This is a genomic window from Providencia sp. Me31A (assembly GCF_050487165.1).
Taxonomy (GTDB): Bacteria; Pseudomonadota; Gammaproteobacteria; order Enterobacterales; family Enterobacteriaceae; genus Providencia.
This window is the reverse complement of sequence record NZ_JBKQGZ010000012.1, coordinates 1-172105: the sequence shown is the minus strand read 5'-3', so window position 1 is coordinate 172105 and position 172105 is coordinate 1. Positions and strand designations below refer to the sequence as shown.

The window sequence follows — 172105 nt, the reverse complement described above, 5'->3', positions numbered from 1 at the left end:
AATACTGGATATGGCTGGAAGTTTTGTGCTACCGAGTAGGCGACAAAGGCATTACCCTCGAGCAGTAAAGAAAAAGCCGCAACGATATCCGTTACGGCGATCTTAATGGCTTAACTGACAAGCATTACGCCAGTAGCGCCATTTTCTTCATGTTTTGTGCAACCGCCGCTAATAAGCACTGCATTTGCTCTTGATTTAACCCACGGAACCGCGTATAGCGATGACCATGATGTTGTTTGGCATCGGCAAAGCTTCTTTCTACCGTCTCTTTTCGCCTTGCATACACTTTTTTCCCCATTTACTCAGCCTTAACGCATTTGACCATTCCTTTGACTCTTCCCAAACATGTCGGATAACGGCTTTTTTGCGTGATTTTCCGGTCTCTTTCGACAGCCATATTAACTATGCTACCTCATTGAGGTCTGACTGACACGCTCGGTATATATAATTGAGTTGGAAGGTGCAGTAGTAAGTTTGACAGCGGTAACGAGGGTGACCAGCATTGCCGGTACCATGTTTTTTAACAGGAGCGGTTAATTCGCAGAAGCGGCATTTCACTGAAACAAGAGCCATACAGAACCTCAACAAAAAAGCACAGTTTACCCTATGAGCGACTTATTGAGTATACGACCTATTTGATTGATATATAATGATATGTTTAGAAATTTACGGAGATACTTTGTCATGTAATCAAGTTCTATAAATATATTTTTTTACGGAAAAATATACGGGTTCTGCCATGATTAGTTCGTTTTTATAATCAGGTTAATTACAACGGTTTGCGGTATTTTACTATGCTTACTGTATTGATTTTTTTGATGTGCAGGCGAGTGAGGGGATATAAATAATAGTTATTAAATTAAATTTAAAAAAAAACAATAGGTTAGCATGAAAATTCAAAGGTGAGTAAATTTATCATTAATGCAATTATAAATACCTACTTGACAGCATATACCTGACGACAATTCTATATAAGTTAATTAGTTATTAAGTTGGTTATCAGATTGCCCTTTATCTTTTTTTAATAAAGTTGGTGCGATTATAAAAATCATTGCTACTGGTATCTAATATGTTTGATAAATTATCGGGTATACCTGAATTACTTATTGAAAACTGTGTCAACGGTAGATACGAGCTCGTTATTGATGGCATGTTAGGATATTTTAGACATCAAACAGATAACAGTGGAGTTTTATATTTATCATTACCAAATAATGGTAATGACATTGCACAAGTTGAGCTTTGGCAATACTGTTTTTCTTCTGGAAAACTTAATTTTGATTTTTCGATGATATTTAACTTCCAGCATTGGTGGCTAGTTCAAAAAATAGTTCTAGAGAATAGTGAAAATATACAAACGCATGTTTATACACAGGTAACCTTAGCTAATTATTTTTCTAGTGTACTGGAAAATAATATTAAATTAGAAAAAAACACTGGTCCATAAAATGAAAAATATTCGTTTATTTTGGGGAGTAATACTATTGCTATCTCATTTTTTAGCAGTAGCTAGCCCCAATACAAATAATCAACCTAATTGGAAAGGTGATGCATGGTATTTACGCACACACGGTATTCCATTAAAACAATTGTTAAGAGATTTTGGTTCAAATTTTAATGTACCTGTCATTGTGAGTGATGCGGTAAATGATGTTTTCATTGGCGAAATAACTGGAGAACCACCACAAAAAATTTTACAGCGCTTATCTGGCTTGTTTAATTTAGTCTTCTATTATGACGGTGATGTTCTCTATATATATAAAGCGAAGGAAATATTTTTAGAGGTACTAACAACGCAGTATTTACAGCCAGAAGCGGTGTATAACTATTTGCTTAGTCGTGGCGCTTTAGCTAATAAAAGTTGTGTATTTCGCCAAGTTGGCGACTTTCAGGCGTTTGAAGTGCAGGGGGTTCCCGCATGTGTTAATCGAATAGCCAATTTGGTTAGTGAGGTGGATGGCAAGGCGAGAATTCGCGCGACAAACACAGAAGTCATCCAGATTTTCCCGTTACAATACGCATCTGCGATAGATTCGACCTACGAATACAGGCAGCAAAAAGTGGTTGTTCCAGGTATTGTCTCTGTGCTTAATCAAATGAAAAGTGGTGGAGCCTTACCGATTGGTGATGGTAAAAGTGAACTGGTTGGGGATATCTCGAATACTCAATTTTCAGCAGATCCAAACCAAAATTCTATCATTGTCAGGGCTAGGGAGATTGATATTCCTATTTACCAACAGTTAATTAAAAAATTGGATAAAAGACAACCACAGATAGAAATAACAGTAACGATCATTGATGTGGATGTTGGCAAATTACAGCAGTTGGGTGTGGATTGGTCTGGAAAATTAAGCGCTGGTGGTTCTGATATAAGCTTTAATACAGGTATTCCAGGGAATTACATTAGTACGATTATTAGTAACTCAGCCGATTTTATGGCAAGAGTTAGTGCGTTACAGCAAAATTCAGAAGCGCGGGTGTTATCACAGCCATCGATTGTAACCTTAAATAACGTGCAAGCCATTTTAGATAAAAACGTTACATTTTATACCAAATTAGAAGGTAAAGAGGTGGCCAAACTAGAATCAATTTCGTCGGGAACATTGATGAGGGTGACTCCTAGGATCATTGAGGATAATCAGAGCGAAGGTAAGGGTAAGATACAAGAAATTATGCTGAAGTTGAACATTCAGGATGGGCAGCAGCTATCGACTGCAAACCAAACTAATCCGCTTCCACAGGTACAAAATTCAGAAATAACTACTCAGGCAACACTGAAACCTGAACAGAGTTTATTACTTGGTGGGTTTGTTCAAGATAAAGAAGTGGCTGCACAAAGAGGAATCCCTTTACTGCAGGATATTCCTTTACTTGGTGGGTTATTTAAAACTTCTTATAGTGAAATGCATAGTGTTGTTCGCTTATTTTTAATTAAAGCCCAGCCGATAACGCTAGAATAAAAGTGAGTAGTTCAGTGACTTTACACTTGAAATTTTTAAATGGTCCAATGAAAGGATATGGTTTAGATCTGCCAGAAGGAAAAGTGACATTAGGAAAAGGTGATGTTGATATTCAGGCCGTTTTTGACAATGGCACACAGACAATTGAACTTGATGTTAATGAAAGCCATGTAGTGATATTAAGTGATGCTAATTGTTGGGTAGATGGTTGGCCATATAATGAAAAACAGCTCCCGTTAGATAAAGTAATTAATTTAGCAGGTTTTGCTTTTATTCTGCTTACTGATGAAAGTCACTTTGATATAAATAACATCAGTGAAAAACAGATTAGAGCACGTCGTCGATTATCTAAGCTGAAGAAAAATATAATTACAATTTTTTCGGTGATATCAGTAGCACTAGTGATTGTTGGCATTATTAGAATCGACATTTTTAGTGGGGCAGAAAATAAAAATCTATCTCCATTCGAAATCATTAATAGGTTGAAAAAAGGGCAAAGTAATATTTCTTTATCATCGTTGGAGTTTGGCTGGAGTAAAGAAAAAATATTACGGATCTCTGGAAAATGCAGAAAACAAGAAGATTTAGAAAGATTGTTAATGTATTTAAAAGGTGAAGGGATTTATTGGTCTCTAGAAACTCAATGCCAAGATAAATTACGAGAAAACATCGAAGACTTACTGATACAAGAAGGGTATCAACAAATTAAGGTCAGCGATGGCGAGAAAATTGGTGAGGTTATTATTCGAGGAAATATTAAAGCTGACAAACACTGGGAAAGAGTTGTTAGGCAATTAATGGAATATTCAGAGTTAACCCGCTGGTCAGTAGAAAATAAAAAAATGGATAGGTTAGAAGTGATCAATGCGCTTCGTAAACTTGGATTGCTAGGGAAAATTACTATTTATAAACAAGAGGATAAATGGGTGGTTAGTGGTCTGTTAACGCCAAAACAGCAAAATAGTATAAAAGAAGAATTAGAGGCTATATTTGAATCGAATGAAAAAGATATCATATTTCAAAATATATCGATCTCGAATTTTTCTAGGGATGGAATATTCCCTCAACCGATAACCAGTATTGGCGGCAACAAACGCAACTCATACGTGATCCTATTAGATGGACGGCGACTACAAGTTGGCTCAAGATTAAATAATGATTTTGAAATAGTAAATATTGATCCGCTTAACGGCATTGATGTTTATAAAGAAGGGCAATTATTGCATATCGCACTATAGGGAGAAATATGCCTTCAGTAACCTTATTAGAGCGTGTCTTGAGGCGGCCAGATGCGAAACGACATGCATTAAAACTCGTTAAACTATTGAGGCGTCGGCAAGAAAAACTAGAAAAATTATGCTTACAACCTTCGACACCAGAACAATGGACATACCATAATCAAATTTTATCAGCTTGTCTTGCGGCGGAGGAGACAATATTAGTTTTGTATCGACGTTATCACAACCAAGCGCTTGATGAGGAAGAGTTAAATGAAAAATAATTATATTTACGAAGAATTTAAAAATAGTTTAGAACGCGACACTGCTGAGTTTTCAAAGCACTATAAAGCGTTTCTGGAGCTGAAAGCTATGCTGGAGATGTTATCTTCTCAAGCAGATAATACTCCAGAGGCTGCTAAAAAATTAGCGAATATTCAAGCATTAAATAATGATGCGAATTTTATTGCATTATGCGCTAAAGCGGAGCGTGAGTTAAAGCAATTGAATGCGAATATTAGCCTTTTGAGTGAGCAATAAACAAAAAATAAGTGATTCAATAGGTTTCAAGCCCTGAAAATAAAATAGAAAATATTAGTTCGTTATCTTATAAAAAACGATTTTATTTAAGATGAGTAATAATAATGTCTGAACATGAAATAAAAATACCAACGAGTATGGTAAATCATGGTATGAATAACCAATTTCTGATGCCGCTGGAACTCATTGGAAAGCTGAAACAATTAGTGCTAGGTAGCGGGTCACTCGCAAATAATGTGCAGCTGAATAAGTTAATTAATTTGTTGGATTCTGGCGAAAAATTGCCACTCTCTATACAAAAACAATTAACTGAGCTAATAAATAAGGGTAATGATGGTAGTGACCTAGAGATAGGTCTATCTAAGCTATTTATATTACTAGGGATAAAAAAAGAAGCTGAGCCAGTTACTATCAAACAGATTGGTAATTTATTGTTGGGTAAATTAAATAATATATCGCAGAATCCAGAAAATAAATTTCTGATTAATCAAAGTATTTTATTTTTAAAGCAGGTTATTAAAAATGTAGAACCAGTTGCACTCAAGGATAAATTAAATCAGTTAATAACACTACTAAGAAATGAAACAACGTCATTAACGCCTCAACCGATTGATAAAGATCTTAAAATGTATTTGCAGCAAATGATGAAAGAGAGCAATAACACACAATCTTCGGGTATCGATAGCCAACTAGCTAGAGATATGACCGAGTTTGTATTACGGATCAATCAAAAAATGACCGAGTCAGAGACAATAAAATCGACTGACCCCTATTTCATCCAAGGGCAGCAACAACAGCAACAGCAACAGCAACAGCAACAGCAGCAGCAACAACAACAGCAGCAACAACAGCAACAACAACAGCAAAAACAACAAAAACAACAGAAACAGCAAAAACCGGAGAATGATGAAAGAATAGAGCCGTCAGCATTGAAGTCAGCAAGAAGCACACAGGCGAAAACACCGACGACCACCTATGAAAATACTATCAAAAGTCGCAATTCATTAGGTCTAGAGTTGTACAGTGGTAATAGCATATTTTCCAGTGGATTATCAGTTCTTTTTCTGTTTATGGAAGTGCTGTCAGAGCAAGCCAATGGAAAATTTGCTGATATGGAAATTAATTCAGCTATCGCTCGGGATGCACAAAAACATGCTTCAACAATAGATGGTGTTTTAGCGGATGTAGCAGCAAAAGGAAATTCAAAAGCAACGGGGGTTTTGCCTGCAGAGGTCGAAAAATATATCGAGGAAAATAAACTCGAGATTAGTGGTGTCTGTGGTTATGACGAAGACGGTAAATGGAGTTTTACAGATAAAAGTAACCCTAAAAGATATAAACAAGGCGAATTAACCGCTATTAAAGGCGCACTTGATAATGTTGCAAATAAGTCTTCTGATTTTATTTCAACTTCTCAGCTTCAATTACAAAAAATGATGCAAACTTATAATGTTTGTGTCTCCTTAATTAATAGTATGCAGACAATGCTAGCTGACATAAATAAAATGATTGCCCAAGGAATAAGGTAATGAAAAGTGGAGATGAAAAGGCGAATGTAGAGTCTCTATTTGATTTTTTCTCTTCAGGTGGTGCGATGCATATGCTTGAAGGGATATCCCAAAAAGATATGGATGATTTATGGCATTATTCTTGTCAACTTCTCGAAAATAATAAAATAAAAGAAGCAAGAAATATCTTGCAACTGTTAGTAAGAAGTAACCACTGGAATAGTGATTATTTAATCACATTAGGGATTGTTTGCCAAAAAATGAATGCACACTACGATGCGTGTATTTATTTATCTCAAGCGGCTCGAATTTTAATAACTAACCCTATCCCCTCTTGGTTGATGGCTTACAGTTCAATTGCATTAACGTTTTGGCAAGGTGCAATTGAATTATATGAAAGTGCTTTATTACTCGCCAATGGTAAACCTGAGTGGGAAAAATTAACCATAGATGCAACAGAGCAATTAGCCTATTGCCAAGATAAGTTAACCAAAGAGAATGAAGATGAGTGTTAATAATTCAGTCACAAGTCAAGCTCAATTAAATAATAATCAACTTAATGGGCAGAGGATGGTAACCAGTGCGCAAGTGATGCAATTTCTTGCTGGTACCATTCAAAAAGGTGGAAATAGTGCGACATTAGCCAATACCGTACTGCAATTTATGCAGCAATTAACCCCAAGTACAGCGCAAGCAGCGGGGCAACAATTTAGCGAGCGAATTGCACCACAAGTTGCTCAACAAATGAGCCAGCAGATTACGCAGAAATTAGCCCCTTTAGTGCAAGAATTTAACCCCCGAGAGAGCCAAGTTTTTCGTATTTTGGAGGATGTCGCCAACCACTTTCAAATGAAAAATATCTCTCAATCTCGTATTTTAACAAGTAATACGCGTGATGCATTATCCGATTTCTATCGTTCGTTATCTGGAAATCAACAGACTCGAGAGTTGCGACAAGCTGTCCAGCAATTATTACAGAATAAAGCACCATCAAATAATAATGGGCTACAGCAGCTAATGAAGATTTTTTCTTTACAGCAAAATGCGAATAATAGTGAAATAAAAAACTTAACTAAACAGTTATTGGACCAGCACCCTGAACTAAGAGAGGCTCTAAAAAAAGCTTCTCTTGGGGAACCCGTAGAAAAAGGAAAAACATTAACGACTGATAAGGAGGTTAAACATAAAGAGCAACGTGCTAACACTAAGTCTGAATCTAAATTAGAATCATCAGACAAAAATATAGAAGAAGAGATAGTTTTCTCTTGGAATAAAGGTGAGCGCCAGCAACAACAAGGTCAAAACGGCCAACAACATTTTCATCAGCAAGAGGATACTGACGATGAAGATACGATAATGATTAAAAACCGAACATCATTATCTATCGCAACAATGAAAAATGACTATCAATCTTTAGGTGCGAGTACTGGTAAAGTTAATAATAATTTACAGATTGAGAAGAAAAATAATAAAACTTCTCATCATGATCTTGGCTTATCGTATATTAGACCTCAAAATACAGTTCGGGTAAGTGATAATCGTGCTGAACAGGCATCTAGAAATATTTTACAAGATAATAAAGTTACGATGACTCAGATAATTAATGAGCCACTAGATGATTTATTATTACGAGCAAACATTTTAGGCCTAAAAACATTTAGTAATACAGCTGACTCGACAATAACAAGTATTAAGTCTAATGCAGAAGCTCAAATTAAAATTAATGATAAAAAAATCATTGATGTAAAAAAACAAATGGAGAAAGCAGCTAAGCAAGAGAAAGCTGCGAAAAAAATGGGCATATTTTCTAAAATCTTTATGCCGATTGTTAAATTATTCCAATATATTCTGAAACCGGTTGTTGAACTGTTAAAAGTAATACCTGCTTTCAAAGGAATTGGTGAATGGATAGAAAAACATACCGAAATGATCGCTTCAGTGTATATGGAATTACAGATGGCGGTATTAACGGCATTATTTATGCCAGCGATAGCACCATTTATTGCAGCTCTAATTATTACAACATTAGTTAATATTATTTTTTCGGTGACAACAGAGCTTTTAGGGGATAAAGCCCCAACAGCGTTAAAATATGTAGGAATGGCAACGAGTATTTTATCTAGCATCGCTATGTTATTTGCTGGAGGAGCATCGCTTGTTACAAAAATACCAACAATAATGAGTAAATTAAGTGCTAATGTGGCAAGTAAAACGGAACAACTAATTAAATTAGGTACCAAAGTCTCGAGCGGAATAAGCGCTGCGATTGGTATTACGGAGTCCGCTAATCAATTAGTATTAGGCTCAATTCAAACAATATTAACCAAAGAAATTGCCGACTTGGGTATTAGCCTAGATTATTCTGATATGCAAGTCGACTGGCTGAAAACGGCTCAAAAAGACATATTAGCGAACCTAGAAGGCATTATTTCTAGAACAGGCTTGTTAACCGATATTTTCTCTTCCATGGTCAGTGAATCGACAAAATTACAAAGTCAATTAGCCAACTCGATGGCTCAATAATAAGGATACTTACGATGAGTGTTAGTAATGTTACGAGTGCAACCAGTAAGCCATATATCTCCCCTGAGACTAGCCCTACTGTGAATGTAAAACAAAAATCCTCAATGAATACAGAAAAAGATTTTGACCTTAATGGGTTAATATTATTAATGCAAGAACTGTTTCAAAAACTAAGGAATACATTGCAAGATCAAACTGTGAAACAGTCTATTAATAGTTTTAATATCATAAAATCGTCAGTAGAAAAAAAACAGGAAGCAGCAAATAAAAACCAAAATGCAGGGATTTTTTCTGCAGTGGTGGGTGGCGCAGGAGGGCTGTTGTCGATAGGGGCAACTTTTGGTGCAGAAAAACTACCAGGTATCGCAAAACGTAAGCCTGATGGCATGATGAGTGATAAGCAATTAGCCAAAATGCAACCAAAAATAGATAATTTTGTGAAACCGAGTTTAAAACCCAAAAATGAACAGTTAGCTGAATTAGATAAAGCATGGGAAAAAAGCTATAGCTGTATGCCGCAGGAGCAACAAATGAACTTTAAACCAGGTATCCTCGGTATTAAAGATGGAAAACTGAAAGATAGTGAAAAGGTGTCTGCTGCACATGATAAATTAAAAGAATTTTCCGAGAGAATTGCTGAGAGTAAGATAACTGATCAGAAAACATTACATTCTTGGACAAAGCAAAAAAAGAACAGTTTAGATAAAATTGACCGTAGCTTAAATAAACTTAATCCACACAATTTTCAATCATCTTCTGAAGCTTTTAGAATGGCAGGCATACAAGTCGGCCCAAGTATTGCCAATAGCGCAGGGCAATTAGGAAGTAGCATTCTAACTAAAGAGGCGACAGGGGAAACTATTTCAGCGGAATACTTAAAAGATAACCATGAGATCTATTCAAAACAGCAAGAAGTCGACAGCAATAATATGCGAGCTTATTCACAGAAGCTGACCGATGTGACTCGCAGTTTAGTTGATATTTATGGCGCAATGATAAATGCGACAAACTGGAAGTAATCATGACGCAAAGTGAAAAATTGCTTTTCAATTTTTTAGAAAAAAGGGGCTATCAGGTAAAAAAATCTTATTTTCAAAACACAGGTTATGAATTAGGCTGGGAAGTATCAAGCTCTCTATTTAAAATGGTCTTAAAAATAGATGGTGAAACCCTTTTTATTTGTAATATTGAAAGTAATAAACATCAAGTGGGATTAGAAAGTTTTGTTTCTGCTTTAATTAACCTGTGGAAAACAATTATTGCCGATATAAACGGCATTACTGAGGTTTGTGGTATTATCGGGAATTATGGTAATAGTCATGAGCGAAAATCAAGAGAGAAAATGAAAGCGCTATTGATAGCCAATGGAGGAAAAGAGAAAATAATATTCAATGAAACTTGGGTGAAATATTCTTAATATGAGATTGGACTGGTTTTTAACTGGTCCAATCATTCTGCATAGCTATGAGTTTTTAATTAATAGGAAATATAATGAGTATCGATACTGTATTAACACAGCTGTCTCAGCAGACATCAAATTACTCTAAAAGTTTAGAGAATAAAATCACAGAAACAGAAATTAATGATCCAGAAGCGATGTTGCAAGCCCAGTTTGCAATACAAAAATATGCGTCACTAGTGAATTATCAAAGTGCATTAATTAAAACTGTCCGCGATATGATCAGTGGAATTATTAGCAAAATAAACTAATGATGAATAGCCAATATAGTTTAACTAAATCAATGAGGAGACTAATTACCCTGTGTGTATTTGCTGCTGCTAATCATAATTTAAAACTACAAGTTTCTGCAGTTTCAAATGTATTGCCGATAATTATTGTAGATAAAGAGTTGCTGTTAGAATGCAATACCGTTTTAAATTTATTGCTTGACAAGTGATAGCTGACGTCAGGGTACTAGTCTAAAAATAACCCCAATTTATATTCAATGTAGAAAGAATGTAATTTTTAATTACTAAGGATTCAGAATGCCAGTTTCAGCGATTGAAGCAAGTCATGCGATTCATAACGTATTTTTATCAGAAAAAAGTAATGCAATTGCTGAACCTTCAGATATTCAGGATTTCGCTAAGCATTTAATGTCAGAGAGCTTTTCTAACCCCGAACACCAAGCGATAGATAAACTTCAGAAATCCCATATGTCATTAGTTCATGGCATACAGAAAAATGCATTTATCAAAGAGGTTTCACCAGAGAAAGCCGTAGAGTTCCAAGCTGATATTACTAATAGCATGCTAAAGGTAGATACCGTTGCTAAAGTTGCAGGGTTATTTTCTGTGGCAATTAATAAACTTGTTTCTATGCAGTAGTAAATTATGAATTATCGATTATTGGTTCTTTTTTGGGTTATATTATTAACGGGATGTAAGGTAGACCTTTACAGTAATTTATCCGAAGTTGATGCTAACCAAATGCAAGCTGTATTAGCTTACAATAAAATTCACTCGTCTAAAAATGAAAATAAATCTAATAGTTTCACACTGGAGGTTGACGAAAATGATTTTGTTAAAGCGGTAGAAATATTACGGCAAAATGGCTATCCGAAAAAACAATATCGTTCAATTGATGAGTTATTTCCTACGGGGCAGTTGATCACTTCTCCAGTACAAGAACAGGCTAAATTACGTTTTTTGCGTGAGCAAAATCTAGAGCGAATGCTCAGTAATGTTGAAGGTGTTATTAGCGTTAATGTTATGATCGTTGATGTGGAAAATGATAGTCGACAGCGAAAATTAACCGAACCATCTGTTTCTGTGTTAATTAAGCACTCACCTGAGATTAATTTAAGGGCATTTAATATTAAAATAAAAAATTTGATAAAGAATGCTCTTCCGGGAATTAAATTAGAAAATATTTCATTGGTCAGCCAAATGGTAAATTACCAGTTTGATTATTCAAATTCAGAGACATTTGAGCTTGATTCAGCATTTAGTGGCCAAAAATTGGAGCTTATTGATGAGGAAAGTAAAAATATCAATAAGGCAGCGCCTGAAGCAGCTGCCACTCAATTGCAACATGATGAGACAAAAAAAGACAACAAAAACAGCGATGCTAAAGATGAATTGACAGTTAATAAGAGTGAAAAACCAGTAGCTACATCAGAATTGGTAACCGATCATGAACTTATTAAACCACAATCTATTAATAGCTCAAGCACAATGAGTAATTTTAATTTTGATAATATTGATTTTACCAATATTAACATTGATGATGTAACAAAAAAGGTTATCAATATTTTATCAAAAATTCCAACTTGGGCAATATGGCTGTCTTGGTTTATCTGTATTTTAGGAATTATTTTTCATGCAGTTAAAACGAAAGCATGAAAAATAAATGAAATATTATGAGTTTAAATTTATTGTATACCCAGCTTATTTGGCAGCCCGGTAGTTTAATGCATATTGATTGGTGGAAGAAATTAAAATTGGCTGAATGGTACGATTATTACGTTGATATGTCAGTGCCATCTCAACATCAATTAAATAAATTGATTTGTTTACGTAGAGAACAAGGAGACTGGGGGACATCCCTTTTAGTTGAGGTGCTCAACCCCGTGCAAATGGCGCTGTTGGCTGCATTTCCTCGGTTAAATCAATTACTGTTGGCTATGGGGATTTTATTGAGTCACTGCCCAGAGTACCTTTTATGTCGGCCGTATCGCGACGTTTTAAGTGATTATTTTACCAATAAACAGTTAAGGCAATTACAGAGTCTGTGGCGAGGCGGTAACCAACCTTTAGAAATTGAACCTGAGAATTTAATTCACCGAATTTCTCAGCTTGCGATGAATGCACTGAATAATGAATTATCAGGTGACCCAGTATGGTGGGGGCTATGCTACACACAACCTTATTATAAATTTGAACAAACTAAAACAGAAGAACGGATTATTCCTCTATTTATGCGACTAGAACGTTTCTTATGAAAATAACCCAATTATTAAATGTTGTTTCACTCAAACAAGATGGTGCTCATTTATCTATTATAACAGATGAGCAGTTAACTGAACTTCATCAGGCCAGCCAGATAATTTATGAAGCTAGGAAAAAAGCGGCACAATACTTGTGTCGAGTTCGACGTTTGAATTACCAGCAAAAGCAACATCATCTAAATCAATTAATTAAAAAAAATGATGAGATTGAGCAAAAATCGAAAGAATATTTTAGTCATGCTAAACAAGAAGGGGCGAAAGCAGGTCTAACATGGTTTGTTTCTCAGCAAGGGTGGGAAAAACAAGTATACGAGCAATTAACTAAGGTTATTGCAAAACAACTTTCTCAGCGTCTAGGGGTAATTAGTCAAAATATCGCTTGGGAATCACTTCTTATTGAAGATATTCATGCGTTATATAAAGAGTTTAAGCAAAGTGAGCCTTTAGTTCTCAACGTATCGCCTGAGCTATTTACTAAGATAACCGCAGAGTTAAGCGCTCTCAACCTAGAAATAAAAATTGACGAGTCACTAAATATAGGTGAGGCACGACTAGAAAGTACCTTGGTTGGTATTTCAATAAAAATCCCGAATCAACTAGACGAAATAAAAATTGCACTAAGTCAACTACATTGGGAGCAATTGTATGAGCCAGATTGATGATTTAAATAATAATTATTCTTTAAGAGTCACTGACAGCCAGCCGGATATACCGATTAAGCCGGAAATGCTAAAACAACCAATGCAGGTCAACATCCAACAAGTGCGTTCTGAAGGTCAGCAAGAGGCGATGGAGGCAATTAGCCTCGTAATGGGAAATCGAGCTCGTCAATTTGTTCGAGCTAAAGGCTCAGCTGATAAAGAGACTAGTGGTCGTAGTTTGCTCAAAAGATTGACGGGTTCTACGCCTAAAGTTAAGAGTGTTGCATTAGTTAAATTGTTAACGCAGTTCTCAATGCTCGGTAGTGAAAAGGGTGACCCATTAGCAGAGCTAGTAGCAGAAGGGCTTTCCAATGGGGCATGTCTTGCATTATTGGCTTCATTGCTCAATCAGCCTCATTTGGAAAGGAATCGTCGTAAACGGCTAGAAAAATCGTTACTCGAGTTGCTTGAAGATGAGTGGGCCAGTATTGATATGTTTACTTGGTTAGATCTAGGCGATGTTGATTCTAACCAGCTTATTCCATTAAAAAATATTTACCATCGTATTAGGCAAAATGATAGTCAAAAAGAACAAAGCTTGAATGATTGGTTTGTACAAGTACAGCAATGGCCAGAAAGAACTCAGAGGTTAAAGGTATTAATCCGAGCACTTGCGCTGGATTTGCGCAAAGAAAATGCTAATCAAATCGCCAGAATTGCCACAGCGATTAATGAGTTAAAAAGGTTATTGCTTTTTTTTAGTCTTGAAGATTTGTGTGCTGCTGTCGCGTCAACTGTTGGCCTTACCGCAGATGATGTTTTAGCTGAAATATTTCATTTAATTGAGCAGCCGTGGATTTACCCAGACTGGATCGAGTCTCGAATGGAGTTTATGCAGCTAGATGATAATCAGCAGAGAGTATGGATAAAGCAAATACAAGTATTACTAAAAAATATTCCTGACCCCTGTTTTCAAGATGACGATCAATATCATCAGATAATGGAAGCATTTGTGCAGTATAAAGCGCTTAAAAGTGAAGAATAAATAAGGGCGAAAAATGGAACGGATAGGCTTACAGACACAACGAAATTTAGAGAGTTTTCTTTCAAGATTAGGCATTAGTAAAGTCAATATGCTTAATGAAATGAGCTTCATATTCCCTGAACATTATTTATTTTTAGAGTTAGTCAGTTCTAGAATAATAATGAAAATTAATCGTGAGATTTATCTTGATGATGAAGATATTTTATTGCTTCACCAGCGTTTAGACCCCGAAATGACGAGAGGATATTTATTTAGGGCGTATCGAACAGAGAAAACGCTTTCTCTTAATGTGACATTATCTGAGGATATAAGCAGTGAAACGCTACATCTAGTGTATAGCATCATGTTGCGCTTGCTTTCCCCATTGGAAAAAAATAGAAATAATGGATAGATTAAATCGTTGGTTGCAAATCTTATCTGGAAGGCAAGATATTATTCTGGCGATAGTTTTAATACTGACCGTATTTATGATTATCTTGCCTCTTCCGACGTTGCTTATTGATATCTTAATTGCAATCAATTTTACAGTATCATTACTTTTATTAATGATCGCGATATATGTCAATGAGCCGTTGGAATTTTCAGCCTTTCCAGCGGTTTTATTAATTACCACTTTATTTAGGTTGTCCCTCAGTATTAGTACTACGCGTTTAATTTTATTACAGCATGATGCGGGGGAAATTATTTATGCTTTTGGTGATTATGTTGTGGGTGGAAACATTATTATTGGTTTGATCATCTTTTTAATTATCACTATTGTTCAATTTATTGTTATTACCAAAGGCTCAGAGCGAGTGGCTGAAGTTGGTGCACGTTTCTCCTTAGATGGTATGCCAGGTAAGCAAATAAGCATCGATGGTGATATGCGAGCTGGCACCATCGATGCTGTTGAGGCCAAGTGGTTACGCTTACTGGTTCAAAAAGAGAGCCAACTGTATGGTGCCATGGATGGTGCGATGAAGTTTGTCAAAGGTGATGCGATTGCTAGCATGATTATCGTTGCAGTTAATATCTTTGGCGGAGTGGCCGTCGGTATGCTGGTACATGGAATGTCCGCTTCTGAAGCAATTCAAACATATTCTATATTATCCATAGGTGATGGCCTTATTTCTCAAATCCCTGCGCTATTAATTTCCATTACGGCGGGGATTATCGTGACCCGAGTACCAGGACAAAAACAGCAAAATTTAGCAAATGAAATGATAGAGCAAATGGCACATCAGCCCCAGCCATTATTTTTGGCTAGCGGTATGTTGTTATTGTTTTCTATTTTACCCGGATTTCCATCGGTAGTATTTTTAACATTATCATTATTTATTGGTGGCGCTGGGTGGTTTTTAGCGGGTAAGCCCTTTATTAAAAAGAAAAAAGGGACAAAACAAGAAAGCCCTTTCAATGCTGAAAATAGCCTATTAACAGAATTTAAGCCTGGTTCTATTCCATTGACCTTATCAATTTCTAAAAATTTACGCAGTTATGAACTTGAAAAAGCACTCTTAGTTTTGCGTTGGAATATATTTAACCAGCTTGGTGTGATTATTCCAGCGATTGAATTTACTGAAAATAATCTAGAATCAGTCGTTGAAATTTATTTATATCAAGAAAAAATTGTGCATTTTAACTTAGAGCCTGATGACCTCTTGTTTAATGTGGAGCAAACAGGATTAACAGGAAACAAAATCACGTTATATCCAGGGCGAGTGCTGTATCAATATGCTAAACATGACGTCAAAGAAGAAAGTAGTGCCATCAGTGGTGATGCTCGGATTATCTATTGTTTAGAAAAAGTTATTCGTTATTACGCTAAAGAATTTTTAGGCGTCCAAGAAACTAAACTATTAATGGATGCTATGGAACAAGATTATGATGAACTGATTAAAGAAGTGCAAAGAAAATTACCACTGAGTGATGTCGCAAGTATTTTACAGCGTTTAGTTCAAGAAGACATATCAATTAGAGATCTACGTACCATTTTTGAAACGCTTATTTTCTGGGCAACAAAAGAAAAAGACAGCATCATACTAACTGAATACGTTAGAACTGGGTTAAGGCGGCATATAATCGGCCGTTATTTAAAGGGGGCAGAGGCCTTAGATATTTGGATTATCGGTGACGTGATGGAGGAGATGATCCGTAACTCTATTCGCCAAACAGCCACTGGTACTTATTCAATACTGGATATTGAAGATACGCAAAAAATAATTTCAGTGATTAATGATGCACTAAATGGGATACAGGAGGGGCTATTGATCACATCAATTGATATTCGGCTCCATTTACGCAAAATCATTGAGATGGATTTAATCGATATTAATGTTGTTTCTTTTCAAGAAATCGGCTCTTCAGTGAAATTTAATGTACTGGGGAATATTGATTTAGCGGAAGGGAGCCTGTAAATGATGTTACCGATAATTCCCCCCCCAATATTAGATGACCAACTGGTTTTGCCTATTTGGAAACTTACTCCGAAACAGCAACGCTTTGGTCGCATTACTGAAATTAATGAAACATTATTAAAAGCCGTCATGCCTTGGGTAAGTTTGGGGGAAATTTGTTACATTCAGCCCGATAATATCCCCGCTGAGGTTATCTCGATCCACGATGAACTCGTTTCATTATCTCCTTTTACCTCAGCTCATGGTTTAAAAGCGGGGCAGTGGATCTGTTCGAGTAATAGCGAATATAAAATTCCCCTGAGCAATGGATTGCTAGGGATGGTTGTGGATGGTTTAGGGAGACCCTTTCCAAACCAAAAAGAAATTCCCTTTGTCGATGAATACCGTTCCTTATATGCTCCCGCGCCAGATCCGATGTCTCGGGCATTAATTGATGCTCCTATGCCTCTAGGGGTTAAAGCTATCGACAGTGTACTGACTTGTGGTATTGGCCAACGCATTGGTATTTTTGCTTCTGCGGGGGGAGGAAAGAGTACATTACTTGGTATGTTATGTGATGGTAGCCAAGCGGATGTGATTGTTTTAGCACTGGTTGGTGAACGAGGAAGGGAAGTCAGGGAGTTTACTGAATTGGTGTTATCCCCAGAAGCGAAAGCCAAAAGTGTCATTGTTGTTTCCACTTCAGAACGCCCAGTTCTTGAGCGCCTTAAAGCGAGTTGGACAGCGACAACCATTGCCGAATACTTTCGTGACAAAGGACTAAATGTTTTATTGATGGTGGACTCATTGACGCGATATGCAAGGGCAGTTCGTGAGGTAGGATTAGCTGCGGGTGAACCGGCAGTATCTGGTGGCTTTCCCCCTAGTTTATTTGCTCAATTACCCCGTTTATTGGAGCGAGCAGGGCCAGCAAAAGTGGGAAGTATTACAGCAATTTACACCGTACTGGTTGAAGGCGATAACATGAATGAACCTGTTGCGGATGAAGTACGTTCCTTGCTCGATGGCCACATTATTTTATCTCGTAAACTTGCCGATCGTCACCATTATCCCGCTATTGATGTGATGTCTAGTGTTAGCCGAGTCATGAATATGGTGACGACTAAGCGGCACCAATTATTAGCTGGGAAACTACGATATTTGATCAGCCTCTATCGCGAGATCGAGTTACTGGTTCGTGTAGGCGAGTATCAAAAAGGGCAAGATTTAGAGTCTGATGAAGCGTTGGCTCGCTGGCCTTTAATCCGAGATTTTTTATGTCAGTCAACGGATGAGCGTGGTGATTATGAGCAAACATTGCAACAATTAGAGCAAGTTATAGAAGGTTAGTGAGAATGTTACATCAAATCATTAAATTGAAAGCCCACAAAGAAAGACGTTTGCGCCAACAAGTAGTACAAGGCCAGCAACAATATGAAAAGCAACGATTTCAGCAAGCCAACTTATTTCAAAAACGTGAAGTCCAAAAAAATGAATGGGATGCTTTGAAACAAGAGACATTTACAAATTTGTCTAAAAATGATTTATCTCGGCTGCAAAAAAACTTAAAAGCTTATTATCTAAAAGATAACCGATTAAAAAATGAAATTTTAGCGATTGAGAACCAGTGCGATTCTTGGTTAGAAGAAAAAAAGGAGCTTCTGCAGGAACTGCGCAATCTGCGTATTAAACAAGAAAAATTAAATTGGATAATTAGTGAAGAATAATATGCGAATTAATGACATGCGTTATCTATTTAATCATCGAGATAATGAGGATAAGGCGGACGTTACAAAAATTGCTGATATTAACCAATTTCAACACTTTCTCGGTGGAAAAAATAAAAAATCCAATAAAGATAAAAAACAGCAAAGCCCACTAGGGACGACAGACTACTTGAAGAATTGTTTTGATACGCTGATTAACCAAGGGAAAAAAGAATTTAAAGATAGCCAAAGAGAAATTAAACTTCTGGGAGAAGGAAAGCTTCAATGGCGTTTACTGAACGGCACTATGAAAGGCTGTACACTATATGTGAATTGGAAAAAAAACAAAATTAATATCGAAATTTACACTCAGCATCCTACTTTTTCAACATTATTAAATATTAAAGAGCATATATATAAGAGCGTTAGTCAGCGCTACCCTCAATATATCATTGAAATTAAGGTATTAGAAAATGCTAAATTTTCTTAACTCAGACTGGCAACTATTAAGCCAGCATATTGGTGGTGGTAGAAAAACAAGTGACAATAAAATAACTCTCTGTATTGAGCATCATGCAGTTTGTGACCTAAAATGGGCTAATAAACATAATCCTAAACAATCCATATGGACGAATTATAAACTCTGGAGTGAGTGGCTATCCGATGGTTATCCTGCAATAGATCTTAACCATTACGATGCAGAGTTTTACCCATTACTTACCCGTTTAAGCCTTGAAAATGCACACGCGTTTTTTCTTGCTGCTGACTTTGTTCCTGAGAATTTAACTCATGACCAATTAGATGCTGGTTGGCAGCTGATAATTAAATTACAGCATGAAGAAAAAGAATTGCCATTAATACTTAAAGGCTGGGAAGCTGCGCAAATTTTACAAATAACCAAGCATTGGCTCCCTTGTGAGAAAACTATTGCAGTACCTGAATTGTGTTTTCCTTTAAGTATTGCTGTGAAAAATTTAACATTAAAAAATTGCTTGTCTTTAAAAGCTGGCGACGGAATAGTGTTTAATACGTTTTCAGATATACGAAAAAATGAAGTTTGGATGTTATTCGGTAAAAAACGAATATCGATGACATTGAGTGCGACAGAGGTTAGCGTAAATATGGTCGATGAAATTAGTGGGTTAACCGTAGAGCATGGGGATATAACTCAGCTGGATGATTTACCGTTAACACTGGTTGTTGAAGCTGGGATGATTAATTTATCGTTAGCGGATATTGCTCAATTAGCTCCAGGTTCGATAGTACCAGCCTCGAGCTCATTAAATGGAGGGGTTCGATTAATGATTAATGGTGCTTGTATTGGTTACGGGAGTTTAATTGAAATGAATGATTGTTGGGTTGTTCGTGTAGATTCATTAGTAAATAATTTAATATTATACAACAAAAAGAAGCGCTGGTAAGTTAAAATGGAAAAATTTGAATTTGGTGATAAACCCTTATTATTGATCATCATTCTATTTTCGCTCTCTCTTCTACCTTTAATTGTCGTTGTTGGTAGTAGCTTCTTGAAAATATCCATAATTTTATCTTTATTACGCAATGCGCTTGGTATTCAACAAGTCCCCCCAAATATGGCTATTTATGGAATGGCATTAATTCTTAGTTTATTCATTATGGCTCCAGTCGCATACGAAATAACAGATAATATAAGCAATGATCCTTTTAGCTTAGAAGATGAAAATTTATATGAAAAAGTAGATATGAAAATTATTTATCCTTGGCGAGCTTTCTTACAGCAAAATACCCAAGAAAAACAAATTGAATTTTTCAGTGAAAAAGCGACTCAATTTTGGCCAAAGCAAATGAGAGAGAAAATTACAGATGAGTCATTATTTGTTATCTTACCTGCATTTATGGTTAGCCAATTAATTGAAGCATTCAAAATTGGTTTTTTATTGTATCTTCCGTTCATTGCGATTGATTTAATTGTTTCCAACATTTTACTTGCAATGGGAATGATGATGGTATCACCAATGACGATTTCTCTCCCATTTAAAATATTAATCTTCGTGATGGTGGACGGATGGGAACGTTTATTCTCTCAACTGGTATTTTCATTTTATAAATAATGTTAAATGATCGCGTAATTGTCCAGCTAACGATAGAGCTACTGTGGATTGTATTACTTTTATCTTTACCTACAGTTATTATCGCTTCTGTAACTGGGATATTGATAAGCTTAGTGCAAACATTACTACAGCTACAAGACCAAACACTACCATTTCTAATTAAATTAGTTGCAGTTTGTATTACCCTCGTAGCGACCTACCAATGGCTAGGAGATAGCTTATATCATTATACGATATTAGTTTTTGATCAAATGGATAAAATGGAGGGGGGGTAATGTTTGAGAAATTACTCACTGACCCATCACTACTTTTCTATTCTATTTTAAGGCCATTAGGATTATTTTTGTTATTACCGATTTTAAACAGTAAAAACTTAGGTAGTGCTCTTATTCGTAACGTAATTATTTTGATATTTTCGATCCCAATTATTCCCTTATTTTTAGATGATAGCATTTTAAGTCAGATAAATAACATTGGAAGTTGGAGTTTTGTTATCCAAGAAATTATGATTGGCGCAATTATTGGTTTTACTGTTGCGTTGCCTTTTTGGGGACTAGATAGCGCAGGTTTTATTATTGATACACTACGGGGGGCATCAATCGGCACATTGATTAATCCTAGTTTAGGAGACTCTGGGACGATTATGGGGATCTTATTTGTCCAGCTTTTTACGGTTTTATTCTTTATAATCGGTGGGCTTAATTATGTTCTCGATAGCCTCTATATTTCATACCAAATCATTCCTCCAGGAACAGAAATTAACTTCGGTACCCATTGGTTAACATTAATTATAAAACAGTGGGATATTATGATTGCCTTATCTTTAGGCTTTGTGCTACCAGCAGTTGTGATCATGATTTTAACCGATCTAGGGATTGGATTGATGAATCGTTCTGCACCGCAATTGAACGTCTTTTTTATTGCGATGCCAATTAAAAGTGTACTGGCGTTATTAATCTTAATCATCAGCATTCCATTTCTTTTTTACAGCTACTACGACTGGGCGAATAATCTGGTGGATACACTGATTGCTCTTTATCAAAAAATGATTTACCAAGATATCATTTATTAATATAAGGTGAAATTGTGAGTGAAAAAACAGAAAAACCAACCAGTAAACGGCTAAGAGAGGCGCGCTTAAAAGGTCAGGTGGTTAAAAGTGTTGAAGTTATTTCTGGGTTTCAATTAGCAACAGTGGTTATCGTATTTGTATTTTTCTTTGCAGATTGGTTAGATTCACTGCAAGCATTAATCATCGAAACATTAAATCAAATTAATATGTTAAATGAGGATACAATAGGAAATATTACTGTTTTATGGGGAAAGGAACTGGCTAATATTTTGGGTGTCCTCGCTGTCTTTCTTTTTGTCGTGACAGTATTTGTACTGTTTTCTCAAGTTGGAATTGTATTTTCAACCAAGGTTTTTGAAGAGTTTGGCAAGAAGCTTAATGTGGTTACTAATATCAAACAAATGTTTTCAACATCGAATTTATTTGAATTACTGAAGTCCTTATTGAAAACCACCATCATAGGGACAATATTTTACTTTATTATTAGAGAACATTTTTCAGCTTTTCAACAAATATCATTGTGCGGTTATACCTGTGGATTACCCTTTTTTTCAATGCTCTGTTTCCAACTCTTTATTGGGTTATTGGTCTGTTATATTATTTTTGCGATCGCGGATTATAGTTTTCAGCGCCACCGAACTATGAAGCAGCTGATGATGACAAAAGAAGAAGTAAAACAAGAATATAAAGATTCAGAAGGTAACCAAGAGATCAAACAACGACGTAAGGAGATACATAGGGAAATACAACATGATAATGTACAGCAAAAAATACGTAAAAGTAGTGTGGTAATCAAAAACCCAACTCATCTTTCTATCTGTCTATGGTTTGATACAAAGCAGTGCCCGCTACCTAAAGTTCTTGCTAAAGGAGAAGGAGAAAGAGCTAAGTGGATGAATAAAATGGCGGAAAAGGAAGGTATCCCTGTAGTAGAAAATATTGTATTAGCGCAGGGGTTGAATCGCCATATTGAGGAAGGAGAGTTCATCACTTCTGATTTTTTTGAACCTGTTGCGGAAATATTGCGCATCGTGATGAACATCCCCTATGATCCAGAGGATGATTAAGTAGATAAGGTATATTAATAATCGATTGTAGTAATATAAATTCCTTTTTCTTGCAGATTACTGAAGATCATCTGGGTGTCGGCAAGCAGTGATTTTATTCGGTTATCCAACACATAAATATCAATATCTTCAGTATTTATAGGTAGGGTTAATAGTAATATTTTTTTCTCTTGATCCCAGTTTAAATAGGGTTGGTTGGTATATTTAAATAACATATTCAAACTTAGAATATATAATGAGTGTTCTATTGTTATGTTGCCTGGCATTTTTCCAATGATAGAATTAAGTAAAATGTTTTCTGAGTTAACTTCATTTATTAAAATGCTTTTCTCTTCAGGGAAAATAAGTTGGCAGCTGCGTTGAAAGCCTAGTTTTAAGTTTTTGATACCAATATACTTTCCAAAGTTAAGAATTAAATCGTCATTAAGCATATTATTCACCTGGCTCATTTAATATAATCATATTTTTTATCTTCATGTTGTTGTAAATTTCTTCACCAATTTGTATGAAAGGTAATATTTTTTCTCTTATGTCTGAACTGGTTATCTCAACATAATTGATGCTATCAATTAATGTCACCAAATTACTGGTTGGTGAATAGGTTAGTTTGGGGCCATAATTTATCGCCATCGGCAAGTTAACTTCCAACATATCGAATATCTCTGTTGATGAAATCTGTTTATTCAAATAGCCGAGGGATAATATCAATGTTAGGTTTTCATCATTATCCTCATTATCTTCCCAGATGAGTGTTAATAATAAATTATGATGATGTGGTAAAATTATATAAGCAAATTTATCACTAATATTTAGCTCAGAGTTAAATTCAATAGAGAGATTTCTTAATGAGTTTTCTATCAATGTATTCATTTTTTTCCATCTTTATCTATACGAAGGTATTATTGTGTTATCGTCAGTACAATAATACAACAGTAAAATTGAAACATTATAAGGTATAATAAAATGTAATTTAGTATTTTATTTAAAGCCTTGAGATATCATTTTATTCATATCGGATAACATGGTTTACATACTGTTAATTAATGAAACATATGCATTATATGTCTGCATTAATTTTTGTAACTGTAATTGAGAAGTAGAAATAAAATCAGAAGCACTATTGGTTTTATTGTCTAATGCGCCTTTTATTGCCGTTAAATCCCCTTGATTATAATTAGGGAGTCCTTTATCAGTAAACAAGCGGTTAATATCTTCATCTGGTAAGTTGAGGTAGAGTTTTTTTAATTCATGTCGAGAATTAGTTTCCCAATGATAATCATTGTTATTCCACTCATTTTTGTTGGCCAAGATAATGTCGCTGTTCAATTGAAACTCATTTATGTTGTTTTTTTGTGCAATATCTTTGACTACTCCGCTTGGATCATTAGGGAAAGCTGAATTAGGTGAAGAAATTAGTCGTGTTCTCAATGAATGCCATGTCCAACGACCTCCATCTAAATCATTTGCAAAAACACCATCAACAGCGGAGGCTAATTTCTGGGCTTTCCGTGCTATTTCTGAATTTTTTTCCATATCAAAAAAACGACCATTTGATTGCGTGGAGAGCATATTCATAAAGGCAAAGAGAATTGCTAAACCACGCGAAAATAGGTTATCCCCCTTGTACAGTTCTAACCCAGAGAGCGCTTTGCTTTTAATTTGTGTGTGGGGCATTTGTGGTTCGCCTATGTAGCCGCTAATGCGATTTGACATAAGTCTAACTTCTGTCTCTTCGACGGCATCTAGCATCTCTTCTTTGTTAGTATGTTCTTCTTTTGCATTCTGCTGCTGTTTTTTCTGTTGCTCTTGCTGAATGAGGTGCAATTGTTCAGAGGTTAATTGTTCAGAGGTTAATTGCTCACTTTCGCTTATTTGTTGGTTTAGGCGCAACATCAGCTCAGCCATGTCTTTTGCTAACTGCATATCTGGCCGACTGCTATTCGGGGAGTGAGACTCTTTAAGTAATTTTTGTAAAAGAAGTTTTAAATCTTTACTGACTTGTTGATTTGGTAATGAAGATGAATTTTCTTTAAATGATATGAGTATTTGTTTTACTTTATCTTTGATTAAATCAGAGGTAACTCCTTGACTAATTTGTTTTAGCAGCACTATGCTTTGCTGGAATAGTGAATTAACTTGCTGGTGAATGATTACTGGAAACATCTCCCCCTTCTCAAAAATAGTGACTAATTGATTGAGGTTAGCGTGATTTTTTACACCTAGATTAGCGAGGTCTTTTAATCTATTAATGGTACTTTGTGGGATTTGAGCGCTATTGCTGCTGTTAGGATTATTATTAAAATATAGGTTATTAGTCGATATCTTTATATTTGTCTTAGTAGCTAGCTGGGTTGCTCGGGCATAAAGGCTAGTAAATTGGCTAGACATAAAACTTCCTCTATTTCAAATAATTGATACTGATTATTTCGCGGACTTAGTTTTTATTAGGCGGACAGTATCATTAGTTCTACATCAAGTACGATAAGTGTGTGATGTTCATTGAATTTTCAATAGTGTTGTAGTCAGGTTAAGAATGTCAATAAAGTATTTTAAAAAAGTTTCTCTATTGATCATAATGCGGTTTTTTATACCTGAAGTTAACATAATACCTACTGCTCATTAGAGTTACATGTGCGGTTATCTACAATATATAACTTAAAGAATTAATTATTTGCCTTAAGTTTCTGTTAAGATTTAATGTATAGACTATACAAAATTAACAGACAAAAGGAATTATTATGAATAAGGCAATTATTGCACTCCTATTATCAGCTGCATCATTTGGTGTTATGGCGAATAATCATACTGGTGGTTTTGTTTCGAATGATGGCATTGTGGGGCAAAAAGGGGGTTTTGTTGCCACAAACCAAGCGGTGACAACCGCTGTACAAGCGAAAGACCTTCCTGATGATGCATGGGTTTCACTTGAAGGTTATATTGTTAAGCAAATAGGCAAAGAACTTTACGAGTTTAAAGATAGTACAGGCTCAATTGCTGTAGACATTGACGATAAGCGTTGGCGTGGGCAAGTTGTTACACCTGAGACAAAAGTCCGCTTAGAGGGAGAGATTGATAAAGAGTGGGCTTCATTAGAAGTTGATGTGAAACGCGTAACCATTATCAATGAATAATCGTAAATTTTTAATAAGCTCCTAGATAGGGGCTTTTCTACAATGATAACGCTAATAATGCATTATCATCGAGCTTATAGAATGAAACCTCGCCATTTTTGTGGCGGGGATTTTGCTATTTTAGGCATATTGGCGTCAAATACTGAATGGACAAGGATAGGTGAATATGAGAATTAAGTTAGATAAGACATGGATTGGATGGTGTCTCATTGCTTTATTTTTAATGATAAGCTCTTTTTTATTTGGTGTTTCAGTTACCCAAAAAATTAATTTTGACCCTATTGAACAAACAAAAATAAATGTTTCTAATTTATTAGATTATCCCAAAGCAGCCGAATTTAAAAATATGGAATATTTTTATAACAAAAAGACCCCAAATGGTGGTGAATTGGGTTATATTTGTGGAGAGGTGTTCACATTTAATCGGGATATATTACCCGATGGATTCAAGCGGTTCATAGTAAAAGTATATACCCCTCCTAAAGGTTTGATACTGCTCTCTTTTCCTATTATAGAGGATGCTGAAGATGCATTGTTATCTGAAAAAATTGATAGTATTTGGATGATGCTTTGCCATAATTAATCATATTAAATGATCATCAGTGAAACTCTATTTGTTAGCTTCTATTTTTTCACATAGCAGCATTAAAGCGAGTAGAGTTTTCATTAAGGATAATAGGAAAATAGATTCCATATAACAATCAATTTTCCATCAAAAATTATTAACAATAAATCGTAATATTAAAATGAAAACTAAAGATAATTTAATTGAAAAGCAAGTTAGCATAGCTAAAACAGGTGTTTTTTTTTGCTTTTGTGGGCACCGTATTGCCTATGGCTGGCTTAATAAAACAAATTTACGAACCAACAGGTGACGGTATTGTTATATTAGTTCTTGGTTTAGTGGTTTGTTTGTTTTTTATGCTAACTTTCTTACTAGGGTATTCTGTTATGATGGTTAAGCAAAAAGATAAACGACTACTTTGGTCAAAAGTTCAAAGAAATATAGGGATTCTTTTTTTGCTTTACCCATTTGTAGGTTTTTTGGCAAGTATATTTCTGATTAAAGCAGGAAACCTTGGGATACGAGGTTCAATAAATTAATCTAAATTCTATAGTCATGTACGAAAGGTAATGATAAGGAATGTAAGCAGATCCACTTCTCGACCACTAAAAGGTCAGTAGAAGTTAATTTTTAGGGCCCCACAAAGAAGTCGTTGCTTTATATATTTCTCCATATCTATAGTGCCATGAGCTTTAAAACTGCTATTACGGGTTATTTTCTGTTAGCAAGACTATAGAAATAGTAGTGAAAGAAAGTACTAAAAAAGATGAGATAAATTTGGTTTGTCTGAAATGTTTTCATCGATACAGAATTTTATGTTAACTATATTTTTTAGGTTGGAATTTTATTGGATTATAAGATAAATCCTGATGTTATTTATGTGAATCAAGGTGTAGTTTTAGAACTCATATTAACAATTTGAGTTCTTATCACATGAGTTATAATAAAGCTATATTATGTGTTTTGGTCACATTTGCGTTTTCATCACAAGCTAATTCATTATGGACATACGAGGGTAGCGGAGCACCTGAAAATTGGGGAAAACTGAGTGATGAATACAAAGTTTGTGAAAGTGGATTTAACCAATCCCCGATTAATATTGATAATGTTATTGATGGAAAATTAACGCCATTAACGATAAATATACATACGCACGCGCAAAAAATTATCAATAACGGGCACTCAATACAAATTAATGTTAATGATGATGATGATTTTTCTATTGATGGGGCAACCTACCAATTAAAACAATTTCACTTTCATAGCCCAAGTGAAAATGAAATAAAAGGTAAACAATATCCACTAGAGCTGCATTTTGTTCACTCCAAAAATGATGGGGGAGTCGCAGTACTCGCAATTATGTTAGAAGAAGGTGATGCTAATCCTGCCATAGAGCAGGTGTTGAGTAATATACCAGAAGAAAAAAATCAGGAAAAAGAATTAGGTGAAAACATTGACTTAATATCGCTTTATCCAGAAGATAAAAGTTATTATCGTTTTAGTGGTTCTTTAACGACTCCACCTTGTACTGAAGGTGTAGTTTGGTTGGTCATGAAGCAGCCGATAAAAGCATCCAAAGAACAAATAACGAAATTTCAAAAAGCATTGGGTCATTCAAATAATCGGCCAGTTCAACCATTACATGGTAGATTAATCGTAAACTAATAAAACCGTATTAATATAATCAGTCATTGTCAGGTCTGAGTTAGTAAAAGTAAACATTAGCGCGCCAGCCAGAGTAGCTGGCGCACTTTGATATTTAGCCTTTAGGGTTCGGGCCAAATCGGTTATCACCTTGATTACTATCAAGGCACATGAATACGAAAACAACAAGTCCACCAAAAGGGATAAAATTGAGAAGAAAAAACCAACCAGATTTATTTGTGTCATGCAGTCTTCTGACACATACAGCAATGCTAGGAACAATTAGAGCCAAAGCATATATAAGGATGAGTACTGATACAACGCTCCCTATACCACTCATTTCTCCTGTACTGTAATCTATAGATGAAAACATGATAATATATAAAACGGCTAGTATGATGGTGTTTATTAATGTAAACATCCAATACTCTTTACGTCTAGCCCGACCACTAAAGTTTGCGTAATTGTTTTTAATAACGTCCAAATACCAATTCATTTGTTAATCCTTAACTAAAATTATAAAGTCAAGGAGTATAGTAGCTTGGTAATTTTTTGTAAATGCAAAAATTAAAAATTAGGTTTATCATTTAGTAAAATACTATCTACTAGCTCTTTGGGTTCAGCAAGTCAATCATCCTTATTAAATATTTTCCAACATTTATTTAATATAAATTTTCGTTTCTTCCCTTCTAAGGGAATGACAGCGTGCTATAGAATTAATTAGTAGTGTAAATAAAAGAGGTGATGTTGATTTTAAATAATCAATAAAAGATGCTGTGGAGGTTTTGTTGTGCAGCGTGCTTATTCGGTCACTAAGAATTACGGAATAAATTCTAATGAAAGCTAGAATAGCGCAAAGTAGCTAATATTATACTATAATTAAATCGATAATTATCCCTAAAGTAAAAATGAGTAAGGAGCGGATATGAATAAGTTGATATTGACAGCAATAATCGGAACATCATTACTTTCAGCTTCTGCATGGGCTAGTTCAAATCAGTCATCTGATTTTATCAATGTGAGCTATAACTGTGCTAAAAATCAAACGTTTAATGCAGTATTTATTAATGATGTTCAAAATAGCTATGCTGTGATTGGGTTTGACAAAAGAATTATACCAATGAGAGAAATAGTGGTGGCTTCTGGTGCTAGTTATAAATCTGATAACGGTAAGGAGTCTTTAGTGTTGAATACAGAGGGAGACAAAGCTGAATTGGTAAAAGAGAATGGAGAAGTTGTTCTTTCAAATTGTATATCTACACCACTCGATTAATTGCTTATATTGTAACGTGGAGTTCAATAATGGGAGCGTAAAAAACTCCCATTATTATACCTAATACTCTCAAATAGCTATATTTTGTATTGTAATGTGTATTCGTAACCTATGACATTCAAGATTTAATTGTATATTTATATTGAGTGCCCTATTAACCATCAGGTTTATTTTTGTATGTTATAACAGGGCTGATAAACCAATGTATAACAGAGTTTGAAGCGAGTTTGAGTGCTATAGTCACTGTCAATAACGTAAGAAAAATAACCAATGGGAAGTTTATCTGGGTGTCAAATTGCTTTAATCCATATAATAAAGCAAAACAGATAATAGGATGGATTAGGTAAATGCCTAGTGCATTATTTGAAACTTTTGCATATCGATTGGTTGATAGTGAAAAATAAACAATAGTTGTGCTCAGCAAGATGCCAATTAGAAAATCAAACAGATAAGTAGTAATTTCATAAAGGTATAGACCGTATTCATTTTTCCTGTAAATAAATCCAATGATATTAATGCGATAATAGAGCGCAATGATAGCAAGAGTAGTGATGCATAAAATGATAAAAATATTTTTATTTCTAAAAGAGGATATATGATTTTCACTAATAAGGTATGCAAGAACAAAATAGGGAAAATAATAAATAATAGAAAAAAATCCAGAAGATTTTTCTCGGTAGTCATTGACTAGATAAGAAAAAATTAACGAGATAGCTAAAATAAAAAGCAAAGCGGCTTTATTGTTTTTTATAGTTTTAGGTAACAACAAAAAAATAGCTTGCCAGATTGGTGTTGCAAGGAAGAACCAAACGCCATTTTGAGGGAATAAAATGTATTTTTTTAGGCTAAGATCACCTGAAAAATAAAGAGGGATAGAATCTATGGTTTGAAAAGTACAATAAATGATTATCGCAGGGGCTACATTATTTCGCCAGTTTACCCACGTAGTACTTTTAGTGATAAACGCAACAATGAAAACAAACATGGGAATTAGTGTGAGATTAAATATTTTGCCAAGTAAAAAAACCTCATGTATCTCCATGAAACTTAGGTAAAAATTAAGAACGATCAGTGAGCTTAGTATTAGTTTTAATGTAGGCCAGTATGGCTGCTCGTTATGCTTCTTACTTAATATTTGTATCATATTTTATCCTACATAATGCATGATAAGACATTATACTCCATAAAGAACCCTTACATTAAGAAATATATTACGCATACAAATGAACTTAAATTGATTGACTTGTTTTTAGTTTAAAATAAATTCTCCGAGTGAGCTGTATCATTTTACAGGGGAGTTACAGTAAGAGTCTCTAGCCTAGCTTTACGTATTTAAGTAAAAATTGATAAGTTTATTTATATTTACCCCTAAAATTTTAGAAATAACCATCAAATGGTCTGCGTAGATTGATGTTTCTCCACATTCATATGCGATGTAACATTTCTCATGGATATTTAATTTATCCGCCATTACTTTAACGGGTATGTTACGCACTATTCTTAATTCTTTTATATGATTACCAAGATTTTCATTTCTTTTTTTTACTGCATTCATTAATTTTTTCTCTTTTCATTCAATTAAATTAAATATATTATTTGCAATGATATATAATATAAAGATAAGTAATCTACAATTAAAAAATTATTGCAACCAAAAATGTAGGAATAATAAATCAGTATGATAATTTTTTATAGAGTGATTTTATCGCAGGCTAAAATATAACTATATTAAATTTGGCCGTAATTATTTAGAATGTCGTCATTAAAGTTAGGGAATTTTACTTTGTAAGAAATTTAAGTCTGATTTTTTATTTTTAAGTAAAAGAGGCAATGAAGAATAAAAATAATATAAATTGTAATATGGCTTATATTTTGTTATGTGCAATAACACCTTTGTTAATTAATTGTTATTGTGGCTGGAGGTGATATAAATGTGGTTTTTTATTGTTCTTGATGGGGACCTAAAAAAGTAATAATAAACTACGACAACAAAAAACTGAGCATGTGGTTATGATATAGAATATTAGTTAATTCTTCATACTGTTTTGTTTATATAATGAACAGAAAGTGTAACGCTAAAATTATTTTAATAATAGATAAAGATAAAAATTCAGTTAATTATATCAATACTTCATATAAAAATAGCGGTAATATTAATTTATATCAAAAAAACACTTAATTAGTTTGGTTTTCATCAAAATATAATCATCCCTTATGGATATAGATGTATTTTCAGCTATAGTAGTTAAGGTGTCATGACGTTAATATTTCAGACTACTTAAAGAGGTTTTATAAGTGAATTCTAATTGCATGATAGCTACTATGGCGGGACGTAAACTAAAAGAGCTCAGAACATCAGCAGGTTATACTGTCCCAAAATTCACTCAACTCATTGGGTGTAAAAGTGAACAACAGTTGTATCGTTATGAACGAGGTATTAATAAGATAGATTTAGATACACTAATCGTTGCTCTTAAATTACTTAATGTTAGTGTCGGGAATTTTATGGATGAGGTGGTTTCTGAGGTAGAAGAAAAAGAAGTTGTGGAATAGTTAAAAAATAATATAGCTTGTTTGGCTGGTTCTACCTAAGTTTTTTATGTGCGGATCTAGCTTCACTATATTAAAAATGGCTATAAATACCTCTAAGTAGCGGTATTTATAGCCAAGAGATATTATCGAATTTTCATTGAGTTAACCACTGATTGTACACCAGCTACTTGTCTTGTTGCTTCAAGTGCTTTATTTATATCAGCTTGAGAATTAACAAAACCGCTTAATTGAACTCGCCCTTTGAATGTTTCTACACTTATTTGTGTGGACTTTAGGTTTTTTTCAGCAAGTAAGGCGGATTTAACTTTTGTGGTGATGACTGTGTCATCTATATAGCCGCCAGTGCCTTCACTTTTAGCGGATGGGGCGCAGGCTGATAAGGTAAATGCCATAAAAATCATGATTAATATGGATGACACTACTTTTAAGACTTTCATATCAACATCCTCTTATTAGAAAATAACACAAGATGAACTACATACTGTATAGAGCTAAATATACAACATTTTATATGATGAAATGAAAATAAAAGCTACCAATAATAGTTAGATTAACACGTTATGTTAAGGGAAAGTATGATTATTATTTAATCATTGAATGGCTTATGAAAATTATATATTGAGTTAATTGAGTAATCTAAAGCCACTTCACTATTGCTGGGCATAGTACTCATCGTAATTATTTCAATTCACTACAGGAACTGTGTAGGTCGTATATGATCAGAACAAGTAAAAATTTATTTTTGTTCCATCATGCTACACTACACTTTTGATGAGCTGACAGCATAAAATTGATAAAATACGGTTCTGTAGGGAAAATAATCAAGTATACGATAAAATGAAAGTCACCACGGGCATATGGAAAGTTATAGCAGTAAGGTAAGTTTGTGGAAGCGAATAAAACGTATGTTTGGGTATCTAATGGAAATGTTATATTTGTGGCTGTTGTTATGACTTCCCCATCTTTTAGATAGGCTATCTTTAGATAACACCTATGATTTTATTTTAAGTCAAATAACAGGATGTATTCAGAGTAAAAATAGGAATAATAATAAACCCCTAATTTAGCCTAACTACCAATAGTAAATTTATTTTTATTGGTTAAATATAACAGTGCCGTCGTAGCGACTAATCAAAAAAATTGAAAGTAGAAGGGGAGCAGTATGGGGATTAAAAAGTGAAGTCCTTATCACATTTTTAATTTATATATGACAAACAGAGAGGAAAGTTATCAAAATGTCATTTTAGATTAGAATTAAAGCGAGATCCCAGAAAATGACATGAATCCTAAAGACATTAACCCAACTGTTATAAAAGTTATTCCTAAGCCTCGTAACCCTTTAGGAATGTCAGAGTATTTCATTTTTTCACGCAGGCCTGCTAAGGCTATAATCGCTAACATCCAGCCTATACCACAGCCTGCGCCATACACAATAGACTCACTAAATGTATAATTTCGTTCTACCATAAATATAGTGGCGCCAAAGATTGCGCAATGGATAGTCAGTAAAGGGAGGAATACACCGAGCGAATGGTAGAGGGAAGGAATAAACCTATCTAGGAACATCTCTAATATTTGTACTAAAGCAGCTAAAACTGCAATAAAAGTAACAAATGATAGAAAAGTAAGGTCAACACCTTCAGCTATAGCTCCCTCTCTGAGGGCATAGTTATAGATCAAGTTATTGATGGGTGTTGCAATTGTGAGTAAGGTGACAACCGTCAGCCCCAGCTTGAATGATGTTTTAACTTCTTTAGATACGGCCAAAAAAGTGCACATACCTAGAAAAAAACTGAGAGCCATATTCTCAATAAAAGCAGCCCGAATAAATATATTTAAATGATATTCCAGCACGAACACTCCTTTATATAAAAAAACAATTACTTTAACAGTAAAAACAAGGTGTTGTGTTTTTCTGTTAACTATATAGGGGGGCGTTCTCAATTAAAAAAACACTCTAAACAAGCATAACTTCATAATTTTTAAAAATTAATTAAAAATCATAGAGTAAAATCTAAATGAGATTGATAAGTATAGTACCTGATTTTATTATATATATCTATGAAAAATATGAATATAATTTCAGGTCGCGTGCATTTGGTTACCTGAAACTTTAGATTTATCAGTGAAAAATAGCGTTTTCACTGATAAGAATGATATAAATTCATGAAAATGAATGTTTTCTTACTTTTTGATGTGATTTCAGCAATATGGTTGACTATCCAATATTCTAAATATTATTAAAAATATCTAGATTTTCCTTGAAATAGAAAATATTACACCCATAACAGTTAGAGATATTTGCTTGTAAATAAGGAAAAAAATGAATAATACACAACTAGTAAAAAATGCATTAAATGCAGTTTTAGGTGAAAAAATTGGATCACTGTCAACCATTCAGCAGTATTTTTCAGAACAGTATGTCCAAATTGTTGATGGTAAAAAAATTGAATTTAATGAGTTTGTCGAACACTTACAAGCTTTGAAAAATGTAACACGCTCAATTACTATCACAATTAAGTCCATTGCAGAAGGGGAAGGTTGTGTTCATACACAACATTTAGCTAAAGCGATCAAGACAGATGGTAGTATCAGTGAATTTGAAGTATTTGCGTGTTTTCATTTAGTAAATGAAAAAATTGTTCGTTGTGAAGAATTAACAAGAATGGTTAAAGGAAATGGAGACGATGCGGATTTAGGCTCAAGAACCTAGTTATCATTTATTTCTATCATGAAAAGGCTGACATTACGCTGTAAAGCAATGGTAGTGGAATGTCAGCACAGCTTAGAAGTTTGCGTTATAAATGAGATGTTAGCTTGGGTAGATTAATTGTAATCCGGCACCAACTTCTTGAACGGGAGCATGCTTTGCTAAATATATTTTTGCATTGAGGTCGGTACAGTGACATGGGTGGATATGTGTCAACTCTTGTTGATTGAAGTAATTGCCAGTATGTTCTAAAACTTCTTTTGAGGCTTGTTGTAGATGAAAGCCACCAATTACGGTGACAATTTTATTTAGGCCTGTTACTTGTTTTGCGTATTCTGTAATATTGCAAATACCTGAGTGAGAGCAACCAGTTATAATAATCAACCCTTCCGATGTCTTGATTGCTAGGGCAGAATCATCAAGTACATAATCGTCAACTTCATTACTATTATTATCTATGGTCGTTCCAATGGGCTCTTTACCTTCAAAGCTATTATTACGAGGGATTTGTCCTAAAAAGACGATATTTTCAGAAATATAATAAGGTTCACTTGTTTCTACACAACTAAAATAGGCGGTTAAAACATCTTTAGGAATATTGGCACCAATTACCTTAGAGTGGAATTTTTTGGGTAATAATGCGTCAGGGTGGTAAATAAGATGTTTAACTTTTGAGCGCTCTGTGTTACGACGATCAAAGTGTTGAATTAAATGGCTTAGGCCCCACGTATGGTCGTTGTGACCATGAGAAAGTACAAGGTCAGTGATGTTAGCAAGATCTATATTTAAGATATGTGCATTATTAATAAAGATATCTGAATAGCCTGTATCAAATAAGACTTTTTTATTATCAGCCTCAATATGGTAGCAAACCCCAGGCTCTCCACAAAAGTAGCTATCAATTAGGGTATTGTTATCAACTAACACAGTAATTTTTATGGTCATCATTAGCTCATGTTTATTAGAAGTAATCGCAATATGTTATATCAGATATGCTGTAAAGATTATTCAATGTGAGTAAAACGTAAGAGTAAAATGATTTTTTAAAAAAACAATGAAATTGGGGCGTAAGGACGAAAGAATAAGGGAGGTTGGCTAGGATAGCCAACACACATGAGATAAAGGCTATCAAGCAAGCTCATTTGCTTTTTTTATTGCGTTAATATCACTATTTTCTAAGTTAATTTCATCTTTAGGCTCTGTATGAAAAATAGAAATTATCTCTTCAAGTAAATCTGATTGAGATTCTAATGCTTTTAAAGATGATTGTAGCTCTCGAGTCATAAACGCATTCGCTTGTGTTGTTTTGTCTAATTCATTGATAGCTAAATGAATTTGGCTTACACCATGAGTTTGCTCATTGGAAGCAAGTGCAACACTCTGGATCATTTCGTTGATGTTAGAGGTATCTTGTGCAATAGACACGATATTGTCATTTGCATCAGCGGCTAACTGGAAACAATGGTTGATTTTATCGTTTGAGTTATTAATCAAAAGTTTGATTTCCTTTGATGCCTGAGTACAACTGATTGATAACTCGCGAACTTCATTGGCAACAACAGCAAACCCTTTACCATGTTCTCCTACTCGAGCGGCTTCAACTGCGGCATTCAGAGCTAATAGATTAGTTTGGAATGCAATATTATCTATGGTTGAAGTTATCTTGCTAATTTCTTTTGAAAAATCAATGATATCATCCATGTTTTCTACAACATCAGAAATTAATTCATTACTTTTCTCAATTGTTATACTTGTTGCTGACATCAGTTGATGCGATTGATTAGTATGGGTAGTGTTTAATTTAAATGATGAATCTAGCTCTTCAACACTTGCCGCCGTTTCTACAATAGCAGCAGCTTGTTGATCTGCTCGAATCGTTAAGTCATGGTTCATTTGAGTGATATCACTTAACTCGACTTTTATGAGATGAGTGTTGTCATGAATATTTTTAACAATATCAATAAGTTTACTTTGCATGCTAGAAACATGTTGTTTAAGTAGTTTGATTTCTAAGAGCCCTTTATTATCAAAACGATGATAAAGAATCCCGTGACTTACTTTTTCAATGCCATCAATAACTTGATTTAGTGGGCGGATAAAGAAAAACTGTAAAATAAAGCGAATTAGCAGGGTAACAAAGGTGATGATTGAAATAATAATAATTAAACCAATGATACTTTGCTTGTATAGTTGTTTACTGGCGACGGCAATATCGTGGTAGCTGGCGTTTAAGTGCTGATGGTAGTTTGTGTAATTTTTTTCGAAAGCGTCTTGAAAACCTTGGGTTGGTTGATTTAAAAAATCATAGGTTTTTCCTTGAACTAAAAAAACGGAAAGCTCAGTTAATGCCATATATAATTCTTTGTAGGTTTTTTCTAATGGGGGAAAGGCGCTACTGCCTTTATATATAGAAGAGGCCATAAATGCCTTCCAGTGTTCATCCGTTTCTGTCATCTTTTTATGATAAAACTCAATGAGGCTATCAATGTCAGTATTTGATGTTTTCATATTGTTAATGACCAATAAGTGTCGCGAATTTGCTCGATTTAAAGTATTTCGTACTTGCAATAAAGACTGCCAAGTATTATTTAGCTCAGTCTGTTCATTATAGATATTATCGAGGTTGGTGAGCGCAGTTTGATATTGCTTTAATGAGCTAAAGAAAAACCAGCAAGTTGAAAGTAAAAGAATAATAAGAAGCCCAGAGATAAGCCAGACCAGAGTCGTTGTTTTGAGTCCGGCGAAAGCAAAATTAGTTGAGCAAAATTTGATTTTTTTTGAAGTATCAGACGTCATTGATTATTTCCTTTCATACTATCGAGTAGTATGTTTTTACACATACAAATTACGACTTTTAAACATAATGTTGTTACACAAGCATGTTCAAACTGGCTTATAGGTAAAAAGTTATATGTGGTCACGCGAAAGCGTCAGGCATAGGGACTAAATAAATGTATCGGCATCAAGTCTGGATACTTTATATCCAACAATTTGACTTAGCTCATAAAATTGAATGAATTTAGGTTTTATTGACTAAATAAGAGGAAAGAAAAAGAAATTATGTCTAATGGTATCTAGAATACGATTTAGTTTTGTGTAATAACAGATACAACATTTTGATATTGGTAAAACTTTGAGTTGCTCATGTTATCGCTTTTCCTAAAATGCCTTATAGGGGCTTTAGCGGTGTTGATTATCGCACTATTTTCACGTAGTAAGGTTTATTACATTGCGGGCTTAGTGCCTTTATTTCCAACATTTGCTTTAATTGCACATGTTATTATAGTTCAAGAGCAAGGGAGTGAAGCATTAAAAAAAACAGCATTGTTTGGTCTTTGGTCGTTAATTCCTTATGCGATGTATATGTCAACAGTGTATTTATTAGCAACCAAAATGGCAGCTTGGCTTAGTCTCAGTATAGCGACTATTGTTTGGATAATCACAGCAGCTGTTTTAGTCTATATTTGGCAGGTAACACAGTAAATAAATTTGAAAATTAATATTGAATTGATGATGGTGATATGGGGTAAATTTCGTATTTCTGCCATGCGAAAAAACACTATATACGAGTATTTTGTGTCGCAAAAATTTATGCATAATCTATAATAGTATTAATGTTTTCCATCGAGCCCTACCAAAAAATGTTGTTAAGATCGTTAGTTTTGCTATTAATTGCTGGTTGTATCTATATTGCGGGGGTCATGACCGAAATAACATTTGATTCTGAGTTAGATACAGAAAGCCGAGTAAAAAGTGCCGTTGAAGATTTTCTTGCATATCCATCAGCGGCACGCTATAAAAATTTTCATTACTATGTATTAACTAAAAGTGATGAAGGAGAAGAAACAGGTTACTATTGCGGTGAAGTATTTGGCTTTGAAAATGAATTACCGCATGATTATAAGCGGTTTATCGTGAGGCTCCATAAAAATAAAGTTGGGAAGGTAATGATATCCATTCCTTTTGTAGAAAAAGTTGACGATATTATTCCTCCTGAACAATTCGAATCAGTATGGGAACGATATTGTATATAGTCTGATGTTGTTAGGCTCATTAGTTACTAGCGAGCCTTAAATTTAAGGCTCTTATTTAGGCTTTATGGCCATTGTTGCTAAGAACGTTGGCAAATAATTATCAATAATAAAGCGTGGATTAGGTTGCCAATCTTCTTCAAATCCCGCTATCTGGAAACCTACTTTAATTTGCCCACCAATCAAATCACTCAGTGAGTGACCAAATACAAAAGCTTCTTGTCTGATATTTTTTTGTTCAATCTGCTCGGGCGACAATGTATTAAGCTCCGAAAATGGCATAGTATAGCGTGGTTTTATAACGCCTTGCTCATCGTATTGTTTTTCCCTTTCTCCAACAAAAACAATTGGGTTAAAAAAGCTAGATAATAAGCGACCATTAGGCTTTAAAACACGATAGCATTCTTGCCAAACTGGGTTAACGTCTGGAATATATAAATTAGAAATAGGGTGAAATATAATATCGAATATTTCATTCGCGAACATATGTAATGAGCGCATATCCCCTTGTACGATTTCTAATGTTAACTTATCTCTTTCTGCTACTTTTCTATCTTGATCAAGTTGCTTTTGTGAAAAATCAAATACAGTAACATTAGCCCCAGCCGCTGCTAATACTGGGGCTTGTTGCCCACCTCCAGAAGCTAAGCACAAGATTTTTTTGCCTTTTATATCTCCTAACCAAGTATCAGGTACTGGAGTTGGTGTTAAATGAACTTGCCACTGTCCTTGTTTTGCATTGCTAATGGTTTGCGCATCCACAGGAGTTGACCAAGACAATTGTGACTCGGCTTGTTTATCCCAAGCTTTTTGATTGGCTACGATGAAATTTGTCATAATGTGTACTCTAAAATACAATAATTTGCATAGTGTAGCAAAAAGGGAAAAAATTAAAACATAAATGTACTATTTGGTACAAATTAATTTCCTTTAACGAGAATATAAGATGTATTTTGAAATTCAAATTCTGCGACATTATTCATGCCTATCTTAAGGTGAGCGGCAAGTGACCTCGTATTATCTGCATTGATAAAGGCTATAGGCTTACCTGTATGACAAGCGCAAATACTGTTATAAAGTCCTTTTAGAATATTTTTCCCCCTATAATTCTTATCAATACAAACTGGGCCATAAAACCAGTTGTTTTCTATGATTGCTCGGTATTGTTCAATAATGAAGTGTACAATAGGAGGCAAGGAGGCGGATTGACTATCAAAACTAAAAACGACACCTAAAAAGATATTCTCATTGTGAGCAATCATGGTTGAGGCGCTATTAGTGAACATGGCACTCACTTTAGATAAAGGATATTCCCCAAGAAGTCCACCTTGCTGTGATTGGGCGTTAGCTTGTAATAATCGTGTAACGTGGAGGCAGTCTGCTTGTACCATTAATCTATATTTAATGTTCATTGCATTCTCCGAATGGATATTAAAGTATTTTGCGTAGTAAAAAGAAAATTGGAACTTGAGGGATAGATTGTAATATTTATATTTCCATCTCATAATATCGCAATCATTATTTTGTCTATTGAATGAAAATGCTAACTAAACTTTATCCTATTTTTTTACTCGTCATTTCTAACGTATTCATGATGTTTGCTTGGTATGGGCATTTGAAATTTACATCTAAGCCGTTGTATATAGTTATTTTTTTTAGTTGGCTAATAGCGTTGGTAGAGTATTGTTTTGCTATTCCAGCGAATCGATTGGGTCACCAGTACTATAGCGCTGCAGAATTAAAAACGATGCAAGAAGTAATAACACTTTGCGTTTTTGTTATTTTCTCAGTGTTTTACTTAGGTGAAAGTGTCACTATGAACCATATAATCGGCTTCATTCTGATTTTTGCTGGCGCATTTTTTATCTTTAAGGGGCCTTTTTAAATAATAAAGAGCAGAAGTTCTGCCCTTTATTCATTTTTTGTGAGTCTTATGCCCACCCTTTCTCATGGAATTGTTTTAAGACAATGACAAATTGTTCCATTTCTTCGGGGGTACCAAGTGTTAATCGATTCCAACCAACAACGGGAGGAAATTCTCGCCCAACCATTACATTTGCATCAGCCATTCGTTGTTTGTAGGTTTTTACATCACCGTTAACTTTATGAAAAATAAAGTTTGCTTGTGAAGGTGCATATTCTAATCCAATCTCCGTTAGGGCTTTTTCTACAATTTTTCGAGAGATGTTATTAGATTTCAGGCTATGTGCAATAAATGTTTTATCCTTCAACGATGCAATTGCGGCAACTGCACCAGCCGTATTGGTATTATCTATGGATAAAAATTCATCAATTGCAGAGATTGTATTTGGGGCAGCAACACCATAGCCAACTCGTAAACCAGCTAAGGCGAATATTTTAGAAAATGTACGTGTGACAACGAGATTCTCTTGGCCTTTTTTGACGAATTCAATTGCACTAATGAAGCTTGGGTCTTCAACAAACTCAGCATAAGCTTCATCAACAATAAAAAACACGTTATCAGACTGTGTTCCCAGCCATTTTTCAAGTTGGCTATAAGGCGTGACCATTGCAGTTGGATTATTGGGATTGCAAATATAGACAACAGATAACCCATCAAAATTACTTGCAGCTTGTTCCATTTTTTCTAAGTCGAAAGAAAGATCCGCTTTCAATGGGATTTTAGTGATCTTGACGCCTAATGGTAGGGAGTACAATTCGGCATAATTAAAGGTTGGATCTGGTGTCACTAACTGAATATTTATTCCTCTTTGTTTGGCTTTATTCGCCAACATTGCCACCGTAGCTTGGATAGTTTCAGATGAGCCGTTACCAATACTTATGTGTTTATCCGATAAGTTGTAAAGTTCAGCAATGTTGTTTAAGAGCTCTGCACGTGCATCGTCTGGGTAACGAAAGGCGGTTGGTAATGCTTGGATGATGGCATCTTTGGCTTTGGGTGACATGCCTAAAGAATTCTCATTAAAATTCAATAATAAAGGATGCTTTTTACTGGGTAAGATAGCGTTATTTGTTTGTGCAACTGATTGATTAAATAATGAGTTTAGCGCAAATCCACTAGCAACGAGTGAAGATGATTTAAGAAATGAACGACGATCCATAGTGATTCCCTGAAATGATTGTTTCTAACATTATTAGATTACTCAAAATTAATTTAACGTAAATAATTATATAGTTAAAGTGATTTTTTATTCATTTTATTATAGGGGAGTTTCGCGCTATTTTTCTGGGTAGGTTTAAGTTTTTATTAACTAGTTGAAATTTAAATAAAAATAATATTTCAATTGGTTTTACACTAAAAAAGAATAATGAAATGGTAGAACTTAATTGTTATGTAATTATTTGCATAACGATGTAATGCATAATGGGAGCAATAATGAAGTTATACATGTTTTATGTGGGCGGTAATGCGGGTCAATCTAATATTGAAGTACATGATGTTCAGTTTGTTGCAGCAAAGCAACCAACAGATGCATGGCCTGCGCTAAGAGAAGCTTGGTTTGGGGATAAAGACAAAATACATATTGATGGGTATGCAGAGATAAAATGGGCTGACGGGTTTGATATTCGCCTAGAAAGCGAGCCATCAAAGAGCGATTATAAGCTGTATTTTATGAATGTTGGGGGGATATCCCATCTAATTCAGCGGAGTTACATGGATTTGATTTGTTTGTGGCTAAAAATGCTAATGAGGCCAAGCAAAAAGCGATTGAAACTTTGCTAGTTCACAGTCAGCAACAACATAAAGATAATTTCAAGGAGGTGGATGACTGTGTATTGTTACAACAGGTGAGCGATTTTTATATCCACCTTTATGAAAATAAAGATGGAAAGCACTTTGCTCCGCAATGGCAAAGTTACCAACCCATAGGAATTTAAAATATCGAAATAAAGTGAGAAAATAAACCAAGGATAGCAAATACTATCCTTGGTAGACGAACTACTGTGCTTGCACAGGAACATTTGGCGTAATTTCAATAACCTTAACGCTTACCCTATATTGTTTGCCGTTTTCTCCTTTAGGTGCGTCAGCGGCAATTTTTTTGAGAATTTCATCAGGCTGAGTGGTCTGTATAGAGGTGGAATATTGCATTACTCCCCAGTGGCGACCTACATTATTATATTGGCGATAATTATCGGATGACCTATTATTATATTGCTGCTTGTTTTGATATTCACCGCGGTGCCAAGAGCCATGACCATCACCTGGATAAGAAAATGTTGAAAAACTAGCAGTCATTAAACTTATAGTAATAATTAATAGTTTAAACATATTCATATTTCATCTCCTTTTGAATTTCTATTCATCCTTATTCTGTCAGCTAATTCTATTAGTTCAAGAGTATTTACTTATCTATATGAATAAAACATAGTTTAGACAATATTAATTCATTATTTACTCATAATGCATAAAATTTGTTAAATAAATTAACTTTAATCTATGTTGCTATTAATTTCTTGATTTTCATAAAAAAATCTTGCCAACTTGCTAATGGCAGCAATAGAGGCAACCGCCACATCCTTATTATAATCATCACATAGTACTAATAATCGCTCTATCGCATCACTTTGCTCAATAGAACATTTATAATCTCCTAAAGCATTAATTGCGGCTATCTTAACATCATTATTATTACCGTAGGTTAAATCAACGAGAACTTTAATAATTTTTTCTTTCATAGATGAATGTTAAAAATATTTAAATTTAAATTTAATGTTAGTATAAAACTAAATTAATAAATTAAAAATATTTTTTTTCTTTATTTTAGATAACTAAATATATGAAAATGTTATATTGAAGATAGATAGTATATATGTTTTAACTACTTATTATGAGTGTCGCTTTCATCGTTTTTAGTGTTAGTTACTGCCATTGAGTTTGTTGAAATGCGTAAGGCTCAAATTGTTTACCTGAATTGACATGATTTATTTATAATATTGTCAAAGATTATCAAAGGAGAAGGGATGTAAGTTGAAGCGTATAAAAACAAAGTTGTTGATTGTACTATTGTTAGCTATAGGCGTTTTTGCATATCATTCATACTCAAGTATCGGAGATTCTGACGTTAAAAAAGAATCTCAACGCTTAGTAGAAAAAAAATTGGGGAGCCCTGTAGATATTGAGTTTAGTAATGTTGAGATAGTTCAAAAGAGCGAATTTAAAGAAGGTGAGAGTTATCGTGTCTGCGGGCGATATCGAATGCTTAGTTCTGATACCACATTGCCTTTTGTGGCGAGTGTTTCTATTAAAGAAGGGCGCTTTTCTGAACATGGGCAACTGATTATCAGTGAAACACCTGAGCTACAGTTAGCAATAGAAAACTTGTGTGTTAATAAGCAAAAGAATTAAAGAGAAAGAGCTCAAAGTCTCCGATTTGAGCTCTTTTCATTTTTGCTAAGAAAACATTATGACTTGTTGAGTAACAACTCAGTTTGAATTTTACAGGCTGAAACAGAGTCATTTAAAGACTTTTTAAAATCAGCATCATTAGCAAACTTAGATTTATGACTGCGTATTGCATCAATAGCAGATGTTAGATTCTGACGAAGGTCTGATTCAACCGTTTCTAATTTCTTCAGATCTACATTTTCACTTTTTAGTTTAGCAATTGTTTCTTGGGTTAATTCACTGCTGGTTTTGTTAGTGCTGTATGCTTCACTAAGCGCCTGGCCAGTAATTTCACAATAATCGTTGGCTATTTCACTAATATTTAATGGGGCATTGGCAGCCATTGCAATGGCGGGTGTTAGGCAAAAAGCCAGTAATAAACGCTTCATAGTCATACCTCTATTTTGCACACAATGAATGGTAATTTTATACAGCCTTAGAAAAATACTATAGCAGATTAGGCTTAAAACGGGGATGCTTGATGACTTTTTAGCATGATTTCATAAAAAATAGCCAGTATAAATACTGGCCGCTATAATTAGCAAAAGCAATGTAAATGAAAAATACGTTATATACATTACCATACAACGATTAAAAATAAAGTGATTTGTGACGATTTCATTGAATCTAAGATTCAATATGATCTTGATCAGAATACTGGGTGTAAAGAGAAGTAACGGGGCAGTTGTTAAACAAAGGCAACCAGCTGAAGAAGGTTAACATAGCCACAGCTGGTTATTTAAAGTGCGGACTATTGTTTTAACCAATGACCATGTTTAAGCACATCTTCAACGAGTTCATGTAAAACGATGTGAGCTTCATTGTCATCATGAAAGCCTTTTGTTTGAAATGTTGTTGGACCGCTATCATGGGTGATCAATAAATAACTTCCAGGATAGACCTCTAGAACTCTAGCTTTTAGCTCGGATATCAGGGATTGATAGGAACGATCAGAAAGTTGGGAAATAGGGGCGTCAGATAACTTGATATTAATTTCCATGTGGTAACCTCTTGTCTAAAAAGCAAATTTGCACTCAGTTTATTGTTAACGTTAAACATAATCAATAGTCTTATTATGATGACATGATAATGATACTAATATGTTTAAATCAAGAGTATAAATTTATTTTTATATTTAATTTTTATTTAAAATGGAGCAACAATCAGTTGATAATTAATTTTATAGATATTTACGTTACTTGTTAGATTAATTTAATATAGGCATTTTATTAGTGGTGATGATTGATTTTTAATTTTATTAATTAATCGATTAAAAAAATAGCTAAAAATCAAACGATTGATTTACCATAAGTTAAATAAATTTATTCTTCTTATATCCCCTTGTTTTTTATTTTGTTTTTTACATTAAATTGTCGCCATAATAGAAAGTAATTATGAGTTTTCAAAATGAATTATTAATAAAGCGAAAAATAATTTACATTAAAGATAAAAAAATATAATTTCAAAACCCAAAAGGGAATATTCAAATATATCATAAACCAAACTGATTGTTGTTCTTTAGGTTTACTATTTGCTAGATATGGAGACGACTTAATTATCAACTAATCTTCTATTAGTTGATTTAATAAAAAAGGAGAGTAATTTGATAGAATTTATAAACTCACTAACGAATATGATTTGGGGATCTGTACTCATTTATTTACTACTGGGGGCTGGTTTATATTTTACAATACGTTCGAAATTCATCCAAATTAGACACTTTACCCATATGTTCGCCATTATAAAAAATAGCAAACAATCTGATAGTGCAGGTATATCATCATTTCAAGCATTGTGTACCAGTTTGGCTGCAAGAGTAGGAACCGGGAATTTGACAGGGGTTGCGATTGCGTTAACAGCGGGTGGGCCTGGCGCCATTTTCTGGATGTGGGTTGTGGCATTATTGGGAATGGCGACATCTTTTGTTGAATGCACCTTAGCACAGCTCTATAAAACTAAAGATGACCAAGGCAACTATCGTGGAGGGCCTTCTTATTACATGCAAAAAGGTTTAAACCAGCGTTGGATGGGGGTTTTGTTCTCTATATTTTTGATCATTGCATTCGGGCTGGTTTTCAATGCGGTACAAGCAAACTCTATTGCTCAAGCAACCGCAGTCGCCTTTGATTTCAATCCAATTTATGTGGGCATTGGCTTAGTATTACTAAGTGGAGTGATCATTTTTGGTGGATTGAAATCCATTGCGAAGGTTGCTGAATTAGTCGTTCCTATTATGGCAGGTGCGTATTTGTTATTAGCATTTTGGGTGGTAGGGCAACATATCGAACGTTTACCAGAAGTATTTATGATGATTATTCGTAATGCATTTGGATTACAAGAAGCGGCAGGAGGAGCTATTGGCTATGGTGTTGCTCAGGCAATGACACAAGGTATTCAGCGGGGCTTATTTTCGAATGAAGCGGGAATGGGGTCTGCACCTAACGCTGCCGCATCAGCATCACCATATCCTCCCCACCCAGCATCACAAGGATATGTACAAATGCTTGGTGTTTTTATGGACACCATTGTAATTTGTAGTGCGACTGCAATCATTATTTTATCTTCGGGTGTTTTAGATAGTGGCATGGATAAAATTAATGGCATTGAATTAACTCAATTGGCACTTTCATCAGCTGTAGGAAGTTGGGGCAGTACCTTTATTGCTATTGCCATCTTCTTTTTTGCTTTTACATCGATCATTGCAAATTATGCTTATGCGGAAAGCAATATGATTTTTTTAGAGAATAATCATACGGCAAGCTTGTTTATTTTTCGCTTGGCTACACTAGGGATGGTGATGTTTGGTACATTGGCAGAGATGCCATTTATATGGAAGCTCGCTGATTTATCTATGGGGTTAATGGCTATAACTAATCTGATTGCCATTCTATTACTTTCTGGAATAGCCTTTAAATTAGCGAAAGATTATAACCAGCAGCTTGCTGCAGGAAAAATACCTACTTTTGATATTAGCCAACATCCTGAACTCAAAAAACAGTTCGAAGAGGGGATTTGGGAAAAAGATCAAATTGATAAGTGGGTGGAAAAAGAAACATCTCGTTAGCCACAAAATATAATGTATGGTGAAATTCTTAGGTGAGAGCCTAAGAATTTCTTGCAGTCACACCCATAAGGATGATTTTAAATAAAATCTCTTGCATTATAATTCTTTGAGCTATAAGTTTTTTTTAAATAAATAACGGACATTATGTTCGTGAAAATTTTATTTGGGACAATCTAGCTGAGATTATTATGAAACTGAGTCAGTATGCAGCAACGCTATACGGCATTATCTCCATTTTGCTGTGGAGCACAATGGTTGGGTTAATTCGTAGTGTGAGTGAAAATTTCGGCCCAGTAGGGGGCGCTGCTTTAATTTACACTATCGGTTCAGTGATACTCATGCTTACCATGGGGGTTCCAAAAGTAAAACAATATCCCAAGCGTTATTTGCTTTGGGGCACAATATTATTTGTGAGCTATGAAATTTGTTTTGTTTTAGCTCTAGGCTTAGCCAATACGCGACAGCAGGCCATAGAACTAGGAATGGTGAATTATTTATGGCCTAGTTTCACCATCGCTTTAGCTGTATTTTTTAACCGACAACGTTTTACTTTATTGTTAGCAATAGGGTTAGTATTAGCATTTATGGGGCTAGTTTGGGTTATTTCAGGAGACCAGCCTTTATCAACAGAAGCTATCCTTACTAATGTACAAAGTAATCCACTTTGCTATTTATTAGCTTTTATCGGAGCTATTGTTTGGTCATTTTATAGTAATGTTACCAAACGAATTTCAGGTGGACACAATGGTATGGTGTTGTTTTTTATTATGACCGCCATAGGGTTATGGGGACTTTACCTATTTAATGGCTCTAGCTCATTTAATATCAATAGCCAAAGTCTTTTATTATTGGTTGTTGCTGCCATTGCGACTGGTGGTGCTAATGCATTATGGACATTTGCCGTTATTAAAGGCAATGTGGCCTTCTTAGGTACTCTATCTTATTTTACCCCTGTTATTTCAACTGCTTTTGCATCTGTATTATTAAGTACAGCATTAACTTTAAGCTTTTGGCAGGGAGTCTTAATGGTAACAATGGGATCGATAATTTGCTTTTTGGCCACACGACAAAAGCCACATAGTCATAAATGACAGCGCTTGCTTAAGCGAGCGCTGGGAATAGGATAAGTTAAAATAAGCAGAGGTAAGGCTTCTTAGTCATTAATAAATTTATTAATGGCGACTGCAACGCCATCTTCTTCATTCGTACTTGTTACAAATTTCACCATTTGGCGGATTGGCTCAATGGCATTTCCCATAGCAACGGAGACACTGGCATACTGTAGCATTTGGATATCATTATTTTGGTCGCCAATGCTCATTACTTTATCTGGTGTGATGCCTAACTTTTCACAGATATTTTGCAATGCCGCCCCTTTGCTGGATGTTTTATTGGAAATTTCTAAAAAATAAGGGCTGGTTCGAGTTAGCGAGTAATTTTCAAAGACGTTCTCTGGTATATAGCTAATGCCCGTATCCAGTTTTTCTGGATAGTCAATCATCATAAATTTGGTAAAAGCGAGCGAGCTGTCCATTTCATTTACCGGGCAATAAATAAGAGGCGTATTTGTTAAATAAGCGTCTGTTACCGTATAATGGCTTATATGGCGGTTTGCCGTGAACATACTATTGTCTGCAAGTGCATGCATGTGAACCCCAACATTTCTTGCAAGTTCTTCAAAGTATTGATAATCATCGAAATCTAATAAGTTTTCAACTAAATGGCTACCATCACTTGCTTGGTGAATGACACTTCCATTATTACTGATGCAATAGTTATTGGCGGTGTTTAAGCCTAATTCTTTTAAGTAAGGGGCAATTCCTGAAAAAGGACGGCCTGAAGCAAGAATGATATGGATACCTTTTTGTTGAGCCCGCTTGATAGCGTCTTTTACAGTGGAAGATATCTGATGCTGGGGGGGAAGTAATGTGCCGTCTAAATCAATGGCGACCAGTTTAATTGACATCCAATGCCTCCTAAAATTAGTGCTTTGCCCCCAGTACATTACTCCAATTATTTAGAATGTAAATTACCGAAGTCAGATAATAGGCTTGGAAAGGAACGCAGAAGCGACAAGCCAGTGAACAGAACACAGGGAAGGGTGCCTGTTCGAAATAGCGTTGTCTTGAAAATGGCAATGTTTTATCGCATTAAGTTTATTCATCTATAAATTAATGCTCTTAAAGCATTCTCACTCATAATCGCCAGTTAAATGTAGCGGCTGTTTTATATCAAGCTGGATTTGTTCATTTTGCCTAAAATCAAATGGCGTAATGCCATATTCCTTGCGGAACATGTAAGTAAAATGTGACTGGGAACCAAAGCCAAAATCTAAAGCGATATCAAAAATGGATTGGTTACTGTTGCGAAGTAAATTAACTGCACCTGCAAGACGGCGCTGGCGGATATATTTTCCCAGTGAAATCCCGGTAACTTCTTTAAAGATTTTTTGCATATGCCAAAGTGAATATCCAGAGTAAGCAGCGAGCTCTTCTAAATGAATCACGCGGCCTAAATGTTCTTCTATCCATTTACTCAAAGCATAAACAAGTGCTAAGTGGTTATCTTGTGGCATCTCGATTTATTTCTAGTTTTACGGTAGCAGGAGTATACACAACTTCAATTCCTCATGACAAAGGCTGCTTGTGCGGTATTTGTTATTTTATGAGCAAAAAAAGCACAATCAGAACAAGTTAACACGGGATTGCATTGAAAATGAGCAAAATTCGCATAAAAATAGACAAATTGCTTATTTTCTCAAATTTGTGATTACAGGTTAAAGTACTATTCAAATTATGAATATGTATTGAGCAACGCTATAGCTTGGTCAATCACGAAATGACAGTGTCTCATCATTGTAATCAATTGAGAAATAAAATCATCATTAATAATTGAAGGGATACTCGGTGTTCAGTCGTAAATTAATTATTGTTATTAACATTATTTTAAGCGGCATTTTCCTCTATATTTTAGCGATGGATAGTTTAGCGATGGATAGTTTTTGTGATCAAGGTGGCGAAAACCTTGTTTTCGGTGTTTGTCATGTAACTGATTTGTTACCATTTTGAATTTGCTTTTTAATGCACAATACTTGATATTGAATCGGCATTATCATCGGTGAATATCATTTTATAATACGATGAATAACAAAAATAACTAATAGCACCTACTTTTGGGCTATTTAATGTAGAAACAGTGGTAGAAGAGTGTAGTGTTAATAAGAAAATTCACATAAACTTGCACGATTATTATTATGTTGGATGATAAAAAATAAGTAAAAGGACGAAAGGGTAAAGTTATGGCGCAACAGCAGCAGACGCTAAAGCGGGGATTAAAAAATAGACATATTCAGTTGATTGCTTTAGGGGGCGCTGTTGGTACAGGGTTATTCCTAGGGATAGCAACAACAATACAAATGGCAGGCCCCTCGGTTCTGCTTGGTTATGCCCTGTGTGGGGTTATTGCTTTTCTTATCATGCGTCAGCTAGGTGAAATGATTGTTCAAGAACCTGTTGCTGGTTCATTTAGCCATTTTGCATTCAAATATTGGGGGGGCTTTGCGGGATTCCTTTCCGGATGGAACTACTGGTTTATGTTCATTCTGGTTGGGATGACAGAATTAACCGCTGCGGGTAAATATATGCAACATTGGTGGCCTGATCTGCCTATTTGGGTCTCTGCTGCCGTATTTTTTGTTGCTGTAAATGCCGTTAACTTAGTCAATGTGCGTTCATATGGTGAAACGGAGTTTTGGTTTGCTCTCATAAAAGTCATTGCGGTCATTGGGATGATTATTTTTGGTTGCTATTTACTATTTAGCGGCCATGGTGGCTCGCAAGCGAAAGTGAGTAACTTGTGGGATTACGGTGGTTTCTTCGCGAATGGTTTCAGTGGGTTAATTATGGCGCTTGCCATTATTATGTTCTCATTTGGTGGCTTGGAATTGGTGGGCATTACTGCCGCAGAAGCAGAAGACCCAGATAAAAGTATTCCAAAGGCCATTAATCAAGTGGTTTACCGTATTTTGATTTTTTATATTGGTTCACTTGCGGTGCTATTAGCGTTATATCCTTGGGTAGATCTGGATGGTAAAACGAGTCCTTTCGTCTTAATTTTCCATGAGCTTGGGGATTTACTTGTTGCCAACTCACTGAACGTAGTGATTTTGATTGCTGCATTGTCTGTGTATAACAGTGGGGCTTATGCGACAAGCCGTATGTTGTATGGCTTAGCTCAACAAAGTAATGCACCAAAATTCCTAGTGAAAGTGAACAAAGGCGGGGTTCCCGTCATGGCTTTATTGGTTTCGGGTATTGCTACTTCGGGTGGCATACTGATTAGTTTTGTGATGGAAGGTAAAGCTTTCGAATTATTGATGTCATTAGTGGTAACGACATTGGTTCTAAACTGGATCATGATTTGTGTTTCAAATCTGAAGTTTAGAGCTGCAATGAATAAACAAGGTATTGAAACAAAATTCAAAAGTATTTGGTACCCGTTTGGTAACTACCTATGTTTAGCATTTTTGCTGCTTATTCTTGGTATCATTCTCACGATGGATGGCTTACGTGTTTCAGTATTAATCATGCCATTGTGGATCGCTGTTCTCTGGGTTGGTTATCAGTTCTCTGGTGCTAAGAAACAACATGCAGCGAAAAGTCAGTCAACGCACTAAACCTAGTTATTGATTGTTTGATGTAAAAATAGCCGGTAGATAAAAATCGCCGGCTATTTTTTTGTTTTTCAATGAAAAGGTGTGGTTACCACTGCCAACGTAACCAAGCAAATAATACGTTTCCGTTATTATAAGTTCCCGGAATGTATGTCGCTTGCAGTGAAAGTTTATCATATTCCACTGAAACTAGCGGAAGTGGTGCAGGGATTGGAATATAGTACATATCTTTACGTGCAGTCACACTTAAAGTAAAGCCAGCTCCCATACGGAAACCATCAATATCCCCAGGAACCCACATTTTTTGGAATCCGTACCCTGCAATTGGCTCCCAATCATTATGTGAATCTTTGAAAGCCATTGCATAAATAGCATGCCAGTCATTATCTTCATCATAGCGGTATTTGCCGAAACCAAAGCCCCAAGGTCTTTCGTTGTATTCGTCTGTTTTCTTTTTATCGTACATAGCACGGTTGTGCCAAGTCACAGCAGGGATATAAAGCTCATATTTGTCAGAGTCCCATGTGGTACTCACATTGCTAGTGAACTTATCCCATAAATTGTTAGGTTGCTCATTCGCAAAGGCAGGCGATGATATGTAAATTGACGTACTCATGAGTAATGAGGTGCTTATGGCCAATTGTATGTTTTTAGAAACTCTCATTGTAGATCCAGTTCTGTATTGCAGATATAAAAAGAGGTTTAGTTCACTAATAGTTGATGGATTAGCTTATAGGTATAATTTTGAATTCAACTATTTTAATTAAGATATATAGAAGATAGTAGTTTTAATTGCATTACTAAGAATAATAATCTGTTTTCGTAGTAGAACGGTTTAACTTCATAGCGTCCAAAAAGGAATACTATTAGTGAATGATATCAATTTAGTCTATTAAGTAATCAGGTAAAGTGTTTTTTTTTTTAACAAGATCCTATCGCTATACAGATAGGGGCTTCGAAAGATAAGTAAAAATGATGATTTTTCCAATTTTTGTATTTAACGAATTGTTATTAAAACTAAATTTTACTTGCTAAGCAATTACAGCTAGTAATGTTGATACAGCAATCATTTATGAAAAATACTCTGTAAACAAAACCAAAAAATATGATGTGTGTCAAATAATAAGTGTTCCCAATAGGATGAAATGGATGCTAAAGGCAGAAAACATGAGCTGTCATACACCAATGATGACAGGGGCGGTCTCTATTATTGGATTATAGGTGACTGATTGGCTAGATTAACGCCAAACCGTTGTAGTAATCCATCACATTAGCACGGTTGTGAAAATGTCCGCTCCTAAAAAGTAAGAGGGAATATCGCTATGATGAAGCGCCAAGAACCACTGAATGATTATCAAGCTAAATGTTTGGCTATCGCGACAGATAAAATATTGTCGCCAAAGCAAAAAGCAAATTTTTTGGCGGGTGAAGCGGACAGCAACATACCTTATCTTGCCATGAGCAAGCCGCTTGCTGATGCACTAAGTGAGCGCGTAATTTGTGATATGTATGAAGGAAATGCACCCTATAAACCGCGTTATGTCTTGCCTGACTATGAAAAATACCTTAAACAAGGCTCTGCTTATTTAGAGTTACCCCCAGCGGAAGATTTTGATGATGCACTCAATCATTTGATGATTTTGTACCATCACGTTCCTTCTGTGACAAATTTCCCTGTCTTTCTTGGTTATATTGATAAACTGCTCATGCCTTATGTTGGCGAACTGACGGAAGAACAGTTATATCCGAAACTAAAACGATTTTGGATTCAGCTAGACCGCACATTACCTGACGCGTTTATGCATGCCAATATTGGCCCCGATGACAACGTCATTTGTCGCTTAATACTGCGTATTGATGCCGAGTTGAAGCAGGTAGCACCAAACTTAACCTTTGTTTATCATCCACAACGCACCCCTGAATCGCTGTTTTTACAAGCGATTGAAAATATCTGTGAGTGTAGTAAGCCGCATATAGCGAATGATATTATTCACAGTGCTGCTTTTGATAAACAAGGTTACGGTATTGTCAGTTGCTATAATGCATTGCCTGTTGCTGGCGGTGGTAGCACGCTTGTTCGTATTAATCTACGCGAAGTCGCTTTGCGCAGTCAAAATTCAGCCGATTTTTTAGCAGTACAACTTAAAAAGTACTGTGAGTTACAAATGGAGTTGATTGAAACTCGTAGCGCATTCTTATTTGAAGAGTCGAATTTCTTCCAAACCAGTTTTCTTGTGCATGAAGGGTTAATTGACCCTATGCGTTTTGCGCCCATGTTCGGGATTTATGGGTTAGCGGAAGCCGTGAATATTTTAATGGAAAAAGATGGGGTTAAAGGCCACTATGAACCTAATTCTCCTGCATTACCATTAGCTTATCAAATCAGCGAACAACTGGCGGATTTTGTGGATGCAACGCCGGTTAAATATGGTTATAAAAACCGAGCAATGTTACATGCTCAATCGGGTATCAGCTCTGATATTGGCACAACGCCAGGAGCCCGTCTTCCTTATGGTGAAGAACCTGATCCGATTTCGCATATTCAAGCCGTTGCTCCTCATCATAAACACTATTTATCAGGGATCAGCGATATTCTTACGATAGACGAGACCATTAAGCAAAACCCACAGGCATTATTGCAGTTGTGTAAAGGGGCATTTAGCTATGGTATGCGTGAGTTTACTGCGAATGTGGCAAGTAATGATTTGGTGCGTGTAACCGGCTATATGGTACGTTTATCCGATATTGAAAAGTATAAAGAAGAAGGTTCTAGAAGTAATACAACATGGTTAGGGGAAGAAGCCACAAAAAACTGTAAGATAACAGCCCGTCAGCAACGAGTGATAAGTAATGAGCAATCGATGCGCTACACTGAATAAAATTATTCCTTTTTCCTGTGTAGATGGGCCAGGTAACCGCCAGGTATTTTTCTTACAAGGGTGTAATTTACGTTGTTTGAATTGCCATAACCCTTATACGATGGCGTTGTGTGACGATTGTGGGGACTGTGTGGTAACTTGTCCCCATGAAGGCTTATCCCTTATCGATGGCAAAGTTGTCTGGGATAGCGATGCTTGTCAATTATGCGATACTTGCCTACAGACTTGCACTAAGAACGCGAGCCCTATGACGGTGTCATTGAGTGTTAATGATGCCGTTAATAGTTTATTAAAAAATGTTGTTTTCCTAAATGGGGTGACTATCAGTGGCGGGGAGGCAACCACTCAATTACCGTTTATTATTGATTTATTTAAAGCGATTAAAGCATCACCAGAGCTTAAGCACTTAACCTGTTTTATTGACAGTAATGGGCAGCTTGCGGCAACTGGTTGGAATAAAGTTATTGATTACACCGATGGTGTAATGATTGATTTAAAAGCATGGAGCGATGAGTGCGCGCTGTGGCTAACGGGTAAAGATAATCAACGGGTCTTTGAAAGTATTCAATTATTAGCTCAAGCCAATAAATTATATGAGCTGCGTTTGCTGTATATTCCTCAGCAAACTGATTATGAGGAACACATTGATGAGCTTGCGGATTTTCTGGTGAAGCTTCCTGAAAATACTCGGATAAAAATCAATGCGTTTCAGCAACATGGTGTGAAAAATGAAGCTGCAAACTGGCCTGCCGCAACTCGGGAGGATGTGGAGACATTCGCGCAGGCACTGCAACAGCGTGGTGTTGGGGAACTTCATTTACCGAATGTGTATTTATAAGACAGTCTAATCTTCCTTATCTAATATATTCCTTCTTTTTATCTAAGCCATTAAAATTCATTCACTAATCGCTGGTAATTACTTAATGATATGAGACAATCAAAGCGGTTTTATTGATTGATTTAAAATCATTTTCAACAAATTATTCATGTCTAATATCACGGCCTGCGCTGTTGGTCGTATTCATAATGCTATTAGTCGAAAGGGGAACCATCCATGAGGATCAATGCATTAACCATCGCCGGAACAGACCCATCGGGTGGGGCAGGTATTCAAGCTGATTTAAAAACCTTCTCTGCTTTAGAGGCATATGGTACGAGTGTGATGACGGCATTGGTTGCTCAAAATACACGAGGGGTACAGTCTGTGCAGGACTTGCCTCCTGAGTTTGTCGCGGCTCAGTTAGATTCGGTTCTCAGCGATGTACGTATTGATAGCGCAAAAATTGGCATGTTATTCAACCAAAGTAATGTCACTGTGGTGGCTAATGCATTGAAACAATACAATATTCCTTATGTCGTATTGGATACGGTGATGGTGGCTAAAAGTGGTGACCCACTGTTATTGCCGGATGCGGTTGATGCATTACGCCAACAATTGATGCCATTAGTTTCAATCATTACTCCTAACTTGCCAGAAGCGGCGGTTTTGCTAGACGAAAAAGTGGCACAAACCGAAAGCCAAATGCTCTCGCAGGGTTATAAATTATTAGAAAAGGGCTGCCAAGCAGTATTGATGAAAGGGGGGCATTTACAGGATGCAGAAAGTCCTGATTGGTTGATAACTCCTGAAGGGGAATGGCGTTTTACGTCTGTGCGTATCAATACTAAGAATACGCATGGAACAGGCTGTACATTATCCGCGGCACTGGCTGCATTACGCCCACGTTGTGCCGACTGGCAAACCACGGTCATACAGGCAAAAGCGTATTTACAGGCGGCTTTAAAAAAAGCAGATAGCTTGGAAGTTGGAACTGGGATAGGTCCTGTTCATCATTTTCATGCGTGGTGGTAATGAAGCCCTTTTTAGGACTTCATTTTAGGGTGAATTAAATTAATAAACTGCATTGGGGTGGTAATCGGCACTCAATAGCATTTGCTTGTATTTTAAAGGTAAAGCTATCCCCAGATAACGGTTCGCCATCAAGGTTTAGCACCATATCATGGGGGGATGAAATTTTGATCCATGATAATGTCTTTTCGACCAGATGTTCATTTTTATCGGTTGAAAATAAATTAGTTAAAAAGGCAGGGATCACATCTCTGGCTGGGATAATCAGTAAATTGAGGGCTCCATCATTAATTAGTGCTTGTGGGGTAAGTTGTTGCCCGCCTCCAGCTTGCTTACCATTACCCACTGCAATGACTAAGGTTTCACCTTCCCAGCTAAAATTATCACCTTCAATATGGCAAATATCGGTTTTTAGCGTGTCAGGGCGAAGTAGGCCGTTGATGACATATGCTGCGCCACCTAATGCAGACTTCAGCGCTTCAGGGGTTTCTGTGGTGATACGCGTACCAAATCCCCCCGTTGCCATATTAAGAAAATAATATTGGTCATTGACTTGGGCAACATCAATTGCAACAGGTTTTCCTTTAATTGCCAATGCTAAAGCCGCTTCAATATCTAAAGGAATATTCGCACTGGTGGCAAAATCATTTGCGGTGCCCATTGGTAATATCCCTAAAGCAGGACGATGACTAGCAGGAAATTGCATTAAAGTGCTTGCCACAGCATTAATTGTGCCATCGCCGCCTGCGGCAATAATCGTATCAACATTGCTTTCTATTGCTTGGGCAATAAAATTATGTGTATCAGCCTTTTCCCAAGGGATACGAACCTGAATGTGATGACCTTCTTTGCGTAAATGGGCAACTCCTTTACGTAGTTCAGGGTTATTAGATTGTTTTCCATTGAGAATAATCATCGCTGATTGATACTTATTCATAAATATTGTTCCCTATGGCTAATATTTAAAATAAGTATAAAAGGGATCGGTTTATTTTGTTATAGAAAATACATGAATAGTCAGAATATAGTGTGAGGAAAAGGTAACAGATAAAAGAAATGGCTAGCTCAAGGGAGATTGAGCCAGCCAAGGAGGTGGTTCCTAGTCTTATTTTATGACTTTCTAGTTCTTCGTTTTCGATAGTGACTATACGATATTGAATAGCCAATTGATGTGATCTGTTGCATAAAAATGGATATTGATTGCACTTTTTAATTAAAATGTCAACAACGAGAATGATTCTCATATGCAAAAAAGCATATAAAGTAAAGTTTATGAAGACTATTTATAGTTATAGGAAATTATAGGAAAAGCCAAAAACTCAACTGATTAGGTGCTGAATTTTTGGCTAGACTATTTTGAACTGTATGGGTAAAGCGCGGCTATTGGTGATTAGCTTGGTGATTAGCTCGCAATGTGGTTTTCTGACGGTGCTTGATGCGGGGCACGAGTTGTGGTGCCTGCAAGATTGCGGATCAACAAACCAAAATTAACATCAATATCTTCAGGAATAGGCAAATAGACGACGTGACCATTGCCCGGTGCGACATCAACGGCTTCACCTTTACGGTTGGTTAGTGCATCTAAGGTAAAGACAATATTGCCTGCTGGCGTCATCATTTCTAAGCTATCGCCCACACTAAATTTATTTTTAACATCAACTTCTGCTAATCCATTAACTCGCTTACCGGTAAATTCCCCGACAAACTGCTGAGTTTCTGAAACGGAATAGCCATATTCGTAGGTTTGGTAAGCGTCATGAGTATGGCGGCGTAAGAAACCTTCGGTATAACCGCGGTGTGCAAGCCCCTCTAGAGTCGATAGCAACGTTGGGTCAAAGGGTTTTCCGGCAACGGCATCATCAATGGCACGGCGATAAACTTGTGCGGTACGAGCACAATAATAAAACGATTTTGTGCGTCCTTCGATTTTTAATGAATGAACACCCATTTTGGTTAGGTTTTCAACATGTTCAATTGCACGTAAATCTTTAGAATTCATAATGTAAGTGCCGTGTTCGTCTTCAAAGGCGGTCATATACTCACCCGGGCGTTTGGCTTCTTCTATCATAAAGACTTTGTCGGTTGGGGCGCCAGCACCTAATGTCGGTACTACGTTTTGCACGGGGATAGGTTCGTGAACGTGGACAATATTACCCACATCGTCTTCTTTACCTTCTTGGACGTTATATTCCCAGCGACAAGCATTGGTACAAGTGCCTTGATTTGGGTCACGTTTGTTAATGTAACCGGATAACAGGCAACGACCTGAATATGCCATACACAGCGCACCATGCACAAAGACTTCAAGCTCAATTTCAGGAACTTGCTGGCGGATTTCTGCAATTTCTTCAAGAGACAATTCACGGGATAAAATCACCCGTGTTAAGCCCATTTGTTTCCAGAATTTTACTGATGCCCAGTTAACTGCATTAGCCTGAACTGACAAATGAATATCCATGTTAGGGAAGGCTTCTCGTACCATCATGATAAGGCCTGGATCTGACATAATTAGCGCATCAGGTCCCATTTCAATGACAGGGGTTAAATCACGAATAAACGTTTTTAGCTTGGCATTATGTGGGGCAATATTGACGACCACATAAAACTTTTTGCCAAGCTCATGGGCTTCTTGTATACCTTTAGCAAGGTTTTCGTGATTAAATTCATTATTACGGACACGTAAACTATAACGTGGTTGGCCTGCATAAACGGCATCGGCACCGTAGGCAAAAGCGTAGCGCATGTTCTTTAATGAACCGGCTGGGGATAAAAGCTCTGGTGTAAACATGGTTAATCTCTATCTGATGTCAAGTCAGCACGATCCTCAATGAGGTCGCGTTTTATGGGAGGGGGATTTTAACGCTATTTGATAAAAAAACCAAATATCCCACAAAAATAGTATGTCTATTGGCTGGTTAGTATTCATCCCATCGATAACCAAGGCCGTAAATTGAGCGAATAAATGTTTTCTCGCTATCTAGTGATTCTAATTTACGCCGTAAGTTCTTTACATGGCTATCAATGGTGCGGTCGGTGACTATCCGGTGGTCGTCATACAAAATATCCAATAATTGATCACGAGAGAAAACAATTCCTGCGTTATCTGATAAAAATTTCAATAAACGAAACTCTGCGGGAGTTAACTCTAATAGTTGTGCGCCATAACGTATTTGAAACGCATTTTCATCGATAATTAGCTTTGTCTGGTGATTGAGAGGCTCAATTGTTGGCTGGCAGCGCCGTAAAATAGTTTTAACGCGAGCCACGACTTCACGCGGGCTAAACGGTTTGCAGATATAGTCATCAGCGCCAATCTCTAACCCGAGCAAACGGTCAATTTCCTCTGTCTTGGCTGTGACCATCACAATAGGTACATCACTAAATTTACGTAATTCGCGGCAAACGGAAAGACCATCCATTCCCGGTAACATCAGGTCTAATAAAATCAGTGCAGGTTGGTGTTGCTGAACATAAGGGATAACCTCATCCCCTCGAGCAAGCAACATGGGCTGGTAGTTAGCGGCTTGCAAGTAATCATATAAAAGTTGGCCTAACTTCGGTTCATCTTCAACAATCAAAATAGGTGTATTACTTTGTTCTACCATGATCACGACCCTTTATCTTTTGATTGAATAGGTAAATTAATGGTTATGGTTACGCCACCAAGTACGGAAGGCGTCGCGGTTATTGAGCCATTATGCGCTTCGACAATATTATAGCAAATTGCTAGTCCTAAACCTGAGCCGCCACTGGCTCGGTTGCGTGAACCTTCTGCGCGATAAAAGCGTTCAAAAAGATGTTCACACTGTTCAAGGTTTAGGCCAGGGGCACTATCTTGCCAAATAATACTAACTTGCAGATGATCTTGTTTGATTTGGATCGCAATTTTACCTTGTGGGTCGGTATAACGCAGGCTATTTTCCATCAAATTATAAAACAACTGAGTTAGTCGGTCAGGGTCTGCAAATACAACAACAGGGTCGCTAAATTGCCGTTCGACGGTGAGTTGTTTTGCTTCTAAACGCCAACGTGCTTGCCCAATAACCATTTCAATTAATGGTACGATATCAATAGATTGTTTTCGATAAACTAAGGAGCCCCTGTCCGAGAGTGAAAGCTGGTGAAGGTCATTTACTAGTTTAATCAAAGTCTGCGTTTCGTTTAATAGGGAATTAATAGTATCAGGTGTCGCTTGTCGAACGCCATCTTGTACTGCCTCTAATTCCCCGCGCAATACAGAAAGTGGGGTTCGTAGCTCATGGGAAATATCCGCCATATAGTCGCGGCGCATTTGCTCATTTTTCTCAAGGGTGGATGCAAGGTGGTTAAAATCTTTTGCCAATTGACCTAATTCATCACGCCCCGTTTCAGGGACACGTGTTGTAAAGTCGCCACTGGCGAGGTGGTTAGTACCTTCCAATAAACGCTTGATCGGTTTTAGAAAACTACGAGATAAGAAAATTGTGGCGATTAAGGCGACGAATAAGGAAAGTCCTGCAATGATCCAACTGGTGTACATTTGTTTACTATCGAATCGGCGGTCGAGTGCACTGCTGATCTTATCTTCATAACTCGCTACAAGCCAACCCACCGTCTTTCCATCATCAGTGATAATCGGTTCACGCAATACTTTACTCGGCAATTCGGTGTCTTTGCCGAAAATCAGTCGGTTTTGCACATCATAAACCCAAAAAGTAGTGCGCCAACGTTGGCGCATTGGACCACGATGTTGTTGGTGTTCTACTGATCTTAAAATTCGAAAGAAAGTGCGCTCATCGCTTAATAAAAAATGCCAGTTGCCCATTTCTGCATATTGTTCAGCGAGAGCGGAAGAAACCAGTTCAAGGCGCTGCTGGTCATTTTCTTTAATATAGTCGATAAAACCATGTTGAAAACTCATGCGTACGCCTTGGTGCATAATAAGCACTAAGAGCAAGCATGTAGCAAAAATTGCCAAGAAAAGCCGAGTTCTAACGCTGTTAAACCTAAGCTTCATGGTTATTCTCCGCTATTGGGCGTCGTAACTGCTTTTTACGTGCCCAGCGTTGCCTTAAGCTGTCAAAACTTAAATACACGACAGGTGTCGTAAATAGCGTCAGTAATTGGCTCATAATCAATCCACCGACAATGGTGATCCCCAATGGTTGACGTAATTCAGCGCCATCACCTGTGCCTAGCATGAGTGGAAGCGCACCGAATATTGCCGCTAATGTGGTCATAAGGATTGGGCGAAAACGCAATAAACTTGCGCGGAATATGGCCTCTCGGGCGGTTAAACCAGCGCTTCTTTGAGCTTGGATTGCAAAATCCACCATAATGATGGCATTTTTCTTCACAATCCCAATTAATAGCATGATACCAATTAAGGCAATCAAGCTAAATGGCGTATCAAATAACTCTAAGGCTAATAGTGCCCCGACGCCAGCGGAAGGTAGGGTCGATAAAATCGTCAACGGGTGGATGTAGCTTTCATATAGGATACCAAGCACCAGATATACAGTGACAATGGCAGCCAAAATTAAAAACAATTGTGATTTTAGCGTTTCTTGAAAGATTTGTGCAGTACCGGCAAAAGATCCTCGGATTGTTGATGGGACGCCTAGGGCGGTCATGGTTTTTTCTATTTCTGCCATTGCATCATTTAATGTATAGCCATCTGCAACGTTAAATGCGATGGTGGATGAAGCGGATAGCCCTTGGTGATTAACGCTTAATGGTGCATTTGCAGGTTGCCAACGCGCAAAGTAGGAAAGGGGGATCGCTTCACCATTTTTATTAATTACAAACATCTTATCGAGGGCGCTGACATCTTGCGTATACTCAGGTGCGACCTCCATCACCACTTTATATTGGTTCATGGCTTCATAGATAGTGGAGACCTGACGCTGACCGAAAGCATTATTTAGTAGGCTGTTGGCTTCACGGACATCGATGCCGAGTTGTGCCATCAAATCGCGATCATAGGTGATAGCCATTTCCGCGCCTTTGTCTTCCTTATCGGAGTTCACATCGGTAAGTTGCGGTAATTCGCCTAACGCTTTACGGATAGCAGGCTCCCAATCGCGCAGGGCAGAAAGTTCATCCGCTAATAAGGTAAACTGATAACTGGCATTAGCTTGGCGGCCACCGACACGAATATCTTGTACCGGCATCATAAATAAGTTGGCTCCCGGTTCATTTGCTAACTTCAATCTTAGCCGGTTGATCACTTCCGCAGAGCTGTCTTTGCGCTCACCCAGTGGTTTTAATGAAATATACATAAAGCCGCTGTTAACTCGACTACCACCGGTAAAACCGGTCACATTGTCAGTGGCTGGGTCATCTTTAACTTGCTGCATAAAGCGCGTCATTTTTTCTTTCATTGATTGGAAAGAAATACTTTGGTCTGCGCGGACGAACCCAAGAACACGGCCAGTGTCTTGTTCAGGGAAAAAGGTCTTAGGGACTGTAATATAGAGATAGGCATTCAAGCCAATGGTGACAAATAAAATGGCCAGAACAGTGCGACGATGGTCTAAAACCCAGTTCAATGCGACGCCGTAGCTTTCTTGTAAGCGGATCAGCACTCGGCCGAATCCACGGTGTTTTGCTTTAACATTACGTTGGCGTTTTTTCAGTAAATAAGCGCACATCATCGGAGTGAGTGTGAGCGAAATGACCAATGAAATACCAATTGCTGTGGCGAGGGTGATGGCAAATTCACGGAATAAGCGTCCGACGAGCCCATCCATTAAGAGCAATGGAATAAAAACCGCCACTAAGGAAATACTCATGGAGACAACGGTAAAACCGACTTCATGTACCCCTCTGACCGCTGCAATAAAGGGTCTTGTACCATTTTCAATGTGGCGAGAAATATTCTCTAATACCACAATGGCATCATCGACCACAAACCCCGTCGCAACCGTTAATGCCATCAATGATAAATTGTTAAGGCTAAAGCCACATAAATACATGGCAGTAAAAGTACCAATTAACGAAACCGGCACGGCAATTGCTGGGATTAAGGTAGCTCTGCCTGAGCGTAAGAACAGCAGAACCACTAAAATCACGAGGGCAATAGCAATGAGCAAGGCGCGCTCAACTTCTGCGAGAGAAGCTCTAATGGTTGGGGTTCTATCTTGCGCGACTTTTAAATCAATTGCCGCAGGGATCATGTCATTAAATTCCGGCAACTGTGCACGAATGCGGTTAACGGTTTCAATAATATTTGCGCCTGCTTCCCGACGAATTACTATTAAAATAGCGGGTTTTCCGTCGGCCATACCGGCTGCACGCACATTTTCAATAGAATCTTTGACATTGGCGACATCACTGAGCTTAACTGCATTTCCTCCACTGTAGTGGACAATGATCGGCCGATAGTCCGCCGCTTTTTTTAATTCATCGTTGGTTTGTACCTGATAACGCTTGTCGTTGTCGTTAATATAGCCTTGAGGTTGACGAACGTTTGCACTGCTAATGGCAGAGCGCACAGCATCAAGGGAAACGCCTTGGTTAAATAGGGCGGTTGGATTTAATTCAACACGCACCGCAGGAAGTGAACCACCACCGACAGAGACTTCACTAACGCCCTCAATTTGAGCAATACGCTGAGCAAGGCGTGTAGAAGCAATGTCATAAATTTCCCCTGTCCCCATGGTTTCTGATGTCATTGTCAAAATCATGATTGGCGCATCAGAAGGATTTGATTTGTAATAGCGGGGGCGGCTAGGCATACCACTAGGTAGTAAGGTCTGCGCTGCATTGATGGCCGCTTGTACTTCACGTGCCGCGTTATTGATATCTTTATCGAGGTTAAATTCAAGAGTGATAGTGGTACGGCCTAATGCACTGCTTGATGTCATTTCGTTGATCCCCGCGATACTACCGAGAGAACGTTCCAGCGGTGTTGCAACAGAAGATGCCATCGTTTCGGGTGACGCCCCTGGAAGTGACGCTGTCACGTTTATCACGGGGTAGTCCACTTGAGGTAGCGGTGAAACAGGTAAGAATAAAAAGCTCAACGCACCACATAAGGTGATCGCCACACTAATCAGCGTGGTGGCGACGGGGCGACTAATAAACAAGGCAAAAAAGCGTTTCATTATGACACCTGTGCCTTATTGGCTTGGCGACGCGCTTTAAAATAATGAGAAAGGCGGTCGAACAATAAATAAATGACCGGCGTGGTAAAGAGTGTCAGAATTTGGCTCATAATCAAGCCGCCAACCATACAAATTCCGAGAGGTTGACGTAATTCAGCACCAACACCGCCACTTAGCATTAATGGCAATGCCCCCAATAAAGCGGCCATCGTCGTCATCAATATTGGGCGAAAACGTAATAAACAAGCCTGATAAATAGCATCATAAGGTGACATTCCTTTCTCACGCTCTGCGGCAAGGGCAAAGTCAATCATCATGATGGCATTCTTCTTAACAATCCCTATCAGCAAGATAATCCCGATGACGGCAATCACATCAAGGTCTTTTCCTGCCATTAACAAGGCTAATAGCGCACCCACGCCAGCGGTGGGTAGGGTGGATAAAATCGTTATCGGGTGAATAAAGCTTTCATACAAAATACCCAACACGATATACATAGCGACAATCGCAGCGGCAATTAGCCAAATCGTACTGCTCAGTGCAGCCTCAAAGGCCAGTGTGGCACCTTGGAATTGTGTCGTAATGGATTTTGGCATCGCAATTTGTGACTCTGCATACTTGACTGCATTGACCGCAGATTCAAGGGATGCACCATCCGCAACATTAAATGAGAAGGTGACCGCAGGGAATTGGTCTAGATGATTAATCGCAAGTGGCCCATTTCCCTCTTGAATATTCACAAGGGTACTTAGCGGCACAATTGCGCCATCCGTGCCTTTGAGGCGGATATCATTCAATGCATCCATGCCATCGCGGGTTTGAGTATCATGCTCTAAAATAACGCGATATTGATTCGATTGGGTGTAAATGGTGGAGATCATGCGTTGACCAAATGCATTGTACAGTGCGTTATCAATCGCTGACATGGTAATACCAAAACGACTAGCGGTATCACGGTTGACATTCACATAAGCAACCAAGCCTTTATTTTGCCAATCACTGCTGACATCGCTGAGCTCGGGTTGTTGTTCTAAAGCGGCTAATAACTGTGGTACCCAAGTGGCCAATTCATCCAAAGAACCGGCTTGTAAGGTAAATTGATATTGCGTTCGAGCTACTTGAGTATCGATGGTGAGGTCTTGCATGGGTTGCAAATACAAATTCACGCCTGAAATCTTATCAGCAGATTGTTGCAGGCGGTCAATGATAGCAACCACACGATCGGCTCGTTCATCGAGAGGTTTTAGAGTAATTTGGATGCGAGCGTTGTTCAATGTCGCATTAGTGCCATCAACGCCCACATAAGTGGTCACGTTATCAACGGCAGGGTCAGCAAGTAGTACTGCGGCGACGTCTTGTTGCTTTTTAGCCATCGCGGCATAGGAAATAGATTGGCGACTTTCAATTGAGCCTTGAATGATCCCACTGTCTTGTAATGGGAAGAAGCCTTTTGGTATCCACATATACAGCAAGACAGTGAGTACCATGGTACCCAACGCGACGGACAGTGTTAACCATTGGTGATTAAGAATACGTTTGAGCCAAATAGCATAACCGGCAACCATACGGTCAAAGAAACGTTCGCAGGCTAATTCAAAGCGATTATGTTTATGCTGTGATTCAGGTTTTAGCAATCGTGCGCACATCATTGGTGTCAATGTGAGCGACACCACTGCGGAGATTAAAATGGCAACTGCGAGGGTGATGGCAAATTCGCGGAACAACCGACCGACAATATCACCCATAAATAGCAGTGGGATTAATACAGCAACTAACGAAAAGGTAAGGGAAATAATGGTAAACCCAATTTCTCCCGCGCCTTTTAAAGCCGCGACAAGGGGTTTATCCCCTTGTTCAAGGTAACGGGATATATTTTCGATCACCACGATAGCATCATCCACGACGAAACCCGTGGCGATGGTGAGAGCCATTAAAGTGAGGTTATTGACAGAAAATCCGCAAAAATACATAACCGCAAAAGTTCCCACGAGGGATAAAGGTACGGCGATACCGGGGATTAAGGTGGCGATGCCATTGCGCAAAAATAGGTAAATCACCATGACAACCAGAGCAATGGCTAACATCAGTTCAAACTGGACATCATTAACAGAAGCACGAATAGTACTGGTTCTGTCCGTCAAAATATCAACACTAACCGATTTGGGTAAGCTCTCAATCAGTTCTGGTAATAATGAGCGAATTGTATCTGTTGTTTCAATGACATTCGCACCCGGTTGGCGTTGAACATTAATGACAATGGCTTGCTCATTGTTTGCCCAAGCCCCTAAATAAGCATTTTCCGCACCTTGAGCTATAGTGGCAATATCGCCAAGTCTTACGGGGGCGCCATTTTGGAACGCGACAATTAATTGGCGGTAATCCTCAAGGGATTTCATTTGGTCATTAGCTGACAATGTCACTGCGCGAGTTGGGCCGTCAAAACTCCCTTTTGCGGAGTTGACGTTGGCATTATTAATGGCAAGGCGAATAGTTTCGCTATCTAACCCCATGGAGGCCATCGCTTGTGGGTTTAAGTTAACCCGTACAGCAGGACGCTGACCACCCGCTAATGTGACGAGTCCTACGCCGTTAACTTGGGAAATTTTCTGTGCAATTCGTGTTTCAATAATATCTTGAACTTGTGTTAGCGGCATCGCATCAGAGGTGACGGCTAACGTTAATACTGGTGGATCTGCGGGGTTAACTTTGTTGTAGATAGGCGGATACGGTAAATCAGAAGGTAACAAGCTGCTTGCGGAGTTTATCGCTGCTTGAACTTCTTGCTCTGCTACCTCTAATGGCAAGGTTAACTGGAACATTAACGTAATAACGGATGCTCCACCTGAGCTTTGTGACGACATTTGTTTGAGCCCAGACATTTGTCCAAACTGAGTTTCTAATGGCGCGGTGACAGCAGACGTCATCACATCAGGACTGGCGCCTGGGTAAAGGGTGACAACTTGGATAGTTGGATAATCAACCTCTGGTAGGGCAGAAACAGGCAAAAAGCGATAACCAATAATACCGGCAAGTAAAATGGCAACCATAAACAGTGTCGTCGCGACAGGGCGCAAAATAAATAAGCGGGAAGGACCGCCGCCTTTTAACATCTCAGGCTGCATTATGCTTTCTCCGCACTATTGGGTTTGCTTTTGCGGGGTTGTTTTTCTTTTTTGGCGATACTTTCAGCAGTAACCACTTCGACGGAGGTGCCGTCTGTGAGCTTATCAACACCATCGGTGATCACTTTCGTATTTGCCATGAGCCCACTTTCAATTACCACTTGCTGGCTGTCTTGCATTCCAACGGTGACCGCGTGTTTACTGACTCTATTGTCATCACTGAGAACCCATACATAGTGGCCTTCATTCCCCATCTGTAACGCGGCAGTTGGGATCACCACGGCGTCTTGCAAGGTCTCAACCTGCATTTTTACGTTAACAAATTGATTCGGGAATAGCTTTTCGTCTTCATTTGTGAAACGCGCTTTAATTTTCAATGTACCGGTAGAGGGATCGATTTGATTATCAGTACTGAGTAATTCGCCACTGGCAATTAAAGCAATGTTGTTTCTATCCCAAGCTTCGATGCGAACTTTTTCACTTGATGACTGTGCTTGTTGAATAGATGGAATATCTCCTTCAGGAAGCGCAAACAGCACATCCGCAGGCTGGGTTTGTGTGATGATGACTATGGGGGTTGATGTACCCGCAGAGACAAAATTTCCGACATCTACTTGTTTTAAGCCAACACGTCCTGAAATGGGGGCTGTGATCTTGCTGTAAGTCAGCTGTAATTTGGCACTATCAATCGCGGCTTGGTCAACTTTAATACTTCCTTGAGCCTGCAAAACTGCGGCTTTTTGGTTATCTAACTCTTGTTGAGAAATAACTTTAGTTCCAGCTAGTTTTTGGTAACGGGCTAAATCGAGTTGTGCGTTGGCTAACGTCGCTTGGTCTTTCGCTAATTGACCTTCGGCCTGTGAAAGCTGAACTTCAAATGGACGAGGGTCAATTTGCGCCAGTAAATCACCGGCCTTGACATGTTGGCCTTCCGTGAAATAGAGCTTCATCAGCTGGCCTTCGACACGGCTAGTGACGGTGACGACATTAGCTGCTTGGACAGTACCAAGGCCGGATAAAAAGCGGGGAACGACTTTTTGTTCAGCGACGGCAAATTGAACGGGAGCTAAAACGCGAGGAGGACGACCTAGGGCACTACGTTGTGAATTGGGCTTTGCTGCGCTCGCAGAGTTAGTCGTTTCGGTAGGTTGCATTTGGTGATAAAAATACCACGAGGCTCCAGCTGCCACAATAATAGCAACGAAAATAGCAGAGCGGGTAAAAGTTTTATGGCGATTTTGTTTATTCATTTTGGGTAAGTCGCTCAACACAAAAAGTGGATAAAATTAGCTAGTCTTTAGAGCAAAAAACTAACTGAAAATAGTTAGTTACACATACTAATAGTTTAGCGTGATAGGCACAAAGAAAAATGGAGGAATTATGAATAAGTGTCAATTTATGTTGGGGATTCGTGGTTGTTTGGTCAAGTTTAACAAGAAAGTAAAAAGGTTTTGTCAGATAAATTAAAACTGAATCAGTGATGGAAATAAATTCTTTTAATTCAGTTTAATAAGAAAATAATGAATTTAGTGACTACAGACTTGAATGCCATACTTGAGTGCCATATTAATAATAAAATTTGTTTTGGGTTATAGCGAATGTGAACATGTCTGCCTCTTTAAGAAAGCAGAAATAAAAAATCGAGCCTGAAACGGGGGCCGTCAAGCGTAAGAAAAATGCGAACAGGCTATTTTAAAAGACAAAAAAACCTAGTCATTGACTAGGGCTATTATTAATAACATATTCAACAATAATAGGTTGATTATGGTGTTGCACTTGTGTTTAAAACCGGTGCTTGAGTCTCGTTTTGCTTGCCATTTGCTGTCCAGCCTTTCCATGATAGCGGTAAGAACGCCACAGCGACGGCTAACAATGATACACCTGCGACATAGTAAGCAGGAGCCATATGAGACTGCTGCAACCAAGCGCCTGTTAAAATCGGTGTTAAACCACCAAAGATTGCATAAGCGACATTGTAAGCAAATGATAATCCTGAATAACGGATTTCTGGTGGGAATGTACGAGTACTAATGATAGGCGTTGTTGCAATTGCCCCTACAAAAAAGCCCATTAATCCATAATTGAATATCAGCGTGTTTGCGGGGATATCCGTGGATAATGACGAATAAAAATAAAGTGCTGTTACAGCTAAGCCACCCCAAGATAATGTCATTGAGGTGCGAGTACCGGTTTTATCGCCCAACCAACCCCAAAAAATACACCCTAAAGTTAACGTTAATGTCGCGGCACAGTTAGCTTGTAATGCAATATTACGGTCAATATTGTAAATCCCTTTTAAAACCACATCTGGCGTCATTAAGATGGTAACAACGATAGCGGTGGATAAAGACCAAGTCAGTGCTGCGGTGATCATGCATGCTTGTTTATGAGATTTAATCACGGTTTTAACCGGTAATTCCTGTGATAACGCCTTTTTAGCCGCTAACTCTTTAAAAATAGGTGTTTCTTGTAAAAAACGACGCAAATAGACTGAAATAAACCCAAAAATGCCCCCAAGAATGAAAGGGATACGCCATGCAAAATCATGAACTTCGGCTGTGGTATAAGAACGCTCAATAGTAATTGCAACGATAGAACCTAATAAAATACCACCAGTGATCCCAGAGGTGAGCGTACCTACACCTAAGCCATAGCGTTGTTTTGGTGTGTGTTCTGCAATAAATACCCATGCACCTGGCATTTCACCACCGATGGCTGCACCTTGCATAATACGCATCAATAACAGTAATAATGGCGCTGCTGCACCAATCGTTTCAAAGGTGGGCAAAAAACCAATGACAAAAGTAGGGAAAGCCATTAAGAATATACTTAACGTAAACATCTTCTTACGGCCGATCTTATCCCCAAAGTGAGCCATAATAATGCCACCAAGTGGGCGGGCAAGGTAGCCTGCTGCAAACAAACCGAGTGTCGCCATTAATGCGAGAAATTCGTTATCACCAGGAAAAAATAGCTGGGAAATAATTTTTGCATAAAAGACGAAAATAACGAAATCGTAAAACTCGAGAGTGCCCCCTAATGAGGATAAGCCTAAAGTTTTATAATCTTCTTTGCCCAACGGTCTCGCCGAGGGTTGGCTGGTCGTTTGCGCTGTCATTATACTTTCCTTCTAAAATACCTAAAAATACCCAAAGAGAATAAATTCAGGATAACAAGCTGTTGCTCAATAGGATGAGCTAATCAAAATTATAGAGTGCAGATAAAGAGGTATAAAACGTTGGCTGGGTAAAACATAGTTTAATACACAGTATCTTTTTTCATGTTCTTATTTATAGCAGGAAATTCTATATTTTGTAAACCTCACCACCAAAAACAAGAACAACATTCTTATTAGTTTTCTTTGTTAGGTATTAATAACTAAAGCCTTGGTAAATAGCCTTATATGATGTTAATAATATGAGTTTTTCAGAATATCGTATTTCTGAATTTGGTATTTATTTAGATAATTGTTATTAAATTAATAATTTCTTACGTTATTTAATAATAAATGAGACTGTTTAATAGGAACGGTTAAAAGGAGTCAATATTGAAATTAAAAAAGAGATAAACTTTCATTTATAAAACAAAGTAAATTAGCATCGAATAATTAGAAAATTCAAGAACAGGTCAAAATAATGAAAAAATTCAGAGGGTAACTGGCTATTTTATAATAAGTTTAACGATAATGGATCTTCTGCTGATCCAAGTCTTCTAGAAGATATCGCAGCTTTAGCCGTAAAGACTCGGCTCATCGTTCACATTTAATATGAAATAATGGGCGTCATTCTTTTAGTTAACCTGCTATAAAATCACGGATATCCGGTAAAAGGCTTGGATATCCGTGGATAAATTTATACTAAGAAAAGGGTCGCTAAACCTAAGAAGATGAAAAAACCACCCGTATCTGTAATTGCGGTGATCATTACACTGGAACCAATCGCAGGATCTTTGCCCAGTTTTATCATAATCAGCGGGATGAGCACGCCCATAATGGCTGCCATCAATAGGTTTAATACCATAGCGAGTGTCATAACCGCGCCCATTGCCAAATCGCCATAGAGGAAATAGGTGACAACCCCCATTATTCCTCCCCAAACAATGCCGTTGATAAAGGCAACCCCAAGTTCCCTGAGCATTAAGAATGAGAAGCTACCACTTTGAATTTGGTGCAATGCAATAGCCCGCACAATCATAGTGATAGTCTGGTTACCAGTGTTACCACCGATACCTGCAACAATCGGCATCAATGTTGCAAGAGCAACTAATTGAGAGATGGTATCCTCAAATACGCCAATCACACGGGAGGCGACAAAGGCGGTACAGAGGTTGATAGCTAACCAAGTCCAACGGGTTTTTACGGCTTGACCCACAGGGGCAAAGACGTCTTCTTCAGGGCTTAACCCCCCCATACGACGAATGCTGTTATCATTTTCTTCGCTGATATTATCAACGATGTCTTCAACGGTCAGGCGTCCCATCAATAAGCCATTATTATCAACAACCGCTGCGGAAATTAAGTCGTAACGTTCGAACGCACTGGCTGCATCTTCACCTTTTTCATCGGGTAAAAAGGTTACAGTATCTGTTCTCATCACATCAGCGACAATTTTATCAGGAGACTGGGTCAAAATGGTGGTTAATGGTAATTCGCCTTGTAGATAATTATTGCTGTCGACAACGAATATTTTATCGGTTGCATCAGGTATTTTTCCACGCTGACGTAGGTAACGTTGAACGGTTTTTAAAGCAACGTTGGGGCGAACGGTAACGAACTCAAAGTCCATCATCTGGCCAACGCTGTCTTTAGCATATTGTAAAACTTCGCGAATACGGCTGCGTAAGCTTGGCTCTAAATAGGTGAGTAAGCGGCGCATAGTATCGCGAGGTAAATGCTCTGCAATATAGGCTTGTTCGTCAACATGCAAGTTAGCAACAGCGCGGAGTAATTCTCTGTCGGACATGTCTTTAATGAGACTGTCCCAAACAGAAACTGAGGCTTCAACTAACACTTCCCCACGTTCGTTGTTGTCAACCAGTCGCCATAATGCGAGACGCTCGTCGTATGGCAACATTTCTAAGATATCTGCGATATCCGCAGTATGTAAATCAAGCAATAATTCTTTGACTGTGTTGATTTTTTCACTAACTACTTTGTCATCAATACTGGCGTGTTGATCATTTTCAACTAGGGCATGGACGAACTCTTCGTCGTCTAAAAATAGCGTCAGAATTTGCTGGCGGATATGAGCCAGTTTTTGAGAATGTGGATTGACTGTTGATATCGCATCGTTTGAGAAAGCAGATTGTGACATTTTAATCCTTAAAGCAATAACAGCGCAAAGCGCTTTATATTAATTCGTTTGCGAGTGGACGAAATTTATTATCATTATTGTATTGTCGCCTATTTAGATAAAATATCAAATAGCTAAGCTAAATAGGCAGTGATTTCATATTCTCACCTAAAGAAAACAAGCAGAAATCTCTATAATAATGACCGCAACTTATTCATCTTCCGCACAAATACTTAACGACCAGCCAGGAACATCTTCCCAGTAGCCACTCTCTTTTTCTAAGTCCAACAGCATCAAGGCATTTTGCTCAAGGTATTCCGCTGGAAGATAAAGTACCCAGTGGCCATCATCAGTTTCTATGCGTAATGATGACGGTGTCGTTGTTGATTGGCGTTGATTGTTTAATAGTATGGATAGCCGCAAAATTTGAATTAGCGGCATAAATTGTTTTCTTTTGAATAAATTAAATTTTGGAATATCGTCGTATTTAATCACTCGACGGTGATTGCGTACCAATGTTGCTAATAATAGCTGTTGTTCTTGATTAAAACCCGGCAAGTTTGTATTTTGCAAAATATAAGCAGAATGACGATGCATACCGCTATGGTTAATACTGAGTCCAACTTCATGCAACATCACAGCCCAAATTAAGATTGACTCTAGTTGTGGATTAATTTGTTTTGGATTTTGTTGTCCCCATTGGTAATACAATTCTTCCATGGTTTTTAAAACTCGCTTAGCTTGCTCTCTATCAATATTATAGTGTTCAGCAAGGCTTAAAGCTGTGCGCTGGCGAATATCTTGGTGGCGGAAGCGACCTTCCATTTCATACAGTACGCCTTCACGTAATGCCCCATCAGATAGACGTAATTCTTTGATCTTTAATGAATCAAATACAGCCAGTAAAATCGCTAAACCGGGAACAAAGACTTGTTTACGCTCATTGGAAAGACCGGGAAGGTTGAGTGAATTGAATGACTTATACTTCAACGCCATTTCTTTGATTTCAGCTAAACGTTCACGGTTAATGATACCATCTTTATAGCCAAGTTCTTGTAAAACAATGTGTGTGGCTTTAATGGTACCCGAGGCACCCATTGCGACATCCCATGTGTACTTTTTAAACAAAATAGCAGTGCTTTCTAATTTTAGGCAGGCTGAAAGATAGGCACGATTGAAATACTCAGGGGAAATAGCTTCATTGGGAAAGTAAGAACGCGCAAAGCTGACACACCCCATTCGGCGGCTTTCGATAAGCAGTGGCTCGAATTTTTCGCCAATAACGATTTCGGTGGACCCCCCTCCAATGTCTAGAACCAGTTTTCGGCCTTTTTCAGGTTGAGTATGCTCAACTCCCATAAAAATGAGCCGAGCTTCTTCTTGTCCTGAAATAATTTCAATCGGGTAGGGAATGATTTCTTTGGCACGTTGCAAAAACTGTTTCACGTTTGTCGCGACACGTAATGAGTGAGTTCCTACAATACAAACATTTTCAGGGGAAAACCCTTGCAAACGTTCAGCAAACAGCGCTAAGCAGGAAAGTCCACGTGCCATCGCTTCTTCACTGAGTTCATTGGTATCACTTAGACCATCTGCTAAATGGACTCGCTTTTTTAACCGAGTGAGAACTTGTAGTGCGCCATTGACGACGCGGGCGATAACCATATGAAAACTGTTAGAGCCTAAATCTATAGCCGCAATCTCTTGTGGGCGTGGTGCTGATGTCGAAGTTATTGGCATAGTATCAAGCTCTGTTCTCAGGTGTTTCAAGTGATTTTAAATAGTCATAAATGGCAAGCTGAGAGCGTATTTTTCTTTTATTGCCGCGGGGAACATAATGATTACTTAAATCTTTGTCAACATAGCGTGCTTTTACTGTATCGCTAAATTGCAGTTCTAAAATATCCAATACACGCTGTTTCAAATGAGGGTCGACGAGGTTTACTGCAACCTCGATGCGATAGTCAATATTACGTGTCATCCAATCGGCGGAGGAAATAAAGATTTTTTCATCACCTGCATTGGTAAACACATAAACCCTGTCATGTTCAAGAAAACGATCTACGATACTGGTGACTTGGATATTTTCACTATAGCCAACTTGGCCTGCGACTAAAGAGCACATGCCTCGGACGAGTAAACGAATTTTGACCCCTGCATTGGATGCGTCATACAATTTGTCAGTGAGTTCTTTATCGACTAAGTTATTTATTTTTAATGTGATGCCACTCGGCAGGCCTGCAAGGGCATTATCAATTTCTTGGTCAATTAAGGCCATCAGACGAATGCGAGTATTTTGAGGTGATACCATTAAATTATCAAAAGTGACTGGGCGATAAGGATTTTCAATGAAGCTAAACACCCGACGCACTTCATTGGTAATTTGTTCGTTAGCGGTTAATAACGAATAATCAGTATAAAGTCGAGCCGTTTTCTCATTGAAATTTCCGGTACCAATGTGGGCATAACGAATAATTTGGCCTTCTTCCATGCGTGAAATGATAAATAATTTCGCATGAATTTTGAGTCCCGGGGCAGAGAAAATAACATGTACCCCCGCTTCAGTGAGCCGTTTAGCCCAATGGATATTGGCAGCCTCATCAAAACGTGCTTGCAGTTCGACCACAACGGTCACTTTTTTACCGTTATGAGCCGCATGAATGACAGAATCGATAATGCGTGAGTCCTTCGCAACACGATAAATATTGATTTTTATCGATAACACATTCGGATCAAAGGAAGCCTGACGTAGCAGTTCTAATGTGTGCTCAAAGGTGTAATAGGGGTAGTAGAGCAAGACATCACGCTCACGAATAGCATCGAACCCGTTACGAAAGTTATCAAACCAGCGATGGCGCAACCTAGGTAATGGCTTGTTCAATAAATTTTTATTCCCTTCATTTGGGAAATTAATAAAATCTTTAAAATTATGGTAACGCCCGCCAGCGATGACGGAGTCGTCATTCGATAGCCCAAGTTTTTCACGTAATAGTGCGACCATTTCATCAGGCATGTCGCGCTGATAGACAAAACGCACAGGTTCGGCAGTTAAACGTTGCTTCAGTGTCGATGACATGATTTCGAGTAAACTCGACTCCATTTCTGTTGCAATATCATATTCTGCATCGCGTGTCATTTTCATCGAATAGGCATTTAGCTCGTCATAATCAAAGAAGCCCTTAAAAATTTCATCAAGGGTATAACGTAAGATATTATCAATTAAGATCATTGATTTACGGCGTTTCGGCATTTCTGGTGGTAAATTAACAAACCGTGGTACCTTATCGGATGGAATTTCTAATAAGGCATATTGAATATGACTGCCATTGATAATTTCGACGGCAAGGTAGGTGTAGTCATCTTTTAAAAATTCAACCAAATTAGTGTCATGATTAATTAAAATCGGCGTAATGTGCTGGCGGAGGTTTTGCCGAAAGTATTGGCGTAACCAAATTTGTTGACGTGGTGAAATTTGCCGTTCGTTAATTAAAAAGATTTGGTTGCGCGCCATTTCCAACAATAAATCATTATAGAGAATGTCAAACTCTTGTTCTTGTTTGGCAACTCGAGTTTGTATCCGCTTTAATAAATGGCGAGCGCCACTTGCAGAGCCGCGTTCTTCGTTGATTAGGATACGGCGTTTAACATCAGCAAAGCGGACTTTATAAAATTCATCTAAGTTATTCGAATAAATGCCCAAAAACCGCATTCTCTCAATCAGGGGGTTACGCTTATCGGCTGCTTCTTGCAAAACGCGCTCATTAAAAGATAGCCAGCTTAACTCTTTTTCATGATAGAGACGTTCTTGGGACATTATAACTCCGTATTAGGCGCTTATGACTTTCAAAGGCATGATAACAGCCTATAAACTAAATGTGTTACTAAATTGCTTTCACCTGAGCAATACCAATCTCAGACGTAGCCGACTGTTGTTTCATAGCAAAATATTGATGCTGAAAAACACACATGCGGATGGCGGTATGATAGCGCCCATTCACAAAAAACTCGTCGATAAGCTCGCCTTCAGTATGAAAGCCTAGTTTATTATAAATGTGGATAGCTTTGACATTTTCTTTATCAACTATGAGATAAAGTTTATATAAATTTAATACTGAAAAGGCGTAATCCATTGCGAGTTTTGCAGCACGGCTCGCATAACCTCGACCTTGGTGGTTTGGTGCAATAATAATTTGAAACTCAGAGCGTCGGTGAACATAGTCAATTTCAACCAACTCGACGAGCCCCACTTTTTCACTATCATTTTCAACAATAAAGCGTCGCTCGGATTGGTCATGAATATGTTTATCGTAAAGATCACTTAATTCAACAAAGGCTTCATAGGGTTCTTCAAACCAGTAGCGCATGACACTGGCGTTATTATCAAGCTGATGAATAAATGCTAAATCTTCACGTTCAAGTGGGCGCAACCTAAACGGATGAACTTGCCCGGTAGTCATAAAAATACCTCGATTAGTCAGTAAAAAAACATTTTGTTCCATATGTTATAATAACATTTATTTAAGATAAAATAATGATGCAGCACAGAGAGTTCCGTTACTTATTGAATAATAGTTTAGTTTACTCAGTAGTAGATGATTTGACTGTTTGAAAAATGCACGACAGCTAATGGATTCTCAAAAAATAAGCAATAAAGAGGGGAGTAACTCCCTCTTAGATGTCGCTATACAAATGAGGTTAATTACTTATCCACATAACCCTGTTGAGGTAAAATGTTCCCATCTAATACGGCTTTCCCTTCATCCATAACCAAACGACCACTGACAAACCATTTAACAACCATAGGGTAGATGGTATGCTCTTGCGCTTTTACGCGCTCAATAATATCCTCTTCGCTATCCTGTGCAAAGATAGGCACTTTAGCTTGTAGGATCACTGGCCCACCATCAAGTTCTTCAGTAACAAAATGTACAGAAGTCCCGTGTTCTTTATCGCCGTTTTCCAGCGCTTTACGATGGGTGTGCAAGCCTGGATATTTAGGTAGTAAAGACGGGTGGATATTCAGTAACTTACCCATGAATTTTTGAACAAATAGTGGCGTTAGTATCCGCATAAACCCCGCTAATACCACGAGATCTGGCTGATATTGCTCAATATGTTTTAGAAGAGCGCTATCATAAGCTTGACGGTCAGTATACTGCTTGGCATCTAAGTAACAGACCGGAATTCCGGCCTGTTGTGCACGAACAAGACCATATGCATTGCCTTGGTTACTAATGACAGCAACAATTCGAGCATCGATTGCTCCTGTGTGGCAGCTATCAATTAATGATTGTAAGTTGCTGCCACTACCCGAAATTAAGACAACGATTTTTTTCATCAACGGATCACAACCTGCTCTTCACCTACAGGTAATTCACCGATAGTCCCGATTTGCCATGCATTCTCACCCAGTTGAGCCAGTAATGCTAATGCGGCATTAACCTCTGTTTGTGGTAGGGCAATAATCATACCAACACCGCAGTTAAAGGTACGGTACATTTCATGAGTGCTGACAGCACCGGCTCGCTGTAACCACTCAAATACCGCAGGCCACTGCCAGCTCTTGTCATCAATAACGGCTTGGGTATTTTTAGGTAAAACGCGTGGAATATTTTCCCAGAAGCCGCCACCGGTAATATGCGCGATCGCATGAATTTCATTTTTAGCAATCAGTTCTAGGATGTTTTTTACGTAAATGCGGGTAGGTTCTAATAAATGATCAGCTAATGATTTACCTGCCAACTGTGTTGTTTCTGGATTTGTTTTGCTGACGTCCAAAATTTTACGGACTAAAGAATAGCCATTGGAGTGCGGACCACTTGATGCTAAAGCAATTAGTGCATCGCCCGCACGGACTTTGCTGCCATCAATAATTTCGGAGCGCTCAACGACACCGACACAAAACCCTGCGACATCGTAGTCTTCACCGTGGTACATACCCGGCATTTCTGCGGTTTCACCACCGACTAATGCGCAGCCTGATTGTTTACAACCTTCCGCAATCCCCGTGATGACACTCGCAGCGGTATCAACGTCAAGCTTACCTGTCGCATAGTAGTCAAGGAAAAACAGCGGCTCAGCACCTTGAACAATTAAGTCATTGACACACATTGCAACAAGGTCAATACCAATGGAATCATGGCGTTTTAAATCCATCGCTAGGCGTAATTTTGTGCCTACACCGTCAGTGCCAGAAACTAAGATAGGCTCGCGGTATTTTTGAGGCAAGGAACATAATGCACCGAACCCCCCAAGTCCTCCCATGACTTCTGGGCGGCGAGTTTCTTTCACCACACCTTTAATACGTTCAACCAAGGCGTTACCTGCATCAATATCGACACCGGCATCTTTATAGCTGAGAGAGGTTTTATCAGTCACTACGGCCCCCAAGGCAATTGCATTTTTGAGAAAAATAACATCGTTGACATTATTCTAACAGGCTAGGCAAACGTTTGCGATAGCTTTGTGAATGAAAATATTTATCTCTATACGATTAATGAATTGTTGATGTTCACCAATAAATAACAAAAGACGAAAAGTAGAAGATTAAAATTGAAATTTGTTGTGTCGCAAATATCAACTTAACTGGGATAGGGTATAATAATTTAAAAAAAGTCTTATTAATCGCTGTTGTTTTGACCAAAATCAAGCGTAATCTAGTGGCAATTGAAGCTAAAAGAGGTATAATCCGGCGATTTTTTTGTCCGCCGACGTCTTAAATAGTAGGAGAAACCCATGAAGATCGTTGAGGTAAAACACCCTCTCGTTAAACATAAACTCGGCCTGATGCGAGATCATGATATAAGCACTAAACGCTTTCGTGAACTGGCCTCGGAGGTTGGTAGCCTACTGACTTATGAAGCAACCGCTGACCTTGAAACTGAAAAAGTGACTATCGATGGTTGGTGTGGTCCTGTAGAAATAGAACAAATTAAAGGTAAGAAAATCACGGTAGTACCAATTTTGCGTGCAGGTATTGGTATGATGAATGGTGTACTAGAAAGTATTCCAAGTGCGCGTATCAGCGTAGTCGGTGTTTATCGTGATGAAGAAACACTGCAACCTGTTCCATACTTCCAAAAACTGGCTTCAAATATTGAAGAACGTATGGCGCTTGTCGTTGACCCAATGTTAGCGACGGGGGGCTCAATGATTGCGACTATCGACCTACTGAAAAATGCAGGTTGTACTTCCATCAAAATCTTAGTTCTTGTCGCGGCACCTGAAGGGTTAAAAGCTTTAGAAGCTGTTCACCCAGATGTCGAGTTATATACCGCTTCAGTTGATGAACGTCTCAATGAAGATGGTTATATTGTTCCGGGTCTTGGGGACGCGGGCGATAAAATATTTGGTACTAAATAATGATAAGCCGACTGAGAAGTCGGCTTTTTTTTGATTTATTTATTAGAATTCACTGCATCTCAAGTCATCATTCATTTGAAGATAAAAAAGCGCAAAGGGGATAAACTAAAATGACACGTCGCACCATCAGTGTTGAGGAAAGGCCACCATTACTCCAGACTATACCGTTAAGCTTTCAACACCTGTTCGCTATGTTTGGCGCAACCGTTGTCGTACCGATTCTATTTGGTGTCAATCCTGCCACTATCTTGTTATTTAATGGGATAGGTACTTTGTTATATCTGTTTATCTGTAAGGGACAGATTCCTGCGTATTTAGGGTCTAGCTTCGCTTTTATTTCTCCGGTATTGATATTATTACCATTAGGCTATGAACTCGCACTCGGTGGGTTCATTATTTGTGGTGTATTGTTTTGTGTTGTTGCGTTAATCGTCAAAGTTGCGGGGAGAGGGTGGATTAATGTGATGTTTCCACCTGCGGCGATGGGGGCGATTGTTGCAGTGATAGGTTTGGAACTCGCGCAAACGGCGGCAAGTATGGCTGGTCTATTACCCAAAGATGGGGCGGTCGTAGATAGCAATACATTAATTATCTCCTTGACGACATTATCGGTTACTATTTTGTGTGCTGTGGTTTTCCGTGGGTTTTTATCGATTATTCCAATCTTAATTGGCTTTTTAACGGGTTATGCGCTGTCTTATTTTATGGGGATTGTGGATTTCACGCCCGTCATAGAAGCACCGTGGTTTGCCATTCCAACATTCTATACCCCACGTTTTGAATGGTTTGCCATTTTAACCATTGTCCCAGCTGCATTAGTCGTCATTGCGGAGCACGTTGGCCACTTAGTCGTCACGGCAAACATTGTGGAACGTGATTTGATGAAATCCCCCGGTTTGCATCGTTCTATGTTTGCTAATGGCTTTTCAACGGTTATATCAGGCTTTTTTGGCTCAACGCCGAATACTACCTACGGTGAAAATATTGGTGTAATGGCAATTACTAAGGTCTATAGCACATGGGTAATTGGGGGAGCCGCTATTATTGCTATTCTCCTGTCTTGTATCGGTAAATTAGCGGTGGCTATCCAATTAGTGCCAGTACCAGTAATGGGGGGGGTATCACTGTTGTTATACGGGGTCATTGGGGCTTCAGGTATTCGTGTACTGATTGATTCGAAAGTGGATTATAACAAACCACAGAATCTGATTTTAACGTCGGTGATTTTAATCATCGGTGTCAGTGGCGCTGTGATCCATATCGGCCAAGCAGAACTTAAGGGTATGGCGCTTGCTACTATTGTTGGGATCTTTATGGCATTACTCTTTCGTTTCATTACCTTTGTGCGTCCGGAAAAGCAGTTTGTGAACGCGGAAGTGAAAGAACTAGATGTCGGTAAAAAATAGCCTAAATAGTGATATTGGTTGCCGTTCGGCCAAACGGGCGGCAATTGGTTTTGATCTTATTCATCTATCCTTGTTTTTTATGGTAAACTGCCAGTGAAAATTGATTTATACAGCCAGAGGCGCTTCTGAACACTCCATCACAGCTTTCACTACCACTGTATCTTCCAGATGATGAAACCTTTGCCAGTTTCTATGCAGGGGAAAATGATGCGTTGTTGTCCGCTATTTCGTCAGCAATCAACCAAGCACATGGTAGTTATATCTACTATTGGTCACGGGAAGGCGGCGGGAAAAGCCACTTATTGCACGCTGCATGTGCAGAGCTTTCAGAACAAGGGGTTGCGGTAGGTTATGTCCCATTAGACAAACGTGCCTATTTTGTCCCTGAAGTGTTGGAGGGGATGGAGCACTTATCATTGGTTTGTATTGACAACATCCAATGTATAGCTGGCGATGAAGAATGGGAAATGGCGATTTTCAATTTATACAATCGCATTCTCGAAATTGGCCGCACTTGTTTATTGATCACAGGCGACCGACCACCAAGGCAAATTGACCTTAAGCTTCCAGACTTAGCTTCTCGCCTCGATTGGGGGCAAATTTATAAGCTACACCCTCTTAGTGATGAAGACAAAATTAGAGCGCTCCAATTGCGTGCTCGCATGCGTGGTTTTGAATTACCTGAAGATGTTTGCCGTTTTGTACTAAAACGATTAGATAGAAAAATGGGCACATTGTTTGATATTTTAAACAAGCTTGATCACGCCTCGATTGTTGCACAACGCAAGCTGACCATTCCTTTCGTAAAAGATATTTTAAAACTTTAGCGATTCAATAAATTGGCAGCCAGTAAGCTGGCTACCACTAACATTATAAAATTTCCATGACTTGCTCAGGTGGCCGTCCTAAACGTGCTTTATCACCATTGACAACAATAGGGCGTTCAATGAGTTTTGGGTTTTCATGCATAGCTTTGATAAGCTGATCTTGGGTTAAGCTATCATCAGCGAGTTTTAACGTTTTATATAAATCTTCTTTAGTACGCATTAATTGGCGTGCATCTTTGAACCCTAGCATCTTAAGCAATTTCTTTATGTCTGCCACGCTTGGAGGGGTATTTAAGTATTCTACCACGGTCGGGGTGATTCCTTGTTCGGTTAAAAGGGTGAGCGTTTCACGGCTTTTCGAACAGCGTGGGTTATGGTAAATCGTAATCGTATCCGTCATTATTTAAACTCCTTACGGTTTTGCATTTTCATCACGTAATTGCAGTTTTATCAGTGCATCAATTCTTGCGTCGTACCGTTGCTGTTCATAACTGCCTAATCGACTTTGGCGACTGGCATCGCTGAGGTAATTAATTGCGGTGTTATAGTTTCCGCGTAATGCCATGCCTTCTGCGTAGGCAGCAAGTTCTTCAGTGCGGTTTCCTTGCTTGGCTGATGCTTCAGCAAGTAAATCCCACCCAATTGGATCATCTGGGTAGTCAAAAGTGTATTTATTCAACAAAGTTGTTGCTTCTTTATATTGGTGATTATTCACGAAAGCATTGGCTAGATTGACTATAAATACTGTATTTTTTGGGGCCTTTTTCAAAGCGTTCTGTAAGCGAGTGATAGCTTTAGCCGTTTGGTTTTGTTCAATATCAATATCCGTCATGCTATCGATAAACCAAGGATTATCAGGTTGTTTTGCAAGTAACTCGGTAAGGATCTTTCCTGCTTCTGCATATTTTTTATCTTGCGAGAGCAACAATGCTTTACCATATTGCGCGGCAATTTGTTCTTGTACGGAACCCTTTTCGTAGTTATCAATGATTTGGTCGAGTGCATGTTTTTGATCTTTACTGTACATCGCCAATATACGAACGCGAGCTAGCATAAAATCTAATGATGATGCCACTCTGACTTTGGGATATTGATTCGAACGGTTTCTTGCATCAGCTAAACGGCTGTCAGGCAGGGGGTGTGTTAGCAAAATTTCAGGGGGTTTTGACATATAACGGGTTTGATCTGACATAGTTTGCATAAAATCTGCCATGGCATGCGGGTCAAAACCTGAGCGCCTTAATGTTTGTAGCCCAATGCGGTCAGCTTCTTGTTCATTGGCTTGGGTAAAGCTTATCATGCCCTGCTGTACACCAGCCATTGTGCTGGTGAGCGCTGCGAAACCTGCTTGGGGGTTTGCCATGACTAACAATAAAGAACCAATTGTTCCTGCGATAGCAAGGGGGGTGGTACTTTTTTGGTCTTCCATCATGCGAGCCAAATGCCGTTGTGTAACGTGAGATATTTCGTGTGCCATAACTGAGGCGAGCTGGCTTTCATTTTGGCTATAACGGAATAAGGCTGAGTGCAGCACAACGTTACCACCAAAGTAGGCATAGGCGTTAATATTTGGATTATTAACTAAATAAAACTTAAACGGTGTTTTAACTGAATCTGCATTCTTCACTAGCCGCATACCAAGTTTGTTAATATATTGAGTTAACAGTGGATCGTAAATCAAGGGCGTACTGGCACGGATTTGCCGAGTAATGGCATCGCCCATAATAATTTCTTGGTTAATGCTGAGAGTGCCTCCCGCTGTGGTGCCAATATCGGGTAAGGTATCTTCAATTGCACTGTAAGCAGGCAAAACTGCACCGTTCATTAGTGCAGCGATCATGAAAGCTAATAATGGATATTTCAATTTTTTCTTCATGAAACGTGAGTATCCCATACAACATTTAAATTAGGGTAAGTGCCAATTTTGTGTCGAGTACATTAAAGTTAATCTGCAAATAACTCAAAAAGTTTAAAACACATGATAGCAAAAGCTATCGTTAAATCTGTTATTCGGTATAATTTTCGTTAATTTAGGAACTGTCCTTTGTATTAATTCCCCAGGAGCAATAAATGCTGGAATTGTTTTTACAGTGGTATCGCCGACGTTTTGCCGATCCACAAGCCATCGCGCTTTTCACATTACTGGTATCAGGTTTTGTGATCATCTTCTTTTTCAGCAGTATACTGGCTCCATTACTGGTGGCAATTGCCTTAGCCTATTTACTTGAATGGCCGACACAGATGCTACAGAAAGTAGGATTATCCCGTTCTGTTGCTGTTGGTATTATTTTGACCGTGTTTGCTGGAATAAGTGCCATGGTTATTTTAATTATTGCCCCAACCGCATGGCAGCAGGGTATTAATTTGATGGCCGATCTACCAAATATGGTTAATCGGTTTAATGAGTTTGCCAAACAACTACCAGAACAATATCCAGCGTTAGTTGATGTCGGTATTATCGATATGATGGCGGATAATTTACGCAGCCGCATGTCAGGGATCGCTGATTCGGTCGTCAAAGCTTCAGTTGCTTCACTAATTGGTATTTTTGCTTTGGCCGTCTATTTAGTTTTAGTTCCTTTAATGACCTTTTTTTTATTGAAAGATAAAGCCCGGATCAGCAATAGTTTTTTGAAATTATTGCCAAAAAATCGTTTGCTGGTTGGTAAGGTTTGGGTAGAAATGAATGAGCAAATCACCAACTATTTACGTGGCAAGGTGACTGAGATGGTGATTGTTGGTGTTGCAACGTATTTATGTTTTGCTTATTTCGATTTGCGTTATTCTGTACTGTTATCTGTATTGGTAGGCGTTGCGGTACTCATTCCCTATATTGGTGCAGTAGCTGCGACAATTCCTGTGGTGTTAGTCGCGTTATTCCAATACGGTATTGGTAGTGAGTTTTGGTATTTAATGTTGGTTTATTTAGTGATCCAAGGTTTAGACAGCAATGTGGTTGTTCCATTACTGTTTTCTGAAGCGGTTAATTTACATCCATTAGTTATTATTTTATCAGTTGTGGTATTTGGTGGCTTGTGGGGCTTCTGGGGCGTATTTTTTGCTATTCCACTGGCAACGCTAATAAAAGCTGTGATTCACGTTTGGCCAGAAGACAATGTAGAACCAATAAAATAATCTAAGAAGCGGTAAGAGAATAGTGCTGTATGCGATTATACAGCACTATAAAAGATAACGATTAAGCGTGTGTATTGATGTATTCAAGAACAATTTCGTGGTGGTTACTGGTTTTGAAATTGTCAAATACGTGTTCTATTTTCCCAGCAGGGTCAATAAGGAAGCTAATACGGTGAATGCCATCATAGGTTTTCCCCATAAATTGCTTCTCACCCCAAACTCCAAATTGCTCACATACTTGGTGGTCTTCATCTGATAATAAAGTGAAATTCAGCATCTCTTTTTCAGCAAAACGAGCCAGTTTCTCTGGTTTATCTGTGCTAATACCTAAAACTTCGACTCCTTTTGCTTTAAGCGTATCCATTTCATCACGTAAGCCGCACGCTTGAACAGTACAACCAGGAGTCATTGCCTTTGGATAAAAGTAAACTAACACGCGCTGACCCTGATAATCAGAAAGATTGATTTGCTCGCCATCTTGGTCAGGAAGGCTAAATTGAGGCGCCTTATCACCGGCTTTCAATGGGTTCATTAATATATCTCCGTTAGCTCTGCATATTGGGGTTGTTAACAATACTTATGTTGCCTTTAGCATTTAGCATTGTACACAGTTGTTGAAATTTATTTTTTATAATTATGCCATTATCGTCCAACGGGTCATGCGCAGTAATCTGAATTTCCAGTTGAGCGGGCATAGTATTATTGGCTGATTGAGTCTTAGAAACAAGCTCTGCGATATTACATTGCGAAGTTGTAAATAAATTTGTGAATTGTTCGACAATACGCGGTGCATCATCGACAACGACATTCACTGTGACTGTTGATGGGTAATAGGTCGTTTGAACGTTTTGGGTTCTTTTCATGACAATCAGTAAGTCTAGCTCAGCACCTTTAGGGGGTAAGGTTGCCTCCAAAAGAGTAATGGCATTCCAACTGCCAGAAAGCATCATAATAAATGTGAATTCCTTGCCAAACATCGCTAGGCGGCTATCTTCAATATTACAGTCACACTCACTGACGAGACGTGTAATGGTGTTTACGATGCCCGGACGATCTGTTCCCAGCGCAGTAATGACAAGAAATTGCTGTTCAGTCTTAGGCAAAGTCTATTCCTTCATATTTTGATGATGTCAGTTAAACGCTTGATTAGAATATAGCAGTAAAATTATCGTTATAAAAACTGGTGCTACATGTAGGTAAGGAAACCATAAAAAATGACATCTGCCAAGGGGGGGATTTCACTCTTTCGAGAAATATCAGCGAATTATTACTTCTATTTAAGTTATTGCTGCTAGCATTAACAAAATTCATTAAAATCTTGCTGTTGGGTGGTTTTCTTCTTGGAAATGAGAAAGTAACATGGAGGTTCAATTATTTAGGGGGTATCGTCATGGCTAATGGAAACGCAAATTATAAAGATTTTTTAACGGGAAGCATTGTTGCAGTTATTACACCAATGGATTCGGCAGGTCGATTAGACAAAGCCAGCCTGAAAAAATTGGTGGATTACCATGTTGAAAGTGGAACTTCAGCCATCGTTTCTGTTGGTACTACTGGCGAATCAGCGACTTTAAATCATAAAGAACATGTGGATGTGGTCAAGGCAACACTTGAGTTTGCCGATGGGCGCATTCCAATCATTGCTGGCGCAGGGGCAAATGCGACAACAGAGGCTATCTCTCTAACAAATGATTTTGAAAACAGTGGTGTAGTTGCTTGCCTGACAGTAACGCCTTATTATAATAGGCCTTCTCAGGAAGGTTTATATCAACATTTTAAAGCAATTTCAGAAAACACCAGCTTGCCACAAATTCTTTATAATGTACCATCACGCACAGGTTGTGACATGCTACCTGAAACCGTGGGGCGCTTAGCAAAATTGAAGAATATTGTCGCAATTAAAGAAGCGACAGGGAACTTAGCAAGGGTTCATCAAATCAAAGAGCTGGTTGATGATGATTTTGTGCTGTTAACGGGTGATGATGCTACGGCACTTGATTTCATGCAGTTGGGTGGAAAAGGCGTTATTTCAGTAACATCCAACGTTGCAGCTGCACAGATGGTAAAAATGTGTGACTTAGCGCTTGCAGGCAAATATACTGAGGCGCGTGAATTAAATAAAAAACTGATGGGACTTCATCTTCAGTTATTTGTTGAACCAAATCCAATTCCAGCGAAATGGGGCTGCCACCGCTTAGGTCTGATTACAGATGGTACATTACGGTTACCAATGACACCGTTAACCACATCAGGCCAGCAGAAAGTCGAGGAAGCCTTGAAGCTCGCTGGGTTACTGTAAAATTTAGGGAATTTTAATGGCAACATTATTGCAAAAATCGAAGGTTATGAAGGTTGCTGGCCTGTCACTCGTCGTGTTACTGGCAGCCTGCTCCAGCGATCAGCGCTATAAACGTCAGGTCAGTGGTGATGAGGAATACCTCAATGCTGCGCCATTGAAAGTGTTGAATGTGCCACAAGGGCTTACACTACCACAGCAAAATGGTGAGTATGATATACCTAAAGCCACATCAACCGGTGCGGTAGGGAAAGCGTTAGATATTCGTCCACCAATACTGACAATTTCGCAATTAGCGGGTTCACGTACGGAAAATAGCGCCCAAGCAAGTCGTTTGTTGCTAGAAAATACACCTGAAAATAGTGCTCTATGGTCACAAGTGACGATGATTTTAGAGCAAAGAAACATTCCAATTTCATCTAAAGATGATGGCTCTCACTCAATCGAAACAGACTGGGTGAAATGGGATCGTGCAGATGAAAACGTACCAATTGAAAGCCGCCATAAGGTAACTGTTGCGCCTGAAAATGGCATGATGGTGTTAACCGTGACGAACTTAGGCTTACGCCAAGGTGAAGAAACGATTACAGATGTTGTTGAAGTGCAGCGTTATAATAAATTAATGTTAAATGAGTTAACTGATAATTTGTACGCGCTACGTGATACTTCAAACAAAAATAGTATCCAAAATGCTTATGGCATCATTGATGTTCAAACAGGTAGTGATGATACGGGCTTGCCTTTAATTGTTGTACGCGCACCATTTGATGCGGTATGGGAGCGCTTACCTCATACCTTAGAAAGTGTTGGCATGAAAGTGGGTGATCGCACTCGTTCAAGCGGTTCTGTGATGGTGACATATAAAGGCCTAAGCAGTTCAGAATGGCAAGCGCTGGGAATTGATGACCCATCAGTACCAGAAGCTGATTATAAAGTGCAGGTTGGTGACTTGAATAACCGTAGTACACTGCAATTTATCACCACGAAAGGCGTACCATTAACACAAAAACAAAATGATGAAATGGTTGCAGCATTGAAAGCGGCATTTAGTAAAGTGCCAAGTAAGAAGTAGCTAAGTAACATTTTATTCATGCAAGTAAAAACCGTGACTTTAAACTAAGTCGCGGTTTTTTTATGAAAGATATGGGGGTTTTTACTTGGATTGGATTGTCTTGAGGAAAAGATATTGATGTTCATACACATAGTTTGCTCTCAATTTGCAAAGTCCCTTTAATTTAACTAGAACAATTTTTCTAACCTTTTAGTGTCAGAGTTGTATTTAATTTATATCATGCTCTTGTATTTTTATTCTGGGCTAATTATTAATTTGTACTTCATCAGTTTCAAATATTCTTTTCTAGCGCTCTTATTTTACCTTTCTTATTTTTCACCCTAAATATAGATGGACAAAAAATCAGTGTTTATAGTTAAGTAATCGTTTGCGTAGAGGTGAAAATTTTATTATCATAATTAGCATTGAAACATAAAATATTGTATATCAGTAGGTTAGGTTGTATATGGGTATTGATGACTAACTTACTGAAACAGAGCGAAAAATTAACAGCGAATAGTGTTTTTAAAGGTGTTTTCCTCTGTTAGTTTTCTTTCCTATACATGTAAAAAATAGTGCTAAATTACCATATCGTTTTTCTAAATAGTTTAATCACATCTCTGGAGTGTTTAAGATGCAAAAGAAAGCTGAGTTGTATCGTGGCAAGGCAAAAACTGTCTATACCACGGAGGACCCTGATCTATTGGTTCTGGAGTTCCGTAATGATACATCAGCACTCGATGGTGAGCGTATCGAGCAATTTGACCGTAAAGGTATGGTAAATAATAAGTTTAACCATTTCATTATGAGTAAACTGGAAGCTGCGGGTATTCCTACACAAATGGAAGCGCTACTCTCAGACACCGAAGCATTGGTTAAAAAATTAGACATGGTTCCCGTTGAATGCGTTATTCGTAACCGTGCTGCAGGCTCTTTGGTTAAACGTTTAGGTGTAGAAGAAGGGATGGTTTTAAATCCCCCGTTGTTTGATTTATTCTTAAAAGATGATGCAAAACATGACCCAATGGTGAACGAGTCTTATTGTGAGACATTTGGTTGGGTGAGCAAAGAGAACTTAGCGAAAATGCGTGAGTTAAGTTATAAAGCTAACGAAGTGTTAAGCAAAATCTTTGCTGATGCAGGTTTGATTTTAGTCGATTTTAAACTTGAATTTGGTTTATACAAAGGCCAAGTGGTATTAGGCGATGAATTTTCCCCTGATGGAAGCCGCTTATGGGACAAAGAAACATTAAATAAAATGGATAAAGACCGTTTTCGTCAAAGTCTTGGTGGGCTGATTGAGGCTTATGAAGAGGTTGCTCGCCGTATTGGCGTTCAACTCGATTAATTTTATTTCCTATCAATTTATATATCATCAGCCTGTAATGCAGGCTGTTTTTATAGAAACATGTTTAAGCTGATGTTATTTTTTGGATAAAATTTTTGGTCCAAGACGTTGGAGTAACTAAATTTTCCGTAAGCTGGAGTTGGTGGTTTAGAGAGATTAACGTAGGGGCGGGAAGGAGTGAATCCACTTGAAGTTCAGGGTGGCTCAAAATTGTCGCAGGTATACCATCTGCAATTAATTGCCCATTTGATAAATGTAAAACGCGTTGGAAATGGCGTGCTACAAAATCTAAATCATGACTAATACTAACCACTGTAACGCCTTTTTCTCGTTGCATTGTTAGCCACTGTTCAAATTTATGCATCCAATATCCATCAAAGTCACGGCTTGGCTCATCTAATAACAATAGCTGCGGTGAAACGACTTCCAAACAGGCAACTGCCACCATTCTTCGTTGTCCTGCATGTAAATCTAAAGGGTGTTTATCCGCAATATCGGCAAGGCCGCAAGCTTCAAGCGCTTGTAATGTGCGAATTTGCTTTTCTTTTTTACTGTATTTTTGGCGTTTCAAACCAAAAGCAACTTCATCACATACTCGACTATGAAAGATTTGTTTTTCAGCTTCTTGGAACAAAATACCAATATGGTTAGCACGCAGAGGTGTTGAAAGGGAATCAAGCGCTTGATTATTTAGCAGGATACTGCCACTTGTTGGTTGTAATAGGCCAGCAAGAAGACGCAATAACGTCGACTTTCCTGCGCCGTTGTCGCCCACTAGAGCGACCCATTCACCCTCAGAGATAGATAGCGATAACGATTTGATATTATCAATAGAAGAACTTGGCCAGCGGTAAGTGAGGCTATCGAGATGTAACATAAAGTTCCTTAATAGCATGCAGCAGTTGATGTTCACTCTGAGGGATATCTCCCACCCAATGACCTAGTTTCACTAATTCACCTACTGCACGCCAAGCATCAGGCATATTGATGGTTTCAATTGCAGGTAGAAAAACATCATTTAAACTGCCGGAGGCTATCATATTACCTGCTTCTTCAAAGGCTTTACCTGTACTCAGTAATAGAAATGACTGACAAAAATGAATTGCGGGTAATAAATTGCGTTCGAATAATATCAAACAGCACCCCGTTTGTTTCGTATAACGCTTAAGTTGAATTAAAATACGGTGTGTGGCACTCGGCGTTAAGCGGCTAAATGCTTCGTCTAATAGAAGTAATTTAGGTTGCATCGCTAGCGCACTGGCTAATACAACACGTTGCGCCTCACCCCCTGATAAAGTCGCAGGGTGACGAGAGCGCAACGGTTCACAGAAAGTTAATGAAATGGCATGTTCGACACGTTGGGTAATTTCTTCAGGCGCTAGTCCTAAATTTTCTGGGCCAAATGCTATCTCTTGTTCGACGGTAAATGCACAACCAGATAATTGTAAATGGGGTGATTGCTGAATTAATTGGCGGTGTGTCGATGCTTGAACTAATGAATTCTGTGCTAATGATTGATGTAAAACCTCGGCAATTCCTTCAATCTTCCCAGAGATTAAGCTATCATGCCAACCTGCAATGATTTGAGCTAACGTACTTTTCCCGCTGCCATTACCACCCAACACGCAAAACCACTGACCTGCGCGGAGGCTTAAATTAACAGGCCCAATGAGGGATTGTTCTGCACCCTGAGGAATAAAGCGCATTTGTTGTAAGTTTACCACCACAGCGCGATACCACCTTCAATCAAAATCAACAAAATTAGCCCATAACGTAACAATGTTTGCCACTGGCTATCGGCAGGAGGGTTAAGTGTTGTGCGTTTAGGACAGTAACGAAACCCGCGCATGTCTAATGCAGCGCCACGGATACTTAACTCACTCAATGTATTGCTTGCCAATGGAAATAGTAAGGCTGGTAAAGATATGATTCGTTGCCAAAATCGACCATCGAGGGGGACTCCTCTGGCGAGTTGGGCTTCGCGGATGGTATTAAGCTGTTGGCGCAATTGTTCAACTAGGAGTAATGGTCCTGCAAGCAAATAGGCAAAACTAGCGGGTAAACGGCTTGCAAATAATGCGCGAATAAAGCGTTCTGTTGGAACGTATTGCAACCAAATCTGCGAACCATTAATGACAGTTAGTAACTTAAACCACAATGCCATAGCAAATTCAGGGTGACTACTTTTTAATGCATCCCCTGTGAGCAACTGGGCGAACCATTCCCCATGAATTAGCCACAGACCCGCAGCCATCGGCAACATCAGCCATGCTATGATACGCCAGCGGTGACGTGCAGGCTGCCATAACAGTAAGGCAAAAAATGTACCACAACCTAGCAAAATTAATGGCCAGCCCAGAGGTAAAAATAGTGCGCTTGCGCTGAGCCAGAGCCACAAAGTGAGCGAGGTAAAAGGGTGCACTTAGTGTACCTTGGCCATATTGGGGTAAGTGCGCTGAACACGCTCAGGTAATTGGCGAACCAATAGCCAAGCAATTAGAGCAGATGTGATTTTATCAGCAATATTAGCACCTAAAACAGTGATTGCCACTGATTCAAGCAGATTATCTCTGACAGCATGGAAATAGGCCACAAAAAAATCAGCGCCGCTGCCAGTCGTTCCCGCAAATAAATAAGTTCGGATAGGCACTGCAATAATCATTAATGCAAACGTGATCACCACACCAGATAAAATCACGCGAGGTAACGTTCGAAAACCGCCAGCACGAGCCAAGAGGCCTGCACTGAGTCCTATCATCATCGCGACAGGTGCGAAAGCAGCGGCTATTGGGCCACTGAGTAGTCCCCATAATAAATTAGTTAATAAACCGCTAAATAGCGCAACCCAAGGGCCTGCAAGTAAAGCACAAATTATGGTTCCTATCGAATCGAGAAAAATAGGGAGTTTCAGCATTGAGCTTAATTGCCCAACAACCATATTAATTGCGATTGAAAACACGATTAAGGTTAATGTACGGCTCGAAATAATCGACGTTTTGTTCATGACAAAGTCATTCCTTACAAGGTGGAATAATTGTATTAACGGGAAGTAATGATCAGCTCTTCATAGCCTGATAGTGGGCACGGCTCTCTGGTAAAGGTGTTTTTTTCGAGTTCACCAAGAACCAATTCTAGAGTGGTTCTGACGGTACAGCCGACCATCATATGGCCACCTAGCATTTGGCCTCTTTCGTCAGAAACGGCTAAATGTAGGTGCGCGCCTTTTGCATCTAGCGTGCCAATGAAAGAGACAACCTCAAATTTACCGCGGGTGTGATGGGTATTCTCTTGGCCTGCAAAACGTAAGGCCACGTCAGTTAAACTACCAACGCTACCGGCGATGAAAGCTGCTTGTAGGTTATATTGCTCAACGTATCGTCGTAAGGTTAGCAAAACATCTTCCCCTGGGACTAAACGAATGGCAATAAAACGAGCGTTTGAATAAGAAGGTAAAGATTGGCTCATATTACTAATCCTAATTATTGCTGTCGCCATGAGAGTGGCATGAGCGTACAAATCATTAAAATGAAAAAATAATGCTAAGTTATAAATTATTTCTATTGATTGCTGGCGGATATTATACGCAATAATTATTGACTGTCTGGGCATAAAGGAGATAGAGGCAAACTTCAGTAAAACACGCTGCAAGTTGGTGTTTGTGGTGATGAAAATGAGAAAAAAGGGGGAGTTTAAAAATAAAGAATGATGAATATTCCGATAATTTAACTTAAAGGTTGTGATGGGGGAGGGTATCCCAGCTTTATCCTAGTTTTTTCATTATATGAATAGATAACTGAGGGTTATGCTGGGAATGGTTTTCATTATGGTGTGTAATAAAGAATACCGATTTTAATCACATCACGGCCTTGCGATTTTCGATGCTTATTGGTATCTCTGAGTGAATAAATACATCCACAATATTCTTGCTGGTAAAATTGCTCCCGCTTACTGATTTCAATCATACGCGCTGAGCCACCTTTTTTACGCCAGTTATAATCCCAATAATGCATGTTTTCATAAGGCTCAGCTGCTCTTCTTCCACATTCATTGATTTGCTGCATATCTTTCCAGCGGGAAATGCCTAATGAGCTGGATATCACAGAAAAACCATGTTCAGCGGCATACAGTGCAGTACGTGCAAAGCGCATATCAAAACACATAGTGCACCGAATACCCCGTTCGGGTTCATTTTCCATGCCTTTGGCACGTTCAAACCAATTATCGGTATCATAATCTGCATCTATGAATGGGATATTGTGTTTTTGGGCAAAACGAATGTTTTCTTCTTTACGGATCAAGTATTCGCGTTTTGGATGAATATTGGGATTGTAAAAGAAGATGGTATAGTCAATACCTGATGCTTGTAACGCTTCCATCACCTCGCCTGAACAAGGGGCACAGCACGAATGTAATAATAGTTTGTCAGCGCCTGCGGGTAAGGTGAGTTTTTCGCGAGTCATGTTCATTGTCAGTTCTTTTTGATAAATTACTTTGTTAGAGTATAAAAGATTAAAACATAAATAAAAGTAATAATTGATACCAATAAGTAACACAAGTGTATTTCATGCGTAAATATTTAGTGTGAAAACTGCCAATTTTATTCATTATAAAAATAATAGGTTAGCAAAAATACAAACAGTTGATGTTAATATTTGCTTCTTCCTTAATGTATCAATAACATGTTTTAACGTCCGCCATTTTAACCATTCAAAATAACTTTTATGCGTTTTACAGGGATAAATTTATGAGCCATGTTGACCCAACATTAATCATCCTACTGGTACTGGCAGGGTTAGGGATCATTAGTCATAATATGACGGTGACTCTCGCCATGTTATTTTTATTAGTCGTAAGAATAACACCGCTAAATAATTATTTTCCATGGGTTGAAAAGTATGGGTTAACAATCGGGATACTTATTCTAACGATTGGTGTTATGGCGCCGATAGCAAGTGGAAAAATAACAGCAAATGAAGTGCTTAGCTCATTTTTAAATTGGAAGTCTATTCTTGCTATCGTCATTGGGATCGTCGTTTCATGGCTAGGTGCTCGTGGTGTGACATTGATGTCCCAACAGCCATCTACTGTGGCGGGGTTACTCGTAGGTACCGTGATAGGCGTCGCGTTATTCCGCGGAGTGCCTGTTGGCCCGTTGATCGCAGCAGGAATATTGTCATTACTCATTGGTAAATCATAGCGTTACGATGACTGAGTTATTACCCGCCATTGTTGAACAACTGAGCTTTGTTGGTATGCGTCGCCTCATAGTGCTTTCTGGAGACGACAAATGGGTTGACCAACAACTGGTAAATATCCAAACCACCTTAACGGGTGACTGGATAACGGTTTCCTCTTCTCTGCCGAAGGGTATTTTACCTGAGAATGCCCATTTATTGTTAGGCCGTGAGTTTTTACATGGTATCTTTGATGCGCGAAAGGGCTTCCACAGTGAAGCGTTAGCGGTACAAACTGGAACGTTAAAGGCAGGCAGTTTACTGGTTTTATGCACTGTTTCCCAATCTGACTGGGCAACTCATCATGATATTGACAGTTTACGTTGGAATGAGCAGCACGGTATCGTCTCCACGCCTAATTTTGTTCATCACTTACAGCGAGTTTCCCAAACTTTTCCAGAAATATTGTTTTATCAACAAGGGCGTGAACCCTGTTTTTCTTTGTTAGATGATAAACCTATCTGGCAGGCCCCAACGGGGGAACCTACTGAGAAGCAAAGACAAATTATTTGCCAATTGCTAAGTGCCGAACATGGCGTTTGGGGGTTAATTGCACCTCGAGGCCGAGGAAAATCAACGATAGCAGGAATGTTAATCAAACAATGGCCAGGAGAATGTTGGTGCTGTGCGCCAGCAAAGGCAGCAACACAAGTGTTAGAGCAATATGCAGGGGAAGCGGTGCAGTTTTGGTCTCCAGATAATTTGCTGGCATACTGTCGTTCCAATCAAGAAATAACCGCGGATTGGCTGATTGTTGACGAGGCTTCCGCCATTCCTAATTACTTGTTGCGACAATTAGTCGAATATTTTCCACGTATACTGCTTACCACCACAGTCGATGGCTATGAAGGAACGGGGCGTGGTTTTATGCTGAAGTTTTGTGCAGGCTTACCTAATTTTACGCAGCTTCCTTTAAATGAGCCTTTACGCTATGCACAAAATGATCCGCTGGAAGCGTGGCTTAACCAAGTATTGCTGTTACAAGAGCCTAAAAATGTGCCTTTTAAATATGATAATGTTGAATACCTAACGCTAACGCAAGAGGCTCTAGCTAAAAATGGTGCTAAGTTAAGGGCTTTTTATGGTTTATTAATGAGTGCACATTATCGAACCACTCCATTAGATTTGCGCAGATTATTAGATGCCCGACAGCAACACTTTATGGCGGCTAAAGGAGGGGGGGCAGATGTTTACTTAGGTGCTTTATGGATGGTTGATGAGGGGGAACTCGACCAATCATTAAGTTGGCAGATATGGGCGGGCTTACGCCGACCAAGAGGAAATTTAGTCGTTCAGTCATTGGCGGCTCATAGCTATTTTCCTGTCGTGTCGCAATGGAAATCGCGTCGAGTGATGCGCATTGCCGTGGATGCAAATCACCGAAGGCAACAAATTGGATTTACGCTGTTGGAAAAACAACGGAAAATTGCCATGCAAGACGGGTTAGACTTTCTCTCTGTGAGCTTTGGATTAACCCCTGACTTACGTATTTTCTGGCAAAAAGCAGGTTTTCGAATGGTTCGAATAGGTGACCATAAAGAAGCAAGCAGTGGTTGCTTTACTGCGATGGCAATATTGCCAATATCGAATCGAGCGCAACAATTTTGTGTACAGGCGGAGCAGGCGCTAAAAAGGGATTTGTTTTGGCGCACTGATTTAGTAGATTTTGAGTTACCAACTAGCCATCAACAACATGTCACGGCGGATGATTGGCTAGAACTCGTCGGTTTCAGTGAGTTTAAGCGTCCAATTTCTGCGAGCAAAAGCGCAATTATGCGTTTATTAACAGAAACCTCAATGGAGGCACCATTACTCAGACGACATTTTCAATCTTTAGAGACAATTGCTCATATATGTGCTGATATGGGACTAACAGGGCAAAAACAGTGGCTACAATTAGCTAGAAAAGAAGTAGGTATACAAGTGAAAAAAAGCCAACCTGAGATCGTGGAAAGAATAAAACAAAAGGTTAGTTCTTTTTGTCTTTAGGCCATTCGTCTTCATCGTCCCATAAATGATTATTATCTTTATGGGGGGGAATATCCGGTTTATCATCGAGGTATTTTTTAGGATCGAGTTTCATCATCTCTTTTATTGAATTCCAAATAAGACCCACCAACAAAAGTAAAATAACCCACCAGTAGTCAGCTAACCATTGCATACACACCTTCCTTCCATCATTTTTATATTGTCTGTGTAAGTGCTTATAATAACAGAAACAATAATCACACTAATCAGAAAAAGCGACTTTTCATTAAGCCTATTAACCATTACAGTATATCATTGATATTACTATTGGTTACCATAGCTTTTATCAGGTTTTTTTAGCTGATTATTTTTTATTTGCTTCATTTATTTGCTTCATAAGGGAGGGGGGTAATTTTGAAAAAATTGTTCCTCATTATCATTGGGTGGTTAGCAGTTGTGTTGGCTTTCGCAGGTGTTGTATTGCCTGTTTTACCGACAACTCCATTTTTATTATTAGCAGCGTGGTGTTTCTCGCGTTCATCACCACGCTTCCATCATTGGTTGTTGTATCGTTCATGGTTTGGAGGGTATCTTCGCCATTGGCAGAAACATAAGGGGTTACCTAGAGGTGCAAAACCTAAAGCCATTGTATTGATATTACTAACTTTTTCATTGTCAATTTGGGTGGTTAATTATCTTTGGTTAAAAATAGGTTTATTGGCATTATTATGTTGGCTACTTATTTTTATGTATCGCCTTCCTGTTGTCGATGAACCCATACCTACAAGGGATAAATGAACCCATAGACATTGATGATGTTATCTATGGGCTGGCTCAGTACAAAGAAGTTTAATTCTATAACTTATCGTTTATTTAAGGTTTTTAATATAGCGTTCAAAAATATAATTAAGGTTAGTTAGTAACCATTGTTTGCCACAGATATCTTCTTGTTTTAATACTTGCTCAATTATTTTTGGTGTTAATAATTGTTCAGCTTCGTGGGAGAGTGGCCAATAGCTAATATGCCACGGTTCATCAGCCACTCCTGCATTTTTGTCTGTAAAAGGCCGATAAAAATCAAACGTTGCCATATTATCGGTTAACCACTGGTTTAACTCCGCAAGATAGCCACCTTGTTCATATTCCCACGGTTCTAACTGTAATGTTTGCCCTTGTGGGATACGTAAAGGGTCATAAACGTCAATTTCTGTTCCCCAGTGATGTCGGCTAGCACCGGGTAAGGCTGACCAATGTAGGATAGCTTCACAAAGTTCACCTTCAGAAAGTTGTGTGATATCTAAAGGTTGGCTATTTGCATCAAGAACGGGGCGTAATCCGGTAAATTTTTCATTCCAAATCAACTGCTGGCGTGAAAAGTCACGAAATGCACTTGCAGATTGCAATTTAAAACCGGCTTTTACGGCGGCTTGCTGCATTGCAAGGAATGCTTTGGTCGCGTTAAATTGTAAACGATGAGAGCCGCCTAGGGTGACAAGGTGATCAGTTGAGCGGCCTGTTAGCATATTAATGTCGATCACAGTATTAATAACTCCATAATCCGTTCATAAATGAGAGCGAGTTGTTGCAAATCATCGACACTTACGCATTCATCAACCTTATGAATGGTTGCATTGAGTGGTCCAAGCTCAATGACTTGAGTTCCCATTTGTGCAATAAAACGTCCATCTGATGTTCCACCACTGGTGGACAGTGTGGCTGTGCGACCCGTAAATTCGTGAATAGCTTGCAGTGTTGCACTGACTAATTGACTTTTTTCTGTTAAGAAAGGTTGGCCTGATAGTGACCAATTAAGTTTATATTCGAGTCCATGGCTATTTAACATTTTCGTGACCCTGTCACGAATTTGGCTATCTGTAAGTTCTGTGCTAAATCGAAAATTGAACTGAACAAATAATTCGCCGGGGATGACATTACTCGCCCCTGTTCCTGAGTGTATATTGGCGATTTGCATGGTAGTTGCAGGGAAAAACTCATTGCCGTTATCCCATATGGTTGTGGTCAATTCATGTAAAAAGGCGGTTGCACGGTGAACAGGGTTATCTGCTAAATGGGGGTAGGCCACATGACCTTGGGTACCCAAAATGGTTAAATCAGCCGTTATTGAGCCTCGACGGCCATTTTTAATCATATCTCCAAGGTGAGACTGACTAGAGGGCTCACCCACTAAGCAATAATCAACACGTTCATTGCGGGCTTGCAGCGCTTCAACCACTTTTACAGTGCCATCTAAAGCATCTGCTTCTTCATCTGAGGTAATTAAAAAGGCAAGACGGCCTTTATGGTTGGGGTGTTTTTCGACAAATCGCTCAGCAGCGACAATCATTGCTGCAACGGAGCCTTTCATATCCGCTGCTCCGCGACCATATAAGTGCTGGTTGATAATTGTTGGTGTAAATGGTGGAGTTTGCCAATTAGCGCTATTTCCTGCGGGAACAACATCAGTATGGCCAGCAAAAGCAAGCGTCACGCCCTCAGTACCACGGTGTGCCCAAAAATTTAATGTGTCACCAAATTGCATAGGTTCCACAGTAAATCCAATCTTATTTAAACGGTCGGTGAGCAGAGCTTGGCAGCCTTGATCATCAGGACTAATCGAAGGGCGTGCAATAAGTTCTTTAGCAAGTTGAATAACAGGACAGTCCATTTTAATTACCTGATTATTTGGTGAAACGTTGATACTCGTCTGCATTGAAACCAACTAAGTAGCGGTTATCAGCAGAAACCAGAACAGGGCGTTTTATCATCGCTGGTTCAGCGAGTAACACTTTCTTGGCACTTGCGGCATCAGTGACGGCACTCTTTTCTGCATCCGTTAATTTGCGCCATGTAGTGCCACGTTTATTGACTAAGGTTTCCCAGTCAATATTTTCTAGAAAAGTAGAAAGAAGCTCATCAGTGAGCCCATCAACACGATAATCATGAAATTGATAGTTAACCCCATTATCTTCTAAATAACGGCGTGCTTTCTTGATAGTGTCACAGTTTTTAATTCCGTACATAATATAAGGATAAGTAGGGGTGTTTGACATACAAATCTCCTCATTAAATAGTGTTAAGACTAACATAATGCGGGAAAATGCATTAAGGGTCTACCCCAAAATGACAAATAGATAATGGAGATAATATTTATATTTGTATAATATTAAAAATAAATCAAATCGTATTTAACTAATAATTATCATGTCATTATATTAAATTAATATTGTTTATTTTGAGTTTAGATATATTAAGCTTGCCTCAAGTCGGGAACGTACACGCAGTTTTTTGAGGATATTTCGAATGTGAACTTTTACGGTTTCTTCTGAAATAAATAGTAATTTTGAGATCTCCTTATTTTTTAAACCAATAGCCATTTCGTGAAGGATTTCACATTCTCGTCGAGTTAATGTTGATAATGGGTCATTAGACTGATGTCGTGTAATAAGGTGCTGATAAATTTTTTCACTAAATACATGTTGGCCAGTGGACGCTTTTTTAATGCTATAAAATAGCATATCAAGTTCACTGCTTTTCAATAGATAACCTTGAGCTCCTGCATCAATAGCATTATAGACATCTGTTTTAATTGCGGATGCGGATAAGACTAATAAATAACTGTTAGTGCAGCGTTTACGAAGTGAGCGCATGGTTTCAAATGTTTTGTTGCCATCAAGATTGGTATCGATCATGATGATGTCAGGCTGTAGCTGTGCTGCAAGGGGCAAAGCCTCGGTGCTATTGCAACATTCTGCTATTATAATAAAATTTTCATCTGTATTCATGAGTTGGCGTAGTCCAAAGCGTATTATCGGGTGCTCATCAATGATCATGACTTTGAAATTAGACATAGTAGGTTCCTTTGTTATGTCTTAAACGTAATAAACTATTTTGATAAATGAGATAAAATTTGATAAATGAGATAAAATAGCTAACTTAATTTTGATATGGAGATAGTATTTAATGGATATATTAAATAATTTAAAATTAGTATGAATTATGTTGTTTTATATTTTATCAGTATATTTTATCAGTATATTTAATTAGGTAAATCACAGTGATATGATAGAACTAAATATTTATCTCATATTTTGATAATACATTAAATTTCAAAAAATAATATCTAATATTCAAATGAATTAGATGGTTTTTTTAGGGTGATAAAGTTGAAATAATCACAAAATATTATTAAATGGATTTGAATATTTTAAATTTATATCTTTATTATATTAATAATATAAATCATATACATATTCTATGCGCTAATAAAGTGAGCGTTATGGGCTTGTTAGCCATGATCTTGACATAAAATAGTTGCAGCGGAACTTTGACTATAATATTTGGTGTTATAGAAAATTCACTGCAAAGCCCATTCCTCTCCTGTTGATAATTACACCGTAACCGAAAGATTTTTCTGGAAATTGCCAGCGTGATCATGATTTGCTAGTGAGATGTGTTTATACTGTTATCGCTCTTATCTTACCTATTTTGAAAGGACTTGACGATGGATGATAAATTAAAACAAAGTGCTCTTGATTTTCATGAGTTTCCACATCCTGGGAAAATTACTGTTACTCCGACTAAGCCGTTAACGACTCAGCGCGATCTTGCTCTAGCATACTCACCAGGTGTTGCTGTTCCGTGTCTTGAAATTGCTGACAACCCACTCAAAGCCTACCGTTATACTGCAAAAGGTAATTTGGTTGGCGTAGTGTCAAATGGTACAGCAGTTCTTGGTTTAGGCAATATTGGCGCATTGGCAGGTAAGCCTGTCATGGAAGGAAAGGGCGTACTCTTTAAAAAGTTTTCTGGTGTTGACGTTTTCGATATTGAAGTTGATGAAACCGACCCTGATAAGTTAGTGGATATTATTGCTTCTCTTGAGCCAACTTTTGGGGGAATTAACCTAGAAGATATCAAGGCACCAGAATGCTTTTATATTGAGCAAAAACTGCGTGAGCGCATGAAAATCCCTGTATTCCATGATGATCAACATGGGACCGCGATTATTTGTACTGCTGCTGTGATTAACGGCTTACGCATTGTGAAAAAAGAGATTGGCGATGTTCGTCTCGTTGTTTCTGGCGCGGGTGCTGCATCAATTGCATGTATGAATTTATTAGTTGCACTGGGTTTAAAACGTGAAAACATCACAGTTTGTGACTCTAAAGGGGTTATTTACAAAGGCCGTGATGAACGAATGGATGTCACGAAAGCCGCTTATGCTATTGAAGATAATGGTCAGCGTACATTAGCAGATGCTATTCCTAATGCAGACATTTTCTTAGGTTGTTCAGGCCCACGTCTTTTAACACCTGAAATGGTTAAAACAATGGCGAAAGATCCATTGATTCTAGCTTTAGCAAACCCTGAACCTGAAATTCTACCGCCTTTGGCAAAAGAGGTCCGTCCAGATGCAATTATTTGTACAGGGCGTTCAGACTACCCAAATCAGGTTAATAACGTTTTATGTTTTCCATTCATTTTCCGCGGTGCGTTGGATGTAGGCGCAACGACGATTAATGAAGAAATGAAACTGGCTTGTGTTTATGCAATTGCAGATTTGGCATTAGCAGAACAAAGTGAGGAAGTGGCTTCTGCGTATGGCAACCAAGATTTATTCTTTGGTCCTGAATATATTATTCCTAAGCCGTTTGACCCGCGCTTGATTGTTAAAATTGCCCCCGCAGTCGCTAAAGCGGCAATGGACTCAGGGGTGGCAACACGTCCAATTGAAGACTTTGACGTCTATATCGAAAAACTTAATCAGTTTGTTTATAAAACTAACTTATTCATGAAGCCGATTTTCTCCCAAGCAAAAACAGCGAAAAAACGTATTGTTTTAGCTGAAGGGGAAGAAGAGCGCGTATTACATGCGACTCAAGAACTGGTTTCTTTAGGGCTAGCTTTCCCAATTTTAGTTGGGCGCCCTAGTGTTATTGAAATGCGAATTCAAAAACTCGGCCTACATATTGAATTAGGTAAAGATTTTGAGGTCGTGAATAACGAAAATGATCCTCGTTATAAAGAATATTGGCAAGAATACTATCAAATTATGAAACGCCGTGGTGTTTCTCAAGAGATGGCTCGTCGTGCGGTCATTAATAATCCAACTTTAATCGGTGGGATCATGGTATTACGCGGCGAAGCTGACGGTATGATTTGTGGTACTGTGGGAAGTTATGGTGAACACTACGAAGTGGTTAAAGAGTTATTCGGTTTCCGTGAAGGTGTTCACACTGCGGGGGCAATGAACGCGCTATTACTACCAACGGGAAATACATTCATTGCAGATACTTATGTGAATGACGACCCATCACCGGAAGAATTAACTGAGATTACATTAATGGCTGCTGATACGGTACGCCGCTTTGGTATTGAACCCAAAGTCGCGCTGTTATCACGCTCTAGTTTCGGTTCCTCAGACTGCATTTCAGCACAAAAAATGCGTGATACGTTAACGATGATCAAAGCACGCGACCCACATCTTGAAATTGATGGTGAAATGCATGCGGATGCAGCATTAATTGAATCTATTCGTAAAGATGTGATGCCGGATAGCCCATTAAAAGGTTCTGCTAATTTATTAATTATGCCAAATATGGAAGCAGCACGTATTAGCTATAACTTATTACGTGTCACCAGCTCTGATGGTGTTACTGTTGGCCCTGTATTGATGGGCGTGGCAAAACCGGTACATATTTTAACGCCAATTGCATCTGTCCGTCGTATCGTGAATATGGTTGCTTTAGCGGTTGTTGAGGCTCAGACACATCCTCTCTAACGGTTAATGTTAGTTTGTTCCTTCCAAAGGCTTCTATTTATTTAATAGAGGCCTTTTTAGTTGAAAATGATTCTCATTATCTATATTTTGTAAGTTTAACTACACAAGATGGAAAGTATAATGATTTCAACTAGATTAACCTCAAAAATAACCATTTTAATCATTGGGTTATTTTTCCTTATGGGCTGTACACAAAAAATTGAACCAACTCACTTGAAGTTGGATAACCAACTAACAGCAAGCAATCAAATCATTGATTTAGCAACGGGTAAATCGTTAACACCGGAGCAATTAGTTCAACAGCTCTCACAATCGCCAAGGGTGATCGTAGGAGAGAAACACGACAATCACTATCACCATCAAATAGAGCAGTGGCTAGCTCAAGAACTGCCAAAAATAAGGCCGCAAGGTGCTGTTTTGCTTGAAATGCTGACACCATCTCAACAAAAAAGTGTCAATAGAGTACAAGCACAAATGCAAAGCAGTCCCTATATTCGGGATGAAAAATTGCAATCAGCCTTAAATTGGAATAGTGGTTGGCCTTGGGACCAATATGGTAGTTTGGTGAAATATCTACTGATACAGCCATCACCGATTTTATCAGCAAATATTAATCGCGAAGACGTTTTGAGTGCTTATGAGAATCCGCCAACATTGACAGGGGAGTACTCAACACAACCGGTTGTTCAAGAATTGATCTATGAGACAATTAAACGTTCACATAATGGTGAATTAGATGACCAACAGGCACGAAAAATGGTGGTTATCCAACAATTAAGAGATAGGGTGATGGCTCAAAGTTTGTTAGATGCGCCAGCACCAGCACTGTTATTTGCGGGCGGCTATCATGCAACGCGTGCTATCGGCGTGCCTTTACATGTGCAAGACCTCGCACCTGAAGAGCTAATAAAGGTTTTAATTATTTCGGAAAAAGATGAGGAAATAGACCATCTCCATGCTGATTTTGTCTGGTATACGCCTAAATGATAGCTTAATAATGACAACTAAATGATTTTAAAAAAGTTAATTTTGTGAAGTAATCATAATTTTTATTAATAAATAATTTCCATTTTCATTTGTTATTGATTATCATTTGTATTTATGTGTCGATGCGTAAGATAAAAATGAGCATAACAACATTTGAAAATGAATATTTAAAACGAACTACCAAGAAGAGTTTGGGGTTCGTATTGGCAATTGCGCTTCACATTGCCGTGATTGGTGGGTATTTATGGGCAACCTACAATTCACGCTGGGAAGTGTTATTGCCACCTCCTTCTGTCGTGATGGAGCTATCTATCGAGGCACAAGCAGAGCAACTGACGGAAGTTAACATTGGGCAACGCCAAGAGTTGTCTGTTGCCAGTCAGGCACATGAAACGCCGTCAGAAGAAAATCTCATCCCACCATTAGCTATCAACGAGCAGTCTGAAATGCAAGTGGCCAAAGTGGTTAGCAAACAGCAACAGGTTAAAGTTAAAAAGCAAAAGCGTGAGAAACCAACTGTTGACAAGCCACAAGCTACGGATTCAAAGGCTCATGATGCGCCAGTAACCAGTGATGCCGCCGCAGCGTTACAAGCACAAAAAATCGCAGCAGAATTTAATAGCCAGTCGCAATTAATCGAAAACGCTCAAAGGCAGTGGGAAGCTCAAGTATTAGGGAAACTAAATAAGTACAAACGCTACCCAGAAGATGCGGGAAGGCGTGGGCGAATTGGTCAATCAATAGTGACATTTACGGTTGATCCTCAAGGACTATTACTGGATAGCGCATTAGTGAATTCGTCAGGAACGCGTTCCTTGGACAGAGAGGCTTTACAGGTTTTATCAAGAGCCGCACCTTTACCTGAGCCCCCCGCAGAGATTTTAATGAATGGGCGGATAACGGTCAGGATACCTATTGATTTTACTCTTAATGATAAATAGATTGGATGAATTATGCGTAATAAACTCATTGAGTTTTGTTTTATTACATTACTAGGTTTATATGCAGCAACCAGTGCTGCGGAGGAAAGGATGTCAGCACCAATAGCAAAAAAACGACCCTATACGATAACCACCCACGGTGATACCCGCATTGATAACTATTATTGGTTAAGAGATGATGAACGTCGTGCAACCGATGTAACCGATTATTTAACACAAGAAAATAACTATACTAAACAACAGCTTGAAAAAGGTGATGCGTTAAAAAAACAAATTTACGATGAGTTATTTTCGCGTATGAAGCAGGACGATGAGTCGGTTCCTTATGATTTCAATGGTTATACTTATCGTTCTAGGGTGGTTGCAGGTAAAAATTATCCAATCTATGAAAGACGCCCAATCAATAGCCAAAGTGATTGGGTTGTGCTTGTTGATGGTAACCAACGAGCTGAAGGGGCTGAGTATTATCGTATGGGGGCTTTAGCTGTTTCTCCTGATAATTATTTATTAGCTATTGCGGAAGATCGTCAAGGACGCAATGAATATGGGGTTTCTTTCCGTAAAATAGATGATAGGCAGTGGCAAGAAAATGTGTTGGTCAACACATCAGGTAATATTGTTTGGGCTAATGATAACCAGACACTATTTTATGTGAATAAAGACAAACAAACTTTATTGCCATATCAAGTGGTTAAGCATCAATACGGCACATCACAAGCTGCGGATAAACTGGTGTATGAGGAACAAGATGATACCTATTATGTTAGTTTAGGTAAGTCGACGTCAAAAGATTACATTTTGATAGGGATAACCAGTACGGAAACATCAGAATATCGTCTAATTGATGCAAATCATCCAGAAAAAGACGCAAAAATTCTGCAACCACGTCAAGCAGGTATTGAGTATTATCCTGACCATTTCAACGGTAAATTCTATATTCGTTCTAATCATCAGCACCCATTATTCGGTTTATATATTGCGGACAGTGCCTCTGCGCCGTGGGTAAATTTTATTGCGCCCCGCGATGGTGTCGATCTAGAAGGTTTTGCGCTGTTTAATAACTGGTTAGTAGTAGAAGAACGACAAAATGGTTTGGTCAATATTCGCCAAATTAGTTGGTTGACCCACAAAGAAAGCGCAGTCACTTTTGATGACCCAACGTATATGGCATGGATCAGTAATAACCCTGAGCCGGATACGGATAAACTACGCTATGGTTATTCATCAATGACCACGCCGTCTTCTGTGTATGAAATCAATATGCTGACCCAAGAAAAACAGCTTTTAAAACAAGAGGAAGTTAAAGATTTTAACAAGCAAAACTACCAGAGTGAGCGAATTTGGATCACGGCGCATGATGGCGTAAAAGTTCCTGTTTCATTGGTTTATCGTAAAGATTTATTTAAAGAGGGCAAAAATCCCCTTTTAGTCTATGGTTACGGTGCTTATGGTTATGGTATCGATCCTGCATTCAGTTCATCACGACTCTCTTTGCTTGACCGCGGTTTTGTCTATGCTATTGCCCATATTCGTGGTGGTGGTGATTTAGGTAAAAACTGGTATATACAGGGCAAAACAATCCATAAGATGAATACATTCACTGATTTCATTGATGCCACTAAAGCGTTGTTGACAGAAGGTTACGGTGAAAAAGGGCATGTGTATGCCATGGGGAGAAGTGCAGGGGGATTACTGATGGGAGCCGTTATCAATATGGCACCCGACTTATATGAAGGCGTTGTCGCATCAGTGCCATTTGTCGATGTTGTCACCACGATGTTAGACCCATCCATTCCACTGACGACTGGGGAGTATGATGAATGGGGTAACCCTGAAAATGAAGAGGATTATTGGCGCATTAAGGCTTATAGCCCTTATGACAATATTAAAGCTCAACGTTACCCGCATATGTTAGTGACTACAGGGCTACATGATTCCCAAGTTCAATATTGGGAGCCTGCTAAGTGGGTAGCTAAGTTAAGAGATATTAAACAAGGCGATTCATTATTGTTATTAGAAACTAATATGAATGCAGGACATGGGGGTAAATCAGGGCGTTTTAATGCGCTAGATGATATCGCACAGGAATATAGTTTTATTCTTATGCTTGAAAATAAAGCAAAATATTTTCCCTATATAAAATAATAATTATCCTATAACGTTTAGGTATTTTAAGGCCAGCAACAATATTATTTCCTCTGTTGCTGTGCCTTTTCATAGGCGTTATTTTGCCTATGTTTGCGATGTGAGCGTATGAAAGCTCGGTACGTTTACAGGAATGGTTTAATGAAAAATAAAATAATTATTATGGTAGCGGGTGTTATTACCACTAGCTACCATGGGATTGCTTTGTCTGAAAATACACAGCAGAAAAATAAGCAGCAAGAAGGTATGGTTAATTTTAGCCAATTGAAAGTCTCTGGTGCGCAAAAACAATCGCCCTTAGTTAAAGCTTTAGAAAAGCCAGGGGCATTCAGTGCGGTTGGTACGGAAAATAAATTACAGTCGATGGATAAAATTATCCGTACCATGCCCGGTACTTATACCCAAATGGATGGCAGCCAAGGTACCATTAATGTCAATATTCGTGGCCTAAGTGGTTTTGGGCGCGTGAATATGATGGTAGATGGTATCACGCAAAGTTATTATGGGATTTCCCCAAGTAAGTACACACACGGAATGCAGCCAAATAATGATTTTGGCTCATTAATAGACCCTAACTTCATTGTGGAAGTAGAAGTAGAAAAAGGTCAGCTAAATGGGAGCAATAGTGTAAATGCCTTGGCGGGGAGTGCTAATTTCCGCACTATCGGTATCGATGATGTCATTTTCAATAACAACGTATATGGCCTGCGAAGTAAAGCCAGTTGGGGGGATAATGGGCTTGGCTATAACGGGATGGTTGCTGTTGCGGGTAAAACTTTATTACAGGATGACGGTTATTTTGGCGGCTTAATTGCAGTCAGTGGTCACAATATCCCAGGTAGTTATAAAAATGGTGATGGTTTTGACAGTGATAAATTTGCGACAGATCCCTCATTCAAACAAAAGCCACAATCTCAATTAGCAAAGCTGAAATTTAAACCTAATGACAGCCATGAATTAGAATTCAGTGGGCGTTTTTTACAAAACAAACTGACGAGTAGAAAGATTAATAGTGAAGACTATTACCTTAAATATAAATACACCCCATTAAATGAATTAATTGATGTGGAAATCTTGGCTAGTCATGGAAATAACAAACAGAAATTCCAAGGTGATCCAGTTGGCGGGGCTTTTAGGGATGCCATATCTAAAAATAAATCAGATAGCATCAATTTATCTAATACTAGCCATTTTTCTTATGGGGATGTGGATTATAAATGGCAAGTCGGCTCGAAATTAATGAAAATCAAATACAGTAAGGAAGCTCAACCTGTTGAAGACCCAAATACTCAGGAAAGAAACCCATTTTCACCGAGTGGAACACAAGATATAGCCAGCGTATATACCCAATTTGAAGCGAAATATGATATCTATACTGCTACATTTGATCTTAACTACCTTAATTATAAAGTTAAAGGTTATAAGCCTGCGTGTGATGAAACCGAAAAATGTTTCCCCCAAGAAGCCAGTAATCTAAATATCAAAGATAGTGGGGTTAACCCAGGTATATTGCTATCTGCACAAATCATTCCTGAATTTCAACCCTTTGTTAGTTACGCTCACTCAATGCGTGCACCGAATTCACAAGAAGCGTTTTTCTCCTCAAATGGTGGTCAGACTATGAATCCATTTCTTAAGGGGGAAAAATCGAAAACTTGGCAAGTTGGTTTCAATAGTTTCAAGCCTGATTTAGTGGTGGATGGCGACCAATTCAACCTGAAAGCATTGTGGTTTCATACTCAGGTTAAAGATTACATCACGAGTAAGGCTTTTATACTTTGTCGTTCCAATACACAGGATGAATTTGATTGGTGTTTAATTAATAGTGATGTATGGGATAAAGAGTATCCACCTATGTTTCAGCGTGCAGAAATATATATGAATGATCATCGAGATGTTAATTTACGTGGGTATGAGTTGCAAGCTAACTACGATGCAGGGGGATTTTATTCTATGATTTCTTATACTAAAGAGTCAGGAAAACAACCTGTTTCGATTAATAGTACTTCTGCATTCAGTGCTGGGGATTTTACTCAGTTACCCGACTATTACCTAACCTTGGATTCAGGGGTACGCCTGTTTGATGAGAAATTGACTCTTGGCTCGACGATTACATGGACAGGGCCATCAAAGCGGATTAGTCCAATTATTGATGGTGACGACAAAGGTGATGCTATGACGGAAAAATATGAAAAGCAACCTATAATCATTGATTTATATACAGACTATGAAGTTAATAAAAACTTTAAATTGATGATGACAGTTAATAATGTTACGAATAAAAACTATACCGATGTGTTAAACCGTGCAAATTCAGGGGCGGTGATGGAAGTTCGAGGGCGCAATAACGAAACGGGGAGAGGACGTACTTATATGATCGGTGGGCAGGTGCGATTCTAATCAACGTATAAATTTAACACCACTTATCTCGTTATTTTTATCGAGATAAGTGGAAAAAGCAATCATTTCGACACGCTTTTTGTTTTAAACTTCTCAATATGGGAAACTCGACTCTCAACCCAGCCATCGTTAAGGCGAGTTTTCAGTGATTGGCCAACTTTCACTTGGCTAGTTTTTTTCAAAACTGAACCTGCAGTGGTCTCACTAATACTAAACCCTCTTGCTAAAGTGGCTAATGGGCTAACCGCTTCCATTTTTGAACAAGCAACAGCGAATCGCTGGCGATAGCTATTGACTAAGCTCGTGAGCATATTCTGTAAATGATATTGTGTTTGCTGCAATTGGCGTTGCTGTGTTTGCAATTGAGGACGCAAATCACTTTGTAGCAAACGGCGGTGGAGTTTTTCGAACTTAAATGTCGAATTTTGCAATTGCCGAGCCATAGATTGAGTAAGCTTTTGTTGTAACAAATTCAGCTGGTTATGTTGCCTTGCTAAGCGCAATTGAGGATGCTGTTGTTGTAAGCGGTGATGCAAGCGTGCGAATTTTTGTTGTTGGCCTGCAATATAATAATCCATTGCCATTTCAAGGTGTTGCTGCGCTGATTTTAGCTGGCGAAGCATTTCCAATTGATTACGACTAACCAACTCAGCAGCGGCAGATGGGGTAGGTGCCCTGACGTCTGCCACATAATCAGCGATGGTCACATCGGTTTCATGACCAACAGCACTGATTATCGGCAGTTGGCTGGCAAAAATCGCTCTAGCAACGATTTCTTCATTAAATGCCCATAAATCTTCAAGTGAACCACCGCCACGTCCGACGATTAATACATCACACTCATGGCGAAGGTTCGCTAATTCAATCATGCGTGCAATCTGTGCAGGTGCCATTTCGCCTTGAACAGCGGTTGGATAGATAACAATGGGTAGCGAAGGGTCACGACGCCGTAAGATATTTAAAATGTCATGCAGGGCCGCTCCCGTTGCAGAGGTAATAATTCCCACGCGTTTAGCAGGGCTTGGCAACGGTTTTTTATGAACAATATCAAATAGCCCTTGTGCGTTTAGCGTTTGTTTTAGCTGTTCAAAGCGTTGCTGCAACAAACCTTCACCAGCAGGTTGCATGCTTTCGATGATGAGTTGGTAGTCGCCTCGAGGTTCATACAAGGTCACCGTTGCTCTGACCAAAACTTGTTGGCCATTCTGAGGACGGAAAGTGACCCGTGTATTTTGTCCACGAAACATGGCCGCACGAACCTGAGCCCGATCATCTTTTAAGGTTAGATACCAATGACCTGAACTGGGCTGCGAAAAATTAGAAATTTCTGCGGTTAGCCAAATACGACCCATCTGACTATCGAGAAGTTCTCGAACGGTCTGGTTAAGCTTGCTAACAGAATAAATAGCACTATTTTGTGAAGTTGACATGTGAGCTAGATCAAATTTTAAAACAAGGACTTAATCGCTAGATACTAACCTAGCCATCGGAGTTATCAAGTTTTTTTTCAAAAAAAGGCTGGAAGCAATCGATTACGGTGTGTATAATGCCGCGGCAATATTTTATACCTTTCCATAACGCTGCCTGGTGGGATATTGCCTATGTTACGCATTAAAAAAGAAGCTCTAACTTTCGACGACGTATTACTCGTTCCTGCACACTCAACGGTATTACCAAATACCGCAGATTTATCAACTCAACTGACTGCAAACATCCGCCTGAACATTCCTATGCTTTCTGCAGCAATGGACACCGTCACTGAATCTGACCTTGCTATCGCATTGGCTCAAGAAGGTGGTATCGGTTTTATCCACAAAAACATGACTATTGAGCGCCAAGCTGAAGAAGTCCGTCGCGTGAAAAAACATGAAAGCGGTGTGGTTACCGATCCTGTCACTGTGACGCCAGATACCACCATTCGTGAAGTGCAAGACATGGCTGAGCGTAATGGGTTCGCGGGTTATCCGGTTGTTGCTAAAGACAATTCGCTGGTAGGGATTATCACAGGTCGTGACGTGCGTTTCGTCACAGATTTAGACCAACCTGTTACTGCGGTAATGACACCAAAAGAGCGTTTAGTGACGGTGAAAGAAGGTGAAGCACGCGAAATAGTATTACAAAAAATGCACGAAAAACGCGTAGAAAAAGCCTTAGTCATTGACGATAACTTCCACCTGTTAGGGATGATCACGGTTAAAGACTTCCAAAAAGCGGAACGTAAACCAAACGCTTGTAAAGATGAGCAAGGCCGCTTGCGTGTTGGTGCCGCTGTAGGTGCTGGCGCAGGTAATGAAGAGCGTGTTGATGCGCTGGTTGCAGCGGGTGTTGATATTCTACTTATCGATTCATCGCATGGCCATTCAGAAGGTGTACTACAACGTATTCGTGAAACTCGCCAAAAATACCCTGATTTACAAATCATTGGTGGTAACGTCGCAACAGCAGAAGGCGCGAAAGCACTAGCTGATGCAGGTGTTAGCGCGGTTAAAGTAGGGATTGGTCCCGGCTCAATTTGTACAACTCGTATCGTAACGGGTGTGGGGGTACCTCAAATTACAGCTATCGCAGAAGCGGCAGAAGCCCTTGAAGGGAGAGGTATTCCGGTTATCGCTGACGGTGGTATTCGTTTCTCTGGTGATATCTCTAAAGCTATCGCAGCGGGTGCCGCTTGTGTCATGGTCGGTTCGATGTTCGCAGGTACAGAAGAGTCTCCGGGGGAAACGATTCTTTTCCAAGGCCGTACTTATAAAGCATACCGTGGCATGGGCTCATTAGGGGCGATGTCCAAAGGTTCTTCAGACCGCTATTTCCAATCTGATAATGCGGCGGATAAATTGGTTCCAGAAGGGATTGAAGGGCGAGTTGCTTACAAAGGCCGCCTGAAAGAAATCATTCATCAGCAAATGGGTGGCTTACGTTCCTGTATGGGTCTGACAGGCTGTGGTACTATTGACGCCCTGAGAACAAAAGCGGAATTTGTCCGTATCAGTGGTGCGGGTATCCAAGAAAGCCACGTTCATGATGTGACCATCACGAAAGAATCGCCAAACTACCGTTTGGGGCAATAAATTATAACATTTCCGGGTGGTGCTACTAAGTTAAACGCGTCACCCATTTTATTTTTGACTTGAATTTTTGGAATTCTCCTCAAATGACAACAAATATCCATAAACATCGCATTCTTATCCTTGACTTCGGTTCGCAATATACACAGCTGATTGCCCGCCGTATCCGTGAAATTGGCGTCTATTGTGAACTCTGGGCGTGGGACGTTACAGAAGAGCAAATTCGAGAATTTAATCCAAACGGTATTATTCTTTCAGGTGGTCCTGAAAGTACGACAGAAACAGATAGCCCACGAGCACCTGACTATGTATTTAATGCAGGTGTGCCTGTATTAGGTATTTGCTACGGCATGCAAACTATGTCCATGCAATTAGGTGGGGCGGTTGAGGTTTCTGGTGAACGTGAATTTGGTTATGCGAATGTTGAAATAACGGAGCAATGTGAACTGTTCCGTGACATTAAAGACTCACTGAACGATGCAGGTAAACCTGTACTGGACGTATGGATGAGTCATGGTGATAAAGTGACGGCAATTCCAGCGGGCTTTAAAACCATCGCCAGCACGCCAAGCTGCCCATATGCCATCATGGCAAACGAAGAGAAAAAATTCTACGGTGTGCAATTTCATCCAGAAGTGACGCACACTCACCAAGGCTTGAATATTTTAGCGCGTTTCGTCAAAGATATTTGCCAGTGTGAAGCGTTGTGGACTCCAGCGGCGATCATCGAAGATACGGTTGCTCGCTTAAAAGAGCAAATTGGTGATGACCATGTGTTACTTGCATTATCGGGTGGTGTTGACTCTTCAGTTACTGCACTACTATTAAACCGTGCGATTGGCAAACGTTTAACCTGCGTCTTTGTTGATAACGGTTTACTGCGTTTAAATGAAGCGGATCAAGTGATGGAAATGTTTGCTGGTAAATTTGACCTGAACATTATCCATGCAAAAGCAGAAGATCGCTTCTTAAATGCATTAGCTGGGATCAGCGACCCAGAAGCTAAGCGTAAGAAAATTGGTCATGTATTTATCGAAGTATTTGATGAAGAGTCCTCTAAGCTGCCTAATATCAAATGGTTGGCTCAAGGGACTATTTATCCAGATGTTATTGAGTCAGCGGCATCAGCAACGGGTAAAGCGCATGTTATTAAATCTCACCATAATGTAGGTGGCCTGCCGGATGACATGAAACTTGGCTTAGTTGAGCCATTAAAAGAATTGTTTAAAGATGAAGTGCGTAAAATTGGTCTTGAATTAGGTCTCCCGTATGACATGCTGTATCGTCATCCATTCCCAGGCCCTGGTTTAGGGGTTCGCGTATTAGGTGAAGTGAAGAAAGAGTACTGTGATTTATTACGTCGCGCGGATGCTATCTTTATTGAAGAATTACATAAAGCTGATTTATATCATAAAGTTAGTCAAGCATTCACGGTGTTCTTACCTGTTCGCTCTGTCGGCGTTATGGGCGATGGTCGTAAATACGATTGGGTTGTTTCGCTGCGTGCCGTTGAGACCATCGACTTTATGACGGCTCATTGGGCTCATTTACCGTATGACTTCTTAGGCCGTGTTTCCAACCGCATTATCAATGAGGTCGATGGGATTTCGAGGGTAGTTTATGATATTAGCGGTAAACCACCTGCGACAATTGAGTGGGAATAATCCCCCAATAAGAACTCGCTGGCACTGACTGGCAAAATAACTATCTAAGCCCATGTAAAAGTGGGCTTTTTTGTTTTTGTGGCTTGCCGTATCTGGCACTGATTAGCAGCGTCAAGCACAAGTTGAATGGGGTATTAAAGTTGGTATTATCGCAAGCAGATGCCATGAACACTGACTGATACCATGCGATAGTTTTTGATCCCCACATGGTATTAAAAATAACTAATTGTTTGTTTTTAAAGGAATTGAATCATGGTTTCCTACGGTTGTTTTGCATGGTATCGAAACGTTAAAAAGGATGAAAATGAATGCTGACTGATACCAAACTGAGAAATTTAAAACCGAAAGAAAAGCTCTATAAAGTGAACGACAGAGATGGGCTGTATGTCGCTGTAACGCCTGCTGGCTCTGTCTCTTTTCGTTATAACTACGCCATCAACGGCAGACAGGAAACGGTGACTTTTGGTCGTTATGGTATTGGCGGGATCACTTTAGCTGAAGCCAGAGAGCGGCTAGGGGAAGCCAAAAGAATGGTGGCAGATGGTAAGTCCCCGGCTAAAGAAAAAGCCAGAGATAAAGCGAGAATTAAAGGTGCTGAAACATTTGGTGCATGGGCTGAAAAATGGCTTCGTGGATATCAGATGGCTGATTCTACACGGGATATGCGGCGATCAGTTTATACCAGGGAACTCAAGGGTAAATTTGGCAACCAAAAGTTAAATGAAATCACACACGAAGACTTACGGGCGATCACTGACACTATTGTTGAACGTGGTGCACCAGCGACTGCGGTTCATGCACGAGAAATCGTACTTCAGGTTTATCGCTGGGCGATTGAACGGGGCCAGAAGGTAGAAAACCCAGCAGATTTAGTTAGGCCTGCAAGTATTGCAAAATTTGAACCCAGAGATCGCTCGTTAACGCCAGGTGAAATTGGTTTGATGTATCGCTATCTTGAGAAGGTTGGGACAACGCCCTCAATTCGGGTAGCTGTAAAACTGCTACTGTTAACAATGGTACGTAAAAGTGAGTTAACGAACGCCACCTGGAGTGAAATTAATTTCAGTGAAGCAATTTGGACAATCCCAAAAGAGCGAATGAAACGTCGCAATCCGCATTTGGTTTTTTTATCGCGTCAGGTCATGGACATTTTAGTTGCCTTAAAAACTTTTGCAGGTGGTTCTGATTTTATTCTACCATCGCGCTATGATTCAGATGCGCCAATGAGTAGTGCAACAATGAATCGGGTACTGGATCTCACCTATAAAGCTGCACAAAAAGATGGGCACGACCTTACTAAATTTGGGCCTCACGATTTACGCAGAACAGCGAGTACATTGTTGCATGAAGCTGGCTATAACACAGATTGGATAGAGAAATGCTTGGCGCATGAACAGAAAGGGGTTAGGGCAGTGTACAATAAAGCAGAGTACCGCGAGCAGCGCACCGCTATGTTGCAGGATTGGGCTGATATGATAGATGAGTGGAGCTCAGATAGTTCAAATCGGTATATTAATTAATCAATTTTTCAGTAAGGGATTTATATGAGTAGCCGTGGTATTTTTTCTTTATTATCTTCAAATCAAGCATATCAAAATGCAGAAAAAGAATGGCATATAGAATTGGATTTTTACTATAAATATTGGTATGACTTAGTGGCAAGACCAACAGATATGCTTGAACATGTAGATACTAAACGCTCTATAGTTAGTTTTCTTAAAAATTTAAAAAATGAAATTGAAGAGAAACTAGAAAAGAGATTTGTTTACTTTATATGTTCTAGAGAAAGGGTGAGGTTTAATATAAAAAAGAAACCATCATATAATCCATTTACGGGAAATAAAAAAATTCATATTTTAATTGGCGAGAAAGAATATAAAAAAACCATAAGGTGTAAGTTTTTTGATGAAGAAACAAAAAAACATTATAATCCTGAGATTTATTTAAGAGATAAGTATATAACAATTAAGTTTTTAAATGGTAATTCATGTACCATGACAATCCATGACTTTTTAGAAGCGACAAATATTAATCTTGGTATTGATAGTAAAGTCGAATACGTAGGTTTTACTAAAAATCCAGATACAAGGCCTACTAATGGAGCTCATACTGGATTGAACGATGTTATCTATAATGTTATAGATGAAAAAAAAGATTCATTTATATATTTTAATGTTTTTAAAGTTTACTCAAAGGCAGATAATTCAATACATAATTTAAACTTTGTTTTTGCTAACTCCATGATAGATGAAGTGAATGTTGATATGGAAGGAAGTATACTAGAAAAATGTTTCATTCTTTATTTTAATTCGGATAATCAATTTAGGAATAAGAATAAAGAATATGATGAGCTTAGAAGTAGTTTAGTTAAATTAGCCAAGGAGAATAAAATAAACTCTATTAACATACACTATGCTCTTTCTGACAATAATGAATATGAAGTTTTTTCTTCATCTAAAGTAAAAACTAATCATGAACATTTTTTCACAATAAAAAATGAAATTGATGGATTGAGCATTGAAAAGAGATAAGGATACAGTGGTAATATATGACTTCACATTACCACTTAACTTTATAATTATTAAAAATAATTCTCATATGGTTATAGCTGAGAAATACTATTACCATTGGTAATGGTTAAATTCTATTTTCATACATTTTTTTTGCTTCTATAGCTACATCTAATCTTCGATGTATTAACGAGACCATTGATAGTATATCTAATGCATCAATTTCATTAATTTTCCAAGTTATTTTTGGGGCGTGAGCTGTTGTATTTCGAAAAGTACCAAATAAGCCTACAAGTAAATTAATAAAACCTTTTTGCTCACTTTTTTCACTATCAGTTTGAAGTGAATTTAAAGCTAAATAAGGTATCCCCTTGAATGAAAAAGCTTCTTGTACTAAAGTTGCTCCATCAGAAGTTAATCCTGTTTTTAAACGGATTTTATCAGCAACACTTTTAGTAGCCTCAAATACAGTGTGAAAATAGTTATCTACTAGCAATTCTTCTCGGCAGTATATAAATATATCGGGATGAGCATTTCTAGATTTTAGATGCTCGTGTAATTTGCTTGCTCGTATAGCAGCTTCAGATATAGTGTTGGCTTTAGATACTTTGGCAATTTTTCCATTTTCGTTTAGTGTATAACCAGCGAAGCTAAGTGCTTGATTTAGTTTGTAACGTGTATCATTGAACCACTCAATATTATTGAGGTGCTTTGCAGGAGCCATAGCTAATTGTATGAAATTAAGCACATTGTTAGCACAACCATCTTCTTCTTGTTTATTCGCAATAGCTGAATTTAAGCGTTTCCACTTGGTATTTATAGGGTCTATATCTTTAATTTTTGATTCGTATAAAGCTTTACCAATTTCAGTACCAGTAAAACCAGTTGAAGTATCACCTAATATTTTACTAATGGCTTCAATAACACCAAAATCTAATTTTTCAATCTTAGCCATGATGCCTCTATTTATAAATGAATTAAACTTTATCTGATAATGTATTGTTAATTTTTAGGAGTATTTAATTGAAATACAGTACAAACTGATTTTATGGCCTTAGAAACAGCTTGGTGTGATAATTTTTTACCTGTCAGTGAACTGATTATTTCAGTTATCTCTCGTTGATTAAAACCTTTTTTGCTTAAAACTAACATGCGCTTTTTATTATCTGATAAACGTGAATTGACCATTTTCCTGGTAATATTGCGTATCTTATCTATATCATCAGGCCCTAAAGAAACTCCTACATTTGTCATATTATTAACTATATTAACTAGTTTTTCATATGTTTTTTCATCTACAACTATTGGGTTAGAAAACGTATTTTTAATATAATCAAAGCAAGCGTGTGCTTGGGTATCACTAATTGTTTTATCTTGAAGATAATAATAAAAGTACTCATCAATGAGGTCATCACCAGACATAGCATTTAAACGCTCAGGGTTAGCTATTTGGCGACATAATCTTAAAACTTCCAATTCAAATTGTTTAGAGGAGCGAATTGCTTGTTTATAGGCTGGGTTCCAAGAGCCATCTTTCAATTGTGGTTTATGGTGAGCACAATATTTATGGCTAAGATCAGGCCCTTTCTTTAGCCCATATTTCTCTTCAGCATCTTCAATAAAACCATCATTATCCCAATTTGTAATAAATGAAGAAAACTCAGTTGGGTTGCCACAAAGACGGCATAATCCTTTGCCTCTTTCCGTATTAAAATAGATATCAGGTGCGAGCCTTGATCTTTTTGGGCGTTTTGCTTTGCAGTGGGAAAATAAGCTTTTTAATGTTTCTTGAGTAGCTATAAATAATTTATCTGGCTCTGTATACGTAGAATGTTCAACAAAAGGCCTAAGATAATCACCAATACAATCAGAGCAGTAACGAAAACCTCTCATTTTGATTAAATCGCTGTAAGTTAGCTTAGCTGGCGCTATTGGACTATATCGTAGATAGTTGGCTGGAAGCCTACTCAAATATTCAGATACAGCTGGGTCAACTAATTCCTTGATTAATCTGGTTATATTATGGCTTTTGGAAACTTGAGAATATGAATGCCATTGTTCCCTAAACATCGTAATGGCAGCCGCTACGGATTTATCACAGCCAGCCCATATTGGAATGTAGAACTTACCTAATCGTTTTTGGATATCAAATTCCAGTTCCATTTAATAAATTCAACTTTTTTGTCCAATAGATATGATTAATGTACTAGCAAAGCCTGACATTATCTAGCAAATAATGTTTAGGAGGAGTAAGTAATGAGCATATCAGTGAAAAATAAAACGCTGATCAACCGTAAGACATTGTTGAAAATGATCCCATTATCAGACCGAACCATCTACAACCTGGAACAACGAGGGGAGTTTCCTCGTCGTATTGTGCTGACAAGCCGGAGCGTTGCCTGGGATTTGGCTGAAGTTGAAAACTGGATAGAAGAAAGACGCAGATCATTGTTAAAAGCGGCTAGGCCAGGAGATTTATGCAGGGAGTTATCATGGCGATTGAAATAATGTCTGCATTTACAAACGAACCACCTTCATTTGACTATGTTTTACCTAATATGGTCGCTGGGACTGTAGGGGCAATAGTTGCTCCAGGAGGTGTAGGAAAATCTATGCTGGCTTTGCAATTAGCTGTTCAGATCGCGGGTGGGCCTGATTTATTAGGAATGGGGGAGCTAATGACAGGTCATGTTGCGTATTTACCTGCTGAAGATCCAAGGATAGCGATATATCACAGACTATATGCTTTAGGTGCAAGTCTTACTTATAAGCAACAGCAATCCGTGGCAAATGCACTCATGATTGAACCTTTAATTGGCAAATCCCCAAATGTTATGTCTTCTGAATGGTTTGATGATTTACGTAATATTGCAAAAAATAGGCGTTTATTAATTTTGGATACTTTAAGGCGCTTTCATATTGAGGAAGAAAATGCCAGTGGTCCAATGGCGCAAGTAATTGCAAAAATGGAAGCGATATCAACCGAGACAAATTGCTCAATCATCTTCCTGCACCATTCAAGCAAAGGAGCTGCCATGATGCGTACAGGAGACCAGCAACAAGCCAGCCGAGGTTCCTCTGTATTAGTCGATAATATCCGTTGGCAATCATATCTATCAGCTATGACGCCTGAAGAGGCGACTGAGTGGGGCATAGAGCTTAGCCAAAGAAACTATTTTGTTCGCTTTGGTATCAGTAAAGCAAATTATGGTGAACCTTTTACTGAACGCTGGTTTCAACGTCATGAGGGCGGTGTGCTATTGCCAGTTACTCTGACAAAAAAGAAACGCCAGAACGTAACCAGAAACAAAGCCGTGGTGATGAGTGATGACGATAACTGGTAATGTGGTTGTTCCAACAAGCACGGTTTTACAGGCGAGAGTGGTTATTTATCAGCCGAGTAAAAAGCCTTTAGAGCGTAAAGGTCAGTGGATTGAGACTTCGTTTGGCAAGTGCAGAGTGACAGGAAGACTCGGTCAACGTCACGCTGACATTGTTGAAAGTATGCTTTTTGTGGCAGAACGTAGGCGAGACATAAACGATGGCGGTATAGAGTTATTGGTCGATCCAGCAAAACTTAGAAAAATGCTATCAGACCATCAATATAGCGGGGGAAGATTAAATAAATTACTTCTTGAGCTTAAGGCTGCAACAATCGAAATTGTGACGCCTGAGTTGGAGCAAATAGGAGAAAGTATTATTGGTGGTTTAATTGACCATGTTATTTCATCACCAATGACTAGATACAACCCGCTTACAAGAGGAACTCGTAGATTATGGAAAGTTAGATTAGGCATCGCACTGGTTATGTTACTGGAGCGTGATTTGTCTTTATATTATCGACCTGAATTAATTGCACGACTGAAACATGGCATTAGCCAAGCGGTGGCTCGTCATGTGCTGACACATAAAAATAATCCCCCTGGAGGTTGGTATCTTGACACGCTGCTAGTTGCAGTTAGTGGTAATGATGTGAATGCGAAAACAATGAGTAATTATCGAAGCAGAATTAAAGATGATATTGAGAGATTACGTGAGATAGGTGTTGATATTAGCTCGGTAAATCGAGTTAAACGCCTCACAGGGGCCCAGTTTAAACTCACGGAGGCCTGAGTATAACTTGTAAAGGCCCGAGTTGAACTCACAAAGGCCCGATAATTTTGGGTTTTGGCAGGATCTTTAGAATTATTCAGGATATACAAAAGGTGTATTGCCCGCTTTATGCGGACATAACACCTAAGTTCAATCGGCATACGCCGATGGTTTGAACGCCAAGAAAGGAACAAAGTTTTGTCTGTGAAATAAAGCTTCTTTCCTGGCGTTTGGTTCGCCCAAAGGGCGAATCAATAAAATGATGTTTTAACACTACCAGAACACAACTCAAACGCTATTGAAACGCTATTTGAGCACTATAACGACACTATTTAATCGCTGTTTTATCACTAAATTATTAAATGATAGTAAGAATGTGGCGATATAAAGCAGTTAATTTAGGTATAGCGAAAAAATAGCGATTTATTGTATGAGTATGAAGTGAAGTAATGAACTCTGAAGTTAGGGCAGGATAGGTGAAGTAGGACTACCAACAAGTTGTTAGTCGCTCTTCACTCGATTTTATTCGCACATCGGTGCTCAACAATAAATCCTGCTCTACGAGGTTATAAGCTATCGCTATTAATGAGGTGATGATGAATAAAGAATTAAACGAAACACGGAAGAATAGCACGCCTATAAAAGTTTATTGTTTGCGAAGTGAAAAAGAGAATATTGAATCTCAAGCTAGAAAAGCAGGTATGAGTGTTGCTAAATATTTACGGGAAGTAGGTCAAGGCTATCGAATAACAGGAATAGTTGATTATGAATGTGTTAGAGAGCTAGCAAAAATAAATGGTGATTTAGGTCGGTTAGGAGGGCTATTAAAATTATGGCTAACAAATAATATCAAAACAAAAAACATTAGCAGTGTAACCATAAGAGCAGTATTAAACAAAATAGAATCTAATCAAAATGAAATAGGAAGAATAATGAAAGATATTATAATGCGAAAATAATAGTAAATTTTAGCGGCTAAAATTTACTTCAGACTTAAAAAATAAATATCCAGTAATTAAAAGCAGCATCTTAATGTTAATTATCTTTTATAAAGAGGTATACCTATGCAAAAAATAAAAATTTTAGCGGCTAAAATTATGTTTGTCGCTTCAATTACAACTGTGACTTACATACAGTCTCCAATTGCTATGTCAGCAGGCATTCCCGTACTTGATGGTACGAATTTAAGCCAGAACATTATGTCTGCTATGGAAGCTGTAGCCCAAACAGCGAAGCAAATTGAACAGTATCAAACTCAACTACAACAATATGAAAATCAATTACAAAATACATTAGCACCTGCGGCTTATATCTGGGATCAAGCTCAAACTACGATTGATAATTTATTACAAGCAACAGATACACTTCAGCACTATCAGAATCAATTAGGAAGCTTAGATGCATACCTGAGTAAATTCCAGGATGTTTCATATTATCGGGGATCTCCTTGCTTTAATGGTACAGGCGGATGTACGCCATCAGAAAAAAAAGCAATGGAAGAAAATCGCATATTGGCTTTTGAATCGCAGAAATCTGCGAATGATGCGCTATTTCGTGGATTAGATCAGCAGCAAAAAAATATACAAGCAGATGCAAGGCAATTACAACGTTTACAACAAGCAGCCCAAGGAGCGAATGGACAATTAGCGGCAATTGGTTATGCAAACCAATTGGCGAGTAATCAGGCAAACCAGCTACTACAAATTCGTAGTTTATTAATTACTCAGCAGAATGCCGCTGCGGCTAGGCTATCTTCTGAACTGGATGATGAGGCTCGCGGCGCGGCAAGAGAAAAACAATTACGGACATGGAATTATCAACCAAGCCCAACCGATAATTATTAAGGTAATAAATATGAATAATTTATTTTTTATCGTGTTGACTTTATTTTGCGTTTTTTTAACTGGGTGTGAAAGGACAATAATAGAGGCTAATAAAATAACATGCCATGATGATAATTATGAAAAGTCATTATCGGAAATTAAAAATAAACATTTGCAGGAAATATTTATTGATGAATGTAGCGCCATAAGAAAATCGAAGGAAATGAGAGAGTGGAAATTTAAATCAAGTCCAGAAGATAAATTTTAAGGGAATAAATTATGAAAGTCATTATCTCATGTTGTTTCTTAATTATATTAGGGTTATTTCCTGATATCGCGTTGGCACAAGAACTAAGTAGTAGCGGTGTGATGAATGATGTTCTCAATCGTTTTCATAGTGCAGCTTCAACCTGGGCTCCAACAATAGAAGGCGCTGCCAGTCGGTTATTTTGGACATTAGTAACCATTTCTATGGTGTGGACGTTTGGCATGATGGCGCTACGTAAAGCGGATATTGGTGAGTTTTTTGCTGAACTGGTTCGTTTTACTATTTTCACTGGTTTCTATTGGTGGCTACTCTCGAATGCAACACACGGAATGAATATAGCAGGTTCAATAGTGGATTCATTGCAACAGTTGGGAGCTGAGGCGGGAGGGCTTGGCAGTAGTAAATTAGGCCCTTCCAGCATTCTTGACATGGGCTTTGAATTATATGACAGAACTGTTGAGGCAACGTCAGAATTAAGCTGGAAGGAGTTTGCCACAGCTTTAATGATGGAACTAATGGCATTGGCAGTACTGGTTGTATTAGCCATTATCTCAGTGAATTTATTATTACTGTTAGCTGCCAGTTGGATTTTGCTATACGCAGGCGTGTTTTTCCTTGGTTTTGGCGGCTCCAGATGGACTTCTGACATGGCAATTAACTATTACAAATCCATCCTTGGTATTGCTTCACAGCTATTGTCTATGGTGCTTATCGTCGCTATTGGTAAGCAATTTTTGCTGGATTATCACAATAAAATCAGTGAGAACATGGCAAGCCAGGAATTAGCCGTAATGTTAGTTATTTCTCTTTGCTTACTGTTTTTAGTGAACAAGGTTCCACCGATGATTTCAAGTTTAGTTTCTGGCGGTAATATTGGAACGATGGGGATTGGTTCATTCGGTGCTGGAGCCGCGATGGGGACAGTAATGACAGCAGCAAGTATGGGTGCTGCGGGGATGAAAATAGCAGGTGGTGCGATAGCAAGCGGGGCTGCTAATGCGACTAGTGGTATCAGTGCGATAAAGGCGGCTTTTGAGCAAGCACAAAGTAGCATGGCAGATGGAACAATGCCAAGTGGAGGAAGTGAGACAACACAAAATAGAAGTGGTGGGTCTAATACTGATTCAGGAGATTCACCTTTCAGTAAGGCTGCTGGTTTCGATGGCACGGATAGATCTTCTGTAAGCACCCAAAACCGTACTAAGGATGCAGATTCATCAATTCGTGATGATATGGCCGAGTTTTCCGATAATGCTTTGTCAGGAGATGATAAACACAGCATGAATCAATCAACTACTGATAATGATGAGGTTAGTGACTTTGTTAATCGTAACAAATCAGATAAATAGAGGTATTGAACATGAAACAAAGTAGCTTCTTGGTCGCATTCGATTTGCTCGACTAGACTGCAGATTTAAATGCAAAAGTTGCCTATGAGCCGATTGATATTGTCCCCGCTGAAGAAAAAGCAGATGTGACAGAAGAAATAGCTAATTTCATTAAAAAGCGTGAAATTGAAGTTAAAAATGAGGAATTTTGTAGTGAACTAGCCGGTAATGTGTTTGAGGAGAAATCGGAAGATAGTCCATTTTCAATAGCTGCGGGGCTTACTAGCTAGTGTTTTTAAAGCACGCAGGCCAGTGATGGTGCACTGACCTGCATTTTCACAGACCACCTGAATATGAGGTGATATATGACAGCTCCACATAATACAGAAGTTCAAAAAACAATTCATCACGTAGCGAGCGAACTGGCAGCTTTAGAGTTTGTAAATCAAGATGCTGCACGCGAGATCTCACAAGTTGCCGAAGCAGTTACCAACATGTTTACGGTGCTTTATTACCAAGCAGAAACTGGAGATGCAACAAAACAGGATTTTCAGGAAGCAAGGATTAAGCTTCAGGAAGTGTTATTAACATTATGATTTGTCGATTCAAAGGCGGTAATTAGCCGCCTTTTTATCTGTTGAAGTAGTTAATTCTGTCGAAAATATTGATTTTTTCTTCTGGAGTTATGTTTCCAGCTTTTTCCGAGCTTATAAGTCATTGTTGGATAGTCATCCCAGGGAGTGGCCAGTTGCTTTCCCCTAGCAGAGCGCAGTCTTAACGGGTAATCTTTATATTCAAATTTGTGTAAAAAATAGTAACTTTTCTCTTGTTTGGTACTGAAATTTTTGTGTATCCAACTGCGAAGGAAAGGGTAGTATTTCCATTTCCGTGTAATGCCAGAATAAGTTTCAGGATTCTGATACTGCAATTTTAGTTTTTTCATAGTGCTCCTAGGTTTCTTTAAGCTACCTAGAAGTGATCTTTTGCGTAGTAGTTCATATATCTTTTATCTTATTCACATTCTCATGAATGTAAACATTGTATTGTTTGAAGGAGGTGCGTATATAAATTCTTTTAGAAAGAATATTTTTCATAAATAGCTTTATTGATTTCCTTAGGGGAGTTTGTATGGCTTAATGTGTTTAATCTTATTTTTGTTCTTTTCATTTCTTATGCAGGATACTTACACTTCCATTTATGCTTATGTATTCGTGTCTAATTTTTAAATCAGACACGAATGGTCATTACGTTTCGTAAAACTTATTTATCTGCCAACTCTAATATTCTGTTAAACGGCTTACAATGTTCCTCGGACTTAGTACTGCACGTTAAAAACCCAAATGACTTCTTTGGAAGAGATTGATATCTGGCAACAAGATTAATTTTATTTATTTCGTTTTCATCTTTAAATTTTACATATGTGCCTGAATAGGATAAATGGTCATATAGATTAGATAAAGCAAGCTCATCGAGCAATAAATCTGTTATAATCGATTTATCTCGTTGATTTATCTTTGTTGTGCTACCAAAAAAAGCATTGTCACCAATATCTCTCCCATTAACAACATTAACTACTATCTGATTCCCTAATGTTACTTGTAGTTCCTCTTCTATTTTTCGAATAGCATCTTTGGTATAGAGAACAGTGCAAATATTAAGTGTTTCAAGCTCTAAAAATATATTAAATAGATTTGTATGATCTTCTTTAGTCAAATTAAAGTAGTTATCGCTTGGTCGGCTGCCTTCACCTTTTAAATAGAACTTTAAAGCTCTAATCACTTGAGACCCAGTAAGGACAAGATCTGTAATTAGGGTTACTTGCTTTGAGCTCTTGGTGAGAGAACGTGGTGTGAATGTGGCAACTTCTCTACCAATATCATTGTCTCGATAGAGGATTCTATGCGTGCCGTTGAAATCAGAAACTTCTTTGATCAAAAAGAGATTGCTGTTTGGCAAATCTAGTTCTTTTACCTTATCTCTAAACGACATTATCTCACTTTCTAACATGTATTCATGTGACCTAATCAGATTAATTAATGGCTGATGAAATTTTTGTGGCAGGTGGTGTAGCCAGTTTTTTAGTCTATTTTCCGCTTCTTGTATTGAAATGTCATTATGATGCCTAATTACAACTGAAGCATCATCGAAACCGCTTAATGAGGTTATATTTCCCTCCAACAACGTAATAGAAGGTTAGCTATGTTCAAACTTTTCCTCATTTATTATAACGTTGTAACGCTCTCGGAGAGTTGTATACATAACACTTAAACAATTTGCCAGTGAAATAATGTATACCGTTTCATCATTTTGGTAAGCGTAAATATGCTCAGATCCATTTATCAGAGCGAGATGTTTTATTTCGCATGATACGATCTCTTTCATTTTGGGGTTTATTATCAGTACATTCGTGAACGCATAACTTTGATTATCTATCTTTACGGTTCTTGATGAAGAGAAAGCGTTGGCTTGAGATAGTTTGAAATCTTTGAGTGTGATACTTTGTTTTTCAAGTTGGCTGTTGGAAATTAATTCTTCAATTATCTTTGAGTAATTTAAGATATCTTCATGTAGATGAAAAGGTATAGTAATTAAAAGTTTTTTATTAATCTGAGAAATCGACTGCTGAATAGAAAATAACACAGATTGAAGATCTGAGTCGTCTATAGGCATGCTTTTTTCAACTATAAATATATGTTGACTCTTCACTTCATTATGAAAAGATGAATACTGTTTTGAAAATTTTTCAAGTCGAGATATTGAATCTAGATCTGAAAAATATATATAAAGAGACGTTGCTATTGCGACATCAAAGAAAAAATCAGAACTATCATATGCTTCATTTGTCATTTGAGAATAAAACTTAAGAAGGAATTGTACCTTATCAATATCAAGATCTAAGTTGTTAATATATTTTTCCTTTAAGTTCTTTATGGCAGTGTCACTTTTAGAGGTGTAAGACAAAAAGGAGGTAATGAAATTATCTATTGAATTTTCATATGAAGCGACAATTCCATGTTCATCATATGTTATAATTTTTGAATGATAACAGAACTCCTTGGAAAAAACTGAGACTGCATCTGATGTCATTACCCTATCAGGGCAGAACACACTAGGAATAGGCTCTCCGTCTTTTATAGTCTTAAGAAATTTGGTTAAGAGCTCAAGCCTAATATTTATTTCAACACTATTTATATAGTGACCAAATGTTGTTAACTTTTCTCTATCATAATCGACTATGATTTCAGAAAATCCGTTACTGTGCTCTAAGTCATCTTTATTAGAAGTAAACAATGAGCTAGGCTTTCTTATGAGAATTTTGTTATCTTTACGAAGAGTCGTTGTGTTATTTTCGATTATATTCCGTTCAAACCACTTTTTGTTTCCTTCAGGAAAAATGGAAACTCCATCATTGTCTATCAACCAATTATAGAATGTTGATTTTGTCTTGAGTTTTTTTAATTGGCTTGCAATCGTATCATTGTTCCATTCCCTATTTTCTATTGATAAATAGACTAATAGTGCATTATGATACTTTTCGAACACTTTTTTATCATCAGTAAGCCCTCTAAAAATATTGCCATCTACTATTGAGGAAATTACCCAGTTTGCTGTGGCGTTATTTATGTCAATTTTATCCAATTTATCCAACCAGTTTGAAAAAGGGAAATTATCGTTAGAACCAGCTAGTTCATTAAATGAAAATGCACAATATTTCCACATGGACTCAATTAGATTTGTGGAATGGCTCTCTGTAGAGACTGAGAATAAACAAAGTAGATAATAAAATTTCTTAGTTGTCATTGGATCTAAGATAGGTTTGTCAGTAATTGAGGTGGAGAAAGTGCTGTTTTTTTCTTCTACTGACATTTTCGCAAAGAATAAAGAAGCTATTTTTTTTAGGTCAACTTCGTTTTCATTGAAACAGAAAGCATAAATAACTTTGATAAAATCTTTTAACGATTTGATATTGTTTAAATATAGGTTCAAATGCAATATTAAATCATTTGTTGCGTTGACTTTACTATGGTCAGATATAGATCTTATTGCTGAAATGTAATGCTGTGGTAAAATATTAGTTACTTTCACATTTATGTTAAAGTTTGTAATCAAATAGGCTATATGCTCATGGACAATTCTTGAGTATGTAAGTTTAGGCTCAATTGTTTCAATGAGTTGCTTCAGCTTATTTCTATTGCTCTTATTTGTTTCAATTGCGTTTATAATACACGATGTCAATACTTCAGACTGTAATGTATCAAAGTTTTTTATTTCATGAATAATTTCCCATCCCTCATTCAACTCAAACAAAAAGTTAAATAAATTTTTGAATAAGCTTCCTCTTCCAATACGTTTTTCAAGGGCTGGAATAATCTGCTCTGTCTTGATACTATTTAATTCATCTACGCCATCAAGGTGTGAAAAAATGAACGATAGGTCTTCCTGACAAGAATCAGACTGAATAAGTGTTACAAACTCACTAATAGCATTATTTTTTTGTTTTTCACTGGATGTAATAAATGATTTTGATACTTGATCAACGGCATATTTAGATTGAGATCTATAATTATCAAATTTGTCTTGAAATGAAGATATCTTCGAAACTACCGTTTTTTCACTATTGAGAGTCAGATTTAAGAGTTCTAATTCACTACAAAGCTCATTTCGGAGTTTCTCTGCTTCATCTTTTGATTTTGTAATAAAAAATATGTCATCAACATATCTTTCATACAATATTATTTCATTTTTTGCTAATTTATTTTTAAAGCTTATATCTATTTCAGATAAGTAAAGTTCTGCAAAAAAACGGGCATAGGCTGGCCCTTGAGGTAATCCTTTATTATCACCAACAATTTCCTGTGTCATATTGAAAATGGCAGTTAAGCATTCTATGTACCTTTTGTTTGTTTCAGGCCTCATTGACTCTATTTTATCTTTTATCACAGAGTTACCATCACCTAGTAATAGCCTTTTAAGTCTGTCATGTGAAATGTTGTCATAAAAGCCTTTTATATCTGTTTTAACAATATAAAAATCCTTATACACTTCATTTTCAATGGCATCTGTGATGTTAGAAATGAATTTCAACCATAGGTATAGCCATGGTTTAAATATATATCCTCCGTTAAACCCTTTGTTAATCTGATATCCATGAGAATTATTATCTGTTTTAATATCAAAGTAGTATGCAATTTGCTTAAGAATACAAGAAGTAATTACTCTCGCACTTGAGTTTAATGTAATAAGTTCACGAGTTTTTCCTTCCTCATTCCTTACATGTTTATAGTAGTCCCAGTTTTTTGAGCCTTTTATAAACTCATCCATCTCTGTTAGGAATTCGCTATTATCTTTTGAAGAAAGCTCTTCAACTACTATCTTGGCTTGAACTTCATCATTCAGGAATAGATAGTTAAGCTCAGCAATTCTTGTAATTTCTATGTCATTATTTGAAAATTCAAAATTAGCTTCTGTATATTCAAGAAATTTAGGAATACAATTTTTAAGTAGTTCCTCAATTGAAAGCGTACCATTGAATTTACAAGATAGTGTGCTTTCTATTTTATCTTGGGTAGGGAAGTTAAAATTCTTTAGAACTTGTATTGCTGATTTAGTTATATTTTCATTATAATTATTTTGCTTGCTAAATATTTCGTGCAAAATAATATTGCTTAAATCTGGTTCGCCTTTACATTCTAGGTTGCACAACAAACCTACTATTAATACCCGCTCTTTGTGTGTCAGATTTTTTCCGTGTTCAATTTTTTGAGATAGCTTTTTAAGTGGTTCTACCTCATTCCATAAATCCAATAGATCTTGTAGATTGAATGCATTTTTTTGAACTTTAATGCTTTTTATTCTGTTTGTCTGGATATTTTCTGGTTCATAGTTGTCAAAAAAAGTCCCAAGTGATTTCTCTAATGCAGTTCTGCTGGTTGAGGTATGTTCTTCTAAAATACTTATGTTATCAGCTAGCATTGCGTCAGATAATATACTGACTTTCTGGACGTTATTAATTTCAGCTAAGTTACGCAAAAGGTAAGAGTAGCAACCAGATTTTTTGTGCTTAGATAACGGTATTTTTACACCAAGTCCAACACCTCCTGTTGGTGTTGCCGAATGGGGGAATAGATCAACACCAATTAAACTGCTATCAAAATTTAAACCAGCATCTTGTAAGATCGCCTGTTGTATATCATATCCAGTTTTGTATTTTACTGCTTCATCAAAAGTAATCCAGATATGGAAACCTCGGTTCCCTGAATATTCAAGAAGGAATGGAATTCCACGCTGTTCGAGTGTTTGGTAAAAGATATTAACTGCTCTCTTTAGTTCTTTATCTCCTTGAGAAGCTAAGCCTGAATCGATACATGACTTCAAAATATCAAAATCGAAGCATATCCATTTTATTGTTAAATCATTGTTTTTTTGGTATATTGCTATTGATTTTTGATCGAGTAGGACTTGCTTAATAAGTTCAGGGGTGACAACTCCTGCTTTTTTTCTGTATGTACCATCATCTTGCTGGTCTACATGATGACTTTGGTCAGTAGCCAATAGATCTGTAATTAATTCTCCATATCTTTCGTACATTTTTATTGGCTCCGCTGGTTCAATATTTTATTAGCTTTGATTGGTGATACTCTGATATACATGTGACATCTCATGTGCAAACAACATCATACACATTCATTACTATTACTGAAATATAAGTGAGTTGGTTGTTCATACAAGTGTATCCGATCTTAAAATAAGTTCGAGTAAAAATACTAACTGATTACTAATTGAATTCATTTAAATGTGGACCCCATAAAAATAATACTTTGTTTTAAAATGATTTTTTCTATAAACGACTTTATTGGTAAAGGCAGGATCGTGATAGTCTGCCTCTTTTACGATTGATGCCTTTAACCTTTCAGCTGTCGAATAGGTAGGTGAAGTCTAATGACTTTGTTCATAATGAAGCAGGATCGTTTCTGGTATTGTTGCATCACTTAGAACAACAATATGATTTTTGGGTGAGATTTGTGTTGTAAGAACGCTGAATTGACTCAGTTCAGGTTGAGTCAAGAGTAACTGAGACAGTTTCAGTTAATAAGAAACCAATAAAATCCCATACGTGGTATTTTTCTTGGTATTAAGATGTGGTGACTTTTAAAGTGTTTGATATCTAATGATAAAATTATTCTATTAATATTAGAGTGGGAATAATCCCCCAATAAGAACTCGCTGGCACTGACTGGCAAAATAACGACTTAAGCCCATGTAAAAATGGGCTTTTTTATGGAAACAATAACGTCTCATGCTCTTTTGTAATTAACTCAGTCAAAAAATCCGCGACAATTCTTATCCTTTGTGAATGAGCGAGGTCAGAGTGAATGACTAGCCAAATAGATTGGTTACAGCCGATATCATCTTGTAAGCATATAAACCCCATTTTTTGGGCAATGAAATGAGGTAATACCGCCATCCCAATACCCGCTTGGACGGCGCTAAATTGTGCTGACATCGTACTGGTAGTCAGCCGGCAGGGCTTTCCTTTTCGTGTCCTTTCTAGCCATTGTGCTGATTGAAGGTGCTGTTGTGTATCCGACCAACCGATAAAATCATCCTGTTCTAGAGAGCTAAGTCGGTCTGGATTTGGCCTACGTTGTAAATAATCTTTTGAGGCGTAAAGGCCAAACCCCAGCGTACCTAATCTCCTAATGCGAACATTACCGCACTCAGGTCGGACCATCCGTAGTGCAATATCAGCATCGCGCCGGTGTAAATTTACTGTCGATACACTTGTAACAATTTCAATCGTGAGATTAGGGTGCGCGTTGGTGAGTGAAGGTAGAGCAGGAATGATAAGGTGGTCAGCTAAGCCTTGAGCCGTGGCTAAACAAACATGGCCCATCGCGCTCTCACTTTTTTTGCGGGCTGCATTTCCAAATGCATATCCTGCTTGTTCTAAGGCTTCAGCCTGTGAAATTAATGCGCTTCCTTCATCGGTCAGCTTATAACCAAGCTGATCTCGGGTAAATAGCCGCACATTTAATGCCTCTTCAAGGCGCTCTAAACGCCGAGATGTGGTTGCAATGCCAAGTTTCAATACCTTAGATGCAGCACTTAGCGTGCCTTCTCGAGCAATCGCTAAAAATACTCGGGTATCATCCCAATTTAAATATTGCCTGTCGTTTTGCTTTCCATTATTGGAAATCTGATTGTTATCTTTAGCCATATGAATCTCCATTTATGAGAAATATACTGAAAAACGTAAAATAAACCAAGGGTGATAGATAATGAAAAAACGTATTTTAGGCAACGGGCTTGAAGTTTCTGCAATTGGTCTAGGCTGTATGGGGATGAGTGAATTTTATGGGCCGCAAGATGACCAAGCAGCAATGGTTGTATTGCAAAAAGCTATCGAGTTAGGCTGCACAATGTTAGATACTGCGGATACTTATGGCAATTATCATAACGAAGAGTTGATTGGCCAGTTTCTTAAACATGTGAGTTCTGATGTTAAAATAGCCACAAAATGCGGTATTGTTCGTCATCCCGGGGAATATGAGAGAAGGATTGATAATAGCCCTGAATATATACGTAGTGCCTGTGAAAATTCCCTTCGACGATTAGGTATTGAATGTATTGATTTGTATTATATTCATCGACTAGATCCTACTGCATCAATAGAAACAACAATGCACATACTAGCAGAGTTAGTTACTGAGGGGAAAATCGCCCATATTGGGCTATCTGAAGTGAGTGCAGCAACGCTTAGAAGGGCGCACGCAGTGTATCCTGTCACTGCAGTCCAAACCGAGTATTCTCTTTGGACTCGTGATGTAGAAGCAGAAATCTTGCCAACTTGCCAAGAATTAGGTGTTGGTTTTGTGCCTTACTCTCCGTTAGGGCGTGGATTTTTAACGGGACGTTTTAATGCCGAAAGTACGTTTGACAGTGATGATGCACGAAATGCATTACCGCGCTTCACATCAGAGAATCTTAGGTCTAACAGTACATTAACTGACTTTATTTTGCAGATGGCACGCAATAAGTCGTGTTCACCCGCCCAAATTTCACTGGCTTGGTTATTAGCCCAAGGGGATAACATTGTGCCAATACCCGGAACGAATAAAGTTAAACACCTTGAAGATAACTTTGCTGCCGTTGATATTGACTTAACATCAGAGGATTTACTGCAAATAAAGCAAACATTAGAAAATTTTCAACCTGTGGGTTCCCGCTATACGGCGGAGGGAATGAAAGGCGTTAATGCGTAGTTAGGTACTCTTTTATCGAAAAAATAATTACTCTGCACCGTCATTTTCGGTAAATGTTATTCGACAATAATAAACTAGGCATCAGTTTTTTACTGGTGTCTTTTTGTTTATTAGCGCTAAAGACTTTAGAAAAAAACAGGTATACCATTTATGGAAATTTATTCAGGAAAAGGAACTCTATTTATGGGATTAGATGCTTTTGTACCTTGCAACTGTTTTATTGAGGGTAAAACAACAGAGCCCCCAGTTCCGCGAGAATGGATTATGAAAGATGATGAAGGATATTTTTGTTTAAATCCTGAATATTCTAATGATGATAGCTTGAAGGACAAAATCCATTTATGGAGTGAGCATTGCTGCAAACACTCTGGGATGAAAATTAGGCAAAGTATTTGTAATTGGGCTGGGGTTAGGGCATTTCAGCAGGCTATAAGGCAAATAGATCCAACGCTTTTTCCAATATTATCGACACAGTTGCCTAATGCTAACGGCGGTTGCATCCATATTGAAGATATTAAAAAAGCCTTATCTGAATTAGATTTATTCGAAAACTATGTTAATTCAATACGCAGTGTTTATTTAATCAATACTGATAATCAACAGGTGATGTATGAATATATTGATGCCTATAGAGGAAGAATTATTACATCTCAGCGCTATTCATTAGCTTTCAATAAAGACGGTTTGAATATTTTTGAATTGGAAACGGAGCGGGTACGATTTAAAGGAAAGCGTATCGAACAGCAGGTTTATTTTTATCCGCAATGGATATATCGCTCTCTTTATGCTTTAAATAATAAAGTGAGTTCAATTAAAAAGGTTCGTTGGATAAATAGAGATACGGGGGAAGCTTTTGAAACCCCATGGGGACTTTCTATTGATGGTGAGACGTACCCGACAGGTTTTTCGGTTGAAGAACGAGCTGTTAGCCCCAGTGAATATCAATATATTACTCAGCCGCTTAGAAATATTTTTATTGTAGCGATTGAAATGAATAATGCTGTATTTTGGTGTTAGTGCTTAATTAATAAGTTAAAAACACTTCGGTGATAATCAATTTTACTAATTATGCACCGAAGCGTAACTTATGTTTATTTATTTAACTGATTGTTAATTGCATTAAACATTAATGATGCTTCAAGTGACTGGCCACCTTCTGCTGGGTGTGCCACTGGCCATGTAGACCATTGAACGATAACTAATTGTTCTTTAGGGTTTACCATGATGATTTGCCCAAAAATACCTAATGCCCATAATGTATCATGGCTATCTAAACCCTGTTTTGGGGCAATGTTTTGCATTTTTTCTGGCACACTGTTATTCCACCATTCAAAACCGTAGGTGCCTTCAGGGTAATTTGAGTTAACAGAGTCTTTTGCTTGAACCCAACTTTTTGACTCATTTAGCCAATTCATAGGCAAAGCTTGTTTCCCATCCGCTAACAGACCATTTTGTGCAAAGAATAAACCAAATTTTCCCCAATCTTCAAGGGTTGCATTAAAACCATGTGCGCCAGTATTGTGCTTACCAGACTCATAGCTGTGCCATACACCATCACTTGTCATGCCATAGGGCTGCCAGATTTTATTTTCTAAGTATTGTGCGATGGAAACACCGGTGGCTTTCTCCAATGTATCACCTAATAACCATGCGCCCCCTGAGCTATATCGCCATACTTCCCCTGGTTTTGCGAAAGATTTACGATTTGGGTTAATAACTAAGTTATGTACACACTCATAGGTTTGAGGGGTTGCTTCACATTCTGTTAATTTAGCAAAATCAGAGCTGAGGTTTTCATAATCTTCACCCCATTCAACACCGGAGGTATGCTGCAGTAATTGCCTTATCGTGACATTTTCCCAAACAGTGCCTTTTACACTTGGATTATATTTCACAATAGCATCATCTAATGAGGTGATTTTTCCATCTTGTAATGCAATACCAACGAGTGTTGAAACAATAGATTTTCCAACTGAGCGAGAGGTCCACAATGTTTTAGCAGTATTACCTTTACCGTAATATTCAAAAACTACTTTCCCGCGTTTAATGACCATTAAACCAACGACATTATTACGCTTAATATAATCTTCGAGTTGGTAATTTACGCCTTTAATTTGGTAAGAGACATTCTCTAAATTTTGTATATCACGAATCAGTGGCTTCGGATTTTTTGCATAAAACACATCACCAAGGTGAGATCGGTAATCATTACGAAAACCGAGTAGGCGTTCATTTTGATCCCATGTGAGCATATTTTTAATATTTGGATAGGAACTATCAATAGGTTGTGGGCATTCAGTAAGTGCAGGGACATTACATTCATTATTACTTTGGTTTGCGTATCCACTTATGGATGTAAGCAGTAAAGTAGAAAACAGAGATAAATATTTTGTATGTTTTTTCATAGGATAACCTTATAAAATAATTACAGTCCATTCTTTATTGGTTAATCTATCTTAACGTTGATTTGTATTATCACTATCGACCAAAAAGATGAGGACACTATTTTCAGTATTTAAATTGTTAAGTAATTTTTATAAAAACCGGCTGTAAGTTCACCGGTACTTTTTATATTTTACAAAATTAGAACTGATAGACTAAACCCAATCCAAGGACATTATCGGTATTAATTTTGTAGTGGTCGGTAAAATCGTTATCGTTTAATAAATTGATTTTATAATCAATAACAGCACTCATGTTTTTATTGAAATCATATGCAGAACCGATCGCAATATAATTTACGAGCTCTTTATTACCATCACTACCTAAGTTTTTACCTTTGGAATAGTTATAACCAATTGATGGTGTTAAACCAAAGTCGAAAGAATATAAAGCAACAATTTCGAGATTTTGTGTTTTATTGGCAATTGATTCCATATCATCGTTACCAAAACGACTCATATTTAATGTTTGACCATACATCACTGCAAAATAAGCATCTTCATACTCAAATTTACCACCTATATTCCAAGCTTCTGCACGTTTCCCTGTGGCACTGCTGATAGCAGGATTTTTTTGATTCGGCGTACGAGATGAACTGGAGTAACCCCCACCGAGAGAAATACCATAACCTAATTCATAAGCGGTAGATAAACCGAAACCATCACCATTATCGGTTAGCTCATCACCAGATGATAGATTTTGCTCACCATTTTTGCCTTGATACTGTAAGGCAAAACTTAAACCGTCAATATAACCAAAAGCATTGTTATTACGGTAAGTTAATAAGTTACGGTTACGACTTAGCATGTAATTATCTTCTTGATCCATCGTATCTGCACCCCAAAGTGGTAATACGTCAGTCCAAGCATTGGTATCATAAAGTACCCCATAATTACGGCCATAATCCACGGAGCCATAATCAGCGAACTTTAACCCGGCATAAGCTAAACGATTACTGTTTTCTTCAGTAGATTCTGATTGGTTGGTTTTTGTTTCCCATTCGAAACGACCAAAACCAATGAGTTGGTCGGTGATTTGCGTGTCGCCTTTTAAACCAAGCCTAACACGCGAATCATCGCCATCTTCACCACTACGACTCTTAGCAATATGATGTCGAACATCAATTTGGCCATAAACATCTAGCTTGTTCCCATCTTTATTATACATTTCAGCGGAGTTAGCGGCATTTGCAGTAAGTAATGTTGGAATAATGATAGTGAGTATTTTGCACTTCATAGATAGCCTCATTAATTGAGTGACTTTAACGAATAGAATAAACTAGCAATCGGAGGATATTATTAATTAATGAAATAGGTTAGCCAAATAAAAAAAACTAATAAAGTTGTTTTTATTAATAGCATGATTTTAACTAATTGAAATTAATTGTTTTTTTTGCTCTTTGAAATTGCAAGCAAATGTTTTAATTAAATCATAAGCAAATAAAAGCATTATGAAAAATATGGGTGTTCAAGAATAGGTATTTTACTACTTATTTGGTTAATTTGGGGCACCTCACTACATTGTTTAGTATTATTAATATAATTAGATCAAAATTCATATATGAAATATATTATCAATGGCTGTAATAATACATTAATAAATATATTATTAGTTAAAAAATTAATCAATGTTCTTCTAGATGATGAACCAATCTATGAGATAGAGAGAAAATAATAACTCTATTGTTTGCTTTTTCGCCTATTGTAACTATCTTAGCGTATTTTTATGCATTGTAAGTGAATTTTTACTTGTTCAAATGGCTTGGGTTGGTATCATCCGAAACGTATATGCATGGTTTGTGTATATCAGAGGCCCATAATCATAAAAATAATGAGTTGGGAAAATATCACTATTTCTAAGGAATAATTTGTGGCTTTTCGTTTAAAATATCTCGCATTACTGCCTCTAGTCGTCGCTGCGACAGCGTGTCAACAGCCAGCGAATACCAGTACGAATACGGTCTCAACGAATGTTGTGCAAACCCAACCCGCAATAGTTAACAACGCATGGATTGAAATATCTCATAGTGCTTTGGACTATAATATTAAAAAAATTCAGGCTCTCTTAGGAAATAAATCAGGTATATGTGCCATATTGAAAGGGGATGCATATGGGCATGATCTTTCTTTAGTGACGCCAGTTATGATTGAAAATAATATTCAATGTATTGGTGTAACGAGTAACCAAGAGTTAAAAACGGTAAGGGATCTTGGTTTTAAAGGTCGCCTGATGCGAGTTAGAAATGCAACAGAGCAAGAAATGGCACAAGCGACACAATATGATACAGAAGAACTCATTGGTAATTTAGCGATGGCGCAGCGTTTGAATGTTATTGCTAAACAACAAAATAAAGTCATTCCTATACATCTAGCTTTGAATTCGGCAGGAATGTCACGTAATGGCTTAGAAGTTAGTAATGATGCAGGTTTGAATGAAGCAAAGCTGATTTCAGATTTACCACAATTAAAAATCGTGGGGATTATGTCTCATTACCCTGAGGAAGATGAGGAACAAATCCGTAAAGATCTTGCAAAGTTCAACAAAGAGTCACAACACGTATTAGCTGTGACAGGATTAAAGCGTGAAGATGTGACGCTTCATGTTGCGAATACTTATGCAACAATTACTGTACCTGAATCATGGTTGGACATGGTACGTGTAGGGGGGATTTTCTACGGTGATACCGTTGCAACAAATGACTATAAACGTGTTATGACGTTCAAATCGAATATTGCCTCAGTGAATCATTATCCTAAAGGAAATACTGTCGGTTATGATAGAACCTATACTTTGAAGCGTGATTCTGTTTTAGCAAACATTCCTGTCGGTTATGCAGATGGCTATCGTAGAGTGTTTAGTAATACCGGTCATGCATTAGTCAATGGCCATACCGTTCCGGTATTAGGAAAAACATCAATGAATACGGTTATGGTGGATGTTACTGACCTAAAACAAGTTAGCTCAGGTGATGAGGTTGTCTTTTTTGGTAAGCAAGGCAACGCTGAGATAACAGCTGAAGAGGTTGAAGATATCAGTGGCGCACTTTTTACAGAGATGTCTATTCTTTGGGGCGCGACAAATAAACGTATTTTAGTCGACTAATTTTAAAGTTGTCTCCTGAACCCGCGATTGTCGCGGGTTTTTTTGTACTGAATGCCATTAAGATAAAATGCAATATATCGAGATAGGCCTATAAAGTGCTGTTTAGCTTAATTAGTATCGAAACCTTAACGTTGATATGTTAGCTTGAATAGGGAGTTTATAAGCGAGAAAGCAAAGATAAGAGTTAGAAGGACACTATTTATGTATCAAGTTGATTTACATGCGCATACCATTGCCAGCACTCACGCATATAGTACAGTTAATGAATATTTTGCGGAGGCAGCAAGCCGTGGCGTAAAACTATTTGCGATTACCGATCACGGACCTGAAATGCAAGATGCACCTCATGAGTGGCATTTCGGCAATATGCCTATTTTACCTAGGATTGTTGATGGCGTCGGCTTGCTGTATGGAATTGAAGCTAATATAAAGAATAAGCAGGGTGAGACAGATTGCAATGAAAAGATAGCGCGTCATTTGGATATTATATTAGCGGGGTTTCATGAGCCAGTATTAGAACCTCAAAGCTTAGCTGATAATACTGAAGCTATGATTGCCACTATTTGTAGCGGCAAAGTGCAAATTATTACTCACCCTGGGAATCCTAAGTATCCCATCGATATTAAAGCGGTTGCTCAAGCAGCAAAAGAAAGTAATGTTGCTTTAGAAATGAATAACTCCTCGTTTCTCCACTCCCGAGCGGGTAGCCAAAAGAATTGTTTGGAAATTGCAAAAGCCGTTAAAGACAGTGGCGGTTGGGTTGCTCTGGGGTCTGACTCCCATTTTGCGGGTTATTTAGGCCGTTTTGATCGTGTCATTGAAATGTTGGACTCTATTGATTTCCCACAATCTCAGATCCTGAATGTGACGCCACGTCGCGTACTTGATTTCCTTGAATCCCATGGCCGTAAGCCTATTCCTGAATTTGCTGATTTCTAAGTCTCTTTCTTAGGGTATCCTGCAATAATAGTAAAAGCCGTCCAGTAATTGGTTATCCAACTATAAGGGGCTTTTCAATATAAGTCTGATTTTTTATTTTTTGCTTACAAAGTAAACTCCATTCGAATGCAAGGCAAATAGGCTTTGGCAAGTGAAGAATAATAGCTGTCGTGTTTAATAGAGATAAACCCGTGCTTTTGGTAAAAACGTTCTGCATTAGGCGATGAATCTAATGTTAGTTTTTTAATATTGCGCTTTTTTGCTTCTGCTTTGATTGCATCTAATATCAGCCCTGCGGCACCACAACCAGTATATTCAGGCAAAGTAAAAATAGCATCGACACTGTTAGCTTCCAAGTTAAGAAAACCCGTTGAGATAGCTTCGTTTTCGTTATTGACCACGACAAAAAATGGGTTTTTCTCCACCTCTCTTGTGTAGCTTGGTGGCATTTCATCTGGTGTCCAAGCTGTAATTATTGGTTGACTGAAGCTAGTTTGGCAACCATGGCGAATGGCTTGATTTCTAATAAACCATAAACGTTCTGACTCTGCTGGAGTTGCTAATCTTAATTTCATTTTTAATCCTTTTTCTTTTTTAGTCTATAGAACTAAAATGCAAATATAAAGCAAGTATAGAAAGAAAATAACACATGTATAGGACAAAATTTAATGTCAAATAAGCAGACTTAAATGAAATAAATAAAAACTTGATAAGCGGGAATGTATTTTATCTAATTGTTTTTATTGTATTATATTTGATTTTATAATTAATAAAAATAAAGAAAGAGTAAACGAAATATCAACAAACTGAAAATAAATACCTATTAAAATAACCTATAAAAAATTTATAAATCTTTAAATTTGTCCTATTGCAGGGAATAAACAAAGTATGATTTATTAGTTTGGCAAGAAGGTCCTTGCTTTTAAATATCATAAGGTACGATAAATGAAAAAGTTATTAGCAATCGCAACCGTATTGTCTTTAGCTGTTTCTGGTGCTGCGTTAGCAAATACAACAGTTAAAACTGAGCCTATAAAGCATATTGTAAAAGTTCATCATGCTGCGAAAAATCATCATGCTAATAAGTTAAAAGCTGAGAAAAAAGAGGGTAAAAGCAAAATCGAAGATACAAATAAAGCAATTTAGTCGTGTTAGTCTGTAACAAAAATAGCGTTGTTTTAATCTAAACTGACCATTCAATTATGAAGGTAGTAAAAATGAAAAAATTAGCCGCAATAGCAACTGTATTGTCTTTAGCTGTTTCTGGTGCTGCATTAGCAAATCCAACTGTAAAATCTGAGCCTATTTCTTCAATTTCGCAGTCTCATCAAGCAACGAAAACTCATCAAATTAAAACGAAAGCAGAGAAAAAAGCTAGCAAAGAAAAATCTGCGCATGTGGGTAAGTCCGCAAAATAATTTAATGAAACTGCATTAACGTCACGGTGCTATGGAAAATAATTCCATAGCGCTGCATCATTATGGGTATGATATACTGGTTCTTATTTTAAGATCAGTGAACCTTATGAATTACCTATGTCCGCTCTGTTTTACACCTCTAAATCTCATTCAAAATAGCTATCGTTGCGAAGCAAATCACCAATTTGATTGTGCCAAAGAAGGTTATGTTAACTTATTACCAGTACAACATAAGCGTTCTAAAGATCCTGGTGATAGTGCAGAAATGATTCAGGCGCGCAGGTTATTTCTTGATGCAGGCCATTACCATTTAATGCGTGAAAAAGTAGCAGAAAAAATAATCCAATTTCTGCCGTCATCCCATGTTAACTTGCTAGATATTGGTTGTGGGGAAGGCTATTACACCGATTACTTTGCACAAGAGCTGCTAAGGAAAGATAGCCAAGCCAAAGTTTTTGGATTAGATGTTTCTAAAGCGGCAATTCGTTACGCAGCTAAGCGTTACAAATCAGTGCGTTTCTGTGTGGGGACTAGTCACCGGTTACCTTTTTCTGATGAAAGTTTTGGTGGCGTTGTAAGAATTTATGCCCCATGCAAAGCAGAAGAGCTAAGTCGTATTTTAATCTCAAAGGGGGTTCTCATTACTGTCACTCCCGCAGCAGAACATTTGCAAGAATTAAAATCGCTGATTTATGATGAGGTTAAATTGCACCCCGCTAAAGAAGAGAATCTACCTAATTTTAAGTTATTAGATGAAGTGCGATTAAACTATAAAATGTCCCTAATAGGGCGTGAAGCTTATGAACTGTTAGCAATGACTCCCTTTGCTTGGCGTGCATCCGAAGATGTGAAACAAAGTCTATTATTATCTGGATTGGAAGGTTATACGGCGGATTTTTTGATTCGGGTTTACCAATATCAAGGTGAATAAATTGATTAAATTTGCCCCCTAAGTTAATTAGGGGGCAACAAAATTAGGGGGCATACATAAATAATTCAAGGTGCTCAAATAAGATATTAAATCCGATACCAATTAATACCAGCCCACCAATAATTTCGGCTTTTTTCCCGAGAAGTGGTCCAACATAACGGCCTATCATCATTCCAATAGTCGCCATGATCATTGTCATTAAGCCAATTGTCATTGCGGTATGGACGATATCCACTTGTAAAAATGCGAGACCTAAACCAATTGCCATTGCATCAAGACTAGTGGCTATAGCGGAAAATATTAGGCTTGTTGAGCTATGGCTTGAGGGTTTTGAACAGCATTCTTCATCTTTTGTTTTAATGCTCTGCCAAATCATTCGAGCACCTAAAACAAATAATAAAGTAAATGCAATCCAATGATCCCACCGAATAACGTATTGACTAGCAAGGATACCGATGCCCCAACCAATAATGGGGGTGATGGCTTCAATAAAACCGAATATGAATCCAGTACGGAGAATTTCTTTAAAGCGGGGTTTATTAAGGACTGCTCCTTTACAAATAGCGACAGCAAAGGCATCCATGGATAGCGCAAGCGCTAAGACCAGAGTAGCGTAGAAACTCATAGCAAAAACCTCGGTTGGGTGTTTCCATATACACATAAATTGCCCCCAACCAAAAGGTATATTTATGTGTCTATGGTCTTGCCAACCAAATATGGTGTCCGTACCACGTTTGAAAACAAACGAGTATGTTGATACGGACTTTCTGGTATAAATATATTACCAGAACAGGCTACTCCCCAATGACGTGGAAAGAAAGATACCATATTTTAATTTAAAGGCAACACTTAATTAATTGTGGATATTAAACGGTAGTGAGAATTATTATCAATAACGATATTGGTAAAATTAAGGTTAACTGTAGATCTAATTAACCTTAATTTTAATGAGAATATATATTACGATTATTTATGATTAATGAAGAATTCATAAATTCTTTGTAAATCATCAAGATGTGATACTTGAATGTGAATTTTCTTTTTTTCTAAACCTATTATTAATATACCATCTTCCGATAAATTCATTGTTTTTATTCTGTCATATAAAATAAAAGTATTAGCAAAATAAAAACCAGTTTGCTTAAAGAATAACTTTGGTGCTCTTATAAATGCCAAGTAAATTGACATAAAAATAGTCACCAATAATAAGTAAGTGGTTAATAAATTACCATGACGAACAATATTTGTATAAATAACAATACAAATTAAGATGATAAAAATTATCGCATCAACACGATTTTTTCGTTTTAGATTAACTTTGAGTAGGGTTTTCCCTTTCAGCAAATGCTGAATAAATTCATCATAAATAGCATACACAAGCATGATCAAAATGATAATAGCAATAATGGCATCATTAAAGGTCATTGGAGCGCCCTTAGGTAAGTAAACATATGCAAAGCTTAAAATTAAAAAAGGGAGGCTGCAACCTCCCAATTCAAATAAATCTTAGTAATTATGGTGCTAAGAATTTTAACCAAGCTCCTAGGATACCAAGGCCGAAGAAGCCAATAATGATCCAAAGTGCATTGATTTTACGTCGCAATAGCCACATACAACCGAAGGTGAGTAATAAAGGCACTAAACCAGGCATTAGTTGGTCTAGGATCATCTGTACCGTGGTAATATCTTCCACACCAGTGGTTTGGTTTTTTATCCGTGAAACTTCCAGTGGGATATTAACGTGTGTCCATTTATTAACCAAAGCACCCATGACAAACAAACCAAGTATTGACGCCCCCTCCGTCAATTTCTGCAGGAAGCCACCGCCCATATCTTGAACGATATCGATCCCTTTCTTATAACCGTAGGCAACGCCATAATAACGGGTCAGCAAACGAACTAAGTTAAATAATACGAAGAAAAGGACAGGGCCAAGTAAGCTACCGGTCATCGCAATACCTGCCCCTAAAGCCGCAAATACAGGGCGAACAGTACCCCAGAAAATAGGGTCACCAACACCTGCAAGTGGCCCCATAAGACCGACTTTGATACCGTTGATTGCACCATCATCAATGTCAGCCCCGTTAGCACGCTGCTCTTCCATTGCCATTGTAACCCCGAGCACGGGGGCGGCAACATATGGATGGGTATTGAAAAACTCTAAATGGCGTTTAATAGCTTGTTTTCTATCATCATTATTTTCTGGATACAGGCGACGGATAACGGGAACCATTGAAAAACAAAAGCCCAGTGCCTGCATCCGTTCAAAGTTCCAAGAACCTTGGAATAAGTTGGAACGCAAGAACACACCGCGAATATCACTTTGTGTGAGTTTTTTCTCTGTAGACTGAGTTGTATCAACCATGTTTGCGCTCCTCCTAGTCTAATTCGTTATCAAGGTTGTTGTTATTGCTGCCTTGGGTGACAACAACTTGAGATTTGTTGTATTTAGGACTGAGTTGAATATAAAGCACGGCCATAACGACACCGATAACACCCAGAGCAACAAGGTTAAAGTCAGTGAATGCTGCGGTTACAAAGCCTAAGTAGAAGAATGGCATTAAGTAGCCTGCACGCATCATATTGATAACCATCGCATAACCAACAACAACGATCATACCACCAGCAATATTTAGACCGCTGGTAACGACCTCAGGAATAGAATTTAACAGGTGCTGAACTTCAGAAGTTCCAACAGAGACTGCGACAATTAAGGCAGGGATCGCAACGCGCATCGCTTGTAAGACTAACGCACTGACATGAATAATACTCAGTGATGTTAGGTTTCCGCTGATTGCGGCGCGGTCAGCTGCGTGTTGAAACGCAACGGTGATAGTACGCACGATGATGGTCAGTACTTGTCCTGCCGCAGCAAGTGGGATTGCCAATGCAATACCAGCTCCAATACTTTGTCCACCGGCAATAACCAGAATGGTTGAAATGATAGATGCTAAGGCAGCATCAGGAGCAACTGCCGCACCGATATTCATCCATCCAAGTGCGATCATTTCCAGTGTACCACCGATAATGATCCCTGTTTTCATGTCTCCAAGCACGATACCAATGAGAGTACAGGCAATGAGCGGGCGGTGAAATTGGAATTCATCGAGGATAGATCCCATACCGGCGATACATGCAACGATGAAGACCATGACTATTTGAACAACGGTAAGTTCCATTGTTTAATCTCCTGTAACCAACAAGTTTTAAAATCTGTTTTGAGTAATGGATTAAAAGTCAACATAAAAGTGGTTATAACGTATTATTTTTTAATCTTATTAATTAAGTCCATCATGTCGATTTTGCTATCGGATGAAACTTTTCTAACTTCAAGCTCAATATTTTTATCATACAAATAATTAAATGCGTCGATATCTTCTTGGTTGATGGAAACGGCATTAGTCACCATCGTTTTGCCTTCGTGGTATGCCATACCGCCAATATTGACTGATTTAATGTCTACACCTTCTTCTACAATACGTTTAACGTCTGTTGGGTTAGTAAATAACAGCATGACTCTTTCACCCGCATATTTCGGGTTGTCATAAACGCGGACACATTTAGCGACGTCAACAACGTGTGCGGTAACACCGGGAGGGGCGACTTGCTTAAGCAATGTAGAGCGAACTTGGTCTTTAGCCACTTCATCGCTGACAACGATTATGCGCTTAACTTTAGTTTCTTTGGTCCAGCGAGTTGCAACTTGGCCATGAATTAAGCGGTCATCAATACGGGCCAGCGCAATTACCATATGCTCGCCAGGGCCAGCTTTCACAGGAGCAGGCGTTTGCGTAGCGGGTGCAACAGGCGCAGGTTGGGCTTCAACTTCTTTATATTTAAAGGCGCGAACACCACCTCGTCCGGTTTCTAACGCTACTGTAATCAATTCATCCATTGTTGGATTATCATCACGGCACATAAATGTCTCAACGAGCATCGGAACATTTACACCAGTGATAATATCGTAATTATTATGTTCGTTAACTATGCGGCTTGCTGCGTTAAATGGACTACCTCCCCATGTATCGACAAGGAATAGCACCCCTTTAGAAGTATCTAAATCAGTTAATTTCTGGGTGTACTTTTCAAACAGGGTGTCTGCGTTTTCCCCAGGGATAAAGTCAATAAACGAAACGTTTTCTTGTTCGCCTATTAACATCTCGGTTGTTCGAAGAAGCTGCTCTGCGGCGACTCCGTGTGTACCAATCATAATAGCTATACTCACTATTTTTCCCTCATAGATAAATAAAACGAAATACTCTTTGTCGATAACTAGACGCTAAAGTTAGACGCCTATTTATCAATTTCCCCTGTATCATAATATTAGCTGAATAATTACAAATTTCGCATGGTATTCATGGCACAGCTAATCGTGTTATTAGTATCAAGTACAGTATTAGCATATCATTTTGTTTTAAGCCAAAAACTTGTTTCGCGTCAGAAAAATAAGAATAGACCTAAGAAACCCCAGCAATTTAAGATTGTTATCTTTTTATTTTCTTGTTGGTTTTATTAAAATCCAAAATAATGTTATTTTGAGAGTTAAATAATGTTATCGGTAACAAAATTAAAGATAAAAACTATTTCATATTGATATTTTGTTTATTTAATAGACAGATTAATGTGAAAAGTAATTCATATTCAGTGAGATGAAAAAGCACGTTTAGCATAAAATAGTAGCAAATGTATTTTTACGAGAATCACTTATCTTTGCTAAAGCTAATAAATCAACAAAAAATGTATGGGTAATTGATTAATTAAATTTGAAGGTTGTATGGTAAAACGCTGTTAAGTTAGGGGCTAGACTTTTTAATAGGCATTAAAAAAGCCCTCTTGAAAGCTGTCGATTGATAACAGAAAAGAGGGCATTTTTACTTTAAATTTTAGCGCTAGTTAATCACACTGAACTTTAATTGCTAACCCGCCACGGGAAGTTTCACGATATTTAGCATTCATGTCTTTCCCTGTTTCATACATGGTTTCAATGACTTTATCGAGTGAAACACGAGGTTCGCTGGTTCTGCGTAACGCCATACGTGTTGCATTCACTGCTTTGACGGATGCAATAGCATTGCGCTCAATGCAAGGAACTTGTACTTGACCAGCAACGGGGTCGCAAGTTAATCCAAGATTGTGCTCCATGCCAATTTCTGCGGCGATACAGACTTGTTCTGGACTACCACCGAATAATTCAGCTAAACCTGCTGCGGCCATGGAACATGCCACGCCCACTTCACCTTGGCAACCGACCTCAGCGCCTGAAATGGATGCATTCATTTTATACAAGATACCAATAGCACCCGATGCCAAGAAATAGCGCATATATAATTCAGGCGTTACAGGCTCAATACAATGGTTGTAGTAAGCGAGCACCGCTGGAACAATCCCGCACGCACCATTGGTTGGTGCGGTAACAACACGTCCACCAGCTGCATTTTCTTCGTTAACGGCTAAGGCATACATATTGATAAGGTCAACAACATTCATTGGGTCATTAGACAGTTTACTCGATGACGTTACTATGCGATTTAAAGCGGGCGCACGGCGAGGAACACGTAATGGTCCCGGCAAAACGCCTTCTGTATTTAAGCCACGTTCAATACAGGCTTGCATCGTGTGCCAGACATCAGCGAAATAATCTTCTATCTCTTGTTTGCTATGCAGGTCTAACTCATTTTTCATCATTAGACTGGAAATGGACAAACCAGATTTTTTGCAGTTGAGTAATAGTTCTTCAGCAGAGCTAAATGGGTAAGATACAGGCTTGCTATCTAAGGTCGTTTGACCAAAATGCTCTTCATCGACGATAAAACCACCGCCGATGGAATAGTAGGTTTTGGTATAAACCTCATCATTGCCAGCAAAAGCATGAATTGTCATGCCATTTTCATGTAAAGGCAGGTTATCTTGACGAAAATTCATACCTCCTTCAGCGGGGAAATCAACAACTTTAGCGCCATTTGCTAACGATAACTTTTCTGTTTCTTCCACATTTTTGATAAAAGTTGGGATGGATTCGATGTCAACAGTGGCTGGTAAATTACCGGCTAGCCCCATAATAATGGCGATATCAGTATGGTGCCCTTTTCCCGTAAGCGATAACGACCCATAAACATCCACTGAAATACGAGTGATGTTAGGTAGTAAATTTTTGCTCACTAAATCATCGACAAATTCTTTCCCAGCTTTCATTGGACCAACGGTATGAGAGCTTGACGGGCCAATGCCCACTTTAAACATGTCGAAAACGCTTATCACGCAGGACTCCTTAAAAAAAAGATGAAAATCTAGTGATTTATTTTAAAAGGCGCTACTTTACTGTTATTTAGTAGTGTTAACCAGTAAGTTTAAAGTATTTTTTGAAATAAGGTAGTTGCATGCAGAGAATTGATTATAAATAGCACAAAATGGTTGTGGTATGTGTAAAAAACAATCAGATGGTAGAGGTATATTTTGTAAGATATCACGTTATATAACGGTTATTCAAAAATATCACTCTGCAATATAAGCATTGTTTGGTGAAAAATGATAAAAATTAGTCTAGTTGTAAGGCTAGTTGATGAATAATTGATGCAGTCAATCCCCAAACAAGGTGGCCGTTATACCAATAAAAGAAAATACGGTTTTGCCGCCCTGAACGTTTAATATCGACATATTTATGACGTTGCAAAGATAGCGCGTCAAACAGTGGAACTTCAAATATAGATGCGACTTCGCTTGGGTTTGCTTGATACTGGATATTGTTTGGCAGTAATCCAACAATGGGGGTAACTTCGTAGCCGCCGTAACTCTGCAAAGGGGCTAGTTGGCCGAGCACTTTGACTTTTTCAGGAGGAATAGCCACCTCTTCATAAGTTTCGCGTAATGCCGTACTGATTAACGAATCATCCTCTGGGTCGCTAGCACCGCCAGGAAAGGCTATCTGTCCTGCATGAGAGCGTAAAAAAGGAGAACGTTGGGTAAGAAGGAGTGTGGGCGTAGGCTTATTAATAATCGGCAATAAAACAGCGGCCGACTTACCCGCCTTGCGTATTGGCTGGCGGGTTTTCGGTAATGTAAACTGAAAACGGTTAATAAAGTTATTCAGTTTGGTCATCAGTAGTTAACGCTCCTAATAAAGGCAGTATAAGACTTAGCTTATCAAATGTTTCTTGGTATTCCTTATTTGCTTGGCTATCAGCAACGATGCCTCCACCTGCCCAACAGTATAGGTGCTTTTTGTACGTTAGCAGGGTACGAATGGCAATATTGGTATCCATATTACCACAAAAACTAATATAGCCTATTGCACCACAATACCCATGTCGACGGTGCGGTTCTAACTCTTCAATAATTTCCATTGCACGGACTTTAGGTGCTCCGGTGATAGAACCTCCGGGGAAACAGGCACGTAATAAATCAGTAGCGCGATATTGTGTATCTAATTTTGCTGTGACGGTACTGACTAAATGGTGAACAGCAGGAAATGCTTCAACGGCAAATAGTTCAGGGACGTTTACCGTACCGGGGCGGGCTACTCGGCCAATATCATTTCTCAGCAAATCAACAATCATTAAGTTTTCAGCGCGGTCTTTGACTGAACTCGCCAATTTTTCAGCTTGCGCCAGATCGTCCAGTTCATTTTCTAAACGAGGTAATGTTCCTTTAATCGGGCGGGTCTGAATGTCCCCATCCTGTAAAAGAATGAAGCGTTCAGGCGAAATACTGATCACCGCATTTTCGGGAAGGCGTATAAAAGAAGAGAAAGGGGCACCATTGCGGTCAAGTAGGGCCAAAAATGCATTCCATTCATCACCTTTATATTTCGCTTTAAAACGTTGTGCTAAGTTGATTTGGTAACAATCACCACTACGTAAGTATTCATGGATGCGAGCGATGTTATGGTGATAGGTCTCCTCAGACATATTTGATTGCCAAGGGGAGGTTAATTGAAATTTGTTTTTACGAGGGGCTTTTTGTGCTTGTAGCCAAGCTAATCGTGCATCGACATCATCATAGCTGATAAGTGTGGTTGTTTTATTATGATGATCAACGATTAGCGCCCATAAATAGATACCGACAGCCATATCTGGAAACTGGAGTTCAGTTTTTGATAATTCAGGGAGTTTTTCAATACGGCGACCTAAATCGTAACTCCAGATCCCTAAAGCACCGCCATTAAAAGGTAAGTCAACACTGCCATTATCACCCTTTTGGTATTTATCAAGTAATTGCTGGAGTACCTCAAAGGGGTCGGCCTCCGTCATAATAGGCGCTTTCGCCTGCTCAACAACAGTAGTTTGTTGGTGATAAGTCGTTAATGTTGCAATAGGCTCGGCAACCACAATGTCAAATCGATTGTGCGAGTGCTTTGCATGGCCTGAGTGTAACAACATGGCCCATGGCAAGTGCGCGATAGGGGTAAAAAAATCGATTGCCGCATCAGGGCTATAAGGTAATTGGATTCTATTGATAACCATATTGATAAGTATAAATTTCCGCAAATGATTCTAAACAGATTAACATATATTCTTATCTTAATAATCGAAGAGATGTTAAAATCTTAATTATTGATTTTAATATTTTATTAATGAGGTTTAAACCATGTTTTCTGGGATGCCAGCACTTAACCATGAAGAGCAGCAACAAGCCGTTGAGAAAATTCATCAACTGATGGCCGATGGTATGAGTAGTGGTGAAGCTATTGCTTTAGTTGCTCAAGAGATCAGAGAGCAACACCAAGGAAAAGAACAAATCCATATGCGCTTTGATGATGAAAATTAATAATTTGTAAACATACTATTAACATTCATACATAAATCTGATAGATTAATATTAGTTAAGTCATTCTATTTATCAATGACGATTAGCCTGTAACCAGAAGATAACGGGTAAATTTAAACTATTTTTATAGGCTTAAATGGGCAGCTAAACTAATCAACAATCTCTACCTAACAAAAATAGGTATCGGAGGAGAGTATGGAAGCAAATAAAAAGATGGCTGTTGTTTTCGGAACGTGTGCATTTATTTTTAGTACTTTTGCACTTAGCGCAAACAACGAAGAAGGTAAAGCTGCACCCTTTGTCAGTTGCGGTTCATTAACCGAACCACAAGTGGCAGCACAAGTGAAAAGTGATTTTATGCATAACCGTTTGCCGCGCTGGACAGAAGAAAAAGCGGTATTAGGGAAAAAAGCTGTTGCATGGGTGAATGATAGTGAAGTCACAAAAACGGAAACCGGTTATACCGTGCCACTGACAGTTAGAGGCGCAAAAAAAGATCTCTATTATTCTGTTTCAGTAGATTGCCAAAATAATACTGTCACTTATAACACTGTGAAATAGCAAATTATTTTGATTAACAAAGGGAGTTCCTTTTGTTTGTTAAACTAGCTAGGGCTAACAACGGTAAGGTTAGCCCTTTTTGTTATTGCTAACCAAACTTTCTTTAACTCAGCAAGTTACTGTTGCAGTTAAAACGCATTGAGTAGTGGCATCAAGACATATGCTTGCATACCACTCATACCTTAACCCAGACAAATCCACCATGCTTTTAATACGTCAGAGAAAAACGATACATAGAGCATCATGAATATGATAATAAAAATCATAGGTCATTACCTTGCAAGAGAAAATAATGACCTACTACAATGCATAGAGAAGAGAATAGCCAATTACGGCTAAAAATGGAGGGATAAATAACTCCTTACATGTTAGCGATTTTTTGGCTCATAAGGCATACGGGCAAAATTCTGTGAGAGTTGGCGATAGTAAACTAAACGTTCCCTGAAATATTCTCTCAGGTGTTCAGGTTGTTCGCGTTCAACAGCTTCAGCAATAATAGCAATGTTGTAGCGTTCTTTAAATGCCACGCCAGAAGCTAAAAGGTCAACATTAATCTTATCCATTTCATCTTTAGGTAATAAAGCAAGGTTGTGGCTCATAGCGGATCTCAATAATTAAATAAACGACATGCTATTATTATGTGTTAATGAGAAGAAATCTCAATACATTTATTAAAAAATACAAATGAAACTAAATTAAATTACTGTCATATATTAAGATTAAAGCAGTGAAGGATAATGAGATTGATTATTATTGTTTTTAACAAAAGTTATTAATAATCAGTAAATTGAATTTTTTTGTTTTAATATTGTTTTAGGGTTTTAATTATTGTAATACTGTGCATAATATTACTCATTAGCAATTAATCGATAAGGTATAAATATGTTAACTACAGATATGATCAAAAAATTAAATGAGCAATTAAACCTTGAATTCTATTCTGCAAATCTATACTTGCAAATGAGTGCTTGGTGTAGTGATAAAGGTTATGAAGGTGCTGCTGCTTTCTTGAAAGCACATTCACAAGAAGAAATGGAGCATATGCAGCGTTTATTTGATTACCTTAGCGACACAGGCGCACTGCCACTATTAGGCCAAATCGCCGCTCCGCCAGTAGCATTTAAATCTATTGCAGATGTTTTTCAACAAACTTATGAACATGAGCAACTGATCACAAAAGAGATCAATAAATTAGCTCATTTAGCAATGACCACGCAAGACTACTCCACGTTCAACTTTTTACAGTGGTATGTCGCTGAACAGCACGAAGAAGAGAAATTGTTTAAATCTGTACTGGATAAACTGGATATGGTGGGTGAGTCTGGTAAGGCGCTTTTCTTGTTAGATAAAGACTTAAAAAGCTTGTCCTCTTCAACACATATCTAGTCTACTGTTTAAATGCATCTAATTGATGTATAAAGACCTTATTAGACTTATGGACATGGAGTCGAGATTTCAATGTTCATAAGTCTTTTTCTTTTCATTTTGTGTGAAAACTCACAGGATAGGCCGATAAAACCTATTTTTAAGCGGTAAAAATGGTTTTTTTCCGTATAATGATTGGCAATAATTCTAAATTCACCTGTAAATTAAGGGGTTACTATGCCAATTAACCATATTAAATCTTCGTGGCGCAAACTAAGTGCAGTCGCAGTTCTTTTCTTAGGTATGTCTTTTCAACAAGCTTTTGCTCATGCTCATTTAAAAGATCAGCTTCCCGCTGAAGGTGCAGCAATAGAGCAAGCACCAGAATCAATTACGTTGAATTTCTCTGAAGGTATTGAAGTTAATTTTGCTAAGATCAGCATTATTGGTCCAGAGAACAAAGTTGTCAAAACAGGTAAAGCGGCTTTAGACCCGAGTAATGACACCAAGGTCATCGTGCCTGTTGAAGACAAACTGGTTGCAGGAAAATACGATGTAAATTGGAGTGTAGTTTCAGTTGATGGGCACAAAACGAAAGGGACATACAGTTTTACAGTGAAATAACATGTCACTAGACGCTTTTTACACGCTTATTCGTTTTATCCATTTTATCGCTGCAATATTGATGTGCGGAATGTCAATATTCGCAGCGGTACTTTGCCGTGACCAATTTAGCTATTTACTAGGTCGTTATCTTAATAAAAGTATCTTCTTTTGTGCGATTATCACTGTGCTGACAACATTTGTTTGGATGATTGCACAAGCTGGTTTGATGGGAGATGGCTGGGAAGATAGCATTAATTGGCAAATATGGCAGGGAGTTTTAGGGACATCGTTTGGTCAAATATGGCGTTGGGAGTTGTTCTGCGCTATCATTTTGTTGTTTGTACTATGTATTAAACCAGTGAAATTGCGTTTAAACCTTATTTTAATCCTTTCTACTATATTGCTGGGTTTGCATGCTTTTATTGGGCATGCAGCAATGCACGATGGCATTATTGGAGTTCTTCATCAGGCCAATCAGTTCATTCATCTCATTAGTTCAGCATATTGGTTTGGCGGTTTGTGGCCATTTTTGATATGTATTCAATTTTTGCGACACAAACAAGAACTAGTGCAGGGGATGGATAAACAAATTATCAATACAATGATGCGCTTTTCTCGTGTTGGTCATATTGCTGTTATATTAGTAATTATCACTGGCATCATTAGCTCAATGACGATACTCCCTGATTGGCCATTGGAATATTCAGGCTCTGAATACCAATCGTTACTTTGGTTCAAAATTATTTTGGTTTTAGGTATGGTACTGTTAGCACTGTTCAATCGTTATTATGTTGTGCCGAATTTAAAGCAGCGTGGCCGTTTTAATCTATTGATAATCAATAGTTGGGCTGAGTTGTTACTTGGTACAATGGCAATTCTTGCAGTCGCTATTTTTGCGACCTACCAACCTATATAGCAAAGCTGTCTTATATCATGAAGTTAGTGGACAAAGATTTTTTAATGTTTAACAAGGTCATTTCAATGAAATACAAACTGATTATTTGTTCGTTGTTACTCAGTGGAACAATGAGCAGTGCCTTTTCTGCACCATTAACCTCCGTTAGTAAAAAGCAATTTGGTGACGACTGGCCATTTACGCGTGAAGAAGTAATGTTAGAGTGCCGTAGTAATGGAGCGTTGGTGGTGATTAACCCTGCAACATTAATGCAATACCCATTAAATGAAACAGCTACGGTGTTAATGAACAATAAAGAAATCAAAGCACAACCCATTGATGTACTACTGGCACCTAGTGACACAGTTAAAACTGTTGAGGAAAGAATACAGCCATTAAAAGAAGCGGCACAAAAGCTTTGTGTTACTAAGTAAGTTAGCAACTTCTGCTTAGTGTGCTATAAAATCAGTAGGGAAATGGAAGAATTAATAATTTTACTTATTAATCAATACAATACGGTCATGTAAGGTATTACTTATTGCTGGTATAGATAAAACCTATTGAACAAGTTGTTTAATATTGGAAAATTAAGCAATAATTTGTGTTAATAATATGTAAAATAATTGATAATAAATGTGGTAAGAACGTGAGTTCAACGCTAGTATTAGATTGTACTTTGTTACGTCTCAATAGCAATTTTAGCGCACGGCTCTGCCAGAGCCATTTCCCAAGGCCTGGTAATCGGAATCTACCAGGTCTCTTTTTTTGCCTATTATTTTGTTAATACTCATTGCATTGTTACTCGCCCGTTCTTACCTGAATCAATAACTCGCATATCATTTACCTGCTAAGCGAGTTTCATAATCCAATGGTGATTTTCTTTATCATAGCGATGACGATAGAGTAAAACCGGTTTTTCGTCCAAAGTTGCAGGGATGCTAGTGTGCTCATCCCAACCATCTAATTGCATACAGAAGTCTGTATCTGAATCACAAGGAATGCTTACCGTATCACTCTTGTGAGAAGCCATAACTGCATCATTAATTTCATAGGAAGATATTTTCAATTTTACAATACACATAACATCACCTCACTTACGCATTTTGTTGATATATATTTAGCCTAACAGAACTAAGCATAGTATAAATGGAATTCATTTCCAAAATATTTTTTCTGCAATAAGTAATAGAAGGTGCAATGTATTGTTAACATGCACCTTTATAGCGATTATTTTTTAGGTATTGATGTGCCCCAGTTCAAGTAGTCGCTAGGTGCCTCTAATTTCAGAATGAAATGTTGCTCCGACTTAGCTTTGGGGGCCAAAGGTACAGTAGGAGGGGTAGCAAGCGTGATCCCTCCACGGACAAATTGCCTAAATGTCCCACTTTTCATTACACCACCAGTAAGACCAAAGGAGAGATTAAAACCTGAAGATTGCCAAAATTCGGTATTATCACGTATCAAATATTGGTACTCTTTTCCTATACGTGTAGCGACATAAACACGATCGGAAAGTTCTCCCAAATAAAGCCCTGTCACGACGCCAACTTCTAATCCTCTAAATAAAATTGGGGTACCAACCTGAATAGAGCCCACATCACTGGCATCTAAGTATATTGTGAGACCATCTAAATAGCGTGAATCAGTGATATTGGCTGTTTGTAGCTCAAATTGGTAACGGTTTTTATTATTGCGCCCAGGCTCGGCGCTGATATAAGGTTGTAAGATACTATCAAGGTTATTCAATCCCGCAGGGGAGAGTTCAGGTGTTACGATAGCAAAGCGGCTACCTATTTTTGTAAAACTATTGACATACTCAGGGTAGAGTATTGCTTTCGCTTGTACCTCGCGTTTATCCGCTGATAGTTTTAATGACTCAATTTGACCAATATTAATACCTAAGTAACGAATCGGCATACCTTCGGAAAGTTTAGTAGCGTCAAAGGTTGTAAGAGTAATCACACTTCCGATGGCTTTGGCTGATGTTTCATTAGGGTACAGGGTATGTTGTCGGGTCGTATCAGTCACACGACTATCAAGATTATCGAAACTAATTGCACCGCTTATCGCTCGGCTCAATGGCGCTGCCTGCACGGTTAGTCCATTGCTATTTAGCTTCACTTTTGCACCACCTTCAGCCCAGAACACACTATTTTCAGTCAACAGGTGGCGATACTCACTGGAAATATTCACATTCACAGCAAACCCTCTTTGTGTTGGTGTAATGGATATAATTTTACCAACAGCAAATTGGCGATAAAGGACGACAGAGCCTGCTTGTATATCCGGCAATGTTGCAGTATTAAGGGTAATGGTTGTTGGTGGTAATGTTCCTAAAATACCCGCTTTAGCATTATCATCACTGCGGTATAATGGGAAAGCATCAGGGAGTGTCCCTTGGCCTTTGCCAGCAATAAGGTGTATTCCTCCATCCAACCATTCTTGTGGTGTAGCGCCTTGGAATTGCAACCCATTAAACCCTAATTGAATATCCACCCGGCTATTGGCAACAAACTTACTATCTTCGCGAACAAGGTGCTGATATTCATCATAGATTGCAATGTTAAAATTAACTTTATCAGCTGTTAAGTGACGTTGTAACACTTCGCCAATTTGAATTCCTTTATAAACAATAGGCTGGCCTTTATCCACACCATAAGTATCATTAGCCCAAAGCGTTAAACTTAATGGTGGCTTGCCATCTTGCTCTGCGGCTTGTGCTGCTGTTCGACTGGTCCGCAAGACGTAATGTTCACCTTCTTCAGCGGGTGAACTTCCTTCTGGTGAGTCAAAAGCAATTGCACCGTTGATCACCGCAGAAAGGCTTTCCATTTTGACATGAGCACCGGATTTAAGATCAAAGCTACCTTGTAAACCAGATACATTCCAGAATTGGCTTTTTTTGCGTACTAAATGAGCATAAGGTTTTCTGACTACCGCAGAGATAGAAACACCTTGATTATCAGGTAAAACACTATAATCCGAAATATAACCGACAGGCACTTTTCGATAATAAATAGGTGAGTTTTCTGTTAGTGAACCGAGGTCTTGCGCTGTCAGATGAATAAGCAATTCACCTTGATCAATATTGAGCTGAGGAGGGGTGTCTTGTGCAACAAAAGAGAATTGTTCAGTCCCAGTACTCGGTAACATACCAATATAATTTCCGCCGACAAGCGCATCGAGGCCAGAGACCCCTGCAAGTGAGGCTTTAGGTGTGACTAGCCAAAATTTAGTGCCTGAGTTTAGTGCAGAGCGCATATCTTTATTAATACTGGCCGTCACGATGATGGTTTTCATATTTTTGCTGATAGCCACGGACTGAACTAAACCAACTTCAACACCTTGATAACGAATAGGAGTACGATTGGCGACGACACCGGGCGCAGACGTAAACTCGATGGTGATATCGGTGCCACGTTCAACCCAATGTTGAAATAGCAACCAGCCAGCAATGAAAATAGCGACTAGCGGTAATAACCAAAAAGGTGAGACTTGGCCTCGTTTGCGTAGTAGCGCTTCTGTCGCTTGTTCAGAAGGCTCATTTTGCGGGTTTTGATTTTCCATAAGAATCCCAGATTAAACGGCTATCTAACCATTCAACAGCCAAAATTGTTAAAATAACGGCTGTTCCAAAATAAAGAGCAGCTGGCCCCATAGTAAAAGACATTAGCTGATCACGGTTTACTAATGTCATCATCAAGGCAATCACAAATAAATCTAACATTGACCAGCGGCCTATCCATGAAACGAATTTGAGTAATTTCATACGTAGAACCGGGTTGGTATTGCTGTTTAAATGAATGGAAAATAGTAATAATATCATAATGATGATCTTCACGAATGGCACTAATATACTTGCGATAAATACAATTATTGCAATTGGCCAGTTTCCTGAATCAATTAAAGAGACAACGCCTGAGTAAATAGTGTCTTCTAAACGTTGCCCATTCAGATAAAATATAGAAATTGGCATTAAATTAGCAGGAAGTAATAACACCATGGCGGCAATCAGTGCGGCCCATGTTTTTTGCAAACTGTGAGGCGAGCGTTCTTGCAAGGGGCGGTGGCAACGCTGACATTTCCCTTGTTGATTAGCTGAGCCTGTATAGTGGCAAGCTGTACAAATTAACGTTTTCTCTTGCCCCTCTTTATCTTCAATGGGATAAAACTTACGCCACAATTCATCTAGATTCATGTGGATAAGAATCAATAAACTCAGAACTGACATAGTGATAAAAGCAATTAACCCATGCCCCACAAATACACTGGCATAGTCTTGCATTTTTATGGCGGCGATACCGAGTGCTATAAGATAGACATCTAACATCACCCATTCTTTCATATGGGCTAAGACGAGTAAAATTGGGCGAAGGTTGAGATTAATTCGCCGACCAATTAATAACATTAAAATTAATATAGGGAGCAATAAAGGCGCGGCAATCGCACAAAAAGCCACTATACTTGCCGTAAATGGGTCGCCTTGCTGGTTAATTAACCGTATTCCTTCGATAACATTGGCATTAATTTGGCTACCAAGTAAATAAATGGAAATAAGCGGTTGAAAAAATGCAATCGGTGAAAGCATTAATAATGTAATAGACAAGATTGACAAACGGTTCAACGACCAAGATCGGCCATCATTGAGCTGGCTAGAACAGCGAGGACAAACAATGACTTGCCGCAAACTAAAGCGCGGAGTTAGTATCTTCTGATTGCAGTGGCAACAACGTTGCAAAATCAAGTCAGGGTGTTTAATGTGGTTCATATTGACTCATTTTAATAGCTCGCTTAGATGTAATCTAGTGTAAAAAAATTTACCTCAAAGTGACAACTTGGTAACCTTAGGGGTATTCTTATTACAGGTGTTTTATTAATTACTTGATTATTACTAGAATTAATTATGGATAAAAAGAAGTATTATCTTGAACTTTCAGATAATTTCTCTGCACTTATTGCTGGAGAATATGATGTAATTGCAACCTTAGCAAATACTAGTGCATTACTATATGAGCGCCTTGTGGGGGTTAACTGGGTGGGTTTTTACCTGAGTAATGGCCAAGAATTAGTATTAGGCCCTTTTCAAGGTAAGGTTGCGTGTGTACGAATTCCTTTTGGTAAAGGGGTCTGTGGAACCGCGTTTAGCCACAATCAAGTTCAGTGTGTAGAAGATGTTCATGCATTTCCAGGTCATATTGCCTGTGATGCGGCAAGTAACTCTGAAATTGTTTTTCCTCTGGTCGTTAATAAGCAAATTATTGGTGTTTTAGATATAGATAGTCCAAATATTAGCCAATTCGACCAAGAAGATGAAAAATGGTTACAACACCTTGTAAACCAGTTGTGTCAACATCTGGCAATGTGTTCTATGCCAAAATATTACTAAATATTGATCAGTTAAATTAATAGTAACGTGGCAATTGTTAGCAACACGATTATAATGTCGGCTTGTTCATGCCCGTGAGGTTGGCAAAATCGTTGTTATCAGGAAATTTCATGGAAAATCAACCTAAGTTGAATAGTAGTAAAGAAGTTATCGCATTTTTAGCAGAGCGTTTTCCTCGCTGTTTTATCGCTGAAGGCGAAGCACGTCCGTTAAAAGTCGGAATTTTTCAAGATATCGTAGGGTGCTTAACTGAAGAAGATGGTATTAGTAAAACGCAATTGCGTTCTGCATTGCGTATGTATACCTCTAGCTGGCGTTATCTCTACGGTGTTAAAGAAGGCGCCAAACGCGTAGATCTTAATGGTGAAGATTGCGGTGAATTAGACGCAGAGCACATAGCTCACGCGCGTCAGCAATTGGCTGAGGCTAAAGCTCGCGTCCAAGCGCAGCGTGCTGAACAAAAAGCACAAAAGCGTCCAGCTGCGAAAAGGCCAAGTGATAAACCTGCTCGCAGTCAAGATGCCGCTAAAGAGAAAGCGCCTCGCCGTCGTCCATCAGACAATAAAGAACGCCCGCAAACTACATCTGCTAAGAACCCTCGTCGTGCTACCCCAGCTTCAGAGCAAAATCTTAAATCAGTCACCGATATCAACACACTTCAAATTGGTCAAACTTTGAAAGTGAAAGTCGGTACGAGTGTGATGGATGCCTCTGTACTGGAAATCGCTAAAGACGGTGTTAGGGTTCAATTGCCAACTGGACTGGCAATGATTGTACGCGCGGAACATTTAAAGTTCTGATACGGAGGTCAATCAGGTCATGAACAAACTTCTTAAAATTGCATTAGTGGTCAGTTTATCTACTTTCGGCTATGCAATCGCTAATACTCAAGCAGTGGCTCCGGTCACTGCTGCTCAGTTGCCTGTCTTAAAGCAGAGCGTGCAACATGGCACTGTGAGTGAAAGGGTGACCTCTCGGTTTACTCGCTCTCATTACCGCCAATTTGATTTAGATAAAGCGTTTTCTGGAAAAATATTTGATCGTTATCTCAATATGTTAGATTTCGGTCATAATGTTTTACTTCAATCCGATATTGATCAATACGCCAAAGATAAAGGTAAAGTGGGGCAGTGGCTTGAAGATGGCAAATTAGATACGTTTTATGACCTGTATAATCTGTCTCAGGAAAGACGTTTTGAACGTTTTAAATATGCACTTGCACGTTTAGAACAACCGATTGATTTAAATGCAACGGATTCTATTGAAGTTGACCGATCTAAGTCACCTTGGCCGAAAGATAAGCAAGAGCTTGATCATCTTTGGGATCAAAAAGTGCGCTATGATTGGTTGAATTTAAAACTTTCAGGTAAAGATGACAAAGAAATCAAAGAAAAACTCACTAAACGTTATAATTTTGCGCTAAGACGTTTAACTCAAGTGCAAAGTGAGGATGTTTTCCAACTGATTGTAAATTCGTTTGCACGTGAAATTGATCCGCACACTAGTTATTTGTCACCTCGCAATACAGAACAATTCAATTCTGAAATGAGTTTATCGCTGGAAGGAATTGGTGCGGTACTACAGCAAGATGATGAAAACACAGTGATCAATTCATTGGTTGCTGGCGGTCCTGCTGCGAAAAGCAAAGCGCTAAAAGTCGGTGATAAAATCATCGGTGTAGGACAAACAGGTAAACCGATTGTCGATGTAGTGGGTTGGCGCCTTGATGATGTGGTTGCATTAATCAAAGGCCCGAAAGGTAGTAAAGTCCGGTTAGAAGTCGTTTCTGATACTAAAGGGGCGAAACCCCAGATTGTCACTATAGTTCGGGAGCAGATCCGATTAGAAGACCGGGCTGTAAAACTAACGGTTAAACAACAAGGTAAAGAAAAAGTTGCGGTGCTGGATATTCCTAGCTTTTATGTCGGTTTAACTAACGACGTAAAAACTCAGCTGCAAAATATGGCAAAAGATAATGTTTCTGCATTGATTATCGATTTACGTGGTAATGGTGGAGGTGCGTTAACTGAAGCCGTGTCTTTATCCGGCTTATTTATTCCACAAGGACCTATTGTCCAAGTTCGTGATAATAATGGGCAAGTACGTCAAGATGTGGATGATGATGATGTTGTTTACTATAAAGGTCCATTAGTTGTTTTAGTTGATCGTTTTAGTGCATCAGCATCGGAGATTTTTGCCGCAGCAATGCAAGATTATGGTCGAGCAATGATTGTTGGGGAACCTACTTTTGGTAAAGGTACGGTACAACAACATCGTAGTTTGAACCGTGTTTATGACCAAATGCTAAAACCTGAGTGGCCGTCATTAGGTTCAGTGCAATATACAATTCAAAAATTCTATCGAGTAAATGGTGGGAGTACGCAACGTGAAGGGGTTACTCCTGATATTGTAATGCCGACAGGGCAAGACCCCGCAGAGACTGGGGAAAGCTTTGAAGATAATGCATTGCCATGGGATAGTATTCCACCAGCCAATTACACTCGTGTTGGTGATATTTCTTCTGACTTATCATCAATTAAAACGAAGCATTTAGCGCGTATTAGCCAAGATCCTGAATTCAATTATATTGATGAAGATATTGCACGCTATAAAGCGCATAAGGATAGTAAGAATCTGATTTCGCTCAATTATGCTGAGCGTCAAAAAGAAGATAATGAAACCGAAGCGACTAAATTGAAGCGTATAAATGAACGTAATGCACGTGATGGTAAGCCATTACTAAAATCAATTGATGACTTACCAAAAGATTACGAAGCCCCCGATCCGTATTTAGATGAAACGGTGAAGATGGCGATTGATTTAGCAAATCAAAATAACAAAATGCTATCAGGTAAATAAGTTAGTGACATGAAAGCCAGCGTAAGCTGGCTTGAGGTTGTTGACAAAGCGGGATAAAAGCGTGCTTTCCCGCTTTGTGTTATCAGCTGAAAATCAATGAATTGATTTTCCTTGTTTATGTTTAATAACCTATACGACTTGCCGCCAAACATAATATGTTTATCAGCAGTCTGGAGCCACCTAAATTCGGTGGCTTTTTTATGAAAAGAACATCTTCGTTTTCACGCGTGCAAGTTTATTCAATTTTTTTATTTATCTAGATTATTATAAAAACAATTGTTCAATGTACCTTTGATATTTATCTAACATTAACTAATTGATAGAGCTATTTAAATGCTAGATGAATAACTTATTCAAGAATTAAATAAGTCAGATAAATAGTCTACCATTGGACAAATAAAAAAGATGAACGATAATGCGAGCAAAAAGGCCTCTGATAAAAGGTCAGAGGTTGCTATATTAGTGAAAGAATAATCCTCTAGAACTGTTAGAGGACCTGCTAAGATAGGAAAGGAAAAAGCGTCAAAAGCAAGAGCTAATGAAAACGAGAGTCATATAACTGCTCGCATTATTTTTGCTATAAAATAATTAAAAAAGTTAACATTTATTCATTTGGCATGCAAAGTGAGTGAAAAGATGAATAAATACAGTAAATGGTTTGTGGCTATCATTAGGTTAATTTTATTATTTTAATTAAAAATAACTGTAAATTTAATTAGTTACAAAATGGATTTGCAAAAGAAATGATTAAGTATAGGGTCGCAAGAGGTATCAAAACATCCGGTGTACTATCGCATGTTTTGAGCTAATTATGTAAAGTTATGTTATTTTTTAAGGTTTTTACGTTAATACGCTTGAAATAGTGTGAAAAAACCTTATTTATAAAGTAAATTCTACGTGATATTTGTTTTTACCAAGGAATACATAAAAAATGATGAGAATTGCGTTATTCTTACTCACCAACTTAGCTGTTATGTTTGTGTTTGGGATCATTTTAAGCTTAACGGGTATTAGAGGGAGCAGTGTTCAAGGCCTGCTCATCATGGCGGGGTTATTTGGATTTGGTGGTGCGTTTATCTCGCTGCTGATGTCTAAATGGATGGCGCTGAAATCTGTCGGTGGTGAAGTAATTGAAACGCCACGCAACCAAACAGAGCAATGGCTAGTTTCGACTGTTGAGCGTCAAGCACAACAAGTTGGAATTCAGATGCCACAAGTGGCTATTTACCATGCTCCCGATATCAATGCTTTTGCAACAGGCGCACGCCGTGATGCCTCATTAGTGGCTGTGAGCACGGGTTTACTTGAAAATATGAGCCGTGATGAAGCAGAAGCGGTTATTGCTCATGAAATTAGCCACATTGCTAATGGTGACATGGTCACGATGACGTTGTTGCAAGGGGTTGTGAATACGTTTGTTATCTTTGTCTCACGTATTATTGCGCAAGTTGCAGCGGGCTTTATGTCAAATAATGATAATGAAAGCGAAAGTAGCAATGGCAACCCAATGGTGTATTTTGCAGTTTCTATGGTACTGGAGATTGTTTTCGGTATCTTAGCGAGCATCATCACAATGTGGTTCTCTCGTTATCGCGAATTCCACGCAGATGCAGGTTCGGCCAAATTAGTGGGGCGTGAAAAAATGATTGCTGCCTTACAACGCCTCAAAACTAGCTATGAACCACAGGAAGAAGGGCGCTTAATGGCATTTTGTATCAATGGTCGTGGAAAAGCATTTAGTGAGTTATTCTTATCTCATCCACCATTAGATAAGCGAATTGAAGCACTACGCTCAGGTGAGTATTTAAAATAGTAGTGAAAGAAAATAATGATCAAGCCGCTAAATAGCGGCTTGAGGTTGTTGACAAAGCGGGATAAAAGCGTGGTTTTTCCCGCTTTGTGTTATCAGCCGAAAATCAATAAATTGATTTTCCTAGTTTATTTTCAAAACCTATATGACTTACAGCCAAACATAATATATTTGTCAGCAGTCTGAAGCCGCTAAATAGCGGCTTTTTTATGGAGTAATAAAATGAGTATGAGATTGTCCAATAGTGTTAGCGGTGCTATTCGAACGTTTGCATATTTTATGACAAGTGGTAGCCATTACATGTTAAATGATATTGATTATTTATCACTGTGTTCAGATGAACCGAGCCTTGTCGAGCAAGTGTATGCAATATTAATTAATACGTTAGTGCTAGATGATCGTGGAGAGGTCGTCAATTTTACACATGCGCAGAAACGTGCGACAGATTATATTCGCCACTATCATGATCCATCTTATGTTGTAATACCTGCCTATGAAGACTGGGAGCTAGAGTTGCATGGTATCCCTATTAACTAACTCATGTCTAAGTGCCTTTCTATTATCTATAAACATCCATACTTATTAATATTTAATATGCATAATCAATATGTAATAAGCAAAATTACGCTATGATTAATTCAATTCAGTAATGTAATTGATATTAACTCGGAGGTAATCGTATGGATGTGTTGGTCAAAACGTTGCTATTTGGTAATTCATTTTTAACAGTAGTGAATCCTGCTCGCTTAGTCCCTATTAAATTTGAAATTTATCAGTCAGACCAAGGTTTTTACCATCGAATATACAAACAGGTGGGGATATCTGGGGCTAATCTCGGGCAAGTATTTCAAGTTTGGGCATTTGAAGAACAAAAGAGTTGGGATAAACAGACCATAGTAACGACGGTCGAAGACTATGCTAGTTATTGTAAAGTGATTTATGAAAGTGCAGGCAATTAAAATTAGATAAAAAAACCCCCTTCTTATAGGGTTTGAAGGGGGAGCTAAATGAATAAAGAATGGTTTAATTCATGAACAAAGATAAATGATTTAAGTCATTAAAACTTAGTTATTTGTGCAGTTTAACCCATTCAGTAGTGCATTTATCTTTTAAATAGCATTTATCGCTAAATAATCTATTGGCGATAGCCTGTTTTTATTTGTTCTAACGTATTTTTGTAGGTTTCTGCCTGCTTTTCATCTTCCATGAGTGCAATTTCACGTTGCATATTGATTAATATTTTACCTGCATCAGCTTGGCCAATCGCTTTGAGCATATGAGTAACTAAATTCTTTAAACAAGTCACTTCGTCAGCTAAAACGTTTACATCAGGCTCAGTAGGAAAATGATTTTTCATTAAATAGATCCTTTAAGAATAAAAAGTAATGAGTGAATTGTAACATAGAAAGAAATGATATGGTTTGTAATGTTTAGAATGATTTTTATGATGAGAGTGTGGCTATCAGCCTTTAACGTCAATAAAAAACTGTGATACAATTCACAAATTGACTACTAAACCAAACAATTGCTTAATAATCACTTAATTACTCTTAGTAGCTATATTTTTAATAGCAATTTGCTGAGACTGTCATTCAGTTAGGTGCGTTTATTTGTGAGAAATCAAGGCTAAGACAAACATGACACAGGTTTCTAGGAAAACAGCTTGGGTCCGCGTGGTAGCACTCGCGGTTGCTGCATTTGTTTTTAATACAACAGAGTTTGTGCCTGTTGCACTGCTTAGCGATATTGCACAAAGCTTTGATATGACAGTGGCGCATACAGGTTTAATGATCACCATCTATGCTTGGGTGGTGGCGTTAATGTCATTACCATTAATGTTGCTGACTAGTAAAATTGAACGCAGAAAATTACTGGCTTTCTTATTTGTCATTTTTATTATTAGCCATATAGTTTCTGGTTTTGCATGGAGTTTTGAGGTGTTGATTGGTGGGCGAGTGGGTGTTGCTTTATCCCATGCAGTGTTCTGGTCAATTACTGCCTCTTTAGCCATCCGCGTTGCACCTCCCGGCAAGAAAGCGCAAGCACTTGGATTATTGGCGACGGGGACGGCTCTAGCGACAGTATTGGGCTTACCTATTGGGCGTGTGATTGGGCAGTTTTTAGGGTGGCGAGTGACATTCTTATGTATTGGCGTCATTGCACTATTCACTATGATTGTTTTAGTACGCTTTTTACCTCGTTTGCCAAGTGAACATTCAGGTTCTTTAAAAAGTGTTCCAATGTTATTCCAGCGTCCTGCATTAGTTGGGATGTTTGCACTAACGGTTCTGGTTGTTACTGCTCATTTTACCGCATACAGCTATATCGAACCGTTTGTTCGTGAGGTTGCATTACAAAGCCAAAACTTTGCCACATTATTATTGTTAATTTTTGGTGGTGCAGGGATCATCGGTAGTGTTATTTTTAGTCGTTACAGCAGCAAGTTTTCACTTTCATTTTTACCTGCTGCGATTGCATTGATGACGGTTTGTTTATTGTTGTTAATGCCGTTGGGGGGGGATGCATGGTCATTGATTATTCTGTCTATTTTCTGGGGAATAGCAATGATGTGTATTGGTCTTGGAATGCAAGTTAAAGTGATTGATTTATCACCGGATGCAACTGACTTAGCTATGTCCATTTTTTCCGGGATCTTTAACATCGGTATTGGTGGTGGCGCATTACTCGGTAACCAAGTTATTGTTCACATGGGAATGACGAGTATTGGTTATATTGGTGGAGTGATTGGTGTTGTTGCTCTAATATTGTGTGTTTATTTATTTAGACGCTACAGCCAGTCATTAGATGATAAAATGGCGGTTACAGCAAATCATTAGTTAGCAGTTAAAATAGATAAGAGTAGAAGCTCTGCCTTATTTTTGATGATAGGCGGGGCTTTTTTATGGTTATCTATTTGTGTAACAAATAAATAATATGCTAAATTTTAACTTGCTGGGTTATTTAAAATAAAGGAATACAATGAAAGGGTTAGGATTTTTATTGATATCTATCATCGCTGAAGTTATTGCAACAACAACTCTAAAAGCTTCAGACGGTTTTAGTCGTTTTTGGCCGTCATTAATTGTTATTATCGGCTACGCAGTTTCTTTTTGGGGGCTTTCACAGGTGGTAAAAATGATGCCATTGGGAATTGCGTATGCGATTTGGTCAGGGTTAGGTATTATACTGGTATCTGTAGCTGCAATTTATATTTACAACCAAAAACTCGATTTACCCGCAATTATTGGTATGCTACTCATTATTATTGGTGTCTTAGTCATCAATTTATTTTCAAAAAGTGGTAGCCACTAAATAGTGGGTAAGGAATGTTTAAGTGGCATGATTGGAGATACAGGGGATCAGGCATATGGTTAATCAAGTTGTTAAACCCGTAATAGCAATATCATTTATTGGGGTTATATCTATCATGCTATCTGCGTGTGGTAGTTCAAACGTGAATAAATCGGTGGAACAGTCTGCAAGTCAGTATGCCCAGCAAGTGGTCAACCTAGGGCCTGGTGCGCAAGAAGCTTGCGTGTCAGCGGGCGGGTTACCTGCTCTCACATTAGAATTAAATGGGTCACAAACGGCAGTATGTCAATTTGCGAATGGTAAACGCTGTGCAGCTGATATTATACAATCAGGCTCTTGTATATAAATTATCTTTTTATGAAGTTAATTAACCTTCTATTAATTATTAATATGAGGTTAATTAACTAGATGCATTTATTCTATCTAGTTTATTTTTATATTTATATTTTATAATTACTATCTATTATCAATTTATTTATTCTTATTTTATCTAATTACGAACATCTATTTATGTTTTTATTTTTTCATTGTTGATATTTAACGATGATATTACTAATATTAAATAATAAAGAATAATTTCGATAAATATAAAGTTATATACACACACTTAAATTTATTAAAGAGTAATGTCAAATGAAAAAGAAAATTGAAGCGTATGATGGTCCCGCTGCGGGTTGGGGCGCAGTCAAAGCTGTTGCAGAAGCGTTACGTGGTCAAATGAAAGTGGGGCACGATATAATTGCTATGTTTGAAATGAATAAGGTGGATGGTTTTGACTGTCCTGGCTGTGCGTGGCCTGATCCAATACATACAGCATCATTTGATATTTGTGAGAATGGTGCAAAAGCAATTGCTTGGGAAGCAACATCCAAAAAAACAACGCCGGAGTTTTTCTCTAAATATACCGTTACAGAATTACTTGAGTGTGATGACTTTCATTTAGAAAATGAAGGGCGTTTAACTCACCCGATGAAATATAATTCACAAACAGATAAATATGAACCTATTGAATGGGAAGATGCATTTCAACAAATAGGTGCGCGCTTACAAAGTTATTCGAATCCAAATACCGTTGAGTTTTATACTTCCGGTCGGACTTCAAATGAAGCTGCATTTTTATATCAACTATTTGCTCGTGAATACGGAACAAATAATTTCCCTGATTGTTCAAATATGTGTCATGAACCAACAAGTGTAGGTCTTGCTGGCTCTATTGGTGTTGGTAAGGCGACAGTATTGTTAGACGATTTTGATAAAGCGGACTTGGTGATTTGTATAGGTCATAATCCAGGGACTAATCATCCTAGGATGTTAAGCTCATTGCGTGAAGTTTCTAAACGTGGTGCAAAAATCATTGCAATAAATCCTTTAAGAGAGCGTGGTCTTGAGCGTTTCACATACCCGCAAGACGTGGTAGAAATGCTAACGTTAGAGTCCACACCTTTAGCAGGACACTATTATAAAGTTCGTATTGGCGGTGACACTGCCTTACTTAAAGGTGTTATGAAATTATTGCTTGAAAAGCACCAAGCTGCGGTGGATGTAGGAAAAGAGCCTATTCTCGATACTGAATTTATATCAACTCATACTCATGGTTATGAAGCTTTAAAAAAAGACTTACTGACAACGAGCTGGAAGGATATTTTAAGGGTATCAGGTTTACCTCTTGAGTCTATCGAAGAGATTGCTGATCTTTATATTGAGGCAAAAAGTACCATTATTTGCTATGGCATGGGGATCACTCAGCACCAACATGGTACACAAAATGTTCAGCAATTAGTTAATTTACTGCTATTAAAAGGCAATATTGGACGCGCTGGTGCGGGGATTTGCCCATTGCGTGGCCATTCGAATGTTCAAGGTGATAGAACTGTCGGTATTACGGAAAAACCATCAAAAACCTTTTTAGATAAAATTGAACAACGATTTGGTTTTAAACCACCAAGCGAATTTGGTCATGCTGCCGTTGCAAGCATGCAAGCCATTTATGAAGGAAAAGCGAATGCTTTAATTTGTATGGGTGGAAATTTAGCGGTGGCGATGCCAGATAAAGACGCTTGTTTTACAGGTATGAAACAACTTGATTTAGCTGTTCATATAGCAACTAAGCTAAATCGTTCTCATCTATTAACAGCGAAGCATACCTTCTTATTACCTGTATTAGGACGTAGTGAGATAGACAGGCAAAGTAGTGGTGTACAATGCATCACTGTAGAAGACTCTATGTCGATGGTTCATGCCTCAAAAGGTTTACTAAAACCATGTAGCCCTTATCTTAAATCTGAGTGTGCGATTGTTGCAGGGATTGCTAAAGCGACAATACTACAGACTAAAGTAGAATGGGATGACTTCATCAGTAATTACGACTTGATCCGTGACGCGATGGAAGCGGTGTTACCTGATTTTGATGATTACAATGCGCGTATTAAAATACCAGGAGGGTTTCATCTGACGAATGCGGCTTCTGAACGGCGTTGGTTAACGCAATCAGGCAAAGCAAATTTTGTACCGACAGAAGGCGTTATTGAAGACCCGAATTCAGCAGTCAATAGTGAATTAATTTTGGCAACATTGCGTAGCCATGATCAGTATAATACCACAATTTACGGATTGAATGACCGATACCGTGGTGTGTTTGGGCAACGAGATGTTGTTTTTATCAGTGGAGCAGAAGCCCAAAAACAGAAGTTACAGGCGGGAGACAAAGTTAATCTTATTGCATTAGACCGTGAATTAAAGCCAACAAAACGTCGTTTAGATGTAAGCGCTTAATGAACCAGTAAAGCTTTACTCAACCTCACTGATTTCTACGTTCCATGGCATGAGATCCGACACATCATCTTTCGGACTTCGTTTTGGTAACTCGGTAAACAGGTGTTGGAAGTA

164 protein-coding genes, 5 pseudogenes and 1 riboswitch are annotated in these 172105 nt (G+C 38.1%); of the genes and pseudogenes, 96 read left to right on the top strand and 73 right to left on the bottom strand.

The window, feature by feature from the left end; genetic code table 11:
• Positions 1 to 124: 124 nt before the first annotated feature.
• A pseudogene (locus tag ACLPIE_RS12135) lies at positions 125 to 363 on the bottom strand (transposase); the annotation flags it as partial.
• Between the two features lie 48 nt (positions 364 to 411).
• Positions 412 to 573, bottom strand: a pseudogene (locus ACLPIE_RS12130) (IS1 family transposase); the annotation flags it as partial.
• Between the two features lie 496 nt (positions 574 to 1069).
• Here ACLPIE_RS12130 and ACLPIE_RS12125 point away from each other — a divergent pair.
• The 26 genes from ACLPIE_RS12125 to ACLPIE_RS12000 all read left to right on the top strand — a co-directional run bounded on the left by ACLPIE_RS12125 (position 1070) and on the right by ACLPIE_RS12000 (position 22694).
• Positions 1070 to 1447, top strand: coding sequence for a hypothetical protein (locus ACLPIE_RS12125; protein ID WP_430261911.1), 378 nt, complete (start codon positions 1070 to 1072; stop codon positions 1445 to 1447).
• A 1-nt stretch (position 1448) separates the two neighbouring features.
• A complete protein-coding gene (locus ACLPIE_RS12120; RefSeq protein WP_430261909.1) occupies positions 1449 to 2960 on the top strand; it encodes an EscC/YscC/HrcC family type III secretion system outer membrane ring protein in 1512 nt (503 codons plus the stop codon).
• A 14-nt stretch (positions 2961 to 2974) separates the two neighbouring features.
• A complete protein-coding gene (sctD, locus tag ACLPIE_RS12115) occupies positions 2975 to 4198 on the top strand; it encodes a type III secretion system inner membrane ring subunit SctD (protein WP_430261907.1) in 1224 nt (407 codons plus the stop codon).
• An 8-nt stretch (positions 4199 to 4206) separates the two neighbouring features.
• The gene (locus tag ACLPIE_RS12110; protein WP_430261905.1) at positions 4207 to 4461 is read left to right on the top strand and encodes an EscE/YscE/SsaE family type III secretion system needle protein co-chaperone; all 255 of its coding nucleotides are present in this window, start codon (positions 4207 to 4209) and stop codon (positions 4459 to 4461) included.
• A complete protein-coding gene (locus tag ACLPIE_RS12105) occupies positions 4451 to 4717 on the top strand; it encodes a hypothetical protein (RefSeq protein WP_430261903.1) in 267 nt (88 codons plus the stop codon). The genes ACLPIE_RS12110 and ACLPIE_RS12105 overlap by 11 nt, the downstream gene beginning before the upstream one ends.
• A 104-nt stretch (positions 4718 to 4821) precedes the next feature.
• Positions 4822 to 6246, top strand: a complete 1425-nt coding sequence (locus ACLPIE_RS12100) for a hypothetical protein (protein ID WP_430261901.1) — start codon at positions 4822 to 4824, stop codon at positions 6244 to 6246.
• Positions 6246 to 6740 (top strand): hypothetical protein, encoded by a 495-nt coding sequence (locus tag ACLPIE_RS12095; RefSeq protein WP_430261899.1) that lies wholly within the window; start codon positions 6246 to 6248, stop codon positions 6738 to 6740. The genes ACLPIE_RS12100 and ACLPIE_RS12095 overlap by 1 nt, the downstream gene beginning before the upstream one ends.
• Complete coding sequence (locus tag ACLPIE_RS12090) at positions 6730 to 8748, top strand: hypothetical protein (RefSeq protein WP_430261897.1); 2019 nt, start codon at positions 6730 to 6732, stop codon at positions 8746 to 8748. The genes ACLPIE_RS12095 and ACLPIE_RS12090 overlap by 11 nt, the downstream gene beginning before the upstream one ends.
• A gap of 14 nt (positions 8749 to 8762) precedes the next feature.
• Positions 8763 to 9767: a hypothetical protein gene (locus ACLPIE_RS12085; RefSeq protein WP_430261895.1), complete on the top strand. Its 1005-nt coding sequence runs from the start codon at positions 8763 to 8765 to the stop codon at positions 9765 to 9767.
• A 2-nt stretch (positions 9768 to 9769) separates the two neighbouring features.
• On the top strand, positions 9770 to 10165 hold the full coding sequence (locus tag ACLPIE_RS12080) for a hypothetical protein (RefSeq protein WP_430261893.1): 396 nt from the start codon (positions 9770 to 9772) through the stop codon (positions 10163 to 10165).
• 74 nt (positions 10166 to 10239) lie between these two features.
• On the top strand, positions 10240 to 10458 hold the full coding sequence (gene sctF, locus ACLPIE_RS12075) for a type III secretion system needle filament subunit SctF (protein ID WP_430261891.1): 219 nt from the start codon (positions 10240 to 10242) through the stop codon (positions 10456 to 10458).
• A gap of 276 nt (positions 10459 to 10734) precedes the next feature.
• A complete protein-coding gene (gene sctI, locus ACLPIE_RS12070; RefSeq protein ID WP_430261889.1) occupies positions 10735 to 11076 on the top strand; it encodes a type III secretion system inner rod subunit SctI in 342 nt (113 codons plus the stop codon).
• A 6-nt stretch (positions 11077 to 11082) separates the two neighbouring features.
• On the top strand, positions 11083 to 12093 hold the full coding sequence (gene sctJ / locus ACLPIE_RS12065; protein ID WP_430261887.1) for a type III secretion system inner membrane ring lipoprotein SctJ: 1011 nt from the start codon (positions 11083 to 11085) through the stop codon (positions 12091 to 12093).
• Between the two features lie 17 nt (positions 12094 to 12110).
• Positions 12111 to 12692, top strand: a complete 582-nt coding sequence (locus ACLPIE_RS12060; protein WP_430261885.1) for a type III secretion system domain-containing protein — start codon at positions 12111 to 12113, stop codon at positions 12690 to 12692.
• Positions 12689 to 13357 (top strand): hypothetical protein, encoded by a 669-nt coding sequence (locus ACLPIE_RS12055; RefSeq protein ID WP_430261883.1) that lies wholly within the window; start codon positions 12689 to 12691, stop codon positions 13355 to 13357. Before ACLPIE_RS12060 ends, ACLPIE_RS12055 begins: the two co-directional genes overlap by 4 nt.
• Positions 13344 to 14384: a TyeA family type III secretion system gatekeeper subunit gene (locus ACLPIE_RS12050; RefSeq protein WP_430261881.1), complete on the top strand. Its 1041-nt coding sequence runs from the start codon at positions 13344 to 13346 to the stop codon at positions 14382 to 14384. Before ACLPIE_RS12055 ends, ACLPIE_RS12050 begins: the two co-directional genes overlap by 14 nt.
• A 13-nt stretch (positions 14385 to 14397) precedes the next feature.
• Complete coding sequence (locus ACLPIE_RS12045; protein ID WP_430261879.1) at positions 14398 to 14775, top strand: hypothetical protein; 378 nt, start codon at positions 14398 to 14400, stop codon at positions 14773 to 14775.
• The gene (gene sctV, locus ACLPIE_RS12040) at positions 14768 to 16780 is read left to right on the top strand and encodes a type III secretion system export apparatus subunit SctV (protein ID WP_430261877.1); all 2013 of its coding nucleotides are present in this window, start codon (positions 14768 to 14770) and stop codon (positions 16778 to 16780) included. Before ACLPIE_RS12045 ends, sctV begins: the two co-directional genes overlap by 8 nt.
• On the top strand, positions 16781 to 18109 hold the full coding sequence (locus tag ACLPIE_RS12035) for a FliI/YscN family ATPase (protein ID WP_430261875.1): 1329 nt from the start codon (positions 16781 to 16783) through the stop codon (positions 18107 to 18109). It abuts the gene before it with no gap.
• A gap of 5 nt (positions 18110 to 18114) precedes the next feature.
• Positions 18115 to 18486: a hypothetical protein gene (locus ACLPIE_RS12030; RefSeq protein WP_430261873.1), complete on the top strand. Its 372-nt coding sequence runs from the start codon at positions 18115 to 18117 to the stop codon at positions 18484 to 18486.
• Between the two features lies 1 nt (position 18487).
• On the top strand, positions 18488 to 18955 hold the full coding sequence (locus tag ACLPIE_RS12025; protein WP_430261871.1) for a hypothetical protein: 468 nt from the start codon (positions 18488 to 18490) through the stop codon (positions 18953 to 18955).
• Entirely contained in the window at positions 18939 to 19886 is a 948-nt protein-coding gene (locus ACLPIE_RS12020; protein WP_430261870.1) for a FliM/FliN family flagellar motor switch protein, read from the top strand. The genes ACLPIE_RS12025 and ACLPIE_RS12020 overlap by 17 nt, the downstream gene beginning before the upstream one ends.
• Positions 19887 to 19892: 6 nt before the next feature.
• Positions 19893 to 20555, top strand: coding sequence for a type III secretion system export apparatus subunit SctR (gene sctR / locus ACLPIE_RS12015; RefSeq protein WP_430261868.1), 663 nt, complete (start codon positions 19893 to 19895; stop codon positions 20553 to 20555).
• Positions 20555 to 20830, top strand: coding sequence for a type III secretion system export apparatus subunit SctS (gene sctS, locus ACLPIE_RS12010; RefSeq protein WP_430261866.1), 276 nt, complete (start codon positions 20555 to 20557; stop codon positions 20828 to 20830). Before sctR ends, sctS begins: the two co-directional genes overlap by 1 nt.
• Positions 20830 to 21627: a type III secretion system export apparatus subunit SctT gene (gene sctT / locus ACLPIE_RS12005; protein WP_430261864.1), complete on the top strand. Its 798-nt coding sequence runs from the start codon at positions 20830 to 20832 to the stop codon at positions 21625 to 21627. The genes sctS and sctT overlap by 1 nt, the downstream gene beginning before the upstream one ends.
• A 14-nt stretch (positions 21628 to 21641) precedes the next feature.
• On the top strand, positions 21642 to 22694 hold the full coding sequence (locus ACLPIE_RS12000; RefSeq protein ID WP_430261862.1) for an EscU/YscU/HrcU family type III secretion system export apparatus switch protein: 1053 nt from the start codon (positions 21642 to 21644) through the stop codon (positions 22692 to 22694).
• A 14-nt stretch (positions 22695 to 22708) separates the two neighbouring features.
• Here the strand turns inward: ACLPIE_RS12000 and ACLPIE_RS11995 are convergent, their stop codons facing one another.
• The 3 genes from ACLPIE_RS11995 to ACLPIE_RS11985 all read right to left on the bottom strand — a co-directional run bounded on the left by ACLPIE_RS11995 (position 22709) and on the right by ACLPIE_RS11985 (position 25082).
• On the bottom strand, positions 22709 to 23125 hold the full coding sequence (locus ACLPIE_RS11995) for a CesT family type III secretion system chaperone (RefSeq protein ID WP_430261860.1): 417 nt from the start codon (positions 23123 to 23125) through the stop codon (positions 22709 to 22711).
• A gap of 1 nt (position 23126) precedes the next feature.
• Positions 23127 to 23564, bottom strand: a complete 438-nt coding sequence (locus ACLPIE_RS11990; protein WP_430261858.1) for a hypothetical protein — start codon at positions 23562 to 23564, stop codon at positions 23127 to 23129.
• A 156-nt stretch (positions 23565 to 23720) separates the two neighbouring features.
• The gene (locus ACLPIE_RS11985; RefSeq protein ID WP_430261856.1) at positions 23721 to 25082 is read right to left on the bottom strand and encodes a hypothetical protein; all 1362 of its coding nucleotides are present in this window, start codon (positions 25080 to 25082) and stop codon (positions 23721 to 23723) included.
• 350 nt (positions 25083 to 25432) lie between these two features.
• Here ACLPIE_RS11985 and ACLPIE_RS11980 point away from each other — a divergent pair, with 350 nt between their 5' ends.
• From ACLPIE_RS11980 to ACLPIE_RS11965, 4 genes are all read left to right on the top strand, one after another.
• Positions 25433 to 25825 (top strand): YgiW/YdeI family stress tolerance OB fold protein, encoded by a 393-nt coding sequence (locus ACLPIE_RS11980; protein ID WP_430261854.1) that lies wholly within the window; start codon positions 25433 to 25435, stop codon positions 25823 to 25825.
• 166 nt (positions 25826 to 25991) lie between these two features.
• Positions 25992 to 26408 (top strand): hypothetical protein, encoded by a 417-nt coding sequence (locus ACLPIE_RS11975; RefSeq protein ID WP_430261852.1) that lies wholly within the window; start codon positions 25992 to 25994, stop codon positions 26406 to 26408.
• Positions 26409 to 26659: 251 nt separating this feature from the next.
• Entirely contained in the window at positions 26660 to 26929 is a 270-nt protein-coding gene (locus tag ACLPIE_RS11970; RefSeq protein WP_430261850.1) for a hypothetical protein, read from the top strand.
• A gap of 394 nt (positions 26930 to 27323) precedes the next feature.
• A complete protein-coding gene (locus ACLPIE_RS11965; RefSeq protein WP_430261848.1) occupies positions 27324 to 28055 on the top strand; it encodes a carbonic anhydrase in 732 nt (243 codons plus the stop codon).
• Positions 28056 to 28149: 94 nt separating this feature from the next.
• Here ACLPIE_RS11965 and ACLPIE_RS11960 read toward each other — a convergent pair whose 3' ends face one another.
• Positions 28150 to 28530: a DUF805 domain-containing protein gene (locus tag ACLPIE_RS11960; protein WP_430261847.1), complete on the bottom strand. Its 381-nt coding sequence runs from the start codon at positions 28528 to 28530 to the stop codon at positions 28150 to 28152.
• A 429-nt stretch (positions 28531 to 28959) separates the two neighbouring features.
• Between ACLPIE_RS11960 and ACLPIE_RS11955 the strand changes: the two genes are divergently transcribed.
• Positions 28960 to 29307 carry an MliC family protein gene (locus ACLPIE_RS11955; RefSeq protein WP_430261845.1) on the top strand — a complete coding sequence of 116 codons (348 nt, stop codon included), beginning with the start codon at positions 28960 to 28962 and terminating at the stop codon, positions 29305 to 29307.
• A 154-nt stretch (positions 29308 to 29461) separates the two neighbouring features.
• On the opposite strand, the gene ACLPIE_RS11950 is transcribed toward ACLPIE_RS11955, so the two are convergent.
• Both ACLPIE_RS11950 and ACLPIE_RS11945 read right to left on the bottom strand, forming a co-directional pair.
• Complete coding sequence (locus ACLPIE_RS11950; RefSeq protein ID WP_430261843.1) at positions 29462 to 30451, bottom strand: acyltransferase family protein; 990 nt, start codon at positions 30449 to 30451, stop codon at positions 29462 to 29464.
• Between the two features lie 180 nt (positions 30452 to 30631).
• A complete protein-coding gene (locus tag ACLPIE_RS11945; RefSeq protein ID WP_430261841.1) occupies positions 30632 to 30862 on the bottom strand; it encodes a helix-turn-helix transcriptional regulator in 231 nt (76 codons plus the stop codon).
• A 767-nt stretch (positions 30863 to 31629) separates the two neighbouring features.
• Here ACLPIE_RS11945 and ACLPIE_RS11940 point away from each other — a divergent pair.
• Entirely contained in the window at positions 31630 to 31860 is a 231-nt protein-coding gene (locus ACLPIE_RS11940; RefSeq protein ID WP_430261839.1) for a helix-turn-helix domain-containing protein, read from the top strand.
• Positions 31861 to 31982: 122 nt separating this feature from the next.
• Here the strand turns inward: ACLPIE_RS11940 and ACLPIE_RS11935 are convergent, their stop codons facing one another.
• Both ACLPIE_RS11935 and nqrE read right to left on the bottom strand, forming a co-directional pair.
• On the bottom strand, positions 31983 to 32297 hold the full coding sequence (locus tag ACLPIE_RS11935) for a BON domain-containing protein (RefSeq protein WP_430261837.1): 315 nt from the start codon (positions 32295 to 32297) through the stop codon (positions 31983 to 31985).
• 817 nt (positions 32298 to 33114) lie between these two features.
• On the bottom strand, positions 33115 to 33714 hold the full coding sequence (gene nqrE, locus ACLPIE_RS11930; RefSeq protein WP_430261835.1) for an NADH:ubiquinone reductase (Na(+)-transporting) subunit E: 600 nt from the start codon (positions 33712 to 33714) through the stop codon (positions 33115 to 33117).
• Positions 33715 to 34183: 469 nt separating this feature from the next.
• On the opposite strand from nqrE, the gene ACLPIE_RS11925 reads away from it, so the two are divergent.
• Positions 34184 to 34573, top strand: coding sequence for a nuclear transport factor 2 family protein (locus ACLPIE_RS11925; protein ID WP_430261833.1), 390 nt, complete (start codon positions 34184 to 34186; stop codon positions 34571 to 34573).
• Positions 34574 to 34672: 99 nt separating this feature from the next.
• On the opposite strand, the gene ACLPIE_RS11920 is transcribed toward ACLPIE_RS11925, so the two are convergent.
• Positions 34673 to 35515 carry an MBL fold metallo-hydrolase gene (locus tag ACLPIE_RS11920; protein ID WP_430261919.1) on the bottom strand — a complete coding sequence of 281 codons (843 nt, stop codon included), beginning with the start codon at positions 35513 to 35515 and terminating at the stop codon, positions 34673 to 34675.
• Between the two features lie 183 nt (positions 35516 to 35698).
• Positions 35699 to 37366, bottom strand: a complete 1668-nt coding sequence (locus tag ACLPIE_RS11915; RefSeq protein ID WP_430261832.1) for a methyl-accepting chemotaxis protein — start codon at positions 37364 to 37366, stop codon at positions 35699 to 35701.
• Between the two features lie 348 nt (positions 37367 to 37714).
• Between ACLPIE_RS11915 and ACLPIE_RS11910 the strand changes: the two genes are divergently transcribed.
• Both ACLPIE_RS11910 and ACLPIE_RS11905 read left to right on the top strand, forming a co-directional pair.
• Positions 37715 to 38053, top strand: a complete 339-nt coding sequence (locus ACLPIE_RS11910; RefSeq protein WP_430261831.1) for a GlpM family protein — start codon at positions 37715 to 37717, stop codon at positions 38051 to 38053.
• 218 nt (positions 38054 to 38271) lie between these two features.
• Positions 38272 to 38604: a hypothetical protein gene (locus ACLPIE_RS11905; RefSeq protein ID WP_430261830.1), complete on the top strand. Its 333-nt coding sequence runs from the start codon at positions 38272 to 38274 to the stop codon at positions 38602 to 38604.
• Between the two features lie 51 nt (positions 38605 to 38655).
• Here ACLPIE_RS11905 and ACLPIE_RS11900 read toward each other — a convergent pair whose 3' ends face one another.
• Together ACLPIE_RS11900 and ACLPIE_RS11895 are read right to left on the bottom strand one after the other, a co-directional pair.
• Complete coding sequence (locus tag ACLPIE_RS11900; RefSeq protein ID WP_430261829.1) at positions 38656 to 39438, bottom strand: class I SAM-dependent methyltransferase; 783 nt, start codon at positions 39436 to 39438, stop codon at positions 38656 to 38658.
• 83 nt (positions 39439 to 39521) lie between these two features.
• Entirely contained in the window at positions 39522 to 40013 is a 492-nt protein-coding gene (locus tag ACLPIE_RS11895; protein WP_430261828.1) for an N-acetyltransferase, read from the bottom strand.
• A gap of 128 nt (positions 40014 to 40141) precedes the next feature.
• On the opposite strand from ACLPIE_RS11895, the gene ACLPIE_RS11890 reads away from it, so the two are divergent.
• Positions 40142 to 40486: a DMT family protein gene (locus ACLPIE_RS11890; RefSeq protein ID WP_430261827.1), complete on the top strand. Its 345-nt coding sequence runs from the start codon at positions 40142 to 40144 to the stop codon at positions 40484 to 40486.
• Between the two features lie 46 nt (positions 40487 to 40532).
• Here the strand turns inward: ACLPIE_RS11890 and ACLPIE_RS11885 are convergent, their stop codons facing one another.
• Complete coding sequence (locus ACLPIE_RS11885) at positions 40533 to 41684, bottom strand: pyridoxal phosphate-dependent aminotransferase (RefSeq protein ID WP_430261826.1); 1152 nt, start codon at positions 41682 to 41684, stop codon at positions 40533 to 40535.
• Positions 41685 to 41959: 275 nt separating this feature from the next.
• Between ACLPIE_RS11885 and ACLPIE_RS11880 the strand changes: the two are divergent.
• Positions 41960 to 42462, top strand: a pseudogene (locus ACLPIE_RS11880) (DUF1543 domain-containing protein).
• Between the two features lie 61 nt (positions 42463 to 42523).
• On the opposite strand, the gene ACLPIE_RS11875 reads toward ACLPIE_RS11880, so the two are convergent.
• The gene (locus ACLPIE_RS11875; protein ID WP_430261825.1) at positions 42524 to 42862 is read right to left on the bottom strand and encodes a hypothetical protein; all 339 of its coding nucleotides are present in this window, start codon (positions 42860 to 42862) and stop codon (positions 42524 to 42526) included.
• A 155-nt stretch (positions 42863 to 43017) separates the two neighbouring features.
• Positions 43018 to 43263: a HEAT repeat domain-containing protein gene (locus ACLPIE_RS11870; RefSeq protein WP_430261824.1), complete on the bottom strand. Its 246-nt coding sequence runs from the start codon at positions 43261 to 43263 to the stop codon at positions 43018 to 43020.
• 292 nt (positions 43264 to 43555) lie between these two features.
• Between ACLPIE_RS11870 and ACLPIE_RS11865 the strand changes: the two genes are divergently transcribed.
• Entirely contained in the window at positions 43556 to 43933 is a 378-nt protein-coding gene (locus ACLPIE_RS11865) for a hypothetical protein (RefSeq protein WP_430261823.1), read from the top strand.
• A gap of 56 nt (positions 43934 to 43989) precedes the next feature.
• Here the strand turns inward: ACLPIE_RS11865 and ACLPIE_RS11860 are convergent, their stop codons facing one another.
• Entirely contained in the window at positions 43990 to 44361 is a 372-nt protein-coding gene (locus tag ACLPIE_RS11860) for a hypothetical protein (RefSeq protein ID WP_430261822.1), read from the bottom strand.
• A 362-nt stretch (positions 44362 to 44723) separates the two neighbouring features.
• Positions 44724 to 44972 (bottom strand): penicillin-binding protein, encoded by a 249-nt coding sequence (locus ACLPIE_RS11855; protein WP_430261821.1) that lies wholly within the window; start codon positions 44970 to 44972, stop codon positions 44724 to 44726.
• A gap of 633 nt (positions 44973 to 45605) precedes the next feature.
• On the opposite strand from ACLPIE_RS11855, the gene ACLPIE_RS11850 reads away from it, so the two are divergent.
• On the top strand, positions 45606 to 47036 hold the full coding sequence (locus ACLPIE_RS11850; protein WP_430261917.1) for an alanine/glycine:cation symporter family protein: 1431 nt from the start codon (positions 45606 to 45608) through the stop codon (positions 47034 to 47036).
• A gap of 188 nt (positions 47037 to 47224) precedes the next feature.
• Positions 47225 to 48127: an aromatic amino acid DMT transporter YddG gene (gene yddG, locus ACLPIE_RS11845; protein ID WP_430261820.1), complete on the top strand. Its 903-nt coding sequence runs from the start codon at positions 47225 to 47227 to the stop codon at positions 48125 to 48127.
• Between the two features lie 62 nt (positions 48128 to 48189).
• Here the strand turns inward: yddG and yidA are convergent, their stop codons facing one another.
• Positions 48190 to 49002, bottom strand: coding sequence for a sugar-phosphatase (yidA, locus tag ACLPIE_RS11840; protein WP_430261819.1), 813 nt, complete (start codon positions 49000 to 49002; stop codon positions 48190 to 48192).
• Between the two features lie 225 nt (positions 49003 to 49227).
• Positions 49228 to 49611: a helix-turn-helix domain-containing protein gene (locus tag ACLPIE_RS11835; RefSeq protein ID WP_430261818.1), complete on the bottom strand. Its 384-nt coding sequence runs from the start codon at positions 49609 to 49611 to the stop codon at positions 49228 to 49230.
• Positions 49612 to 49942: 331 nt separating this feature from the next.
• On the opposite strand from ACLPIE_RS11835, the gene mgrB reads away from it, so the two are divergent.
• Positions 49943 to 50104 carry a PhoP/PhoQ regulator MgrB gene (gene mgrB, locus ACLPIE_RS11830; RefSeq protein ID WP_430261817.1) on the top strand — a complete coding sequence of 54 codons (162 nt, stop codon included), beginning with the start codon at positions 49943 to 49945 and terminating at the stop codon, positions 50102 to 50104.
• A 230-nt stretch (positions 50105 to 50334) separates the two neighbouring features.
• On the top strand, positions 50335 to 51711 hold the full coding sequence (locus tag ACLPIE_RS11825) for an amino acid permease (RefSeq protein WP_430261816.1): 1377 nt from the start codon (positions 50335 to 50337) through the stop codon (positions 51709 to 51711).
• A gap of 85 nt (positions 51712 to 51796) precedes the next feature.
• Here the strand turns inward: ACLPIE_RS11825 and pagP are convergent, their stop codons facing one another.
• Positions 51797 to 52372: a lipid IV(A) palmitoyltransferase PagP gene (pagP, locus tag ACLPIE_RS11820; protein WP_430261815.1), complete on the bottom strand. Its 576-nt coding sequence runs from the start codon at positions 52370 to 52372 to the stop codon at positions 51797 to 51799.
• 658 nt (positions 52373 to 53030) lie between these two features.
• Between pagP and ACLPIE_RS11815 the strand changes: the two genes are divergently transcribed.
• The 3 genes from ACLPIE_RS11815 to thiD all read left to right on the top strand — a co-directional run bounded on the left by ACLPIE_RS11815 (position 53031) and on the right by thiD (position 56439).
• Positions 53031 to 54587 carry a YjjI family glycine radical enzyme gene (locus ACLPIE_RS11815; protein WP_430261814.1) on the top strand — a complete coding sequence of 519 codons (1557 nt, stop codon included), beginning with the start codon at positions 53031 to 53033 and terminating at the stop codon, positions 54585 to 54587.
• Entirely contained in the window at positions 54559 to 55425 is an 867-nt protein-coding gene (locus ACLPIE_RS11810; RefSeq protein ID WP_430261813.1) for a YjjW family glycine radical enzyme activase, read from the top strand. The genes ACLPIE_RS11815 and ACLPIE_RS11810 overlap by 29 nt, the downstream gene beginning before the upstream one ends.
• 216 nt (positions 55426 to 55641) lie before the next feature.
• A complete protein-coding gene (thiD, locus tag ACLPIE_RS11805; protein WP_430261812.1) occupies positions 55642 to 56439 on the top strand; it encodes a bifunctional hydroxymethylpyrimidine kinase/phosphomethylpyrimidine kinase in 798 nt (265 codons plus the stop codon).
• Between the two features lie 34 nt (positions 56440 to 56473).
• Here the strand turns inward: thiD and yegS are convergent, their stop codons facing one another.
• The 14 genes and pseudogenes from yegS to purM form a co-directional block, all read right to left on the bottom strand.
• Positions 56474 to 57373, bottom strand: a complete 900-nt coding sequence (gene yegS, locus ACLPIE_RS11800; RefSeq protein ID WP_430261811.1) for a lipid kinase YegS — start codon at positions 57371 to 57373, stop codon at positions 56474 to 56476.
• Between the two features lie 465 nt (positions 57374 to 57838).
• Positions 57839 to 59224, bottom strand: a complete 1386-nt coding sequence (gene trhP / locus ACLPIE_RS11795; RefSeq protein WP_430261810.1) for a prephenate-dependent tRNA uridine(34) hydroxylase TrhP — start codon at positions 59222 to 59224, stop codon at positions 57839 to 57841.
• Between the two features lie 127 nt (positions 59225 to 59351).
• On the bottom strand, positions 59352 to 60041 hold the full coding sequence (baeR, locus tag ACLPIE_RS11790; RefSeq protein WP_430261809.1) for an envelope stress response regulator BaeR: 690 nt from the start codon (positions 60039 to 60041) through the stop codon (positions 59352 to 59354).
• Positions 60042 to 60043: 2 nt separating this feature from the next.
• The gene (baeS, locus tag ACLPIE_RS11785; RefSeq protein WP_430261808.1) at positions 60044 to 61432 is read right to left on the bottom strand and encodes an envelope stress sensor histidine kinase BaeS; all 1389 of its coding nucleotides are present in this window, start codon (positions 61430 to 61432) and stop codon (positions 60044 to 60046) included.
• Complete coding sequence (mdtC, locus tag ACLPIE_RS11780; protein WP_430261807.1) at positions 61422 to 64523, bottom strand: multidrug efflux RND transporter permease subunit MdtC; 3102 nt, start codon at positions 64521 to 64523, stop codon at positions 61422 to 61424. Before mdtC ends, baeS begins: the two co-directional genes overlap by 11 nt.
• Positions 64523 to 67645, bottom strand: coding sequence for an MdtB/MuxB family multidrug efflux RND transporter permease subunit (locus ACLPIE_RS11775; protein WP_430261806.1), 3123 nt, complete (start codon positions 67643 to 67645; stop codon positions 64523 to 64525). The genes mdtC and ACLPIE_RS11775 overlap by 1 nt, the downstream gene beginning before the upstream one ends.
• A complete protein-coding gene (locus ACLPIE_RS11770; protein WP_430261805.1) occupies positions 67645 to 68895 on the bottom strand; it encodes an MdtA/MuxA family multidrug efflux RND transporter periplasmic adaptor subunit in 1251 nt (416 codons plus the stop codon). Before ACLPIE_RS11770 ends, ACLPIE_RS11775 begins: the two co-directional genes overlap by 1 nt.
• A 512-nt stretch (positions 68896 to 69407) precedes the next feature.
• Positions 69408 to 70763, bottom strand: coding sequence for an MFS transporter (locus ACLPIE_RS11765; RefSeq protein WP_430261804.1), 1356 nt, complete (start codon positions 70761 to 70763; stop codon positions 69408 to 69410).
• Between the two features lie 733 nt (positions 70764 to 71496).
• Positions 71497 to 72777 (bottom strand): annotated as a pseudogene (mgtE, locus tag ACLPIE_RS11760) (magnesium transporter); the annotation flags it as partial.
• 369 nt (positions 72778 to 73146) lie between these two features.
• The gene (locus ACLPIE_RS11755) at positions 73147 to 74676 is read right to left on the bottom strand and encodes an exopolyphosphatase (protein ID WP_430261803.1); all 1530 of its coding nucleotides are present in this window, start codon (positions 74674 to 74676) and stop codon (positions 73147 to 73149) included.
• A 4-nt stretch (positions 74677 to 74680) separates the two neighbouring features.
• Complete coding sequence (ppk1, locus tag ACLPIE_RS11750; protein WP_430261802.1) at positions 74681 to 76750, bottom strand: polyphosphate kinase 1; 2070 nt, start codon at positions 76748 to 76750, stop codon at positions 74681 to 74683.
• Positions 76751 to 76817: 67 nt separating this feature from the next.
• Positions 76818 to 77393, bottom strand: a complete 576-nt coding sequence (gene speG, locus ACLPIE_RS11745) for a spermidine N1-acetyltransferase (RefSeq protein ID WP_430261801.1) — start codon at positions 77391 to 77393, stop codon at positions 76818 to 76820.
• Positions 77394 to 77635: 242 nt separating this feature from the next.
• On the bottom strand, positions 77636 to 78274 hold the full coding sequence (gene purN, locus ACLPIE_RS11740; protein ID WP_430261800.1) for a phosphoribosylglycinamide formyltransferase: 639 nt from the start codon (positions 78272 to 78274) through the stop codon (positions 77636 to 77638).
• Positions 78274 to 79314 carry a phosphoribosylformylglycinamidine cyclo-ligase gene (gene purM, locus ACLPIE_RS11735; protein ID WP_430261799.1) on the bottom strand — a complete coding sequence of 347 codons (1041 nt, stop codon included), beginning with the start codon at positions 79312 to 79314 and terminating at the stop codon, positions 78274 to 78276. Before purM ends, purN begins: the two co-directional genes overlap by 1 nt.
• A gap of 357 nt (positions 79315 to 79671) precedes the next feature.
• On the opposite strand from purM, the gene upp reads away from it, so the two are divergent.
• The 3 genes from upp to hda all read left to right on the top strand — a co-directional run bounded on the left by upp (position 79672) and on the right by hda (position 82531).
• The gene (upp, locus tag ACLPIE_RS11730) at positions 79672 to 80298 is read left to right on the top strand and encodes a uracil phosphoribosyltransferase (RefSeq protein WP_430261798.1); all 627 of its coding nucleotides are present in this window, start codon (positions 79672 to 79674) and stop codon (positions 80296 to 80298) included.
• Positions 80299 to 80408: 110 nt separating this feature from the next.
• Positions 80409 to 81704: a uracil permease gene (gene uraA / locus ACLPIE_RS11725; protein WP_430261797.1), complete on the top strand. Its 1296-nt coding sequence runs from the start codon at positions 80409 to 80411 to the stop codon at positions 81702 to 81704.
• 107 nt (positions 81705 to 81811) lie between these two features.
• Positions 81812 to 82531, top strand: coding sequence for a DnaA inactivator Hda (hda, locus tag ACLPIE_RS11720; protein WP_430261915.1), 720 nt, complete (start codon positions 81812 to 81814; stop codon positions 82529 to 82531).
• Between the two features lie 43 nt (positions 82532 to 82574).
• Here the strand turns inward: hda and arsC are convergent, their stop codons facing one another.
• Complete coding sequence (gene arsC, locus ACLPIE_RS11715) at positions 82575 to 82931, bottom strand: arsenate reductase (glutaredoxin) (protein WP_430261796.1); 357 nt, start codon at positions 82929 to 82931, stop codon at positions 82575 to 82577.
• 12 nt (positions 82932 to 82943) lie between these two features.
• Positions 82944 to 84407 carry a beta-barrel assembly-enhancing protease gene (gene bepA / locus ACLPIE_RS11710; RefSeq protein WP_430261795.1) on the bottom strand — a complete coding sequence of 488 codons (1464 nt, stop codon included), beginning with the start codon at positions 84405 to 84407 and terminating at the stop codon, positions 82944 to 82946.
• A 194-nt stretch (positions 84408 to 84601) separates the two neighbouring features.
• On the opposite strand from bepA, the gene ACLPIE_RS11705 reads away from it, so the two are divergent.
• Positions 84602 to 85666, top strand: a complete 1065-nt coding sequence (locus ACLPIE_RS11705; protein WP_430261794.1) for an AI-2E family transporter — start codon at positions 84602 to 84604, stop codon at positions 85664 to 85666.
• 61 nt (positions 85667 to 85727) lie between these two features.
• On the opposite strand, the gene bcp is transcribed toward ACLPIE_RS11705, so the two are convergent.
• Positions 85728 to 86198: a thioredoxin-dependent thiol peroxidase gene (bcp, locus tag ACLPIE_RS11700; protein WP_430261793.1), complete on the bottom strand. Its 471-nt coding sequence runs from the start codon at positions 86196 to 86198 to the stop codon at positions 85728 to 85730.
• Between the two features lie 13 nt (positions 86199 to 86211).
• Complete coding sequence (locus tag ACLPIE_RS11695) at positions 86212 to 86769, bottom strand: glycine cleavage system transcriptional repressor (protein ID WP_430261792.1); 558 nt, start codon at positions 86767 to 86769, stop codon at positions 86212 to 86214.
• A gap of 287 nt (positions 86770 to 87056) precedes the next feature.
• Between ACLPIE_RS11695 and dapA the strand changes: the two genes are divergently transcribed.
• The 3 genes from dapA to purC all read left to right on the top strand — a co-directional run bounded on the left by dapA (position 87057) and on the right by purC (position 90361).
• Complete coding sequence (gene dapA / locus ACLPIE_RS11690; RefSeq protein ID WP_430261791.1) at positions 87057 to 87965, top strand: 4-hydroxy-tetrahydrodipicolinate synthase; 909 nt, start codon at positions 87057 to 87059, stop codon at positions 87963 to 87965.
• A gap of 16 nt (positions 87966 to 87981) precedes the next feature.
• Entirely contained in the window at positions 87982 to 89034 is a 1053-nt protein-coding gene (gene bamC / locus ACLPIE_RS11685) for an outer membrane protein assembly factor BamC (protein ID WP_430261790.1), read from the top strand.
• A 613-nt stretch (positions 89035 to 89647) separates the two neighbouring features.
• Entirely contained in the window at positions 89648 to 90361 is a 714-nt protein-coding gene (purC, locus tag ACLPIE_RS11680; protein WP_004911363.1) for a phosphoribosylaminoimidazolesuccinocarboxamide synthase, read from the top strand.
• Between the two features lie 241 nt (positions 90362 to 90602).
• Here purC and ACLPIE_RS11675 read toward each other — a convergent pair.
• From ACLPIE_RS11675 to ACLPIE_RS11650, 6 genes and pseudogenes are all read right to left on the bottom strand, one after another.
• Positions 90603 to 91238: pseudogene (locus tag ACLPIE_RS11675) on the bottom strand (ABC transporter ATP-binding protein); the annotation flags it as partial.
• A complete protein-coding gene (locus ACLPIE_RS11670; RefSeq protein WP_430261789.1) occupies positions 91222 to 92088 on the bottom strand; it encodes an energy-coupling factor ABC transporter ATP-binding protein in 867 nt (288 codons plus the stop codon). The pseudogene ACLPIE_RS11675 and the gene ACLPIE_RS11670, both read right to left, overlap by 17 nt.
• Positions 92079 to 92783 (bottom strand): energy-coupling factor transporter transmembrane component T, encoded by a 705-nt coding sequence (locus ACLPIE_RS11665; protein ID WP_430261788.1) that lies wholly within the window; start codon positions 92781 to 92783, stop codon positions 92079 to 92081. Before ACLPIE_RS11665 ends, ACLPIE_RS11670 begins: the two co-directional genes overlap by 10 nt.
• On the bottom strand, positions 92784 to 93365 hold the full coding sequence (locus ACLPIE_RS11660; protein ID WP_430261787.1) for an ECF transporter S component: 582 nt from the start codon (positions 93363 to 93365) through the stop codon (positions 92784 to 92786).
• Positions 93366 to 93400: 35 nt separating this feature from the next.
• Positions 93401 to 93826 carry a PPC domain-containing DNA-binding protein gene (locus ACLPIE_RS11655; protein ID WP_430261786.1) on the bottom strand — a complete coding sequence of 142 codons (426 nt, stop codon included), beginning with the start codon at positions 93824 to 93826 and terminating at the stop codon, positions 93401 to 93403.
• A gap of 356 nt (positions 93827 to 94182) precedes the next feature.
• Positions 94183 to 94827, bottom strand: coding sequence for an epoxyqueuosine reductase QueH (locus tag ACLPIE_RS11650; RefSeq protein ID WP_430261785.1), 645 nt, complete (start codon positions 94825 to 94827; stop codon positions 94183 to 94185).
• Between the two features lie 278 nt (positions 94828 to 95105).
• Between ACLPIE_RS11650 and ACLPIE_RS11645 the strand changes: the two genes are divergently transcribed.
• Together ACLPIE_RS11645 and ACLPIE_RS11640 are read left to right on the top strand one after the other, a co-directional pair.
• Positions 95106 to 95558 carry a DUF441 domain-containing protein gene (locus tag ACLPIE_RS11645; protein WP_430261784.1) on the top strand — a complete coding sequence of 151 codons (453 nt, stop codon included), beginning with the start codon at positions 95106 to 95108 and terminating at the stop codon, positions 95556 to 95558.
• A gap of 7 nt (positions 95559 to 95565) precedes the next feature.
• Positions 95566 to 97584, top strand: a complete 2019-nt coding sequence (locus ACLPIE_RS11640; RefSeq protein ID WP_430261783.1) for a tRNA(Met) cytidine acetyltransferase TmcA — start codon at positions 95566 to 95568, stop codon at positions 97582 to 97584.
• On the opposite strand, the gene ACLPIE_RS11635 is transcribed toward ACLPIE_RS11640, so the two are convergent.
• Positions 97565 to 97756 carry a YpfN family protein gene (locus ACLPIE_RS11635; protein WP_430261782.1) on the bottom strand — a complete coding sequence of 64 codons (192 nt, stop codon included), beginning with the start codon at positions 97754 to 97756 and terminating at the stop codon, positions 97565 to 97567. The two genes, ACLPIE_RS11640 and ACLPIE_RS11635, sit on opposite strands and share 20 nt — an antisense overlap.
• Before the next feature lie 221 nt (positions 97757 to 97977).
• Here ACLPIE_RS11635 and ACLPIE_RS11630 point away from each other — a divergent pair, with 221 nt between their 5' ends.
• Complete coding sequence (locus tag ACLPIE_RS11630) at positions 97978 to 98361, top strand: DUF454 family protein (RefSeq protein WP_430261781.1); 384 nt, start codon at positions 97978 to 97980, stop codon at positions 98359 to 98361.
• 71 nt (positions 98362 to 98432) lie between these two features.
• Here the strand turns inward: ACLPIE_RS11630 and ACLPIE_RS11625 are convergent, their stop codons facing one another.
• The 4 genes from ACLPIE_RS11625 to ACLPIE_RS11610 all read right to left on the bottom strand — a co-directional run bounded on the left by ACLPIE_RS11625 (position 98433) and on the right by ACLPIE_RS11610 (position 101411).
• Positions 98433 to 99101: a M15 family metallopeptidase gene (locus tag ACLPIE_RS11625; RefSeq protein ID WP_430261780.1), complete on the bottom strand. Its 669-nt coding sequence runs from the start codon at positions 99099 to 99101 to the stop codon at positions 98433 to 98435.
• A complete protein-coding gene (dapE, locus tag ACLPIE_RS11620) occupies positions 99098 to 100228 on the bottom strand; it encodes a succinyl-diaminopimelate desuccinylase (RefSeq protein ID WP_430261779.1) in 1131 nt (376 codons plus the stop codon). The genes ACLPIE_RS11625 and dapE overlap by 4 nt, the downstream gene beginning before the upstream one ends.
• 13 nt (positions 100229 to 100241) lie before the next feature.
• Positions 100242 to 100613, bottom strand: a complete 372-nt coding sequence (locus ACLPIE_RS11615) for an ArsC family reductase (protein WP_430261778.1) — start codon at positions 100611 to 100613, stop codon at positions 100242 to 100244.
• Between the two features lie 177 nt (positions 100614 to 100790).
• Positions 100791 to 101411, bottom strand: coding sequence for a LuxR C-terminal-related transcriptional regulator (locus tag ACLPIE_RS11610; RefSeq protein WP_430261777.1), 621 nt, complete (start codon positions 101409 to 101411; stop codon positions 100791 to 100793).
• A 653-nt stretch (positions 101412 to 102064) separates the two neighbouring features.
• Between ACLPIE_RS11610 and maeB the strand changes: the two genes are divergently transcribed.
• The 5 genes from maeB to ACLPIE_RS11585 all read left to right on the top strand — a co-directional run bounded on the left by maeB (position 102065) and on the right by ACLPIE_RS11585 (position 110817).
• Positions 102065 to 104344, top strand: a complete 2280-nt coding sequence (gene maeB / locus ACLPIE_RS11605) for an NADP-dependent oxaloacetate-decarboxylating malate dehydrogenase (protein WP_430261776.1) — start codon at positions 102065 to 102067, stop codon at positions 104342 to 104344.
• A 120-nt stretch (positions 104345 to 104464) separates the two neighbouring features.
• Positions 104465 to 105331 carry a ChaN family lipoprotein gene (locus ACLPIE_RS11600; RefSeq protein ID WP_430261775.1) on the top strand — a complete coding sequence of 289 codons (867 nt, stop codon included), beginning with the start codon at positions 104465 to 104467 and terminating at the stop codon, positions 105329 to 105331.
• A 203-nt stretch (positions 105332 to 105534) separates the two neighbouring features.
• The gene (locus tag ACLPIE_RS11595; RefSeq protein WP_430261774.1) at positions 105535 to 106272 is read left to right on the top strand and encodes an energy transducer TonB family protein; all 738 of its coding nucleotides are present in this window, start codon (positions 105535 to 105537) and stop codon (positions 106270 to 106272) included.
• Between the two features lie 12 nt (positions 106273 to 106284).
• Positions 106285 to 108417, top strand: coding sequence for a S9 family peptidase (locus tag ACLPIE_RS11590; protein WP_430261773.1), 2133 nt, complete (start codon positions 106285 to 106287; stop codon positions 108415 to 108417).
• A gap of 141 nt (positions 108418 to 108558) precedes the next feature.
• On the top strand, positions 108559 to 110817 hold the full coding sequence (locus tag ACLPIE_RS11585; protein WP_430261772.1) for a TonB-dependent receptor domain-containing protein: 2259 nt from the start codon (positions 108559 to 108561) through the stop codon (positions 110815 to 110817).
• 62 nt (positions 110818 to 110879) lie between these two features.
• On the opposite strand, the gene xseA is transcribed toward ACLPIE_RS11585, so the two are convergent.
• Positions 110880 to 112247: an exodeoxyribonuclease VII large subunit gene (gene xseA, locus ACLPIE_RS11580; RefSeq protein WP_430261771.1), complete on the bottom strand. Its 1368-nt coding sequence runs from the start codon at positions 112245 to 112247 to the stop codon at positions 110880 to 110882.
• 171 nt (positions 112248 to 112418) lie between these two features.
• Here xseA and guaB point away from each other — a divergent pair, with 171 nt between their 5' ends.
• The 4 genes from guaB to ACLPIE_RS11560 all read left to right on the top strand — a co-directional run bounded on the left by guaB (position 112419) and on the right by ACLPIE_RS11560 (position 118077).
• Complete coding sequence (gene guaB, locus ACLPIE_RS11575) at positions 112419 to 113885, top strand: IMP dehydrogenase (RefSeq protein WP_430261770.1); 1467 nt, start codon at positions 112419 to 112421, stop codon at positions 113883 to 113885.
• A gap of 83 nt (positions 113886 to 113968) precedes the next feature.
• A complete protein-coding gene (gene guaA / locus ACLPIE_RS11570) occupies positions 113969 to 115546 on the top strand; it encodes a glutamine-hydrolyzing GMP synthase (protein WP_430261769.1) in 1578 nt (525 codons plus the stop codon).
• A 308-nt stretch (positions 115547 to 115854) separates the two neighbouring features.
• Positions 115855 to 117066: a tyrosine-type recombinase/integrase gene (locus tag ACLPIE_RS11565; RefSeq protein WP_163885492.1), complete on the top strand. Its 1212-nt coding sequence runs from the start codon at positions 115855 to 115857 to the stop codon at positions 117064 to 117066.
• 24 nt (positions 117067 to 117090) lie between these two features.
• Entirely contained in the window at positions 117091 to 118077 is a 987-nt protein-coding gene (locus ACLPIE_RS11560; RefSeq protein WP_430261768.1) for a hypothetical protein, read from the top strand.
• Positions 118078 to 118183: 106 nt separating this feature from the next.
• Here ACLPIE_RS11560 and ACLPIE_RS11555 read toward each other — a convergent pair whose 3' ends face one another.
• Together ACLPIE_RS11555 and ACLPIE_RS11550 are read right to left on the bottom strand one after the other, a co-directional pair.
• Positions 118184 to 119011, bottom strand: coding sequence for a TIGR02391 family protein (locus tag ACLPIE_RS11555; protein WP_430261767.1), 828 nt, complete (start codon positions 119009 to 119011; stop codon positions 118184 to 118186).
• Positions 119012 to 119058: 47 nt separating this feature from the next.
• A complete protein-coding gene (locus ACLPIE_RS11550; protein ID WP_430261766.1) occupies positions 119059 to 120219 on the bottom strand; it encodes a hypothetical protein in 1161 nt (386 codons plus the stop codon).
• A gap of 93 nt (positions 120220 to 120312) precedes the next feature.
• On the opposite strand from ACLPIE_RS11550, the gene ACLPIE_RS11545 reads away from it, so the two are divergent.
• The 9 genes from ACLPIE_RS11545 to ACLPIE_RS11505 all read left to right on the top strand — a co-directional run bounded on the left by ACLPIE_RS11545 (position 120313) and on the right by ACLPIE_RS11505 (position 126163).
• Positions 120313 to 120564, top strand: coding sequence for a helix-turn-helix transcriptional regulator (locus ACLPIE_RS11545; RefSeq protein ID WP_195569291.1), 252 nt, complete (start codon positions 120313 to 120315; stop codon positions 120562 to 120564).
• Positions 120549 to 121400 carry a helicase RepA family protein gene (locus ACLPIE_RS11540; RefSeq protein ID WP_195569292.1) on the top strand — a complete coding sequence of 284 codons (852 nt, stop codon included), beginning with the start codon at positions 120549 to 120551 and terminating at the stop codon, positions 121398 to 121400. Before ACLPIE_RS11545 ends, ACLPIE_RS11540 begins: the two co-directional genes overlap by 16 nt.
• Positions 121384 to 122169: an ABC transporter ATPase gene (locus tag ACLPIE_RS11535; protein WP_430261765.1), complete on the top strand. Its 786-nt coding sequence runs from the start codon at positions 121384 to 121386 to the stop codon at positions 122167 to 122169. Before ACLPIE_RS11540 ends, ACLPIE_RS11535 begins: the two co-directional genes overlap by 17 nt.
• A gap of 575 nt (positions 122170 to 122744) precedes the next feature.
• On the top strand, positions 122745 to 123107 hold the full coding sequence (gene traJ, locus ACLPIE_RS11530; RefSeq protein ID WP_247601746.1) for a conjugal transfer transcriptional regulator TraJ: 363 nt from the start codon (positions 122745 to 122747) through the stop codon (positions 123105 to 123107).
• A 105-nt stretch (positions 123108 to 123212) separates the two neighbouring features.
• Positions 123213 to 123992, top strand: a complete 780-nt coding sequence (gene trbJ / locus ACLPIE_RS11525) for a P-type conjugative transfer protein TrbJ (protein ID WP_124725527.1) — start codon at positions 123213 to 123215, stop codon at positions 123990 to 123992.
• A gap of 10 nt (positions 123993 to 124002) precedes the next feature.
• Positions 124003 to 124239, top strand: a complete 237-nt coding sequence (trbK, locus tag ACLPIE_RS11520; RefSeq protein WP_430261764.1) for an entry exclusion lipoprotein TrbK — start codon at positions 124003 to 124005, stop codon at positions 124237 to 124239.
• A gap of 11 nt (positions 124240 to 124250) precedes the next feature.
• Positions 124251 to 125588: a P-type conjugative transfer protein TrbL gene (gene trbL / locus ACLPIE_RS11515; RefSeq protein ID WP_430261763.1), complete on the top strand. Its 1338-nt coding sequence runs from the start codon at positions 124251 to 124253 to the stop codon at positions 125586 to 125588.
• 125 nt (positions 125589 to 125713) lie between these two features.
• Positions 125714 to 125857: a hypothetical protein gene (locus ACLPIE_RS11510; protein ID WP_272664776.1), complete on the top strand. Its 144-nt coding sequence runs from the start codon at positions 125714 to 125716 to the stop codon at positions 125855 to 125857.
• A 75-nt stretch (positions 125858 to 125932) separates the two neighbouring features.
• Entirely contained in the window at positions 125933 to 126163 is a 231-nt protein-coding gene (locus ACLPIE_RS11505; protein ID WP_272664777.1) for a type I toxin-antitoxin system ptaRNA1 family toxin, read from the top strand.
• Between the two features lie 664 nt (positions 126164 to 126827).
• On the opposite strand, the gene ACLPIE_RS11500 is transcribed toward ACLPIE_RS11505, so the two are convergent.
• The 3 genes from ACLPIE_RS11500 to ACLPIE_RS11490 form a co-directional block, all read right to left on the bottom strand.
• Positions 126828 to 127574 (bottom strand): hypothetical protein, encoded by a 747-nt coding sequence (locus ACLPIE_RS11500; RefSeq protein ID WP_430261762.1) that lies wholly within the window; start codon positions 127572 to 127574, stop codon positions 126828 to 126830.
• Positions 127575 to 127760: 186 nt separating this feature from the next.
• Positions 127761 to 132155, bottom strand: a complete 4395-nt coding sequence (locus ACLPIE_RS11495) for a TOTE conflict system archaeo-eukaryotic primase domain-containing protein (RefSeq protein ID WP_430261761.1) — start codon at positions 132153 to 132155, stop codon at positions 127761 to 127763.
• Positions 132156 to 132843: 688 nt separating this feature from the next.
• A complete protein-coding gene (locus ACLPIE_RS11490) occupies positions 132844 to 133785 on the bottom strand; it encodes a LysR family transcriptional regulator (RefSeq protein WP_430261760.1) in 942 nt (313 codons plus the stop codon).
• A gap of 61 nt (positions 133786 to 133846) precedes the next feature.
• Here ACLPIE_RS11490 and ACLPIE_RS11485 point away from each other — a divergent pair, with 61 nt between their 5' ends.
• Positions 133847 to 134830 carry an aldo/keto reductase gene (locus ACLPIE_RS11485; protein ID WP_430261759.1) on the top strand — a complete coding sequence of 328 codons (984 nt, stop codon included), beginning with the start codon at positions 133847 to 133849 and terminating at the stop codon, positions 134828 to 134830.
• Positions 134831 to 134980: 150 nt separating this feature from the next.
• Complete coding sequence (locus ACLPIE_RS11480) at positions 134981 to 135847, top strand: hypothetical protein (protein WP_430261758.1); 867 nt, start codon at positions 134981 to 134983, stop codon at positions 135845 to 135847.
• 74 nt (positions 135848 to 135921) lie between these two features.
• On the opposite strand, the gene ACLPIE_RS11475 is transcribed toward ACLPIE_RS11480, so the two are convergent.
• Both ACLPIE_RS11475 and ACLPIE_RS11470 read right to left on the bottom strand, forming a co-directional pair.
• Positions 135922 to 137235 (bottom strand): serine hydrolase domain-containing protein, encoded by a 1314-nt coding sequence (locus ACLPIE_RS11475; protein WP_430261757.1) that lies wholly within the window; start codon positions 137233 to 137235, stop codon positions 135922 to 135924.
• Between the two features lie 178 nt (positions 137236 to 137413).
• Complete coding sequence (locus tag ACLPIE_RS11470) at positions 137414 to 138508, bottom strand: porin (RefSeq protein WP_430261756.1); 1095 nt, start codon at positions 138506 to 138508, stop codon at positions 137414 to 137416.
• A gap of 633 nt (positions 138509 to 139141) precedes the next feature.
• On the opposite strand from ACLPIE_RS11470, the gene alr reads away from it, so the two are divergent.
• Positions 139142 to 140374 carry an alanine racemase gene (alr, locus tag ACLPIE_RS11465; protein ID WP_430261755.1) on the top strand — a complete coding sequence of 411 codons (1233 nt, stop codon included), beginning with the start codon at positions 139142 to 139144 and terminating at the stop codon, positions 140372 to 140374.
• Between the two features lie 201 nt (positions 140375 to 140575).
• Positions 140576 to 141313 (top strand): phosphatase, encoded by a 738-nt coding sequence (locus tag ACLPIE_RS11460; protein ID WP_430261754.1) that lies wholly within the window; start codon positions 140576 to 140578, stop codon positions 141311 to 141313.
• A gap of 104 nt (positions 141314 to 141417) precedes the next feature.
• Here the strand turns inward: ACLPIE_RS11460 and ACLPIE_RS11455 are convergent, their stop codons facing one another.
• A complete protein-coding gene (locus ACLPIE_RS11455) occupies positions 141418 to 141888 on the bottom strand; it encodes a GNAT family N-acetyltransferase (protein WP_430261753.1) in 471 nt (156 codons plus the stop codon).
• Between the two features lie 370 nt (positions 141889 to 142258).
• Between ACLPIE_RS11455 and ACLPIE_RS11450 the strand changes: the two genes are divergently transcribed.
• The 3 genes from ACLPIE_RS11450 (at position 142259) to rlmA (ending at position 143662) form a co-directional block, all read left to right on the top strand.
• Positions 142259 to 142459: an acid-shock protein gene (locus tag ACLPIE_RS11450; RefSeq protein WP_430261752.1), complete on the top strand. Its 201-nt coding sequence runs from the start codon at positions 142259 to 142261 to the stop codon at positions 142457 to 142459.
• A 71-nt stretch (positions 142460 to 142530) separates the two neighbouring features.
• Entirely contained in the window at positions 142531 to 142731 is a 201-nt protein-coding gene (locus tag ACLPIE_RS11445) for an acid-shock protein (RefSeq protein WP_430261751.1), read from the top strand.
• Between the two features lie 106 nt (positions 142732 to 142837).
• Entirely contained in the window at positions 142838 to 143662 is an 825-nt protein-coding gene (rlmA, locus tag ACLPIE_RS11440) for a 23S rRNA (guanine(745)-N(1))-methyltransferase (RefSeq protein ID WP_430261750.1), read from the top strand.
• Positions 143663 to 143705: 43 nt separating this feature from the next.
• Here rlmA and mntP read toward each other — a convergent pair whose 3' ends face one another.
• The 8 genes from mntP to pabB all read right to left on the bottom strand — a co-directional run bounded on the left by mntP (position 143706) and on the right by pabB (position 152121).
• Positions 143706 to 144287: a manganese efflux pump MntP gene (mntP, locus tag ACLPIE_RS11435; protein WP_430261913.1), complete on the bottom strand. Its 582-nt coding sequence runs from the start codon at positions 144285 to 144287 to the stop codon at positions 143706 to 143708.
• Between the two features lie 24 nt (positions 144288 to 144311).
• Positions 144312 to 144477, bottom strand: a riboswitch (yybP-ykoY riboswitch).
• A 151-nt stretch (positions 144478 to 144628) separates the two neighbouring features.
• The gene (locus ACLPIE_RS11430; protein WP_430261749.1) at positions 144629 to 145087 is read right to left on the bottom strand and encodes a DUF986 family protein; all 459 of its coding nucleotides are present in this window, start codon (positions 145085 to 145087) and stop codon (positions 144629 to 144631) included.
• Positions 145088 to 145175: 88 nt separating this feature from the next.
• Entirely contained in the window at positions 145176 to 146027 is an 852-nt protein-coding gene (locus ACLPIE_RS11425) for a PTS mannose transporter subunit IID (protein WP_430261748.1), read from the bottom strand.
• Positions 146028 to 146040: 13 nt separating this feature from the next.
• Complete coding sequence (locus ACLPIE_RS11420; RefSeq protein ID WP_430261747.1) at positions 146041 to 146841, bottom strand: PTS mannose/fructose/sorbose transporter subunit IIC; 801 nt, start codon at positions 146839 to 146841, stop codon at positions 146041 to 146043.
• Between the two features lie 83 nt (positions 146842 to 146924).
• The gene (gene manX, locus ACLPIE_RS11415) at positions 146925 to 147887 is read right to left on the bottom strand and encodes a PTS mannose transporter subunit IIAB (protein ID WP_430261746.1); all 963 of its coding nucleotides are present in this window, start codon (positions 147885 to 147887) and stop codon (positions 146925 to 146927) included.
• Between the two features lie 668 nt (positions 147888 to 148555).
• The gene (locus tag ACLPIE_RS11410) at positions 148556 to 149920 is read right to left on the bottom strand and encodes an L-serine ammonia-lyase (RefSeq protein ID WP_430261745.1); all 1365 of its coding nucleotides are present in this window, start codon (positions 149918 to 149920) and stop codon (positions 148556 to 148558) included.
• A gap of 277 nt (positions 149921 to 150197) precedes the next feature.
• Entirely contained in the window at positions 150198 to 150758 is a 561-nt protein-coding gene (locus ACLPIE_RS11405; RefSeq protein ID WP_430261744.1) for a CoA pyrophosphatase, read from the bottom strand.
• A complete protein-coding gene (gene pabB / locus ACLPIE_RS11400; protein ID WP_430261743.1) occupies positions 150742 to 152121 on the bottom strand; it encodes an aminodeoxychorismate synthase component 1 in 1380 nt (459 codons plus the stop codon). The genes ACLPIE_RS11405 and pabB overlap by 17 nt, the downstream gene beginning before the upstream one ends.
• Before the next feature lie 124 nt (positions 152122 to 152245).
• Here pabB and ACLPIE_RS11395 point away from each other — a divergent pair, with 124 nt between their 5' ends.
• The gene (locus ACLPIE_RS11395; RefSeq protein ID WP_430261742.1) at positions 152246 to 152425 is read left to right on the top strand and encodes a YoaH family protein; all 180 of its coding nucleotides are present in this window, start codon (positions 152246 to 152248) and stop codon (positions 152423 to 152425) included.
• 195 nt (positions 152426 to 152620) lie between these two features.
• Positions 152621 to 152986: a protein YebF gene (gene yebF, locus ACLPIE_RS11390; protein ID WP_430261741.1), complete on the top strand. Its 366-nt coding sequence runs from the start codon at positions 152621 to 152623 to the stop codon at positions 152984 to 152986.
• A 368-nt stretch (positions 152987 to 153354) separates the two neighbouring features.
• Here yebF and ACLPIE_RS11385 read toward each other — a convergent pair whose 3' ends face one another.
• Positions 153355 to 153585, bottom strand: coding sequence for a DNA polymerase III subunit theta (locus ACLPIE_RS11385; protein ID WP_430261740.1), 231 nt, complete (start codon positions 153583 to 153585; stop codon positions 153355 to 153357).
• A gap of 283 nt (positions 153586 to 153868) precedes the next feature.
• Between ACLPIE_RS11385 and ftnA the strand changes: the two genes are divergently transcribed.
• The 4 genes from ftnA (at position 153869) to ACLPIE_RS11365 (ending at position 156286) form a co-directional block, all read left to right on the top strand.
• Positions 153869 to 154372 (top strand): non-heme ferritin, encoded by a 504-nt coding sequence (gene ftnA, locus ACLPIE_RS11380; RefSeq protein WP_430261739.1) that lies wholly within the window; start codon positions 153869 to 153871, stop codon positions 154370 to 154372.
• A 216-nt stretch (positions 154373 to 154588) separates the two neighbouring features.
• Positions 154589 to 154975 carry a copper homeostasis periplasmic binding protein CopC gene (gene copC, locus ACLPIE_RS11375; protein ID WP_430261738.1) on the top strand — a complete coding sequence of 129 codons (387 nt, stop codon included), beginning with the start codon at positions 154589 to 154591 and terminating at the stop codon, positions 154973 to 154975.
• Position 154976: 1 nt separating this feature from the next.
• Positions 154977 to 155873, top strand: coding sequence for a copper homeostasis membrane protein CopD (gene copD / locus ACLPIE_RS11370; protein WP_430261737.1), 897 nt, complete (start codon positions 154977 to 154979; stop codon positions 155871 to 155873).
• Positions 155874 to 155938: 65 nt separating this feature from the next.
• Positions 155939 to 156286 carry a DUF2511 domain-containing protein gene (locus tag ACLPIE_RS11365; RefSeq protein ID WP_430261736.1) on the top strand — a complete coding sequence of 116 codons (348 nt, stop codon included), beginning with the start codon at positions 155939 to 155941 and terminating at the stop codon, positions 156284 to 156286.
• 413 nt (positions 156287 to 156699) lie between these two features.
• Here ACLPIE_RS11365 and ACLPIE_RS11360 read toward each other — a convergent pair whose 3' ends face one another.
• The 3 genes from ACLPIE_RS11360 to yebS all read right to left on the bottom strand — a co-directional run bounded on the left by ACLPIE_RS11360 (position 156700) and on the right by yebS (position 160620).
• Complete coding sequence (locus tag ACLPIE_RS11360; protein ID WP_430261735.1) at positions 156700 to 156933, bottom strand: DUF1480 family protein; 234 nt, start codon at positions 156931 to 156933, stop codon at positions 156700 to 156702.
• Between the two features lie 146 nt (positions 156934 to 157079).
• Entirely contained in the window at positions 157080 to 159419 is a 2340-nt protein-coding gene (locus ACLPIE_RS11355) for a PqiB family protein (protein ID WP_430261734.1), read from the bottom strand.
• On the bottom strand, positions 159394 to 160620 hold the full coding sequence (yebS, locus tag ACLPIE_RS11350) for a membrane integrity lipid transport subunit YebS (protein ID WP_430261733.1): 1227 nt from the start codon (positions 160618 to 160620) through the stop codon (positions 159394 to 159396). The genes ACLPIE_RS11355 and yebS overlap by 26 nt, the downstream gene beginning before the upstream one ends.
• 135 nt (positions 160621 to 160755) lie before the next feature.
• Here yebS and ACLPIE_RS11345 point away from each other — a divergent pair, with 135 nt between their 5' ends.
• The 6 genes from ACLPIE_RS11345 (at position 160756) to ACLPIE_RS11320 (ending at position 166866) form a co-directional block, all read left to right on the top strand.
• Positions 160756 to 161238, top strand: coding sequence for a GAF domain-containing protein (locus tag ACLPIE_RS11345; RefSeq protein ID WP_430261732.1), 483 nt, complete (start codon positions 160756 to 160758; stop codon positions 161236 to 161238).
• 110 nt (positions 161239 to 161348) lie between these two features.
• Positions 161349 to 162038 carry an RNA chaperone ProQ gene (gene proQ, locus ACLPIE_RS11340; protein ID WP_430261731.1) on the top strand — a complete coding sequence of 230 codons (690 nt, stop codon included), beginning with the start codon at positions 161349 to 161351 and terminating at the stop codon, positions 162036 to 162038.
• Between the two features lie 19 nt (positions 162039 to 162057).
• Complete coding sequence (prc, locus tag ACLPIE_RS11335) at positions 162058 to 164097, top strand: carboxy terminal-processing peptidase (protein WP_430261730.1); 2040 nt, start codon at positions 162058 to 162060, stop codon at positions 164095 to 164097.
• Between the two features lie 931 nt (positions 164098 to 165028).
• A complete protein-coding gene (gene htpX / locus ACLPIE_RS11330; protein WP_430261729.1) occupies positions 165029 to 165910 on the top strand; it encodes a protease HtpX in 882 nt (293 codons plus the stop codon).
• A gap of 219 nt (positions 165911 to 166129) precedes the next feature.
• Positions 166130 to 166444, top strand: a complete 315-nt coding sequence (locus tag ACLPIE_RS11325; RefSeq protein ID WP_430261728.1) for a DUF7677 family protein — start codon at positions 166130 to 166132, stop codon at positions 166442 to 166444.
• Between the two features lie 143 nt (positions 166445 to 166587).
• A complete protein-coding gene (locus tag ACLPIE_RS11320) occupies positions 166588 to 166866 on the top strand; it encodes a hypothetical protein (protein ID WP_430261727.1) in 279 nt (92 codons plus the stop codon).
• Between the two features lie 176 nt (positions 166867 to 167042).
• Here ACLPIE_RS11320 and ACLPIE_RS11315 read toward each other — a convergent pair whose 3' ends face one another.
• Positions 167043 to 167264 carry a DUF2594 family protein gene (locus ACLPIE_RS11315; protein ID WP_430261726.1) on the bottom strand — a complete coding sequence of 74 codons (222 nt, stop codon included), beginning with the start codon at positions 167262 to 167264 and terminating at the stop codon, positions 167043 to 167045.
• A gap of 280 nt (positions 167265 to 167544) precedes the next feature.
• On the opposite strand from ACLPIE_RS11315, the gene ACLPIE_RS11310 reads away from it, so the two are divergent.
• From ACLPIE_RS11310 to ACLPIE_RS11295, 4 genes are all read left to right on the top strand, one after another.
• Positions 167545 to 168744, top strand: a complete 1200-nt coding sequence (locus ACLPIE_RS11310; RefSeq protein WP_430261725.1) for a sugar transporter — start codon at positions 167545 to 167547, stop codon at positions 168742 to 168744.
• A gap of 142 nt (positions 168745 to 168886) precedes the next feature.
• Entirely contained in the window at positions 168887 to 169219 is a 333-nt protein-coding gene (locus ACLPIE_RS11305; RefSeq protein WP_430261724.1) for a DMT family transporter, read from the top strand.
• 55 nt (positions 169220 to 169274) lie between these two features.
• On the top strand, positions 169275 to 169565 hold the full coding sequence (locus ACLPIE_RS11300; RefSeq protein WP_430261723.1) for a DUF333 domain-containing protein: 291 nt from the start codon (positions 169275 to 169277) through the stop codon (positions 169563 to 169565).
• A gap of 287 nt (positions 169566 to 169852) precedes the next feature.
• On the top strand, positions 169853 to 171991 hold the full coding sequence (locus ACLPIE_RS11295; RefSeq protein ID WP_430261722.1) for an FdhF/YdeP family oxidoreductase: 2139 nt from the start codon (positions 169853 to 169855) through the stop codon (positions 171989 to 171991).
• Positions 171992 to 172105: the final 114 nt, after the last annotated feature.

What these genes read in the sequence shown, in the direction of transcription:
- ACLPIE_RS12125 (WP_430261911.1), top strand. Translation starts at nt 1,070, where the DNA reads ATGTTTGATAAATTATCGGGTATACCTGAATTACTTATTGAAAACTGT.
- ACLPIE_RS12120 (WP_430261909.1), top strand. Translation starts at nt 1,449, where the DNA reads ATGAAAAATATTCGTTTATTTTGGGGAGTAATACTATTGCTATCTCAT.
- ACLPIE_RS12110 (WP_430261905.1), top strand. Translation starts at nt 4,207, where the DNA reads ATGCCTTCAGTAACCTTATTAGAGCGTGTCTTGAGGCGGCCAGATGCG.
- ACLPIE_RS12105 (WP_430261903.1), top strand. Translation starts at nt 4,451, where the DNA reads ATGAAAAATAATTATATTTACGAAGAATTTAAAAATAGTTTAGAACGC.
- ACLPIE_RS12100 (WP_430261901.1), top strand. Translation starts at nt 4,822, where the DNA reads ATGTCTGAACATGAAATAAAAATACCAACGAGTATGGTAAATCATGGT.
- ACLPIE_RS12095 (WP_430261899.1), top strand. Translation starts at nt 6,246, where the DNA reads ATGAAAAGTGGAGATGAAAAGGCGAATGTAGAGTCTCTATTTGATTTT.
- ACLPIE_RS12090 (WP_430261897.1), top strand. Translation starts at nt 6,730, where the DNA reads ATGAGTGTTAATAATTCAGTCACAAGTCAAGCTCAATTAAATAATAAT.
- ACLPIE_RS12085 (WP_430261895.1), top strand. Translation starts at nt 8,763, where the DNA reads ATGAGTGTTAGTAATGTTACGAGTGCAACCAGTAAGCCATATATCTCC.
- ACLPIE_RS12080 (WP_430261893.1), top strand. Translation starts at nt 9,770, where the DNA reads ATGACGCAAAGTGAAAAATTGCTTTTCAATTTTTTAGAAAAAAGGGGC.
- sctF (WP_430261891.1), top strand. Translation starts at nt 10,240, where the DNA reads ATGAGTATCGATACTGTATTAACACAGCTGTCTCAGCAGACATCAAAT.
- sctI (WP_430261889.1), top strand. Translation starts at nt 10,735, where the DNA reads ATGCCAGTTTCAGCGATTGAAGCAAGTCATGCGATTCATAACGTATTT.
- sctJ (WP_430261887.1), top strand. Translation starts at nt 11,083, where the DNA reads ATGAATTATCGATTATTGGTTCTTTTTTGGGTTATATTATTAACGGGA.
- ACLPIE_RS12060 (WP_430261885.1), top strand. Translation starts at nt 12,111, where the DNA reads ATGAGTTTAAATTTATTGTATACCCAGCTTATTTGGCAGCCCGGTAGT.
- ACLPIE_RS12055 (WP_430261883.1), top strand. Translation starts at nt 12,689, where the DNA reads ATGAAAATAACCCAATTATTAAATGTTGTTTCACTCAAACAAGATGGT.
- ACLPIE_RS12050 (WP_430261881.1), top strand. Translation starts at nt 13,344, where the DNA reads ATGAGCCAGATTGATGATTTAAATAATAATTATTCTTTAAGAGTCACT.
- ACLPIE_RS12045 (WP_430261879.1), top strand. Translation starts at nt 14,398, where the DNA reads ATGGAACGGATAGGCTTACAGACACAACGAAATTTAGAGAGTTTTCTT.
- sctV (WP_430261877.1), top strand. Translation starts at nt 14,768, where the DNA reads ATGGATAGATTAAATCGTTGGTTGCAAATCTTATCTGGAAGGCAAGAT.
- ACLPIE_RS12035 (WP_430261875.1), top strand. Translation starts at nt 16,781, where the DNA reads ATGATGTTACCGATAATTCCCCCCCCAATATTAGATGACCAACTGGTT.
- ACLPIE_RS12030 (WP_430261873.1), top strand. Translation starts at nt 18,115, where the DNA reads ATGTTACATCAAATCATTAAATTGAAAGCCCACAAAGAAAGACGTTTG.
- ACLPIE_RS12025 (WP_430261871.1), top strand. Translation starts at nt 18,488, where the DNA reads ATGCGAATTAATGACATGCGTTATCTATTTAATCATCGAGATAATGAG.
- ACLPIE_RS12020 (WP_430261870.1), top strand. Translation starts at nt 18,939, where the DNA reads ATGCTAAATTTTCTTAACTCAGACTGGCAACTATTAAGCCAGCATATT.
- sctR (WP_430261868.1), top strand. Translation starts at nt 19,893, where the DNA reads ATGGAAAAATTTGAATTTGGTGATAAACCCTTATTATTGATCATCATT.
- sctS (WP_430261866.1), top strand. Translation starts at nt 20,555, where the DNA reads ATGTTAAATGATCGCGTAATTGTCCAGCTAACGATAGAGCTACTGTGG.
- sctT (WP_430261864.1), top strand. Translation starts at nt 20,830, where the DNA reads ATGTTTGAGAAATTACTCACTGACCCATCACTACTTTTCTATTCTATT.
- ACLPIE_RS11995 (WP_430261860.1), bottom strand. Translation starts at nt 23,125, where the DNA reads ATGCTTAATGACGATTTAATTCTTAACTTTGGAAAGTATATTGGTATC.
- ACLPIE_RS11990 (WP_430261858.1), bottom strand. Translation starts at nt 23,564, where the DNA reads ATGAATACATTGATAGAAAACTCATTAAGAAATCTCTCTATTGAATTT.
- ACLPIE_RS11985 (WP_430261856.1), bottom strand. Translation starts at nt 25,082, where the DNA reads ATGTCTAGCCAATTTACTAGCCTTTATGCCCGAGCAACCCAGCTAGCT.
- ACLPIE_RS11980 (WP_430261854.1), top strand. Translation starts at nt 25,433, where the DNA reads ATGAATAAGGCAATTATTGCACTCCTATTATCAGCTGCATCATTTGGT.
- ACLPIE_RS11975 (WP_430261852.1), top strand. Translation starts at nt 25,992, where the DNA reads ATGAGAATTAAGTTAGATAAGACATGGATTGGATGGTGTCTCATTGCT.
- ACLPIE_RS11970 (WP_430261850.1), top strand. Translation starts at nt 26,660, where the DNA reads ATGGCTGGCTTAATAAAACAAATTTACGAACCAACAGGTGACGGTATT.
- ACLPIE_RS11965 (WP_430261848.1), top strand. Translation starts at nt 27,324, where the DNA reads ATGAGTTATAATAAAGCTATATTATGTGTTTTGGTCACATTTGCGTTT.
- ACLPIE_RS11960 (WP_430261847.1), bottom strand. Translation starts at nt 28,530, where the DNA reads ATGAATTGGTATTTGGACGTTATTAAAAACAATTACGCAAACTTTAGT.
- ACLPIE_RS11955 (WP_430261845.1), top strand. Translation starts at nt 28,960, where the DNA reads ATGAATAAGTTGATATTGACAGCAATAATCGGAACATCATTACTTTCA.
- ACLPIE_RS11950 (WP_430261843.1), bottom strand. Translation starts at nt 30,451, where the DNA reads ATGATACAAATATTAAGTAAGAAGCATAACGAGCAGCCATACTGGCCT.
- ACLPIE_RS11945 (WP_430261841.1), bottom strand. Translation starts at nt 30,862, where the DNA reads ATGAATGCAGTAAAAAAAAGAAATGAAAATCTTGGTAATCATATAAAA.
- ACLPIE_RS11940 (WP_430261839.1), top strand. Translation starts at nt 31,630, where the DNA reads ATGGCGGGACGTAAACTAAAAGAGCTCAGAACATCAGCAGGTTATACT.
- ACLPIE_RS11935 (WP_430261837.1), bottom strand. Translation starts at nt 32,297, where the DNA reads ATGAAAGTCTTAAAAGTAGTGTCATCCATATTAATCATGATTTTTATG.
- ACLPIE_RS11925 (WP_430261833.1), top strand. Translation starts at nt 34,184, where the DNA reads ATGAATAATACACAACTAGTAAAAAATGCATTAAATGCAGTTTTAGGT.
- ACLPIE_RS11920 (WP_430261919.1), bottom strand. Translation starts at nt 35,515, where the DNA reads ATGACCATAAAAATTACTGTGTTAGTTGATAACAATACCCTAATTGAT.
- ACLPIE_RS11915 (WP_430261832.1), bottom strand. Translation starts at nt 37,366, where the DNA reads ATGACGTCTGATACTTCAAAAAAAATCAAATTTTGCTCAACTAATTTT.
- ACLPIE_RS11910 (WP_430261831.1), top strand. Translation starts at nt 37,715, where the DNA reads ATGTTATCGCTTTTCCTAAAATGCCTTATAGGGGCTTTAGCGGTGTTG.
- ACLPIE_RS11905 (WP_430261830.1), top strand. Translation starts at nt 38,272, where the DNA reads ATGACCGAAATAACATTTGATTCTGAGTTAGATACAGAAAGCCGAGTA.
- ACLPIE_RS11900 (WP_430261829.1), bottom strand. Translation starts at nt 39,438, where the DNA reads ATGACAAATTTCATCGTAGCCAATCAAAAAGCTTGGGATAAACAAGCC.
- ACLPIE_RS11895 (WP_430261828.1), bottom strand. Translation starts at nt 40,013, where the DNA reads ATGAACATTAAATATAGATTAATGGTACAAGCAGACTGCCTCCACGTT.
- ACLPIE_RS11890 (WP_430261827.1), top strand. Translation starts at nt 40,142, where the DNA reads ATGCTAACTAAACTTTATCCTATTTTTTTACTCGTCATTTCTAACGTA.
- ACLPIE_RS11885 (WP_430261826.1), bottom strand. Translation starts at nt 41,684, where the DNA reads ATGGATCGTCGTTCATTTCTTAAATCATCTTCACTCGTTGCTAGTGGA.
- ACLPIE_RS11875 (WP_430261825.1), bottom strand. Translation starts at nt 42,862, where the DNA reads ATGAATATGTTTAAACTATTAATTATTACTATAAGTTTAATGACTGCT.
- ACLPIE_RS11870 (WP_430261824.1), bottom strand. Translation starts at nt 43,263, where the DNA reads ATGAAAGAAAAAATTATTAAAGTTCTCGTTGATTTAACCTACGGTAAT.
- ACLPIE_RS11860 (WP_430261822.1), bottom strand. Translation starts at nt 44,361, where the DNA reads ATGAAGCGTTTATTACTGGCTTTTTGCCTAACACCCGCCATTGCAATG.
- ACLPIE_RS11855 (WP_430261821.1), bottom strand. Translation starts at nt 44,972, where the DNA reads ATGGAAATTAATATCAAGTTATCTGACGCCCCTATTTCCCAACTTTCT.
- ACLPIE_RS11850 (WP_430261917.1), top strand. Translation starts at nt 45,606, where the DNA reads ATGATTTGGGGATCTGTACTCATTTATTTACTACTGGGGGCTGGTTTA.
- yddG (WP_430261820.1), top strand. Translation starts at nt 47,225, where the DNA reads ATGAAACTGAGTCAGTATGCAGCAACGCTATACGGCATTATCTCCATT.
- yidA (WP_430261819.1), bottom strand. Translation starts at nt 49,002, where the DNA reads ATGTCAATTAAACTGGTCGCCATTGATTTAGACGGCACATTACTTCCC.
- ACLPIE_RS11835 (WP_430261818.1), bottom strand. Translation starts at nt 49,611, where the DNA reads ATGCCACAAGATAACCACTTAGCACTTGTTTATGCTTTGAGTAAATGG.
- ACLPIE_RS11825 (WP_430261816.1), top strand. Translation starts at nt 50,335, where the DNA reads ATGGCGCAACAGCAGCAGACGCTAAAGCGGGGATTAAAAAATAGACAT.
- pagP (WP_430261815.1), bottom strand. Translation starts at nt 52,372, where the DNA reads ATGAGAGTTTCTAAAAACATACAATTGGCCATAAGCACCTCATTACTC.
- ACLPIE_RS11815 (WP_430261814.1), top strand. Translation starts at nt 53,031, where the DNA reads ATGATGAAGCGCCAAGAACCACTGAATGATTATCAAGCTAAATGTTTG.
- ACLPIE_RS11810 (WP_430261813.1), top strand. Translation starts at nt 54,559, where the DNA reads ATGAGCAATCGATGCGCTACACTGAATAAAATTATTCCTTTTTCCTGT.
- thiD (WP_430261812.1), top strand. Translation starts at nt 55,642, where the DNA reads ATGAGGATCAATGCATTAACCATCGCCGGAACAGACCCATCGGGTGGG.
- yegS (WP_430261811.1), bottom strand. Translation starts at nt 57,373, where the DNA reads ATGAATAAGTATCAATCAGCGATGATTATTCTCAATGGAAAACAATCT.
- trhP (WP_430261810.1), bottom strand. Translation starts at nt 59,224, where the DNA reads ATGTTTACACCAGAGCTTTTATCCCCAGCCGGTTCATTAAAGAACATG.
- baeR (WP_430261809.1), bottom strand. Translation starts at nt 60,041, where the DNA reads ATGGTAGAACAAAGTAATACACCTATTTTGATTGTTGAAGATGAACCG.
- baeS (WP_430261808.1), bottom strand. Translation starts at nt 61,432, where the DNA reads ATGAAGCTTAGGTTTAACAGCGTTAGAACTCGGCTTTTCTTGGCAATT.
- mdtC (WP_430261807.1), bottom strand. Translation starts at nt 64,523, where the DNA reads ATGAAACGCTTTTTTGCCTTGTTTATTAGTCGCCCCGTCGCCACCACG.
- ACLPIE_RS11775 (WP_430261806.1), bottom strand. Translation starts at nt 67,645, where the DNA reads ATGCAGCCTGAGATGTTAAAAGGCGGCGGTCCTTCCCGCTTATTTATT.
- ACLPIE_RS11770 (WP_430261805.1), bottom strand. Translation starts at nt 68,895, where the DNA reads ATGAATAAACAAAATCGCCATAAAACTTTTACCCGCTCTGCTATTTTC.
- ACLPIE_RS11765 (WP_430261804.1), bottom strand. Translation starts at nt 70,763, where the DNA reads ATGACAGCGCAAACGACCAGCCAACCCTCGGCGAGACCGTTGGGCAAA.
- ACLPIE_RS11755 (WP_430261803.1), bottom strand. Translation starts at nt 74,676, where the DNA reads ATGCCAATAACTTCGACATCAGCACCACGCCCACAAGAGATTGCGGCT.
- ppk1 (WP_430261802.1), bottom strand. Translation starts at nt 76,750, where the DNA reads ATGTCCCAAGAACGTCTCTATCATGAAAAAGAGTTAAGCTGGCTATCT.
- speG (WP_430261801.1), bottom strand. Translation starts at nt 77,393, where the DNA reads ATGACTACCGGGCAAGTTCATCCGTTTAGGTTGCGCCCACTTGAACGT.
- purN (WP_430261800.1), bottom strand. Translation starts at nt 78,274, where the DNA reads ATGAAAAAAATCGTTGTCTTAATTTCGGGTAGTGGCAGCAACTTACAA.
- upp (WP_430261798.1), top strand. Translation starts at nt 79,672, where the DNA reads ATGAAGATCGTTGAGGTAAAACACCCTCTCGTTAAACATAAACTCGGC.
- uraA (WP_430261797.1), top strand. Translation starts at nt 80,409, where the DNA reads ATGACACGTCGCACCATCAGTGTTGAGGAAAGGCCACCATTACTCCAG.
- arsC (WP_430261796.1), bottom strand. Translation starts at nt 82,931, where the DNA reads ATGACGGATACGATTACGATTTACCATAACCCACGCTGTTCGAAAAGC.
- bepA (WP_430261795.1), bottom strand. Translation starts at nt 84,407, where the DNA reads ATGAAGAAAAAATTGAAATATCCATTATTAGCTTTCATGATCGCTGCA.
- ACLPIE_RS11705 (WP_430261794.1), top strand. Translation starts at nt 84,602, where the DNA reads ATGCTGGAATTGTTTTTACAGTGGTATCGCCGACGTTTTGCCGATCCA.
- bcp (WP_430261793.1), bottom strand. Translation starts at nt 86,198, where the DNA reads ATGAACCCATTGAAAGCCGGTGATAAGGCGCCTCAATTTAGCCTTCCT.
- dapA (WP_430261791.1), top strand. Translation starts at nt 87,057, where the DNA reads ATGGCTAATGGAAACGCAAATTATAAAGATTTTTTAACGGGAAGCATT.
- bamC (WP_430261790.1), top strand. Translation starts at nt 87,982, where the DNA reads ATGGCAACATTATTGCAAAAATCGAAGGTTATGAAGGTTGCTGGCCTG.
- purC (WP_004911363.1), top strand. Translation starts at nt 89,648, where the DNA reads ATGCAAAAGAAAGCTGAGTTGTATCGTGGCAAGGCAAAAACTGTCTAT.
- ACLPIE_RS11660 (WP_430261787.1), bottom strand. Translation starts at nt 93,365, where the DNA reads ATGAACAAAACGTCGATTATTTCGAGCCGTACATTAACCTTAATCGTG.
- ACLPIE_RS11655 (WP_430261786.1), bottom strand. Translation starts at nt 93,826, where the DNA reads ATGAGCCAATCTTTACCTTCTTATTCAAACGCTCGTTTTATTGCCATT.
- ACLPIE_RS11650 (WP_430261785.1), bottom strand. Translation starts at nt 94,827, where the DNA reads ATGAACATGACTCGCGAAAAACTCACCTTACCCGCAGGCGCTGACAAA.
- ACLPIE_RS11645 (WP_430261784.1), top strand. Translation starts at nt 95,106, where the DNA reads ATGAGCCATGTTGACCCAACATTAATCATCCTACTGGTACTGGCAGGG.
- ACLPIE_RS11640 (WP_430261783.1), top strand. Translation starts at nt 95,566, where the DNA reads ATGACTGAGTTATTACCCGCCATTGTTGAACAACTGAGCTTTGTTGGT.
- ACLPIE_RS11635 (WP_430261782.1), bottom strand. Translation starts at nt 97,756, where the DNA reads ATGCAATGGTTAGCTGACTACTGGTGGGTTATTTTACTTTTGTTGGTG.
- dapE (WP_430261779.1), bottom strand. Translation starts at nt 100,228, where the DNA reads ATGGACTGTCCTGTTATTCAACTTGCTAAAGAACTTATTGCACGCCCT.
- ACLPIE_RS11615 (WP_430261778.1), bottom strand. Translation starts at nt 100,613, where the DNA reads ATGTCAAACACCCCTACTTATCCTTATATTATGTACGGAATTAAAAAC.
- ACLPIE_RS11610 (WP_430261777.1), bottom strand. Translation starts at nt 101,411, where the DNA reads ATGTCTAATTTCAAAGTCATGATCATTGATGAGCACCCGATAATACGC.
- maeB (WP_430261776.1), top strand. Translation starts at nt 102,065, where the DNA reads ATGGATGATAAATTAAAACAAAGTGCTCTTGATTTTCATGAGTTTCCA.
- ACLPIE_RS11600 (WP_430261775.1), top strand. Translation starts at nt 104,465, where the DNA reads ATGATTTCAACTAGATTAACCTCAAAAATAACCATTTTAATCATTGGG.
- ACLPIE_RS11590 (WP_430261773.1), top strand. Translation starts at nt 106,285, where the DNA reads ATGCGTAATAAACTCATTGAGTTTTGTTTTATTACATTACTAGGTTTA.
- ACLPIE_RS11585 (WP_430261772.1), top strand. Translation starts at nt 108,559, where the DNA reads ATGAAAAATAAAATAATTATTATGGTAGCGGGTGTTATTACCACTAGC.
- xseA (WP_430261771.1), bottom strand. Translation starts at nt 112,247, where the DNA reads ATGTCAACTTCACAAAATAGTGCTATTTATTCTGTTAGCAAGCTTAAC.
- guaB (WP_430261770.1), top strand. Translation starts at nt 112,419, where the DNA reads ATGTTACGCATTAAAAAAGAAGCTCTAACTTTCGACGACGTATTACTC.
- guaA (WP_430261769.1), top strand. Translation starts at nt 113,969, where the DNA reads ATGACAACAAATATCCATAAACATCGCATTCTTATCCTTGACTTCGGT.
- ACLPIE_RS11565 (WP_163885492.1), top strand. Translation starts at nt 115,855, where the DNA reads ATGCTGACTGATACCAAACTGAGAAATTTAAAACCGAAAGAAAAGCTC.
- ACLPIE_RS11560 (WP_430261768.1), top strand. Translation starts at nt 117,091, where the DNA reads ATGAGTAGCCGTGGTATTTTTTCTTTATTATCTTCAAATCAAGCATAT.
- ACLPIE_RS11555 (WP_430261767.1), bottom strand. Translation starts at nt 119,011, where the DNA reads ATGGCTAAGATTGAAAAATTAGATTTTGGTGTTATTGAAGCCATTAGT.
- ACLPIE_RS11550 (WP_430261766.1), bottom strand. Translation starts at nt 120,219, where the DNA reads ATGGAACTGGAATTTGATATCCAAAAACGATTAGGTAAGTTCTACATT.
- ACLPIE_RS11545 (WP_195569291.1), top strand. Translation starts at nt 120,313, where the DNA reads ATGAGCATATCAGTGAAAAATAAAACGCTGATCAACCGTAAGACATTG.
- ACLPIE_RS11540 (WP_195569292.1), top strand. Translation starts at nt 120,549, where the DNA reads ATGGCGATTGAAATAATGTCTGCATTTACAAACGAACCACCTTCATTT.
- ACLPIE_RS11535 (WP_430261765.1), top strand. Translation starts at nt 121,384, where the DNA reads ATGACGATAACTGGTAATGTGGTTGTTCCAACAAGCACGGTTTTACAG.
- traJ (WP_247601746.1), top strand. Translation starts at nt 122,745, where the DNA reads ATGAATAAAGAATTAAACGAAACACGGAAGAATAGCACGCCTATAAAA.
- trbJ (WP_124725527.1), top strand. Translation starts at nt 123,213, where the DNA reads ATGCAAAAAATAAAAATTTTAGCGGCTAAAATTATGTTTGTCGCTTCA.
- trbK (WP_430261764.1), top strand. Translation starts at nt 124,003, where the DNA reads ATGAATAATTTATTTTTTATCGTGTTGACTTTATTTTGCGTTTTTTTA.
- trbL (WP_430261763.1), top strand. Translation starts at nt 124,251, where the DNA reads ATGAAAGTCATTATCTCATGTTGTTTCTTAATTATATTAGGGTTATTT.
- ACLPIE_RS11505 (WP_272664777.1), top strand. Translation starts at nt 125,933, where the DNA reads ATGACAGCTCCACATAATACAGAAGTTCAAAAAACAATTCATCACGTA.
- ACLPIE_RS11500 (WP_430261762.1), bottom strand. Translation starts at nt 127,574, where the DNA reads ATGTTAGAAAGTGAGATAATGTCGTTTAGAGATAAGGTAAAAGAACTA.
- ACLPIE_RS11495 (WP_430261761.1), bottom strand. Translation starts at nt 132,155, where the DNA reads ATGTACGAAAGATATGGAGAATTAATTACAGATCTATTGGCTACTGAC.
- ACLPIE_RS11490 (WP_430261760.1), bottom strand. Translation starts at nt 133,785, where the DNA reads ATGGCTAAAGATAACAATCAGATTTCCAATAATGGAAAGCAAAACGAC.
- ACLPIE_RS11485 (WP_430261759.1), top strand. Translation starts at nt 133,847, where the DNA reads ATGAAAAAACGTATTTTAGGCAACGGGCTTGAAGTTTCTGCAATTGGT.
- ACLPIE_RS11480 (WP_430261758.1), top strand. Translation starts at nt 134,981, where the DNA reads ATGGAAATTTATTCAGGAAAAGGAACTCTATTTATGGGATTAGATGCT.
- ACLPIE_RS11475 (WP_430261757.1), bottom strand. Translation starts at nt 137,235, where the DNA reads ATGAAAAAACATACAAAATATTTATCTCTGTTTTCTACTTTACTGCTT.
- ACLPIE_RS11470 (WP_430261756.1), bottom strand. Translation starts at nt 138,508, where the DNA reads ATGAAGTGCAAAATACTCACTATCATTATTCCAACATTACTTACTGCA.
- ACLPIE_RS11460 (WP_430261754.1), top strand. Translation starts at nt 140,576, where the DNA reads ATGTATCAAGTTGATTTACATGCGCATACCATTGCCAGCACTCACGCA.
- ACLPIE_RS11455 (WP_430261753.1), bottom strand. Translation starts at nt 141,888, where the DNA reads ATGAAATTAAGATTAGCAACTCCAGCAGAGTCAGAACGTTTATGGTTT.
- ACLPIE_RS11450 (WP_430261752.1), top strand. Translation starts at nt 142,259, where the DNA reads ATGAAAAAGTTATTAGCAATCGCAACCGTATTGTCTTTAGCTGTTTCT.
- ACLPIE_RS11445 (WP_430261751.1), top strand. Translation starts at nt 142,531, where the DNA reads ATGAAAAAATTAGCCGCAATAGCAACTGTATTGTCTTTAGCTGTTTCT.
- rlmA (WP_430261750.1), top strand. Translation starts at nt 142,838, where the DNA reads ATGAATTACCTATGTCCGCTCTGTTTTACACCTCTAAATCTCATTCAA.
- mntP (WP_430261913.1), bottom strand. Translation starts at nt 144,287, where the DNA reads ATGAGTTTCTACGCTACTCTGGTCTTAGCGCTTGCGCTATCCATGGAT.
- ACLPIE_RS11430 (WP_430261749.1), bottom strand. Translation starts at nt 145,087, where the DNA reads ATGACCTTTAATGATGCCATTATTGCTATTATCATTTTGATCATGCTT.
- ACLPIE_RS11425 (WP_430261748.1), bottom strand. Translation starts at nt 146,027, where the DNA reads ATGGTTGATACAACTCAGTCTACAGAGAAAAAACTCACACAAAGTGAT.
- ACLPIE_RS11420 (WP_430261747.1), bottom strand. Translation starts at nt 146,841, where the DNA reads ATGGAACTTACCGTTGTTCAAATAGTCATGGTCTTCATCGTTGCATGT.
- ACLPIE_RS11405 (WP_430261744.1), bottom strand. Translation starts at nt 150,758, where the DNA reads ATGACCAAACTGAATAACTTTATTAACCGTTTTCAGTTTACATTACCG.
- pabB (WP_430261743.1), bottom strand. Translation starts at nt 152,121, where the DNA reads ATGGTTATCAATAGAATCCAATTACCTTATAGCCCTGATGCGGCAATC.
- ACLPIE_RS11395 (WP_430261742.1), top strand. Translation starts at nt 152,246, where the DNA reads ATGTTTTCTGGGATGCCAGCACTTAACCATGAAGAGCAGCAACAAGCC.
- yebF (WP_430261741.1), top strand. Translation starts at nt 152,621, where the DNA reads ATGGAAGCAAATAAAAAGATGGCTGTTGTTTTCGGAACGTGTGCATTT.
- ACLPIE_RS11385 (WP_430261740.1), bottom strand. Translation starts at nt 153,585, where the DNA reads ATGAGCCACAACCTTGCTTTATTACCTAAAGATGAAATGGATAAGATT.
- ftnA (WP_430261739.1), top strand. Translation starts at nt 153,869, where the DNA reads ATGTTAACTACAGATATGATCAAAAAATTAAATGAGCAATTAAACCTT.
- copC (WP_430261738.1), top strand. Translation starts at nt 154,589, where the DNA reads ATGCCAATTAACCATATTAAATCTTCGTGGCGCAAACTAAGTGCAGTC.
- copD (WP_430261737.1), top strand. Translation starts at nt 154,977, where the DNA reads ATGTCACTAGACGCTTTTTACACGCTTATTCGTTTTATCCATTTTATC.
- ACLPIE_RS11365 (WP_430261736.1), top strand. Translation starts at nt 155,939, where the DNA reads ATGAAATACAAACTGATTATTTGTTCGTTGTTACTCAGTGGAACAATG.
- ACLPIE_RS11360 (WP_430261735.1), bottom strand. Translation starts at nt 156,933, where the DNA reads ATGTGTATTGTAAAATTGAAAATATCTTCCTATGAAATTAATGATGCA.
- ACLPIE_RS11355 (WP_430261734.1), bottom strand. Translation starts at nt 159,419, where the DNA reads ATGGAAAATCAAAACCCGCAAAATGAGCCTTCTGAACAAGCGACAGAA.
- yebS (WP_430261733.1), bottom strand. Translation starts at nt 160,620, where the DNA reads ATGAACCACATTAAACACCCTGACTTGATTTTGCAACGTTGTTGCCAC.
- ACLPIE_RS11345 (WP_430261732.1), top strand. Translation starts at nt 160,756, where the DNA reads ATGGATAAAAAGAAGTATTATCTTGAACTTTCAGATAATTTCTCTGCA.
- proQ (WP_430261731.1), top strand. Translation starts at nt 161,349, where the DNA reads ATGGAAAATCAACCTAAGTTGAATAGTAGTAAAGAAGTTATCGCATTT.
- prc (WP_430261730.1), top strand. Translation starts at nt 162,058, where the DNA reads ATGAACAAACTTCTTAAAATTGCATTAGTGGTCAGTTTATCTACTTTC.
- htpX (WP_430261729.1), top strand. Translation starts at nt 165,029, where the DNA reads ATGATGAGAATTGCGTTATTCTTACTCACCAACTTAGCTGTTATGTTT.
- ACLPIE_RS11325 (WP_430261728.1), top strand. Translation starts at nt 166,130, where the DNA reads ATGAGTATGAGATTGTCCAATAGTGTTAGCGGTGCTATTCGAACGTTT.
- ACLPIE_RS11320 (WP_430261727.1), top strand. Translation starts at nt 166,588, where the DNA reads ATGGATGTGTTGGTCAAAACGTTGCTATTTGGTAATTCATTTTTAACA.
- ACLPIE_RS11315 (WP_430261726.1), bottom strand. Translation starts at nt 167,264, where the DNA reads ATGAAAAATCATTTTCCTACTGAGCCTGATGTAAACGTTTTAGCTGAC.
- ACLPIE_RS11310 (WP_430261725.1), top strand. Translation starts at nt 167,545, where the DNA reads ATGACACAGGTTTCTAGGAAAACAGCTTGGGTCCGCGTGGTAGCACTC.
- ACLPIE_RS11305 (WP_430261724.1), top strand. Translation starts at nt 168,887, where the DNA reads ATGAAAGGGTTAGGATTTTTATTGATATCTATCATCGCTGAAGTTATT.
- ACLPIE_RS11300 (WP_430261723.1), top strand. Translation starts at nt 169,275, where the DNA reads ATGGTTAATCAAGTTGTTAAACCCGTAATAGCAATATCATTTATTGGG.
- ACLPIE_RS11295 (WP_430261722.1), top strand. Translation starts at nt 169,853, where the DNA reads ATGAAAAAGAAAATTGAAGCGTATGATGGTCCCGCTGCGGGTTGGGGC.